Origin of the sequence: Maricaulis parjimensis (genome assembly GCF_016817355.1) — a bacterium.
Classification (GTDB): Bacteria; Pseudomonadota; Alphaproteobacteria; order Caulobacterales; family Maricaulaceae; genus Maricaulis; species Maricaulis parjimensis.
The window spans coordinates 56354-287039 of sequence record NZ_JADOTT010000002.1 but is presented as its reverse complement, the minus strand read 5'-3'; the positions used below and the strand labels follow the sequence as shown (position 1 = coordinate 287039).

At 63.3% G+C, this 230686-nt stretch carries 194 protein-coding genes and 1 other RNA gene (1 of these 195 only partly in view); 72 read left to right on the top strand and 123 right to left on the bottom strand.

The genetic code is table 11. The features are described from left to right. The 3 genes in view from I0K07_RS04890 to dapD are tightly spaced (at most 3 nt apart) and all read left to right on the top strand, a layout consistent with a single transcriptional unit that may run on beyond the window. A protein-coding gene (locus tag I0K07_RS04890) for a DUF1036 domain-containing protein (protein ID WP_203291707.1) crosses the window boundary here: on the top strand, positions 1 to 795 show its 3' portion. Its footprint begins 216 nt before the window's first position; 795 of the gene's 1011 nt are visible here — the last part of the coding sequence; the start codon falls outside the window, past its left edge; it ends in the stop codon at positions 793 to 795. A 3-nt stretch (positions 796 to 798) separates the two neighbouring features. Next, positions 799 to 1503 (top strand): pyrimidine 5'-nucleotidase, encoded by a 705-nt coding sequence (locus tag I0K07_RS04885; RefSeq protein WP_203291706.1) that lies wholly within the window; start codon positions 799 to 801, stop codon positions 1501 to 1503. 2 nt (positions 1504 to 1505) lie between these two features. Next, positions 1506 to 2333, top strand: coding sequence for a 2,3,4,5-tetrahydropyridine-2,6-dicarboxylate N-succinyltransferase (dapD, locus tag I0K07_RS04880; RefSeq protein WP_203291705.1), 828 nt, complete (start codon positions 1506 to 1508; stop codon positions 2331 to 2333). Between the two features lie 130 nt (positions 2334 to 2463). On the opposite strand, the gene I0K07_RS04875 is transcribed toward dapD, so the two are convergent. Both I0K07_RS04875 and I0K07_RS04870 read right to left on the bottom strand, forming a co-directional pair. Next, positions 2464 to 3681, bottom strand: a complete 1218-nt coding sequence (locus I0K07_RS04875) for a BaiN/RdsA family NAD(P)/FAD-dependent oxidoreductase (RefSeq protein WP_203291704.1) — start codon at positions 3679 to 3681, stop codon at positions 2464 to 2466. A gap of 6 nt (positions 3682 to 3687) precedes the next feature. After that, on the bottom strand, positions 3688 to 4848 hold the full coding sequence (locus I0K07_RS04870; RefSeq protein ID WP_203291703.1) for a P1 family peptidase: 1161 nt from the start codon (positions 4846 to 4848) through the stop codon (positions 3688 to 3690). A gap of 145 nt (positions 4849 to 4993) precedes the next feature. Between I0K07_RS04870 and I0K07_RS04865 the strand changes: the two genes are divergently transcribed. Beyond that, entirely contained in the window at positions 4994 to 5332 is a 339-nt protein-coding gene (locus tag I0K07_RS04865) for an aspartate decarboxylase (RefSeq protein WP_203291702.1), read from the top strand. Position 5333: 1 nt separating this feature from the next. Here the strand turns inward: I0K07_RS04865 and I0K07_RS04860 are convergent, their stop codons facing one another. After that, positions 5334 to 5798, bottom strand: a complete 465-nt coding sequence (locus tag I0K07_RS04860; RefSeq protein ID WP_203291701.1) for a cupin domain-containing protein — start codon at positions 5796 to 5798, stop codon at positions 5334 to 5336. A 324-nt stretch (positions 5799 to 6122) separates the two neighbouring features. Here I0K07_RS04860 and I0K07_RS04855 point away from each other — a divergent pair, with 324 nt between their 5' ends. From I0K07_RS04855 to I0K07_RS04845, 3 genes are read left to right on the top strand one after another with little or no spacing between them, the layout of a single operon-like run. Next, positions 6123 to 6647, top strand: coding sequence for a hypothetical protein (locus I0K07_RS04855; RefSeq protein ID WP_203291700.1), 525 nt, complete (start codon positions 6123 to 6125; stop codon positions 6645 to 6647). Then, on the top strand, positions 6637 to 7809 hold the full coding sequence (gene dapE / locus I0K07_RS04850) for a succinyl-diaminopimelate desuccinylase (RefSeq protein WP_203291699.1): 1173 nt from the start codon (positions 6637 to 6639) through the stop codon (positions 7807 to 7809). The genes I0K07_RS04855 and dapE overlap by 11 nt, the downstream gene beginning before the upstream one ends. Next, a complete protein-coding gene (locus tag I0K07_RS04845; RefSeq protein ID WP_203291698.1) occupies positions 7806 to 8372 on the top strand; it encodes a hypothetical protein in 567 nt (188 codons plus the stop codon). Before dapE ends, I0K07_RS04845 begins: the two co-directional genes overlap by 4 nt. On the opposite strand, the gene truA is transcribed toward I0K07_RS04845, so the two are convergent. Both truA and fmt read right to left on the bottom strand, forming a co-directional pair. Further along, complete coding sequence (gene truA / locus I0K07_RS04840; protein WP_203291697.1) at positions 8369 to 9115, bottom strand: tRNA pseudouridine(38-40) synthase TruA; 747 nt, start codon at positions 9113 to 9115, stop codon at positions 8369 to 8371. The two genes, I0K07_RS04845 and truA, sit on opposite strands and share 4 nt — an antisense overlap. After that, positions 9115 to 10047 carry a methionyl-tRNA formyltransferase gene (fmt, locus tag I0K07_RS04835; protein ID WP_203291696.1) on the bottom strand — a complete coding sequence of 311 codons (933 nt, stop codon included), beginning with the start codon at positions 10045 to 10047 and terminating at the stop codon, positions 9115 to 9117. The genes truA and fmt overlap by 1 nt, the downstream gene beginning before the upstream one ends. 81 nt (positions 10048 to 10128) lie before the next feature. Between fmt and I0K07_RS04830 the strand changes: the two genes are divergently transcribed. Beyond that, on the top strand, positions 10129 to 10488 hold the full coding sequence (locus I0K07_RS04830) for a Kazal-type serine protease inhibitor family protein (protein ID WP_203291695.1): 360 nt from the start codon (positions 10129 to 10131) through the stop codon (positions 10486 to 10488). Positions 10489 to 10491: 3 nt separating this feature from the next. Here I0K07_RS04830 and I0K07_RS04825 read toward each other — a convergent pair whose 3' ends face one another. Further along, positions 10492 to 11073 (bottom strand): hypothetical protein, encoded by a 582-nt coding sequence (locus I0K07_RS04825; protein WP_238934553.1) that lies wholly within the window; start codon positions 11071 to 11073, stop codon positions 10492 to 10494. A gap of 154 nt (positions 11074 to 11227) precedes the next feature. On the opposite strand from I0K07_RS04825, the gene I0K07_RS04820 reads away from it, so the two are divergent. Beyond that, positions 11228 to 12079 carry a pirin family protein gene (locus I0K07_RS04820; RefSeq protein ID WP_203291694.1) on the top strand — a complete coding sequence of 284 codons (852 nt, stop codon included), beginning with the start codon at positions 11228 to 11230 and terminating at the stop codon, positions 12077 to 12079. Between the two features lie 73 nt (positions 12080 to 12152). Here I0K07_RS04820 and def read toward each other — a convergent pair whose 3' ends face one another. Continuing rightward, positions 12153 to 12677, bottom strand: coding sequence for a peptide deformylase (def, locus tag I0K07_RS04815; protein WP_203291693.1), 525 nt, complete (start codon positions 12675 to 12677; stop codon positions 12153 to 12155). A 31-nt stretch (positions 12678 to 12708) separates the two neighbouring features. After that, positions 12709 to 14145 carry a DNA recombination protein RmuC gene (locus tag I0K07_RS04810; protein ID WP_203291692.1) on the bottom strand — a complete coding sequence of 479 codons (1437 nt, stop codon included), beginning with the start codon at positions 14143 to 14145 and terminating at the stop codon, positions 12709 to 12711. A gap of 180 nt (positions 14146 to 14325) precedes the next feature. Here I0K07_RS04810 and I0K07_RS04805 point away from each other — a divergent pair, with 180 nt between their 5' ends. Both I0K07_RS04805 and I0K07_RS04800 read left to right on the top strand, forming a co-directional pair. Further along, the gene (locus I0K07_RS04805) at positions 14326 to 15414 is read left to right on the top strand and encodes a GNAT family N-acetyltransferase (RefSeq protein WP_203291691.1); all 1089 of its coding nucleotides are present in this window, start codon (positions 14326 to 14328) and stop codon (positions 15412 to 15414) included. Between the two features lie 89 nt (positions 15415 to 15503). Beyond that, positions 15504 to 16643 carry a PQQ-dependent sugar dehydrogenase gene (locus I0K07_RS04800; protein ID WP_203291690.1) on the top strand — a complete coding sequence of 380 codons (1140 nt, stop codon included), beginning with the start codon at positions 15504 to 15506 and terminating at the stop codon, positions 16641 to 16643. Here I0K07_RS04800 and I0K07_RS04795 read toward each other — a convergent pair. The 6 genes from I0K07_RS04795 to I0K07_RS04770 form a co-directional block, all read right to left on the bottom strand. After that, positions 16640 to 17359 carry a queuosine precursor transporter gene (locus I0K07_RS04795; protein ID WP_203291689.1) on the bottom strand — a complete coding sequence of 240 codons (720 nt, stop codon included), beginning with the start codon at positions 17357 to 17359 and terminating at the stop codon, positions 16640 to 16642. The genes I0K07_RS04800 and I0K07_RS04795 overlap by 4 nt on opposite strands. A gap of 63 nt (positions 17360 to 17422) precedes the next feature. Continuing rightward, on the bottom strand, positions 17423 to 18028 hold the full coding sequence (gene recR / locus I0K07_RS04790; RefSeq protein ID WP_203291688.1) for a recombination mediator RecR: 606 nt from the start codon (positions 18026 to 18028) through the stop codon (positions 17423 to 17425). A 22-nt stretch (positions 18029 to 18050) separates the two neighbouring features. Continuing rightward, on the bottom strand, positions 18051 to 18374 hold the full coding sequence (locus I0K07_RS04785) for a YbaB/EbfC family nucleoid-associated protein (RefSeq protein WP_203291687.1): 324 nt from the start codon (positions 18372 to 18374) through the stop codon (positions 18051 to 18053). Then, positions 18371 to 20170: a DNA polymerase III subunit gamma/tau gene (locus tag I0K07_RS04780; protein WP_203291686.1), complete on the bottom strand. Its 1800-nt coding sequence runs from the start codon at positions 20168 to 20170 to the stop codon at positions 18371 to 18373. The genes I0K07_RS04785 and I0K07_RS04780 overlap by 4 nt, the downstream gene beginning before the upstream one ends. Positions 20171 to 20286: 116 nt before the next feature. Further along, an RNA gene (ffs, locus tag I0K07_RS04775) (signal recognition particle sRNA small type) lies at positions 20287 to 20385 on the bottom strand. A gap of 44 nt (positions 20386 to 20429) precedes the next feature. Then, positions 20430 to 20651, bottom strand: coding sequence for a hypothetical protein (locus I0K07_RS04770; RefSeq protein WP_203291685.1), 222 nt, complete (start codon positions 20649 to 20651; stop codon positions 20430 to 20432). Between the two features lie 99 nt (positions 20652 to 20750). On the opposite strand from I0K07_RS04770, the gene I0K07_RS04765 reads away from it, so the two are divergent. Both I0K07_RS04765 and nudC read left to right on the top strand, forming a co-directional pair. Then, positions 20751 to 22142 (top strand): MBL fold metallo-hydrolase RNA specificity domain-containing protein, encoded by a 1392-nt coding sequence (locus I0K07_RS04765; protein WP_238934551.1) that lies wholly within the window; start codon positions 20751 to 20753, stop codon positions 22140 to 22142. A gap of 93 nt (positions 22143 to 22235) precedes the next feature. Next, on the top strand, positions 22236 to 23156 hold the full coding sequence (nudC, locus tag I0K07_RS04760; protein WP_203291684.1) for an NAD(+) diphosphatase: 921 nt from the start codon (positions 22236 to 22238) through the stop codon (positions 23154 to 23156). 17 nt (positions 23157 to 23173) lie between these two features. Here nudC and I0K07_RS04755 read toward each other — a convergent pair whose 3' ends face one another. After that, positions 23174 to 23746: a carboxymuconolactone decarboxylase family protein gene (locus I0K07_RS04755; protein ID WP_203291683.1), complete on the bottom strand. Its 573-nt coding sequence runs from the start codon at positions 23744 to 23746 to the stop codon at positions 23174 to 23176. Positions 23747 to 24016: 270 nt separating this feature from the next. Further along, positions 24017 to 24544, bottom strand: a complete 528-nt coding sequence (locus tag I0K07_RS04750) for a porin family protein (protein WP_203291682.1) — start codon at positions 24542 to 24544, stop codon at positions 24017 to 24019. Between the two features lie 355 nt (positions 24545 to 24899). Here I0K07_RS04750 and I0K07_RS04745 point away from each other — a divergent pair, with 355 nt between their 5' ends. Beyond that, entirely contained in the window at positions 24900 to 25607 is a 708-nt protein-coding gene (locus I0K07_RS04745; RefSeq protein ID WP_203291681.1) for a c-type cytochrome, read from the top strand. A gap of 80 nt (positions 25608 to 25687) precedes the next feature. Here I0K07_RS04745 and I0K07_RS04740 read toward each other — a convergent pair whose 3' ends face one another. The 3 genes from I0K07_RS04740 to I0K07_RS04730 are packed head-to-tail and all read right to left on the bottom strand — an operon-like array spanning position 25688 to position 28289. After that, positions 25688 to 26557 (bottom strand): C40 family peptidase, encoded by an 870-nt coding sequence (locus tag I0K07_RS04740; RefSeq protein ID WP_203291680.1) that lies wholly within the window; start codon positions 26555 to 26557, stop codon positions 25688 to 25690. Then, positions 26497 to 26898, bottom strand: a complete 402-nt coding sequence (locus tag I0K07_RS04735; protein WP_203291679.1) for a MarR family transcriptional regulator — start codon at positions 26896 to 26898, stop codon at positions 26497 to 26499. Before I0K07_RS04735 ends, I0K07_RS04740 begins: the two co-directional genes overlap by 61 nt. Before the next feature lie 32 nt (positions 26899 to 26930). After that, positions 26931 to 28289, bottom strand: coding sequence for a leucyl aminopeptidase family protein (locus I0K07_RS04730; protein ID WP_203291678.1), 1359 nt, complete (start codon positions 28287 to 28289; stop codon positions 26931 to 26933). Positions 28290 to 28396: 107 nt separating this feature from the next. Between I0K07_RS04730 and I0K07_RS04725 the strand changes: the two genes are divergently transcribed. Next, positions 28397 to 29194: a tetratricopeptide repeat protein gene (locus I0K07_RS04725; RefSeq protein ID WP_203291677.1), complete on the top strand. Its 798-nt coding sequence runs from the start codon at positions 28397 to 28399 to the stop codon at positions 29192 to 29194. On the opposite strand, the gene I0K07_RS04720 is transcribed toward I0K07_RS04725, so the two are convergent. From I0K07_RS04720 to I0K07_RS04670, 11 genes are all read right to left on the bottom strand, one after another. Then, positions 29188 to 29661 carry an OsmC family protein gene (locus I0K07_RS04720; protein WP_203291676.1) on the bottom strand — a complete coding sequence of 158 codons (474 nt, stop codon included), beginning with the start codon at positions 29659 to 29661 and terminating at the stop codon, positions 29188 to 29190. The two genes, I0K07_RS04725 and I0K07_RS04720, sit on opposite strands and share 7 nt — an antisense overlap. Positions 29662 to 29719: 58 nt before the next feature. Further along, positions 29720 to 30208, bottom strand: coding sequence for a hypothetical protein (locus I0K07_RS04715; RefSeq protein WP_203291675.1), 489 nt, complete (start codon positions 30206 to 30208; stop codon positions 29720 to 29722). A gap of 61 nt (positions 30209 to 30269) precedes the next feature. Then, the gene (locus tag I0K07_RS04710) at positions 30270 to 31268 is read right to left on the bottom strand and encodes a type II secretion system F family protein (protein ID WP_203291674.1); all 999 of its coding nucleotides are present in this window, start codon (positions 31266 to 31268) and stop codon (positions 30270 to 30272) included. 7 nt (positions 31269 to 31275) lie between these two features. Further along, positions 31276 to 32268 (bottom strand): type II secretion system F family protein, encoded by a 993-nt coding sequence (locus I0K07_RS04705; RefSeq protein WP_238934543.1) that lies wholly within the window; start codon positions 32266 to 32268, stop codon positions 31276 to 31278. A 2-nt stretch (positions 32269 to 32270) separates the two neighbouring features. Continuing rightward, positions 32271 to 33812 carry a TadA family conjugal transfer-associated ATPase gene (locus I0K07_RS04700; RefSeq protein WP_203291673.1) on the bottom strand — a complete coding sequence of 514 codons (1542 nt, stop codon included), beginning with the start codon at positions 33810 to 33812 and terminating at the stop codon, positions 32271 to 32273. Positions 33813 to 33818: 6 nt separating this feature from the next. After that, the gene (locus tag I0K07_RS04695) at positions 33819 to 35327 is read right to left on the bottom strand and encodes a CpaE/TadZ family protein (RefSeq protein ID WP_203291672.1); all 1509 of its coding nucleotides are present in this window, start codon (positions 35325 to 35327) and stop codon (positions 33819 to 33821) included. 21 nt (positions 35328 to 35348) lie between these two features. Beyond that, positions 35349 to 36020: a CpaD family pilus assembly protein gene (locus I0K07_RS04690; protein WP_203291671.1), complete on the bottom strand. Its 672-nt coding sequence runs from the start codon at positions 36018 to 36020 to the stop codon at positions 35349 to 35351. A gap of 11 nt (positions 36021 to 36031) precedes the next feature. Further along, positions 36032 to 37495, bottom strand: coding sequence for a type II and III secretion system protein family protein (locus I0K07_RS04685; RefSeq protein WP_238934542.1), 1464 nt, complete (start codon positions 37493 to 37495; stop codon positions 36032 to 36034). 11 nt (positions 37496 to 37506) lie between these two features. Continuing rightward, positions 37507 to 38355: a Flp pilus assembly protein CpaB gene (cpaB, locus tag I0K07_RS04680; RefSeq protein ID WP_203291669.1), complete on the bottom strand. Its 849-nt coding sequence runs from the start codon at positions 38353 to 38355 to the stop codon at positions 37507 to 37509. Positions 38356 to 38494: 139 nt separating this feature from the next. Next, positions 38495 to 38992 (bottom strand): A24 family peptidase, encoded by a 498-nt coding sequence (locus I0K07_RS04675; RefSeq protein WP_203291668.1) that lies wholly within the window; start codon positions 38990 to 38992, stop codon positions 38495 to 38497. Between the two features lie 144 nt (positions 38993 to 39136). Beyond that, complete coding sequence (locus I0K07_RS04670; RefSeq protein WP_011642356.1) at positions 39137 to 39295, bottom strand: Flp family type IVb pilin; 159 nt, start codon at positions 39293 to 39295, stop codon at positions 39137 to 39139. Between the two features lie 281 nt (positions 39296 to 39576). Here I0K07_RS04670 and I0K07_RS04665 point away from each other — a divergent pair, with 281 nt between their 5' ends. From I0K07_RS04665 to I0K07_RS04655, 3 genes are read left to right on the top strand one after another with little or no spacing between them, the layout of a single operon-like run. Continuing rightward, the gene (locus I0K07_RS04665; RefSeq protein ID WP_203291667.1) at positions 39577 to 40047 is read left to right on the top strand and encodes a pilus assembly protein N-terminal domain-containing protein; all 471 of its coding nucleotides are present in this window, start codon (positions 39577 to 39579) and stop codon (positions 40045 to 40047) included. Between the two features lie 22 nt (positions 40048 to 40069). Beyond that, complete coding sequence (locus I0K07_RS04660) at positions 40070 to 40621, top strand: TadE/TadG family type IV pilus assembly protein (protein ID WP_203291666.1); 552 nt, start codon at positions 40070 to 40072, stop codon at positions 40619 to 40621. Next, positions 40614 to 41153, top strand: coding sequence for a TadE/TadG family type IV pilus assembly protein (locus I0K07_RS04655; RefSeq protein WP_203291665.1), 540 nt, complete (start codon positions 40614 to 40616; stop codon positions 41151 to 41153). Before I0K07_RS04660 ends, I0K07_RS04655 begins: the two co-directional genes overlap by 8 nt. Here the strand turns inward: I0K07_RS04655 and I0K07_RS04650 are convergent. From I0K07_RS04650 to I0K07_RS04630, 5 genes are all read right to left on the bottom strand, one after another. Further along, positions 41150 to 41956 (bottom strand): aminotransferase class IV, encoded by an 807-nt coding sequence (locus I0K07_RS04650; protein WP_203291664.1) that lies wholly within the window; start codon positions 41954 to 41956, stop codon positions 41150 to 41152. The two genes, I0K07_RS04655 and I0K07_RS04650, sit on opposite strands and share 4 nt — an antisense overlap. Next, positions 41949 to 43229, bottom strand: a complete 1281-nt coding sequence (pabB, locus tag I0K07_RS04645) for an aminodeoxychorismate synthase component I (protein WP_203291663.1) — start codon at positions 43227 to 43229, stop codon at positions 41949 to 41951. The genes I0K07_RS04650 and pabB overlap by 8 nt, the downstream gene beginning before the upstream one ends. 8 nt (positions 43230 to 43237) lie before the next feature. Then, entirely contained in the window at positions 43238 to 43999 is a 762-nt protein-coding gene (locus tag I0K07_RS04640; RefSeq protein WP_203291662.1) for a tyrosine-protein phosphatase, read from the bottom strand. A gap of 82 nt (positions 44000 to 44081) precedes the next feature. After that, on the bottom strand, positions 44082 to 44729 hold the full coding sequence (locus I0K07_RS04635) for a hypothetical protein (protein WP_203291661.1): 648 nt from the start codon (positions 44727 to 44729) through the stop codon (positions 44082 to 44084). Positions 44730 to 44797: 68 nt separating this feature from the next. Continuing rightward, positions 44798 to 46261 carry an AMP nucleosidase gene (locus I0K07_RS04630; RefSeq protein WP_238934540.1) on the bottom strand — a complete coding sequence of 488 codons (1464 nt, stop codon included), beginning with the start codon at positions 46259 to 46261 and terminating at the stop codon, positions 44798 to 44800. Between the two features lie 55 nt (positions 46262 to 46316). Here I0K07_RS04630 and I0K07_RS04625 point away from each other — a divergent pair, with 55 nt between their 5' ends. Both I0K07_RS04625 and I0K07_RS04620 read left to right on the top strand, forming a co-directional pair. Continuing rightward, entirely contained in the window at positions 46317 to 47132 is an 816-nt protein-coding gene (locus I0K07_RS04625) for a crotonase/enoyl-CoA hydratase family protein (RefSeq protein ID WP_203291659.1), read from the top strand. Positions 47133 to 47264: 132 nt separating this feature from the next. Beyond that, on the top strand, positions 47265 to 49838 hold the full coding sequence (locus I0K07_RS04620; protein ID WP_203291658.1) for a bifunctional aspartate kinase/diaminopimelate decarboxylase: 2574 nt from the start codon (positions 47265 to 47267) through the stop codon (positions 49836 to 49838). On the opposite strand, the gene I0K07_RS04615 is transcribed toward I0K07_RS04620, so the two are convergent. After that, positions 49835 to 50764: a S41 family peptidase gene (locus I0K07_RS04615; protein ID WP_203291657.1), complete on the bottom strand. Its 930-nt coding sequence runs from the start codon at positions 50762 to 50764 to the stop codon at positions 49835 to 49837. The genes I0K07_RS04620 and I0K07_RS04615 overlap by 4 nt on opposite strands. After that, positions 50751 to 51254: a MarR family winged helix-turn-helix transcriptional regulator gene (locus tag I0K07_RS04610; RefSeq protein WP_203291656.1), complete on the bottom strand. Its 504-nt coding sequence runs from the start codon at positions 51252 to 51254 to the stop codon at positions 50751 to 50753. The genes I0K07_RS04615 and I0K07_RS04610 overlap by 14 nt, the downstream gene beginning before the upstream one ends. Before the next feature lie 360 nt (positions 51255 to 51614). On the opposite strand from I0K07_RS04610, the gene I0K07_RS04605 reads away from it, so the two are divergent. Continuing rightward, positions 51615 to 51920, top strand: coding sequence for a putative quinol monooxygenase (locus I0K07_RS04605; protein WP_203291655.1), 306 nt, complete (start codon positions 51615 to 51617; stop codon positions 51918 to 51920). A gap of 327 nt (positions 51921 to 52247) precedes the next feature. Here the strand turns inward: I0K07_RS04605 and I0K07_RS04600 are convergent, their stop codons facing one another. The 5 genes from I0K07_RS04600 to putA form a co-directional block, all read right to left on the bottom strand. Next, positions 52248 to 53279, bottom strand: a complete 1032-nt coding sequence (locus I0K07_RS04600; RefSeq protein WP_203291654.1) for a ribonucleotide-diphosphate reductase subunit beta — start codon at positions 53277 to 53279, stop codon at positions 52248 to 52250. Positions 53280 to 53450: 171 nt separating this feature from the next. After that, complete coding sequence (locus I0K07_RS04595; protein WP_203291653.1) at positions 53451 to 54920, bottom strand: amidohydrolase family protein; 1470 nt, start codon at positions 54918 to 54920, stop codon at positions 53451 to 53453. 61 nt (positions 54921 to 54981) lie between these two features. Then, positions 54982 to 55809, bottom strand: a complete 828-nt coding sequence (locus tag I0K07_RS04590) for a lipid A-modifier LpxR family protein (protein ID WP_203291652.1) — start codon at positions 55807 to 55809, stop codon at positions 54982 to 54984. A gap of 229 nt (positions 55810 to 56038) precedes the next feature. Beyond that, the gene (locus I0K07_RS04585) at positions 56039 to 57934 is read right to left on the bottom strand and encodes a ribonucleoside-diphosphate reductase subunit alpha (protein ID WP_203291651.1); all 1896 of its coding nucleotides are present in this window, start codon (positions 57932 to 57934) and stop codon (positions 56039 to 56041) included. Between the two features lie 382 nt (positions 57935 to 58316). Next, positions 58317 to 61439 carry a bifunctional proline dehydrogenase/L-glutamate gamma-semialdehyde dehydrogenase PutA gene (gene putA / locus I0K07_RS04580; protein WP_203291650.1) on the bottom strand — a complete coding sequence of 1041 codons (3123 nt, stop codon included), beginning with the start codon at positions 61437 to 61439 and terminating at the stop codon, positions 58317 to 58319. Positions 61440 to 61925: 486 nt separating this feature from the next. Between putA and I0K07_RS04575 the strand changes: the two genes are divergently transcribed. After that, on the top strand, positions 61926 to 62993 hold the full coding sequence (locus tag I0K07_RS04575) for a glycosyltransferase family 4 protein (protein WP_203291873.1): 1068 nt from the start codon (positions 61926 to 61928) through the stop codon (positions 62991 to 62993). A 76-nt stretch (positions 62994 to 63069) separates the two neighbouring features. On the opposite strand, the gene I0K07_RS04570 is transcribed toward I0K07_RS04575, so the two are convergent. The 4 genes from I0K07_RS04570 to phnC form a co-directional block, all read right to left on the bottom strand. Further along, positions 63070 to 64125: a substrate-binding domain-containing protein gene (locus I0K07_RS04570; protein WP_203291649.1), complete on the bottom strand. Its 1056-nt coding sequence runs from the start codon at positions 64123 to 64125 to the stop codon at positions 63070 to 63072. Positions 64126 to 64182: 57 nt separating this feature from the next. Then, a complete protein-coding gene (locus tag I0K07_RS04565; RefSeq protein ID WP_203291648.1) occupies positions 64183 to 65352 on the bottom strand; it encodes an OprO/OprP family phosphate-selective porin in 1170 nt (389 codons plus the stop codon). A gap of 299 nt (positions 65353 to 65651) precedes the next feature. Then, complete coding sequence (gene phnE / locus I0K07_RS04560; RefSeq protein ID WP_203291647.1) at positions 65652 to 67670, bottom strand: phosphonate ABC transporter, permease protein PhnE; 2019 nt, start codon at positions 67668 to 67670, stop codon at positions 65652 to 65654. Then, complete coding sequence (gene phnC, locus I0K07_RS04555; RefSeq protein WP_203291646.1) at positions 67667 to 68461, bottom strand: phosphonate ABC transporter ATP-binding protein; 795 nt, start codon at positions 68459 to 68461, stop codon at positions 67667 to 67669. The genes phnE and phnC overlap by 4 nt, the downstream gene beginning before the upstream one ends. Positions 68462 to 68530: 69 nt before the next feature. Here phnC and I0K07_RS04550 point away from each other — a divergent pair, with 69 nt between their 5' ends. Further along, a complete protein-coding gene (locus I0K07_RS04550) occupies positions 68531 to 69022 on the top strand; it encodes a prepilin peptidase (RefSeq protein ID WP_203291645.1) in 492 nt (163 codons plus the stop codon). Position 69023: 1 nt separating this feature from the next. Here I0K07_RS04550 and I0K07_RS04545 read toward each other — a convergent pair whose 3' ends face one another. From I0K07_RS04545 to I0K07_RS04475, 15 genes are all read right to left on the bottom strand, one after another. After that, a complete protein-coding gene (locus tag I0K07_RS04545; protein WP_203291644.1) occupies positions 69024 to 69566 on the bottom strand; it encodes a hypothetical protein in 543 nt (180 codons plus the stop codon). Further along, a complete protein-coding gene (gspN, locus tag I0K07_RS04540) occupies positions 69550 to 70281 on the bottom strand; it encodes a type II secretion system protein N (RefSeq protein WP_203291643.1) in 732 nt (243 codons plus the stop codon). Before gspN ends, I0K07_RS04545 begins: the two co-directional genes overlap by 17 nt. Then, positions 70281 to 70784, bottom strand: a complete 504-nt coding sequence (locus I0K07_RS04535; protein ID WP_203291642.1) for a type II secretion system protein M — start codon at positions 70782 to 70784, stop codon at positions 70281 to 70283. Before I0K07_RS04535 ends, gspN begins: the two co-directional genes overlap by 1 nt. Further along, positions 70781 to 72004: a type II secretion system protein GspL gene (gene gspL, locus I0K07_RS04530; protein WP_203291641.1), complete on the bottom strand. Its 1224-nt coding sequence runs from the start codon at positions 72002 to 72004 to the stop codon at positions 70781 to 70783. Before gspL ends, I0K07_RS04535 begins: the two co-directional genes overlap by 4 nt. Further along, positions 72001 to 72975: a type II secretion system minor pseudopilin GspK gene (gspK, locus tag I0K07_RS04525; protein WP_203291640.1), complete on the bottom strand. Its 975-nt coding sequence runs from the start codon at positions 72973 to 72975 to the stop codon at positions 72001 to 72003. The genes gspL and gspK overlap by 4 nt, the downstream gene beginning before the upstream one ends. Beyond that, entirely contained in the window at positions 72975 to 73625 is a 651-nt protein-coding gene (gene gspJ / locus I0K07_RS04520) for a type II secretion system minor pseudopilin GspJ (RefSeq protein ID WP_203291639.1), read from the bottom strand. Before gspJ ends, gspK begins: the two co-directional genes overlap by 1 nt. After that, complete coding sequence (gene gspI / locus I0K07_RS04515) at positions 73625 to 73993, bottom strand: type II secretion system minor pseudopilin GspI (RefSeq protein WP_203291638.1); 369 nt, start codon at positions 73991 to 73993, stop codon at positions 73625 to 73627. Before gspI ends, gspJ begins: the two co-directional genes overlap by 1 nt. Continuing rightward, positions 73990 to 74502 carry a GspH/FimT family pseudopilin gene (locus I0K07_RS04510; protein ID WP_203291637.1) on the bottom strand — a complete coding sequence of 171 codons (513 nt, stop codon included), beginning with the start codon at positions 74500 to 74502 and terminating at the stop codon, positions 73990 to 73992. Before I0K07_RS04510 ends, gspI begins: the two co-directional genes overlap by 4 nt. Continuing rightward, the gene (gene gspG, locus I0K07_RS04505; protein WP_203291636.1) at positions 74502 to 74957 is read right to left on the bottom strand and encodes a type II secretion system major pseudopilin GspG; all 456 of its coding nucleotides are present in this window, start codon (positions 74955 to 74957) and stop codon (positions 74502 to 74504) included. The genes I0K07_RS04510 and gspG overlap by 1 nt, the downstream gene beginning before the upstream one ends. A gap of 10 nt (positions 74958 to 74967) precedes the next feature. Next, the gene (gene gspF, locus I0K07_RS04500) at positions 74968 to 76203 is read right to left on the bottom strand and encodes a type II secretion system inner membrane protein GspF (RefSeq protein WP_203291635.1); all 1236 of its coding nucleotides are present in this window, start codon (positions 76201 to 76203) and stop codon (positions 74968 to 74970) included. Next, complete coding sequence (gene gspE / locus I0K07_RS04495) at positions 76190 to 77677, bottom strand: type II secretion system ATPase GspE (protein ID WP_203291634.1); 1488 nt, start codon at positions 77675 to 77677, stop codon at positions 76190 to 76192. Before gspE ends, gspF begins: the two co-directional genes overlap by 14 nt. After that, entirely contained in the window at positions 77667 to 79619 is a 1953-nt protein-coding gene (locus tag I0K07_RS04490) for a secretin N-terminal domain-containing protein (protein WP_203291633.1), read from the bottom strand. Before I0K07_RS04490 ends, gspE begins: the two co-directional genes overlap by 11 nt. Next, positions 79619 to 80458 carry a type II secretion system protein N gene (locus I0K07_RS04485; RefSeq protein ID WP_203291632.1) on the bottom strand — a complete coding sequence of 280 codons (840 nt, stop codon included), beginning with the start codon at positions 80456 to 80458 and terminating at the stop codon, positions 79619 to 79621. Before I0K07_RS04485 ends, I0K07_RS04490 begins: the two co-directional genes overlap by 1 nt. A gap of 184 nt (positions 80459 to 80642) precedes the next feature. Then, a complete protein-coding gene (locus tag I0K07_RS04480) occupies positions 80643 to 83318 on the bottom strand; it encodes a TonB-dependent receptor domain-containing protein (protein WP_203291631.1) in 2676 nt (891 codons plus the stop codon). A 70-nt stretch (positions 83319 to 83388) separates the two neighbouring features. Beyond that, positions 83389 to 86259: a hypothetical protein gene (locus I0K07_RS04475; protein WP_203291630.1), complete on the bottom strand. Its 2871-nt coding sequence runs from the start codon at positions 86257 to 86259 to the stop codon at positions 83389 to 83391. Between the two features lie 556 nt (positions 86260 to 86815). Between I0K07_RS04475 and I0K07_RS04470 the strand changes: the two genes are divergently transcribed. Both I0K07_RS04470 and I0K07_RS04465 read left to right on the top strand, forming a co-directional pair. Then, on the top strand, positions 86816 to 88054 hold the full coding sequence (locus I0K07_RS04470) for a type III PLP-dependent enzyme (RefSeq protein ID WP_203291629.1): 1239 nt from the start codon (positions 86816 to 86818) through the stop codon (positions 88052 to 88054). Next, a complete protein-coding gene (locus tag I0K07_RS04465; RefSeq protein ID WP_203291628.1) occupies positions 88051 to 89097 on the top strand; it encodes a 1,9-bis(guanidino)-5-aza-nonane synthase in 1047 nt (348 codons plus the stop codon). Before I0K07_RS04470 ends, I0K07_RS04465 begins: the two co-directional genes overlap by 4 nt. 53 nt (positions 89098 to 89150) lie before the next feature. Here I0K07_RS04465 and I0K07_RS04460 read toward each other — a convergent pair whose 3' ends face one another. Next, positions 89151 to 89675, bottom strand: a complete 525-nt coding sequence (locus tag I0K07_RS04460; RefSeq protein WP_238934536.1) for a hypothetical protein — start codon at positions 89673 to 89675, stop codon at positions 89151 to 89153. Between the two features lie 1098 nt (positions 89676 to 90773). Between I0K07_RS04460 and I0K07_RS04455 the strand changes: the two genes are divergently transcribed. Beyond that, on the top strand, positions 90774 to 91199 hold the full coding sequence (locus I0K07_RS04455; protein ID WP_203291626.1) for a hypothetical protein: 426 nt from the start codon (positions 90774 to 90776) through the stop codon (positions 91197 to 91199). Between the two features lie 293 nt (positions 91200 to 91492). Here I0K07_RS04455 and I0K07_RS04450 read toward each other — a convergent pair whose 3' ends face one another. From I0K07_RS04450 to I0K07_RS04435, 4 genes are all read right to left on the bottom strand, one after another. Continuing rightward, entirely contained in the window at positions 91493 to 91993 is a 501-nt protein-coding gene (locus I0K07_RS04450; RefSeq protein WP_203291625.1) for a helix-turn-helix domain-containing protein, read from the bottom strand. Positions 91994 to 92110: 117 nt separating this feature from the next. Then, complete coding sequence (locus I0K07_RS04445) at positions 92111 to 92614, bottom strand: GNAT family N-acetyltransferase (protein WP_203291624.1); 504 nt, start codon at positions 92612 to 92614, stop codon at positions 92111 to 92113. Beyond that, positions 92607 to 93155 carry a hypothetical protein gene (locus I0K07_RS04440; protein ID WP_203291623.1) on the bottom strand — a complete coding sequence of 183 codons (549 nt, stop codon included), beginning with the start codon at positions 93153 to 93155 and terminating at the stop codon, positions 92607 to 92609. Before I0K07_RS04440 ends, I0K07_RS04445 begins: the two co-directional genes overlap by 8 nt. 80 nt (positions 93156 to 93235) lie before the next feature. Next, positions 93236 to 94855, bottom strand: coding sequence for a peptide ABC transporter substrate-binding protein (locus I0K07_RS04435; protein WP_203291622.1), 1620 nt, complete (start codon positions 94853 to 94855; stop codon positions 93236 to 93238). A 185-nt stretch (positions 94856 to 95040) separates the two neighbouring features. On the opposite strand from I0K07_RS04435, the gene I0K07_RS04430 reads away from it, so the two are divergent. From I0K07_RS04430 to I0K07_RS04420, 3 genes are all read left to right on the top strand, one after another. Next, a complete protein-coding gene (locus tag I0K07_RS04430) occupies positions 95041 to 95682 on the top strand; it encodes a MarC family protein (protein ID WP_203291621.1) in 642 nt (213 codons plus the stop codon). A gap of 183 nt (positions 95683 to 95865) precedes the next feature. Beyond that, on the top strand, positions 95866 to 96123 hold the full coding sequence (locus I0K07_RS04425; RefSeq protein WP_203291620.1) for a YjhX family toxin: 258 nt from the start codon (positions 95866 to 95868) through the stop codon (positions 96121 to 96123). 141 nt (positions 96124 to 96264) lie between these two features. Continuing rightward, positions 96265 to 96474, top strand: coding sequence for a hypothetical protein (locus I0K07_RS04420; RefSeq protein WP_203291619.1), 210 nt, complete (start codon positions 96265 to 96267; stop codon positions 96472 to 96474). Here the strand turns inward: I0K07_RS04420 and aguB are convergent. The 4 genes from aguB to I0K07_RS04400 all read right to left on the bottom strand — a co-directional run bounded on the left by aguB (position 96441) and on the right by I0K07_RS04400 (position 102811). After that, a complete protein-coding gene (gene aguB, locus I0K07_RS04415) occupies positions 96441 to 97298 on the bottom strand; it encodes an N-carbamoylputrescine amidase (RefSeq protein ID WP_203291618.1) in 858 nt (285 codons plus the stop codon). The two genes, I0K07_RS04420 and aguB, sit on opposite strands and share 34 nt — an antisense overlap. A gap of 3 nt (positions 97299 to 97301) precedes the next feature. Beyond that, positions 97302 to 98477 carry a serine hydrolase domain-containing protein gene (locus tag I0K07_RS04410; protein WP_238934533.1) on the bottom strand — a complete coding sequence of 392 codons (1176 nt, stop codon included), beginning with the start codon at positions 98475 to 98477 and terminating at the stop codon, positions 97302 to 97304. A gap of 1 nt (position 98478) precedes the next feature. After that, on the bottom strand, positions 98479 to 99495 hold the full coding sequence (locus I0K07_RS04405) for an agmatine deiminase family protein (protein ID WP_203291617.1): 1017 nt from the start codon (positions 99493 to 99495) through the stop codon (positions 98479 to 98481). Between the two features lie 112 nt (positions 99496 to 99607). After that, positions 99608 to 102811, bottom strand: coding sequence for a TonB-dependent receptor (locus I0K07_RS04400; protein WP_238934531.1), 3204 nt, complete (start codon positions 102809 to 102811; stop codon positions 99608 to 99610). A gap of 341 nt (positions 102812 to 103152) precedes the next feature. Between I0K07_RS04400 and I0K07_RS04395 the strand changes: the two genes are divergently transcribed. Then, on the top strand, positions 103153 to 104730 hold the full coding sequence (locus tag I0K07_RS04395) for a glycosyltransferase family 39 protein (protein ID WP_203291615.1): 1578 nt from the start codon (positions 103153 to 103155) through the stop codon (positions 104728 to 104730). Here the strand turns inward: I0K07_RS04395 and argC are convergent. Genes argC through I0K07_RS04380 form a run of 3 tightly spaced genes read right to left on the bottom strand, consistent with a single transcriptional unit; the run spans position 104727 to position 107997 of the window. Beyond that, a complete protein-coding gene (argC, locus tag I0K07_RS04390) occupies positions 104727 to 105659 on the bottom strand; it encodes an N-acetyl-gamma-glutamyl-phosphate reductase (RefSeq protein WP_203291614.1) in 933 nt (310 codons plus the stop codon). The genes I0K07_RS04395 and argC overlap by 4 nt on opposite strands. Beyond that, positions 105656 to 106987, bottom strand: a complete 1332-nt coding sequence (locus I0K07_RS04385) for an acetylglutamate kinase (RefSeq protein ID WP_203291613.1) — start codon at positions 106985 to 106987, stop codon at positions 105656 to 105658. The genes argC and I0K07_RS04385 overlap by 4 nt, the downstream gene beginning before the upstream one ends. Next, positions 106984 to 107997: an N-acetylornithine carbamoyltransferase gene (locus I0K07_RS04380; protein WP_203291612.1), complete on the bottom strand. Its 1014-nt coding sequence runs from the start codon at positions 107995 to 107997 to the stop codon at positions 106984 to 106986. The genes I0K07_RS04385 and I0K07_RS04380 overlap by 4 nt, the downstream gene beginning before the upstream one ends. 215 nt (positions 107998 to 108212) lie before the next feature. Here I0K07_RS04380 and kdsB point away from each other — a divergent pair, with 215 nt between their 5' ends. Next, the gene (gene kdsB, locus I0K07_RS04375; RefSeq protein WP_203291611.1) at positions 108213 to 108995 is read left to right on the top strand and encodes a 3-deoxy-manno-octulosonate cytidylyltransferase; all 783 of its coding nucleotides are present in this window, start codon (positions 108213 to 108215) and stop codon (positions 108993 to 108995) included. Next, positions 108992 to 109621 carry a histidine phosphatase family protein gene (locus I0K07_RS04370; protein WP_203291610.1) on the top strand — a complete coding sequence of 210 codons (630 nt, stop codon included), beginning with the start codon at positions 108992 to 108994 and terminating at the stop codon, positions 109619 to 109621. Before kdsB ends, I0K07_RS04370 begins: the two co-directional genes overlap by 4 nt. Before the next feature lie 16 nt (positions 109622 to 109637). On the opposite strand, the gene I0K07_RS04365 is transcribed toward I0K07_RS04370, so the two are convergent. Next, positions 109638 to 110507, bottom strand: coding sequence for an alpha/beta fold hydrolase (locus I0K07_RS04365; protein WP_238934529.1), 870 nt, complete (start codon positions 110505 to 110507; stop codon positions 109638 to 109640). Next, entirely contained in the window at positions 110504 to 111874 is a 1371-nt protein-coding gene (locus tag I0K07_RS04360) for a spinster family MFS transporter (RefSeq protein ID WP_203291609.1), read from the bottom strand. Before I0K07_RS04360 ends, I0K07_RS04365 begins: the two co-directional genes overlap by 4 nt. A 219-nt stretch (positions 111875 to 112093) precedes the next feature. Here I0K07_RS04360 and I0K07_RS04355 point away from each other — a divergent pair, with 219 nt between their 5' ends. Together I0K07_RS04355 and I0K07_RS04350 are read left to right on the top strand one after the other, a co-directional pair. Beyond that, positions 112094 to 113764 carry a M28 family metallopeptidase gene (locus I0K07_RS04355; protein ID WP_203291608.1) on the top strand — a complete coding sequence of 557 codons (1671 nt, stop codon included), beginning with the start codon at positions 112094 to 112096 and terminating at the stop codon, positions 113762 to 113764. A 148-nt stretch (positions 113765 to 113912) separates the two neighbouring features. After that, positions 113913 to 114338: a hypothetical protein gene (locus tag I0K07_RS04350; RefSeq protein ID WP_203291607.1), complete on the top strand. Its 426-nt coding sequence runs from the start codon at positions 113913 to 113915 to the stop codon at positions 114336 to 114338. Positions 114339 to 114416: 78 nt separating this feature from the next. Here the strand turns inward: I0K07_RS04350 and I0K07_RS04345 are convergent, their stop codons facing one another. The 3 genes from I0K07_RS04345 to I0K07_RS04335 are packed head-to-tail and all read right to left on the bottom strand — an operon-like array spanning position 114417 to position 116364. Continuing rightward, a complete protein-coding gene (locus I0K07_RS04345; protein ID WP_203291606.1) occupies positions 114417 to 115049 on the bottom strand; it encodes a helix-turn-helix domain-containing protein in 633 nt (210 codons plus the stop codon). A 30-nt stretch (positions 115050 to 115079) separates the two neighbouring features. Continuing rightward, a complete protein-coding gene (locus I0K07_RS04340; RefSeq protein ID WP_275297429.1) occupies positions 115080 to 115718 on the bottom strand; it encodes a helix-turn-helix transcriptional regulator in 639 nt (212 codons plus the stop codon). A gap of 1 nt (position 115719) precedes the next feature. Continuing rightward, on the bottom strand, positions 115720 to 116364 hold the full coding sequence (locus I0K07_RS04335) for a helix-turn-helix transcriptional regulator (protein WP_203291604.1): 645 nt from the start codon (positions 116362 to 116364) through the stop codon (positions 115720 to 115722). A 236-nt stretch (positions 116365 to 116600) separates the two neighbouring features. On the opposite strand from I0K07_RS04335, the gene I0K07_RS04330 reads away from it, so the two are divergent. Next, the gene (locus tag I0K07_RS04330; RefSeq protein ID WP_203291603.1) at positions 116601 to 117728 is read left to right on the top strand and encodes a hypothetical protein; all 1128 of its coding nucleotides are present in this window, start codon (positions 116601 to 116603) and stop codon (positions 117726 to 117728) included. A gap of 85 nt (positions 117729 to 117813) precedes the next feature. Beyond that, entirely contained in the window at positions 117814 to 118416 is a 603-nt protein-coding gene (locus I0K07_RS04325) for a helix-turn-helix domain-containing protein (RefSeq protein WP_203291602.1), read from the top strand. Here I0K07_RS04325 and I0K07_RS04320 read toward each other — a convergent pair. The 4 genes from I0K07_RS04320 to gcvA all read right to left on the bottom strand — a co-directional run bounded on the left by I0K07_RS04320 (position 118413) and on the right by gcvA (position 124233). Then, the gene (locus I0K07_RS04320; protein ID WP_203291601.1) at positions 118413 to 119465 is read right to left on the bottom strand and encodes a 2-oxoacid:ferredoxin oxidoreductase subunit beta; all 1053 of its coding nucleotides are present in this window, start codon (positions 119463 to 119465) and stop codon (positions 118413 to 118415) included. The two genes, I0K07_RS04325 and I0K07_RS04320, sit on opposite strands and share 4 nt — an antisense overlap. Further along, positions 119462 to 121297, bottom strand: coding sequence for a 2-oxoacid:acceptor oxidoreductase subunit alpha (locus tag I0K07_RS04315; protein ID WP_203291600.1), 1836 nt, complete (start codon positions 121295 to 121297; stop codon positions 119462 to 119464). The genes I0K07_RS04320 and I0K07_RS04315 overlap by 4 nt, the downstream gene beginning before the upstream one ends. After that, positions 121294 to 123090 (bottom strand): FAD-dependent oxidoreductase, encoded by a 1797-nt coding sequence (locus I0K07_RS04310; protein WP_203291599.1) that lies wholly within the window; start codon positions 123088 to 123090, stop codon positions 121294 to 121296. The genes I0K07_RS04315 and I0K07_RS04310 overlap by 4 nt, the downstream gene beginning before the upstream one ends. A 207-nt stretch (positions 123091 to 123297) precedes the next feature. Then, positions 123298 to 124233, bottom strand: a complete 936-nt coding sequence (gcvA, locus tag I0K07_RS04305; protein ID WP_203291598.1) for a transcriptional regulator GcvA — start codon at positions 124231 to 124233, stop codon at positions 123298 to 123300. Positions 124234 to 124349: 116 nt separating this feature from the next. Here gcvA and cysG point away from each other — a divergent pair, with 116 nt between their 5' ends. The 9 genes from cysG to I0K07_RS04260 all read left to right on the top strand — a co-directional run bounded on the left by cysG (position 124350) and on the right by I0K07_RS04260 (position 134287). After that, positions 124350 to 125753, top strand: a complete 1404-nt coding sequence (gene cysG, locus I0K07_RS04300) for a siroheme synthase CysG (RefSeq protein ID WP_203291597.1) — start codon at positions 124350 to 124352, stop codon at positions 125751 to 125753. After that, a complete protein-coding gene (locus I0K07_RS04295; protein WP_203291596.1) occupies positions 125750 to 126040 on the top strand; it encodes a DUF2849 domain-containing protein in 291 nt (96 codons plus the stop codon). Before cysG ends, I0K07_RS04295 begins: the two co-directional genes overlap by 4 nt. A gap of 5 nt (positions 126041 to 126045) precedes the next feature. Further along, positions 126046 to 127683, top strand: a complete 1638-nt coding sequence (locus tag I0K07_RS04290) for a nitrite/sulfite reductase (protein WP_203291595.1) — start codon at positions 126046 to 126048, stop codon at positions 127681 to 127683. After that, positions 127670 to 128779, top strand: a complete 1110-nt coding sequence (locus I0K07_RS04285; RefSeq protein ID WP_203291594.1) for a phosphoadenylyl-sulfate reductase — start codon at positions 127670 to 127672, stop codon at positions 128777 to 128779. Before I0K07_RS04290 ends, I0K07_RS04285 begins: the two co-directional genes overlap by 14 nt. A 19-nt stretch (positions 128780 to 128798) precedes the next feature. Continuing rightward, a complete protein-coding gene (locus I0K07_RS04280; protein WP_338041017.1) occupies positions 128799 to 129815 on the top strand; it encodes a cysteine synthase A in 1017 nt (338 codons plus the stop codon). 36 nt (positions 129816 to 129851) lie between these two features. Continuing rightward, entirely contained in the window at positions 129852 to 130676 is an 825-nt protein-coding gene (locus I0K07_RS04275; protein WP_203291592.1) for a ferredoxin--NADP reductase, read from the top strand. Between the two features lie 533 nt (positions 130677 to 131209). Continuing rightward, on the top strand, positions 131210 to 132196 hold the full coding sequence (locus tag I0K07_RS04270) for a homoserine dehydrogenase (RefSeq protein WP_203291591.1): 987 nt from the start codon (positions 131210 to 131212) through the stop codon (positions 132194 to 132196). After that, the gene (gene metX / locus I0K07_RS04265) at positions 132196 to 133134 is read left to right on the top strand and encodes a homoserine O-succinyltransferase MetX (protein ID WP_203291590.1); all 939 of its coding nucleotides are present in this window, start codon (positions 132196 to 132198) and stop codon (positions 133132 to 133134) included. Before I0K07_RS04270 ends, metX begins: the two co-directional genes overlap by 1 nt. Before the next feature lies 1 nt (position 133135). Then, complete coding sequence (locus I0K07_RS04260; RefSeq protein ID WP_203291589.1) at positions 133136 to 134287, top strand: trans-sulfuration enzyme family protein; 1152 nt, start codon at positions 133136 to 133138, stop codon at positions 134285 to 134287. Between the two features lie 413 nt (positions 134288 to 134700). Here the strand turns inward: I0K07_RS04260 and I0K07_RS04255 are convergent, their stop codons facing one another. Continuing rightward, a complete protein-coding gene (locus I0K07_RS04255) occupies positions 134701 to 135405 on the bottom strand; it encodes a hypothetical protein (protein ID WP_203291588.1) in 705 nt (234 codons plus the stop codon). 3 nt (positions 135406 to 135408) lie between these two features. Beyond that, on the bottom strand, positions 135409 to 136902 hold the full coding sequence (gene glpK, locus I0K07_RS04250) for a glycerol kinase GlpK (protein ID WP_203291870.1): 1494 nt from the start codon (positions 136900 to 136902) through the stop codon (positions 135409 to 135411). 112 nt (positions 136903 to 137014) lie between these two features. Here glpK and I0K07_RS04245 point away from each other — a divergent pair, with 112 nt between their 5' ends. The 6 genes from I0K07_RS04245 (at position 137015) to I0K07_RS04220 (ending at position 146197) form a co-directional block, all read left to right on the top strand. Next, positions 137015 to 137965 carry an alpha/beta hydrolase gene (locus tag I0K07_RS04245; protein ID WP_203291587.1) on the top strand — a complete coding sequence of 317 codons (951 nt, stop codon included), beginning with the start codon at positions 137015 to 137017 and terminating at the stop codon, positions 137963 to 137965. Between the two features lie 4 nt (positions 137966 to 137969). Then, positions 137970 to 139151, top strand: a complete 1182-nt coding sequence (locus I0K07_RS04240; protein ID WP_203291586.1) for a BaiN/RdsA family NAD(P)/FAD-dependent oxidoreductase — start codon at positions 137970 to 137972, stop codon at positions 139149 to 139151. Positions 139152 to 139295: 144 nt separating this feature from the next. Continuing rightward, positions 139296 to 140372, top strand: coding sequence for an efflux RND transporter periplasmic adaptor subunit (locus I0K07_RS04235; protein ID WP_203291585.1), 1077 nt, complete (start codon positions 139296 to 139298; stop codon positions 140370 to 140372). Then, positions 140369 to 143578 (top strand): efflux RND transporter permease subunit, encoded by a 3210-nt coding sequence (locus tag I0K07_RS04230; RefSeq protein WP_203291584.1) that lies wholly within the window; start codon positions 140369 to 140371, stop codon positions 143576 to 143578. The genes I0K07_RS04235 and I0K07_RS04230 overlap by 4 nt, the downstream gene beginning before the upstream one ends. A gap of 116 nt (positions 143579 to 143694) precedes the next feature. Beyond that, entirely contained in the window at positions 143695 to 144900 is a 1206-nt protein-coding gene (locus tag I0K07_RS04225) for a hypothetical protein (RefSeq protein WP_203291583.1), read from the top strand. Between the two features lie 136 nt (positions 144901 to 145036). Beyond that, complete coding sequence (locus I0K07_RS04220) at positions 145037 to 146197, top strand: hypothetical protein (RefSeq protein WP_203291582.1); 1161 nt, start codon at positions 145037 to 145039, stop codon at positions 146195 to 146197. A gap of 36 nt (positions 146198 to 146233) precedes the next feature. Here I0K07_RS04220 and I0K07_RS04215 read toward each other — a convergent pair whose 3' ends face one another. Continuing rightward, positions 146234 to 149836, bottom strand: a complete 3603-nt coding sequence (locus tag I0K07_RS04215) for an ABC transporter permease/M1 family aminopeptidase (RefSeq protein ID WP_203291581.1) — start codon at positions 149834 to 149836, stop codon at positions 146234 to 146236. A 25-nt stretch (positions 149837 to 149861) separates the two neighbouring features. After that, positions 149862 to 150746, bottom strand: a complete 885-nt coding sequence (locus I0K07_RS04210) for an ABC transporter ATP-binding protein (RefSeq protein ID WP_203291580.1) — start codon at positions 150744 to 150746, stop codon at positions 149862 to 149864. A 198-nt stretch (positions 150747 to 150944) separates the two neighbouring features. Here I0K07_RS04210 and I0K07_RS04205 point away from each other — a divergent pair, with 198 nt between their 5' ends. Next, positions 150945 to 152768 carry an ABC-F family ATP-binding cassette domain-containing protein gene (locus I0K07_RS04205; RefSeq protein WP_203291579.1) on the top strand — a complete coding sequence of 608 codons (1824 nt, stop codon included), beginning with the start codon at positions 150945 to 150947 and terminating at the stop codon, positions 152766 to 152768. A gap of 48 nt (positions 152769 to 152816) precedes the next feature. Here I0K07_RS04205 and I0K07_RS04200 read toward each other — a convergent pair whose 3' ends face one another. Beyond that, positions 152817 to 155474 carry a M14 family metallopeptidase gene (locus I0K07_RS04200; RefSeq protein ID WP_203291578.1) on the bottom strand — a complete coding sequence of 886 codons (2658 nt, stop codon included), beginning with the start codon at positions 155472 to 155474 and terminating at the stop codon, positions 152817 to 152819. A 249-nt stretch (positions 155475 to 155723) separates the two neighbouring features. On the opposite strand from I0K07_RS04200, the gene I0K07_RS04195 reads away from it, so the two are divergent. After that, a complete protein-coding gene (locus I0K07_RS04195; RefSeq protein WP_203291577.1) occupies positions 155724 to 156407 on the top strand; it encodes a Crp/Fnr family transcriptional regulator in 684 nt (227 codons plus the stop codon). On the opposite strand, the gene I0K07_RS04190 is transcribed toward I0K07_RS04195, so the two are convergent. From I0K07_RS04190 to zwf, 7 genes are all read right to left on the bottom strand, one after another. Next, a complete protein-coding gene (locus I0K07_RS04190) occupies positions 156378 to 158216 on the bottom strand; it encodes a tetratricopeptide repeat-containing protein (protein WP_203291576.1) in 1839 nt (612 codons plus the stop codon). The genes I0K07_RS04195 and I0K07_RS04190 overlap by 30 nt on opposite strands. 36 nt (positions 158217 to 158252) lie before the next feature. Continuing rightward, the gene (locus I0K07_RS04185) at positions 158253 to 158867 is read right to left on the bottom strand and encodes a hypothetical protein (protein ID WP_203291575.1); all 615 of its coding nucleotides are present in this window, start codon (positions 158865 to 158867) and stop codon (positions 158253 to 158255) included. 60 nt (positions 158868 to 158927) lie between these two features. Further along, a complete protein-coding gene (locus tag I0K07_RS04180; protein WP_203291574.1) occupies positions 158928 to 160967 on the bottom strand; it encodes a toll/interleukin-1 receptor domain-containing protein in 2040 nt (679 codons plus the stop codon). A 360-nt stretch (positions 160968 to 161327) separates the two neighbouring features. Further along, positions 161328 to 162182: a DUF3108 domain-containing protein gene (locus tag I0K07_RS04175; RefSeq protein ID WP_203291573.1), complete on the bottom strand. Its 855-nt coding sequence runs from the start codon at positions 162180 to 162182 to the stop codon at positions 161328 to 161330. Between the two features lie 59 nt (positions 162183 to 162241). Further along, entirely contained in the window at positions 162242 to 164098 is a 1857-nt protein-coding gene (gene edd, locus I0K07_RS04170) for a phosphogluconate dehydratase (RefSeq protein ID WP_203291572.1), read from the bottom strand. Positions 164099 to 164120: 22 nt separating this feature from the next. Next, on the bottom strand, positions 164121 to 164846 hold the full coding sequence (gene pgl / locus I0K07_RS04165; RefSeq protein WP_203291571.1) for a 6-phosphogluconolactonase: 726 nt from the start codon (positions 164844 to 164846) through the stop codon (positions 164121 to 164123). Then, on the bottom strand, positions 164830 to 166305 hold the full coding sequence (zwf, locus tag I0K07_RS04160) for a glucose-6-phosphate dehydrogenase (RefSeq protein ID WP_203291570.1): 1476 nt from the start codon (positions 166303 to 166305) through the stop codon (positions 164830 to 164832). Before zwf ends, pgl begins: the two co-directional genes overlap by 17 nt. Before the next feature lie 287 nt (positions 166306 to 166592). Between zwf and hemN the strand changes: the two genes are divergently transcribed. The 5 genes from hemN (at position 166593) to I0K07_RS04135 (ending at position 176025) form a co-directional block, all read left to right on the top strand. Continuing rightward, on the top strand, positions 166593 to 167927 hold the full coding sequence (hemN, locus tag I0K07_RS04155) for an oxygen-independent coproporphyrinogen III oxidase (protein ID WP_203291569.1): 1335 nt from the start codon (positions 166593 to 166595) through the stop codon (positions 167925 to 167927). 293 nt (positions 167928 to 168220) lie between these two features. Next, complete coding sequence (locus I0K07_RS16025) at positions 168221 to 169930, top strand: BamA/TamA family outer membrane protein (RefSeq protein ID WP_203291568.1); 1710 nt, start codon at positions 168221 to 168223, stop codon at positions 169928 to 169930. Next, positions 169931 to 174001, top strand: a complete 4071-nt coding sequence (locus I0K07_RS04145; RefSeq protein ID WP_203291567.1) for a translocation/assembly module TamB domain-containing protein — start codon at positions 169931 to 169933, stop codon at positions 173999 to 174001. A gap of 85 nt (positions 174002 to 174086) precedes the next feature. After that, positions 174087 to 175055 carry a mechanosensitive ion channel family protein gene (locus tag I0K07_RS04140; RefSeq protein WP_203291566.1) on the top strand — a complete coding sequence of 323 codons (969 nt, stop codon included), beginning with the start codon at positions 174087 to 174089 and terminating at the stop codon, positions 175053 to 175055. Beyond that, positions 175048 to 176025: a zinc transporter ZntB gene (locus I0K07_RS04135; protein ID WP_203291565.1), complete on the top strand. Its 978-nt coding sequence runs from the start codon at positions 175048 to 175050 to the stop codon at positions 176023 to 176025. Before I0K07_RS04140 ends, I0K07_RS04135 begins: the two co-directional genes overlap by 8 nt. A gap of 10 nt (positions 176026 to 176035) precedes the next feature. Here the strand turns inward: I0K07_RS04135 and I0K07_RS04130 are convergent, their stop codons facing one another. The 3 genes from I0K07_RS04130 to I0K07_RS04120 all read right to left on the bottom strand — a co-directional run bounded on the left by I0K07_RS04130 (position 176036) and on the right by I0K07_RS04120 (position 177708). After that, positions 176036 to 176272, bottom strand: a complete 237-nt coding sequence (locus I0K07_RS04130) for a tautomerase family protein (RefSeq protein WP_203291564.1) — start codon at positions 176270 to 176272, stop codon at positions 176036 to 176038. A 4-nt stretch (positions 176273 to 176276) separates the two neighbouring features. Further along, positions 176277 to 176699, bottom strand: coding sequence for a (R)-mandelonitrile lyase (locus tag I0K07_RS04125; RefSeq protein ID WP_238934518.1), 423 nt, complete (start codon positions 176697 to 176699; stop codon positions 176277 to 176279). A gap of 61 nt (positions 176700 to 176760) precedes the next feature. Further along, positions 176761 to 177708, bottom strand: coding sequence for an alpha/beta hydrolase (locus I0K07_RS04120; RefSeq protein ID WP_203291563.1), 948 nt, complete (start codon positions 177706 to 177708; stop codon positions 176761 to 176763). Positions 177709 to 177908: 200 nt separating this feature from the next. On the opposite strand from I0K07_RS04120, the gene I0K07_RS04115 reads away from it, so the two are divergent. Next, positions 177909 to 178817, top strand: coding sequence for a LysR family transcriptional regulator (locus I0K07_RS04115; RefSeq protein ID WP_203291562.1), 909 nt, complete (start codon positions 177909 to 177911; stop codon positions 178815 to 178817). A 9-nt stretch (positions 178818 to 178826) separates the two neighbouring features. Here I0K07_RS04115 and I0K07_RS04110 read toward each other — a convergent pair whose 3' ends face one another. The 7 genes from I0K07_RS04110 to I0K07_RS04080 all read right to left on the bottom strand — a co-directional run bounded on the left by I0K07_RS04110 (position 178827) and on the right by I0K07_RS04080 (position 189907). Continuing rightward, positions 178827 to 181151 carry a putative bifunctional diguanylate cyclase/phosphodiesterase gene (locus I0K07_RS04110; protein WP_203291561.1) on the bottom strand — a complete coding sequence of 775 codons (2325 nt, stop codon included), beginning with the start codon at positions 181149 to 181151 and terminating at the stop codon, positions 178827 to 178829. Between the two features lie 8 nt (positions 181152 to 181159). Next, positions 181160 to 181741, bottom strand: coding sequence for a cupredoxin domain-containing protein (locus tag I0K07_RS04105; RefSeq protein ID WP_203291560.1), 582 nt, complete (start codon positions 181739 to 181741; stop codon positions 181160 to 181162). Positions 181742 to 181781: 40 nt separating this feature from the next. Beyond that, positions 181782 to 182291, bottom strand: a complete 510-nt coding sequence (locus tag I0K07_RS04100) for a group I truncated hemoglobin (RefSeq protein WP_203291559.1) — start codon at positions 182289 to 182291, stop codon at positions 181782 to 181784. Between the two features lie 12 nt (positions 182292 to 182303). Then, positions 182304 to 183176 carry a DUF3034 family protein gene (locus I0K07_RS04095; RefSeq protein WP_238934516.1) on the bottom strand — a complete coding sequence of 291 codons (873 nt, stop codon included), beginning with the start codon at positions 183174 to 183176 and terminating at the stop codon, positions 182304 to 182306. 99 nt (positions 183177 to 183275) lie between these two features. Then, positions 183276 to 185243, bottom strand: a complete 1968-nt coding sequence (locus tag I0K07_RS04090; protein WP_203291558.1) for a BCCT family transporter — start codon at positions 185241 to 185243, stop codon at positions 183276 to 183278. Between the two features lie 29 nt (positions 185244 to 185272). Beyond that, the gene (locus I0K07_RS04085) at positions 185273 to 187273 is read right to left on the bottom strand and encodes a sulfotransferase (RefSeq protein ID WP_203291557.1); all 2001 of its coding nucleotides are present in this window, start codon (positions 187271 to 187273) and stop codon (positions 185273 to 185275) included. Between the two features lie 93 nt (positions 187274 to 187366). Beyond that, entirely contained in the window at positions 187367 to 189907 is a 2541-nt protein-coding gene (locus I0K07_RS04080) for a TonB-dependent receptor (RefSeq protein ID WP_203291556.1), read from the bottom strand. A 349-nt stretch (positions 189908 to 190256) separates the two neighbouring features. On the opposite strand from I0K07_RS04080, the gene I0K07_RS04075 reads away from it, so the two are divergent. Both I0K07_RS04075 and I0K07_RS04070 read left to right on the top strand, forming a co-directional pair. Continuing rightward, positions 190257 to 190727 (top strand): MarR family winged helix-turn-helix transcriptional regulator, encoded by a 471-nt coding sequence (locus I0K07_RS04075; RefSeq protein WP_203291555.1) that lies wholly within the window; start codon positions 190257 to 190259, stop codon positions 190725 to 190727. Then, positions 190724 to 191875, top strand: a complete 1152-nt coding sequence (locus I0K07_RS04070) for a CaiB/BaiF CoA transferase family protein (RefSeq protein WP_203291554.1) — start codon at positions 190724 to 190726, stop codon at positions 191873 to 191875. The genes I0K07_RS04075 and I0K07_RS04070 overlap by 4 nt, the downstream gene beginning before the upstream one ends. Before the next feature lie 230 nt (positions 191876 to 192105). Here I0K07_RS04070 and I0K07_RS04065 read toward each other — a convergent pair whose 3' ends face one another. Further along, on the bottom strand, positions 192106 to 194145 hold the full coding sequence (locus tag I0K07_RS04065; protein WP_203291553.1) for a 3-hydroxyacyl-CoA dehydrogenase NAD-binding domain-containing protein: 2040 nt from the start codon (positions 194143 to 194145) through the stop codon (positions 192106 to 192108). A gap of 243 nt (positions 194146 to 194388) precedes the next feature. On the opposite strand from I0K07_RS04065, the gene I0K07_RS04060 reads away from it, so the two are divergent. Together I0K07_RS04060 and I0K07_RS04055 are read left to right on the top strand one after the other, a co-directional pair. After that, positions 194389 to 196176, top strand: coding sequence for a class I adenylate-forming enzyme family protein (locus I0K07_RS04060; protein ID WP_203291552.1), 1788 nt, complete (start codon positions 194389 to 194391; stop codon positions 196174 to 196176). A gap of 75 nt (positions 196177 to 196251) precedes the next feature. Next, a complete protein-coding gene (locus tag I0K07_RS04055; RefSeq protein ID WP_203291551.1) occupies positions 196252 to 197403 on the top strand; it encodes a DUF3089 domain-containing protein in 1152 nt (383 codons plus the stop codon). Between the two features lie 73 nt (positions 197404 to 197476). On the opposite strand, the gene I0K07_RS04050 is transcribed toward I0K07_RS04055, so the two are convergent. From I0K07_RS04050 to I0K07_RS04025, 6 genes are read right to left on the bottom strand one after another with little or no spacing between them, the layout of a single operon-like run. Beyond that, positions 197477 to 198256, bottom strand: a complete 780-nt coding sequence (locus I0K07_RS04050; RefSeq protein WP_203291550.1) for an acyl-CoA thioesterase domain-containing protein — start codon at positions 198254 to 198256, stop codon at positions 197477 to 197479. After that, the gene (locus I0K07_RS04045; protein ID WP_203291549.1) at positions 198253 to 199200 is read right to left on the bottom strand and encodes an aldo/keto reductase family protein; all 948 of its coding nucleotides are present in this window, start codon (positions 199198 to 199200) and stop codon (positions 198253 to 198255) included. The genes I0K07_RS04050 and I0K07_RS04045 overlap by 4 nt, the downstream gene beginning before the upstream one ends. 3 nt (positions 199201 to 199203) lie before the next feature. Further along, on the bottom strand, positions 199204 to 199491 hold the full coding sequence (locus I0K07_RS04040) for a DUF1330 domain-containing protein (protein ID WP_203291548.1): 288 nt from the start codon (positions 199489 to 199491) through the stop codon (positions 199204 to 199206). Beyond that, positions 199488 to 200324, bottom strand: coding sequence for an SDR family NAD(P)-dependent oxidoreductase (locus I0K07_RS04035; RefSeq protein WP_238934514.1), 837 nt, complete (start codon positions 200322 to 200324; stop codon positions 199488 to 199490). Before I0K07_RS04035 ends, I0K07_RS04040 begins: the two co-directional genes overlap by 4 nt. Further along, a complete protein-coding gene (locus I0K07_RS04030) occupies positions 200321 to 201082 on the bottom strand; it encodes an SDR family NAD(P)-dependent oxidoreductase (protein ID WP_203291547.1) in 762 nt (253 codons plus the stop codon). Before I0K07_RS04030 ends, I0K07_RS04035 begins: the two co-directional genes overlap by 4 nt. A gap of 41 nt (positions 201083 to 201123) precedes the next feature. After that, on the bottom strand, positions 201124 to 202173 hold the full coding sequence (locus I0K07_RS04025; RefSeq protein WP_203291546.1) for a phosphotransferase family protein: 1050 nt from the start codon (positions 202171 to 202173) through the stop codon (positions 201124 to 201126). Positions 202174 to 202437: 264 nt separating this feature from the next. Between I0K07_RS04025 and I0K07_RS04020 the strand changes: the two genes are divergently transcribed. Beyond that, a complete protein-coding gene (locus tag I0K07_RS04020) occupies positions 202438 to 203694 on the top strand; it encodes a TetR/AcrR family transcriptional regulator (RefSeq protein ID WP_203291545.1) in 1257 nt (418 codons plus the stop codon). An 81-nt stretch (positions 203695 to 203775) separates the two neighbouring features. Here the strand turns inward: I0K07_RS04020 and I0K07_RS04015 are convergent, their stop codons facing one another. The 8 genes from I0K07_RS04015 to I0K07_RS03980 form a co-directional block, all read right to left on the bottom strand. Continuing rightward, entirely contained in the window at positions 203776 to 206616 is a 2841-nt protein-coding gene (locus I0K07_RS04015) for a TonB-dependent receptor domain-containing protein (RefSeq protein ID WP_203291544.1), read from the bottom strand. A 246-nt stretch (positions 206617 to 206862) separates the two neighbouring features. Continuing rightward, on the bottom strand, positions 206863 to 208182 hold the full coding sequence (locus tag I0K07_RS04010; protein ID WP_238934511.1) for an MFS transporter: 1320 nt from the start codon (positions 208180 to 208182) through the stop codon (positions 206863 to 206865). After that, positions 208179 to 209294, bottom strand: a complete 1116-nt coding sequence (locus tag I0K07_RS04005) for an acyl-CoA dehydrogenase family protein (RefSeq protein ID WP_203291543.1) — start codon at positions 209292 to 209294, stop codon at positions 208179 to 208181. Before I0K07_RS04005 ends, I0K07_RS04010 begins: the two co-directional genes overlap by 4 nt. 14 nt (positions 209295 to 209308) lie before the next feature. After that, a complete protein-coding gene (locus I0K07_RS04000) occupies positions 209309 to 210517 on the bottom strand; it encodes an acyl-CoA dehydrogenase family protein (protein WP_203291542.1) in 1209 nt (402 codons plus the stop codon). Positions 210518 to 210519: 2 nt separating this feature from the next. After that, positions 210520 to 210918, bottom strand: coding sequence for a Zn-ribbon domain-containing OB-fold protein (locus I0K07_RS03995; RefSeq protein ID WP_203291541.1), 399 nt, complete (start codon positions 210916 to 210918; stop codon positions 210520 to 210522). Further along, the gene (locus I0K07_RS03990; RefSeq protein WP_203291540.1) at positions 210915 to 212072 is read right to left on the bottom strand and encodes a thiolase domain-containing protein; all 1158 of its coding nucleotides are present in this window, start codon (positions 212070 to 212072) and stop codon (positions 210915 to 210917) included. Before I0K07_RS03990 ends, I0K07_RS03995 begins: the two co-directional genes overlap by 4 nt. A gap of 26 nt (positions 212073 to 212098) precedes the next feature. Beyond that, complete coding sequence (locus I0K07_RS03985) at positions 212099 to 213568, bottom strand: MFS transporter (protein WP_203291539.1); 1470 nt, start codon at positions 213566 to 213568, stop codon at positions 212099 to 212101. Between the two features lie 141 nt (positions 213569 to 213709). Beyond that, positions 213710 to 215023: an acyl-CoA dehydrogenase family protein gene (locus I0K07_RS03980; RefSeq protein ID WP_203291538.1), complete on the bottom strand. Its 1314-nt coding sequence runs from the start codon at positions 215021 to 215023 to the stop codon at positions 213710 to 213712. A 359-nt stretch (positions 215024 to 215382) separates the two neighbouring features. On the opposite strand from I0K07_RS03980, the gene I0K07_RS03975 reads away from it, so the two are divergent. Genes I0K07_RS03975 through I0K07_RS03965 form a run of 3 tightly spaced genes read left to right on the top strand, consistent with a single transcriptional unit; the run spans position 215383 to position 217932 of the window. Continuing rightward, positions 215383 to 216555 carry an acetyl-CoA C-acyltransferase gene (locus I0K07_RS03975; protein WP_203291537.1) on the top strand — a complete coding sequence of 391 codons (1173 nt, stop codon included), beginning with the start codon at positions 215383 to 215385 and terminating at the stop codon, positions 216553 to 216555. A gap of 4 nt (positions 216556 to 216559) precedes the next feature. After that, complete coding sequence (locus I0K07_RS03970) at positions 216560 to 217126, top strand: carboxymuconolactone decarboxylase family protein (protein WP_203291536.1); 567 nt, start codon at positions 216560 to 216562, stop codon at positions 217124 to 217126. Then, a complete protein-coding gene (locus tag I0K07_RS03965; protein WP_203291535.1) occupies positions 217123 to 217932 on the top strand; it encodes an SDR family NAD(P)-dependent oxidoreductase in 810 nt (269 codons plus the stop codon). The genes I0K07_RS03970 and I0K07_RS03965 overlap by 4 nt, the downstream gene beginning before the upstream one ends. Positions 217933 to 217942: 10 nt before the next feature. Here I0K07_RS03965 and I0K07_RS03960 read toward each other — a convergent pair whose 3' ends face one another. Next, the gene (locus I0K07_RS03960) at positions 217943 to 218854 is read right to left on the bottom strand and encodes an acyl-CoA thioesterase (RefSeq protein WP_203291534.1); all 912 of its coding nucleotides are present in this window, start codon (positions 218852 to 218854) and stop codon (positions 217943 to 217945) included. A 435-nt stretch (positions 218855 to 219289) separates the two neighbouring features. Next, positions 219290 to 220447 (bottom strand): glutamate 5-kinase, encoded by a 1158-nt coding sequence (proB, locus tag I0K07_RS03955; protein ID WP_203291533.1) that lies wholly within the window; start codon positions 220445 to 220447, stop codon positions 219290 to 219292. Between the two features lie 315 nt (positions 220448 to 220762). On the opposite strand from proB, the gene I0K07_RS03950 reads away from it, so the two are divergent. From I0K07_RS03950 to I0K07_RS03935, 4 genes are all read left to right on the top strand, one after another. Next, positions 220763 to 221530 carry a pyrroline-5-carboxylate reductase family protein gene (locus I0K07_RS03950; protein ID WP_238934509.1) on the top strand — a complete coding sequence of 256 codons (768 nt, stop codon included), beginning with the start codon at positions 220763 to 220765 and terminating at the stop codon, positions 221528 to 221530. A 46-nt stretch (positions 221531 to 221576) separates the two neighbouring features. Further along, positions 221577 to 222833 (top strand): glutamate-5-semialdehyde dehydrogenase, encoded by a 1257-nt coding sequence (locus I0K07_RS03945; protein WP_203291531.1) that lies wholly within the window; start codon positions 221577 to 221579, stop codon positions 222831 to 222833. Between the two features lie 68 nt (positions 222834 to 222901). Then, positions 222902 to 224545 (top strand): sodium:solute symporter family transporter, encoded by a 1644-nt coding sequence (locus I0K07_RS03940; protein WP_203291530.1) that lies wholly within the window; start codon positions 222902 to 222904, stop codon positions 224543 to 224545. Between the two features lie 163 nt (positions 224546 to 224708). Then, complete coding sequence (locus tag I0K07_RS03935; protein WP_203291529.1) at positions 224709 to 224945, top strand: hypothetical protein; 237 nt, start codon at positions 224709 to 224711, stop codon at positions 224943 to 224945. A gap of 45 nt (positions 224946 to 224990) precedes the next feature. On the opposite strand, the gene I0K07_RS03930 is transcribed toward I0K07_RS03935, so the two are convergent. Continuing rightward, positions 224991 to 225758: a LytR/AlgR family response regulator transcription factor gene (locus tag I0K07_RS03930; RefSeq protein WP_203291528.1), complete on the bottom strand. Its 768-nt coding sequence runs from the start codon at positions 225756 to 225758 to the stop codon at positions 224991 to 224993. Then, positions 225739 to 227394 carry a sensor histidine kinase gene (locus I0K07_RS03925; protein ID WP_203291527.1) on the bottom strand — a complete coding sequence of 552 codons (1656 nt, stop codon included), beginning with the start codon at positions 227392 to 227394 and terminating at the stop codon, positions 225739 to 225741. The genes I0K07_RS03930 and I0K07_RS03925 overlap by 20 nt, the downstream gene beginning before the upstream one ends. Before the next feature lie 272 nt (positions 227395 to 227666). Between I0K07_RS03925 and I0K07_RS03920 the strand changes: the two genes are divergently transcribed. Next, entirely contained in the window at positions 227667 to 230636 is a 2970-nt protein-coding gene (locus tag I0K07_RS03920) for a TonB-dependent receptor plug domain-containing protein (RefSeq protein ID WP_203291526.1), read from the top strand. The last annotated feature ends 50 nt before the right edge of the window (positions 230637 to 230686 follow it).

Genomic DNA, 230686 nt, shown 5'->3' with positions numbered 1-230686 from the left:
GAACAACCGATCTTCTTCTATGCCAAGTCCTCTCCCGCCTATCTGGGCGGGGTCCGTGAATGGCGCGGCACCGTCCCGCTCTGCGTCGACGAAACCGATTTCGAAGTCGTCGCCAATACCCGTTGCGCCGCGCTGGGACTGGCCTCCCGGGACTTCTTCGTCCGAGAAGGCGAAGACCGGGAACGCACGGTACTGGCCGAACCCTCCGACTATGGCCGCCGCGCCGGTACCGCCGGCATCCAGCGCCTCCTCCAGTCCGCCGGCTTCCCGGTCAATGGTGTGGATGGCTATGAGGGCAACTCCACCCGCCGGGCCATCACCCGCTTCCTCACCGATGCCGGCATCGGCCGGGACCCGTCCGACGCGGCCCTGATGGACGCGCTGGAAGCCCGCGCCCTGGAACGCAACGGGTCCAGCGGACTGACCCTGTGCAATGAGGCGGATGGCGATATCTCCGCCGCCGTTGGCTATCGGGTCGGCACGGTCTGGCAGTCTCGCGGCTGGTGGCGCATCCATGCCGGCGAATGCGCCCGCCTGATCGGCAACCGCCTGGAAACACCGTCCGGCAGTGAAGCCCCGGCCTATTTCTATGCCGAGCGCGTTTCATCATCAGGCCGCCGCGCCATGACCGGCGGCGACGCCAATTTCTGCCTGGCCCCGGCCCGTTTCGTGGCTGAGGAGCGGACGGAATGCGGTGAACGCGGCTACGCCATTGCACCGTTCCGGGCAGTCCCTTCCCCCGAAGATGGCGGCGTCCGGATCACCGTCGAAGAGAGCGATTTCGAGGGAGGCTGAGCCATGTCCGCAGACCGTCCCGACCTCTCGCACATCTCCCACTGGGTCTTCGACCTGGACAATACGCTCTACCCGTCCCACGCGCCGATCATGTCCCAGGTGGACCGGCGCATGACGGAATTCGTCGCGCAATTCCTGGACCTTCCGCACACAGAAGCCCGCGAAATCCAGAAGCATTACTGGCGCACCTATGGCACCACGCTGAACGGTCTGATGGAGCATCATGATGTCGACCAGCGGGCCTTCATGGACTTCGTGCACGACATTGATGCCAGCGTGATCGACCCGGACCACACCCTGGCCGCCCGCATTTCCGACCTGCCGGGAACCCGTCTCGTCTACACCAATGGCTCCCGGCGGCATGCCGAGAATGTGCTGGGCCGGCTGGGCCTGGACCACCTCTTCCACGACATTTTCGATGTCGAAGCCGCGGACTTCACCCCCAAACCCCATCGTGAAGGCTTTGACCGGTTTACCAGCCGGTTCGACCTGCCGATCGCGCAATCCATCTTCTTTGAAGACAGTGTGCGCAATCTCAAGACGGCGCATGAATTGGGCTTTACCACCGTGCTCATCCGGGCCAAGGAAGGCGACCGCGACGAGGAAAGCGCCGGACCGGGCGAACATCCCGATCATGTCCACTTTGCCGTGGATTGCCTGAGCACCTTCCTGGGAAGCATCCGAACCAAGACAAGCGACAAAGACTGATCATGACCGACACCAGCCTCATCTCCACGATCGAAACCGCCTGGGACAATCGCGACGCCGTGTCGACCGACACGCAGGGCGAGGTCCGTGAGGCCGTCGAGACCGCCATTGCCCTGCTGGACAGCGGCAAGGGCCGGGTGGCGTCGAAAGAGGGCAATGGCGACTGGGTCGTGCATCAATGGCTCAAAAAGGCCGTCCTGCTCGGCTTCCGCCTCAACCCCATGGGCACGATTGGCGGCGGCGTCGGCACCGGCAAATGGTGGGACAAGGTGCCCTCCAAATTCGAGGGCTGGGGCGAGGATGAGTTCAAGGCCGCCGGGTTCCGCGCCGTGCCGCCCTGCGCCGTCCGCCGCGGGGCATACATCGCGCCGGGCACGGTGCTGATGCCGTCCTATGTGAATATCGGTGCCTATGTCGATGAAGGCACGATGGTCGACACCTGGGCCACGGTCGGCTCCTGCGCCCAGATCGGCAAGAATGTGCATATCTCCGGCGGTGTCGGCATTGGCGGCGTTCTGGAACCCCTCCAGGCCGGCCCGGTGATCATCGAGGACAATGTCTTCGTCGGTGCCCGCTCCGAAGTGGCCGAGGGCGTCATCGTGCGCGAAGGCGCGGTCATCTCGATGGGCGTTTTCCTGGGCCAGTCGACCAAGATCGTAAACCGGGAAACCGGCGAAATCACGCGCGGCGAGATCCCGGCCTATTCCGTTGTCGTACCGGGCACCCTGCCGGACCCCAAGGGCGGCCCGTCCCTGGCCTGTGCCGTCATCGTCAAACAGGTCGATGCACAGACCCGCTCGAAGACCTCGATCAACGACCTGCTGCGTTAAAACCCTCCTTCCCCTTGATGGGGAAGGTGGATCGCTACGCAGTAGCGAGACGGAAGGGGTGAATCCCGCTGGGATGGGTTTTTAGCGGGTCACCCACTCCACCGCGCATGCGCGCGGTCCCCCTCGCCCATCAAGGGCGAAGAGAATCTCTGTTCAACCAGGCCTCAATGCCCCGCGCGGCGGCCAGGCCTGTGGCGAAACTCGCCTGCAGGAGATAGCCGCCCGTGGGCGCATCCCAGTCCAGCATTTCACCCGCGGCAAACACGCCGGGCCGGGCCTTCAGCATGAAATTCCCGTCCACTGCATCACGGGCAATACCACCCGCGGATGAAATGGCGCGGTCCAGACCGCGCTGCGCGGTCACGCGCAGCGGCACGGCCTTGATCAGCGCCGCCAGTGCCGCCGCGTCCCGCGGCAGGTCCGGCACGGCATCGCGCAGCACGGAAATCGCCTGGGGTGACAGGCCGGCCTTGCGCAGGAGGTTGGACAGGGATTGCCCCTTCTTCGCCTTGCCCAGCTTTGCCCCCAGTCCGGCCGCATCCACATGCGGACGCAGGTCGAGCGACAGGGTCAGCGGCCCGTTCGCCAGCGCTGCCCGGATGGGTCCGGACAGGGCGTAGACGGCCCCGCCTTCCAGACCATAGCGCGCCAGGATGAGCTCGCCCTCGACCCGTTCTTCGTCCAGGCGCAAGGCAATCGTTTTCAACGGCGCACCGGCAAACCGGTCTTTCGTGATGGCACTCCAGCCGATCTCGACCCCGCAATTCGATGCCGAGAAGGGCACGAGATCCACGCCGGCCGCTTCCAGGATCTCCGCCCAGCCGCCATCAGAGCCCAGCCGCGGCCAGCTGGCTCCGCCCAGGGCCAGCAATGTGGCATCCGCCTGTGCTGTGACCGGTCCTTCGGGCGTGTCGAAGCACAGGGCGCCGTCATCATTCCACCCGGTCCAGTCATGGCGCAGGTGAAAGCGCACGCCCTGCGCCTCCAACCGGGCCCGCCAAGCGCGCAGGAGTGGCGAGGCCTTCATCGCTTCGGGGAAGACACGGCCCGAGGATCCGATAAATGTCGGCTGGTCCAGCCCTTCACACCAGGCCCGCAAGGCCGGGGGATCGAATTTCGCAATCACCGGGCCCAGCCAGTTCGACGCCTCGCGATACCGGCCCAGAAAGGCCGGCAGGGGTTCGGAATGGGTCAGATTGAGACCGCCACGACCGGCCATCAGGAATTTGCGGCCCGGGGTTGGCATTTTCTCGTAGAGATCGACGGCAAATCCGGCGCCCGACGCATGCTCCGCGGCGATCAGGCCAGCCGGTCCGGCTCCGATAATGGCAAGGCTTCGGGATGTCATGCGGGCCTACTCGCTTTCACGCGCCGCGATCATGGCGCGCACCCGGTCGACCGGCAGCGCCCGGACCGGCTCACCACCATCCACACGCGGATAGTCGATGTCCTGGGCCATCAGGAGGGAATTATAGATCGCCTCCTCCGTCGTCTCGATCACCGCCTGGAAGAGCGGCGACATCTGACCATTGGGCAGATCGGCGATCATGGCCGTTTCTCTGCGCCGCTGCGGCGTGCGGCGCACATCGGGATGGGTGGAAAAGGCAATGGCGTAATCGCCGGAACCATTGGTCATGGAGGCTCCGGTTCGCGCCAGACCGGCAAAGGCCCGGTGCGCCAGGCGTTCCAGATTACGGTTGGACAGGGGCGCATCGGTCGCGATGATGATCATGATCGAGCCGTCGGCCCGGTCGTCGGCGACCTGGTCGGACAGATAGAACTGGCCCAGTTCCTCACCCACCGGCAGACCGTCCATCTGCAGCACACCGCCATAATTGGACTGCACCAGAACCCCCAGCGTCCAGCCGCCGAGCGCTTCGGGCAGCTGCCGCGAGGACGTGCCGATCCCGCCCTTCCAGCCGAACGCCACGGTTCCGGCCCCGGCACCGACATTGCCCTCGCCCACTGCCCCGCCCGACGCCGCCTCAATGGCTTGAACGGCATGTTCCGGCTGAACAGCGCGGGCCCGGATATCATTGAGCCGGCCATCATTGGTCTCACCGACCACCATGTTGAGCGAGCCGATCTGCTCATGCCCCGGCTGCGCCAGCGACCAGTCCAGCAGCCCATCAGCCACCCGCGGCACGGACATCGTATTGGTCAGCAGGATCGGCGTTTCGATCTCACCCAATTCCGTGATCTGGGTCGCGCCCATCAGCTTGCCATAGCCATTGCCCACGGCGAGCGCTGCGGGGACCCGGTCGGCATATTCATCACCGGGATGCGGACGGATCGCGGTCACGCCAGTGCGCAGAAAATCCGGACCCGTCAGCGTGACATGACCGACGAGAACACCATCCACATCCGTGATCGCATTGAGCGGCCCCGGGGCCAGTATGCCCGGCGCGAGCCCGATATCGCGGGCCCGGACCTGGTCTTCGTCTTGTGCCTGGAGCGGACCTGCCATGATTGCCACCGCCACCATGGCGGCCGCCAGATAAGAGGCTGGGCTCATGATGGCATTCCCTCGAATTGCTGCTGCCGGTTCAGAAGATAGCAGGGGGAAACGCCGCGTCACCTGCCGCCTGCGGTGATCCGACGCTACCGCAAGGCCCGCGAATCTGATGCTATGGGACCCTTATCCAAGCAAGGGGCCCGTCATGAGCGATAACGAGACCAAGGAACGCCCGGCAGCCGATCCGGCCGCCCCCTACGGTTCCGCGAACAATCCGTCCGAGTACGACGTCTATAATCGCCTGGCCAAGGACGAGCCCTATTTCATCATTCGCGGCGGCGACCCGCTCTCCGACGCGCTGGTGGAATTGCACGCCTATATCGGCGCCGGCCAGTCCGGAGCGGCCCATGACACGCTGGAGCGAATCTTGGCGCTGACCTCGCAAAAGCCGCCGCGCCCGGTCGGTTCCCCGAAATACCGCGAGACCTTCAAGATCTCCGTTTCGATGGAACGCTACCGGGAAACCCACGGCCGCTCGCACTAGCTCAGTAGTGGCTTCCGTCCTTGCGCGTGAACCCGCCCACGCCCGAATAGCGTCCCGGCAGGGCCTTCAGGTCGATATCGGGATAGTCGCACGCGTCTGAATCCGACCGTCCCCCGACCACCAGGAAGACACAGTCCGCCTCGGACTTGTTGATGAGATGGTGGCCATCCTCGACCCCGGCCGGGAAGCCGGCGAAATCGCCGGCCTGCATCACGGTCTCACCCTCTTCGGTGACCAGAACGGCTTCGCCGGACTGGATGATGACGAACTCGTCCTCATCCGTGTGCCAGTGACGCTGGGAGGACCAGGCGCCCGGTTCCAGACGCACCAGGTTCACGCCGAACTGTTCCAGGCCGGCCGCATCGCCCAGGCGCCGATAGTGGCGGCCCGCCACATCCTTCGCATACTCCGGCGGATAGCTGGTGCCGTTCGATTCTTCGACATCACCGGCCGCAAACTTTTTCATCTCTCATATCCCCCGATGCGTGATTGGGTGCGATCTCGACACCCTACATAGGCGGAGCACACCCGCCTCGCCAGACCGGATGTCGCGATCCCCCGAAACCACCTTGCAACATGGAAACAGGGATCAGCGAGAATCTACTTATAAGGATTTTATCAGTCGACGCCTCCAGTCATCGCGGTTGTCACCCCGTAGACCGCCACGGCGTCACATATGAAGTGCACGCACCAAAACTGACTTTCTACGCAACTTCCCATCTTTCTCCCCCAACGCCTTGACCTGAAGCCGCGATGACTTATATTCCTTATAAGTGAATGGAGACAAACGATGCCCGCGACGATCGAACTGGACCTCGGCTTGCACAAGGCTTTGGAAGCCCATCGCACGTCGCTGGACGAAAGCCAGACGGACATTCTGAGGCGCGTCCTGGCCAATGCACCCCTGCCCGCCGACCCGTCGCCGCCCTCTGCTCCCATCCCTCACGACTGGCTGGACATGGAAGAGACGGCCGGGCGTCAGACCGGACGCTATCGGGTCCGCCTGCATGACCGTGAATATTTCGCCGGGAGCCAGAAATCGGCCTATCGCCTGGCCCTGATCTGGCTGGCCAAAACCAGGCCCGACCTGCTGGACATCCTGTCGAAGGATGGTACGGGCCGCCGGCGCGTTGTGGCCCGCAGCCCCGAGGCGCTCTATCCCCGCTCGCCGCAACTCACCAAACATGCTGAAAAACTCTGCGACGGCTGGTATGTCGATGTGAACCTCTCGCGCGAACAGAAGCTCGCCCGCATCAAGACCGCCTGCCGCCTGGCCGGACTGGAATACGACAAGGACCTCATCGTTGAGCTCTGACGTGATTGCCCCTCTCTCCAATCCCCTGCCGATTGCGCAGGCGCTGATCCAACGCCCGTCCATCACGCCGAAGGATGAAGGGGCGCTGGGCGTTGTGCAGACCGCGCTGGAAGCGATGGGATTTGTCTGCCGACGCTATCCGTTCGGCGAGGTCGACAATCTCTATGCCCGGCTGGGCAATGCAGAGCCCTGCTTCCTGTTTGCCGGCCATACCGATGTGGTCCCGCCCGGGACGGAAGCCGACTGGCAGCAACCGCCCTTCGCCGCCCATGCCGAGGACGGCATGCTGTGGGGGCGCGGCGCCGCCGACATGAAAGGCGCCATCGCGGCCATGATCGCCTCGGTCCACCGCTTCCTGGACGAGGCCGGCACACCGGACGGATCCATCGCCTTCCTGATCACCGGCGATGAGGAAGGCCCGGCCATCAACGGCACCAAGGCCGTGCTCAAGGCGCTGGAAGCGGAAGGCGAGACCTTCAGCCACTGCCTGGTCGGCGAGCCGACCAATCCGAATGCGCTGGGCGACACGATCAAGTCCGGCCGACGCGGCTCGCTGAATTGCCGGCTGACCGTGACCGGACGCCAGGGCCATGTCGCTTATCCGGAACGCGCCGAAAACCCCATCCCGCGCCTGATGGGTCTGCTGGAGCGGCTCAATGCCCGCGTGCTGGATGAGGGCGCTCCGCACTTCCAGCCCTCCAATCTGGAGATCACCTCGGTGGATGTCGGCAATCCGACGACGAATGTGATCCCGGCCGAAGCCTCCGCCCGCTTCAATATCCGGTTCAATATCCGGCACACGGGCGATGAACTCACCCATTGGATCGAGGATGAGGTGGCCAAGACCGCCCTGGGCTTCAATGGTCAGGTCAAAGCCGACATCCATGTCACCGGCGAAGCCTTCCTGACACCGGCCGGCGATTTCACCACCCTGCTCCAGGATGCCATCGAAGCGGAAACCGGACGCCGTCCCGCCCTGACGACGGGCGGTGGAACGTCGGATGCGCGCTTCATCCAGGCCTATTGCCCGGTCGCCGAGTTTGGCCTGGTCGGGGCCACCATGCACCAGGTCGATGAACGCGTGCCCGTCAGCGATATCGAGACCCTGACGAAAATCTACACCCGCATCCTGACCCGCTATTTCACGGACACGCCCGCATGATCCGGCTGGTTGCAGAGGGTTTCGTTGCCGTCCGGGCGAGCTTTCGCCTGCTGGCCTTCCGCCCGGGCTGGGAAGACGGGTTCAACACCTCGCTCAGCGGCTTCTGGCGCTCCTTCGCGGCCATCCTCCCGGCCATCCCGATGATCCTGCTGATCCAGGCCGCCACGACCCGGGCCGGCGGCACGATGAGCTATCTCGACCAGTTCGTGGTGCAGGCCCTGTCCTGGTTTGTCTTCCCGGTTGCTGCCGCGGCCGCCTGTTTCGTGACCGGTGCGCGCACTGCCTTCGTCCGCTGGATCGTGGTGCACAATTGGGCCGTGCTCTGGCTCTATTTCTACCTGTTTGCGGTCTGGATGGCCTATACGGCGCAAATCCTGCCGACCTTCATCACGGCCCTCGCCCTGAACATCTATCCCTATATCCGGGTGCTGGTTCACTGGCGGGTGGCCTATGTCAGCCTGGGCCTGCCGACCATCACCGCAGCGCTGTCCGCCGCCGCGCCCATCCTTGCGATCGAGCTCGCCGTGATGGCCTATCTGGGAAGTTTGCAAGCGCCGACCTAGGCGTCCGGATAATCCACCGCGACCAGATAGAGCCCGTCCGCGGGTGCCACCGGACCACAGCGCGAGCGGTCCGCGGCGTCCAGCGCCGCCTTGAAATCCTTCGCCGACCATTTGCCGACACCGACCTCGACCAGTGAGCCCACCATGGAGCGGACCTGGCGGTGCAGGAAGGAACGGGCGGAACAGGTCAGCTGCACTTCTTCGCCATAGCGCGAGACCGAGATCGCATCGAGCGTCTTCACCGGGCTGTCGGCCTGGCACTGGGCATCGCGAAACGTGGTGAAGTCATGCTGACCGACCAGGGCCTGGGCGGCATGATGCATGGCTTCGGCGTCCAGTTTGCGCGGCACGCGCCAGACCTGGCCGCGATCCAGGGTCAGCGGCGGACGCCGGTCGATCATGCGATAGAGATAGTGGCGCTTGGTGGCCGAGAAACGGGCGTGGAACTCATCCTCCACGCGCTCTGCCTCCAACACGGCGACCGGGTCCGGCTTGAGGTGATAGTTCAGCGCATCGCGCACCTTGTCGGCTGCGAGGTCCTTCACGAGATCGATATGGGCCACCTGCCCCAGCGCGTGCACGCCACTATCCGTGCGGCCTGCGCCATAAACTAGGACCGGTGCGCCATCGAGCGCCTCGGCCGCGCGTTCCAGACTTTCCTGTACCGACGGCGCATTGTCCTGGCGCTGCCATCCGGAGAAGGGCGTGCCGTCATATTCAATGGTGAGCTTGTAGCGCGGCATCAGTTCAGCACCGTACCCACAGCAACCGCATTGCCCCGCTGGAAATCGGCCGCATCCATGGCGCCCTTGCCTTCGCGCTGGAGCCGGATCAGACGCAAGGCGCCCGAGCCGCAGGCCACGGTCAGATCATCGCCCAGCACAACTCCCGCCTCGCCTTGGCCTTCGGCCGCCTCAGCCATCAAAACCTTCACCCGGACCGGCCCCTTCTCGGTCGGCAGTTCGAACCAGGCGCCCGGGAAGGGCGAAAGGCCGCGCACATGGCAGGCCAGCTCATTGGCCGGTCGCGCCCAGTCGATGCGGGCCTCGGCCGAGGAGATTTTTTTCGCGTAGGTCGCGCCCTCTTCCGCCTGCGGCACGGCTTCCAGAGAGCCGCGTTCCAGAGCAGACAGGGTGCGCGGCCACATCAGGGCCCCGGTTTCCATCAACTTGTCGTGCAGGCTGGCGGCGGTGTCGGTATCAGCGATGCGCACGCTCTCCGACAGCAGGATCGGACCCGTGTCCAGCCCGGCTTCCATCTGCTGGATCTGCACGCCCGTGACCTCATCGCCGGCCATGATGGCACGCTGGATCGGCGCCGCCCCCCGCCAGCGCGGCAGGAGGGAGGCGTGCAGGTTCAGACAGCCCAGGCGCGGCGCATCCAGTGCGTCCTGGGGCAGGATCTGGCCATAGGCAACCACGGCGGCCAGATCGAGGTCCAGGGACGCAAAATCGGCAATCACCTCGGGGTCACGGAAACTCTCCGGCGTGGAGACCGGAATACCCAACACTTCGGCGAGCTGGTGGACCGGCGTTTTCTGCTCGCTCTGCCCGCGGCCGCGGCGGCGCGGCGGCTGGGTATAGACACGCGCGATCTCATGCCCCGCAGCAGCAATCTCGGCCAGCGAGCGGGCGGCAAAGTCCGGCGTTCCCATGAAGGCGAGGCGAAGCGTCATCGAAATCCACATTCATCTGCGGTTGAAGTTGGACGTGTGATACCGTCCCCAACGTCCTGCCGCCAAGAGAAAGCGACACCCATGAAAGCGATCTGGCTGATCCTGCCCGCCCTTTTGCTGACCGCCTGTGCCACGGATGACGCGCCGGCGCCCGATGGGCCGCGTGAAGTGATCGAGGTCGGGATCGGTGAAAGCTGCGGCGGGATGCGCGTGACACCGCGTGTCTGTGCCGGGGCTCCGGAGACGAATTACTGCCATTATGAGCCCGCCGCCATGTGCGGCGCGGCCGACGCGCCGGGCACCTGCCAGCCGCGCCCGCAAATGTGCACGCGGGAATACCGCCCGGTCTGCGGCTGTGACGGCCAGACCTATGGCAATGCCTGCACGGCCGCCGCCGCGGGCGTCAGCGTCGTCCATAACGGGCAGTGCCGCGCAGACTGATCTCTACTCGAATCCCCAGGGTGCCGGCGGTGTCTCGACGGGCCGGGTCAGGTCGAACTCGGCTGCAAAGTGCCGCCCGGGACGGTCGAGCGCATAGGTGAAGCGGGTCTCGGTCAGCGTGATCGACCAGACATTCTCCATGGAGGCAGGAATGCCCTCGCGTTCGAACAGCTCGCGAGAGAAGTCGTCAGCGGGAAACTCGGCCCGGGTCGCCCCCGGAGCCCCAACCGTATCGCCCCCATATTGGGTCAGCACATCCTCGCTGCCATCCTCATGGCGGTGATCATGCTTGAGGCGCAGCCCCTCACCCTGGCGTGTGATGACCCAGGTGCGGGACCGGTCTTGGCCGACATGCAAGGGAATACGGATCTCCGTATCGGAGCATTCCCGGACATGCATGGTCAGGGTCTGTGACGCCCAGTCCGCATCCCGTGGATCATCACTGACCACAGAGCCCTCAAAGGCCTGGCCGCACAGAGCACTCAACTGGTCGAACAGGCCGGTTGACGGCGCAGCCGCTTCATCAGGCGCGGAACATCCCGCCAGGGCCAGTCCGCTCACTGAAGCCAAAATCAATCGCGTCATCATCTTCTCCCCGTTCCGCAAAAACCTGCCCGATCCCTTCCGATTTGGAAACAATAGGTTTCGGCTCCCGATCTGGGTTTCCACCATCGACCACCCTATCTTCCCCCTCAAGACGAGCGCCCCACCGGGCGCCTCGGGCAAGGAGGACACAACCATGTCTGCTACCGACACACTCACCCGTACGCGCCGCATCACCAAGGTGTCGCGCGGCCTGCCGACCTCGGACGGGGCCGGCGTGAAACTGACCCGCATGCTGGGCCATCGCGGCCTGATGGATCTTGATCCCTTTTTGATGCTGGACCAGATCCGTTCCGATGACAGCGCCGACTATATGGCCGGCTTCCCCAATCACCCGCACCGGGGCTTTGAGACCGTGACCATCATGCTCGACGGCAAGATGCGCCATGGCGACAATAAGGGGCATGCCGGTGTTATCGAGGGCGGCGGTATCCAGTGGATGACGGCCGGTCGCGGCATCGTCCATTCGGAGATCCCGGAACAGGAAGATGGCCGGCTCTGGGGTTTCCAGCTCTGGGTCAATCTGCCGTCCGAGCTGAAAATGACCGATCCGGGCTATCAGGAATTCTCCAAGGACGAGATCCCGGTGGAACAGCGCGAGGGTGCCACATTGCGTGTTCTGGCAGGCGCCACGATGAACGGCCTGGAAGGTCCGGCGAAATCCGTCTCCATCCAGCCCACCCTGATCGATATCGTGCTGGAACCGGGCGCCACCCTGACCGAAGCGATCGATCCGGACCACACGGCCTTCATCGCCGTCTACAAGGGCTCTGTCTCCTCAGGCGAGGGCCGGGTCAATGACCCCGATCTCGGCGTGCTGGAAGATGGCGACACGATCGAGCTGACTGCCGGACCCGAGGGCGCCAGCCTGCTTCTGGTCGCCGGCAAGCCGATCAAGGAACCCGTCGCCCGCTACGGCCCCTTCGTGATGAACACGGAAGCCGAACTCCACCAGGCCGTGCGGGACTTCCAGGCGGGGCGGTTCTAGTCCTGCTGTCAGACAAAGGAAAAGGCGCGAACCGGATGGTTCGCGCCTTTTTTCTTGCGGGTCCGGGTGAGGTCTAGGCCGCGTCCTTGTCCTTGGACTTCTCGACCTTTTTCACCTTCTGGACCGCGCGATTGCGCTTGAGGCGGGAGAGATAGTCGATGAAGAGCACGCCCTCCAGATGGTCCATCTCGTGCTGGATGCAGACCGCGTACATGCCCTCGGCAATCTCGTCGACCTCATTGCCGTCATAGTCCATGTACTGGACGCGGATACGGTCCGGACGCTCCACCTCATCGAACACGGTCGGCACGGACAGGCAGCCCTCTTCATAGGGTTGCAACGTGTCGGACGGATCCGACAGGACCGGATTGACGAAATATTTCGGCGCCGGCTCCTCGTCCGGCTTGGCCAGATCCATCACGATGACACGCTTGGGCACGCCAATCTGGATCGCCGCCAGGCCGATGCCATCGGCGGCGTACATGGTGTCCAGCATGTCGTCCATCAGGGCGCGAAGCTCATCATCAACCTTTTCAACCGGTTGGGAGACTTCCTTCAGGATCGGGTCCGGGACGGTGCGAATTTCACGAATAGCCATAGGCTCTAGATAGTCGCGACGGCTTAAGGGTTCAAGAATCGACCGCTTCCGGCGCTGAAAGGGCCGGGCGCTCCTCCGCCTCAACACCGGCCGCATCGAGATACTCGTCCGGCAGGGATTTGCGGGTGGAGGCGCCGAGCGTCTTGAGCATCTCGGCCTGGCGGATCACATTGCCACGGCCTTCCGACAGCTTGTTCTTGGCGTCATGCCAGGCGCCCTTGGCCTGGTCGATCCGCGTGCCAACCTTCTCCAGATCGCCGACGAAGCCTTCCAGCTTGTCATAGAGCGAGCCCGCCCGGTTGGCGATGTCCAGCGCATTGCGGTTCTGCCGGTCGATCGTCCACAAATTCTGCACCGTCCGCATCGCCATCATCAGCGTGGTCGGCGTGGCGATCATGACATCGCGCTCCCAGGCATAGACGGTGACATCCGGGTCGTTCTGCAGCGCCAGCGAAGCAGCCCCTTCCAGCGGCACGAACATCAGGGTGAAGCTCACACCCTCATAGAATTGGGCATAATCCTTCTCGCCGAGCGCCTTGATATGATTGCGCACGGACTGGATATGCTGTTTCAGCGCCGCGCCACGCTCTTCCTCTTCCTCGGCATTCACGCAGCGCTCGAACGCAGTCAGCGAGACCTTGGAGTCGATCACCAGTCTCTGCTTGCCCGGCAGTTCGACCACGATATCCGGACGCCGGCGCGCACCCTCCTCGGTCGTCTCGCTCTGCTGGGTGAAGAATTCATGCCCCTCGCGCAGCCCGGCGCGTTCCAGGATCGAGGCCAGAACCATCTCGCCCCAATCCCCCTGCACCTTGGAGGAGGAGCGCAGCGCATTGGCCAGGTTCTGGGCATCTTCTGACATGCGCGCGGCATCCTTGCGCACCGTTTCCATCAGCATCTTGATCTCGCCGCCATGCTGGGAGCGTTCCTTGGCGTCGGTCTCCACCTTGGTCCGGAAGTCGGTCAGCTGGTCACGCAGCGGCTTGAGAAGAACCTGCAGATTTTCCGAACTCTGCCGGTTGAGCTCCGCGCCGGAGGATTTCAGGATTTCATTCGCCGTCAGCTTGAACTGTTCCGTCAGCCGCTCCCGGGCTTTTTCCAGCTCGGCGAGCTTGTCGACATGATGATCAAGTGCCGCCTGGTGTTCCGCTTTCAGGCTGGCATGAGCGCGGTCCAGCGCGTCCTTTTCCTGCTCCAGGGCGTCCAGTTTGAGGCGTAGGCGATCGCGTTCCTCCGCGGCACTTTCCAGCCGGGCCAATTGTTCACGCACGCTGGCCGTTGCTTCGGCGGCCGCCTCCGCCCGGTCACGCCAGTCATCGCGTTCCTCGCGCAGCCGCTCAGCCTCGTCGGCCGCGAACCCGTCTTCCGCCTGCGGGCGGCGCAGGACCAGCACGGCCATCAATCCACCGACCAGGGCAATGGCGGCCAGGATCAGCCAGGTTTCAAGCGCGATCTCGTTCAAAGTCATCTGTGAGCCTTTTATTTGCGCGTATTCTGCGTGAGTCGGTGATCAGCGGCCAGCATGGCGCATGCGCGCGACAAAAGCTGACACCCCCTGTCAGGAGAATCTGGCCCGCCTCTTGCTCCATCGAGGGCAGAGGGACCAGGGAGGCACGCGTTGCAGACGCGGATCGTTTCAATTGAAGACATGAGCGCCAGTGAGATTGTTCTCTGGAACGACTGGGCGTGCCGGAATGGCCAGCTGGTCAGCCCCTATCTGCGCTTTGAATTCGCCGAAACCATTGCCCGCTCGCGCAGCGATGTCCGCGTCGCCATTCTGGAAGACGAGAACGGTCTCGCGGGCTTCTTCCCCCACCACGCTCCATGCGGCGGCATTGTCCGGCCGGTCGGCGCGCCGATGAGCGATTATCAGGGCGTCGTCGCACGCCCCGATGCCCGGCTCGACTTGGCACGCATCGTCCGCGATTGCGGCACCTCAGCCCTGGTCTTCGACAATTGGTATTGTCCCAAGGGCGGAATGCCCCGCGCCCGCAAGGAACGTGATGGCAGTGTGATGGTCGACCTGACCGACGGTGCCGACGCCTACTTCCAGGCGCAACGGGCTCTGCACAAGGATCACTTCAAGAAAACGGCTCGCCGCCAGCGGGCCGCCGAACGGGATATCGGACCGGTGCGCGTGGTGCTCGGCGACCCCAAGGGCGACGCCTTTGCCCAATTGCAGGCCTGGAAATCCGAACAATACACGACGACCGGCAAGCTGGACGTCTTCTCGATCGGCTGGGTCCAGGACGTGCTGGAAAACCTGCGCCGCCGCGAGGGCCAGGAATTCTCCGGCCTGACCGCTTCGCTCTGGTTTGGTGACCGCCTCGCCGCCGTCGAATTCGGCCTGGTCGCCGGTGACATCTATCATTCCTGGTTCCCGGCCTATGACCCGGAATTGTCGAAATACTCACCCGGCCTTCTGCTCCTGCACGGCCTGTTCGAGCAGGCCCATGAGCGCGGCCTGAGCCGCATCGATCTGGGACGGGGCGGTGCGCACTACAAGAAATACTATGCCAGCTATGAGGTCCCGCTTGACCAGGGCCGGATGCTGGTGCCCGGACTGGCATCTGCGGGCATCAAAGGCTGGGAAATGGCGGAAAGCCTGGCGGGTGTGATGCCGGAGCGCCTCGCCAATCTGCCGGTCCGTCTGCGCCGCCGTTGGTCTCAGGTGTCCGCCTTCCAGCCCAGGCTCGCGCCACGTCTGGCCAGTTTCACGGCATCCATCAGCCTGTGATGAGATATGCGCAACCATTCGCGCATCTCCCCCTTCATTCCGCCACACCGCCTCCCTAAACTCGGACCGGGTTGCAGGAGTAAGTGAGCATGCGCGCATTGGTGAGCGCCCTGATACTGACGGCTCTGACCGGTACGGTTTCCGCTGCGGCCATGGCCCAGAGCGACATCCATGAGACGGAGCAGGCCGACTTCACCCTGGTGACGATTGCCGAAGGCCTGGATCACCCCTGGTCTCTGGTCTTCCTGCCCGATGGGGACATGCTGGTTTCCGAGCGCTCGGGCCGCTTGCGCTATGTCGAGGATGGCACGCTGCGCCCGCGTCCGGTCGCCGGGCTGCCCGACATTCTGGTCGACAATCAGGGCGGACTGCTGGGTCTCGCCCTGCATCCCGAATTCGAGACCAATCGCTGGGTCTATTTCGCCTTCGCTGAAGGCCGGTCAGCCGCCAATCACACGGCTCTTGCTCGCGGACGCCTGAGCGAAGACGGAAGCGCCCTGGAAGCGGTGGAAACCCTGTTCCGAGTCAATATCGACAAGGCGCGCGGTTTCCATTTCGGTGGACGCTTGGCCTTCCTTCAGGACGGCACTTTGATCCTGGGACTGGGTGAAGGCGGCCGCTACCGCGATGAGGCCCAGAATTTGGCCAATCATCTCGGCACCATCATCCGCCTGAATGATGATGGCACCGTGCCCTTCGACAATCCCTTCGCCACGACGCGCGGCGCCCTGCCGGAAATCTATTCCTGGGGGCATCGCAATGTTCAGGGCATCGCCCTCAATCCGCAGACCGGATCGGTCTGGGTCAATGAGCATGGCCCACGCGGCGGCGATGAGATCAACATCCTGCGCCCGGGACGCAATTATGGCTGGCCCGTGATCTCTTACGGGATCAATTATGATGGCACGCCCGTATCCGATGCCACCCATGCCGACGGAATGGAACAGCCGATCTGGTTCTGGGACCCGTCCATCGCGCCATCAGCCATGACCTTCTATCAGGGCGAGGAATTTCCCGACTGGCAGGGCGATCTTCTGGTTGCCGCCCTGGTCGCGCAAAAACTGGTTCGCTTTGAAGTGGAAGGCGACCGGATCATTTCCCAGGAAGACATGCTGACCGGGCTGGGCGAGCGTTTCCGCGAAGTCGCTCTCGGTCCCGACGGGCATGTCTATCTGCTCACGGATGCGCGCAATGGCCGTCTGGTGCGCCTAGACCGGGTGATCCCCTAGCCGCGCATATCGGTCAGTGAGCGCCCCTCCGCTATATTGCGCAGGAGATAGACGATAGGCGTGTCCAGTACGGCGACTGAAATCTTGAAAATGACCTGACCCAGGATCAGGCTGCCAATGGCCGCCCAGCTGAAAATTCCGGCGAAAGCGACGGAGATGAAGATCGTCGAATTGAGGATCTGCGAGACGATGGTCGAGATATTATTGCGTAGCCACAGCCGGTTCTTGCCCTCATCGCGGACCCGCAGGTGATGGAAGATCAGCACGTCGGCCAGAGCGCTCAGACCAAAGGCCACAAGACCGGCAAAATTCGTACGATTGCCTGAGGCGAAGACTGAAACAAACTCCGCCTGACGTTCCGCCGTCCAGCTCTCTGCCGGCGTCATGAAGGGCACGACGTCTTCCACATGCATGGCGTAGACGAGCAGGAAGGCGACCAGAAAGCGCATGGCGACGCCGGTCAGGACGACACACAGCGCATAGCCCCGCCCCCAAACCTCGCTGATCACATCGGTCGCCAGATAGGTCAGCCCGAAGGCAACGGTCCCCGCGGGCACCAGAACCGCGATCGGCCCCAATTGGACCTCATGGACCTTGATGGCCGTGAGGGCCGCCAGAACGAGGGAGACCATGAAAAGCCCGGTGCAGAAGAACAGCACAAAAGCTTTCCGGGTGACTTTCTCCGGATGCATCGCGGCATCGACTGACGGATCCAAGGGCGCCCCTCCCACAGGTTATGAGAAAGACAATAGGCCGATTTGGCTGCGAGGAAAGTCGAACTAGACCGAGGACCGGCTGCGGAAGGCCGCCGCAAGTGTTCCGTCGTCGAGATAATCCAGCTCGCCCCCCACCGGAACGCCCCGTGCCAGCGAAGTCACAGAGACGCCGCAAGGCTCCAGCTTGTCGGCGAGATAGTGGGCGGTTGTCTGTCCATCCACCGTGGCATTGAGGGCCAGCACGATCTCCGTCACCGCCTCGTCCGCGGCGCGCTCGATCAGACGGGCAATGTTGAGGTCTTCAGGACGAATACCGTCCAGCGCCGACAGCACCCCGCCCAGAACGTGATAGCGTCCCTTGAAGGCGCCCGCCCGTTCCAGCGCCCAAAGATCGCCCACGGTTTCCACCACGCAGATGGCCCCATCCTGACGGTTGGGCGCGGCACAGACCGCACACGGATCGGTGACATCCAGATTGCCGCAGGTCGAGCAGGCCTGGATCTTGTCCGCCGCGTCAGCCAGCGCGTCGGCGAGCGGCCGCATCAACATGTCCCGCTTGCCCAGCAGGTGAAGCGCCGCCCGGCGGGCCGAGCGGGGCCCCAGTCCCGGCAGTTTCGCCAGGAGCGTGATCAGGCGTTCGATTTCCGGACCGGCCGAAGCACTGCGCATCAGAGTCTTCCTTCCGCGAGGCTCAGAACGGCATCTGCATGCCGGGCGGCAGCTCGAGGCCACCCGCCGCGTCCTTGAGGATTTCCTGCTGGCGCACTTCCGCCTTGCGGCGCGCATCATTATGCGCAGCCAGGATCAGGTCCTCGAGGATTTCCGGCTCTTCCGGATCGATCAGGGACTTGTCGATATTGACGCGTTTGAGGTCGCCCTTGGCGGTCATGGTCACACTGATCAGGCCGGCACCGGCCTCACCCGTGACGACTTCCTCATCGAGCTTGGCCTGGGCCTCAGCCATTTTCTGCTGCATGGCCTGCGCCTGTTTCATCAGGCCCATCAGGTCCTTCATGCGCGTTTCTCCGTTGTGGATGTCTCGGTCTTGTCGCTGTCAGACTCGCGAACCGACAAAATCTCTGCGCCGGGGAAAAGGCGCAAGGCCTCGGTCACAGCCGGATCGCGGCGGGCGCGTTCCAGGCGTTCCTCCTCAAGGCGTTTGCGGCGTTCCGCCCAGGTCTCTCCGCCTTGCGCATCCCCACTCGCCAGAATGGCCCAGCGTGCACCGGTCCATTCCAGCAGGCGTTTGGCCAGGCGCTGACCCAGATCCGGCGGACAATCCGGTTCCGGCTGATAGGTGAAGGAGCCCGGCTTGAACCCGGCCGGGCGGACATAGCGTTCCACATCGGTCTGCAGGGCGATATCCCGCTTTTCCCGCAGGAGGCGGATCAGCTCTTCAAAGGTCGCGGGCCCGTCCATCGGGACCTCGCCGTCCGGCTGCTGCCGATCAGGCGGGCTGACCGGTTCGAAGACCGGCGCGCTGTCGCGCACCGGCAAGGCACCGGCCGGCGCCATCGACGCCGGCTCAGGCTTTCCCGGCGCCTCCCCGGCGGGGGCGGAAGCCGGTGAAGCCGGATGGGCGGCAAGGATCCGCGCGGCCTCTTCCGGTCCCGGCAGGGTCGCGGCAGCCGCCAGTCGCAACACGGTCATGTCAGCGGCAGCCAGCGGGTCCGGGGCATTGCGCACATCATCCAGGCCGGTCAGCAGGATTTTCCAGAGCCGGGTCAGCTGCCCCAGCGATTGCGCATCCGCCAGGCTGGCCAGGCGCTCCACCGTATCGGCGGCTTCACCCAAGTCGGCACCGGAACCGGCGGCCTTCACGCGCGACAGGGCGTGCACGAAATCCAGCAGGTCGCGCGTGATGACGACCGGATCACCGCCGGCATCATAAAGCGAGGCCAACTCGTCCAGCGCCTCGGACGTCTTGCCGGTCAGAGCCTGTTCCAGCAGGTCGAGTACGCGCGCCCGGTCGGCCAGGCCCAGCATGTCACGGATCTGCGGTGCAGAGACCGGTCCATCCTCTTCACTGCCCTGCACGATTGCCTGGTCCAGAAGAGACAACGCATCACGCACAGAACCCTCGGCGGCACGGGCAATCAGGGACAGGCCTTCGCGATCCACGGAAGCGTTTTCCATCCGGCAGATACGCTCGAGATGGTCGGTCAGTTCTTCACGATCAATCCGCTTGAGATCGAAACGCTGGCAGCGCGACAACACCGTCACCGGGACCTTGCGGATCTCGGTGGTCGCGAAAATGAATTTGGCGTGCTCCGGCGGTTCCTCCAGCGTCTTCAACAGCGCGTTGAAGGCCGAGGTGGAGAGCATGTGTACCTCGTCAATGATGTAGACCTTGTAGCGGGCCGACACCGGCGCATAGCGCACGCCTTCCAGGATTTCCCGGATATCGCCGACCCCGGTGCGCGAAGCGGCGTCCATTTCCATCACATCGACATGAGCGGAGCGGGCAATCGCTTCGCAGTGCACGCCGGGGATGGCGAGATTCATCGACGGTGCATCGATCTCGTCCGAAGCATAGTTGAGCGCGCGGGCGATCAGGCGGGCCGTCGTCGTCTTGCCGATCCCGCGCACGCCCGTGAGCATGTAGGCATGGGCAATCCGGCCGGCCGCAAAGGCATTGGTCAGGGTCCGCACCATCGGCTCCTGGCCGATCAGGTCCTCGAATTTCGACGGGCGGTATTTGCGGGCCAGAACCTGATAGCCCGGATCCGGAGCGGTTTCGGGCAGGTCGAGACCCGGCATCAGGGCTTCGCTGGCTCCGGTGTCTTCGGGCTGGAGCGGCGTTTCGTCCATGACGTCCTGTGGCTGGCAAAAGCGGATGGCGGATCAGGCCAGACGGCCCCAATGGCCCTCGCCCGAAAGCCTAGAGCAAGATTCGCGTTTATCGAAGCGTCTCACCGGCTTTTTGAAGTGGAAGACCGGACAGCGACCCGGGAAAAAACTCGTTACGGCTGCTTCCTTCCGGACCTGACCGGGTTGGCGAGGATCCCGTCCACCGCCGGCCTTCCGCGCTCTATATCGCGTGCCGCTGCCGTCAACGCAAGGCGTGGTCTCATTGCCAGCGGCGAATCTCTGCACCACCCAGATGGGCCGCGGCGGCCAGAAAGCTGGCATGTTCGTCCAGCGCCGCGATCAGGTCTTCATTGCCGCCACCGGAAATCAGCAGATCGCGCCAATAGCCGGTCACGCGGGACTGGGTCTCCAGCCAGTCACGAACCGCCATTTGTGTGTGATCCGCCTGCGGTGACAGGGTGTGTTCGGTTTTCCAATCCATGGGCTCACCTCCTGACATCACCCTATTTGCAAATCATTCTCAAACGCAAGAGGCTTTGCGACACTTTTGCACGGGTCAGGCCGGGCATTCTGACGCAGAATGGTTCAACGCTATCAGGACTTCATCATGGATGATCTCAGCCTCACCTGCCTCGGCGCCGCCGGCACGGTTACCGGTTCGCGCCATCTGCTGGAAGCGAACGGCACACGCCTCCTGCTCGATTGCGGCATGTTCCAGGGACGCCGGGATATCCGCACCCGCAACTGGGCGGCTTTCGGTGTCGACCCGTCCAGCATTGACGCCCTTCTCCTCTCCCATGCCCATCTGGACCATTCCGGCTATATCCCCCGCCTGATCCGGGAGGGTTTCAAGGGCGAAATCCTGTGCACGCCACCCACCACGGACCTGTGCCGCATCCTGCTCAGCGATAGCGGTTATCTGCAGGAACGGGACGCGGAATATGCCAATCGCAAGCGCTTCTCGCGGCATGAGCCGGCGCTGCCGCTGTACACGCAGAAGGATGCGGAAGAGGCCATGTCCTCATTCCGCTCGATCGCCTTCGGCACCGATTTCGATTTGCCCGGTGGCGCCAAGGCGCGCCTCAACCGGGCGGGGCACATTCTCGGCGCCGCGACCGTCTCACTGGACTGGCAAGGCCGCAGCATTGCCTTCTCCGGCGACCTCGGCCGGTTCGGTGATCCGATCATGTGCGACCCGGCACCGATCCGCCAGGCCGACTACCTCATCCTGGAAACCACCTATGGCGACCGGCTGCACGAAACCCGCGATGCCGGCGAAGTCCTGGCCGAAGTCGTGAAACGCACGGTGCGCCGCGGCGGCAGCGTGATCATCCCGGCCTTTGCCGTCGGCCGTTCCCAATTGATGATCTATTTCCTTTGGAAATTGCGGCAGGCCGGTCAATTGCCGCACGTCCCCGTCTATCTGGACAGTCCGATGGCCATCAATGCCAGCAATCTGCTGGGCCGGCATATCGGGGAGCACAAGCTGAGCCGTGACGATGCCGAGGCGATGAGTGCGTCAGTGGAATATGTCCGCGAGGCGGAACGCTCCAAGGAAATCACCGCCGACCCCATGCCCAAGATCATCATCGCCGCGTCCGGAATGGTGACGGGCGGACGGGTGCAGCACCATCTCAAGACCTATGCCCCGGACCGGCGCAACACGATCCTGTTTTCCGGCTTCCAGGCCCCCGGCACGCCGGGTGCGGCCATCGTGGCGGGAGCGGATGAAGTGCGCATTCACGGCCGGACAATTGATATCGAGGCGGAGGTTGCCGACCTGCCCATGCTGTCAGCCCATGCCGATGCCAATGGCATCATGGCCTGGCTGCGTCACTTCAAACAGCCGCCCCGGCGCACCTTCCTCGTGCACGGGGAACCTCATGCCTCCCGCGCCCTGCGCGACCGCATCGAGAGTGAGCTGGGCTGGAGCTGCGCCATCCCCGAACACCGCGAGCGTTTCGACCTCTAGACATGGCCGGCATGTTGATGCGCTGACGGTAAAGGCCTACATCAGGCGCACGATTTCACGCCCGTCCGGGCGATGCGCTGCACAGGCTTTCCCATGAATGATCGCACCCTGCTTGCCGGAGAACGCCCCATGGTTTTCGCCGGTGCTCCGCTGGACCGGGGCGATGCCCTGCGCCGCGATGAGGCGCGCGTCCAGGCCCTGATGGAGGGGGATGAGGGCTGGTGGCTGATCCTGTCAGAGGGCGATGCCCTGCTTCAGCCGGACGGCAATCTCTTCTGGTTTCATCCGACCGAGGCCCGCGCGCTCGACCTGATGCCCAGCCGGATTTTCATGGGCCATTATCGCGGCTCGGCTTGTTTCGCCGCCCAGCTGGCGCCCGGGGCACCGGTCCCTGACGGGGTCGAACCGGTCGACCCGCGCCGCGCCGCCATGGGCCTCAGCCAGGATGAGGCGGCGCTCTACGGCTATGCCCGTTCTGTCCTGCTCTGGCATGAAAGCCACGGCTTTTGCGCCACTTGCGGGACAGCCACCCTTGTAAAGGGCGGCGGCACACGCCGCCAATGTCCCGGATGCGAGAAGGAGCACTTCCCACGCGTCGATCCGGTCGTGATCATGCTGGCGACAAATGGGGATGAATGCCTGCTCGGCCGCCAGGCCGCCTGGCCGGAAGGCATGTGGTCGGCGCTGGCCGGTTTCACGGAACCCGGCGAGACGCTTGAGGAAGCCTGCGCCCGCGAACTGAATGAGGAAGCCGGTGTCACCGCCGACATTCCGGCCATCCGCTATGTCATGGGCCAGCCCTGGCCTTTCGCATCATCCTTGATGATGGGGCTGATCGCGCCGGTCAGCGATCCGACGATCACGGTGGATACGCACGAGCTGGAAGCCGCCCGCTGGTTCCACCGGGATGATGTCGCCGCCATGCTGGCGGGCACGCATCCGGACGCGGCCATGCCGCCTTCCATTGCCATTGCCCGCCGACTGGCCGAGTTATGGGTTGCCGGACGGATCTGAGACCGCCCGGCCGCCCGTCAGTTGGCGTGGGACAGGATCGGCTTTGACCAGGCCATCGCCTTGAAAGCCTCGTCCAGCGGCGTCTCCGCGATGTGATTGATGTAATTGGTCATCGTCTTGACCGTCACACCATGGATGACGTCGAGCACATTGGCCTTGGTGAAGCCGGCCTTCAGGAAAGCGTCCACATCGGAGCGCTCCACAAGTCCGCGTTCGCGGACGATCGCCAGCGTGAACTGGCGCAGGGCTTCCAGACGCGCGTCCAGACGGATGGGTTCGCCATCGCGGATGGTCATGATGACATCCCGGTCCAGGCCAGCGTCCAGTGCGAGCGTGGAATGAACGGCCACGCAGTATTCGCAATTATTCGCAAAGCTCGTCGTCAGCAGCACAATCTGCTGCTCGATCGCGGTCAGCCCGCTGCGCCCAAACGCCTGGTTCATGGCGGCATAGGCTTCCAGCGCGGTCGGTGAGCCCGCCATTTCACCCAGCACATTCGGCACGAAGCCATACTGGGCCTTGGCCTTGCTCAGCACGCCACGCGCGGCCGCCGGGGCATTGGTCTGATCGAAAATTGTGAGACGTGTCATTGTGTTCCCTTTCATGCGTTGACTATTGAAAGTCCGCTGAACGGGGGCGTCGGGGCGATTGGGTCTACCCGGCGCACGGGCTCAGGGAGCGCCGGTGCGGCAGGGCGGTGAGGGCCGGGCCGGACACGCGGCGGCACACACGGGAAGCCCGCTTTCAGCGGCAGCGTCCCGGACCGGAAGACTAGCACATTCGGTTGCTTGCGGCGACTCCTTAAAGAAGGGCCGCACCAAGCGGTGCGGCCCTCCCCGTCAGGTTGCAAGTGGCCAGGTTTAGCCGCCAAACCGGCGGACATAGGCAATGCCGAACACATCGGCATCCGAGCCCTCATCAAACTCGTAGCGCGTATAGTCGACGCGCACGCCATTATTGCCGGAGAAGAACCATTCGCCGCCGGCACCGAAGGCCCAGGCATTGTCATCATCAGAGACGCTGATCCCGGCCAGCGAGGCTTCAGCATCGGTCACGGTGTAGCCCGCGCGCAGGAAGACATTGGCGGACTCATTGGACCAGGGACGCACGACCCCGAACAGGCCGGCGCCATAATTCAGCTCCACCGTGCCGGTCGACCCGCCGACGGCGACACTGTCATCACCCAGGCCCAGATTCAGCTGACCTTCCACGCCCCAATACTGGTTGAAGTCGTAACCGCCGCGCAGGACGAAGCTGTCCAGGTCGACACCATCGAAATCATAACGCTCATAACCAGCGCCGAGCGTGAATTGCGGCTCGTCCTGGGATGAGGCGGTGGCAGACAGGGCCAGGACAGAGAGGGAGGCTGCAACAAGAGAACGATACATACGCGTATGCCTTTTTTGAAAACTGGCGCGGCTTGGCCGCACACGTGAGAAACCCCAGCGGAGCGCCGAGATGGGACTCGCTGGAGGCGGGTTCAAGGCGCGAAAATGGCCAGACTGCGGTTCACAGGTTTCAGGCAGGAGGGAATGCCGAACCCGTGATGCCAAGACCTTCAAGCGCCCACAGGCTTCACGGTGTTTTCCGGGGTCTCCGTCGATGGTTCGGATGAAATTTCACTCACTTTCCGGACATGCGGCGTGTTAACGCATGCACAAGAGCGCGTTGGAGTGTTGCCTGCTGGCGCGCCTCATGCCAAACACGGCACCAATTGTGACCTGAACGATTTTGGGGGCGTCCATGGGCGATCTCTTCTTTAACAAGGTAGCCGGTGTCGTCATCGGTGCCGTGCTGGCCGTTATGGGCATCACCGAGCTGGGCCATATGCTTGTGCCGTCGCATGGCGCACACGAGCTGACGGCCGAGAACACTTCGTATCCGGTCGACTGGGCCGCGATCGAATCCGGTGGCGGCGGAAGCGAAGCCGAAGTGGATACCGGCCCGACGGATTACGGCGCACTTCTGGCGGCTGCCGATCTGTCCAATGGTGAGCGCGTCGCGCGCCGCTGTGCCGCCTGCCACACCTTCGAACAAGGCGGTGCCAATGGCGTTGGCCCGAACCTGTGGGGCGTTGTCGGTGCCGACATCGCGACCCATGCCGGCTTCTCCTACTCTGGCGCGCTGACCAGCCTGGAAGGCAATTGGGACTTTGAGCGCCTGAGCCACTTCATCGAAAACCCGAGCGCCTTTGCTCCGGGTACGGGCATGTCCTTCCGCGGCCTTCGTGACGAAGCCCAGCGCATGGATCTCCTGGTCTATCTGCGCAGCCTGTCGGACAATCCGATGCCGCTGCCGGCCCCGCTCCCGGCGGCTGACGAGATGGCCGAGGAAGTTTCGGACATGGCGGATCAAGCTGCTGAAGCCATGGGCGACATGGCTGACGAAGCCACGGACGCCGCTGCCGAGATGGCTCATGACGAGACCGAGACGGAAGACGGCGGCCACTAAGCCCCAGTTTTCCACACGAAATGCAAAAGGCCCGGCTGATCCCAGCCGGGCCTTTTTGCTGCGCGATGTTCAACGTCCGCTCAGCCGGAAGCCGGACTCAAGGGGACACGGACAATCGTGCGCACCGGATTCTCTGCGGCCTGGATACGGGCTTCAGCCTCCGCGAATACTTCCAGCGTCGTGTCCATGCTGTTGGCATTGGCGTGCAGGAGATGCTCGCTATCGGTCATGATGCCGACATGGCCGGGCCAGAAGACGACATCACCACGCTGACGCTCAGGGTCTGTGGTCACATCGGGAAAGGCGGCCTTGAGCACTGCTTCCTGCTGATCCGTATCCCGCGGCACATCCAGACCCGCCGCCCGCAACGCCATCTGCACGAGGCCGGAACAATCGAGCCCGAGGCTTTCCTTTCCGCCCCACAGATAGGGACTGCCCAGGAAGGCCTCGGCAACCGCCACGAAATCCGTCGCATGCTCATCCAGGGCGCAGGTGTGCTCTTCGACCACCCAACCCAGCCCCTTGGCCTCCAGGAAACGCCCCTCCCGCCGGCCCGTGTCGATCACCGCATTGAGGCTCAACAGGCATTCCGGGGCCTTTTTGAAATCGGGTTCCGAGAACGCATAGGTGCGCAGCACACTGATCCGGCGCTTCACCGGCAGGACGACATGGGTAAACCCGCTGAGATCGACCCAGCCGACATAGCCATCTGCCCGGGAGAAACCCCAGGCCCAGCCATCCACCTCTTCCAGAACCGCGAAGACCTCACCGCACAGGACCTGGTCGTCCATCGCCCCCGTCGGGGACGGGCTGCGGCGAATCGGGGATGCGGGGATGTGGCATTGCCAATCAACTGGCTCGACGAAACGCTCGGCCTCGACCTGCCCCCTCAGATGCTCGGCTGCGAGATCGGGCCTTGCGGGGGTGAGACGGGGATCCAGTTCGGGCATGTGCGGGTTTCCTCGGCACGAAGGGCAACGCGTTCGCCGTAATCGTACAGAAACACCGCCCCTTTGACAGTCCGGTGTACCGACACATCGCGCCGGTCGGCCTGGTCCTTCTTGCGCCGGACAAAGCCCTGGCGTTCCAGCACATCCAGAGCCCGCGTCACAGCGGGTTTGGGCAGGTCGAGCTGTTTGGACAAGTCCCGGACGGCATGCGGGCCGGGCCGCATGAAGATCGACAGCAAAAGGGCAAACTGCCGCGCCGTCAGGTCCGCGGTCGCCCCACGGACACTGTCAGCCGACACGCGGCGCATCATCTCAAGCGAAGTCATCGCCTGCGACGCCATTCCAAGTCTCCCGAAGAATCAGTTCGTCGGGATTAATCTTGGAATCGCTCCTTGAGCATTTGGTAAACGGCGCGCGCAGCATGCATGTCGCCGCCTTTGGGACGGCCCGGCCGTTCCTTGGGATTCCAGGCAAAAATGTCGAAATGCATCCAGGCGGCATCATCCACAAAACGGCGCAGGAAGAGCGCCGCCGTGATTGATCCGGCCATCGGCATGGCGGTCGAATTGACGATGTCGGAGATGTCACCGTCGATATCCGTCTCATACCCGTCCCAAAGCGGCATCCGCCAGAGCGGGTCGGCGACCTTCAGCGCGGCAGCCGAGAGGTCGGCCGCCAGCATGTCATCATCCGTGTAGAAGGGCGCCACTTCAGGCCCCAGCGCCACGCGGGCCGCGCCGGTCAGGGTGGCAAAATCGAGCAGGAAATCGACCTCATGCTCGGTGGCACGGGCCAGCGCATCGGCCAGGACGAGGCGGCCCTCAGCATCGGTATTGTCGACCTCGACCGTCAGTCCCTTGCGGGAGGTCAGCACATCGCCCGGACGGAAGGCACCGGCACCGACGGCATTCTCCACGGCCGGCACCAGAAGGTGCAAACGCACCGGCAGGCGGGCCGCCATGATCATCTTGGCCAGGCCCATCGCATTGGCCGCACCGCCCATGTCTTTTTTCATGAGCCGCATGAACTGAGCGGCTTTGAGGTCCAGACCGCCCGTGTCGAAACACACGCCCTTGCCGACCAGCGCCAGGCGGGGATGGTTCTCATCACCCCATTCCAGCTCCAGAAGACGCGGCGCTTCGGCCGCGGCCCGGCCGACGGCATGGATCATCGGATAATTCTGCGCCAGGAGATCATCGCCCCGGATCACCGAGACATGGGCGCCATAGGCATCGGCCAGATTCCGGAAAGCCGCTTCCAGGCCTTCCGGCCCCATCAGGTCAGCGGGCGTATTCACCAGGTCGCGGGTCAGGCTGACCGAAGCCACGATGGCCTCAGCCTCATCCGCGTCGGCGCCCTTGAGCGGAGCCAGGCGTGCCGGCTTGCGACTGGCCTTCTTGAATTTGTTGAACCCATAGCCACCCAGCCCCCAGGCCGTCATGGCCAGGGTCGGGTCCCAGGCGTCCGGCAGGTTGGAGATTGCCCAGTCACCCTCCGGCAATTTCAGCGCGGCGGCACCGAGCGCAAAGACATCCTTGCCCTCACCAATGCCCAGCCAGGCGGAACAATCCCGCCCCGGCGGCCACAGCACGATCTGGCCAGCCTGTCCCTTGAAGCCGGACGCCAGCAGTTTGAGGTCATCCGGCAGGGCATCGACCAGCCCCGCAGCGTCAGCCTTGCTCACCAGTTTGAGAGCCCGTCCTTCGCCTGCGCTTGCAAAAATCTCGCTCATGCCGTCCGCCTTTTTCGCCGTGACCGTGATTGGTCGGTATCAATTAACCCATTTTTGACCGGGTCAGCCCAGATTCAAGGCACGCTCACAGTAAACCGGCCAAAACCATGCGCCTGATTCATGCCCTTCTTCCGCTGACCGCCCTCACCCTCGCTGCTTGCGCGACCACTGCCGCGACCGAGGAAGAACAGGCCGTCATCGACACGATGAACGCCAATACGATCGTTCCGGCTTCGGCCCAGGAACGCCTGGCCATCCAGAGCCAGGACATGCTGACCCAGGCTGCCTTCTGGGCCGAAGCCTATGAGCTCAACCCGTCAGACCGCGAAGCCGCGCTGGAATTGTCCCGGGCCCTGCGCCAGCTGGGCAATCACCGTCGTGCCGCCGAAGTGGCCCAGCAGACGCTGGCTCTTTATCCCAATGACACCGACATCCTGCTGGCCCATGGCAGCGCCCTGGCCGCCGCCGGACGCGGTGCGGCGGGCCTGGATTCCCTGCGCCGGGCCAACCAGCTGGATCCGGGCAATTGGCGCGTGCTGAACGCGCTGGGTGTTTCCCAGGAACAGGCCGGCCAGTCCGAAGCGGCACGCCTCTCCTTCCGCCAGGCCATGGAGCTGGATCCGGGCAATCCGTCCATCCTGTCCAATCTGGCCCTGTCCTACGCTGCCACCGGTGAGGCCGAGACCGCCGAACGCATGCTGCGCGAAGCGATGATTCGCCCCGGGGCCGATGCCACGATCCGCCAGAACCTCGCCCTCGTCATCGCCCTGCAGGGCCGTTTCGACGAGGCGGAGACCATGGCGCGTGTGGACGTCACGCCGGAAATGGCGGAAGCCAACATGGCCTATATCCGCGCCATGCTGACCTCGCGTCGCCGCTATGACACGGTCACGTCCGGCTACTGATCCGAAAACCTGTATTCCGCCGCATGATCGACCGGAAAGCTCACTGACCGGGCGATGAAGCAGTATGTGTGAATCTCGGCATGGATCGCATCGGCCTTGGCCGCATCCATGCCGGGCGCCAGTGTGATCACAGGGCGCAAGGTGGCGCTGACGAAACGGCCGGAACCGTCCGGCGCGGTCTCGCCAATGCCTTCCGGGCAATCCTCATAACCGGTCACGACAATGCCGGCGGCGCTCGCCAGGTGCAGAAACCAGAGCATGTGGCAGGCCGAGAGCGCCGACAAAAGCATGTCCTCGGGATTGTGCAGGCCCGGGTCGCCGCCCAGCAGCGGATCATTGGAACAGGCGATGACCGGCTTGCCCGGTGTTTCCACCTGCCAGGTCCGGTCATAGGCCTTGTAGGCCGACGTGCCGGTTCCGCGATTTCCGGTCCAGGCGATACGGGCGGTATAGGCGTGGGATGTCATGATCCTCTCCCGGCAGGCACCGGCAGATAGCCCGGTTTTCACCGGGTCAGCAAGCGGATCAGGAAACGCTCAGCGGCGGCGGAGGCGGCGGAGGCGGCACTTCGGCGTCTTCCAGCGTCTTCAGCGGGAAGTCCTTGCGCAGCAGCGGCGTCACCATGGTGTGGTCGAAGCGGAAATCCTCGACCAGGTCGCGCAATTCCGCCGGGGCCCGGCCATCCTTGGAATGTTCCGAACCGCGATAGAGCGCGTAGAGGCGAAGATAATTCTTGTCGTCCAGCGAGAGCGAGGTGTCGTCCAGACGGGAACATACTGTGATGAGGCGCTGAATGGCTTGACGGTTGCGTCCGGCCTTCATCTCCACCATTGCGTTGGCCAGACCGACTTTCCAGCCCATGTCCGCATAATGCGTCTTGGGAGCGGCGGCGAGAATCCTGCGGGCCGCATCGACATCATCCAGGCTGAGCGCATGCATGGCCTCGCCGACCGCCTGGTCGGCCAGACGGATGTCCTCTCGGCGTTTCTCGGCCGTTTTACGCCCGGAAAACATGGGCTGTGTCCACCTGTGCAACATGTCTGACGCTATTCAAATACCGCGCCAGAGTGATTTGTCACATACTGTTGACGCGGATAATGGCCGGACCAAGGATAACCACGAACAGGACCGGCAGGAAGAAGACGATCATCGGCACGGTCAGTTTGGCCGGCAGGGACGCCGCTTTTTTCTCGGCAGCCGCCAGGCGCATGTCCCGGTTTTCCTTCGCCATGACCCGCAGGGCCTGGCCCAGAGGTGTACCATAACGCTCCGCCTGGATCAGGGAGGTACACACGGCTTTCACGCCGGGATGGTTGGTCCGCTTGGCGAGGTTCTCATAGGCCGTCCGGCGATCCTGCAAATAGGACAGCTCCGCCGTCGTCAGCGACAATTCCTCGGCCAGCTCGATGGACTGGGCACCGATCTCGGTGGACACCTTGTGGAAGGCCGCCTCGATCGACATGCCCGATTCCACACAGATCAGCAGCAGGTCCAGCGCATCCGGGAAGGCTCCCATGATGGATTGCTGACGCTTGGCCGCCAGGTTCGAGATGTAGAGGTTCGGCGCGTAATAGCCCAGCAGACCCAGCCCGAAGGAGAAACACACCCGGGTGATCTGCGGCAGTCCGAAATCATTGACCACAAAGACGTAGAAGAGCGCGCCGAGGAAAAGGATGATCGGCGAGAGCAGGCGGAAGAAATAGAAGGTCACTGCCGGGCGTTGCCCGCGCATGCCCGCCTGCTGCAGCTTGTCCTGCAGGGCCGGGTCCTCGAACGCCTTTTGCAGGTTCAGCGAGTCCACGACCTTGCGCATCAGCCCCTTGGCTTCCGCGCCGCGGATGGAGCGCCCGCCCCGATTGTTGGCCGCCGCTTCCATGGCTTCGCGCGATTTGCGGCGCAGCTCTTCGCGACGGTTGTTGACCGACTTGATGCGCTTGTCGAGCTTGTCCGAGCCCATCATCGGTGCACTCAGCGTGACGATGGTCGCGAACACCAGAATCCCGCTGACCAGCATGATCAGGGATTCCGGGCTGGTCAGGAAATCGCGGATATCGTTGAAGCTGATGCCGAACATGCCCGCCTCAGATCTTGAAGTTGATCATGCCGCGCATGACCATGATGCCGATGAACATCCAGGTCGCGCCACCGAGCAGCATGAGCTGGCCGGTCGGATTGACGAACATTTCGCCCATATAGGACGGCGTGGTTGCATAGACGATGCCCAGAACGCCCGGCGGCAGGGAGCCGATGATCGCGGCGGAGGACTTGGCTTCCGATGACAGCGCGCCGATCTTCTCGCGCATCATCTTGCGCGAGCGCAACACGGTGGACAGGTTGGACAGCGTCTCGGCCAAATTGCCGCCCGTCTTCTGCTGGATGACGAGAACCGTGCGGAAGAAGTTCAGCTCCGGCAGCGGCATGCGCTCACACATCTTGTCGAGCCCGTCTGCCAGGGACACGCCAACGGCGATCCCCTCGACGAGGAGCTGGAATTCACCACGGACCGGGTCCGGGCTTTCCGCCGCGATGATCTTGAGACACTCATTGAGCGGCAGACCGGATTTCACACCCCGCGTGATCACGTCCAGCGCATTGGCGAATTCGGAGGTGAACTGTTTCTGGCGGCGTCCGCGCAGGAAGCCCAGCCACCAGCGCGGCAGGCCGAGGCCGGCAATCAGCGTCACCATGCCCACCACGAACAGGTTCTGGCCGGTGATGAAGGCGATCAGCGCGCCGCCAACAGCCAGCCCGCCGGACACCATCCAGAATGTGGTCGGCGTGAAGGACATGCCGGCCTGCTGGATGCGGGCCTTGATGGTCAGCGTCTTCTTGCGCTGGTCACGCTGGCGCTGTTCCAGATCCTTCAGGGATTCCTGGACCTGACGCTTTCTTTGCGCGGCCTGGTCGAGGGCCGAGGTCTGGCGCTTGCCGCGCTGCAGGCCGGTCCCGACGGCGCGATTGACGCGCTTCTTGGACTGGGCGTCGCCAGCAGCGCCGGCAGCGACCCATCCGATCCCGCCGACGGCCACAAAAGCGGCGGCGGCGGCCAGCATGAACATCATGTCCGGGCTCATCCTCAGGCCTCCGCTGCGTCGAGAGAATTCGCCAGTTCGCGCTCGAGGCCGAAATAGCGGGCCCGATCCCAGAATTTGGGACGGGCGATACCGGTGGAACAGTGACGGCCGGCGATCCGGCCATGCTCGTCCTCACCCTGGATCTCGTAGAGGAAGAGGTCCTGGGTGACGATGACATCGCCTTCCATGCCGATCACTTCGGTGATGTGGGTGATTTTCCGCGAACCATCGCGCAGGCGGGCCGCCTGGATGACCACATCAATCGAGCCGACGATCATTTCACGGATCGTCTTGGCCGGCAGGTTATAGCCGCCCATCGTGATCATGGATTCGATACGCGACAGGCCCTCGCGCGGCGAGTTGGCGTGCAGTGTGCCCATCGAGCCGTCGTGACCGGTGTTCATGGCCTGCAGGAGGTCGAACGCCTCCGGGCCACGCACCTCACCCACGATGATCCGTTCCGGGCGCATACGCAGACAGTTTTTCACCAGATCGCGCATCGTGACCTGGCCGGACCCTTCCAGGTTCGGCGGGCGCGTTTCCAGGCGCACGACGTGCGGCTGCTGCAGCTGGAGTTCGGCGGCGTCTTCACAGGTGACCACGCGCTCATCTTCCTCGATGAAGCCGGTCATGCAGTTCAGCAGCGTCGTCTTGCCCGAACCGGTACCGCCCGAGATCAGCACGTTACAGCGCGACGCACCGATGATTTCCAGAACCTTGGCGCCTTCCGGCGAGATGGAGCCGAACTCCACCAGGTTCCGCATCGTCAGCTTGTCTTTCTTGAACTTACGAATGGTCAGTGTGGGACCATCCAGGGCCAGCGGCGGGGCGATCACGTTGACACGCGAACCATCCATCAGGCGCGCGTCACAGATCGGCGAGCTTTCATCGACCCGGCGGCCGACCTGGCTCACGATCCGCTGACAGATATTCATCAGCTGGGCATTGTCGCGGAAACGGATATTGGTCTTCTCGACCTTGCCGTTCACTTCGATAAAGACGTCGTCGGCGCCATTGACCATGATATCGGCGATATCATCGCGGGCCAGAAGCGGCTCGAGCGGGCCGAAGCCCAGCACGTCGTTACAAATGTCCTGGAGCAGTTGTTCCTGCTCCGCGATCGACATGGCGACATTCTTGATCGAGATGATCTCGGTGACGATGTCGCGGATTTCTTCGGCGGCCGTCTCATTGTCGAGCCGGGCCAGCTGGCCCAGATCGATCGTGTCGATCAACGCGTTGAAGATCGTCGTCTTGATTGCGTAATATTCTTCCGAGCGCCCACCCGGGTCGGCGGCAGCGCGCGCAACGGAACGGGCCGGCGGTTTCGGGGCCACCTTGGCCGCTGGCTTGGCCGACTGGAAAGCCTGGGGTTTGGCAGCGGGTTTGGGGGCCGGCTTTGGCGCCGGTTTCGGTGCGGCAGCCGGAGCCTCGGCAGGCGGTTCAGGCCGTGCATCCGCGCGTGAATCCGCTTTCGGCGCCGCAGGAGGCGGCGCCGGAGGCGTAGGACGGGATGTGGGACCACCGGCGCGCTTGCCGAACATGGCGGACTAGCCTCCGAACATTTTTCCGAACAAGCCCCGCTTGCGCGGCGGCGCGGCAACCCGGCCCGTGACCAGGCCTGCCAGATGATTGAAGCCTTCCGCCGCTTTGGACTTGGCGTCGAGCTCGGTGATCATCTGACCATTATTCGCTGCCTTGCCAAACAATTGCGGTTCAAACGGCAGAACCAGAGCCGGCTGGATACCCAGTGCCTCGGCGAAATCCTTCACCGGGATTTCCGGGCGTTTCGGCATGCCGGCCATGTTGATCACGACTTTCGGCGGCTCGTCATTGGGACGCGCACTGGTGATCAGGTCGAACAGGTTCTTGGCATTACGCAAGGAGGCCAGGTCCGGCGTGACCGTGACCACGACCTGGTCAGCCCCCATCAGGGTCTGGCGGACCCAGGGCGACCAGATGTGCGGCAGGTCCAGCGTCACGAAGGGCGCCTGACGGCGCACCTTGTCGAGCACCATTTCATATTCCTGCGGCGCGAAATCCCAGTCCTTGTCCAGCGTGGCCGGCGCCGAGAACAGGCTCAGACGGTCCGTGCAACGCACCAGGAGACGGTCCAGCAGCGCGTCGTCGAGACGGTCCGGATCGCTCAGCGCGTCACCCAGTGTCTGGGCCGGGTCCTGGTTGAAATCGAGACCGGCCGTACCGAAGGACAGGTCCAGATCCATCAGGACCGCATCGGAGTGCAGGCTTTCGGTCAGCGCCCAGGTGCAGTTATGGGCAATCGTCGAGGAGCCGACACCGCCCTTGGAGCCGATAAAGGCAATCGACTTGCCCGCGAAAGGCTGGTCAGGATCCAGGAACAGCTCGGAAATCGTGCGGATCAGCGTGATCGGCGTCATCGGCGGAACGATGTATTCCGACACGCCGCGCTTCATCAGCTCGCGATACAGGCCGATATCATTGGCCGCGCCGATGATGACAACCTTGGTATCGGCATCACAGACACCGGCCAGTTCTTCCAGCTGGTCGAACAGGCCACGACCGCGCATGCCGCTCTCGATGATCAGCAGGTTCGGCGTGGATTCGCCGCGATAACGTTCGATGGCGGCTGGCAGGCCACCCATTTCGATATCGACATGGGCCTTGGCCAGACGGCGGTCGCCGGCGGAGCTTTCCACCAGAGCCGCCGTTTCCGGGCGCTCACAGAAGGAACCGATCGTGATGCGCGGGACCGGCTGGTCCAGGAAATCATCGCCGTCATCGACTTCGCCGTACAGGGCATCGCCGGCCGGCATGGCGGAGAGTTCCTCGCGCACGGCGTCAAAGTCGGGCATGTCCGGACGGATTTCCGGGCGCTCCGGCATCGGGGCCTCGGCTTCCACATGGAATTCGCTGTCGTCCAGGAAGGGATCGGCGTCGCCGCCCTCTTCACCGAACAGGCCGGCATCGCTGGCCTCGGTTTCACCCAGCAGGAGGCGCTCGACATCGGCGGCCTCCAGGAAGGGGTCGTCACCATCCAGGAAATCGTCAGACTTCAGGGCTTTATTGCTGTTGCTCATGATCCGCAGGCCCCTTTCTTATTAGTTGTTCACGTTGGAGACGGCACCGCTCTCGTGTTCGGAGCGCGTGCTGGTCGTGGATTCACCGGCGCGGTACAGATCAATCACGGTCTGACGGCGGCCGGTATCCGGGTCATCCATGGTACGCGGCGCGACGAGATCGCGCGGATCCGCGACCATCGCTGCCAGATTGGCCGCCATGGCGCAGCCGAAATTGGAGTGACGCTGATTGTCGTATTCCATCGCCAGATTATCCCAGCTCGTGCCGCATTCCGGCGCCACAGCGGCATAACGGGTGAAGGAGAAAATCAGCTCGCCGTGCGAATTGCCGCGTGCGTCATAGGCACCGCCGGCAATCTGGCGCCAATTGATGCCGCGCTCATAGAGGAAGGTGCGCGCCTCGGCGATGGCGCCCATGGCAGCATCTTCATTGGCCGCGCCTTGCGGGTAGGAAATCACCAGCGGACCATGGCCACGGGCCTGGTATTCCTCGGCAATCGCCGCCAGCTGGCCCTGCTGGGCCCAGGTCAGGCCGTTATCGCGCGGATCGATCACCATGGCCGAGCGGAAGGTTTCCGCCACGGCGCTTGCCTGGTGCTGGCCGAGATCGGCCGTCGGCGTGGCGCAGGCCGGAAGCCAGGCGGCGAGTGCCAGGGAAGCCAGGGCTGCGTATGTTTTCTTATTCGCCACCATCACCCACTCCATTAGTCGAACAGGAAGCCAACCGGGCCGGCCCAGCCGCGCTCACCCGTGTCTGATCCGGGAACCGAATAGACCTGGTTGATGCGGTTGAAGAGCAGGCTGGAGGCCTCACTTGCGGTCCGGAACCCATCGGCCGGGGTCGACAGATTGTTCGGATTGGTCGGGTCCACCAGATACGGGGTGACCAGCACGACCAGTTCGGTTTCCTGATTTTCAAAATCCCGCGAACGGAACAGCGAGCCCAGCACGGGCAGGTTCTGGACACCCGGGACACCGTCGAGATTCTGACGCGTTTCTTCCTGGATCAGGCCGGCCAGGACCAGGGAGCCACCGGAGGGCAGTTCCACCGTCGTCTCGGCACGGTTCACATTGAGGGCCGGAATGGTCAGGCCCGGAACGGTCCCGATCACATTGCCATCATCATCCGTCACCTGGCTGGACTGATAGGTCAGCGAGCCCTGATTGGTCAGCTCGGACACTTCGGTGGAAATGCGCAGGCTGATCCGGCCTTCCGACAGCACCACCGGCGTGAAGCCGAGGCCGACACCGAAGGGCTTGTATTCAATGATGATATTGCCATCGCGGTCGCGGCCGACCGGGACCGGGAATTCACCCCCGGCCAGGAAATTCGCGCTTTCGCCCGTGATCGCGGTCAGGTTCGGCTCGGCCAGCGTACGGACCAGGCCGACGCGTTCCATCGCCTGCAGCAGGGACTGCACATTGGAGATCCCGTCACCGGAATTGCCGCTGACCCAATCCAGCACGGCGCTCGTGCCGCCCAGGAAACGGCCCACCCGGGAGAAGTCCGGCTGGCTGGCCACGGAAAAGCCAAACTCGCCCGACGTGCCGCCGGCCGTCAGATTGACGCCCAGCTGGCGCACGATCGTACGCTGCATTTCCACGATCCGGACCTTGAGCATGACCTGCTCGCGGGCCTGAACCGTGACCATGTTCAGAATGTTGTCCGGGTTTTCCACCCAGCGCTGGGCGATGCGCAGGGCGGCATCGGCGTCCGAGGCGCTCGGCACGGAGCCGGACAGGACGATATGGTCATTCATGGCTTCCGCAGAGACGCGCGCATTCGGCAGGAAGCGCTGAAGCGCGTCGCGCAGCGGGCTCAGATCCCGTTCGACCCGCAGGTCGAGATCCAGGATGAGCTGGCCATCGGCATCGAAGAAGAAGGCATTGGTCTGACCGATCCCCATGCCCATGAGATAGGCGCGGCGCGGCGTGCGTACGACAGCGTCGACCACTTCCGGATTGGTCACCAGGACATCGGCCACATCCACCGGCAGGTGGACAACGGCGGCCTTGTCCAGCGGCAGGTCGAGGCTTTCCGAAACCGGGCCATTGCCGGGCTCGCGGATATAGACCTGCATGGTGTTGCCACGCTCGGTGCCGGGTGCCTGGGCCAGGGCCGGGGCCGACATTGCCAGGGCGGCGAGAAGGATCAGGGGGCGGAACATCGCGTCAGTCCTCACTCGTCTCCGGCCAGCGCAACCTGTTGGGCGCGGCCATAGCGGATCAGGGTTACATGGCTGGAACGGCCTTCACGCGGCTCGTCCAGGCTGGAAGGTTGCGGCAGGGCGTCACCGCCGCTGACCAGTTGCGGGCCACCGGCCGTATTGTCGGTCAGGCTGCGCAGGATGAGGTGAACCTCACCGCGGGCGACCGCCAGCGAAACGGCGCGGGCCTGTTCAGGCGTCAATTCCAGGGTGGCGGTCTCGCCGAGCACGACTTCCTCGCCCTCGCCATCGCCATAGGTCTGGTCGATCGCCAGCACGCGGGTGTTTTCGACAATCGTGCGGGCCACGAAATTGCGGCCGGAACCGCGGCGGCTTTCGCTCGCCTCTTCGAAGGACACGATTACATCGACGCGATCATTCGGCAGGATGAAGCCGCCTGCACCGGTTTCCGCAGAAATCGGCACGGCCACGGCGCGCATGCCCGGCGTCAGGACGGCGGCCATGAAGCCCGCATCGCCCGGCTGGACCAGGCGGCGGCCGGTGATCGGCTCGCTCTGGCTGATCGGGGCGCGAACCACCGAGCCGGCAAAATCCTCGATACCCTGTCCGCGGCCTTCCACGACATAGCCCGGGGCGACGGCCTCGTCCGGCCAGGCCTGCCAGTACAGGTCGGAAGCGCTGATCCGCGCACCGATGGACAAGTCATTGCGAGCCGCGAGAATTCGGACCGCCGGTCGTTCTTCCTGTACCTGGACGACTTGCGGCGCCTCATTGCCAGACATGGCCTGGCGAACAAAGAAGGCCACCGCGATCGCCGCAATGGCGGCAGCAGCAAGGATAGCGATACGGACAGCGTTCATGGGACGCCTCAAACCTCTCGGACGCACGAATACGTCCGACAGGAGACGTTGAATTCCTCAAAGTCGCGTTAATGCTATTGAGACAATGCGTTTCAAGCGGCGGTTTTTTCGACTCGCCTGCAGCGCTTGAAAATTTCGCCTAAAAACTGCTGAAAATTGGTGTGGACGGAAGGGTCCAGAAAACCCCCGCCGCGATGGCCAGTCCGTAAGGAACCGGCGCCCCTTTTTCGAGGGCTGTTTCGGACGTCCAGCCGTTTGGCACCCGCACCAAAGGGGCGGCGTGACGCAACAGGATCAGCATCAGAACCAGACCACCACCGGCCAGGACCGTGTGCAAAAGGAAGGGGTAAAAAGCATCCCAACCCATCCAGATCGCGACGGCGGCAAACATTTTGGCATCGCCACCCCCGATCCAGCCCGGCGCAAACAGGGCAAAACCGACCACAAGACCGAGAAAACCGGCCAGGAGATGGAAACCGAAGACCGGCCAGCTGAACCCGGCCATCAACGCGGCCAAGGGAAAGACCAGGGCGATCACGCCGCACAGCCAGTTGGGAATGATGAAACGCACCGCATCCGACAGCGCCGCAGCGCTGACCAGGCCGACAAAGATCACGATCAAGATTTCGGTGCCCATTCCGGTCCCCCCTTCAAGTGCGCGAAGAAAAGCACAGAGGGTTTAAAATCCGGTTGGCGCGGATGTGACCTGTGAAAGCCCCAAAACGAAAAAGGCCGCTCCGTTGGGAGCGGCCTTTCCGTCATTACGCGGTATCGGGTTCGCTTAGAGCGCGCCGGCAACCGTGTTGAAGTTGTCGCTGACGCCCGTACCGAGGGCGGTCACGGCACCGATGATCACAACTGCGATGAGAGCGGCAATCAGGCCGTACTCGATAGCGGTGGCGCCGGATTCGTCTTTGAAGAAGCGAGAAATCATTTTCATTTTTAAACTCCCGTGTAGGTACCTCACCATCAGGAGCCGATCCGTCCCGACCCCTCCTGAACGATGCCCATCAAACACGAGAACAATTTCGGTCTAGTAAAAATACGTGGTTACCAAAATCTGTACGCTGCACTTTGTGCGCTATAGTTAAAAAACGGATAACGACAGCGACCAACTGAAAAGCAAATTACAAAACAAATAAATGCGGCGCCGTTTATAAAAGATTCAGACGCGCGCGCGAGACTGGGCACATGTTCAGCCGACCGGGACGGAGTGCCCCCATGATCAATCGGATAGCTGCCGCGTTCACCTTGGCCCTGGCTTTCATGGCCCCCGCAGCCGCCAGCGATATCGACCTCGCTGTCGAGCACGCCCAGGTCATCCGACTGCCCGGCGATGCCTCTGCCGTTGTCGTGGGCAATCCCTCGATTGCCGATGCCATCGTGCATGACGGCCGCACCCTGATCCTGACCGGCCGCCTGCAGGGCCGCACCAATGTGATCGCCATCGACCGCATCGGCCGCGTTATCTATTCGCGCGAGATTGTGGTGAGCAATCCGGTGGAGGGCCAGGTCGCCCTGTTCCGCGGTGCTGACCGCGCCACCCTGTCCTGTGGTGATGTCTGTGAAGACATTCCGCGCGTGGGTGATGAACAGACGCGCGTGGAAGGCCTGACCGACCAGCAGCGCAACCGCCTTTCCATCGCCGACCAGGCCATGGCGGGCGATGATTCCGGCGGCATGCCGCAATAAGTCACGCTCGAGGGGATTGAACATGCGCCTTGGGCGTCTCAAACCCGTTTTCAAGCCGGCGCCCTGGCGCCGGCTTCGGCGTGACCAGAAGGGCGCGACGGCGGTCGAATTCGCCATGATCGCAGCCCCCTTCTTTTTCCTTCTTTTTGCGATGATCGAAATCGCGGCGGTTTTCTTCACCAGCACCGTGCTGGAAAACGCCGTTCTGGAAGCCGCACGCCAGATCCGGACCGGCCAGGTCCAGGGCGGCGGCATGTCCCAGGCGGGTTTCCGCCAGGAAGTCTGTGACCGGATCGGCGTGATCGGCGATTGCGACCGCCTGGAAATCGACGTCCAGGTGTTCGAGGACTTCAATGATGTCGACCAGACCAGCCCGGTCGATGGCAATGGCCAGATGGATACATCCGATTTCGGCTGGGATCCGGGGGATGCCGGCGACATTGTCCTGGTCCGCGTTTTCTATCGCTGGACCCTGATGACCCCGAATTTCGGCATTGCCCTGTCGAACATGGAAGGCAATCAGCGCCTGATCACGGCCGCGACCGTCTTCCGCAATGAGCCCTTCGATGATTAGGGCGCTGGGACATACATGGCGCCGCTTCCGGCGCGAGCAGCGCGGCGTGTCCGCGGTGGAGTTCGCCCTCATCGCGCCCTTCATGATCCTGCTCTATCTGGGAGCCGTCGAGGTCAGCCTGGCCCTGTCCATCGACCGCAAGATCACCAGCGTGTCGAGCGCGCTGGCCGATCTGGTGGCCCAGGATGACATCATCACCGATGACGAGATGAACGACATTCTCAATGCCGGCGCCGTCATCGTGGCCCCCTTCTCCACGGATCCGCTGCAAATCCGCATCTCCAGCGTCTTCATGAATCCCGATGACAGTGTGGAAGTGACCTGGAGTGACGCGCTGAACACCTCACCGCTCGCGGAAGGTGGCAGTGTCGCCATGCCGGACGGCGTTCTGGAACGGAACCGGTCCGTGATCATGGTGGAAGTGGACTATCAGTATTCCACCATGTTCGATCAGCTGGGCGTTTCGGAATTCGACATCAGCGAAGTCTTCTATCTCCGCCCCCGCCGGTCCATCGTGGTCTCCCGGAACTAGTCCAGAACTTCCCAGATCGAACCGGGAATGCCCGACCCCGTCGCCACGGCCTTGCCGTCGAGTGCGGAGACCGGCACGGCGCCCATCAGTGCATTCGTAACAAACACGCATTCCGCCCCGGTCAGGGCTTCGCGGCCAAAAGCCCCGGTTTCGACCGGGACCGCATCCAGAATGGCCGCGCGGGCCGTGCCCGGCAGGACCGCACATTCCAGTCCCGGCGTGAACAAGGTGCCCGAGCGCATCCAGAAAAGATTGGCGCAGTCGGCACCGGACAGATACCCGCCCGTATCCATCAACAGGGCCATGCCGGCCCCGGCATCCCGGGCTTCCCGTCTCGCCGCCAGATTGTCTGTGTAACCCAGCGTCTTGTGGGCCGCGGCCAGGCTGGTCGGGGATCGCCGGATCTGACTGGTTTTCAGAGCAATGGAAGACGGCGGGGCCGTGCGGGCGGCGGCGCTGAGCAGGACAGAGGGCTTGCCGCGCGGATCCCGGTCCAGCCCCCGCGGGCCGATCCCGGCCGTCACGGTCAGCCGCAAGGCCGCATCGGCAAGCGTGTTGCGCTCGCAGATTTCCTGCGCCAGTTCCGCCAGCTGATCCTGATCGATCGGGCACACCAGGCCGAGAGCCGTGCAGGCGGTTTCCAACCGGGCCATGTGGCGGTCCAGACGTTCCACCTGCCCCTCGCGCCAGCGCAGTGTCTCGAACACGCCATCGCCCAGCAGCGCACCCCGGTCGGCGGCAGGCCAGCTGGCCGCGCCGGCATCGAGCCAGTGCCCATCGAGCCAGACTTGCGGTTCAGTCATCACCCGCCCCCAGCGCCCGTTTGAGAGCAGATGCCTTGGTCAGCGTCTCATCGAATTCCGCTTCGGGAACGGAATCCGCAACGATGCCACCACCGGACCGGACGCTGGCGCGCCAATGCCCGTCGGCCTGCCGCCGCAGCGCGGCTGTGCGGATCATGACGTTGAGGTCCATGGCCCGTCTCCCCTCAATCCAACCCAAGGCCCCACAATAGGGCCCTCTGGGCTCGGCTTCGAGTTCGGAAATGATTTCCATGGCCCGGACTTTCGGCGCTCCCGTGATCGATCCGGGTGGAAAGGCCGCGCCGAGAAGGTCATAGACATCGCATTCCGGTGCCAGATCACCAGTCACGACAGAGACCAGGTGGTGCACATTGGCATAGGTCTCGACATCGCAAAGCCGCGGGACTTTCACACTCCCGGCCGCGCAGACGCGCGAGAGATCATTGCGCATCAGATCGACGATCATCAGGTTTTCCGCCCGGTCCTTGGTGCTGGCCTCCAGCTCCGCGGACAGGGCCGCATCTTCCACCGGGTCCGCAGAACGCGGCCTTGTCCCCTTGATCGGCCGCGCCTCGACCCGCCCCTCGCGCACTTCGACAAAGCGCTCCGGCGAATTCGTCATCACGACCCGGTCGTCATCCAGCCGGAAGAAGGCAGCATGGGGTGCCGGGGATTGCGCGCAGAGGCGAACAAAGACACCGAAGGGCGTCTCTGAGGCGGCCAGCTCGGCATCGAAACCCTGGGAAAGATTGACCTGGAAGACATCGCCGGCCCGAATATAGGCCTTGGCCTTGTGAGCGGCCTCAAGATAGGTCGCCTTCGACCAGCGCGGCGTCCAGCTCGCAGCTCCGGCCGCGCTCGCCGGCGGGGCTGACCGCCCCTCACCCAGCGCTGCGAGAAAGGCGTCCGCCTGCGCCCTATCCGGTGCAAACACCTCCATCCGGTCCGTTTCGCGATCGAAACGAGCCCAGACGGGATAGCGTCCGACACTCAGGGGCGGCCAGCGCGGGTCCAGGTGCGGCAGGCGTTCAAACGCAGCCGCCAGATCATAGCCGAACAGTCCGGCGTGCAGGGCGTCATGATCGCGGGCCGAAGCCGCCAGGGCCTCGAAAGCCTCCCGCCCCTCGCCTTCGAACACGGCGTCCGGCCGCGCAAAGAGACGGGCCCGTCCCTGGCGTCCGTCATGCAAGAGCAGGGCGTGCGCCTCACCGGACAGGGGCGCAAAGGCCGCCAGCGGATCACGCCAGGGCAGGCTCAGGACGGGGTTGGCCATGACAGGGTTCAGGCGAGCCAGCGCTGGCGCAGGGCCTGACGTTCCTCTTCGGTGATACCAAGCTGTTCCGTGACGTATTGATCGGTCGAGCCCATCGTGCGGAAAGCCTCTTCCAGATAATCGGCCTGCACGCCCAGGAAGATCTGCATGATCGCATCCGGCATGGGCTGACCGTCCTCGGAGCGGACCCGTTCCTGGATGCGCGGAATGATCTCGTCGAAATTCACCGCCTTGTTGGTCAGCAAATAGTCCTCGACGATTTCGTCATGCGCTACGCCCAGCTCATCGAGAACAAGAGCGCAGAAAATCCCGGTCCGGTCCTTGCCGGCCGCGCAATGCACGAGAAAGCCGGAATCCGCCTCGCCCGACGCCAGCGCCTTGTAGGCTTCGCGATAGACTTCCTGATTGCAGGCTTCCATCGGGATACGGCGATAGGCCGACATCATATAGTCCCGCACGGCATCTTCCGTGTGGATGCCCTTGCGCAGGAAAGCCAGGTGCGGCGGCTCGCCGGAATTGCCCTGATCCGAGGCAATCACGCGGACATGGTCCGGCCAGTCAAAGGGCTCATTATCCCGTTCACGGCGCTTGCGCAGATCCGCGACCACCTTGATCCCCAGCGCGTCGAACAGGGCCCGGTCGGCCTCACTGGCGCGGCTTTGATGGCCGGAACGGAACAGACCTTCGCGCACTGTGGCGCCATCGGCTGCGTCATAGCCGTGGAAGTGTCTGAAATTGTGGACGCCGTCGAGCTGTCTGATGCGTGTCATATCATGGAGGTACGCAATCCGCCCTCACCCCGCAAGACCGGAAATTCGCATGATGGCGCGGCAGGGTTGAAAGCCTGCCGGCTCAGCCTTCGTCCGCCGGGGCCGCAAGCCCCGCTGCTTCCAGCTTCTCCAGCAGGCGCTGATACTGGCCGATCAGGAAACGCTCCTGGGCCGCCAGTTCGGTAAAGCCGATCCGGGTGAAACGCAGGCTGGGCACGAGATCATGCGGCTCCATGACGGACGGGCCGGCAAACAGCAATTCCACGATCTGCCGCCAGGTCGATTCCACACCCGCCTCCTGCATGTCGTAGAGGCGGGCCGTCTCGGCCACGATCTCATAGGGCAGAACGTCCAGCCGGCCATGCTCCTGGGCGTGGTCCCAGGCAAAGCGCGTCAGCCCCGGCGCATTGACGCCGCGCGGCAGGATGCGGGGGAATTCGTCGAAGATGACGCCCTGGACCGGCAGCTCGGCGCTCTCGATCTCGGCAATCCGTTCATCGATGCGGCCGGTCGCGCTCTCATGATAGGCGACCACGGCTTCCAACTGGTCGATATTGCCCTGAATCTCCGCCGCCACACGCGCCATGGCCTGACGCGCCGCATGCCGGTCAGCGACATCCTCGCGCCACTCATTGACGACGAAACCGAGCACGACGGCAAAGACGATCAGCGCGCCCTCGACAATGGCACGGCCCAGCCAGGAAGGCAGCGAGACGGAAGCGGACGACATGGACAACCCCTGTTTGCGTTCTGCCAGAATAGGCGGAAAACGCGCCGCTTCCATCCCTCACATATGGCCTATCTGAAAGGCGGCTCGTCAAAACTGCGCAGCTTGCGCGAATGCAGGGCGGCGCCCTCATCCCGCTTCAGGATCTCGATCGTTTCCAGACCCGCCGCCAGGTGTTCCGACACCGAGCGCTGGTAGAAGAGATTGGCCGCGCCGGGCAGTTTCAGCTCGCCATGCAGCGGCTTGTCGGAGACGCAAAGCAGCGTGCCATAGGGCACCCGCAGGCGCAGGCCATTGGCGGCGATGGTCGCCGATTCCATGTCCACCGCGATGGCGCGGGACTGGTTGATGCGGCGGGCCTGCTGGGCATAGCGCAGCTCCCAGTTCCGGTCGGCATAGGTCGCCACCGTACCGGTGCGCAGCCGGGCCTTCAGCGTCTCACCGGTATCACCGGACACGCTGGAAACAGCCTCTTCCAGGGCGATCTGGATTTCCGCGATCGGCGGCACCGGCACGGAGAGCGGCAGATCCTCGTCCAACACGCTGTCATAGCGCAGATAGGCGTGGGCCAGGACGTAATCGCCCAGGCGCTGGGAATGGCGCAGACCGCCGCAATGGCCGATCATCAGCCAGCATTGCGGGCGCAGGACGGCGAGGTGGTCGGTGATATTCTTGGCGTTGGACGGCCCGACCCCGATATTCACCAGGGTGATGCCGCGCCCGCCCGGCGCCTTGAGGTGATAGGCCGGCATCTGGAAACGCCGCCAGGGCGCGCCTTCGACCACGGCATGGGCATTGGGCGTATCCGCCGTCACCGTCACATTGCCGGCCGCCGAGAAGGCCTCGTAATGATTGTCTTCCTTCAGCTGGCGGATCGCCCAGGCGGTGAAGGCATCGACATAGCGGTGATAATTGGTGAACAGGATGAATTGCTGCACATCCTCATAGGGCGTGCCGGTATAATGGCGCAGGCGCTGCAGCGAATAATCCACCCGCGGCGCCTCGAACAGGGAGAGGGGTTTCACCTCGCCCGGCACGGAAGGGCGCAAGCCATTGGGCAATTCATCATCGACCTTGGACAGGTCGGCATAGGGGAAATGACGGACAAGCTCGGCCGGGCTGGCGGCATCCATGTCCAGATCATCGGCACCGTCGAGCACATAGGAGAAGGGCATCTCCACCTGGGACGGGCCGGTCTCGATCGTGACCTCATACTGGTCCTGCAACAGGGTGAGCTGTTCGATCAGGTAATCGCGGAAATGCGCCGGCTGGGTGATGGTGGAGGCATATACCCCGGTATCTGTAAATTTGCCGAAGGCGCGGCTCACCGGAGGCGGCGGCCCGTCAGGCAGATAGGTGACCCGCAGTTCCGGATACACAAAAGCGCCGGACTGGCGCTCTTTTTCACTCGGGGGATTTCCGCCATCCAGGAAGGTCTTCAGAGCGGATTGGAGGCGTTCGACGGAAGCTTGGTAGAGCGCGTCCAGCTGCTCAACCGCTTCTTCTGGTGTTCTAGCAATTTTATGTTTTGTCATCGCGCACCTCATGCCTGATTTTGGCGCGAGCGTAAATAGGACAGAGAACAGAGACATGACGCAGATCGAAAATTTTCATGAACGTGTCGAGGCCCGACTGGACGGCCATATCGCCCGTATCGAGATGATCCGCGAGGACAAGCTCAACGCGCTCGACCCGGCCATGTTCGACGCCCTGATCGAGGCGGCAGCCTGGCTGCGCGAACAGAAAACCGCCCGCGTCGCGATCCTCTCCGGCAAGGGCCGCATGTTCTGCGCCGGGCTGGATTTCGGCAGTTTCGCCGCCATGTCCTCCGATGGCGGCCAGTCCGCCAATTCCCTGGAAGCGCGCACGCACGGCCTGTGCAACAAGCCGCAATATGTCGGCTATGTCTGGCATGAGGTGGAGATCCCGGTGATCTGCGCCATCCAGGGCGGTGCCCTGGGCGGTGGCCTGCAGATCGCGTTGGGTGCCGACATCCGGATCGCCGCGCCGGACGCCAAGATCGCCATTGCCGAAACCCAATGGGGTCTCGTGCCCGACATGTCCGGCTGCGCCACCGTGCGCCGTCTGGTCCGCGATGATGTGTTGCGCCTGCTCACCTATACCGCCCAGCGCTTGAGCGGTACCGAAGCCCAGGGCCATGGCCTGGTCACCGAAGTCAACGCGGATCCGCTGGCCCGCGCCGCGGAGATCGCCCAGGCCATTGCCGGACGCAGCCCGTCCGCCATCCGCGCCTGCAAGGCCCTGTTGAACACGCTGGATGATGGCGATGCCGCAACCATCCTGCAGGCGGAATCGGATCTCCAACAATCCGTCATGGGCGGCCCGAACCAGGTCGAGGCCGTGATGGCCAATCTTGAGAAACGTGCGCCCGTTTTCACGGATTGACGGCAAAAGCGTTGCGCCGCGCCACCCGTTCAGACCAGGTTTGCGCATTTATCTGTTGTTGCTGCGCACCATGACCTGTATGCACGCCGCGCCCCGGCCTCCCGGCCGGGCGCCTGTGTCATGGAGAAGGATATGAGCAACACGCACAATTGGGTCGTCCTCAAGTTCGGCGGCACCAGCGTTAAATCGCTGGCAGATTGGCGCGTGATCTCGAAACGGATTTCCGAGGTGAAAGCGGCGGGCAAACGCGTGTTTGTCGTCCATTCCGCCGTCGCGACAATCTCCGACCTTCTCGACGCACTGGTCAGCGCGGCCGTTGCCGGTGACGGCGAGGCCGAGCTGGACGCGATCAAGACGCGCCATCTCGAACTGGCCGCCGAATTGGGCGTGGATGGCGAAACCCTGCTCGCCCCCTATTTCGAGGAACTCACCCGCCTGCGCGCCGGTCTCTCCCTGACCGGGGATGCCAGCCCGCGCCTGAAGGCCCGCATCATGGCCCAGGGCGAGCTGATGGCCACCACGCTGGGCCAGGCCTGGCTGGCGAGCGAGGGCGTGGCCTCGCGCTGGCTGGATGCGCGCGACCATCTCTCGGCCATTCCGGCACCGGGCGCACGCGGCTATCTGGCCTGCGATTGCGTTCATGATCAGGACGACGCCCTGCTGGCCGAGCTGGACGGCGGACCGGACGTGATTATCACCCAGGGCTTCATCGCCCGCCGGGAAGATGGCGACACCGCCCTGCTCGGCCGCGGCGGCTCGGACACGTCCGGTGCCTATTTCGCAGCCAAGCTGGGCGCTGAGCGGATCGAGATCTGGACTGATGTGCCCGGCTTCTTCTCGGCCGATCCGCGCCTCACGGGCGCCGCACGCCAGATCCGCTCCCTGGCCTATGAAGAGGCCCATGAGCTGGCCTCCATGGGGGCCGGTGTCCTGCATCCGCGCGCCATTCCGCCGGTCCGCGCTGCCGGGATCGAAATGCAGGTCCTGTGCACGCACAAGCCGGAGCTGAGCGGCACGACGATCAGCGCGACCCCGTCAGAGGACACACCGCGCATGAAGGCCGTCTCCGTAAAGAAGGGCGTCCGCCTGATCACGCTGGAGACGGACGGGATGTGGCGCGCCTCCGGCTTCCTGGCCGAAGCCTTCGAACCCTTCGCCCGCCATGGCGTGTCGATCGATCTGGTGTCCACCTCGGAAACCTCGGTCACGGTCTCGCTGGATGATGATCCGGGCCTGACGCCGGATGTCGTTGCGGCGCTGGAAGACGATCTGTCCAAGATCGCCCGGGTCACCCTGATCGAGAATTGTGCCGCCGTGTCCATGGTCGGCCGGGGCGTACGCGCCCTGCTCGCCCAGCTCGGCCCGGCCATGGAGGCTTTCGCCCATTATCCGGTGCGCCTGGTCTCCCAGGCCGCCAATGACCTCAACCTCACCGTTGTGGTCGATGGCGATCAGGGCCAGCCGCTCTGCCGCCGCCTGCATGACCAGCTGATCCAGCCCAAGCCGATGGACAAGACTTTCGGCCCGTCCTGGCGCGAGATCGGCGAGAACCTCACCGGCAGCCAGCCGGCCGGCACGGGCACCTGGTGGCGTGAAAAGCGCCAGGCCCTGCTCGATCTCTGCCCGGTCGATGGGGCGACCTATGTCTATGATCTCGACACGGTACGGACCCGCGCCTCGTCCGTCGCCGGCCTGAAGCATCTGGATCGCGGCTGGTATGCGATGAAGGCCAATGGCCATCCCGACATGATCCGTACCGCGGTCGAAGCCGGGCTGGGCGTGGAATGCGTCTCCATCAATGAGGTGAAGGCCGCGCAGAAGGCCGTGCCAGACCTGACGGTCGACCGCATCCTGTTCACGCCGAACTTCGCGCCGAAGGCGGAATATGCCGAAGCGCTGGAGATGGGCGTCCATGTGACACTGGACGGGCTGCACCCGCTGCGCGCCTGGCCGGAGATTTTCAAGGGTCGCAAGATCACGCTGCGGATCAATCCCCAGCGCCCGGAAGGCCACCACAAGCATGTCCGAACCGCCGGGCCCGAAGCCAAATTCGGTCTCCATGCCGCCGAGCTGGACGAGGCCAAGGCGCTCGCCGCCCAGGCCGGAGCGATCATCAATGGCCTGCACGTGCATTCCGGCTCGGGCATTTCCGATCCGGACCATTGGCGCCGGGTCGGCCTTTTCCTGGTGGAAACCGCCCGCTCCATGCCGGATGTGGAAATCCTGGATCTGGGCGGCGGTCTCTCCGTCGACGAGGCCTCCGGTGTCCGCCGCATCGACATGGCCGCGCTGGATGCGGTGCTGGGCGATCTCAAAACCGCCCATCCGCAATACCAGTTCTGGATCGAACCGGGCCGCTATATCTCCGCGGAATCCGGCGTCCTCCTGGCCCGGGTCACCCAGCTCAAACACACGCCGGATGCCCGTTTCGTCGGCATCAATACCGGCATGAACTCGCTGATCCGCCCGGCGCTTTATGGTGCCCGCCACGAGATCGTGAACCTCACGCGTCTTGATGATGACCCGGCCTATATCGCCGACATTGTCGGCCCGATCTGCGAAACCGCGGACCGGCTGGGAGCCCAGCGCCTCATGCCGGACACAAAGGAAGGCGATGTCATCCTGATCGCCAATGGCGGCGCGTACGGACGCGTCATGTCGTCCAGCTACAACATGCGCGAACCGGCGGGCGAGGCGACGCTCTAGAGCGTCGCCAAATACGCCAGAGCCACATCCAGGGCGTCATCGGAAGCGGCGGGGATGTCCGGCTGGATCCCTTCCGCTTCCCAGCCCTGGCCGGTGCGCGGATCAAAGGTCCGGCCGACCGGGACAAAGAGGGTGAAGTCCTCGCTGATGCGCTGGACGCTGCCGAAATGGCCGCCACCGCCCGTGCCTTCGCCCACCGTCAGGGCCCTGCCGGTCACTTTCAGCCCGAAGGTAAAGCTCTCGGCGGCGGAGAAAGTGCTGTCATTGGTCAGGACCAGGACCGGACGGTCCGGGAAGCGCGGGCCCGGCACGTCCTCGAAGGTCCAGCGCTCGCGCACCGGCTGATCGCGCATTTCCGTGCTCGCCAGATGCGTAACCTCGTCGAAGAGATAGGTGGAAATCTGGCGCACCGGGCGCGGACCACCGCCGCAATTATTGCGCAGATCGATCACCAGCGCGTCAGCATCATTCTGCGCCGCGAAGGCCGCATCGATCTGGGCGATATAGGCGTCTTCGGAGCTGAAGGTCGGCACACGGATATAGCCGACATTGCCCGCCAGGCGTTCATGCTCGATATCGCCACGGGCACAGCGCGACACCCGCCCGGCCTCATTAGGCTCGTCCTCGGGGTTTTCCGGCCGGTAGAACAGGCGCAGATGCGCGTCCGACGTCATGCCATAGAGATCATGGGTCACGGCGCGGGCAAAGGCGTCCTTGTCCGCAATCGAGGCATAGCGAGCCGGGTCTTCGCGCAGGAAGTCGCCCAGCTGATTGGCGCGATCCTCATAGATATAGTTCGGCTCCAGCAAATCGGCCGCCCCGGCCAAAACGCCATCCTGCCAATCCGGCGCTTCATCCGCCTGGACACTCGCCCCCACCAGGGCCAGTCCCAGACCGGCCACGCCCATAATCTCAAACCACTTCATCAGACTTTTCCTTTTCCGGAAGTTCGATCCGCTCCAGCAGGGAGCGTCGGGACAGGGCTTCAGTGACGGCCTGGCAGGCGGCGAGCAGGTCAACCCCGACCTCCTCGCTGACATCGGCGTGGGCCTGGGCCAGGGCCGCATGCAATTGGCGCACGCGCCCCGCCTCGGCCCGGCCCTCTGGCGTCAGGGCCAGAAGGCGCACCCGGGCATCACCGGGAACCGGTTGGTCTTCCACCAGTCCCAGCTCGCGCAGCGTCTTGGCAAAACCGATCACCACGGGGTGGGAAAGCTTGAGACGCTTGGCCGTTTCCATCACCCCCATCGGCCCCGCCTCATCCAGCAGGAGCACGGTTGAGCAACAGCGATGCGGAATGCTCAACCCGAAAGCCCGTGTCACCAGATCCGCATCGCGGACCAGCGCATCCATCGCCCGCCGGACATGGTGCGGCAACACCGCCAGACCCAGCTCTTCAACAAAATCATCGCCCATGCATCACCTTTACGTAGGTGGATACGTATATGCCTACGTTTCTGTTGTTGGCGAGTTAAATCGGGGTCATTTTGGGGATAGGTGATCGACTTCGACCCCGTCACCTTCCACGCCCTCGCCCCCACACCGTCTTCCCACGGGGCCTGCAAGGCAGGCATCCGGGGGACCCGAGCTAACGGGCCGGCAGAATGGTTGAGGTCCCCCGATCCCCGCCTTCACGAGGACAGGCAAGCCGGGGGATGACGGAGATTGAGCAGATCAATTCTTTGCCAAGACGCCGCATGGACGCGAGAAAATCCCTTGCCACACCGCATTCCCTTGTTAGCGTGGAAGAATTCACGCGTTGGGAAGGGCGTTCACATGTATGGCTTGATCGGGAAATTCACCGCTGTCGAGGGCAAGCGCGACGCGCTCATGACGATCCTGAGTGAGGGCATGAAGGACATGCCCGGCTGCCATTCCTATGTCATTGCCCGTGATCCGTCCGATGCGAACGCGATCTGGATCACTGAAGTCTGGGACAGTTCCGACCATCACCAGGCCTCGCTCCAGCTCGCCTCGGTCCAGGCCGCCATCGCCAAGGGCCGCCCCCTGATCGCCGGCATGGACCGCATCGCCGAGACCATCCCGCACAGCGGGATCGGCCTGGCGGTGGAGCCGCTTTAGAAAGAACCTCGGCCGCTACCTGGCTTTTCGGTCACGCCTTTGCGTAAGTGTAGACGCGGCAGCTGATTTTGCCGCTTTTGAAGCGGTAGCGCTTCTCAGCGTTTTCGAGGCTGCCGATGCGGCGGCCGCCTTCGTTTCCTTAGACGTATTCCGCTGGGCAAGCGCCGAGCCAGCCGCAGATTTCGCAGCCGTACTTGCTTTCGGGTTTCTCAGCGTTTTAGACGCGGCACTCGCCGCTTTCTTGGATGTCTTCTCACTATTTCGAGCCATGTAGTGCTCCTCTCAGAACACCACTGGACACCGAGTCGCGGAACATAACAAGAACTCCTATTCCGCCGGTTCGGCGTCCTTGTTCTTCATCTTGTCGAACATGCCCCAGACACCGTCATCGCCGTGCCAGTCGCCCTTGGTGGCGCCTTTGGAGTATTCGGTGGCGCGAGCCTCGAAGAAGTTGGCGTGCTCCACACCGTTGAGGATTTCCGTCAGCCAGGGCAGCGGATGCTCTTTCACACCATAGAGCGCCGGTAGCTTGAGCTGTTTCAGACGCCAGTCGGCGATATAGCGGATATATTGCTTGATATCGTCCGGCGTCATGCCTTCCACCTCGCCGGCCTCGAAGGCCAGTTCGATGAATTTGTCTTCCAGCTTCACCACGGTCTCGCAGCACTCGACGATCTTGTCCTTCACATCCTGTGTGTAGGCGCCGGTCTCGGCGGCGAAGGTGTGGAAGAGCTTCATCATGCCTTCGCAGTGCAGGCTCTCATCCCGGATTGACCAGGTCACGATCTGGCCCATCCCCTTCATCTTGTTGAAGCGCGGGAAGTTCATCAGCATCGCGAAGGAGGCGAAGAGCTGCAGGCCTTCGGTGAAACCGCCGAACACCGCCATCGAGGTCAGGATGTCCTCATTGGTCTCGACGCCGAACTGGCCGAGATAATCGTGCTTGGCCGCCATCTCCTGGTATTCCATGAAGGCGGAGAATTCGCTGTCCGGCATGCCGATCGTCTCCAGCAGGAGCGCGTAGGCGGCAATGTGCACCGTCTCGATGTTCGAGAAGGCGGCCAGCATCATGCGCACTTCAACCGGTTTGAAGAGCGGCATGTAGTTTTCCATATAGTTCGCGCCGACCTCGACATCCGACTGCGTGAAGAAGCGGAAGATCTGCGTCAGCAGATTGCGCTCCTTGTCATTCAGCTTGGTCGCCCAGTCCTTGCAGTCCTCGCCCAGCGGCACTTCTTCCGGCAGCCAGTGAACCTGCTGCTGGCGCTGCCAGAACTCATAAGCCCACGGATAGCGGAAGGGCTTGTAGGAATGGCTGGGACGGATCAGTCCGGGAATCTCAAGCGTCGTATTGGACATGGTGACAGCCTTCTGGATGTGCCGGGGCGGCCGGGCAGAGAATCAACAGCGAGAACACAACATATTGTGTTCAAGCTTACCGAAACGTCTACAGCTTGATGCGCCTTTGACGGTTCGGAGCTGTGGAGAGTGCGCGATTCGCGAATGAAGAACCATGCTTGGCGCGCGGCCTCATTCCACCGGCGCTGTGTAGAGCTGAAGGTCGGACTGTTCCAGCAGGAATCCCGCCCGCATGACATGGCTGAGCCGGCGCATGTTCGCGATGTCCTCGCGCGGGTCCGCATCCAGAACGATCAGGTCGGCCAGCTTGCCCGCTTCCAGCGTGCCGATCCGGTCTGACAGACCCATCGCCTCCGCCCCCGTCCGGGTCGACATTTCGATGATCGCGCTGGCCGGAAGACCGGCCGCCTGCATGGCTTCCATTTCCGGATTGATCGCCGCGCCGTGCAGGGTCAGCGGATTGCCGCTGTCCGTGGACGTCACGATCCGCCCCCCCGCCTCATACACCGCGATGAGATTGGCCTGCATCACGTCCATCTCCGCCTGATAGGCGGCACGGCGTGCGGCGACATCCTCCGGCGAGAGCTGACCGGCAAAATCGGAATAGGCCGCGATATTGTCGATCCGGTCGCGCAGGGCGGCATCAACACAGCCATTGGGGTCATCGATCACCGGTACGCTCTGTTCGGACGCCGCGATCACCGCCTCACTCCAATTGCCCGGAACGATCAGGGTCGGGGCGTAGAAAGTCTCATTGGCGGCCAGAAGGTCGAGAAATTCCCGGTCCACAGGCTGATCACCCACCGAGTGGACCAGCATGTCCGCCCCGGCGCGCAGCGCGACCTTGGCTTCACGCAGATCGGTGGCATGCACGAGCAGGGGCAGACCGGCCGCGTCCGCCGCCGCGCCGGCGGCCATAAGCAGGGCATCCAGCCGCTCCACATCGGCCGGATCCGGCTGCAGATACCAGACCTTCACCGCTTGCGATCCGATGGATTGGAGGAAGGCGATATCCTCGACGATATCGGTCTCGCTCTGCATGGGCAGAAAGACCGGCTGGTCTGCCAGCATGCCCGTCATGAAGGGCGCATTGTAATCGACATGGGTGATCAACGGACCGGCCGCGCGAACATGGGCCCGGTCCGGACGGTCCGTATCGGTCGCCTGTTCATCGGTTACCGTCCAGACGGCGCCGCCAACATCATAGACGGCGGTAATACCGCTGCACAGGAAGGCCCGGTGCCAGCGGCCCGGATCATCCCACAGATACTGGATCGTTTCCTCATAGGGATAGACATCCGTGGCCAGGGCTTCGGGCCGCCCGTCGAGCCAGCCTGTCTGGTCGAAATGGACATGGGCATCCACCAGGCCCGGCGTGATGAATTGCCCTGTCAGATCGGTTCGCGGCGTCCCCTCGGGCACCGGACAATCCGCTGCCGTGCCGACACAGGCCAGCTCATCCCCACGCACCAGGATCACACCATTCTCAAAAGCCGGACCGCCGGTGCCGTCGATCACGGTCGCGCCTGTCAGGGCGATCAGCCCCGATTGCGGACCGGGCATGTCCGAACCGCACCCCGCGACCATCAAGGCGCACAAGGCCACACCCGATTTCCAGCCTGATTCCCGGATTGCCGACATGATCCATCCCCCCGTCATGTGATCTGACGCGGCGAGCCTAGCCTGTTTTCGAAGGGAAAGCCTACCAGGTCCAATTGACCGAAACGGCGCCGAATTCCTCGGTCTCGTCGAAACTCGTCACACCCGCCACATGCGTGTATTCGCGGCGGACATAGGCCAGGGAAAGATCCACCTCGCCAACCCGCATCGCGATCCCGGCCTGCGCATCGCCCACGACTTGCCGGTCGGTCAGCTGCACGGCCGAGGTAAAGTCCATGCCTTCGCGCGGATTATACATCAGGGCCCGGCGGTCCGCCCCGGCGAAGACATACCAGCGCGGCTGCTCGCCCCCAGAACCCTGCAGATACTGGCCAACGCGGACTTCCGCACCGGCCCCGGCCGCCGACCCGTCCGGACCAACGCTGACGCCCGCGCGCGGCGTGAAGCTGACATCCAGCTCGCCGCCATAGCCGGGCTGTTCGAAAACCCGCTGATAATTCACCGCCAGCGTCGCCTCACGGCGGCCGCGTTCCAGCACGATGGGTGAATAGGGATCGCTGTCCGGGGCAAACAGGGCCCGCGCCGGGTCGGCAGTCTGATCATCCAGCACCGCCACTTCCAGTGAGCCCGCCTGCCCCAGGTCGACGCGCTGACCGTGAGCGGCCGTCAATCCGGCCAGGCTGTCACTGCGAAGAGGGTCATCCTGACGCGACAAGGCCGACAGGGCCACGCGCGCGGCTTCCGGCGAGAGCGGTTCCACCCGGCCTTCAGCCCTGAACTGGTCCTGGATCATGTGGGACGAAGACGCCCAGCCGGTTTCCGCATAGCCGGGCAGGGTCAGCATATAGCTGATCCCGCCGAGCGCGATCACGCCGGCCGTCACGATTTCCGCTGTCCGTCCCAGACGCATGAAAACCATCCCCACCACCTGCCATCCGGTCCCCCGACGCCCCACGCGCCGCCCCGTCTGGCAGGTTCGCTGAAAAGGTTAACGCGCCCGTCTCCCGCCGTCCACGAAAACCCCTGTCGCGTGATGCAACCTTGGCGCACACAAGAAAGGGAGCGCCCCCGGGCGCTCCCTTCCAGGAGCCGGCCTCTCCCCCTCGAAGCGGCCGGCACTGTCTGTGTGCGGGTTCAGCCTATTGGCAGGCCAGGCATTCGTCGTAATCGGTCGGGGCTGCAGCCTCCATCGCCTTCTCGGCTTCCGATTTCTTCTCCGACCCGGCATAGGCGGCGCGCTGCACCGATTTGGAGCGGCAATAGTAGAGCGATTTCACGCCCTTCTCCCAGGCCGTCCAGTGCAGCATGTGGAGGTCCCATTTATTGATGTCGCCCGGCAGGAAGATGTTGAGCGATTGCGACTGGCACACGAAGGGCGTGCGGTCGGCGGCATGCTCGATCACCCAGCGCTGGTCGATCTCGAAGGCGGTGCGGAACAGGGCTTTCTCATGCTCATCCAGGGCTTCGAGATGCTGGACAGAGCCCTCATGCTCCAGAATGGACGCCCAAATCGCCGGCGTGTTCAGGCCCTTGTCCTCCAGCACTTTTTCCAGGTTCGGATTCTTCACCGTGGTGGAACCGGACAGGGTTTTGTGCGTGTAGACATTGGCCGGGATCGGCTCGATACCGGCGGAGACGCCACCGCAAATGATGGAGATCGAGGCGGTCGGCGCGATCGCCAGCTTGTGCGAGAAACGGGCCTTCACGCCGGAGGCTTCGGCATCCGGGCAGGCGCCGCGTTCTTCGGCCAGCTTCACCGAAGCCGCATCGGCGGCGGTCCGGATATGCTTGAAGAGCTTCATGTTCCAGGACTTGGCCATGGCGCTCTCGAAGGGCGCATTCATCTGCTGCAGGAAGGTGTGGAAGCCCATCAGGCCCAGACCGACAGAGCGTTCCTGGATGGCCGAATAGACAGCACGGTCCATTTCCGCCGGTGCGCGGTCGATGAAGTCCTGCAGGACATTGTCGAGGAAGCGGTAGATGTCCTCGATGAAGTCCGGCTCGTCCTTCCACTCCAGGTATTTGGCAGCGTTCAGTGAGGACAGGCAGCACACGGCCGTGCGTTCCTTGCCCTTATTGTCGAAACCGGTCGGCAGCATGATCTCGGCGCACAGATTGGACTGGCGCACTTTCAGGCCCAGCTTGCGCTGGTGGGCCGGCAGGGCGCGGTTCACCGTGTCCGAATAGATGATGTAGGGCTCGCCGGTCTGCAGGCGCAACTCGATGATCTTCTGCCACAGCTTGCGGGCATTCACCGTCTTCACGACTTCGCCGGTCTTCGGCGATTTCAGCTCGAATTCCTCGTCATTGGCGACGGCGTGCATGAATTCGTCGGAGATGTTCAGGCCGTGGTGCAGGTTCAGGGACTTGCGGTTGAAGTCACCGGACGGTTTGCGGATTTCCAGGAATTCCTCGATTTCCGGGTGATGGATGTCCAGATAGACGGCTGCCGAGCCGCGGCGCAGGGAGCCCTGGGAAATGGCCAGGGTCAGGCTGTCCATCACGCGGATGAAGGGAATGATGCCGGAGGTCTGGCCGACTTCGCCGATCTTCTCGCCGATCGAACGGACATCACCCCAATAGGTGCCGATGCCGCCGCCATTGGAGGCGAGCCAGACATTCTCCGTCCAGGTGCCGACGATGTCGTCCAGCGAATCCCCGACCGAGTTCAGGAAGCAGGAGATCGGCAGACCGCGATTGGCGCCACCATTGGACAGGACCGGCGTGGCCGGCATGAACCAGAGGCGCGAGATATAGTCATAGAGACGCTGGGCATGCTCGGCATTGTCGGAGAAGGCCGTCGCGACGCGCGCAAACATGTCCTGATAGCTTTCGCCGGGAAGCAGGTAACGGTCTTCCAGCGTCTTCTTGCCGAAATCGGTCAGCAGCGCATCGCGCGACCGGTCAATCGTGATTCCCTCGACCACGCGCAGATGCGCGGCTTCGTTCGCTTTCGGTTTGCCGCGCTTGGACGGACGCGTGACCGAAACTTCGTTGTCCAGCTGACGATTGGTGGCCGAATCCAGTGGCGTCATGATGGCGTAACTCCCCAAGCCCGAGGCAAAATTATCCCGTTTGCGCGGTAGACAGCCCCGCGCAGCGCACAAACCCGAAAGGTCAAGAAACTCTGTATAGTGTGTCGCTGTTTCCAGCCGACCCAACATATAGTGGATGAAGCTTCAGACCCGGTCAACGCCCAGAATGGTCCGTAGGCGGTTTTTTTGGTTAACAGATCCCTAACGGCGGACAGGCCGCGAAAGAGCCGGTTAAGCTTCCTCAAGTCTCACGCGAGTTTCCGGCGATCAACCGCACCGAAACCCACAGATGCCATTGGCTGTGGAAAGGTCGAAAAAGCTCAAAGGGCGGCATCTCGCGACACCGCCCTTTGCAATCTCTGCCCGTCAGACGGCCTGAAAATCAGTCCAGATTGAGCAGTTCCGGATCGCCGCCCTGGGCCGCGATATTCACCGTCACCGTCCGCTCGCCGGCGAAGCGGTGCAGATAGTGCGGACCGCCCGCCTTGGGGCCCGTGCCGGACAGGCCTTCGCCGCCGAAGGGCTGCACGCCCACCACGGCGCCGATCATGTTCCGGTTCACATAGATATTGCCGGCCGGGACAATGTTCTGGACCTGGCGGTGGAAGGATTCCAGCCGCGAATGGATGCCCAGCGTCAGCCCATAGCCCTTGGCGGCCAGTTGGCGGGCGATCGCCGACATGTCGCGGCGCTTGTAGCGCACCACGTGCAGGACAGGGCCGAAGACTTCCCGGTCGATCATGTCGATCGAGGGCAGTTCCACCAGAGCGGGACCGAAGAAGAAGCCCTGATCGGCCAGATCACCGACATCGATCTGCTTGACCACTTTGGCACCGGCTTCCATGCGCTCCATATGGCGCAGGAGCAGCTCGCGGGCCTCATTGTCGATCACCGGGCCGACATCGGTGGCCGGATCCGCCGGATCCCCGATCTTCAGCTCGTCCATCGCCCCGGAGAGGGATTCGATCAGCTCGTCCGCGGTTTCCTCGGGCACGAACATGACCCGCAGAGCCGAGCAGCGCTGACCGGCCGACCCGAAGGCCGACATGATGGCGTCATCCACCACCTGTTCCCGCAGCGCCGTCGTGTCGACGAACATCCCGTTCAACCCGCCCGTTTCCGCGATCAGCGGTGCAATCGCGGTTTCCCGCGCTGCCAGGGAGCGGTTGATCAGGCGGGCGACTTCCGTGGACCCGGTGAAGGCCACACCGGCCGTGCGCGGATCATTGGTCAGGGCGGCCCCGATGATCTCGCCCGTACCCGGCAGGAAGTGCAGGACCGAAGGCGGCAGGCCGGCCGCCTGGAACAGGCGCACGGCCTCGAAGGCCACCAGCGGCGTTTGTTCGGCGGGTTTGGCGATCACGGCATTGCCCGCAGCCAGCGCCGCGGCGACCTGGCCGGTAAAAATGGCCAGCGGGAAGTTCCAGGGGCTGATACAGACGAAGACGCCGCGCCCCTTCATGCCGAGATGATTGGTCTCGCCAGCCGGCCCGGGCAGCCGGACCGCACTGTCAAACTCGCGCTCGGCTTGGGCGGCGTAATAGCGGCAGAAATCAACCGCCTCGCGGACTTCCGCGATCCCGTCATTGAGCGTCTTGCCCGCTTCGCGCGCCATCAGCGCGATCAGGGCTTCCATATTGTCTTCCAGCGCATCGCCCATGGCGCGCAGAATGCCACCGCGGGCCTTGCCACCGCGCGCATCCCAGGCCGGCTGGGCCGCCATGGCGATTTCAAAGGCGGCATTGACCTCGTCGACCGAGGCATCCACCGCGGTGCCGACATATTCTGCCGCATCCACAGGCGACATGATCTGGTGGGCCGCGCCATCGAGCTGCTGGCCATTCACCAGCGGCGTCGCCGTGATCGGCTCAGCCTTCTCGAAGGCCTCGAACGCCTTGCGGAACTTGGCCTGAACCTTGGCCTGGGTCAGGTCGAGACCCTTGGAGTTCTTGCGTTCCTCACCATAGAGGTCTTCCGGCTTCGCGATTTTCGCATGCCGGTCGATCGTCTCCACATCATGGAAAGGTCCGCGCGCCACATCCTCCACCGGAACATCCGGGTCCAGGAAGGAATGCACGAAGGAGGTGTTCGCCCCGTTCTCCAGCAGACGCCGCACCAGATAGGGCAGCAGGTCTTCATGGCTGCCGACCGGCGCATAAATGCGCACGCGCTGCTTGCCATAGAGTTTGTCGGCCGCCGCGTAGAGGGCCTCGCCCATGCCGTGCAGGCGCTGGAATTCGTAATTCTCGACACCAGCCGCCTGCGCCATCTCGCGCACCGCGCTCAGCGAGTGCGCATTATGGGTGGCGAACTGGCCATAGATCGCTTCCGGCGCGCTCAGCATGATCTGCGCACAAGCCAGATAGTTGAGATCCGTCGCCGGCTTGGTTGTCCAAACCGGGAAATCCTCCCACCCCATCTGGTGGGACATCTTGATCTCGGTATCCCAATAGGCACCCTTCACCAGGCGCACCATGAAACGGTGCGAGGTCTGGCGGCCCAGATCGATCAGGCGCTCGATCACATGGCGGGCCCGCTTCTGATAGGCCTGCACGGCCAGACCCAGACCCTGCCAGCCTTCCAGCTCCGGCTCGCGGGCGAGACGGTCGAGGATTTTCAGCGAGATGACCAGGCGGTCAGCCTCCTCGGCATCCAGGCAGAAGCCGATATCATAGGACTTCGCCTTGATCGCCTGTTCCAAAACCAGCGGATAGAGCTCTTCCATCACGCGGGCTTCCTTCACCGCGAGATATTTCGGGTGCAGGGCGGAGAGTTTCACGGACACGCCGTGCTCTTCCTCGACCGGCTTGTCGCCACGCACCTTGCCCACCGCATCGATCGCATCGAGATAGCGCTGGTGATAGCGCTGGGCGTCCGCCGCCGTGCGCGCGCCCTCACCCAGCATGTCGAAGGAGCACATGCGGGCATTCTTCTTGGCGCGCTTGATCCCCTCGGAAATCTTGCGGCCGAGGACGAAATTCTCGCCCATGATTCCCATGGCCCGCATGGTCGCGGCGCGGATCACCGGCTCACCCATTTTCTGGGTCATGCGGCGCCAGTAAGCCCCCGGATTCTCCCGGGCTTCCGGATCCACATCGATGATATTGCCGGTCATCATCAGACCGAGGGTGGAGGCATTGACCAGCCAGCTCTCGGAGCGCCCCATATGTTCCGCCCAGGCGCCGCCCGAGATCTTCTCGGCGATCAGCCGGTCGGCCGTCGGGGCATCGGGGATTCGCAGCAAGGCTTCGGCCAGGCACATCAGCGCCAGGCCTTCCTTGTTGGACAGGCCGAATTCCTGGAGGAAACTGTCCATCAGGCCACGCGCCTTGGTCGTCGCACGCGCCGTCTTCACCAGATTGATCGCTTCGGCATGAATACGGTCACGCGCCGCCGCGTCCAGACCGGTCTGTTCGGCCAGACGTTTCACCAGCGCCGTTTCATCGGCGAATTTCACCGTATCGAGATCATCCCAGCGAAGGGTTTCGATCACCTGGACATTCATGACTGAAACTCCCAATCCAGCAAGTTACGGGGAGGGACATTGGTCCCGTGTTTTCCTCCGGGCAAGTGAAGTCTTCCGCTTGTCAGTGATGGCGATAACACGCGTAAAAACCATCAAACAAGGGAAGTCGTATGACTTCGCCCATTCTTTCCAATTGACCTGGGGTGAGAGCCTTCCTCGGACAATCCTGTCCCGGTTTTCGCCCTCCTTCTGACAGCCCGTCCCACGACCCTGAAAGCCGGTTTATTGCAGTCGCGGCGCGGATAACCGCTTTCTTTCCTTCATGCCAGAAGAAACGCCAGTATGCTGACGGGCTGACAGACAAGGCCGGCTCGGTTAAAGGCTGGCAGACACACTATTTCCGGCCCAACACGACGGACTGACATGACCGACCCCACCGATCTGAATGATAAAGACGAGGACCTCCGGCTCGAGGACGAAGCGGATGATGCCGAGGATGACGGTGATGACCGTCCCCAGCGCATCATGCTGGTGACCGATGCCTGGGAACCGCAGATGAATGGTGTCGTTCGCACCCTGTCCCGCACCGTCGCCGAGTGCCGCGCCATGGGTCATGAGGTGGAGGTGATTCACCCCGGTCTCGGCTACAAGACCTTCCCTTTGCCGACCTATCCGGAGATCAAGCTGGCCCTGTTCACACGCAAGGACATCGTCCAGCGTTTCAAGGCCTTCGAACCGGAAGCCATCCATATCGCGACGGAAGGGCCGCTGGGCCTGTCGGCGCGCCGGATCTGTGTGAAGTGGAAACTCCCCTTCACCACCAGCTACCACACGAAATTCCCGGAATACGTCAACGCACGCTTCCCCTTCATCCCGCTCTCGGCGGGCTATGCCTTCATGCGCTGGTTCCACAATGCGTCGGGCCGGATGATGGTCACCACGCCGTCCATGCGCGACGACCTGGCCGAACGCGGCTTCAAGAATCTCACCCCCTGGGCGCGCGGCGTGGACATCGAAATGTTCAATCCGGACAAGCGCAAGGTCAATGGCGAGGATGTCTATGAAGGCCTCGCCCGCCCGATCTGGGTGAATGTCGGCCGCATCGCCGTCGAGAAGAATATCGAGACCTTCCTCAAGCTGGACCTGCCGGGCACCAAAGTGGTGGTCGGCGACGGGCCGCAGCGCGAAGAGCTGATGCAGAAATACCCCGACGCCGTCTTCCCGGGCTCGCGTTTCGGCGATGAACTGGCACGCTATTTCGCCGATGCCGACGTCTTCGTCTTCCCCAGCTGGACCGACACGTTCGGCCTGGTGAATCTGGAAGCCATGGCGTGCGGCACGCCGGTCGCGGCCTTCCCGGCACATGGTCCCAAGGACATCATTCCGGGCTCCGGCGGCGGCTTCATCAATGATGATCTGCGTCAGGCCTGCCTGGACTGTCTGGAAATCGACCGGGCCGCCCCGCGCGCCCATGCCGAAAAGCATTCCTGGAAACAGTGCGCGATCGATTTCGTCCAAAATCTGACACCGCACCCCAAGCCCGAACGCCGCCGCTTCTGGCGCCGCCTGCGCAAGCAAAAGTCGCTGTACTGAGGCCCGGCCTTATCCGGATACAAAAAAGGCGCCGTGGGCATCCACGGCGCCTTTCTTTTTGAGTGCGTCCCGGCGCTTATTCCGGCGCGTGGGTCATCGCCGTCAGGGCCACAGCCGCATCATGCATGGCGGCGCGCTCGGTTTCATGCAGCGGGATGAGGCCACGATCGGTGAGGTAGCCAAATTCGCCCCAGGCTTCTTCGGAGGTGAACTCGGTCACGTATTCACGCAGGCCCGGCACGATCGCGGCATGCTGGTTCTTCACATAGAAGAAGAGCGAGCGGGAGACCGGATAGGAGCCGTCGGAGATCGCTTCAAACTCCGGCGTCACGCCTTCGATCATCACGCCGTGCAGGCGGTCATGGTTCTGATCGAGGAAGGAATAGCCGAACACGCCGAAGGCGTCGGGCGTATTCACCAGGGTCTGGACGATGGCATTGTCATTCTCGCCGGCATCGATCCAGCGGCCATCCTCGCGGATACGGCTGGCAATGCCCTCGAAACGGTCGCCATCAGCATCGTGCAGCGCGTCCATGCAATCGATGCCGCGGGCACCGGCCTGCATGCCCAGCTCCACGAAGGCGTCGCGCGTACCGGAGGTCGGCGGCGGGCCGAAGACTTCGATGCGCTGACGCGGCAGGGAGGGATCAATGTCCGACCAGCGCTCATACGGGTTGGCGATGAAGCTGGAGCAGCTGTCATCGGCCGGGACTTCCGCGGCCAAGGCCAGCCAGAGCTGGGTCAGCGTCAGGTCCATGTCCTCGGTGTCGCGATTGGCGGAACCGACCACGATGCCGTCATAACCGATCCGAACTTCCGTGATCTCGCGGACGCCATTGTTCTGGCAGCGCTCATACTCGGACGCCCGCATGCGGCGCGAGGCGTTGACGATGTCCGGGTTTTCCGCGCCGACACCGGCACAGAACAGGCGGAAACCGCCACCGGAACCCGTCGATTCAACGACCGGGGTGGAGAATTCGGTGCGGGCACCAAAGGACTCAGCCACAGCGGTCGAGAAGGGGAAGACCGTCGAGGAGCCGACAATGCGGATCTGGTCACGCTGCTGGGCTTCGGCCCCGCCGGCGATCGCCAGCACGGCGCAGATGGCCGCGATTTTAGCTTGGAGTTTCATGTCTAGCATTCCTTGCCACTTGAACCTTTGTCAGCGCTTTCGCGCCAGGAAACGGGATCAGAAATCCCACTGCAGTCTCAGTTGTGCGCCCGAAACATCCGTACCGGCAGCGCCGATCCGGTCCACGGACCCGTCGACCAGGTTCGCCATCACGCGGACATGGTCTTCCAGGTACCAATTCACACCCAGCGTCCAATTGGTCAGGACGCCTTCATTCACCGCGTCCAGATCGGCGCGGTCATAGCGGATCGCCACTTCCCAGGCTCCCAGCCCCCCTTCGGAAAGGGGTGTCGCCGGACGGGTCCGGCCGAAACGGCCCGAACCGGTGGAATAGGAGCGGGTCTCACCGGTCAGGAACCAGCCGGCCTGGATATACCGGGCATGCAGCTGCGGATCGCCAGCCGGGCCATCCACCGTCATGTCCATCCATTCGGCTTCCGCATGGAAAGCCCCGTGCACGACGGCGGCTTCCAGCCCCCAGAACAGGGAGGTATCGGCTTCGCCCAACGGCTTGCCGGGACGGAAGTCGGCCGTGATCGCCCGATCCGTGATGTGCGTCTGCGGACGCACCCGCACCCGCGTGCCGGCATCGCCATAATTCATGTGGCGCACCGATGCGCCCAGATGCAGCCGCGTATTGTCGTTCGCGATGGAACGCGTGATGCGCGCCGCAATGGCCGAGCTGTCGTCCAGTTCGAGCGTTTCGGACAAATCGCCCGGGCGGCCGCCGAACACACCGCCACTGATCGTGTAGCCTTCGCCCTCATGCACGACGAGCGCGCCGACCCGGCGGTCCAGACCGAACAGGTCCGTACCCAGGCCGCGCTCCATGAAGGTGATGTAGCGCGAGGAGGTCTGCTCATCGATCGAGTTCGGCGTCTTCATGTGGCCGAGCTTCAGCTCGAAACCGGCGCCCTCGAAGGTGAGATAGACATCATTGGCCGCGATGGCCTCATTGATCAGGTCGAACTCGGCAACATAGCGCACGCCATTGAGGCTGCCGGTCACGCCCAGACGGGCGGTGCGGATTTCACTGTCCGACCAGGAGGTCGTGGTGCCGGCCGTTTCGAACTCGACATCGCCATAGTCCAGAAAGACACGGCCGCGGAAGGTGAAGCTGTCGCCCGTTTCCGGGTTCGACCAGGACGGAACACCGTCAAATTCCCATCCGCCTTCGTCCTGGGCGAAAGCCGGCATGTTGGAGGAAAGAGCAGTGGCTGCGGCCAAGATTGTGCTCGCAAGAATAGCTTTGGTCACGTGGGGCTGTCCTGAAGCTTTCAGGACGCCTGTCTGACGTGCTCCGCTATAGAAGCTTTGTGTCAAACCTGCGTCTCTGATGTGAAGGTTTTGCTACGACTTTGGTATTTCGCGAAACCTCGTAATCGGAATCCATGACAGATTTGCAACGGGAAGATCACAAGTTTGTTGCGATATTCCCGGAAGCGCCGAAAAGCTCAATGCAGACAAGAAAAAGGCCCGGAACCTTCCGGTTCCGGGCCCTCATGTTCAGCTCAATCTGACGGTGTCTAGACGAGACGTTTGCGCAGCAATTGTGACAGCAAATCGATGGCGCTGACGGCCACGACAATCACGATCACGATCGCGGCGGTGCGTTGATAATCGAAGGCGCGAACGGCTTCGAACAGGATCTGGCCGATACCGCCGGCACCGATCAGGCCCAGCACCGTGGCGGAGCGGGCATTCGATTCAAACCGGTAGAGACCGAAAGAGGTCCACAGCGGGGCGACCTGCGGGATCACCGCCCAAATCACCTCATGCAGCGGCATGGCGCCGGTGGCGCGCACGCCCTCGACCGGTCCGTTGTCGACCGCTTCCACGGCTTCCGAGAACAGTTTGGCCAGCACACCGGTCGTGTGGACCGCAAGGGCCATCACACCGGCCAATGGCCCCAGGCCCACGGCAGCAATGAAGACCAGGGCGATGATCAGCTCATTGATCGAGCGGAAGACATCCATCAGTCGGCGCACCGGCTGTACGACCCAGTTGGGCGCCACATTGCGGGCACTCAGCAGGCCGAAGGGGATGGCCGCGAAGACGGCAATGAAAGTACCCCAGATCGCGATCTGGACCGTGACAATCATCTGCGGAATGGCCTCGGAGAAGCCGTGCATCAGATTCTGGCTGTAGGCCGTGCGGGAGGCTGCGGACAGGTTCTCCGGGAAGAAGCCGGCGATGAACTCGCCCATATCCCCGGCATTCTCGACCAGGAGATAGGCGCGATCCATGTCGGCGCTGTCAAAGCTCCACACCAGGATGATGATCACACCGGCCGCGATCACGGCATTGGCGATCCGCTCCATCAGCGGCACGCGCGGACCGGGACCCCGCGGTGCGGACGCCCAGAGGAGCAGGGTGAGCAGGACCAGAGCCAGGCCCAGCATGGCCCCGCTGGCGATCCAGTTCACCGAAGAGGCGTGGGCCTGGGCCGGCGCGTCGGTCTGGACATCGCCGACGGCACTGGCCTGGCTGATCAGACCGGTATTGCCGGCTTCGACTTCCGCCAGACGGGCGCGCAGTTCGGCCACGCGCGTCTCGCGCTCGGCTTCCGACAGGTCCGGATCATTGCGCGCCTCGGTCAGGTCGCGGACGATCTCCAGCTGCACGATCGGGTCCAGATGCGCGTTCGAGGACGGCAGGAAGAGACCGAAATACAGCGGATCGAGAACCTCGCGGGCTTCGGCGATCTCTTCCGGCGTTCCCATGCGGCCGTAATTCATGAAGAAGTATTGCAGGCGCTGCTTGGCTTCCTCATCCAGGTCCGAACGCCAGATGATCGGGTCGGTCTGGATCGGCGGCGAGGTCCAGATCACGCGGATCTGGGCCGCAATGTCCGGACGCGTGCGCTGCAGCAGCGTCATGTTCGTGGTGTTGTTCGTGCCGACATCGATCAGCCCGTTGGCCACGGCCACGGCATTGGCTTCATGGTTCGCATTGCGAACCGAATTGAAGCATTCGCTCGGATCAATCCCGCGCGGCGCAAAGATGAAGGCCGACGGCACCAAATATCCCGAGGTGGAATTGGGATCGCCCATGCCGAAATCGATCGTTCCGTCACAGGTCAGAATGTCCTCGACCGACCGGATCGGGCTGTCCGCCGGCACGATGAGCACGGAATTATAGCCCTCAGACCCATCCGGATAGGTCGCCTTGGCGAAGACTTGCCCGCCACCCAGGCGCACGGCCTGCAGGCCGGAGAAGTTGGAGAACCAGGCCACCTGGATGGAGCCATAGCGCATGGCCTGGATCATCCCGGCATAGTCAGAGGCATAGAAGGGCTGGATGTCATAGCCCGTCCATTCCGACATGGCGGCGATGAACGGCCGCCAGTTGGATTCCAGATTGGACGAGGATTCCGTGGCGATAATGCCGAAATTCAGCGTGCGGCGCTCACCGGGATCGGCCAGCGCGGCCGGGCTGGTAGTCGTCTCACTGTCATCACCGGTCGGCGCAGAACAGGAGGCCAGACCCGCCAGCATGAGCAGGAGGGTGAGACGGACGAAAATCTGGGACATCAGGCGGATCATGATTCGCCTCCCTGGAAGGCGACTTCGAATTCGGGACCGTAAATCTCGACCAGCTTGTCGCGGTCCAGCCCGTCGGACGGGCCGTCATAGACGATCCGCCCCTTGTTCAGCGCAACTGTGCGGTCGCAGAATTTCTGGGCGTAATCGACCTGGTGCAGCGTCACCACCACGCTCAGACCGTCGGTCTGGTTCAGCTCGCGCAGCAATTCCATCACCTTGCGGGCGGACACCGGGTCCAGCGAGGCAATCGGTTCATCGGCGAACAGGCACTCCGCGCCCTGCACCAACGCCCGCGCAATCGCGCCACGCTGCTGCTGGCCACCGGACAGATTGGAGGCCCGGCGTCCGGCAAATTCGGCAATACCGACACGCTCCAGCGCATCCATCGCTGCCTGCTTCACCGCAATCGGGAACAGGCCCAGCGCACCGCGCCAGGCCGGCAGACGGCCTAGGGCACCCAGCATGACATTAGAAAAAAGGGTCAAACGGCCGACCAGGTTGAACTGCTGGAAGATGAAGCCCAGCCGGGCGCGATTGGCGCGCACACCGGAGCTGATCTTGCCGCTCTTCTGCATCACACGGCCCAGAACGGAGACCGGACCGGAATCGGAATCAGCCTTCTGCAGGGCAGCGGCGACGCGCAACAGGGTGGACTTGCCGGAACCGGACGGCCCGATAAGGGCGACCATCTCACCCGGTTCGATTGTCAGGCTGACATTGTCGAGCGCTTTCGTCTCGCCGAATGTCATCCGGACATTTTCGGCTTTGAGCGCCGCTGCGGCGTCTGTCATCTTGCCCTCACCCCTCTGTTCGCCACACTTAGTGGCGCAGTCGCATGACACTTTTGTGACAGGACCCGCATGTTTGTCATCCACGCCGCGAGCCTGATCCTCATTTCCGCGCTGATCGCGCTGGCCTGGATCGATTTTCGGACATACCGCCTGCCCGATCCAGTCACTTTACCGCTGATCGCCGTCGGTCTGGCAGTGAATGCGTTTGCGTTCAATACCCCGGCTGCGTCTGTAATCGGCGCAGCACTGGGCTATGGCGTTTTTGTCGCAATCGAAGTGGGCTTCCGGCGGCTGCGCGGCATACACGGGCTGGGCCGCGGCGATGCCAAGCTTCTCGCCGCCGGCGGGGCCTGGTGCGGCGGCTGGCTTCTGCCCGGCATCGTCCTGATCGGGGCCATCTCCGCCCTGCTCTTCGTGATGCTCTCGGCCCTCGCCCAGAAAAAGCGGATCGATGACACACAGGCCCACGCCTTCGGCCCCTGGCTGGCCCTGGGCATCGCTCTGGCCTGGATCTACAGGGCCTATGGCCCCGGCCTTTATCCGCCGGTATTCACGTTTTGAGTTACTGGGGCGCCTGTCCGGCGCCGCGGCAGGCATAGACACCGATCACCGGAATCACCAGCGTGCGCTGATTGGGCTGCACCACCCGCATCACGGCCCGTTCGATGCGTTGGCCGGCCGGCAGTGTTTCCCCCACCGTCCCGCTCAACCGCACATCCAGTTCGCGGTCGGTATCGACATAGACCCGGCTGAACGCCTCGCCCGTGACATAGCCACCCTCGCGCGCCGGCGTGTAAAATCCATTGTCCCGGCCCAGCGCATGGATTCGGGCAAAACCCTCCGTCTCATTCTCGAACGCCAAAAGGCGATGAGCACTATCGGCCGACCAGAAGAAGGTCGCACAGGCTCCTTCCGCCAGGGTCTGCGGCGGCAGTCCATGGCTGTCGCCCTGTGCAGAGGCCTCCACACCGGGACGCGCCTCACTGAGAACCGGCGGACGCGCCATCGCACCGGACGGTGCGGCATCCCCTGTCGTCACGCACCCTGCCAGCGGACCGGTCATGACAAGGCCGGTGAGCCCGATCAGTCTAGCGATATCCTGCATAGGCCTGCCTCCCTTCACCCCGCCAGACATCGCCCTCGCGGCGCAATCCGGCGATGGCGAGCATGTCCGCCATGGCGGCCTCATCCGTCTGTGCCGTCAAGGACCAGACCATTGCCTCCGTCTCGAACACGACATCGCCGGACAGCTCGAGACCGTCCGATGTCCCGGTGAAATCCAGCACAAGCCGGTCATCGCGGCAGGCGAACTGGCCGGTCAGAACCGGACCGTCCAACCCATACCCCGCCGCCAGGCTGGCCAGCGCACCCAGGCGCGCATCACCGCTCGCCTGCCGGCAAACGCCCTGATCCAATTCCAACCGTCCCAGACGAAGCTGAACGCGTTCAGCCCGGTCCAGCCCGGGCAAGTCCGGCGCGTCGAGCCGGTCCAGCGTGACAGAGATATCCGTGCGGCTCAGATCGATCCGGTTTCCACCTAGCACAGCCTTACCGCGCCCGCGCAGCTCCGGGTCGTCCACCTGCCAGTCGACGACGAGACGCCCGGTCAGAAGCCCCAGCGGCTTCAATTGCACTGCCGTCTCGCGGATCGCCACGCCCTGCACGTCCAGATCATAGATCCGTCCATCCCAGACCGTGCCATAGACATCGGAAAAGCCCAGCCGGTCGCCCCCGGCCAGCATGACCACGGCCTTTAGCGGCAACAGCACAATCAACCAGACCAGCAGAAGTCCCAGTACCAGACCGGCGCGCATCACCATCACGCGCCTCCTGCCCGGCGAAGCAGGATGGAGGCCGACACGGTATTGCCCGGCTCGCGGTCGAGGCTCGCCGACATCACACTGATCGAATACTGCTCCTCCAGATCGACCAGCAGGCCCATCACGGACTGGCCGGGCGCACGCTCGATCGTGATTGTCAGCCCGCCATCCTCGGTCGGCACCATACGGGCCAGAGCGATGTCGTGGCGCAGCGCCGTCGCACCGACCACGGCGCGCAGGGATTGCTGGGCCTGGCTGGCTTGTTGCGAGGCCCCGGCCGCCAAGTCCCGATAGGTCCGGGCATCGGTCTGAACGGACCGATAGAGCTGCATGGAGGCGGCGTAATCGGTGCGCGCGGAGGCATGGTAGTCGCGCAGCGGCCGGATCACGGCGACGGTCAGGAGCAACGCGATGATCAGCAGGCCCATCACGCCCAGCATGATCTGCTCGCGGCCGGTACGGGCCTGCCAATAGGCCAGGATCGGGGACAGGAACGCGCTCATCTCAACCTCACCGTGAATTCGCCTTCAATGGCATTGCCGCTCTGCCGGGCCCCGCCATCGATCAGCACGATCCCCAGCGCATCGGCATTCGTGTTCAGCGTCTCGAAATCGGCAAAGTCGGAATACAGCGCCGAGACCAGAAGCTCCGACCGCGCGCGGTCAAAGCGGACATGATCGATCCGCACGCTCTCGGTGTCCGCGGTCAGTTCGGCCAGGGCGGCGGACAATTGCAGGAAGGACGAGCCGCTTTCGCCGCCGCCCAGCCGCGCCAGTCCGTCACCCAGCAAGCGTTCCGCCTCAGCGGGAATGACCCGGCGGGTGACATTGGACATGGCGGCCCGGAACTCGGCCACCGTCGCCTCATCGAACCGGTCAGCCTGCATCCGGTAGTAAAGACCCTCGCCGCCGGTCAGCAGGCAGAAACCCGCCAGAAGCGCCGCTGCGAGGGCGGCCGGACGCTTGAGCGGTCCGGCCAGTTCCGACCAGTCCATCTTCGACAGAAGCCGCTCGCCCAGCAGGGGCGGCAGGCTGGCGATCAATCCCGCCGACAGCGCCGAGGCGGCGAGATCGAGATCGCCGCGCGGCACTTGTTTGAAATTCTCACCGGCCAGACCCAGCGTCATGGACACGGTGATGCCGTGTTCCGAAGCCGGCTGGACCAAAGGCGAAATCACCGACCCGAAGAGTTTGGGATCCAGCGCCCCACCGGCCGCCTGGCCCTGCGCGCGGGCGCCCTCGCCATAGAACCAGAGCACGCTGTCACCGCGATCGAACAGGGTCAGCCCGGCCTCCGGGTCCGCGCCCGCCATGGCATCGGTCAGCACGTGGACCGGCCGTACGGCCAGCGGCGTGATGCGCGCCTGCCAGGCTTCGACGGTTTCACCATTCGCCGCCATCACCCAGCGCCGCCCATTCTCCTGGCGCGAGCCCGGAACCACGACCGTGTCGGCCAGGCGGGAGGCCAGCTCGTCCTCGATGGCAAAGGGGGCCGCTTGGCGCGCCTCGCGATCCCCGCGTGCCGGCAGATCGATCTCCGACAGGAAGACGCTTTCGGCCGGCAACAGGACCAGGGTACGGGTCACGCCGCCCAGATCGGCGGGCAATTCCGTGTTGTCCGCGCCCAGCTCACCGGATTCCAGACGCTCGCCCCGCCCCGGATCGATGATCGACCAGTGGATGCGGCCCGTCTCTTCCAGCCTGAGGATCAGGTCCTGGCTCATGCGATACTTCCGTAACTCTGGGTGATCCGGCGCAGTGTGCCGCCGGAATAATCGATCAATGTGCTCAGGACAAAAACTTGCCCGGCATGGACCACATCGATCTCGATGTCGAAATAGCGGGTCTGCAGACCCAGCGCGCTGCGCCGGTTGGCATCGGGATCGGTCTCGCGGACCACATCCAGCGCCCAGAAGGCCTCGATACTGGCGAACCCGCCCTGCGGCCGTTCCAGCAGAATGCCTTCGATGGCGGTGCGGTTCAGTTCACCGTCGAACACGGCAGACAGGAGCGGCCAGTCCTCGGCCTGCAGCGTGTTGATATTGAGCGGCACAGGCGCCGCCTCCGGACGCGTGCAGACGAAATCCGCCAGCCGACGGTAGATGTCCGGCGTCACGGCATCCAGAGACAGCAATTCCTCGCGCTCGACCATCAGCGTATTGCCGGTGCGGTAGGCCGCGTAGAGCCCGTCCTCGCCCCCCGAAGCCACCGGCCGCGTGTCCGTATCGATCCAGTCCGTGGCCTGGGCCGCAATCCGCGACGCCGCGCCGGTGGGAATGTCCAGCGCCCGCATCAGGATTTCAAACCGCGCGGCCTGTTCCGGAACGGCCAGCCAATTGCCCTGCCCGTCCGGCGTCACCAAGGAATTGAGATTGAAGCAATTATTCCCGTCGCGGATGCGGCCGGTCAGCAGGCCGCGATCAATGGGAAAGGCGCGCTCGCCCTGCAGCCAGGCGGCGTCCGGACGCAGCGCCGTCTCCGGCTCGGCCATGGCCCGTTGGAGCAGGGTTTCGGAGAACTCCCGCGCACCCAGTGCATACCAATAGGCCTGGTCGCGGACCTGGAGATTGGTCGCCCGGCGCTGGGCAAAACGCAGATCACCGGCCAGCACGACCGCCAGGCTGGCCATCACCGTGACCAGCATGAGTGCACTGACCAGCGAAGCGCCGCTCTCCTTGTGTCCGGGCACACGCATCAGCGGACACCTCCCGGCGTCAGGACGACATGCTCCATCTCGCCCATCCCGTCCCAGTCATAGCGAAGCCGGATGGCGGACGGCAGTCCGACCTCGCCCCCTGCACGCACCAGAAGACGGCGGCTCCAGGCTGCGCCCAGCAGCACATCCAGCTCCACATCGCGGATCGCATCCAGCAGGACGATCTCGCTGTCCGGCGTCAGGTCCGTGGCATCCGGATAGGCCCGAACCCGGCGGATCAATGCTTCGCCGCGCACCAGATATTCCACATGCAGGAGCGAGCTGCGCTCACGCAGCAGGCCCGGATTGGCTCGGCCACGCCGGGTGAATGACAGCAGGATCCGCTCATTGCGCACCGGACCGCCGGTCCGCACCAGACCGTCATTGTCGGCGGCGAAGATCTCGCGCTCTGGATAGCCATCAGCATCACGCACGGGGCGCAGCACGATCTGGCCGGCATCCTCGCGCAAGAGCGTGCGCACCCGGTCCAGCGCGGCCATCCGGTCCAGCGCCGCGCGATTGACGTCCTGCGCCGTCAGGCTGGCCGACATCAACGCGACCGAGATCGCGCCGATCACGGCAAAGATGAAAACCGAGACCAGGACCTCGATCAGGGAGAAACCGCTCTGCGCGGTGACCGGCCGGTCCATCAGCCCGGCCTCCGGAAGGTCGTGTATTCAGCGGCGATGCGCTCGCTACCCGCCTCGCGCACTTCCAGATGCAGGCGCAGCAGGCCTTCATCATCGGTGCGGCTGACCTGCAGCGCCCAGTCATAATCAACGCCCGCCAGCGCGTACGCGCCGGAACGCGAAACCGGAACACCGGCGTCCAGCCATTGCGTGTTGAGGATGTTTTCTGCGGCCAGTGCCGCCAGGGAATGGCTGCGCACGGCGTCGGCATTGCGGGTGGTCGCGCTGGTCATGTTGACCAGGGCCAGGCCCGCCACTGACAGCACGGTCAGCGCCACCATCATCTCGATCAGGGAAAAGCCGCATTCGCGCTCGGGGGCCGGCATCATGACGCGCCCCCTTCGGTCCGCTGCAGGCCGCCCTGCCCGGTCCAGTCCAGCTCGGTCCAGCCTTGCGCCGTGTCCAGGCGCAGGCGGAAAGGTTCGGTCAGGCCTGCCGGGTCAAACCAGATCGCCGGTATGCCGGCGGCGTCCGTGTCCTGCGGCAGGAAACCATCGGGCACGTCCAGACGCACCTCTCCGTCCAAACGATGGGCGGCCAGACTGGGATGATCCCGCATCACCCACCATTGCCGATCGACATAGCGGTAGAAGGCATAGACTTGGCCATCATCCTCGACCGCCAGCCCGACCGGGGACCCGGTCGCAATCGCCTCTTCGGCCGCCTGGTTCAGGCGCAGGGCCAGCCGGTCCGTCTCGTGATCGAGCGGAGCGGATGGCGGCTGCAGGGTGAGACTGATCGCAAAGGCGACGATGCCGAGTATCGACACGCCGACCAGAACCTCGATCAGGGACACCCCGGCTTCACGCCCGGACATATGCGACCGGTCAGGCGACATCAGCCCTCCCAGTTTCCGATATCGGCATCCAGGCCTTCACCACCCTCGCGGCCATCGGCGCCCAGGGAGTAGATGTCGATCATGCCGTGCTGGCCCGGATAGACATACTGGTAGGGATTGCCCCAGGGGTCATCCTGCAGGTGGCGCACATAACCGCCCTCGCGGTAATTGCCGGCATCGCGCGGGGCTTCCACGAGGGCCTGCAGCCCCTGTTCGGAGGACGGATATTCGCGCATGTCCATGCGATAGGCATCCAGCGCCTGTTCCAGCGTCGCGATATCCGTGCGCGCCTTCTGCAGCATGGCCTGGTCCTGTGCCGGCAGGACATTGAGCAGCACGATCGTGCCCATGATGCCGATGATCACCACGGCGATCATGATTTCCAGCAGCGAGAAACCGGCTTCCGTGTCGGTCTCGTCTGCGTGTGTTTGCTTGTGTGCGAGCGGGTCGGTCATCGACGCCTCCCTAGCCTAGAGCCAAAGTGTTGAGTTGCAGGATGGGCAGGAGGATGGAGAGCACGATCACCACCACCACACCGCCCAGGGCCAGGATGATTCCCGGCTCGAGAAGATTGAGACCGACGGTCACCGCACCGTCGATTTCCTGTTCCATCTGATCAGCCGCGCGGCGGAACATTTCCCCCAGCGCGCCGGAGCGTTCCCCGGCCGCGACCATGAACAGCATGAGAGAGGGGAACCAGCGGCTGGCCTGCAGCGCATCGGACAGGCCGCGCCCGGTCTCCACACTGGCCCGGACCGTTTCCACCTTGGCTCGGAAGGCCAGATTGCCGGACGCCCGCGAGGCCGCACCCAGCGCCTCCGGCAGCACGGATCCCGACTCGATCAGAATGCCCATCGTGCGGGCAAAGCGGGCCGCCTCGACCTGGCGCAGGAAACCGCCCAGCAGGGGCAGGCGCACCAGAAAACCGTCGAACATGGTGCGGATCGCCGTCTGCCGCAGGGCCAGGACAGTCACCACGACCAATGCGCCCAAACCGGCCAGGATGAAGGGCCAGCTGACCAGCAGTGCAGCGGACAGACCGATCATGATCTGGGTCAGCATCGGCAATTCCATGCCCATGCCGGTGAATTGCTCGGCGATCTTGGGTACGACGAAGGTCATCAGCAGGGCGACCACGCCCAGCGCCACCACTGACAGCACGACCGGATAGACCAGCGCGCCGGTGATGCGGTTCTTCACCGCCTCTTCCTTTTCCAGATAGTCCGCCAGACGGGCCAGCACGGCGTCCAGCCCGCCGGCCTGTTCACCGGCCGCGACCATGGCGCGATAGACCGCCGGGAAGGAGCGCGGAAAGCCTTGCATCGCCTCGGACAGGCGGGCGCCTTCACTGACCCGGCCGCGCACGGCCAGAAGGACGCGTTTCATGTGATGACGCGCGCCCTGTTCAGCCAGCAGACCCAGCGTTTCGGCGACCGGCATGCCGGCCCCGATCAGGCTGGACATCTGGCGCGTGATCAGCATCAGCTCACGGCTGGAGAGGTCCTGCGCGCGCAACCGGTCCATCAGGCTTTCACCGTCACCGGAGCGGGCAACCTGGCGGTTCTCGGCAGACCGCAGGGAGAGGGGCGCCATCGACCGGCTGCGCAATTCCCGCCGGGCGGCATATTCGCTATCGGCCGTGATCAGACCCTTGGACTTGCGGCCCCGCTCATCCAGCGCCTCGTATTCAAACGCCGGCATCGCGTCCCTCCTCGCGGCTTACGCGGAGGATTTCGGAGAGCGGCGTGGTTCCGGCCAGCACCAGGTCCACACCATTCTGGAACAGGGTCTTGCGCTGGGCGAAGGCCTGCGCCGCCATCTCGCTCTCGCGGGCACCGTCATGGATTTGCTTGCGCAGCGCATCATCGACCATGACCAGCTCATAGACACCCGTCCGGCCGTCAAACCCGGTCGATTTGCAATGGCTGCAGCCTGTCGGACGATAAAGCGTCACATCGCTGCGCCCGGCCAGTCCCATCAGCTCCAGCTCGGCCGCATCGGGCGTGTAGGCTTCACGGCAATGCGTGCACAGACGCCGCACCAGGCGCTGGGCGACGATGGCGGTCAGGGTGGAGGCCAGTAGATAGCTCTCCACGCCCATATCACGCAGGCGGGCAATCGCCGCGACGGCGGAATTCGTGTGCACCGTGGACAGGACGAGGTGACCGGTCAGCGAGGCCTGGACCGCGATCTGCGCGGTCTCGCCATCGCGGATTTCGCCGACCATGACGATATCCGGGTCCTGGCGCAGGATGGCGCGCAGCCCGGCCGCGAAGGTCATGCCGACCTTGGCATTCACCTGGGTCTGGCCGACCCCGTCGATGGCGTATTCCACCGGGTCTTCAACCGTGAGGATATTGCGGGTTTCCTCATTGAGCAGGTTCAGCCCGGCATAAAGCGTGGTGGTCTTGCCCGCCCCGGTCGGGCCGGTGACGAGAATGATGCCATTGGGCTGGGCCAGCGCCTTGCGCATGTCGGCCAGCAGGCTTTCCGGCATACCCAGATCATCCAGGCGGAAGCGGGCCTGGGAATTGTCCAGCAGGCGCAGCACGACCCGCTCGCCATGACGCGATGGCAGGGTGGAGACACGGACATCCACCGACTGCCCGCCCAGTGTGATCGACAGACGCCCGTCCTGGGGCACGCGCTTTTCGGCAATATCCAGGCGCGCCATCACCTTGATACGCGAGACCAGGGGTGCGGCCAGGCGCGGCGAGACCGAGACCGTCTCGTGCAGCACGCCGTCCACGCGATAGCGGATCGAGACCCGATCCACGAAGGGTTCGACATGGATGTCCGAGGCAGCCGTGCGCACGGCTTCGGCGATCATGCCATTGATCAGGCGGATCACCGGCGCATCCGAGGCACTGTCCAGCAGGTCTTCGGTTCGCGGCATTTCATCGATCAACCGGCTCAGGCTCTCGCCGGCCTCATGATCGGCGGTCTCCGTATCCGCACCCAGACCGTCATAGGCGTAGATATCCGACAGGGCCTTGTCGAACTCGCCCGCCTCGCAGCTCACCACGGGATGGCTGGCGCCGACCACGCGGCGCACTTCCATCAGGCCCAGCCGGTCGCCATCCTTGCGCAGCAGGAAGGCCGGCGCATCACCGGGGCGAAAGGCCACCCCTTTCTGGCGCGCGAAGGCATAGGTGACAGGCGTCTCACTCGTCATTCGAAACCTGCGCGGTCTCGGTCATCATCATTTCGACGATGGATTCCAGCGAGCTGGAACCGGTCTCCGAGGTCTGGACCTGCTGGTTGCGGATATAGTCATAGCGGTTCGCCGTGACCGCCCGCATGTCCGCCTCGTCGCGGATGATGGTCGGACGGATGAAGACCATGAGATTGGTGCGGCGGCTTTCCGTTCCATCGGAGCGGAAAAGGCGGCCGACGCCCGGCACGCGGGACAGGCCCGGCACACCGGATGTGGTGTCATTGTCTTCCTGCTGGATCAGACCGCCCAGTACGATGATCTCGCCATTATCCGCCAGCACGGTCGTGTTCACCGAACGCTTGTTGGTGATCAGATCGGCACTGCCCGTCGTCACCGTGCCGGCGACGGAGGACACCTCCTGCTCGATCAGCAGGCGCACCGTATTGCCCTCGGTGATTTGCGGCCGCACAACCAGGCGCACACCCACTTCCTGGCGATCCACCGTGCGGAAAGGGTTGGAATTGTCAGCGCTGAGCACTTCACCCGTCGTCACCGGGATTTCCTGGCCGGACAGGAAGGAGGCTTCCTCATTGTCCAGCGCCAGGATGGACGGTGTTGCGAGCACGTTGGAATTCACATCGCTCTCGACGGCATTCAGAACGAGGCCGAACAGATTGCCGCTGCCATTCTGGCCGCCAAAGCCCAGCGTGCCGCCGGAGGCGCCCAGCAGAGAGTTCAGGGCTGCGGTGCGCAGGGTCTCGTTGAACGTGCTGTCATCATCGCCCGGCGAGGCAATCGCGCCGGTCAGGGCCAGTAGGTCCGGCGTGTTGGACCCGAAACGTGTCATCGCCAGCGGCGCATCGCCCTCCCCGCCGGCCAGCAGCATCTGCACGCCCAGCTCCTGGGCCACCGTGTCGGACATCTCCACGATAATGCCTTCGACCAGGACTTGCGGCCGGCGCACATCGAGCTGGCGGATCACCAATTCCATCTCGCGCTGCACATCGGGGTCGGCATTGATCACCAGCGCATTGGACGGCGCATGATAGGACACAGACGGCCGTCGCGTGACGCCTTCAGCCTCGGTCAGGGTTTCCACCACCTGTTCCAGGATCGGCAGGAGGTCCTCGCCATCGGCATGGTTGAGGTGGATGACGCGGAAGCCCTGGCTGGACCGGCTGACACTGTCGACGCGGCGGATCAGGGTCATCATCTCGCTGACAGCCTGGCGATTGCCCCGCAGCAGGACCGTATTGGAGGCCGGGATCGGCGCGATGGTGACATTGAACACCGTATCGTCCTCGCCTGCGGAATTGCGCGTGCGCATGGTCTGCAGGATGCGCGTCATCTCGGCGGCGGAGACATTCTCCAGCTCGACCATTTCCACCACGGAAGTGTCCCGGTCCAGATCACGCAGGACAGCGCGGATCCGGCTGACATTCTCGGCATAATCGACGATCACCAGGACATTGCCGTCCTCGGCCGCATTCACGAAACCGGTCTGCGACACCATCGGCCGCACCACGCCCAGCGCATCGCGCGTGCCGGCATGGTTCAGGCGAACAACGGCGGTGACATACTGGTCGCCGCGCACATCGGCATTGACCGGGCTGGAGGTTCGGGCTCCGGCCTGTTCCGGCACGATCTGATAGGCCCCGGACGCCGTCGGCACGACGGCAAAACCGTGCACGCGCATGGTCGACAGGAAAACCTGGAAATACTGGTCCGAGGTCAGCGGTGTCTGCGAGGTGATGGTCACCCGTCCGCGCACATTGGGATCGACGATGAAGGTGTAACCGGTGACGGCGGACACATCATCGATCACGGCCTGGATCTCGGCCTGGTTGAAATTCACCACCTGGTCCTGGGCCTGCGCCGGCTGGCTGAGCGTCAGGGCGGGGGCGGCCGCCAGGACCAGCGCCAGGAGCGGAGCGGTCAGGCGTTGGATGAGGTCACGCATCAGGGCAGTTCCACTTGCACACTCAGGGGCAGACCGCCCCGGTTGATGGACAGCTCGACGTGGTCTTCACCCCGCAGCCGTGCGAATTCGGCACCCAGGTCGGAAATCTCCGAGACCGGGCGGTTATTGATGGCGGTCAGAATATCCCCTTCGCGCACGCCCATGGCGGCCAGCAGGGCCGGGTTTCCGTCCTGCACGCGATAGCCGGTCAGCTGACCGTTCTCGCGCACCGGTTCGGCCCGGAACAAGCCTTCAATCGATTGCGTGCCGCCGGTCGTGGTGACGGTGCGGCGGCTGGTGGCCCGTCCGGCCCCGCCGGCCTCATCACGCAGATAGAGGGATTCAATGACACCGCGCCGGTCGATCAGGACGTGATCGACATGCACTTCCTCCAGCGTGACACCATCGAGAATGGTGTGGCCGGCCGCGAAGAAACGCTGGCGGTTGTCGGGCGTCTGGATGATCGCGCCGCCACTGTCCGGCGTCGCGCCGCGGCGGATGCCGCGCAGGGTCAGATTGAGCTGGGTTTCCTGGACATTGGCCTGGGCCGCGGCGACCGGCTCGGCCCCGATGCGATGGTCGGCGAACAGGTCGCCCTCGCGCAGGCGGGAGAGATCGGCGACATAGGCCGGTTCGCGCGTCGCCAGGCGATTGCCGGATGTGTCCTGCTGGAAATCGGCCGCGCTTGCACCGAAGGCGATGAGCCAGATCAGACGGGCCAGGATAAAGGTCAGGGCGACAAGCAGACCCAGCTCGGCGAGACCAATCATCAAACGCGCCGGACGCGGCACCGAGGTGCGCCCCTTCTGGCTGTCTGTCATGGCCTGTGCCTGGTTCATATACTTGCTCGTCCGCCCCTGTTTCTGGAAACCGACAGGCATTCAACGCATGGGAATCGCGAATTCCGTCGGAGACGCGCCCTGCGATACACGTGGCCCACGTCAGTTTTGCGACGTTTCGGGAATAATCGTGTGACGATTGCGCCAGGGCAGGCCCGAAGGCCCGCCCCGACACATGTCGGTCTTACCAGGTGCGGCTGATGGAGACGCTGAAGGACGTACCCACTTCGTAGGTATCGACCGGCAGCACCACATCGCCATCGCTCTGGGTGGCTTCATAATCGTCGCCCAGGATGTTGCGGACCGAGAAACCGAAGTCCCAGTCAGCATTGGCGACTTCAACCGTACGGCTGTAGACGAAGTCCAGCGAGCTGGGGACCTGCTCGACGATCTCCGGGAGATTGTCGGACAGGTTGGCCACGGCGCGCGAACGCTCACCCGTATAATTGTAGAGCAGCGCACCGCGAGCCCGGCCGTCGAAGGTTTCGAAGCCGACCTGCACGTTGAACAAATGCTCGGACTGACCCTGGAGGGCGCGTCCATCCTGGATGAAGCCGGCCGCATTCAGCTCGAGGGCCAGCGGGTTGCCGAAGGCACCCTGGGCCACCGTGACCGTGCCATCCGCGGAGACTTCCGACTGGATGTAGGTGTAGTTCGTCTTGATGAACCACTCACGGTCATTGAAGAAGGGCTGGTCCCAGCGGCCGGAGAGATCGAAGACTTTTTCGTATTCGAACTCGGCACCCGTCAGGGTCGCTTCCGGCGCGTTGATGAAGGACGTGTTCAGTCCGTCACCGATCGGGATAATGAATTCCTCGATCGGGTTTTCCAGGATCTTGTGGAACAGGCCGACGGTCACGAACTCCTCGCGTCCGAAGTAATACTCCAGACGGGCATCGAAGCTCTCGATCTCGGTGTTTACCAGGAAGGGGTTACCCTGGAAGCGCTGGTCCGTATCGGTGTTGAAGAACTCCGCGAACGCCAGCTCGCGGAATTGCGGGCGGGTGATCGACTGGGAGTAACCGGTACGCAGCTGCAGATTGTCAGCAAAGGTCCAGGTCAGGGTCACGGCCGGCAGGAAGTAGTCTTCCTTCAGCTGCGTCTCGATCTGGCCGCTGTCGGCAGCACTGGCCGGGAAGGCATAGGTGTCGACGCTCTGCTGACCGCTTTCATAACGGCCACCGATGGCGGCCCGCACGAAGGGCGTCAGCTGGGCATCAACGCCGGCATAGGCGGCTTCCACCTGCAGCTCACCCGCATAGGCTTCCGGGAAGGTCAGCCCCCCGGTTTCCACCAGGCGCAGACGGCTGTCAGTGATGTTCTGGTTCGCAAAGATGTAGTCGATGCGGGAGAACAGCAGATCCGCCGGAATGCCTTCGGAACCCTGTTCGAAGGAGAAGCGGCGCGTATAGGCGTCGCGTTCGCGCAGGGTGTAGGAATAGCCACCGGACAGTTCGACATCCATGTCACCCAGGGTCAGCGGATAGGCGAGGTCAAAACCGCGATCGCGGGTATTGTCCTCGATTTCCGAGAAACGGGTGAAGTTGTCGTTGATGTCGCCTTCATAGCGATAGGTCTGAAGGGCGTCTTCAAACTGGTAGTTCACGAAGCGCTGGTAGGGCGCGTCACGCGTGGCCGTCGCGTCGGAGATCCGCCAGTCCACGGACAGGTCGCCGAGGCTTTCGAACACGTGCTCACCGGAGAGCTGGTTGAAGATCACCTGACGCTCGAACCATTCGGTGTAGTCACCGCGGACAACGGCGGAGGAACCGGCGTTGAACTGTTCTTCGGAACGCGCACCCTTGGTGGTCGAACGCAGCACCATGCTCAGGAAGTTGATTTCGTGGTCGTTGTACCAGTCAACGCCCACCGAGATCATGCCCGAGGCTTCGATATTGTTTTCGGTCGACAGATAATTGTCGATGCCTTCGCCGAGCGGAGCCAGGCCGGAGCGGTCCGCGGTCACCGGTCCGTTCTCGTAGACGAGACCGTTGGAACCGATGGAGCCCTTGCCGCGCTGACCCTGACGGGTTTCCCACGAATTGTCGTAGGAGAAGGCGCCGAGCACGCCGAGCGAGAAGCCGTCGAAATCGAAACGCTCACCGGCTTCCAGGGAGATGTCGCCATTCGCGTCGACATCCACATTCTGGAGCACCCAGAGTTCCGAATTCACCAGCGAGCGGCCGATGGCCTGCTGCTGGTCGGCCGGCAGGTTATTGCCGACGCGGGTGGTCGGGAACACGGCAGCCAGTTCAGCCGGCATGTCACGCAGACCGTCATCATAACCCAGCCAGTCCGTGTCGGAGCCGGCATAGGTCAGACCGCGATTGCCCGTCGTGACCGTGTCGAAACTGCCGCCCACCGAGATCGTCAGGAAACGGTCATCGGGAAGGTTGGAGGTTTCGATACCGATCACACCGCCGCCGAACTCACCCGGGAATTGCGGGGAGAAGGTCTTCTGCACGAGCACATTCGAGAGAATATTGGTCGGCAGAATGTCCAGCGGTGCGGCACGGCGGAAAGGTTCCGGCGACGGCATCGGCGAGCCGTTGAGCAGCGTGTTGGAGTAACGTTCATTGAGGCCGCGGACGACGACAAACTTGCCGCCCGTGGTCGACAGACCGGTCACCCGGACCAGGGCCGCAGCCAGGTCGGAGTCGCCGGTGGTTTCCAGATCGTCGATCGAGAGGGCCGCAGAGACTTCCGAGGTGACGCGACGGTCATCCGGAATGTACTGGAAGCGGACCTGGATCACGTCTTCGGGTTCGGAGGACGGAGCGTCCTGCGCGAAGGCGGCTACCGGAACAAGCGTCGTGGACGCCAGCAACGCAGCCGAGAGCGCGATTCGATTGGTTTTCATCCTAATCACCATGTGACTGCATTCAAAACGAAGTCCTGGCCGACCGGGGCCGGCCAGGGGCTCGGTTGCGTTACTGGGTGCGACGGAAGGTCCAGCCCTGGTACCAGGTGTCGTTGGCGTCCTCGACGGCACCGACATAGGTCGTGGCGGTGAACCAGCTGTCCATCGCGTTCACGTCCGTGACCGTGGTGGCCAGTTCCGTGGCGCTCGGCACAACACCGGTATTGCCCGGGATGAAGGCAAAGCCGGACATGCCGTTGGTGGCGCTGTCGACATTGTTGATCATGGTGTTGTTGAACCAGTCGGCCACATCCACCAGATCGTTGGCACCATCGTCAGCGAAGTTCTCCGTGCAGTTGAAGAACACCGACTGGACGATCAGGTCTTCATCGGCCGGACGGCCGTTGGAGAAGGTGATGCCGTCGAAGGTCGCGTCGTCATCAATGTCCAGGCACTGCTCGCCCATATCGACCACGATGCCGTTGTAGAACTCACCGGCGGTACCGGCGCGAAGCAGCATGCCGTCATCCGATTCCGCGGCACCGCGTTCACCGATGATCGTGAAGTTGGAGATGCGCGGGTTGGAACGCGGCGTCAGGTCATTGTTGGAGGAGCGGTTGTCGAACTCGAAGCCCTGGTCGGCATCATCGCCCGACTGGGCCACGATCACGAATTGGGCGCGGCCGACCCAGCCATCCGTGTAGTCGAAGCTGTCATCGGCATTGCCGGTCAGGACCAGGTGGCGGACATCAACCGTACCACCGAACATTTCCACGCCGTCATCGGCATTATTGTGGACTTGGACATAGTCGACTTCCGTACCGGAACCGATGCCCTGGAAGGCGATGCCGTTGAGCTCGTCTTCATTGTTGATCAGGAAGCCGGCATAGCGGACCTGCGTGTAGAAGATGTTGCCCGTGTCATCATCGACCGTGGCGCCACCGAACAGGCCGGAGGAGCCTTCACCCGACTTTTCGCAATCCACGGTGCCGCCGGTGGCCGTACCGTCGATACAGGCATTGATCGGCGCGCGGCCGTTCAGCACCAGGCCGCCCCACTGACCGCGGTCATTGGCGCCCACCGTGCCTTCAACGTCCGAACGGGCCGTCATGACAACCGGCGAGGTCGCCGTACCGTTGGAGAAGATGGAGGAGCCGCGGGCCACGACAATGTAGTCGGAACCGGCGGTGCCGAAGATGGTGACACCCGGGTCGATCGTCAGGCTGGCTTCGATGCCGGACGGCAGCGGGCTGGCCGGATCGGGACCGAGGTCCACACCGACGAAGACCGGACCGGCCAGCTCGTAGATCGAGCCGCGTGTCAGGCGCAGGTCAGACGTGACATTGCCGGTGATCTGGCAGACGCGGGAGCCGTTGATCGTCTCGGCGCTCTCGGTCGTGCCCGTCGGGCAGCCCGGATCCTCGAACAGGTCGAAGGTCCAGCCGGCCGCCCAGTTGGACGCGCTCGTTTCGGACGGCGAGAAGGCACCGACGAAGCTCGTGGCGTCGAAATAGCTGTCCAGGGCGTTCACGTCGGTGACGGTCGTGGCCAATTCCTGCGGGCCCGGGAAGACACCGGCCATGGAATTGGTCGCGCTGTCGACATTGTTGATCATGGTGTTGTTGAACCAGTCGGCCACATCCACCAGGTCATCAGCGCCGTCATCGGCGAAGTTTTCGGTACAGTTGAAGAAGACCGACTGGACGATCAGCGCTTCAGAGGCCGGACGGCCATTGTTGAAGGTGATGCCGTCGAAGGTCGCGTCGTCATCAATGTCCAGGCACTGCTCGCCCATATCGACCACGATGCCGTTGTAGAACTCACCGGCGGTACCGGCGCGCAGCAGCATGCCGTCATCCGATTCTGCGGCACCGCGTTCACCGATGATGGTGAAGTTGGAGATCATCGGGTTGGAGCGCGGCGTCAGGTCATTGTTCGAGGAACGGTTGTCGAATTCAAAGCCCTGGTCGGCGTCGTCGCCGGACTGGCGAACCAGCACATATTGGGCGCGGCCGACCCAGCCGTCCGTGTAGTCGAAGCTGTCATCGGCATTGCCGGTCAGCACGACGTGGTTCACGTCGACGGCGCCACCGAACATCTCGATGCCGTCATCGGCATTGTTGTGGACCTGGATGTAGTCGACTTCCGTGCCGTTACCGACACCCTGGAAGGCGATACCATTGAGTTCGTCTTCATTGTTGATCAGGAAGCCGGCATAGCGGACCTGGACATAACGCAGGATGCCGCTGTCGTCAGCCGGGTTGTCGCCGCCGAACAGGCCGGAGGACCCTTCACCGGATTTCTCGCAATCAGCGGAACCGCCAACTGCCGTACCGTCGATACAGGCATTGATCGGGGCGCGACCATTGATGATCAGGCCGCCCCACTGGCCACGGTCGAGTGCGCCGACCGTGCCTTCAATGTCGGAGCGCGAGGTGAAGACCACGGGTGCGTCCGACGTGCCGATCGCCTCGATGCGCGAGCCGCGCGTCACGACGATATAGTCAGAGCCTTCCGCACCGAACAGCGTGGCACCCGCGCCGATCTCCAGCGTGACCGGCGTGCCGCCGGCGCTCGCGAAATCTTTCTGCGGCTGGGAACCATCGTCCAGACCGATGAAGGTCGGGCCCGTGATGATGACGCCGGCATTGGCGGCGATCACGGTGTCCGTGGTGATATTGCCGGTGATCTCACAGGCATTGATCGTGATGTCGCCATTGGTGACCGAGGTTTCACGCACCGAACCGGTGCCGCAGCCGCCGGCCGGGATCAGGTCGATCGTGGTCTGGCTTCCGCCGCCACCACCGCCGCCACCGCCACCCGGAGGCGTGCCCAGGTCTTCATTACCCGGGGAGGAGATGGACGTATCTGCGCACGCCGCGAAAAAGGCGCACGCGGTGGTCACAAGCAGGAGCTCGCGAAAGTTTTTCTTCACCGACATTGAAGACCCCCAAAAGGATTAAAACTCGACGACGGCGGTACCGGCGCATCCGGACCTGACCGCTTGGGGCGGGCATAAACATCAGCTTTGTAACGCTTGAATGACACGGGATTGGCGGCCCGGGAGGTGTCCACAGGGCTCACGACCCAAAGTCTGGGAGTCGGCCCGAGCCGAACAGACTATATCTAGGCAGTACAAGGGTTTTCGTGTTTCGGTTATTTCGGGTATTCACAAACAATTCTTATTTGAAATTTTTGCGACAACTCGGAATATGACACTTCCTTTACAGAATTCACCGGCTTTGTTTTGAAGTTTTGTGAAACCCGACTCAATGGAAACAGATCAGTAGACAGATCAATATTTGCACCCCTTGTCAGGCCGGGCCCGACCGACCACACTCGGGTCGCCTTTCGCAACCGGAGGAATGCCTCCATGACAAAGTGCACCGCACAAAAAATTCCCACTTTACACAGCGCTTTTGTGACTTTAATTGCGCTTCTCCCGGCGGAGGCGACGATGCCGGATTGGGTTAACTGCCAACAGGGGGTCACGTGAGTTGCACACGTACCATACGCCCCTGGACCTGGTCCGTTCACGGCACGTAGAAAATCCGGTCGTCTGCGCACGTCCGGATCGTGTCGAACACGCGAGCCACTGGTTCCAGGACAATTTTCCGGGCGAAGTCCTCTACGCCGTCAAAGCCAATCCGAGCCCCTGGATTCTCCAGACGCTCCACAAGGCTGGCACGCGCTTCTACGACGTCGCTTCGATTCCTGAAATCAAGCTGGTGACCGAGCATTGTCCCGGTGCCCGCATGGCCTTCCTGCACCCCGTGAAAAGCCGCGAGAGCATTCGTCGCGCCTATTACGAATTCGGTGTGCGGATTTTCGCCCTCGATTGCGAAGCCGAGCTTCAGAAGATCCTCGAAGAGACGAATTACGCCAAGGACGTCACGCTGATCGTGCGCCTGGCCGTCTCCAATGACGGGGCCATCTTCTCGCTGGCGGGCAAGTTCGGCGTGCCCGCCTATGAGGCCGCCGAGCTGATCCGCAAGGCCCGCGCCCATGCCGAAGAGCTGGGTGTCAGCTTCCATGTCGGCTCGCAATGCATGCAGCCCTCGGCCTATCGCTCCGCCATGCTGGAAGCCTCCCGCCTGATCGTTCAGGCCGGGGTGACCGTGGACATTGTCGATGTCGGCGGCGGCTTCCCCTCCATCTATCCGGGCATGACCCCGCCGCCGATGGATGACTACATCGCCGCGATCGAGGATGCCTTCGAGGAGATGATGGTCCTGGAGAATGCCGACCTGTGGTGTGAGCCGGGCCGGGCACTGGTCGCCGAGTGCGAGAGCGTGCTGACCCGTGTCGAACTGGTGAAGGGCGATGCCCTCTACCTCAATGACGGCGCCTATGGCCGCCTGTTCGACGCCGCCCACGCCAAATGGCCCTTCCCGGTCCGTCTGCACCGCGCCAAGGGTGAGCCCGGCGCGCAAACGGCCTCCTTCCGCCTGTTCGGCCCGACCTGCGATTCAATGGATGCCATTCCCGGCCCGTTCGAACTGCCGGCGGACATTGCCGAAGGCGATATCATCGAGATCGGCATGCTCGGCGCCTATGGCACCGCGCTGGCGACCGACTTCAACGGTTTCGGAACCGTCGAACGTGTTGCGGTTGAGGATATGCCCTGGCCGTCTATGTTCGAGGTCCAACCCGATCAGGCGGACGATACCGAAGCGACCGTCATTTCCTTCGCGCGCGCCCGGCGCCGCCGCCCCAGACTTAGGAGACGTGCATGAGTGATACCTCGAACCGCAAGGCCGAGCTGCTCTCCTCCCCGATCGAGCATATCGACATCACCGCCTTTGACGGCCGCCAGATGATCGACAGCTGGGAGAAGATGTCCTTCACCTCGCGTGACGCGGCCCGCGCCGCCCGCATCCTGCAAGCCGCTGTCGCGGATCCGGACTGCTCGGTCATCCTGACCCTGGCCGGCTCCACCTCGGCCGGTGGCTGCATGCATGTCTGGCGCGACATGGTCCGTCACAACATGGTCGACGCCATCGTCTCCACCGGTGCCTCCATCGTGGACATGGACTTCTTCGAAGCCATGGGCTTCAAGCATTATCAGGCCAAGGAAATCCCCGACGACCGGGTGCTGCGCGATCTCTATATCGACCGCATCTACGACACCTATATCGACGAGGAAGAACTCCAGGCCTGCGACCACGCCACCCTGGAAATCGCCGACATGCTCGAGCCGGGACCGCGTTCCTCGCGCTCCTACATCAAGGCAATGGGCAAATGGCTGGCCGACGGCAATGCCAAGAAGCAAGGCTCGCTCGTGCAGGAATGCTATGAGCACGGCGTGCCGATCTTCTGCCCGGCCTTCTCCGACTGTTCCGCCGGCTTTGGCCTGGTGAAGCATCAGGTCCAGCGCATGAAGGAAAACAAGCCCTACCTGTCCATCGACAGCGTGGCCGATTTCCGCGAGCTGACCGAGATCAAGATCAAGGCCGGCGTCACCGGCCTGTTCATGGTCGGCGGCGGCGTGCCGAAGAACTTCGCCCAGGACACGGTCGTCTGCGCCGAAATCCTCGGCGAAGAGGTCCCGATGCACGCCTATGCCGTCCAGATCACCGTCGCCGACGTCCGCGACGGCGCCTGCTCCTCCTCCACGCTCAAGGAAGCCTGCTCCTGGGGCAAGGTCGACGTCGCCCTGGAACAAATGGTCTTCGCCGAAGCCAGCACCGTGGCCCCGGTCATCGTCTCCGATGTCTACCACCGCAAGGCCTGGGAAAAACGCCCCCGCCACCGCTATGGCGACATGTTCCAGGACTGAGGGTCTGGGATAGTGGAATGAAAGAAGCCCCGGTGCAGAGCGCCGGGGCTTTTTCAATTGTCAGGGACCTCAAATTTCTTTGCGAACTTGATCCAATCATTGTTTTCCAGAAGCGTTGACCGATAGACTCTGGGGGTTCCCGCATCTGATTTTTCGGCGGCTGCTTGAATTGCGGCTTTCATGTCATCTGAGAAAGCTTCTGGGAGTCGCGGGCTTAGCGCGACTTCTCGAATGGTACCTTCTAAGAGCTTGATGCTGTGAAATCGAAAACATTCGCTGGAATGAAACAACAGCCTGACCTCTTCCTCCCCTCGATAGGGGTACCTCTTGATAAAAGGTAGATCGCTCGGAAGAAGTGGGTGCTTTCCCATCTTCTCAATAGTGCGGTACTCAACGTCTCGCATTGTGACGCCCGAGCCATCACCAGTCACTTGCTTGAGCTTTTCTTCATCGAGAACAATTCGAACACCGTCTGTGCCGGGTGCGAATACACTCCAATGATGATGCGTCTCTGACGCTGCCGTCAGACATAGCGCAAGCAACGTTTCTGCTTTCGCATATCGCTTGAACGCATCCATGTACTCCCGGTCGTTGCGGTCTTCCCAACTCGCAGGAGATAACAAAGTAAGGCTGTTCGTGCTCAAGACGTTCATAGCCGATGCCGCTGAGGTGTACCGATGGAGAAGCCGAGGCTTGCCTCCTTTTTTCATAGCGGCCATTGAGCTTGCCTCCACATACAACGCTAAGCTCAACGATAAACTCGCCTTTGACTCAAGCAAGTCAGCCTTTCCCTCACCAAAATCACATGCCAGCCAGCAGGCCGTATCCGGTTCTCAAGCTCAAGGGTGGAACCGCGAAGCGGCGCTGAAGGCGCCCTTGACCTTGAGAACCGGATACGGCGTCGTCCCGGCAAGTGATCCAGGGGCTGGTCTGCGCTGCAGCGCGTCACCCCACTCCCTTGTCATCCCGGCCGGATGCCCCCGACTGGATCGGGGGCGCAGAGCCGGGACCCATGATCACGGACGTCTCCCGAAAGCAGGCGCCGCCGTCGCGGCAAGCTGGACGAGCACCGGGCGTATGGGTCCCGGATCTCCGCCCGGCCTGCGCCGGGCACCCGTCCGGGATGACAAGCTGGAAATAGTTTGAATCGGGCTCAACACCCCCTTCTCCCCGGGGAGAAGGTGCCCCGCAGGGGCGGATGAGGGGGATCGGCGAGATCCCAGCGATCCCGCCCAAACCGGGATTTCCCCCTCTCCCGGCGCATGCGCGCCACCCTCTCCCCGAGGGAGAGGGCATACCCGGAACCCCCAAACTTATCCCCACCCTCCAAACCTGTGCCTAGACTCCCCCCGTCCTCGCACCACTCGAGGCCCGGTCCGGTCGGCCGGGGGTGGGAGGATTGCGGAGCTTGTCCGGGTGTGTCGGGTTGACCACGGCGCATTCTGGCAGGGCCATCGGCCAGGACGGACGGCACTAAGCCTCGACCGTCGCACGAACCCGGCCGGTTTCGGAGCAGCGCCCCAAGGGCGCTGAGCAAATCTCCGTGTGCGGGGTGTCTGTCGGCGCCACTCACAAAACTACAAAGATCGGCTTCGGCCGGCCCCCGCACGCCTCATCCCGCCAGGTGGCACCACCGTGGCGATCCTTCCCCTGTCCCCTTTGCAAAGGAGAGCGCCATGCGTCCCCGCCATCATCAGTCCCATCGCCGCCAGCCCGGCTCGCAGCCCCATTGGTCCGGGATCAAGGTGAAGACGCCTGACACGCTCTCGCGCTTCGGCGTGCGGCCGGAGGTGATGGCCCGCTTCCTGGACAGTGTCACACCCGAAACAGTCGCCCGCGGCACCTTCTCCACGGCCCAGCTCGCCCTGATGGACAAGAAACCCAAAGAAGCCGAGCGCTACCAGATCATGACCCTGCGCTTCATCAAGATCGCCGAAGGCCTGGAAAGTTTGCGCAAGCGACGCGAAAGCCGGGAAATCCAGCAGGCCTTACATGAGGGCTTCATCGAAGACCTCGACAAGGCGATCGCCGAGCACGAAGCGGCGGAAGCGGCCAAACAGGCCGGCGAGCCCGCCGGGCGTCATGCGGCTCTCGACGAATGAACATCACCATCCGTCATCCCACGGTGACGGCGAAGCCGGCATCCGGGGGACCTGCGCTAACCTGTCTGCTTGTTGGCCGAGGTCCCCCGGACAAGCCGGGGGATGACGGAGGCTGTGCTGGGCGTGTTTTTCACCCCTTCTCCCCCACCGGGGAGAAGGTGCCCCGAAGGGGCGGATGAGGGGCGGCGCGTGAGCGCCACCAAGACTCTTTCTCTGTGCGGCTGACGCCGCACGCCCCTCACCCTTTATCCCTCTCCCCAGTGGGGGAGAGGGGGTGTTTCAAGGCCCAGCCCCTATCGGCCCGATCCCATCCGGCGATGAAACTCACGGCGTTCCCAGTCCGTGCCGAAAAGGCCGAACAGGCCGAAGATGATCACGGCGTGGAAGACCAGGGCGGCGCCCCAGGCCAGGCCGGCCCAGCTCCACCAGGGCACGTCGGGGCTGACGAGAGAATTGATGCCGTAGAGCGCCGGCATGACGAAGAGGAAGCTGATCCAGTGCAGATGGAAGGCCTTGAGATTCTGCACATAGGCGATGGCTTCCTTCTCCGCGATGTGCAGCTCGGCGGGGACCGCGTCGGGGGCGGCGGCCGTTTGGGTGGTCGTGGTCATGGTGTCGTCCTTCATGAGTTCGCTGACAGAGGTCTCGAACACAGACGCCAGGGCCTTGAGCGATTCCAGGGACGGTTTGCGGCCCGCCTCGATCCGCTGGATCGTGCGCGGGCTCAACCCGGTGTGCAGGGCCAGATCTTCCTGGGACCAGCCCCGCTCCGTCCGGCGTTCACAAATGCTCATGGCAACCTCGCTTGCTGTGACGCCCCCAACTCAGCCCGGAACCGCCCGGACCACCACGACACGGGCACGACAGGAACACGACACCCGCTCGACACGCCCCCGACAGGCCTGCCGCGATCACGGTTTCCCGCGCGCAAACACTTTCGAGACCACGCCATAGCCCTGGCGTTCGAAGAAATCATGGGCACCAGCATTGCCGATACCGCTTTCCAGCAGGATGTGGTCGGCGCCCTTTTTGTCGGCGAAGGCCTCGGCGGTTTTCAGCAAGGCCCGGCCGACCCCGTCGCGCCGGAGACTGTCATCGACCAGCATGTCCTCTATCGTGGCGATGGACTGGCCGTGCGGCGTGGTCTGGCAGAACACGGCGCAGAAGCCCGCCATCTGCCCGTCGGTCTCAGCGACAAACACCATGCCACCGCTCTCCAGACACGCCGCGAAATCGCGGGCGAGCACTGTGTCAAGATCCTCGACCCAATGCACGCCATCCAGACTTCGGCCAGAGAGGATTTCGCCGTGCGAGATATAGTCCGGCAGGGCCCTCAGGCGCGGCGCGGCCCACTCAGCCAGCGCCGCCGTCTGGTCCGGCGTGGTCGGACGAATGGTGATGTCGACATCAGTCATCCAACCACCTCGAGATCGTCTTGCACTTCATGCGCTTGCCGGCCACCTCATAAAAGACACGCTGGCGGGTTTCAAAATCACCGCTCAGATCGGGGACACGGGCGAAATACTCATCGAAAATCCCGCGCATGTCGGGGGAGTAGTGCAGCCGGAACTCCGCCCATTGCTTGCGGAAATAGGGGTATTCGGACGCTTCCAGGAACCAGGCCACCCAAGTGCCGAAAACCGTCTTTTCCAGATTGCGCCGACGGCGCAGGCGCACAGCGATCTCGAACAGGTTCAGCGTCTGCAAGAAGTAATTATTGGCGACGACCGTGTCATCCGGGTCCAGCTCGACCGGCCTGTCCGGGTCATCATTTTGCAGGCGCGACATCACACTCCGGTATTCCGCTTCAAAGCGGAACAGCTCCAGCGCCTCCGTTTCCAGTTGGATATAGGTGCCGCGCCGCGTCTCCCGGGCATTCCAGAACACACCGATGATCAGCGCCGCAAAGGCGGCAATATCCAGCGTGCCCAATATGGGCGGCAGCCAATCCGGCATGAAATCCCCCGCATCAATCTCTGTGACAGATTATCCCGACGGGCGCTTTCGCACAGCCCTCCGCGGCAGAAGGAGGCGGATCATTCGGCTCCCCCCGCCTCCACCGTGCACAGCCAGCGGCTTTGATTGATCCCCGCCGCATTGGTCACCCAGCCAGTGATGCGCGGCGAGACGAGTTTGCGGGTGGCCTCGAAGAAGACCGGGATATTGGCATGGCTGTCCAGGAACATCTGTTCCGCCTGCGCATAGAGCTCGGCCCGGCGGACCGGGTCGACCGTGTTGAGGGCGGCATCGGTCAGCGCGTCATATTCGGCCGAATTCCAGCGCGTATTATTGATCTCGCCGGCCCGTGTCTCCCATTGCAGGAGGACACCATAGGGATCGAGGAAATCGGGCACCCACGCCGTGGTCGCCACCTGGAAATCCCCGCCGCGCATGGCCTGATAGTGGATCTGGCTGTCGCGCACCTGCACCTCGGCCTCCACCCAGTCGGCAATCAGGCGCCAGTCCTGCTGGATGACCGGCACAATGCGCGGCCAGCCGGCCGCGGGCTGGTAGTAGAGGGTGAAGCGCAGCGGATTGTCCGGCCCGAACCCGGCCGCCTCCAGCAGGGCGCGCGCCTCGGCGCGGCGCGCCTCCATCGGCTGATCGGCGAAATCCAGCCCCACCCCGTCGGGCCGTCCGGGAATGCCTTCGGGCACCTGGCGCCAGGCCGGCAGATCATCCCCGCCGAGAATGTCATTGGCGATGAAACGCCGGTCGATCGCCAGGGAGAGGGCCCGGCGGACATCTCCATTGTCGAAGGGCTCGCTGGCCGTGTTGAAGTCGATCGCGCGTATATAGAGGCCCGGCACGGTCTGGACGAGGTCCGGCGCGCGCTCGCGCAGGAAATCCGTATTGGCGGCGGAGAATTCGACATTCAGGTCCAGCTCGCCACTGCGCACCCGGCGTTCCGCCGAGGCCGTGTCGACCGTGGGATAGTAATAGATCGTGTCAGCACAGATCTGGTCGGCGTCATGGAATTGCGGATTGGCTTCCAGCCGGATGAAATTCCCGGTGCGCCGGTCCGTCATCCGGTAGGCCCCGGAGACCACCAGGTTTTCCGGCCGCATCCAGTCATCCCCATGCGCGTCAATCGCATGGCGCGGCTGCGGCTGTCCCCAATACATCAGGATGGAGGGCAGATAGGGCGTGGGATATTCCAGCGCGATCTCGACCGTGCGCGCGTCCAGCGCCGCCGCACCCAGTGTCTCCACCTCCGCCTCACCCATATAGATCGACGCCGCATTGCGGATCGGAAAGAGCGGGGCGGCATATTGATTGCCCGTCGCCGGGTCCAGCGTGCGCTGGAGACCGAAGACAACATCATCCGCCGTAATCGGTACGCCGTCCGACCAGTTCGCCTCGCGCAGGCTGAAGGTCCACACCAGCCCGTCGTCGGAAATCTCCACACTTTCGGCCAGGCCCAGGCGCGGCGTACCATCGGCCAGCGGCTCATAAAGACCAACGAACAGATCAGCGACGATCGTACGCTCATCCATGATGATCGCCTTGGCCGGGTCCAGCATGCCCGGTTCCAGCCGATTGCCGCGATGAATCGCCACGCCCTCATCCGGCGCCCCGCCACAGGCGGACAGAAAAGCCGACAGGCAGGCTGTCGCGGCAAGTACCACCCAGGGCGGCCGGTTGAACACGCGCATGATGAAATCCCCCGTTTGAGCCAGCTTGGCCCGGGCTCTGGGGCACAACAAGGAAATTCGGGGAAACCGGCAGCGCGGCGGGATGTTTGCTTAATTGCATGGCCAGTCTGCGCGCTGCAGCAAAGATTTTCCGTGACCTTTCAAATCCGTCCGGTTATGCGGGCCGCTCAGGACAGGACCCCGTCATGCTCGAACTCTTCACCTCCGCTCTCGTCACCTTCTTCGTGGCCATCGACCCGCCCGGCGTGGCACCGATTTTTGCCGCCCTCACCGAGGGCGCACCGGCGGCGCACCGCCGCAAGATGGCGATCCGTTCGGTGGTGATCTCCACCTTCATCCTTCTGGCCTTCGCCTTCGGCGGATCCTGGCTGCTCAATGCCATGCATATCTCGCTGGACGCCTTCCGCGCCGCCGGCGGTGTCCTCCTCTTCCTGATGGCGCTGGAAATGATCTTCGAAAAGCGCACCGAGCGCCGCGAGGAGCGCGCCGAGGAGATCATGGACGAGCACAATAACCATCCCGATCAGTGGGACGACATCTCCGTCTTCCCGATGGCCATCCCGATGCTGGCCGGTCCGGGCGCGATTGCCACCATGATGCTGTTCATGGCCGACGCCCCGAACCTTCTGGCCCAGGGCGTCATCCTGGGCGCGACCGGCATCATCCTGCTGATCTGCCTGGTCACCTTCCTGCTGATCGTGCCGGTGATGAAGCTGATCGGCGAATCCATGGCCGCCATGATCACTCGGATCCTCGGTGTCATCCTGGCCGCCCTCGCCGCGCAATTCATCTTCGACGGGATCAAGGGCGCCCTGATGGGCGGCTGATCGCTCATCAGGACTTGCGCGTCTGCGTACCAAGCCTTATCTCCGGGGTTCCAATCGGAGTGTTTATGTCCATCAGCCAAGAGGCCTGGTAGGGCCCGGTCAGTTTCCGACCGGGCACCTAGAGATCACCGCCGCAGCCGGATGCTGCGGCCTGTATCCCCATGCCTTTTTGCTGGACACACAATGGACATTTCACGCCCCGAGCAGCGTGTGCTTCACCTGCTCGCTCAAGGTGGCCGCATCGATTTCGAGAAGGATGATCGCGGCCGTATCATCGACATCACAACCATCACCCGCGATGGCTGGGCCTGGCCCGGCTGCTCGCTCGGCCTGTTCGGAAAACTGAAACGGCGCCGATACATCGCCTCGTCGGGCGGCGGTCCCTACCGCATCACCCGGCTCGGCCTGAAACGCGTCCGATCACAACCGGACAATCGCTAGCCCTTATCCGCCCGGTTGCGGACTGATGCACAATCAGGTCGAAGCCGGGCGGAAACCAAGTATTAGCCAAGATCTGCCATCATCCCGTCCTAAAGAACCTGTAGGGGTCCATAACAACACCGGGGGGTGATGGAGGAAAGCATGGGCACACGCCTGATTATGCTGATCATTGCCACGCTGGTCGCCCTGGCGGGCCTGACCGCTTCGGCCTGGAGTCTCAGCCGCGGCGAGACCGATCAGGCCATCGCTTTTGGCTGGCCTTCGCTCGCTGTCATCATGGTGCTGGCCCTGTTCATTCCGGCCCGCAAAGCCCGTCTTCAGGCCGTGCGCGGCGAGAAGAACGGCGCATAAAGATCCGGCCGCCGATCCCGGAAGAACCCCCAGGCCGCGCGATGGCGCTGCAGGAAATCCAGATCGAACGTGCTGGCAATCACACCCGTTTCGTGACGGTCCAGCTCGCTCACCTTCTCGCCGGTATGATCCGCCACGAAGGATGATCCATAGAAGACTTGGCCGCCCTCATCGCCCACCCGGTTGGCGGCGATGACAGGGATCACATTCGACACGGCATGGCCCTGCATGGCGCGCTGCCAGCGAACCGCCGTATCCAGGCTGTCATCATGCGGCTCCGACCCGATCGCCGTTGGGTAGAGCAGGACCTCCGCCCCCATCATCGTCATGATGCGCGCCGCTTCCGGGAACCACTGGTCCCAGCAGATACCAACACCGATCCGTCCGAATTTCGTGTCCCAGACCTTGAAACCCGTATCACCCGGCCGGAAGTAGAATTTCTCCATATAGCCGGGACCATCCGGAATGTGGCTCTTGCGATAGACCCCCATCGCGGTGCCATCCGCGTCCAGCATGACCAGTGAGTTGTAGTAGTGCGGCCCGTCGCGCTCATAGATCGACACCGGGATCACCACGCCCAATTCCTTCGCCAGCGGTGCCAGCTCGGTCACACAGGGATGCTCCATCGCCGGATAGGCTGTCGCGAAGAAGGCCTCATCCTGCACCTTGCAGAAATACGGCCCCTGGAAGAGTTCCGGCGGCAGGATGACCTGCGCACCCCGGCCGGCAGCATCGCGGACCAGGGTTTTCACCGTCTCGATATTGACCGCCATGTCGGTCCCGAAGGGCGCCTGCAGTGCGGCGACGGAAAGGGTGCGGGGCATGGATCAGTCCTCCTCAAAGCGGTCCAGCCAGGCCCCAGGCCCGTCGCCGGTTCGCAAATCCATCACGGTCGGCCACAGCCACCAGGCCAGCCGGTTGTCCGAGTTCCAAAGGGCGACAAAGCCGAAACCGGTCTCCGGTTCCAGCACGATCTGCGCGCCATAGCCCGACAGATAGCCCGAATGCAAAACCAGGGTGCGACCCTGCCAGTCATAGATGCGCCAGCCCAGCCCGTACCAGGTCTCATTCACCCGCTCACGCAGATCCCCCAAGCGCCGCGTCTCGCGCAAGGTTGGCGTCAGCGGAGCGTGGATCCGGGTGCGAACCGCTTCCGGCAGGCCCGGTTGCGTGCCCAGCTGGATCTGCGCCCAGAGGATGAGATCATCCAGCGACAGGTTCAGACCCGAAGCCGACGGTATCCGGTCGTAATTGGTTTCCGGATCACCCGGCCGGTTCATATCGCGACGCCAGCCGGCATGCGGCCGTGCCCAGGAGTCCGAGGCCGTCAGCGCCGCCGTTCCGATCGAGGCGGACGGCAGGCCCATCGCCTCGATCAGACGATGCTCCAGCACCGTGTCGAAGGCTTCGCCCGAGGCCATCTCGACAACCGGCTCCAGCGCCGAGAAAGCGATGTTCTGATAGGTGTAGCACTCGCCAACAGGGCAGAGCAGATCCACCCGGGCCAGACGCTCGCGGATCCGCGACGGGGCCTGACCGGCCTCCAGGTCCAGATCATAGGCATTGGGCGGCAGGCCGGTCCGGTGACTGGCCACTTCCTCCAGCGTGGGTTGGCGGGCACCCTGCACGCGCAGCACATCACCGGGGACAGGCGCGTCCAGGTCCAGCAGGCCATCCGCCTCCAGCAGTCCCAGAAGCGTGCCCGTGAAGGTTTTCGAGACCGAGGCCGCTCGGAACAGGGTCTGCCGTGTCACCGCCTCGCCGGACCCGGCGGCGGTCTCCCCATGCGTATAGATGAAGACGGGCTCGCCATCCTCGATCACGGCAGCGACCAGACCCACCATGCGCGGATCGGCCATGGCGGCGTCCAGCCTTTCCCGCAATGTGTCGAGATAGGCGGACGGCGCTCCGTCCTGAACGATCGGGCTGGCATCATCCGAAGCGCCAGCCGGCAGAACCGCCAGTCCGGCCAAGCAAAACGCGCTCAATACGGTTCGGATCAATCTACTCTCCGGGCTGGTGACAGGTGACACAGTGGAACGCCCCTCCACCCGTCAGTATGGCACGCGCCGATGATCCGACAATCTCATGATCGGGAAACAGGGGGCGCAGAGCATCCAGCGCCGCCGTCTCGCTCGGCGTGCCATAGGTCGGAACCACGACATGGCGCGGTCCGATCACCCAATTCATATGGCTGGCCGGAACCAGCTCCCCATCGCCCAGGTCCACGGCACCCGGCGAAGGGATGCGGTGCACTTCCAGCGTCCGCCCCCGGGCATCCACCATCGTCTCCAGCTGGGCCGCGATGGCGTTGAGCACATCACCCTGCGGGTCATCCCGGTCCGCCGGTGCCTGGCAAATCACCACGCCGGGGCGGGCAAAGCGCACGATATTGTCGATATGCCCGTCCGTATGGTCGGCCAGCAGACCTTCATCGACCCAAAGGATCGTCTCCACGCCCAGCGCTGCCTTCAGGCGCGCTTCCACCTCGGCCTCGGTGAGGTCCGGATTGCGATTGGGATTGAGCAGGCATTGGCGCGTCGAGATCAGCGTGCCCTCGCCGTCAAACTCCAGCGCACCGCCTTCGGCGACCAGGTCAACCGTGCGGATTTCGGCGCCCGCAATCCGGGCCATCTCGGCCCCGACCGTGTCATCGCCCGGCAGCTCATACTTGCCGCCCCAGCCATTGAAACGGAAACGCACAGCGATGTCGCAGCCGTCCTCGCGCAGGAAGACCGGACCGGTATCGCGAGCCCAGACATCGCCAAAATCGGCAGGCTCGATCCGGGCCTGCAGGCCCAATGCCGCTCGCGCCGAGGCTTCGGCCTGTTCCGTGGCTGTCAGGATGACCAGTTCCAGTTCTCTGCCGTCAGCGGCCGGAACCAGGAGTTTGGACAGGAAATCCGCGAACTCCGCCTGCGCCGGTTCCAGATCCTCTTCCCAGAGGTCGGCGGCCGACGGCCAGCAGGTGAACATCCGGCGGACCGGCGCGGTTTCGTGGGGCAGTTGGATCGTGTTCATGGGGCGCGCCTCTATCACGCGGCGCACCGGCTTGCGAGCGGGAAATTGTCCCGCAAACGAAGAAGGGCGGCCCGAGGGCCGCCCTTCCAGATACCTGGTATCTGCAGAGTTCTTAGAACTCGTAGCGCAGACCCACACGCACCGACCAGAGCGACGCGCTACCCACGCGGGATTCGGTCGTCGGGTTGTTGAAGTTCGTGTAGGCGAACTGCGTGCTGCCGTTCGTCAGACGGGAGTCGACGACGCGGTTACGACGCGGGAAGCCAGCCTCGTTGAGGATGCCCCACTCGTCGTTCAGCAGGTTGGTGAAGTTGTCGATGTCCAGGAAGACCTGCGAACGGTGACCTTCCATGAAGCCCGGCAGATCCTGCGTGATACGCAGGTCAGCCTTCGTCCACCAACCGCCTTCGAACTCGTTACGCGGGGCAAAGCCACCGGCATAACCGCTCAGGCCAGCTTCGGAGATGAAAGCGAACAGATCGCTGACTTCCGTGGCCGACAGGCCGGACAGGTCGACATTCGGGTCGGCCGGATCGGTCGGCACGTAGAACAGCCAGTTATCACCCGACAGGAACGGGTTGAAGTTCGTCAGGTGGCCACCGCTGCGCGCGTTCATCGTGTAGGAGAACGGACGACCGGAGGACGCCAGGGCGAACAGGCTGAAGCGCGTTTCGTATTCCGGAACGAACTCGACACCATAGTTCAGGTTGAAGGTGAAGCGCTGGGCGATGTTGTAGTTGGACACCGCAGCGATTTCTTCGTTCGCACCGATGAAGGCACGGCTGACATAGTTGGAGTATGCCACCGAAGAGGTCATCGGCTGGACGTCTTGGGCGTCGCTGTAGGCATAGCCGAAGATCCAGTCCAGACCGAAGTCGTACTCGCGAGCGACCGTGAAGGACACGTTCAGGCTTTCGGCCTCAACATCCGTATTGGTCAGTTCCAGCGTACCCGGCGAGTTCACCGAGCTGTACAGCGGGAAGCCGGCCGGGCCCGTGCCCGTTTCGACCAGGTCACGACGCGTGATGATCGCGGCGTTGTGGTCCTGGGTCCACAGGATGTCACCGGAGACGGTGTACTCACCGCCCAGGAAGCCATCCAGCGGGACGTCGAGGTAGTAGGTACCACCCAGAGCGACTTTCCACTCACCCGGAACTTCGAAGTTCGGGTCCAGGCTGTTCATTTCGAAGCCCGGCGAACCCTGACCAGCCGCAACAGCGTCGATCAGTTCGGACGGGACCGAGTAACCCGGGCCAGAACCGTCCGGATAGACGATGCCGGCGTCGAACAGCGTGGTCCAGCCAGCGCCGTAGAACAGGCTTTCGTTCACACCGAACTGCGAGATGAAGTCGGTGGAGTAGGTGTTGGACAGCCACACATTCGGGTCACCACCCGAGAACAGGCCGAAGCCACCGCGCAGGGAGAGGTCGTCATTGACTTCCCAGCTGAAGCCGACGCGCGGCTGCAGGAGGTCACGACCGTCCATGTTCTGGGCGTTCGAGTAGCCGTAGGACGCCAGGAAGTTGGCGTTCTCGGCCGGCGTGTCGTCCGAGGTGTAGAAGTCGTAGCGCAGACCAACGGTCAGCTCGAAACCATTGCCGAAGTCGATCACGTCCTGAGCGTACAGGGCGTTGGAGGCATAGGCCCAATCGGCAGCGGCGTCGGCCGGGTTCAGGCTCGGCGCGTTGTTGTAGTCGATGTCGTCCGGGATACCGTTCCGGAAGTCATCGATGCTGTCGAAGTCGAACTGGCCGATCGTGTGCTGGACGAACAGGTTGAAGATGTCCGTCTCTTCGCGCTCATAACCGAACGAGAAGGTGTGGTTGTCCCAGGTATAGGTGCCGCGGGCGACCAGGTTGAAGATCGTGTAGTTCAGCTCGTTGGACTGACGGGAGTCATCTTCACCAATGTAGATGGTGTTGCGCTGACCCGTGCCATCGACGGCAAGCGTGTTGTTGTCCGTGATGCGCATCTCGCCAAAGCCATCCTGGCCGATCGAGTTCTGGCGGTTGACCAGCTCGGAGTAACCAACGCGGACTTCCGTGGAGAAGTTGTCGGTCCAATCGGAGTACAGGGAGCCGACGAAACGGTTCAGCTCGGCGCCACGCTCATAGAGGTGGTTGGAGAATTCGAACTCGTTCGGGTCACCGTCGGAAGCGGTGATGTTGTAGCCGTCATTGTACAGGTAGACGAAGTCGGCACGGTGCTGGTTGTTGATTTCCCAGTCGAAGCGGACAAGCAGCTTGTCGTCTTCGTTCGGGTAGGAGGTCGGCGTGTTGCCCGGGTCGTAGTTGTAGATGTTGCGGGCAATGTCGAGGATCTCGTCATATTCGGCCTGCGTGAAGCCGGCGACTTCGTTGATCGCGCCGGAACCTTCCACGCCACGCGTGAAGGTGTTGGCACCGGACAGGTGCTCATAGTTCACGAAGAAGAAGAGACGGTCTTCGACGATCGGGCCACCAACGTGGAAGCCATAGCGCTGCTCGTCGAATTCCGGAGCCACAACGCCAACACCTTCAAGGCTGTCGCCCTGCAGGCTGTCAGAGGTGTAGTCGTAGAAGAAACCACCGTGGATCTCATTGCCACCGGACTTGGTCACGGTGTTGATGTTACAAGCCGAGAAGCCGCCATAATAGACGTCAAACGGTGCCAGCTCGACAGCAACCTGAGACAGGGAGTCGAACGGGAAAGGCTGACGCTCGGTCGGGAAACCGTTGGAGTTCAGGCCGAAACCGTCATTGATGCGGACACCGTCGAGGGTCAGCGAGTTGAAGCGCGAGTTGGCGCCGGCGCACTGGATGCCGTCGACATTGGCTTCGTCAACATAGATGCGCGGGTCGGTACGAACGATGTCGGTGATCGTACGGTTGACCGACGGCAGACGCTCCAGGTCGCGCTGGGTGAAGACGGCGGACGGACCGACGGCGACTTCAACAGCGTTGATGGCGGACGCGGTCACGACGATCACGTCGGTCGCGTCGGAGTCGAGGGTCAGGTTCAGGTCGGTGGAAGCGCCCAGTTCGATGTAGACGTCTTCAACGCGCTGGCCGGCAAAGCCCGGAGCCGTTGCGGTGACGATGTAGGGGCCGCCCGGACGCAGATTGTCGGCAGCGAAGGTGCCGTTGGCGCCGATATTGGCCGTACGCACGGAGCCGGTCGGCACGTGCAGCACGGTCACGGAACCGCCGGAGATGGCCGAACCGTTGGCAGAAGACACGGTACCGGAGATGGAGCCGGTGGTCTGCTGCGCGTAAACCGCAGCCGGGGCCGCGGCCAGCAGGGCGAGGGTCGCCGTGCCGTAGGAAAGTTTTTTCATGAATGACATAGGAACATGTCCCCCGATAGGTCGATCAAATGGGGGCACGGCCCCCAGTACGAAGCAGGGGTCTCCTACGTCCGACGTTCAAACTTTCCAAGACGTAATCGCGAAGGTTTTGTGACAACGCGTTGTGCGGGACAGGCCGAATTTTCGCATGCGCGGATGAGGGGGACCGCTAAATATGTGTGTGCACCTGCACAAAACCTCAAAATCCGGGGGGTCGGACTGCGCAATCGCCCCAGTTTTTTGTCCACGGCCCCTTTACCGCCCCATGCGAAAAGCGCATAGGCTGCGGCGAAAATGTAACACTTTTTTCAGCCCCGCGCCCGGAGCGCCGCATGACTGATTCTCCCCTTTCCCCGGCCTTCAAGGCAGACCGCTGGATGCAGGCGACCCTTGTCGTGGTTGCGGCCTTCGCGATTGCCCGAATTGTCATGCTGGCGGTTTCGCCTGTCGCGCTTCATGCCGATGAGTCGCAATACTGGGTCTGGTCGCGCCAGTTTGACTGGGGCTATTTCTCCAAACCGCCCATGATTGCCTGGCTGATCGGTCTCTCCACCAGCCTGTTCGGCAATACGGACTTCGCCGTGCGCCTGCCCGCTCCGCTTCTGCACACCGGTACCGCGCTCTTCCTCTGCCTCAGCGCCCGGCATTTGTTCAATGCGAAGACCGGTTTCTTTGCCGCTCTGACCTGGCTCACCCTGCCGAGCATCTGGCTGTCCGGCTTCGTCATGTCGACAGACGCCATCCTGCTGTGCTGCTGGTCCGGTGGCCTCTATGCCCTGCTGCGCCTCCGTTCCGGCGGCAATTGGGTCGCCGCGGCCGGGGTCGGCCTCGCCATCGGCCTGGGCTTCCTGTCCAAATACGCGATGATCTATTTCGTGATCGGCCTCGCCATCACGCTCGTCCTGGATCGCGCCACCCGCCAGGCCCTATTCGGCCCGCGCGGTGGTCTGGCCCTGGCGATCGCCCTGCTCTGCCTGGCGCCCAATATCGCCTGGAATGCCGCCCATGACTTCGCCACCGTGTCCCACACGGCCGCCAATGCGAACTGGGGCGGCGAGCTCTTCCATGTCGATGAAATGGTCAGCTTTCTGACCGATCAGCTGGCCGTCTTCGGCCCGGCGCTCTTCATCACGCTTATGGCCCTGGCAGGCCGCAACCTGGCCGCTTTCCGGGACATGAAGGCCGAGACCCGTCTCCTGCTGGCCTTCATCCTGCCGCCGCTGCTGGCGGTCACCATCCAGGCCTTCCTCAGCCGCGCCCACGCCAATTGGGCGGTCAGCGCCTATGCCGCCAGCACGCTGCTGGTCGTCGGCTTCCTGATGAGCGGTGCGATCTGGCGGCGCTATGTCCTCGGCCTCTCCATCGCCGGACACTCCATTCTCGGCCTGCTCATGGTCGCCCTGGCCGCCAGCCCGGCCCTGGTCGTCGCGATGAATGCGGAGAATGCCACCAAGCGGATCCGCGCCTGGGATGAGACCGCCGCGGCGATTGCCGAAGCGGCCAGTGAGGGTGACTACACCTACATCGTTTTCGACGACCGCAATGTGTTCCACCAGACCCAGCGCTATGCCCCGCAATTGCAGGGGCAGTTGCGCATGTGGCTGCGTCATGCCGGTCCGCTGAACCATGCCGAGGATGTCTGGCCGCTGCCGGACCGTTTCGAGGGCGAGATCCTGGTCGTCTCGCACCGTCCGCTGGAAGTGGCACGCCTGCGCGAAGACTTCGCCGTGTTCGAACCGGCGGGCAGCCTGGCCATCCCACTCGACGGCAGCATGACCCGGGACTTCACCCTCTGGCGCGCCTCGGGACCGCAGCGCGTGGAGCGCGATACGGCCTATGAGGAACGCTGGCAGGCGATCGATGCGGCCGCGGGCCAGCAGCGTGGCTACAGCACCGGCGAAAGCGACTAGACGGACTGTTCGGGGAGCCCCAGCGCCAGGCTGAGATTTTGCATGGCCTGGGTCGCGGCACCCTTGAGCAGATTGTCCAGCGTGCTGACGATCACCGCCTTGCGGCCGCTCTCATCCAACGCAAACCCGCCGACCACCGCACCGGGCTGGTTCGCCCCGTCGCGGACTTCGGGAATCCCGTCCGTCACCGTGATCAGCGCTTCACCGTCATAGGCATCGCGATAGCGGGCGATCAGGGCCTCCCGCGTCATCGGCTGCTTCAGGGTGAGATGCGTGGTCGCGACAATGCCGCGGAAGAATTCGGCGACATGCGGGGTGAAACGCACGCCCTCGCCCATATGCCGCGCCATTTCGCGCTCATGGATATGACCGGTGAGCGAATAGGGCATCAGATTGTCGGCCAACGCCTCGGTGTCATTCTTGCGCGAGGGCGTGGTGCCGGCGCCGGAATAGCCCGACACGCCGAAAACATGGGCATCGCCCTCGATCATCCCGCGCAGCGGCGCAATCGCCAGCTGGCCGGCGGTCGCATAACAGCCCGGATTGGAGATCCGGCGTGCACCGGCAATCGCCGCACGCCCATGGATTTCCGGCAGCCCGTAGACCCAGGCATCATCGAAGCGGTAATCCGCCGACAGATCGACGATCACCGTCTCGTCCGGCACGCCGGCCAGGAAGGGCGCCGCAGCGCCATTCGGCAGAGCCAGGATCACGGCGTCCGCACCACTGGCCGCAATCTCGTCCGGCGCCATGGCCACGAAATCCAGACCGGTGGCAATCTCTGGTGCCATTTCGCTGACCGGACGGCCGGCATATTCCCGCGAGGACGCGAAGGCCAGCTCCATATCGTCACGGCCCGCAATCAGGCGCAGCAATTCCCGTCCGGTATGACCGCGGGCCCCGATCAGGCCGATCCGCGCCGCCATCATACCGTCTCCAGCGTGGCGGGCAGGGCAAAGGCCTGGTCGACCACATCGCGGATATCGTCCAGATCTATGTTGTCACCGCGCCAGAACACGGTCCACTCGCCCCGGCGCACGGCGCCATCGCATTCGTCGAAATAGAAGCCGTTCACCGGATTGGTCGTGCGCGAACGCCAGATCAGCCGCGGCGCATACTCCACCAGTCGGTGCCAGACCGCCCGGCCCAGACCTTCGCCGCGCGCATCATCCAGCACGGCGAACTTGTCCAGATAGATCCAGCCGCCCAGCGTCGTGGTGATTGCGGCCGCCCGGTAGCTGTCCGTCACGAAGGCCTGGTCCAGGCTCAACGCATCCCAATAGCCCGCAATCGGCTTGCGGCCGAAAGCCCGTTCGATCAGGGCCTCGATCTTGCCCGCATCCAGGCTGGCCTTGTCGGTCGTCGCCTTGATCCGCTCGCCGCGGCGCACCAGCGTACCGGCACCGGCATGGGTGAAGAGTTCCCGCGCCAGTTCAGACGGTTTGGTGATCGAGACCGAGCTCGACAGGGGCAGATCGTCGAGCAGGCGTTTGATCTCTTCCAGCTTGAGCTGCATGCCGCCATTCACCCAATCGGCCTGCATGAGATCGTCGAAATCCGTCGCCAGGTTGATCGAGGAGAGGATGTCCCCCTCCTCGTCCAAGAGACCGCCCGTCCCCGTCAGGAAGACGACCTTGTAGGGCTGCAGCGCATGGACCAGCGCGCGCACGGCGACATCAGCATTGACGTTGACGATACACCCGTCTTCCGTCTCGCCCAGACAGGCCAGGATAGAGGCCTGTCCGGCCCGCGCAGCAGCGGCGACGAGGTCCAGGCGCACGCGCGTCGGTTCGCCGACACGCCCCAGCGTCTCGGCATCCATGATCTTCGCCTCGAACACGCCGCGCGGGATCGCGGCGGCGCGGCCACCGGCATGGCGGATCGCATCGACGAGGGAGAGGTTCGCCTCCGTCAGCGTGTCGCGGATGATCGGGATCGCCTTGTCACGGGTAACGCGCAGGCCATTGACCCGCTCCGTCTCGATCCCGGCATCGCTCAGCGCCGCATCCAGCTGCGGGCCGCCACCATGAACAACGACCGGCGTCAGGCCGACCGATTGCAGGAAAGCCAGCGCAGACGCGAGACCGGCCAGATCATCCTGGATCACCGCGCCACCGACCTTGATGACGGCAAAGCGTTCCTGGTCGACCCCGGAGAAACGGTGCAGGTATTCACGGATCTCCTTGCCGTCGCGCATCTGGGACAGCAATTGGACAATCGTCTGGCGCACCGGCGGTGCGGGAGGCTGTTGGCTCATTCGGCCCCTCCCTGCAAGGCGAGGGCTTCCATCACCGCCTTTTGCACGTGGAGACGGTTTTCCGCCTCTTCAATGCCCATGAAGGCCGGGCTGTCGACGACGGCATCGGCGATCTTCACATTGCGGCGCATCGGCAGGCAGTGCGAGACGACGGCATTATTGGTCAGCGCCATTTTTTCCGGCGTGATCATGAAATCGGCACCCTTGGCCCGGAACGGGGCTTCCTCGTCCCAATTGCCATAGAAGGGCAGCGCGCCCCAGCTCTTGGCATAGACGACATCAGCGCCGGAATAGGCCGCTTCCACATCGGTGGTCAGGGTGACAGACCCGCCCCCCTCGGCCGTGAAACGCTCGGCGGAATCCATATAGCGGCTGTCCAGGCGGTAGACTTCGTCCGGCACCAGGATGGACACATCGGCCCCGAATTTGGACGCGATCAGCAAGGAGGAATTCGCCACCGCCGTATTGAGCGGTTTGGGATGCGGCACCCAGGTCAGCAGGTATTTCTTGCCCGCAATCGGACCGCCCGTGCGCTCCTGCAGGGCCAGCATGTGGGCCAGTTCCTGACAGGGATGGACGATGGTCTCCATATTGATCACCGGCACGGTCGCGTGCTTGGCGAAGGCCGTGATCATCGGGTCCTCGCGCTCCGACGCCCAGTCCTTGAACTGGGGGAAGCAGCGAATGGCGATCAAATCGACATAGGAGGACAGGACACGCGCAGCCTCGCGCACATGCTCTTCCTCGCTACCATCCATGATCGTGCCATCAGAGAATTCCAGCGGCCAGGTCGCGCCCTTCGCGTCCAGCACGATGGCATGACCGCCCAGCTGATAGGCGCCGATATCAAAGGAGGATCGTGTTCGCAGCGAGGGATTGAAGAACATCAGCGCAATCGACTTGCCCTCCAATGATCGGCTTTTCACGCCCGACTTGAAGGCGGCGGCTCGGTCGAGCAGGCCCTGAAGTTCGTTGCGTGACCAATCTTCGGTGGACAGGAAATGGCGCATCTGTGTCTCTCGCCGTGTTGCTGGGATGAACAAAAATACCAACACCCGGTCCCTTGGGCCGGGTGTTGTGCACGTCCTTAGGCCTGATGCGCCAGTCTCGCAACAGAAAGAGCAGGGTATGGGCTCCGGGGCCGGCCCGCGATTGCAGTGACCGCAGAGTGGAAATCGCCGCTGTGTTGTGGAACAAGCGGAGCGGAATTGTTCAAGGATTGGCCATGTCCGTACTTGCCGTCATCCCCGCCCGCTACGGCTCCACCCGCTTTCCCGGCAAACCGCTGGCTCAGATTGCCGGCCGCATGATGGTGGAGCGCGTCTGGCGCATCGCGGCCGCGGCCCCCGGTGTCGACCGGGTCGTGGTGGCCACGGATGATGAGCGCATCCTGCAGGCGGTCGAGGCCGCCGGCGGCGAGGCCGTGATGACGGACGAGGCCTGCCGCAATGGCACGGAGCGCGCGCTGGACGCTATGAAGCGGCTGGATAGCGATGCCGAGATCATCATCAATGTGCAGGGCGATGCCCCGCTCATCCCGCCTTGGGTGATCGGCGGTGTCGCCGAAGCCATGCGCGCTGATCCCTCCCTGCAGATGGCCACGCCGGCCGTGCCCCTGCCGCCGGAGACCGAAGCCATGATGCGCGAGGCCAAGGCAAAAGGCTCCGCTTCAGGCACCACAGTCGTCTTCAACAAGGCGATGGATGCGATGTATTTCTCCAAGAATGTCATCCCCTTCCGCCGCAAGCCCGGCGAAGGCGCGCCCGCCTACCAGCATATCGGCCTCTATGGCTATCGCCGCGACACGCTGGAAGACCTCGTCGCGCTGGAGCCCACGCCCTTCGAGCTGACCGAGAGCCTGGAGCAGCTGCGCGCCCTGGAAAACGGCATCCCGATCCGCGTCGTGCTGACCGATTATCGCGGCCGTTCCGCCTGGTCGGTGGATGCGCCGGAGGATGCCGTCCGTGTCGAAGACATCATCGCCCGTGAAGGGGAGCTGGTGGAATGAGCCGCATCCTGCTCGCCCGCCATGGCAATACATTCGGTCCCGGCGACACGCCGGTCTGGGTCGGTGCGCGCGAAGACCTGCCCCTCGTCGAGAGCGGCGAAGCCCAGGCACGTGCGCTCGGGGAGGCCCTTGCCGAAGCCGGCCTCACCCCGTCGCGCATCATTTGCGGCCCGCTCAAGCGCACCCGCCGTGCTGCTGAAATCATTGCGCAATTGACCGGTTATTCCGGTGGCGAAATGATTGATGAGCGTCTCAAGGAGATCGATTACGGATCCTGGGGTGGCAAATCCAATGACCAGATCATCGCCGAGTTCGGCCAGGAAGCGCTGGATTGCTGGGACAAGCAGCACCGCCGCCCGCCCGGTGCGGACTGGTCCCCCAGCGAGGCCGAGCTGGAAGCCAATGCGCTTGCCGCCATGACGGACGCCGCCAGCGAGGACCTCACCCTGGTGATCACCTCCAATGGCGTACTGCGCTACATGTATGCCGCCCTGAACGGACCGGAGGCCGCCGCCAAGGTGAAGACCGGCCATGTCTGCGCCGCCCGTTTTGACGGCGGTACCGGTGAACGCCTGTTCTGGAATGGAAAACCCGGCACAGACCTGCTGCGCCGGGCGTTTTCCTGATCGTCTGCGCTGGAGCCTAGTCGACGCGTCCGAGGAAGGCCTTGATCGCGGTCCAGGCTTCCGGTTCCGTCATGAAGGGCGCATGCCCGACATCCGGCACCTCCACCGTGTCCAGGTCCGGCTTGCGGCGCTTCATCTCTGCCACGGTTTCCGGTGACAGAAGATCAGACACCCCGCCCCGCACACTCAGCGTGGGGATCGGGCCGAAGGGTTCCCAGAATTCCCAGATATCCGGCAGCGGCTCATCGCCATCGATCATCGAGATGATATTGCCGTCATAGTCGAGTACGACCTGGCCATCCTTCTCGATCCAGGTCTTGCGCGCGAAATCGAGCCAGAAATCCTCGTCATGATCCATCAGCGGGAAGGCGGCCAGATTGCCGTCGCGGGTCCGCGAGGCGGCTTCCGACCAGTCCGCCGCCGGTTCCCGGCTGGACGTGTTCTGCTTGATCCGGTCCAGACCCGGCTTGGAGATGGATGGGCCGATATCATTGATCACCGCCGCGGCAATGCGCTGCGGCTGGGTGCCGGCCACCATCATCGTCATCAGACCGCCCATGGACGTGCCGATGAAGACCACGCGCTCCAGACCCAGCTCATCCAGCAGGCCGATCATGTCGGCCGCATAGACGGGCGGCATGTAGCGTTCGGTCTGCGGATCGGCATCCGAGCGGCCGCGGCCGCGCTGCGAGGCCACAATGACCCGCCGGCCCAGACCGGCGATCTTCGGGGCCAGATCCTCGAAATCCTTCACATTCCGCGTCAGCCCATGCAGGCAGAGCACCGGCAGGCCGGTGGTCTCGCCCACCGCCGGATAGTCGCGGTAATGCAGCTTCAGACCATCGGAATTGGTGAAGAAATGGTCGGTGAACATCGCGTCGCTCATTGTGCGGGCTCGCCCTCCGTGCTCGGCTCAGCGGCAGGTGCCGGAGCCGCCTCGCCCTCACCTTCCCAGTCGCGGTCCAGCGTCTTGGCCGCGAAGAAGAACAGGATGGCGGCCACCACATAGAGCAGCGAACCCACCAGGATCGAATAACGCAGGGATTCATCCCCGAAGGTCGGCTGCAGGAAGGTGGAGAGCTGACCCAGCACATACACGCCGCCGCCAATGCCGATCAGGTTATTGATCAGCAGGAAGATGGCGGACGCGGTGGAGCGCATGTTCGGCTTCACCAGGTGCTGGAAGGCCGAGATCACCGGGCCCAGCCACATCAGGCCCAGCGCCGTCGGCACCAGGAAGAGCAGGGAGCCGATCACGACATTATTCATCAGAACAGCCGCGACATAGAAGGGGAAGGTAAACAGGAAGGCGATCGCCGGGACCTTGGCATAGGCCGACTTCTTCGCCTTGCCGAGCCAGTCACCAAGAATTCCGCCCATCAGGATGCCGATACAGCCGCCGATGAAGAGAATACCGCCGAACACCCAGCCGCGCTCGACCAGGCCGAGACCATAGCTGCGCGCCAGGAAGGAGGGGATCCAGAAGAAAATGCCATAGCCCATCATGGACGAGCAGGACGCGCCGAAGACCAGGAACCAGAAGCTCGGCTTCTTGGTGAGGAAGCCCAGAACAGCTGGCAGGGACGGCGTTTCAACCTTGGTCCCTTCGGCCGGCTGGGCGTCGAAGGCACCCCGCTTGGGTTCTTTCACGGTCAGGCGGAAGATCGGCGCCAGGATGATGCCGGCGATACCCACCGCGATGAAGGCGGCGCGCCAGTCCAGACCTTCAAAAACCGTGCCCGAGGCGATCAGCGCACCGGCAATCACGCCAAAGGCGGAGCCGACCGGGATGCCCAGGGAATAGACGGCCATGGCGCGTCCGCGCTGCGCCGGCGGGTAATAGTCCGCGATCAGCGAATAGGCCGGGGCGACACCACCGGCCTCACCGATGCCCACACCCATGCGGGCCAGGAAAAGCTGCGTGTAATTGCCGACCATGCCGGACAGGGCGGTGAAACCGCTCCACAGGGTCAGCGAGATCGTCATGATCCAGGTCCGGCTCCAGCGGTCGGCCAGCCAGGCGATCGGAACCCCGAGCGTGGAATAGAGAAAGGCAAAGGCGATACCGCCCAGCAGACCGAGCTGACCATCGGTCAGGTCAAACTCCGCCTTGATGGGCTCAGCCAGGATGGAAATGATCTGCCGGTCCAGAAAGTTGAACGTGTAGACCAGGAACAGCAGGACCATGACATAGGTCTGGTAGCCCGCACCGCTCTTTGTCTCGGACTCGGCGCCCTGTGTTGTATCCGTCATGCTTTCTCCCCACGGCATACCGCCCCTTCGGGCACGCCGCCTCGTTATTCGTTTGACCTGAACATGAATGGTCATTCAGGTTTGGTCAAACCCCAATTCCCGCATTCGGTGTGATGCGCCCCCTTGTGCGCAACCGGCACCAATGCAGGATGTGCCACACTTTTCTGATCAAGCCCAAGGGCCCAAACCCGAAATACGGGCCCGAACAGGGGGAATGACATGACGCGTTTTGCACTTCTCGCCGCTCTGGGCGGTCTGATGGCAGCAGCGTGCACGCCGGCCGAAGAGCCGGCGGAGACCGCCGAAGCCTCGCTGACCTCGCCCGAAATCACCGAAGCCGACCTGCGCTGGCGCATCGCCACCCTGGCTGATGACGCCTTTGAAGGCCGCGCCCCGGCCACGCCCGGCGGCATTGCGGCCAGCCAGTGGATCGCCGACGACATGGCCCGCATGGGGTTCCAGCCGGGCTATGAGGGCAGCTATTTCCAGCCGGTTCCGCTGCTGGAAGTCACGCTCGACGAGGCGGCCTCCTCCTTCGACGTCGCTTTTGAGGGCGAACCGCTCGGCCTGAGCATGGGTGAGGATGTCGTCTTCTGGACCAAGCGCGCCGCCGACCAGGTCGAGATTGCCGACAGCGATCTGGTCTTTGTCGGCTATGGCGTCGTCGCCCCGGAATATGGCTGGAATGATTATGCCGGTCTCGATGTCGAGGGCCGCACCGTCGTCATGCTGGTCAATGATCCCGGCTATGCCGATCCCGACAGCGGTCTCTTCAATGGCAATGCCATGACCTATTACGGCCGCTGGACCTACAAGTATGAGGAAGCCGCCCGCCAGGGTGCCGCCGGTGTCATCCTGATCCACCAGACCGAACCGGCTTCCTATGGCTGGAATGTCGTCTCCGGCTCCTGGACCGGTGCCCAGCTCGACCTGGCCCGCGAACCGGGTGAAGGCACATTCGCCGCCGTGGAAAGCTGGGTTTCCGAAGATCGTGCCCGCCAAATGTTCGACCTGGCCGGTCTGGATTTCGATGCCCTCACCGCCGCCGCCTCCCAGCCGGGCTTCACCCCGGTAGAGATGACCGGTCTGACGGCCTCCGGCACGCTGTACAATTCCACCCGCACGATGGATTCGCGCAATGTGGTCGGCATCATCCCGGGCACCACGCATCCGGATGAGTATGTGATCTACACGGCCCACTGGGACCATATCGGCGTGCGCGATGTGCCCGAGGGCGAGGACGGCATCTATAATGGCGCCGTCGACAATGCGACCGGCACGGCTGCCATCCTGGAAATCGGTGAAGCCTTCATGGCCAATCCGCCGGAACGCTCCGTGATGATCCTGGCCGTGACGGCCGAGGAATCCGGCCTGCTGGGTTCGGCCTATTATGGTGAAAACCCGATCATGCCCTACGCGCAAACCGTGGGCGGCATCAATATCGACGCCATCCTGCCCACCGGCCGCTCCCGCGATGTCGTCGTGGTTGGCCATGGCGCATCGGAACTGGAAGACCTGCTGACGGCCGCCGCCGCCGACCAGGACCGCTACATCGTGCCGGACCCGAACCCGGAAGCCGGCTATTTCTACCGTTCCGACCATATCGAACTGGCCAAGCACGGCCTGCCCATGCTGTACGCCGATGGCGGTGAAGACCTGCGCGAGGGCGGCACCGAGGCCGGCCAGGCCATGGGCGCCGACTACCGCGCCAACCGCTATCACGGCCCGGCCGACGAGTATTCGGAAGACTGGGACATGTCCGGCATGGTCGAAAACACCGAACTCTTCTTCGATGTCGGCCAGCGCCTGGCCAATTCGACCGACTGGCCGAACTGGTATGAGGGCAATGAATTCCGCGGCCTGCGCGACGCGCAGCGCCCGGCCGAGTAATCCCGGCTTTCGCGTTCAGGAAAAGGGCGGCCCGCCATGCGGTGCCGCCCTTTTTCATGCCTGGAACGGGCCCCCGTCGGCATGCTCACAGAGATTTAAGCCGTTTTGCCTAGTCTTCGGCGCCTGAGATCAGGAACGGGGAGACATCATGACACTTCAAAAGACGGCCTGCGGATTGGCGCTGCTCGTACTCGGCTTGGCCAGCCCGGCCCAGGCGCAAGACTTCCGGCAGCCCAATGGCGAGTTTTTCCAGATGGGCCGCGTCGGTGGCAGCACAGATGACGACCCGACTTATTTCTTTGCCCAATTCCAGGCCGCCACGGACGGCAGCCAGTCTGGAATTGTCCACATGAATGCCGCCGGGGAAGACATGCTCGGCATGTGGACGATCGACCCTGACACCGGGGCTGTCACGATTGATATCGGATTTGGGGCCGAAACCCATTGCGAGAGCTGGCCCGTCTACGAGCCTGGCGAGACCATCAGTTTCGACCCGCCCTCGGAGAAGAATTGCTGGGTCGGCACCAATCATGCGCCCTATGTCCACAGCATGATCTATGAGGGTCAGCGATAGCCACACTCCGGCGAGAGAACAAAAAGGGCGGCACCGCATGGCGGGCCGCCCTTTTTCTGTATCCGGCCTGTCTCCGGTCTAGAAAGTCCGCCGCAAGACGACCTTGTCGCCGCGCTCCTCCAGCCGGGATGCATACTTGCCCTCATCGATCACGGCGCCAGAGTGCACACAGTAGACCGTGCGGGCTTCGGAAATGCGCGGCCAGTGAATGAAGTCATACAGCACGGTCTTCAGACCGGAGGAAACATTCACTTCCAGCGAGCCCAGGCTCTGACCATAGGCCAGATTGTTCTGGAACATGCCCTCTTCGCGCAACCGCCCCAGGGCAGCCATGAAGTCTCCCCCCAGGAAGTCCTTCACATTGCGGCCCTCCGCCTCATGGCGGGCCAGGCCGAACAATTCCAGCGCCCCGCGGGACACGGCCTTGATCATGCCCATGCTGTCAGTGACGAATTCGATCGACGGATTGAGCGTGACCAGATCGACCCAGGTCGGGGCGGGTGCCACCACAAAGGCGTCCTGCACCAGTTCCGCCATGCGGCGTTTGACCCGTTCGGGCGGTTCGCTGTCGCCATTCTCCCAGCGGGATATCATCGCCTGGGTGACACCCAGATCGGCTGCCAGTGCAGCCTGCTTGAGGCGTTTGGACATCCGGAAATTCCGGATCACGGACGGCCAGTTCACCTTGCTGGACGAGACCGACAAATTCATGTCCTGAACCAATTGCGTCCCCTCCAGGACTTATTCAGCGAGCACTTTGCCTGTGTGACCGGTCAGATTGCGCCGCAGACGATCAAACTCCGCCTGCCCAATCTTCGCGCCTGTCAGCATCCAGCGTATCTCGCCCTCTTCTCCCCGATGCGGCCAGTGCAAACCGTGCACACAATGACTGACCACATGCCCATTCTTGTCGACAAAACAGTACTTGTCAGCACTTTCAACGCTTTCGGCCGTTTCGTCAAAAAATCCCGTCCTTTTTAGACGACGGAAGAGTTGCGGCAGATCACCCCGGAACAGATCATCCAGATGCTGCCCCTCTATTTTGGCGGCCGGGCGATCCAGCAGCCGGGCCAGCCCCAGGCTGATGGTTTCCACCTCGCCGAAAGGGTGGATGACGGCCGCAAGGCCGGGTTGCTGGGCCACATGACTACGCCAGTCAACCAGCGGAATTGCCGCCTCGGACGCCAGCAAGGCCCGGATCCGCTGCTGCATGACCGGGCTGGGATCCACCAGGCCGGCCTCCCACCGGGAAATCATCGCCTGGGTGACACCCAGATCCGCGGCCAGGGCCGCCTGTTTGATGTTCTGGGTCAACCGGTAGCGACGCAGCTGGTCGCGCCAGTCGGTCGGGGGTTCGGAAGCCTGGGATCGACGCGCCATGTCAGATCGCCTTCCGGATCACACGGGGCCCACCCAACCGGGTCCGGACATCCCGGAACACGCTGCGCGACACGGCCGCGCCCGAGAACAGCCAGACGATCTGCGGCCCCGACAGGAAGGAGGGCCGGTGGAGACCATGCGTCATGACGGTCTTGCGCGATCCGTCCGGCGCAAGGAAGTCCAGCCTGTCCATGCTCTCTGCGGACGCCACACGCCCCTCAAAGAAGCCGCTGGCCTCCAGCGTGTCGAACAGATCGACCAGATCACCGGAGAAGGCTTCGTGCAGGTAACGCCCTTCGACATCATGGCGGCGGCAGGCCAGGGCGCGTTGCAAGCCCTGGCTGGCACGCAGGATGCGGCCGGCCCCGTTGATCACGGCCACAACGGAGGGGTGCTGACCGATCCGCTCGAGCCAAACCGACCGGGTCACAGAGGCATGCGCCTGCCAATAGAGGTCGAAAATGCGTTCCTGGATGCGTGCGCTGGGCGCGGCCGCACCGGATTCCCAGCGCGAGATCATGGTCTGGGTCACACCCAGATCGTGCGCCATCGCAGCCTGTTTGAGGCTTTTGGAATGGCGGTAATGTCGGATCACGGACGGCCAGTGAATGACCGAAGTTTCCGTTGGAGCAAATACCTGATTCATCAGCGCAACTCCGTTTTGACGGGGCGCCGGCCGCGACAGGCTCTGAGGTTCTAAAATATAACCGAATGGGGGCTGAAGGCAAGATTTGAAGCCTGACAAAACCAGGCGAGACACCTAACCCCCTGAAGCTTCGCAACAGTTTTGTGAAATTGTGCCGGCAGGCCGCATTGCTGATTGATCAGTGGAGCCTGGACTTGCTACCTGCCAGCGGGCTTCCCAACGGACAGGGTTTCATCATGACAGATATCTCGCTTGCGGCCTGGATATTCTCGATCGTCGGCTTTCTGATCGCGTCCTATTCCATCGTCGCCAATGATGCGATCCAGACGCTGGGAACCTTCCTCAGCTCCAACTCGAAACGCTCCTGGCTGATCCTCTGGGCCTATGCCTGTTCCATCATCGTCGCCGTGATGATGTGGGGCTATTTCGCCGGGGGACAGGATATCGCCTTCGGCCGCCTCAACTCCCTGCCCTATCCGGAAGCCGGTGTGCAGTGGTGGCATGCCATTCCGCCGCTCTTCCTGCTGATCCTGACCCGCTATGGCGTTCCGGTTTCGACAACCTTCCTCGTGCTCACCATCTTCGCCCTGACCGGCGGTGCGGAGACCGAAGGCGTGCTGCCCAAAATGCTGACCAAGTCGGCCCTGGGCTATCTCGTCGCCATCGGCGCGGCCTTTGTGATCTATCTGCTGATTTCGCGCTTTTTCGAACGCTGGGTGCACAGCACCAAGGACAAGCCGCATCATCCGCTCTGGTTCCTGGCGCAATGGGGCTCCACCGCCTTCCTCTGGTCGCAATGGCTGATGCAGGATCTGGCGAACATCTTCGTCTTCCTGCCGCGCACGACCGAGCTGGTCCCGGTGCTGGAAAACGGGGTCCCGCTGATCCAGGACGGCGCCGCCGTGCTGGAAACCCAGGTGACCTTCTCGCCGCTCCTCCTGGTCTTCGCGACCGGGGTGATGCTGGCCCTGCACGCCATCATCTTCGCGACGCGCGGCGGTGAGATCCAGAAGATCGTCCTCTCCAAGACCAATACGACCGACATCCGCGCTGCAACGCTGGTCGACCTCTTCTACGGGATCATTCTTTTCATCTTCAAGGAATTGAACGACATCCCGATGAGCACGACCTGGGTCTTCCTGGGCATGCTGGCCGGGCGCGAAATCGCCATCGCCTATGTCGCCGGGCTGCGCAACCGGATGGAAGCGATCTGGGATGTCGCTTCCGACGTCATCCGTGCCGGGATCGGTCTCGTCATCTCCGTAATCCTCGCCATTTTCCTGCCGGCCATGGCCCGCGGCGAGCTGGGGGCGCTGATGAGTGACCTGCCCGGTTATGTCGGCCACGCGCTGGGCCTGTCCTAAGGACTCATTAATTATGAGTGCCGTGTCAGGTTCCGTTTTTCTACAAGGAAAACGGGGACTAACAGGGGACAAGGCTTCAAGAGACATGGATTGGGCAAAAACCGTTCGGGCCCTGCGCCTGCGTCTGCGCCTGAAACAGGGCGCGATGGCGGAACTCATCGGCGTCAGCCAGACCTATATCTCCCGGCTTGAATCCGGCCTTGTCGAACCGGCACCCCATGTCGCCGAAGCGATCAATGCCCTGTCGAGCAATCCGCGCACGCGCAGCACGTTTGACGATTTCCTCGCCACCATCCGCTACAGCCCCTTCCCCGCCTTCCTGGTCCAGCCGGAACCGGAGAACGGCCGCTATACCGTGGAAGCCGTCAGCGCCGGTATTGATGATGATTGCGTCGCCGACATGACGGACCTCGCCGAGTGCGAAGCCCTCGCCCCGCTGCGCGAGCAGATCGACACGATCTGCCAGTCCGGTCTGCGCAATGGGGAAGTGCTCAGCGCCACAGCCTTCTGGTGCGATGCCCGCTCGCCGCGCCGATACTGGGCCACCCGCTACACGCCCGTGCGCGACGAGGCCGGACAGTGCTTCCTGCACGGCACGCTGAGCGAACAGAACGCCAATGACCATGCAGAGAGCGTCCGCGAGGCGGGCTCCGACCTGGTCATTGAGCGTTTCGGGATCAGCGCCTAGCGATAGCGTTTCTGAAGTGAGGCCAACGCCGCCTTGCCCGGATTCAGGGCCTCATAGGGCAGCTGGTTGAGCGGTTTCTGCGGCAGCTTGTTCGCCGCATGCATGTCCGGCATGTCCTCATTGAGATAGAGAAGGCCGGTGCGGATCTCGCCATCGCCCCCATTCATCATCAGGGTCTCAATCGCCTGCGCCTTGTCGCGCGGATCATAGTCCGTATCCGTTTTGCGCAGGCGCAGCTCGCCGCCATCATGCAGCGTCACGCGCATCGCGCCATCATCAGCATATTCGCCCGTGATTTCCTCGGCATGGGCCACGAAGTCCGTATGCACGAGCGGGTGATAATACTTGTAGGTATGGGCATAGCTCTTGGTCGAGCCGGCATGGTCATTGAAGGTCACGCAGGGCGAGATCACATCGATCAGGGCAAAACCCTTGTGCATCAGCGCCGCCTTCACCAGCGGGACCAGCTGCGACTTGTCGCCCGAAAAGGCCCGCGCCACGAAGCCCGCCCCCAGCGTCAGCGCCTGGATGCAGGGATCGATCGGCGTCTGCTCGTTCGGCACGCCCTTTTTCGTCGTTGAGCCGATATCCGCCGCGGCCGAGAACTGCCCCTTGGTCAGCCCGTACACCCCGTTGTTTTCCAGGATGTAGAGCATGTTGAGATTGCGGCGGATTGCGTGCGCGAATTGGCCAAAGCCGATCGACAGACTGTCACCATCGCCGGAAATCCCGATGTAATGGAGATCGCCATTCACCGCATTCGCGCCCGTCGCCACGGAGGGCATGCGGCCGTGCACGCAATTGATGCCGTGGGACTGGCCCATGAAATAGGCCGTCGTCTTGGACGAACAGCCGATGCCGGACACCTTGGCCGCGCTTTCCGGCGCCAGGCTCAACTCCCAGAAGGCCTGGACCAGGGCCGCGGTGACCGAGTCATGGCCGCAGCCGGCACACAGGGTCGACATCGAGCCTTCATAATTGCGGACCGTCAGACCCAGCTTGTTCTTGGGAAGGTGTTTGTCGATGAAGGGTTTCGGCATGGAGGTCATGCGGCGTCTCCCAGCGTGTCGAGATAGGCGGTGATGCCCTCGACGATGAATTTCGGATTGGCGGCCATGCCGGCATAGTCCAGCACGGGTACCAGCTTGTCCTTGGGCGCATCGGTCTCGTTCACCAGCAGGGTGCGCAGCTGCGCATCGCGGTTCTGCTCGACCACGAAGACCTCGTCATGCTCGGCAATGAAGGCCTCGACCTCGGTATTGAAGGGGAAGCCCCGCACGCGGAGATAATTGAGGTTCACACCCTTGGCCGCGAGCTGGTCCATCGCCTCGATCACGGCACCGTCACAGCCCCCGACCGAGATGATCGCCCGGCTGGCCGGCGCATCGCAGCGGCGCACGACCGGCCCCGGCACGGCATCCGCCGCGCTCTTCCACTTTCGCACCAGGCGGTCGACGACCTCCTTGTACTCATCAGCGTCCTCGGTATAGCCGCCCTTCCAGTTATGGCCGGAACCGCGGGTGAAATAGGCGCCCTTGGGATGCACGCCCGGCAGGGTGCGGTAGGTGATCCCGTCACCATCCTTGTCCTCATACCGGTAGAATTTCTCGATAGCCTCGAGTTCATCCTTGTTCAGCAGTTTGCCGCGATCGGGCTGATAGCTGTCATCCCACTCAAACTCCGGGACCATCCAGTCATTCATGCCGATATCCAGATCGGTCATGAAGAAGACCGGCGTCTGAAAACGTTCCGCCAGATCGAAGGACTGGACCGCCATCTCGAAGCATTCCTTCGGATTGGCCGGGAAGACGAGGATGTGCTTGGTATCGCCATGGCTGGCATAGGCCGCCAGGGTCAGATCGCACTGCTGGGTGCGCGTCGGCAGACCGGTCGACGGTCCCGCCCGCTGTACATCGAACAGCACCACCGGCACTTCGCCATAATAGGCAAAGCCGATGAATTCGCTCATCAGGGAAATGCCCGGACCGGAGGTCGGCGTGAAGGCGCGCGCGCCATTCCAGCCCGCCCCGATCGCCATGCCCACCGAGGCCAGCTCGTCCTCGCCCTGCACGATGCAGAAATTCTTCTCGCCGGTTTCCTTGTCGACGCGGAATTTCTCACAGAAGGATTTGAACCCGTCCATCAGCGAGGTCGACGGCGTGATCGGATACCAGGCCCCGAATGTCGCGCCGGCATAGACACAGCCCAGCGCCGCGGCCGTATTGCCATCGATCATGATATGGCCGGCCGTCGCATCCATCCGCTCGACCTTCAGCGGCAGCGGATCGGGGAAGTGCTCACGCACATAATCCAGACCGATATTGATGGCCTTCATATTGGCCGTGATCAGATGTTCCTTGGTGCCGAACATCTCGGTCACCAGCTCCTTGATCACCTCGACATCCAGACCGGTCAGACCGGCCACGGCGCCGACATAGGCCATGTTCTTCATCAGCACGCGCGTGCGGGCATTCTCGAACGCCTCATTGCACATCCGCGCCAGCGGTACGCCGATCGCGGTGACATCCTCACGCGTGTGAAGATCCGGCCGCGGCCAGGTTGAGTCATAGAGCAGGAAACCGCCCGGCGAGACCTCGGCGAGGTCCTGTTTGTAGGTCTCCGCATTCATCGCGACCATGAATTCCGCCGTGCCGGACCGCGCCATATAGGCGTCCTTGGTCAGGCGGATCTCATACCAGGTCGGCAGACCCTGAATGTTGGACGGGAAGAGGTTCTTGCCCACCACGGGCACGCCCATGCGGAAGATCGCCTTCATCAGCAATCCGTTGGCCGAGGCCGAACCGGTGCCGTTCACATTGGCGATCTTGAGGACGAAGTCGTTCACACGCACTTCGCTGGCCGTTTCGACGAGATCTTTCATTCCGCCGCTACCTTCCCGGCTTCATTGTCGACATGCGGAATGAAGATGTCCGCATCCTGCATGTCCCAGGCCGCCGTCGGGCAGCGCTCCGCGCACAGGCCGCAATGCAGGCACAAATTCTCGTCCTTGATCATCACCCGCCCGGTATCCTTGAGCGGCTGCGAGACAAAGAGCGCCTGCTCCTTGTTGGCCGCCGGCACTTTCAGGCTCGCCCGCAAAGCCGCTTCCTCGCCATCCGGCACAATGGCCAGGCAGTCGACCGGACAGATATCCAGACAGGCATCGCATTCCTTGCAGAGCGGCGCCTCGAACACGGTCTGCACGTCACAGTTCAGACAGCGCTGGACCTCGGTCTTGATCCGCTCGGCATCAAAGCCCAGCTCGACTTCCATCTTGCGATTGGACAGGCGTGCCTCGAGCTCCACCAGCGGCATGTCGCGGCGATGCGAGCCATCATAAGCGTTGGAATACATCCACTCATTCACGCCCATCTTGGCCGAGGCCAGATTGACGCCTCGCGGCAGGCGGTCATCCAGCGCCTCGCCCTGGCAATGCTTGTGGATGGAAATCGCAGCCTGGTGGCCATGCTCGACCGCCCAGATGATATTCTTCGGACCAAAGGCGCTGTCGCCGCCGAAGAACACACCCGGCAGGCTGGAGGCATGGGTCGTCTCATCGACCACCGGCACACCCCACTTGTCGAACTCGATCCCCAGATCACGCTCGATCCAGGGGAAGGCATTCTCCTGGCCGATCGCCAGGATGACATCATCACACGGGATGATCGTGGTGCCGGCCTTGCGGGTTTCGGTGATCTCGCCGTCCTCATCGAGCTCGTATTCCATGAGCTCGAATTCCATCCCGGTCAGCTTTCCGTCTTCGACGACAAAGCGCTTGGGGGAGTGGTTGACGATGATCTCGACATTCTCGTCCTCGGCATCCTCCAGCTCCCAGGGGGAGGCCTTGAAGAATTGCCGCGGCTTGCGCGCCATCACCTTCACATCATCCGCGCCCAGGCGCAGCGAGGTGCGGCAGCAATCCATCGCGGTATTGCCGACACCGATGATCAGGACGCGCTTGCCGATCTTGGCGACATGCTCGAACGCCACGCTTTCCAGCCAGTCGATACCGATATGGATATTGGCATCGGCCTCGTCGCGGCCCTCGATCCTCAGGTCCTTGCCCTTGGGCGCGCCGGACCCGATGAAGACGGCATCATAGCCCTCATCCATCAGGCCTTTCAGGCTCTCGATCCGGGAGTTTAGCCGGATTTCCACGCCCATATTCTCGATATAGCCGATCTCCGTATCCAGCACCTCTTCCGGCAGGCGGAAGGAGGGGATGTTGGAAATCATCAGCCCGCCGGGACGGTGATGCGCCTCAAAAACCGTGCACTCATACCCCAGCGGCGCCAGATCATTGGCGACCGTCAGCGAGGCCGGACCGGCGCCGACGAGGGCGATTTTCTTGCCATTCGTCGCGGCCGGCTTTTGCGGCACGAGATGGCTCACCTCGTCGCGATTGTCGGCAGCCACGCGTTTCAGCCGGCAGATCGCCACCGGTTCCTCTTCCACGCGCCCGCGCCGGCAGGCCGGTTCGCACGGCCGGTCGCAGACACGACCCAGAATGCCGGGAAACACGTTCGATCGCCGGTTGACGAGATAGGCTTCGGTAAATTTCCCCTGAGCGATCAGGCGGATGTATTCGGGAACCGGCGTATGCGCCGGGCACGCCCACTGGCAATCCACGACCTTGTGAAAATAGTCGGGATCGCGCGTATCGGTCGGCTTCATTCTCCTCACCCCGGGCATTGGCCCGCAACTTGTTGCGCGAGCCGCGAGAAGGGCCCGCCTTTTCTTGCACGCATTCTCACATCCGTAACGCGCAGCGGGTCAAGCGAATTCCCTTGTAAAACCACCTGATGTGAACGGGTTTGTTTGCAGCTGATAGTGAGTTGCACGGCCTTTCCTCCCCATCCCATGGGGAAGAAAGCCCCCGCCCTACAACTCATCGACCGAATGCTCATGCACCCGCGCCTCGCTCCTCAGCCAGGCAATGAACGCCTCGGCATCAGGGCTCAGCGGCCGGTTGCGCGCGGTCACGATGTGATAGGCGGAGCGCACAGGCGTCGTACCGTCGGCAAACAGGGCTACCAAACGGCCTGAGGCCAGATCATTCTGTGCCAGCGCGCGTTTCGCCAGCGCCACGCCGCGCCCGGCCACGGCGGCATCGATCACGAGAGCCGACTGGTTGAAGCGCACGCCCCGCGCGGTGTCGACGCCGCGGACATTGCGGGCCTTGAGCCAGGAAGCCCAGTCGGCGCCATCCACCTCGGTTTCCGGCGAGGCGTCATGCAACAGGGTCTGGTCGGCCAGATCGCGCGGGCGCCGCAGCTCCACCCCGCCCCGCAGCAAGTCCGGCGAGCAGACCGGCAGGACTTCCTCGGGCAGGAGGGCTTCCTCATTCAGCGTCATGTCGCCGCCCGGCCCATACCGGATGCCCAGATCGGCCGCTCCGGCGGAGAGATCGACCCGTTCCGAGGTCGCCGCGATCCAGACTTCCAGCTCCGGATGGTCCTCCTGGAAACGGAACAGGCGTGGGGCCAGCCATTTGCCGGCAAAGGAGGGCGCGACCGAGACCGTCAGCGCCCGGCGCTGGACCGGTTGACGCATCAGCGAGACGGCGCGCTCCAGGGTTTCAAAGGCTTCCGAGGTCACATTGGCCGCCGCCCGGCCGGCCTCGGTCAAGCTCAACCCCCGGCCCTCGCGCACGAAAAGCGCGGTTCCGACATGCTCTTCTAGGGAGCGGATCTGCTGCGAGATCGCCCCCGGCGTCACCGCCAATTCATCGGCGGCTCGGGCAAAGCTTTCCAGTCGCGCAGCGGCTTCGAAGGCACGCAGCGCATTGAGCGGGGGAAGGCGGGAGGAACGGGCCATGGAATCAGTTTAGATTTTCTAATCTGAAATGCCAAGAAACGTCGTTTGAAATGGGGGCATCGAATAGAAATATTGCGAGTGTCGCGCCACGAAGGCGCAGGATCGGATGAGTTTTGATGCGTGTCTTTCCAGCCTCCATTCCCCTAGATGGGCGCACGGTGATCGTTGTCGGGTCAGGCCCGATGGCGGAGCCGAAGGCACGCCTCTTCGCTCGCTCCCCCGCCCGGTTGCTGTGGTTCACCGGCGCGGATAGCGGTCCTGTTGCTTCGGATATCGCCCAATATGCGGAGATTTTACGCCGGATGCCGACCCGGCGGGACCTTCGTGGCGCGGCTCTTCTCTTCATCGCCGGTTCCGATGACATCCCGGTCGAGGCCCTGGCGCGGACCGGCCGCCGCCTGGGCATCCCGGTCAATATCGTCGACAGCCCGGCGGCCTCCGATTTCCAGACCCCGGCCATTGTCGACCGCGACGGCATTGTCGTCTCCATCGCCTCCGGCGGCGCAGCGCCCGTCCTCTCCGTCGATATCCGCGCCGCCATCGAACAGCTTCTGCCGGCCCGCATCGGCACCCTGTCGGACCTCGCCCGCGACCTGCGCGGAACGGTGAAATCCGTTCTGACGAAATTCGAGGACCGCCGCGCCTTCTGGGAAAAAGCCCTGCGCGGACAGGCTCGTGATCTCGCCCTGTCGGGCGACAAGTCCGGCGCCCGCCGCGAAATGCTCCGCCAGCTCAATGGCGAGACGAGCCCGCGCGAAGGCATCGTACATCTGGTCGGTGCCGGTCCGGGCGATCCCGACCTGCTCACGATCAAGGCCGCCCGCCTTCTGCGCGAAGCCGATGTCATCGTCCATGACCGTCTGGTCAGCCAGGGCGTAATGGATCTGGCCCGCCGCGACGCCCACCGTATCGATGTCGGCAAGACCAAGGGTCATCACCCGGTCCCGCAGCAGGAGATCGGCGAAATCCTGGTGCGCGAGGCCGCCAAGGGTCAGCGCGTCGTCCGCATCAAGGGTGGCGATCCCTTCATTTTCGGCCGCGGTGGCGAGGAGATGGACGTCGTCCGCGCCGCCGGTATCCGCGTCGAGATCACGCCCGGCATTACCGCCGCCATGGCCTGCGCCGCCTCCGCCGGCGTGCCGCTCACCCATCGCGATCATGCCCAGTCCGTCACCTTCGCCTCTGGTGTGGTGAAACAGGATGGTCCGGATGCCGATTACCGCGCCCTGTCCGCCGCGAACTCGACCAGCGTCTTCTATATGGGCGTCGGTGCCGCACCGCAGATTCAGCGCAAGCTGATCGAGGCCGGTCGCGACGCCGCCACGCCGCTCGCCCTGATCGAGAACGGCACGCATGACAATGAACGCCGCGTTTTCGGCACGCTGGGTGAACTGGCCGATCTGGTCACCCGCCACGCCATCACCGGCCCCACCATCATCATCGTCGGCGAGAGCGTCGCCATCGCCGCCGCTCACGCCACAACGACCGACACGCAAACCCTGCTGGAGCAGAGCGCATGAAAACGATCACAGCCAACCGCCTCACCGATGGCCGGGTGATCTATCGCACCGCCGAAGGCGAATGGACCGAAGAGCTGGCCCGCGCCGAACGACTGACCGATGACGCCGTCGCCGAAGCCCGCCTGGCCCAGGCCGAGGCCGAGCCGGCCATCGCCGTTGGTCCCTATCTGATCGAGATCGAGGCGGACGCGCCGGGCGGCCAGAAATGGCGCCGCGAAGGCATCCGCCTCACCGGCCCGACGACGGGCTCCACCAAAGTCACGAATACCAGCCGCAAGGCCGCCTGATTTCCATGTACAAGTACGACACATATGACCACCAGATGGTGCGCGAACGGATTGCCGAATTCCGCGACCAGGTGGAGCGCCGCATTGATGGCCGCCTGACCGAAGACCAGTTCAAGCCGCTGCGCCTGATGAATGGCGTCTATCTGCAGCTGCACGCCTACATGCTCCGCGTCGCCATTCCCTATGGCACGATGAACAGCGCCCAATTGCGCGTGCTCGGCCGCATCGCCCGCGATTATGACAAGGGCTATGGCCATTTCACCACGCGCACGAATATCCAGTACAACTGGCCGGCCCTGACCGATATTCCGGACATTCTGGACGAGCTCGCCGCCGTCGAGATGCACGCCATCCAGACCTCGGGCAATTGCATCCGCAATGTCACGACCGACCCGTTCGCCGGCGCCGCCGCGGACGAGCTGGAGGATGGCCGTCCCTGGGCAGAGATCATCCGCCAATGGTCGACCTTCCACCCGGAATTCACGTTCCTGCCGCGCAAGTTCAAGATCGCCGTCAATGGTGCATCCGAAGACCGCGCCGGTCTGCGCGTCCATGATATCGGCCTGCAACTGGTGAAGAATGAGGCCGGCGAAACGGGGTTTGAAGTCTGGGTGGGTGGCGGCCAGGGCCGCACGCCGCGCCTGGGTCACCGCATCCGCGACTTCCTGGAACCGCGCGACCTGCTCTCCTATCTGACCGCCATTCTGCGCGTCTATAATCAGCATGGCCGCCGCGACAATCTCTACAAGGCCCGGATCAAGATCCTGGTCGAGGCCCTGGGCCCGGAAGAATTCGCGCGCCAGACCGAGGAAGAATGGGCCGAGATCCGCGACAGCAATCTCGTCCTGCCGGCCGAAGAAATTGCCCGCATCCGCGCCTTCTTCGACGCACCGCCGGCCGTCTCCGGCAGTGCCATTCCGGCCACCGGCCGGGCCGATTTCGCCCAATGGCTGCGCCGCAATCGCCGCGATCACAAGGTGGAGGGTCTCTCCAGCATCGTGATCTCCTTGAAGCCGATCGGCGGCACGCCGGGTGACATCACCGATACCCAGCTGGAAGCCGTCGCTGATCTGGCCGAACGTTTCGGCTTCGACGAAGCCCGCGCCACGCCGGACCAGAATCTGGTCCTGCCGCATGTCCGCAACAGCGATCTGGAAGCCGTGTTCGACGGTCTCGTCGCCGCCGGTCTCGCCACTGCAAATGCCGGTCTGGCCACCGATATCGTCGCCTGCCCGGGCCTGGATTATTGCGCCCTGGCCAATGCCCGCTCCATCCCGATCGCCCAGTCGATCTCCAACCTCATCGAGGCGGAAGGCCTGTCCGACCAGGTTGGTGATGTGACCATCAAGATCGATGGCTGCATCAATGCCTGTGGCCATCACCATGTCGCCCATATCGGCGTGCTCGGCGTCGACAAGCGGGGTGAGGAATTCTACCAGATCACCCTGGGCGGGAATTTCGGCAAGGACGCTTCGATCGGCAATATTGTCGGCAAGGGCCTGGCCGGAGAAGACGTGCCGGCTGCCATCGTGCGCGCCCTCAACACCTATCTGGAAATCCGGAACGAGAAGGAACGCTTCATCGACACGCTGCGCCGTGTCGGTCCCGACGCGTTCAAGGAGTCCATCTATGCTGCAGCTTGACCGCAAGACCGTGACCCGTGACGTCACAAACGCCCAGCTCGAAGCGGGCGGCGGCACGATCGTCGAAATCGCCGGCGATACGCCCTGGCAGGACGCCGCGACGCAGATCTCCGGTGCTGTCCAGGTCGATATCCGCTTTCCCAGCTTCAAGGACGGGCGCGGCTTTTCCCTCGCCACCCTGCTGCGCGAACGCGCCGGCTATACCGGCCATCTCCGCGCCGTCGGCGATCTGATCCCGGACCAGGCGCAATATCTCCACCGGGTCGGCTTTGACGATGTCGCCCCGGAACGCACGGATCTGGAAGAGGACTGGGCCAAGGCCAAGGCCCGCTTCACCCATGCCTATCAGCCGGCCCAGGACCGGGTCACCCCGATCTTCGGACAGCGGGTCTCCGCGCCCAAGGACGAGCTCGCCGCGCTGAATGCCCGCTATCGCGGCGCTGATGCGATCGACATTCTGCGCGACGCCATCCGCAATCAGTGGACCGGCCGGATCGCCATCCTCTCCTCCTTCGGGGCTGAAGCCGCCGTGGGTCTGCACATGATCGCCCAGGTCGCGCCGGACACGCCGGTCATCTTCCTGGATACCGGCCGCCTCTTTGCCCAGACCGAGCAATACCAGCGCGCCCTGAGCGAACAGCTCGGCCTGACCAATATCCGCATGGTCCGCCCGCAGGCCGAAGAGGCCACCGCCGAGGATCCGGACGACAAGCTCTGGCAGCGGGACCCCGATGCCTGCTGCGCTCTGCGCAAAGTGCGTCCGCTGGACAATGTGATCGGCGAGTACGATGCGCTGATCACCGGCCGCAAACGCTTCCATGGCGGCGAACGCATGGCCCTGCCCGTGGTGGAACGCCTGGATGGCCGCATCCGCGTCAATCCGCTCGCTTCCTGGTCCGCCCAGCAGGTCACGGATTATTTCCAGCGCTACGATTTGCCGCGTCATCCGCTCAGCGATATGGGATATGCCTCGATCGGTTGCTGGCCCTGCACCGCGCCGGTCCAGGATGATGATGATGTGCGCGCGGGCCGCTGGTCCGGCCGCTCCAAGACCGAATGCGGCATCCACACCCCCTCGCGGATCGCCGCCGAATAGTTTGAAAGGACACGCTGTCGTGTCTCACGTGCTCGACCTGATCGGCCAGACCCCGCTGATCCGGCTGGACGGCCCGTCGCAGGCCACCGGCTGTGAAATCCTGGGCAAGGCCGAATTCCTCAATCCGGGCGGTTCCGTAAAGGACCGCGCCGCCCTCAATATCGTGCGCGAGGCGGAAGCCTCCGGCGCGCTCAAACCCGGCGGCACGATCGTCGAGGGCACGGCGGGCAATACCGGGATCGGGCTGGCCCTGGTCGGCGGCGCGCTGGGTTATGAGGTCATCATCGTGATGCCGCGCACCCAGTCGGACGAGAAGAAACAGGTCATCCGCTCCCATGGCGCCCGCCTGATCGAAGTGGATGCCGCCCCCTTCTCCAGCCCCAATCATTTCGTCCATTATTCGCGCCGCTTGGCCGAGGAGCTGAACGAGAGCCGCGAAGCCGGAGCGATCTGGGCCAACCAGTTCGACAATCTCGCCAACAAGCGCGCCCACACCCTCACCACCGGCCCGGAAATCTGGGAACAGACGGATGGCAAGGTGGATGGGTTCATCTGCGCCGTCGGCTCCGGCGGCACGCTGACCGGCGTCGCCGAATACCTGCGCAGCCAGAAGCCGGACGTGAAGATCGGCGTCGCTGATCCGGCCGGTGCGGCGCTGCATGCCTATTACACAACCGGTGAACTGAAGGGCGAAGGCTCCTCCATCACCGAAGGCATTGGCGTCAACCGCATCACCGGCAATCTGGAAGGCCTCACAGTCGACCATGCCTACCGGATCGAGGATGCGGAAATGCTGCCCATCCTGTTTGATCTGGTGAAGTCCGAGGGCCTGTCCCTGGGCGGCTCTGCCGGGATCAATATCGCCGGCGCCATCCGCCTGGCGCGCGATCTGGGCCCGGGCCACACCATTGTCACCATGCTGTGTGATGCCGGCTCCCGCTATGCCGGAAAGCTCTTCAATCCCGAATTCCTCTCCAGCCGGGGCTTGCCTGTCCCGCCCTGGGCCGATACCGAAGCGCCGCGCGCGACGGCCTAACGCCCACAGCCGCACGAGATTATGAGTATGAATGCCATGACGACGCCCACGCCGGCCCGCCCGGCCAACACCATCTCCGCCAAGCCGGGTCCCTTCACCGTCGAGACCGTGCTCGAGGTGAAACACTATACCGACCGGCTGTTCTACTTCCGCATCACGCGGCCGGACGCTTTCCGCTTCCGCTCGGGCGAATTCATCATGATCGGCCTGCCCAAGGAGGACGGGAAACCGCTCCTGCGCGCCTATTCCCTGGCCAGCCCCTTCTGGGACGAAGCCCTGGACTTCTACTCCATCAAGGTCGCCGACGGCCCGCTCACCTCGCGCCTCCAGCACATCCAGCCGGGCGATCAGCTCCTGCTCGGCAAGAAGCCGACGGGCACGCTCGTCCTCGACGCGCTCAAGCCAGGCAAGCGCCTGTACATGGTCTCCACCGGCACCGGCATCGCGCCCTTCGCCAGCCTGATCCGCGACCCGGAAACCTATGAGAAATTCGACGAGGTCATCCTCACCCATACCTGCCGCGAAAGCGATGAACTGGTCTATGGCAATGAACTGGTCGAAGCCGTCAAATCCGACGAGCTGATCGGTGAGTTCGCCCGCGAGAAACTCGTCCACTTCACCTCTACCACCCGCGATGACGGGCCGGTGAAGGGCCGCGTCACCGACATGATCAATTCCGGCGAACTCTTCGAACGCCTCGGCGTCCCGCCGCTCAACCCCGAAGTCGACCGCGTCATGATCTGCGGCTCCGAAGGCCTGCTCAAAGACACCAAACAGATCTGCCTCGACCGCGGCTTCATCGAAGGCTCCAACGCCGCCCCGGCCGACTTCGTCGTCGAAAAGGCGTTCGTCGCGACTTAAGACGGGCTTTCATCCTCGCCCTTGATGGGCGAGGGACAACCGCCGCCTTATCCCCACCCCCGCAAACCCGACCTAGACTCTTCCCACTGTCCCGGCCCCGGCGAGCTCACCGGATCGGGACAGGGTGGCGCTGAGGCGGGTCCGGCCGGACCGTCGCTTAATCCGCTTCACCGGGTTGCAGACGGTCCTGCGGGACATCTCGACTTTCTTCAAATCCAGACACCCCGCCGGATCGTCTGCAATGCCCAACAGGGCGCTAGGTCCTCGCCCTTGATGGGCGAGGGGGACCGCGCGCATGCGCGGTCGAGTGGGTGACCGGCCAAAGCCGGAAACGCGACGCGTTTCACACCACCCCATTGACTCACACATAAACATATCTTTATACGTGAAGTGCGCCGATTTGATGTTCAGCTTGCGGGCGCGGAATAAGTACGGCTAAAGCGGAGCATCGGTAGGCATGCAAAGGGCTATTCACGCCCGCCTTCCCTCTCCCGCAATCGGCGTCCGTGCTGTCCGCGCAAGTGGATTTCGTCATGGCAAACCTTGCGGCCCTCGAACTCGATCGTCCTGAAACCGCCACCCGCCCCGCCCGTCTGCGCGTGGTCCTGCTGGGTTGCGGCACGGTGAATACCGGTGTGCTGGACGCGCTCGAGCTCATGCCGGACCGGATCGAGATTGCCGCCGTGGTGACGCGCCGCCGCCGTCCGGGCCAGACCGGCCGCACCGCCTGGCTGACCGATATCCGCGACGCTTTCGACACGGGGCCCGATCTCGTCATTGATGGCCTGCCCGATTGCCCGGCCGCCGAGAAAGCCCTCGACCTCGCCGTCGAGCGCGGCATCCATGTCATCTCCGCCAACAAGGCCGTGATCGCCCGCCGTCCCGACCTGGAAGCCCGCGCCCGCGCCAAATCCACCCGCTTTGCCTATTCCGCCGCGGTCGGCGGTGGCGTGCCGGTTCTGGAAACCGTGCAGCGCCTGACCGCCGCCGGCGAGACCATTGCCAGCGTGCGCGGTGTCCTCAACGGCACCTCCAATTTCGTGCTGGGCCTGCTGGAACAGGGTGTCGGGTTTGATCAGGCCATTGCCGCCGCCCAGGCGGCCGGTTTCGCCGAGGCCGATCCCAGTTCCGATATCGACGGGCTGGACGCGGCGGCCAAGCTCGCCCTGATCGCGCGCAAAGCCTATGGCATCGCCCCCGATGCCCTCGCCATCCCCGCCGACAGCCTGCTCTCCATCGAGCCGGGCCAGGTCTGCGGCGTCCGCGAGAACGGGCTGCGCTATCGCCAGGTCGCCGAGCTGTCGCGCACCGAAACCGGCGAGATCGATGCCCGCGTCCGCCTCATCGCCCTGCCGGAAACCCATCCGCTGGCGCGCACCGAGAATGAGGAAAACGCCGTCGAGATCACATGCGAGAGCGGGCTGAAAATCCAGCTCCATGGCAAGGGCGCCGGACAAGTGCCGACAGCCGGATCCGTCCTCGCCGATATCCGCGACCTGCTGGCTGCCGGAGAGGGTTGATGGCCGTGAAGCTGGAATGTCTGCCCTCCACCCGCTGTCGGGACATCACCACGATCGCCTTTGCCGAGACCGGGTCTCCGGTGAAGGTCACCGGACGGATTGCCGGCCCCGATCACGGGCCGGCCATCCTCGTTCTGGGCGGGATCTCCTCCGGCCGGATCGTCGCCGACAGCGAGACCGAGACCGGCTGGTGGTCCGACCAGGTCGGGCCGGGACGCGCCATCAACACGCAAGAGCGCCGGGTCCTCTCCTTTGACTTCATCGGCGATGAACTCACCCCCTTTCCGACCACACAGGACCAGGCCCGCGCCATCCTCGCCCTGGCCGATGCGGCGGATGTCGAGCGCTTCGACATTGCCGGTTCCTCCTATGGCGGCATGATCGCCCTGGCCCTGGCCAGCATCGCGCCGGAACGGGTCGGCAAGCTCCTCGTCATCTCCGGTGCCCATCGCGCCAGCGCCATGGCCCAGGCCTGGCGCTCCATCCAGCGCGACACGGTCCAGCTGGCCCTGCGCCTCGGCGATGGCGCGGCCGGTCTCGACCTGGCCCGCCGCCTCGCCATGACCACCTATCGCACGCCGGACGAGCTGGAAGAGCGTTTCTACAATCCGCGTCCGGGCAGCCGCGACGAAGCCGGTATCGCCGCCTATCTGGAAGCGCGCGGCCGCGCCTATGTCGAGACGATGACACCGGAACGCTTCCTCGCCCTCTCCCATTCCATGGACACACACCAGGTCGATCTGGCCAGCATCAAGGCCCCGGTCACCTATGTCGCCGTTGCCGAAGACCGGCTCGTGCCGCTCGACCAGATGGAAGAGGCCACCGCCGCCACGCCGCAGGGCCGGCTGAAAACCAAACATTCGCGCACCGGCCATGATGCCTTCCTCACGGAACCGGCTATCGTGTCCGAGACGATCACGGAATTTCTCAAGGACTGACATGTCGGACGAACAACGGACCAAGGCGATCCGGGCCGGATTGAATACCGACCGGAGCTGGAACGCCGTCATCCCGCCGCTTTCCCTTTCCACCGCCTATCGGCGCGAGGACCCGGCCATCCAGCCGGCCTTCGACTATGCCCGGACCGGCAATCCCGGCCGCTCCCTCCTGGCCGATGCGATTGCGGAACTGGAAAATGCCGCCGGGGCGGTGGTCACGGGATCGGGCATGTCCGCCATCGATCTTCTCCTGCACGATCTGCCTTTCGGCGCGCGGGTGATCTGTTCCCATGACGCCTATGGCGGCACGCGCCGCCTGCTCGATGCCCGCGCCCGCGGCGGCCGCTTTGTCCCCGTCTATGTCAACACAGCCGATCTGGACGCCGTCGCCAATGCCCTCAATGAGGATGCCGCCCTCATCCTGGCGGAAACCCCGTCAAATCCGCGCCTGCGCATCACCGACCTCAAAGCCCTGGCCAAGCTTGCCCGCAATGCCGGCTGCGAGCTGGCCGTCGACAACACGGTCATGTCGCCCGTCCTCCAGCGCCCGCTGGACTGGGGGGCGGATTATTCCGTTCAGTCCATCACCAAGCTGATCAATGGCCATTCCGACATGGTCGGCGGCGTCGTCTGCTGCGCCGATCCGGAACGGGTGGAAACCCTGAAATGGTGGGCCAATTGCGTCGGCGTCGGCGCCGCCGCCTTCGACAGCTATCTCGCCCTGCGCGGCCTGCGTACCCTGCCCCTGCGGGCCAAGGCCCAGTGCGAAACCGCCCTTGAAATCGCCCAATGGCTCGACGCCGATCCCCGCATCGCCTCCGTCGATTATCCCGGCCTCAAATCCCATCCCGGCCATGACATCGCCCAACGCCAGCAGGACGGTTTCGGCCAGCTCATCTCCCTCCAGCTCGCCCCGACCGCGCCCAGCGCGAGGGACGTCGTCTCCACCCTCGACATCTTCACCCTCGCCCAATCCCTGGGCGGCGTCGAAAGCCTCTGCTGCATCCCCGCCCTCATGACCCACGCCTCCATGTCCCCCGAAGCGCGAGAGGAGGCGGGTGTCCCCGACACGCTGATCCGCTTGTCGGTCGGGCTGGAGAGCGCGGGCGATCTGATTGGGGATTTGGATAAAGCGCTGGGTGGGGCTGGTTAGTAAAAACAAACGCATTTCCCCCGGAAGAAGTTCCGGGGCCCACCAGCCTTGTTCTCAAGCGATGAGTTTCAAGCCGGTCCCGGACAGCGCTGACGCGCTTCCGGGAAAAATGCATTGATCTTTGCCCGGCGACCGCCTGAATACACCAATTGTCATCCCGGCCGAATGGCCTGCGAAAGCAGGCCGCAGAGCCGGGACCCATAGCCCCAGGCCAAGCCCGAAAGCAGGCTCAGCCGATTTCGCGAGCTGGAAACACACCGGGCGTATGGGGCCCGGACTGGAGTTTATCCCTGCGAAGGCAGGGACCTGGCCTGCGCCGGACATCCATCCGGGATGACAAGTGTTTTAATGGGTGTGTGTCCCTATTTTCTGTGTGTCCCTATTTTCTTTTCATTTTGTAGGTCCACATCAAATCACGGCCATATCTCGCGAATGTCACGGCGATCCGAAGCTCGTTCGATTTTTTCATAGTCCAGATTGAGCAAATTCATGGCGTAGGCACTGATTGCTTCAACGTCGTCGCACCCTGCGTACAACGCCATCAAGAGGGTACGCCCACGCGCTTCAACATGAACGCCCCCCCACCTCAAAGAGTCAGACCGATAGACACGATACATGGCCTCGTTGGCCGCCTCATTCTGCCGAAACGACACCGCCACGGCGCAGTCCTCCACCTCGCGACCGAAAGCGGTTCGATAAGCCGGTCGCAGGTAATTATGAGTGTTGGCAAAATTGCGCAGTCTGACAGCTAAGAAATTCTGGTCTTCACCATCATCAAAACAATTCAATACCCATCCAGTGGAATTCGATATCGAAACTATTTCCCTGGAACTCTGACAATCCTCTCGAGAATAGAAGCCTACGACATTTCCCGAACGAAACGCGATTGATGCATCAAGCCCAACCCAATCGGCCAAATTTTCGTCGAGGCTCTGGATTCGAGCAAAGCTCAGCTCCCCACCTGCTCGAATGTCTGCCTGAGAGCCACAGCCAACAAGCAGAAGCGGGCTAAACGCGAAAGCTAAGGCCGCTTTAAATTTTGACATATATTTCAATGGGATTCGCGCTCCAACTTTCATTGGGAAAACAGATTGAAAAAGCAGGGACACCCCGTCCACAACCTACCCCTCCCCCGTCAACACCCGCCCCACGGCCTCCGCCCAACCCGCCCGGCTGGCCGCACGCACATCCTCCGCACAATCCGGCGCGAATGCCCGGTCCTGCTGCCAGAGCACGCGCCCCGCTTCCAGATCCTCGAAAATCCCCGCGCCAAGCCCCGCCAGGAAGGCGGCGCCCCAGGCTGTGGCTTCGGACTGGACCGGGCGGACGACTTCGATGCCGGTCAGGTCGGAGAGGCGTTGCAGGAGGGCGTTGTTCCGGGCCATGCCCCCATCCACGCGCAGGCTTTTGGCCGACACGCCGTCGGCCGCGATGGCGTCGAGCAGGTCGCAGGTCTGGTGCACCACGGCATCCAGCGCGGCCGCCGCGATCTCGGCGCGGCCAGAGCCGCGGCTCAGCCCCACAAGGGCGCCGCGGGCCTCGGCATCCCAATAGGGGGCGCCCAGACCGGTGAAGGCCGGCACCAGATAGACGCCGTTGTCCCGATCCGCCGAGGCGGCCAGCGCCTCGATTTCCGAGGCCTTGGCGATCAGGCCGAGCCCATCGCGCAGCCATTGCACAATCGCCCCGGCTGACAGGATGGAGCCTTCCACCGCATAGACCGTCTCCCCGCCGATCCGCCAGGCAATCGTGGTCAAAAGCCGGTTCTTGGAGAGGACCGGCTCGGTGCCTGTATTGATCAACAGGAAGGCGCCCGTGCCATAGGTCGATTTCATATCGCCCGGCGCCAGACAGGCCTGACCGATGGCCGCCGATTGCTGGTCGCCGGCGACACCGGTGATCTCCAGCGGAACACCCAGCACGCTTGTCTCGACCGATCCGAAGCTGCCGGCACTGTCGCGCACGTCCGGCAGCACTTCGGCCGGCACATCGAACATGTCCAGCAGGACCGGGTCCCATTCATTGGTGTGGATATTATAGAGCGCCGTCCGGCTGGCATTGGTCGCATCGGTCGCATGAACCTTGCCGCCGGTCAGGTGCCAGATCAGCCAGGTGTCGACCGTGCCGAAGGCGAGCTCGCCCCGCGCCGCCCGGTCGCGGGCACCTTCAACCTGATCCAGGATCCAGGCGATCTTGGTACCGGAGAAGTACGGATCCAGGACCAAACCGGTGCGGTTTCGAACCTCATCCTCACCCCTCGTGACATTAAGATGCGCACATTGTGATGCCGTTCTGCGGTCCTGCCAGACAATGGCATTGTGGATTGGCTCACCGGTCTTGCGATCCCAGACCAGCGTCGTCTCTCGCTGGTTCGTGATGCCCAGGCAGCTGATTTTATGGCCTTTTTTCTGGGCCTCTTTCAGCGCTTCGCGGGCGGTGGCGCGCACGGTCGCCCAGATCACGTCCGGGTCATGCTCCACCCAGCCGGAGTGGGGATAGATCTGCGGAAATTCACGCTGCGCGACGGCGACGATCTGGTAGTCCGGCGTGAAGATCACGGCCCGCGAACTCGTCGTTCCCTGGTCGATGGCCAGAATGGCTGTCGGCTTGTCCATCATGTGTCCTCCCCCAATCTTCCGGCGTTTTCCGGTTTGTCTTGTGTCTACAGCCATGACGCGATTGGACAAAACGCGCTAGGGTCAAATCGAACCCCCGAGAGGATGCGGTATGAGCGACGAGACTTTCCCCTTCACCCATCTGGACAGCCCGACCGGCGCCTCGATTGCCCTGCACACACGTGAGGCCAGCGCCCCTGTCCGGGGGATAGTCCACATCAATCACGGTCTCGCCGAACGCGCCGGACGCTACGCAAAATTCGCGGATTTCCTCGCTTCCAGAGGCTATCACGTCGCCGCCCACGACCATCGCGGACACGGTCGGACCACCGCGAAAGACGGGGGAGAGCGCCGCTTTGCCGATGTGGATGGCTGGAACAAGCTGGTGACGGATGTCTCTGTTGTTGAAGCGGAATTGCGCCAGCGCTGGCCGGGATTACCGCTTGTTGTCTTCGGGCATAGCATGGGCTCTGTCGTCGCCTTCAATCACGTCCTGCGGGCCCATGACCAGCTCGCCGGAGCCGCCATCTGGAACGGGAATATGGCGCTGGGCGGCCTGAAATCCGTCATGCGCTTCGTCCTCTGGTGGGAAGCCCTCCTCGGTGGCGGCGACCACACCCAGTCCAACATATTGGATCAATTGACCTTTAAGGCATGGAACAAGCGCTTTCCCGAAGGCCGGACCGATGCCGATTGGCTCACCTCCGACACCGCCGAAGTCGATGCCTATGTCGCCGACGAATTATGCGGTTGGCCCTCCTCTGTCTCGCTCTGGCGGGACTTCCTCAACGGGGTGGAAGCCGCTGAAAACACACGCAATCTCAAGCCGGTTCGCAAGGACCTCCCCTTCCATTTGATCGGCGGCAGCCTCGATCCGGCGACCGATAATGGCCAGGCTGTCCGCAAGCTCGCCGACCGCCTCTCCAAGGCCGGATTCACGGATGTAAGTTGCGAGATTATCGAGGGTTTCCGGCATGAGACGATCAATGAAATCGGCCGCGAAAAACCCCTGAACGACTTCGCCGACTGGCTCGACCGCGTCACGGCCAACACGCCGGCCTGACCGCATGTCCCGCTGCGATGTCGCCATTATCGGCGCCGGCGCTGCCGGCATGATGTGCGCCATCGAGGCCGGACGGCGGGGACGATCTGTCCGCCTGATAGAGCACGCCAAATCCCCGGGCGAGAAGATTCGGATTTCCGGCGGCGGTCGCTGCAATTTCACCAATCTCCACGCCACCGCCGCGAATTATATCTCCGGCAATCCGCACTTCATGAAGTCCGCGCTGAAACGCTACACGCAGTGGGATTTCATTGACTGGGTCGACCGCAAGGGGATTGCCTGGCACGAGAAAACCCTGGGCCAGCTCTTCTGTGATGGCTCGGCGCGCCAGATTATTGACGGCCTCCTTGCCGACATGCGCGAAGCCGGGGTCACGCTGCAGCTGGACACCTCGGTCACCGCACACGCGCGGACAGCCGACGGCTTCTCCCTCACCCTGAGTGATGGCAACACGCTGGATTGCCACTCCCTTGTCATCGCCACGGGCGGCAAGTCGATCCCCAAAATGGGCGCCACCGGATTTGGCTATGAGGTGGCCCGCCAGTACGAGATTCCGGTCACCGAGACCCGTCCCGGACTGGTCCCCCTCACCTTTGATCCGGACATGATGACCCGGTTCAAACCCCTGGCTGGCGTTTCCCTGCCGGTCCGGGCCAGCAATGACCGGACCGCGTTCGACGAGGCCATGCTCTTTACCCATCGCGGCATCAGCGGACCGGCCATTCTCCAGATATCCTCCTATTGGCGTGAGGGAGAGGAGATCACGATCAATCTCCGCCCGGACCTGGACTGGTTCGACATCCTGCGTTCGGCCCGGCAGGAAAACGGCCGGCGCAGCGTGTCGACTATCCTCGCCGATCATCTGCCCAAACGCCTAGTCCAGCTGCTCGACGAAACCGGCTTGCCCACAGGCAATCTCGCCGACCAACCGGATCGCGTGTTGCGCGAACTTTCAGCTTCACTGTCGGCCTGGTTGCTCCGCCCGACCGGGTCGGAAGGCTATCGCACGGCCGAAGTCACATTGGGCGGAATCGACACGCATGCGCTGGATAGCAAGACCCTGCAGGCACTTAGCCAACCTCACCTGTATTTTGTTGGAGAAGTTGTTGACGTCACCGGCTGGCTTGGCGGATACAACTTCCAATGGGCCTGGTCATCAGGATGGTGCGCCGGCCAATACGCATAACGCACCAGACCTGATCGGGGGGACAGGCTGGACAGCGGCCCGAAAGTCCTCGCCACGCGACTCGATGGGAGTTATCTAGGTGTCTGTATTCAGTGCTTTCGGCCCGGACGCCGATGCGCCCGGACCCAGTTTTTCGAGTCGGCCATGACCCTGAACAAGTCTTATATTGCGGCTCTGTCGATCTTCGTGGCTGTGGTTCTCCTCTTCACCGTGGGCACGCTGCTGCAAAGCGGCCAAGCCGATTCGCATGAGGCGACCGGAGATGACCCGGTGCGCCTGTTCGAGGTCGTGACCCGTACGGTTTCCGCCGAACCGCGCCCGGCCATCCTGTCCCTGCGGGGTCGATCGGAAGCGTTCCGGGAAGTGCTTGTCCGCGCCGAAACCGGAGGCCGTGTGGCTCAGGCCGACATTGTCGAAGGCAGCGAAGTCTCTGCCGGCGACGTGCTGTGCCGGCTGGATGTCGACGCCCGTGCCGCTTCAGTTGAGCAGGCCGAGGCCGATTTGCGCGCCCGCCAGCTTGAATATGATGCCGCCCGTGAACTGGCCGAGCGCGGTCACCGTTCGGCCAATCAGGTCGCAACGACAGAGGCTGCCCGTGATGCCGCCCAGGCCCGCCTGCAAGCCGCGCAGGAAGAGCTGGCCAATATCAATCTGCGCGCGCCCTTTGACGGTATTTTTGACGGCCGCGTAGCCGAGGTCGGAGACTTTCTGCGGGCCGGTGATCCTTGCGGCACTGTCGTGGAAATGGATCCGATCCTGGTGGTCGCCGAGGTGTCCGAACGCGATGTCGCCGCCCTGTCTCCCGGCATGGCCGGCCACATCCGCCTTGTGACCGGTCAGCAGGTCGAGGGCCAGGTCCGCTTCGTGGAACGCCGCGCCGATCTGGCCACACGCACCTTCCGCGTCGAAGTGGAAGTGCCCAATCCGGATGCCTCGATCCGCGCCGGCGTCACAGCAGAAATCCAGCTGGAACTCCCGGTGCGCCCTGCCCATCGCGTACCCGCCTCCATATTGGCGCTCGATTCCGATGGGGAATTGGGCATTCGCATCGTGGAGACGGGCAATCATGTCCGTTTCGTTCCGATCGAATTGCTCAGCGATGATGGCGAACAAGTCTGGGTATCCGGCCTGCCGGAAACCGCCGAAATCATCATCCTGGGTCAGGAATTTGTCGCGGACGGTGTGGAAGTCCGGGTCGCCCGGGAGGGAGATGCCCGGTGACGGGACTCGTCGATTTCGCCATTGGGCGGGCCCGTATGGTGCTCGCCATTTTCGTGTGTGCCCTGGTCGCCGGACTGATGTCCTTCCTGACCCTGCCACGCGAAGCTGACCCGGATATTCCCTTCCCCTTCGTCATCGTCGTCGTGCCGCTGGACGGCATTTCGCCGGAAGACGCCGAACGCCTGATCGTCCGCCCGACGGAGACCGAAATGCGGTCGATCGAGGGCCTGGTTGAACTGGACGGCGCGGCCCTTCTCGGGGCGGGCCAGCTGGTCGCCGAGTTCGGTGTTCCCTTCGATGCCGACCAGTCCGTGCTCGATGTACGCGAAGCCGTCGACATGGCCCGCCGGGAATATCCGGACGATGTGCGCGAGCCCATCATCCAGGAATTCAATTCCGGGCTGGCCCCGACCATTGCCGTTCAGGTCTATGGCGAAGCGCCAGAGCGCGCGCTCTACCGCATTGCCCGCGATCTGGAAGAAGAGATCGAGGCCCTGCCGCAAATCCTTCAGGTCGACGTCCAGGGCATCCGCGAGGAAGTCCTCGAGATTGTCATCGACCCCACCCTGCTGGAGACCTACGGCGTCACTTATGCCCAGCTGTTCAATGCCGTTCAGTCCAATAACCGTCTGATCGCGGCCGGTTCTCTGGATAGTGGCGAAGCCCGCTTCCAGGTGAAGGTTCCCGGACTGTTCGAGAGCGAGGAAGACGCCTTCAACCTGCCGCTCACGCGCTCCGGCGATACCGTCGTTACCCTGCAGGATGTCGCCACCGTCCGCCGCACCTTCAAGGATGCGGACAGTTTCGCCCGCTATAATGGCGCGCCCGCCTTCACGCTCCAGGTTGTGCGCCGCTCGGGCGAGAACATCATGGACACGAGTGAAGCCGTTCGGGAGCTGACCGCCGAGGTCGCCCAGCGCTGGCCGGAGACTGTGCGCTATGATTTCAGTCTCGACCTCTCGACCTATGTGAGAAACAGCCTGCAGAGCCTGACCTCGTCGATCATGCTGGCCATCGTGCTGGTCCTGATCATCGTGGTGGCTGCGCTGGGTCTGCGCTCGGCGCTTCTGGTCGGCCTGGCCATTCCGTCCAGCTTCCTCTTCTCCTTCCTCCTGCTGAACATTTACGGCCTGACCGTGAATTTCATGGTGATGTTCGCCATGGTGCTGGCCGTGGGCCTTTTGGTCGACGGGGCCATCGTGGTGGTGGAATACGCCGACCGCAAACTGGCGGAGGGCGAGACAAGACGGCAGGCCTATGCCAGCGCCGGCAAGCGCATGTTCTGGCCGATCGTGTCCTCGACCGCGACGACGCTGGCCGCCTTCGTGCCCTTCCTGTTCTGGGATTCCATTCCCGGCCAGTACATGGCCTTCCTGCCGCTCACACTGATCTTCGTCCTCAGCTCGGCCCTGGTGATGGCACTCGTCTTCCTGCCCACGCTGGGCTCCGTCCTGGGAAAGAAGGGTGGCGTTGTGGACGACAGTTCCGCGCTCGCCCGCCTCAACGCGGAAGAGGAAAGCGATCCATCCAAACTGCCCGGTGTGACCGGTGCCTATGCCCGGATGATTGCCGCCCTTGTTGTCCGGCCGGTGACGGTTTCGCTTTCAGCGCTGGGCATGGTGATTCTGGTTGTGCTGGCCTTCGGCGGATACGCCTCAACCATGCGGACCGAATTCTTCCTCGATGCCGAACCGGAGCGGCTCTATGTCTTCGTGCGGGCACGCGGAAATCTCTCCCCGGCCGAGCAGTATGAACTCGCGCTTGAAGCCGAGCGGCGACTGGATGGAATCGAGGGCATTCAAGGCTATTACACCGTTGCCGGCCAGCCGCCGGGGGCCTCGCCCTTTGACGGGACCGGAGCAACGCCGGCCGATAGTGTCGCGCGGATTTTCGTGGAATTCCTGCCCTTTGGCGAACGTCCGAATGGCCGCCTGATCGAACGCCAGATCCGCGAGGCCATGGTCGGCATTCCCGGTGTCATCATCGAGGTGCGCCCCTTCATGCAGGGCCCGCCGGTCGGCAAGGATATCCAGGTCCAGGTCAGCTCGAACGATCCCGCCGCCCTGGAAAGGGCCGCCCGTCTGATCCGCGCCCATGTGGACACGATGGAGGGCACGACCGATATCGAGGACACACTGCCCCTGCCGGGCGTGGAATGGCGTCTGGATGTCGACCGGGAAGAGGCTGGCCGTTTCGGAGCCGATGTCACCCAGGTCGGCGCCGCTGTGCAGCTGGTCACCACGGGCTCCCTGGTCGGCCGCTACCGCCCGGACGACGCAGAGGAAGAGGTCGATATCCGGGTCCGCTTTCCGGCCAGCGACCGGGATATTTCCCGGCTCGATGATCTGCGCGTGAACACGCCCAATGGTGCGGTGCCGATCTCCAACTTCGTCACCCGGGAAGCCCATCAACGGATCGACTCCATCAATCGGCGCAACGGCAAACGCTTCTTCATGATCCGCGCCAACGCAGCAGAGGGCTATGCCGGCAATATCCTGGTCGGGGAATTGCGCACCTGGATCGACGAGCAGATTGCCACTGGAATGATCGACCGATCCGTCGACATCGAATTCCGGGGTGCAGACGAGGAGAATGCCGCAGCGGGGGCCTTCTTCGCCGGCGCCATGCTGGCCTCGCTCTTCATGATGGCGGTGATCCTGCTCTGGCAGTTCAACAATTTCTGGCACGTCATGCTCACCCTGCAGGCCGTCATCCTGTCGGTGATCGGCGTGCTTCTGGGCGTGATGCTGACCTTCCCCTATGTCTCCATCCTGTTCCTGGGAACCGGAATCGTGACGCTGGCCGGGATCGTCGTGAACAATAACATCGTGCTGATCGACACCTTCCAGCGCCTGCGCGGCCTGGGCATGGCTGTGGACGAGGCCATTGTGCGCACCGCCGCCCAACGCCTGCGACCGGTCATGCTGACCACGGTCACAACCATTTTCGGCCTTCTACCGATGGTCTTCCAGATCAATGCCGACTTCGCCCACGGCGTTCTGTCGGTCGGCGGACCGTCATCGGAATGGTGGGTGCAACTGTCCTCCGCCGTGGTCTGGGGACTGGGCTTCTCGACCCTGCTGACCCTGATCCTGACCCCGGTCCTGCTGGGTGCGCCGCACCGGCTTGGCGAGTGGAGGCGCAAGCGTTTAGCCTTCCTCCGCGGTCTGTTCGGAATCCACCGCAAATCTCAGCCAGCAGAATAATTGGGGATTTCAGGCGTTAAGCCTGTTACCCGGCATTCTATTCAATTCTGCCCGGGTAGGCAGACCTCTCCTTAAAGCCCGCCGGGTTACAGATTCGGGGCCGAAGGAGACATGGAATGGCCCGCGTTCGAGAAACCCTGCGCTCAGACTTGCGCAACATCGTCAAAGGCGGCGCAACCTCCCGGATTCTCGACCTGTATTCCATTGCCCGCCGTTTCGGGCATACCGATGCGCACGCCGCCCAACCCTTCTTCCTGCACCCCCGGCTCAACCGCTGTTTCGTGATCAAACACACCGTCCGGGTCCATGAACGCCCCTATGTGATGTCCTCGCAGCCGGTCGTGACCAAGATTCTGGTTCCGCTGGCCCATGACGATCTCTCGCTGGGCGGCCACGCCGTCTTTGTCGAGGAGACCGGGTTTGCGACCAAGATGCGCACGCTGTTCGACCGCGCCGACGAGCCCCACTTGCTGGACCTCGATCTGATCCGGCTGCGCGAACTCGCCGCCCTGCCCAGTTTCGACCCCTTCCTTCTGGCCGAACGCTATCGGGAACATGCCCGTCCGATCGACGAGCTCTACTTCAACATTTCCGATGATGAGATGGAGCGGATGGAGGATTCCGTGGCGCGCCAGATCGCCTCTGTCGTCATCCTCGCCTTCGGTGGCGACGCCCATGACCGCGATGATGACCGCGCCATGCGCTTTACCCGTCAGCTTCTGGCCTGCGACCTCAATGGCCGCCTCTCCGTGCTCCGCAAATCCCTCGACATGACCGAGATGGAATTCAAGGCGGGCATTTTCGGCTGGCGCGGCATTCTCTACTACCGCTTCCACATGGCCGAAGCGCTGTCCGCGCTGAAATCCTTCCTGAACGAGCTGAAAGCCGTCACCATCGTCGGTGCCAGCGATCACGAGTACACGGAACTCCACCACATGCGCCGCTCCATCATCGAAGAAACGCGCGCCCGTTGGGGCAGTCTGGCCAGTGTGATGGAAGAGTATGAGACCGTGTTCGGACGCTTCTGCCGCGGCGAGGATGCCAATGGTTTCCGCAAATTCCTGCTGAAAGCGCCGACCCTTTTCTATGATGTCGGCAGTGACCTGTCCGTGGTCAGCCATGTCCCGGGCTATTGGCGTTACTGGGCCAGCCAGAACGGGAAGGGCTTCCTGCATGCCCGCGAGGCCGTGACACTCTTCTCCGACTTCATTGCCAGCGTCACGCGTGTGGCACCCGGCACGCAGACTCCATCGGAAGGGATGCAGCGCCGGCTCCGCTCGCCCATTCCTGCCCCCAGCGTATTCACGCCGAACGCTGCCTGATCCGTCCGGCCCCGGGGCTGCCGCCTGCCACCCTTCAGGGCGGCAGCCCCGGATTTTACGCCGATACAGGTGCGGTTATGGGATATTAAAACCTGATCGCTAGTCTGCATGCGGATATGCAGACCGGAACACACCCATGAGCGGTTCAGACCGTCAAAGTCTTCGCAAGATTGTCCGCGGCGGCGCCACGCCCCGCATTCTCGACCTGTGGTCGGTCCAGCGCCGCTATGGCGAGACTCTGGAAATGGCGGCCAAGCCCTTCTTCCGGAATCCGCGCCTGAACGCGTCCTTCTTCCTGAAACACACGGTCCGGCCGCACGACAAACCGTATCTCTATACGGAGAACCCGGTCGCCACGAAGATCATCATCCCGGTCAGCGCCGAGGACCTCTCCATGGGCGGCCATTCCTTCTTCGTTGAGGAAAAGGGGTTCGAGACGCGCCTGAAGGCCTTCCTGGGCATCGGCGTGCTGAACAAGCATTACGAGATGGACCTGGCCCGGATTCGCGAATTGGCGGCGGTGCCGTCTTTCGACCCGTTCCTGCTGGCAGATCGCTATATCAATGATGAGCGCCCGATCGCGCGCTTCTACTTCAATATCTCGCCGGCCGAGCAGGAAGCGATGCTGGGCAATGTCACGCGCCAGATCTGCGGCATGGTCCGCCTGGCCTTCGGGGACGAGCATATCGACCCGGATGATGACCGCGCCCGCCGCTTCGCCGAGCAATTGCTGGACAGCAATGATACGGACCGGCTGTCCGGCCTGCGTGCCGTCCTCGGCATGGACGAGGAACAGTATGAGCAGGGCATTTTCGGTTGGAAGGGCATCCTCTACTACCGCTGGCGCCTGCGCGAAGTGAAGGATGATCTGCGCAAATTCCTGATCGAACTGAACGATGTCATCGTTCGCGGCGCCAAGCCGGGCGAGAACAAGGAAATCAACGATATCCGCAAGGCGATCCTGGCCACGGTGCGCCAGCGCTGGACGGCGCTCACCGCCATCATGGATGATTATGATGGTGAGTACCGGCGCTTCTGCGGTGGCGCCGACCCGACCGCCCTGCGCAGCTTCCTGCTCAAGGCACCCGGGCATTTCGGCCAGTTGGGCCACGACCTCTCGGCCGTCTCGCACGTCACCTCATTCTGGGCGTATTGGTGGACAGGCCGGGAGAAGGGCAATCTGTCGGCTGCCGACGCGATGGAAATGTTCCCCAGCTTCCTGCGCTCATTGATCGACAAGCGGGTCACCGAGGCGCCCGACTCCGACACCGGGACCCCCCGCGCTGCGAACGGCTGACCGGCCCACCCCTGAAGGGGCAGGCCGGCCAATACGCTATTCGACGATCTGGACGCGGACGAGATTGTCGTCCGAATCCCGGTCAATCAGCTTGTTGTAGGGATCGATCCCGACATAGAGCGGCTGCTCGTCAACGATCAGCTCGATCCGCATCGTGTTTTCGTCGATCCGGTGCTTCTCCATGTAGAGCACGTGATCCGAGCCCTCATAGGCATCGTCCAGGTTCTCGGTGAAGACGCCGATATCAATCAGATAATCGATGTCTTCCTCGGTCTCCTGACCGGCACCATCCGCCTCGAATTTGTGCGCCTCGATCTCCAGGGTCACATCCCAGCGGCCGTCCTCGCGCTGCGTGGCGGTCGCCGATGAGGCTTCCAGATCGAACAGGACAATCCGCTCGAAGAAGTCGTGGATCACGCCTTCCCATTCCGGACCGGCCTCCTCGCGCAGGATGCGCAGGAAATCCAGCGTCGTGGCATAGGGATCGGAAGAATAGGCGCGCTGATCGATCAGGCGCTGCATCACCCGGTTCACCACATCCTCACCGACATAGTCCTGCAGCGCATACATGATCACTGCACCCTTGCGGTAATGGACATAGGGCTGGTTCTCGACCCGGTAGAGCGGCAGCTCCTCGATGGATTCCGAGCCACGGGCAGACAGATAGCTGTCCAGCTCGAATTTGAGGAAGCGGCGCATATGGTCTTCGCCATAGGCCTGACGCATCACCATCAGGGCGGAATACTGGGCGAAGGTCTCCACCAGCATCGTGCCGCCCTGGACATTGGCCGACATCACCTGGTGGGCCCACCACTGGTGCGCCGCTTCGTGGGCGGTCACGTAGTAGACATAGTCGATATCAGCCGGGTTCGAGAGATTGGCGATGAAGCCGATGCCTTCCGAGAACGGGATGGTGTTCGGGAAGGATTGGGCGAAGGTCGCATAGGCCGGGAATTCCAGAATGCGATACTGGCGATACTGGAACGGGCTGAAATGCTCGGAGAAATATCCGATCGAGTCCTCGCCGGCTTCCAGCATCCGCTCCACATTCCAGGCGTGATCGGGATGGTAGAAGACCTGGTAGAGAATGCCGTCGGTTTCCCGCTCGGCCACCGCGTAATCCGCGGACAGCCAAGAGTAGAAGTTCAGGATCGTGCGATCCATCACATACTCATAGCAGTTCCGCGCACGGCCCTGGTCATCGGTCTCGGTCCATTCGCGTTCCAGATAGCCCGGAGCAATGGCGGTCTGGTCCGCCGAGGTGCAGACCTCGGAGCGGAAACCGACATAGTGCGAATTGGTGATGCCGTTCTCATACCAATGGGTCTCGTCTTCCAGCGGGAAAGCCCGGTCGATCGGGTCGAGACCCTCGCGCCGGCGCTGTTGACGATCCGTCAGACGCCAATTGCCATTGAACCCGACAATCGCCATCGACTCCCCATTGTTGAAGAAAGTGCCGTTGTAATTGACCGTCGTCACATTGCCGGAATTGCGGAAACCCGGATTGGCGCGTTCGACCTGGAAGTTGAAGCTCCGGCTTTCGCCCGGTGCGAGCGGCGGATCCATGGTGAATTCATAGAGATAGAATTCCTCATCGGCGCTGGCGAGCGAACCGCCTTCCAGCGTCTGGTCCAGCACATTCGTGCCCTGGCCATAGGAGATCCAGAGCGTGTCCAGCGTCTCGCCGGTCTGGTTCTCCAGCTCGTAATGGCCATTGGCCGTGTAGCGGCGTTCAGAGGGGTAGATCTCTACCTCATAGGCCGTGTCCACGATCGTGGGCTGCGGCTCGTCCTGCAGATGCAGGTATTGCCGCTCATACTCCGCCGCCTGCGCGCGCGCCGCATTGGAGGACTGATACGAATTGAGGATATTGGTGTTGTAGTAGATCCAGCCACCGGTCGAGATCATGCCGGCGATCGCAATCAGACCGACCATGGCCGTTCCGGGCTGGGCGAAGCCCCGCGGCAGAGCCGCGAGACGCCGCAGGATCGCGGTCAGCGAACCCCGGCTCCACAACAGATAGGACAGGGTCAGCAGCAACAGGCTCCAGAAGCCCCAATAGGCGTAGAACCACAATTGCATGCCCAGGAAATGCCCATACCCGTTCATGTCGGAATAGGGCGCTCCCGGCGCACTGCCGAAATTGTAAAGATTGTGGTCGAGACCGACATTGCCCATCACGATCGAGATGATCTGGTAGACGAGCAGGGCGGCCATGCCGAGCCAGCGATTGTTGAACAAGACCTGGGCAAAGATCGCCAGAGCCGCAACCAGCGCTGCCGGAATGATCATGCCCACCAGACCGCGAATGGCGTACTGGCCCAACTCGACCTGATCAAAGCCCATCAAGAGCTGCGACAGGGCCGCGGCCACCAGGGACACCGTGATCAGGGCAGTGATGACCACACCCAGAGCCAGGAATTTCGTGGAAATGAACACCCAGCTCGGGGTCGGCGTGGCATCGACAATGTAGGAGAAGCCAAAACGGCGCTCCCGCCACATCACTTCCGAAGCGTAATAGATCACGACGACGAAGGGCAGCCAGGAGAACGCCCCCTCCACCACCTGCACCATGATGCGGGTCACCGGATAATTCGCCGTCCCGTAGATTTCATTGCCCAGGAAGAAGCCCGGAATCGTGTTGAGCAGGCCCAGGACCAGAAGGATCCAGAAGGCCACATTCATCACCACACCCTTCACCTCGAAGCTGAGGCGGGCGAAGAATTGCGCGATAGACGAGCCGGCATCCAGACGGGGCGTAACCCGCGGCAAGTCGAATTCGGAAATCGCGTGCGTCGGGCCAGCCACAGCAGCGGCTGCCTTCTTGCTGACCTTGCCGCCACCGCGACGGAAGCGGAACGTCACGACATTCAGGACAAGCAGGGCAAAACCGATACCGATCCACATCAGGCGGTTGGTCATCAACACGCCTTCAAACGCGACCACACGCTCATTCTGGTCGAAGACCGTCCAGTAGCGCGTCATCTCGTTGAATGTGTTGAAGCCAAACGGATCGATCAGGGCGAAAGTCTCGCGCAGGGTCGGTTGAGCCTGGGACAGACCCAGGCCGACAAAATACAGAACCAAAAGGCCGACAAAGGCCGAATAGGTCACCACGGTCGACCGGGTCAGATTGGCCACGGTGAACAGGATGGTGCCGACCACCCACATGTTCACCAGTCCGAAAACGGCGAACAGATAAGGGTGCCACCACAAAACCGTCGGCCCGATCAGTTCGGGGTCCAGCCAGGGCATGAGCGAACCGACAAAGAAGGCCAGGGGCACGCTGGCAAACACGGCTGCCGTGATCGCAAAACCGCCGATGAAGCGTCCCAGGACAAAGTCGAATTCGCGCACGGGGCGGGAATAGAAGAGTTCGGATGTCTTGAACCCGAAATCCCGCAACACGCCGGACGACAGGAAGACGGTGGGAATGATCGCCCCGAAGACCGAGAAGATCAGGATGTTCACCGTCAGGGCATTGGGCGAGTTGATATTGACGGAACCGCCGCCACCAACCTGGATCTGGTCGATCGTGACCCCGCCGAAAACCAGCAGGAAGAAGATCGCGAAAATCGCGATCGAGGCGGGTGAAAGAAGCTGAAACCGGAATTCAAATCCGGCAATTTTGCTGAGCATGACGCGTCCTCCGCAGCCGGCCGGATCAGGCCGCCGCCGCGGCCTGGCGGCCTTCGGCGATGGTTGCGAAATAGACGTCTTCCAGGTCCGGCGTGGCCGCATCGAACCCGTCCGGAGCGCTGTCCGCGATCACGCGGATCACGACCTGGCCCATGACCAGACGCTCGGAGATGACATTGTACTGGGTGCGCAGCGCCGGCAGGTCGGCCTTGGCGACAGTCCGCGAATAGACCTTGCCCTCCAACTCTTTGATCAGATCGGTCGGTGCACCTTTCGCGACGATCTTGCCCTGGTTCATGATCGCCATGTTGGGGCAGAGATCGGCGACGTCTTCCACAATGTGCGTAGACAGGATGACGACGACATTCTCACCGATCTCCGAAAGGAGATTGTGGAAACGGTTGCGCTCTTCCGGGTCCAGGCCGGCGGTCGGTTCATCGACGATGATGAGTTGCGGATCACCCAGCAGGGCCTGGGCAATGCCGAAACGCTGGCGCATGCCGCCCGAATAGGAGGCGACCGACTTGTTGGCGTGCTGTTTCAGATTGGTCTGTTCCAGCAGGCTTTCGACGACCTGTTTGCGTTCCTTGCCATTGGTGATGCCTTTGAGGACCGCCAGATGGTCGAGCATCGCCCGGGCCGACATGCGCGGATAAACGCCAAAGTCCTGGGGCAGATAGCCCAGCGTCGCGCGCAACGCCTTGGGCTCCTTGATCGGGTCCAGATCACCGAACTGGATCGTGCCGCTGTCCGGATATTGAAGCGTCGCCAGGGTGCGCATCAGGGTGGATTTGCCGGCGCCATTGGGGCCCAGCAGACCGAACATCCCCTTGGGAATGGACAGGGTGACCCCGTCCATCGCGCGCACACCATTGCCGTACGTCTTCGTCAAACCATTGATTTCAAGCATTTTTGATTCAAGCCCGTGTGAAACAGGCCCGCCCTCTCCTATCCCTGCCGGAACCATACGCCCGGCCCGATTGTGGGACAAATGAGACCTTGTTCATCTTTCCAGCCAGAGGGACGCTTCCCGATTTCGTCCCTCTTCGTCGCGGTAATATGCCGGAAAGGCGTGACCGCAGACCGGCGGGCTTGTATGCGGGACACCATGTCGCCACCGCTTCTCACCCTCCAGAACATCCACCTCACCTTCGGCGTGACGCCCCTGCTCGACGGGGCCGATCTGCAAGTGGCAGAAGGCGAACGCCTGTGTCTGGTCGGGCGCAACGGGTCTGGCAAATCCACGCTGATGAAGGTCGCCGCCGGTCTGGTGGAGGCCGACGAGGGCGAGCGCTTCATCCATCCCGGGGCCACGATCCGCTATCTGGAGCAGGAACCCAATCTCTCCGGTTTTGCGACCCTGCGCGACTATGTTGTCGCCGGCCTGGCGCCCGGGGATATGGATTATCGTGCCGATTATCTGATGGAGCAGCTTGGGCTGACCGGACAGGAAGACCCGGCGAAAGTGTCCGGCGGTGAAGCGCGGCGGGCCGCACTGGCCCGCGCCCTGGCACCCGATCCCGACATTCTGATGCTGGACGAGCCCACTAACCATCTGGATTTGCCCGCGATTGAGTGGCTGGAGAGCGAGCTGGCAGCCTGCCGGTCAGCCCTGGTCCTGATCTCACACGACCGGCGGTTTTTGGAGAATCTGACCCGCAAGACCCTGTGGCTGGACCGGGGGCGGACCCGCTTGCTGGACAAGGGGTTTGGCGGGTTCGAGGCCTGGCGGGACGAGATTTTCGAGCAGGAAGAGCTGGAACAGCACAAGCTGGACCGCAAAATCGTTCGCGAGGAAGACTGGCTGCGCTATGGCGTGACCGCCCGGCGCAAGCGCAATGTGCGCCGCCTGGCCGAACTGCATGACCTCAAACGCCAGCGCGCCGAGCATCGCGGCCCCCAGGGACAAGTGAAGCTGGAAGCCAGCGAGAGCCAGGATTCCGGCAAGCTGGTCGCCGAGGCCAAACATGTCTCGCTGAGCTTTGGCGAGCGGGTGATCGTGAAGGATTTCTCGATCAAGATTGCGCGCCGCTCCCGCATCGGCCTGGTCGGTCCCAATGGCGCGGGCAAGACCACGCTGCTCAACATGCTGATCGGCCAACTGCCGCCGGATGAAGGGGAAATCCGGCTCGGCACCAAGCTGGACATGGCCAGTCTCGACCAGAAACGCCTGGCACTGAAGGATGACTGGACGGTGTCGGAAGCCCTCACCCAGGGCGGAGGCAATCAGGTCGAGGTGGGCGGCAAGACCAAGCACGTCATGGCCTATATGAAGGATTTCCTCTTCCCGCCAGAACAGGCCAACACGCCCGTCCACGTCCTGTCGGGCGGGGAAAAGGCGCGCCTCATGCTGGCCCGCGCCCTGGCCCTGCCCTCCAATCTCCTGGTTCTGGACGAGCCGACCAATGATCTCGATCTGGAAACCCTGGACCTGCTGGAAGGCCTGATTGCGGACTATGCCGGTACGGTTTTCCTGGTCTCCCACGACCGGGATTTTCTCGACCGGGTCTGCACCAGCGTCATCGTGTCGGAGGGACAAGGTGTGTGGCGGGAGTATGCCGGCGGCTATTCCGACATGCTTGCCCAGCGGGGACGCGGCGTCTCCCAGAGCGACAAGACAGCATCAAAACCGGACTCCAATGGCACCAGAACCGGTTCGGAAAAGGCCCAGAACACGGCCAAGCCGGAACGCCGGCGCATGGCCAACAAGGACAAATACGCACTGGAACGCCTGCCCGGCGAAATCGACGCGCTGGGCGAGACGATTTCAAAGCTCGAGGCGAAAATGGCCGACCCGGCCCTGTTCAGCGACAGCGTGAAATTCGCCGAGGTCTCCCAGGCCCTCGCCGACGCCATGGCCGAGCGCGACGCGAAGGAAGAGCGCTGGCTGGAGCTGGAAACCCTGCGCGAAGAAATCGAGGGCGAGGCCTAGGCCCCGCCCTCTCTTTTTCTAGCCGTTTCGAACCGCCAAACCGCTTCGCTAGTAGCGGAAGGTCCGCGAGCGGGCCGGGCCGAGAATGACGGCATTCAGCAAAAGCAAATCCAGCCCGTCCAGATAGGCCCGTGTGGTGGGCGACTGGGTGAAGGCCACGACCTGGCCGGCACCATAGGAATTGGACAGGAGGAAGGGTTTGTAGGCCAGCTGGTCGGCAAACTCGTCCCACAGATATCCCCCGGCCAGGAGCTCATCGCGCGGCGCATAGCGCAGGGCGGTCTCCGCATCATCCATCGCCACCGGCGCATAGATGTCGGATCCGGTCACCAGACCCACAGCCCCATCCTCATAACCCGAGGACATCCAGGCGATCGGATTGGCGGTCAGATTGACCAGGGCGCCCGGCGAAGAGTCCGGCATGGCACCGGCTTCCGCTTCCAGGGCAGCCAGCTCCTCCGCATTGGCCAGGACGGTCCCGTCGATCACTTCGCCCGTGCCGGACCCGCCTTCACGCGGCGTGTCGGCGGCGCGTTCGCGCTGGGCCGGGATCATGCCGGTATCACTGTCAGCCAGCCAGCGGGTCGCCGAACCCAGTCCGACGACAACCCCGCCCGCGCGGGCGAAGCGCTGGATCGCCGTGCGGCCACCGCCGCCCAGCGCATCATCCAGGCCCCATTGTTCCGGAAGGATCAGCACATCATAGCGATCCAGGTCGGCACGGCTGACGGCGCCTGTGCGGATCACTGCCACCGGAATGCCGTAGCGGCGTTCCAGCACATAGCGCGTAGCGCCAGCAGACAGGGGCGACACGCCCTCATCCCAGAGCATGGCAACCTGGGGGGCCTGCATGAGATGGAAATTGTCCGAGCCCGGATTGGGGCCGTCATCGACCCAGCTGGATTCCAGGCCTTCGACATGGGCACCAATCTCGGCAGACAAGCGCGTGATCAACGCATCCAGATCGTCAGGACCGGAGCTGCGCGGAATGACAACACTGCCGCGCGGGAATTCCCGGTCGCCGACCCGGAAGGCCAGATCGGTCGTGCGCATCGGCACGCCTTCGCGGAGCAGGGCCGCAACAAGGGCCGCCTGGCCGGCATCCGTCCAGGGAATGGCATAGCCATACTCGGCCGAATGGCTGGAGGTGACCCGGGCAATCGGCATTTCCGAATTCACCGCTTCCGCCACCACAGACGGGGCGCGGCGGCAATAGGTCGGCGCCACATTGCCCATCAGCGGCAACGACCAGGCCGTCACATCATAAAGTTCATGGTCCAGGCCTTCAGACCGGCGCCGTTCCTGTTCTTCCATGAAATCGGCCGGCAGATCGGTGGTTTCCACCATCAGCGTGCGGGCCAGGCGGCCGGCGGGCTGATTGAAATTGATCAGGAAAGCCCCTTGCTCGAACCGGGCCCCGCACGCCGAAGTCCCAGGCGCCAGACGGCCCACTTCGATATCCTGGGCGGCCAAATTCCGGGCCAGGCGTTCCGCGCCCCAGCGGTTTGACGCGATGTCGAGCAGGACGGCTCCGGGTTCGCCCGTTCCATTGGCAGCCGTGAGCCTGAAATTCATGAAATTGCGCAGGAATTGCGCACGATTTTCGGCGACGGCTTCGGCCGTGGACACGCTCGCCACGAAGTGGCGGTCCACACCATCTCCATAGGTCAGCAAGGTGCCGTCCCGGCGGCGCCATTCCAGGCCGCGCGATGAGGCCTGTTCATAGGTCATCGCCACGGCCCCCTGCATGGTCGGCCACATATCGCCATAGCCCGGATAGAAGGCGTCAAAGACTTCACGCGTGTAGTAGTGATAGCCCAGCGCGTCAAAATACCGGCCATGATTGCGGCCAATCAGGTCCTGGGCCTGGCGCTGGCTGGCCAGGATGTTCGGGTTGAAGGGCTCGGCCGAGGGCGCAAAGAAGTAATAGCTGTCGCCGCTCATCTCATGGGCATCCACCACCACAACCGGACGCCAGTCGAGAATGGCCTGGACGCGACCCCGTGTTTCCGGCTGGGTGCGGGCAAACCAGTCCCGGTTCAGGTCGAACAGGTAGTGGTTGAAGCGGCCGCCCGGCCAGGGTTCGTCATGCTCAGCGGTGAAACGGTCTTCGCTCGGCTCGAGCCCGCGCGCGGCGGCGAAGGACTGGATGAAACGATTGCGGCCGTCCGGATTCTGGGTGGGATCGATCACGACGATCGTATTCTCCAGAATCGTGTCGACGACCGGATCATCCTGCGCCGCCAGAAGATGATAGGCGGTCCGCAGTCCGGCATCGGTCGAGGAGATCTCGTTGCCATGCACGCCATAGGAGAGCCAGACCACGGCCGGCAGATCGGCGATCAGTCCGTCGATCGCTTCGGTGGAAAGCCCCTGGGGATTGGCCAGCTGCTGCAGATCGGCCTGGATCGTGTCGAGCCGGCTCATCACATCGCGATTGCCGATCAGCGCATAGACCAGCGGACGGCCTTCCCAGGAACGGGCGTATTCCACGACCTGCATCCGGTCCGGAGCCGCCTCTTCCAGCGTGTAGAGATAGTCGACAGCCTGCTCCGGCGGCGTGATTTCCTCACCAAATGCGTATCCCAGCGCGCTGATGGCGCCCGGAATGGACGGATCATAGCTGGTATCCAGAGGCGAAGACTGGGCTGTGGCCCCTGTCACTCCCGCCAAGGCGGTCACCACCGCCATCACCCAAGCGCGCATATCTCAAACCCCTGTTTTTCTTCCCGTCGCCAATTAATCAGGTTTTCGCGCGCAGGCAAAAGCCCCGTTGCCGACCCCGTGCAGCCCGGCTGTGCACAGCTTCGCTGCGAGGCAAACCTGCTTGCGTGAAGGGCAGGGTTTCATGATTGATGATTGGCGTCGCCGTCGAACGCTGCAACAATCCGAATCGGGGGCTTACGTAAGGGCACGGTGAAACAGGGTTTTTCCGTGCGAGCACAAAGGATGCGCATGCGGGACGAAGCCTGGCGAATGGCCTTTGATGCCTTGGACATACTGGATGACGAAGCGCGGCAGGCCCTGGTCGAGACCGCGGACGGCCGCTTTGTCAAAGCCGGCACCACGATTATTGCCCAGGATGACGAGGATGACCTGGTCTACCTCCTTCTCGAAGGGGCGGTGCGGGTCGTGCTGCTGTCCGAGAACGGGCAGGAGATCTGGCTCGACTGGTTCGGGGCCGGCACGATTTTCGGCGAAATGGCGGCTTTGACCGGCAAGCCGCGCACTTCCGAAATCGTCGCTGAAACCGATTGCACGCTCGCGGTTCTGACGGGCGACCGCTTCTTTGCGCTGATGCGGGAGCATGGCGAGATCGGTGTGGCGCTGTCCAAAATCCTGGCCAACCGGATCTACAACACCACCCAGCGCATGTTCGAATTGTCCGCCCTGTCCGCGCCGGGCCGGATCTATGCCGAACTCTTGCGCATGTCCGAGCCGTCCACCGAAGATTCAACCCAGCGCACAATCAGCCGGGCTCCATCGATGACCGAACTGGCCCGCCGGGTGAATACGACGCGGGAAACCACGTCGCGAACGGTCAATGATCTGGAACGGCGTGGCCTGCTGCGCCGGAGCGATGATGCGTTTGAACTGGTTGATCCGGACCTATTGAACCGGATGCTCAGCGCGAGCTGACATCTGGTTACGCCGGTCCTCCAGGGAGCCGGGGGCGACCGCCCGCAGCGCGTAAAGCGGCATGTCCGGCAAATAGGCGTCTATCTCCGTCAGACCGACATATTCGCACCGCAGGCCGGGCTGGGCCGACATGGCCAGCCGCGCCGCGAAGGTCTCGCTGACGAAAATCGAGCCGGGCACCGTCACCGCCTCGATCCGCGATGCAATGGCCACCTGCGCCCCGAACGGTGCCTTGCGATGCTGGATCGGGTCTTGCCCCTCATGGACCGGCCCGCAATGACCGGCAATCCGCAGCCCCAATGTGTTGGGCAGATTGTACTGATCCAGATCGATCCGGGCGAAGGCCTGTTGAAGGATGGTGGCGGCACGCGCCGCATCCGCCACATCGGCGAAGGTGAGAAAGAACCCGTCGCCCCAGCTGTCGGAATAGAGTGGAGCCGGATCAAGACCCTCGCAAACCTCGGCCAGGCAGCCCAGAACATGCCGGACAAAATCCGGTATCCGGTCATCCGGCACCGTTGAGGATCCGCGGACATCCAGGAAGAGCATGGCCCGCAGGGCCGGATCGAACCCGGCCCTGGCCTCCGGCATGGGCAGCCGGGACACCGGCGCCGAGGCTTCGGCCCGCTGGAAGGGAATGAGGCACTGGGCCGCGCCGGTTTCACGCCAGACCCGGGCATCCCGATACGTGCCATAGGGTGTGTCCGGCTTGTCCTGACCGTCGGAAATCAGGACCTGGACCGGGCGCGTACCCAGAACCTCGGCCCGGATTCGGCTGAGCCCCATGGCAATCGAGCTGGCATGGTTGAGGCTGAGCTGGGACATGAGCTGGCGGTCCGTTGTCACCTCGACGATATCGGTCGCGTGTTCCAGACACGCTTCGCATCGCCTGACCCAGGACTGGCCGAAAGGCTTGACGGAAGCCTCCATGAAAACCGGAACGGGGACGGGCAGGACCAGTGTCAAAGGTTTGCGTGCCCGCATCGCCGCTTCGGCAAACAGGATATCTGATCCGGCCGCCAACGCGCCGTAGAGCGAGCCGATATTCTGCGCTTCAAGGGTCCCGGCAATCGCCTGGCGAAGCGTGCGCTCCCGGACCAGCCCGCCGCCCTCATCGGCCGCGCGGAAAATATGCCCGGCATAATGCGCCGGCCGGGGCGGCTCCAGCCCTGTCAGCCAGGCTTCCGGCAGGTTCAGGCTGCGTGAAACCAGGCGCAGCTGGCGCAAGGTCGTGGCATGGGCAATGAAATTGTCCCGGTCCTGCGAAATCGCCCGGCGCAGCGCCAAATTGGCGGCACCGAGTTCTCCGAGCAGGAGATAGGCCTCGGCTTCCGATGCGCACTGGTAATAGGCCTCTTCCGGGTCGTGCGGCAGGGGTGACTGGCACGCTTCCAGCACTTTTCGGGCGAGCAGGAGCGAGCGCGGCGTGTCACCGGAGAGCCGGTACATGGTCGCGGCATTGATCCCGGGATAGTGACCGCCGGTCTGCTCGAAGATTTCAAGATATTTGTCGCCGGCCTCACGCGCGCGATCCGGGAACAGGGCAGCATCCGATTCGAGGGCAACGGCTTTGAGCAGACGCGCGCCGAGGGCCAGACAGTCCTCGTCATGACGCGCCTCTGCCAGGCGGAAGCGTTCATAATCGGCCTGGGCCCGCTCCAGTGCACCGGAGCGGATCAGGCACAGGACGGCCCGGTGCCGAAGCCAGAGATCATCCGGATTGCTCCGCAAGGCTTCGACACACAGGTCATAGGCCCGGGCGAGATCCCCCCGCTTGAAGCGTTTGGCAATGCTCTCGCGCTGACCCATCGAATTCCTTCGCCCGACAATTGGTCGGGCAGGTTATCAGGGATCGCGCGGCGGTGTGATCTCGATTTTCGGATCAATGATCACGCGTGTGCGCTGATTGCCCGCTTCCTGGGCCGCCTGAATGAAGAGAGCGAAATCATAGCTCGCCTCGGTCTCGCACTGGGCACCCAGCTCGAAACTGTAGGGCGCGCAGCTGGCCCCGTTCAGCGTCAGCCATTTCAGGCCGCAGAACTGGCCGGCCGGGAGTTCCGACTTGAACTTGATCCGGGCCGGCTCGAAACCCCAGCCCGGAATGTGGACGTGGAAGATGAGGCGCGTGGGCGCCGTCACTTTTTCGTCGAAGGGACAATCCGCCAGCAGATTACAGGGCGTCCACTGACCGGCCAGCGCCTGCTGGATCGCGGTGCGCATGGTGGAAGAATCCGCGCCGGGATATTGGGCAACCGTCTCCGCAAAGGTCACGAAGATCGCGGAAATATCCGCATCCGAGAATGTATCCCGGTTTTCATCGCTGCCATGGACGACCACGAAGCCGTCACTGGCCTGGGCGACAAGGCCCAGCTGGGTCCGGTCCGGCGCGAAACCGCAATCGGTTTCGAGCTCGGTCTGGACAATCGTACCGTCAAAAGACGCCGCATCAATTCCAGGCATGGATTTCCCCTCTTTGCCCCCAACAAGCAGGCCCGGACTTGGGCCCGCGCAAAACTCGACCTATTCGGCGCTGATACGCTCGGCCCCGAGCCGGGCCTCCGCCCGCCGCAATTCGGCGCGCGTATCCAGCGGCAGGCGTTCCATCAAGGGCGAAAGGCGATGCACCATGCCGGCGCGGATCCGCGCGGCTTCCTGCATATTCCCCTGGCGCTCCAGCAGATCGGCAAAACTGTTGGCCGTCGCAGCGTAGAGATAGGTGCCCTTGGACAGACGTGCGGACCAATCCTCGATCTGCTGCAGGCTGGTCAGGAGATGGGCCAGCGACAGGCCGGCAGAATCCAGATCGCCCATCGCAATGAAGAGCCGGCTTTCGATCAGGGCCGCCTGCAGGCGCGTATCCTCGAAACGGATGCCCTGAACATCGGCCCAGGATTCATGCGCCATGAAGGAGGTGGCATCGAGATAGGCCTGACGGGCCGCATCGATATTGCCAGCCAACAGATTGGCCTCGGCCAGCCAGACGCGCTGGCGGATGCCCAGAAGCCGCCATTCCACATTGGCCGGATCATGCCGGATCAAGGCATCGGCCTCGAAGGAGGCTGTGCGCAACAGGTCCAGCGCGTCCGCAACATCCTGCGGTTCCGCGTCCACGCCTTCGACAATATGAAGGCGGGCCAGGGCGTATTCCGCCGCCATGGCACTGCGGCGGACGCTCCAATTGTCGGCATCGGACAGATGCGTCTCATAGACCTCGATCTGATCGCGCACCGCCGCCATGGCGGCTTCGCGGCCCTCGACCGGCTCGGAGACAAAGGCAATCCAGCCATAGGCATCGGCGACATCAATCCAGGCCTGTTCGGAATCGCCGGAGGCCTCGGCAATCGTCAGGAAACGGGCCAGTGCCTGGCGCATTTCGACCCGCGCTTCGGCAAGACGATCCTGATCGATATAGAGCGTGCCCAGATTGGAGTGCGCATAGGCGGCCTCCGCCTGCCATTCCAGATTTTCACTGTCGTGGGAGAGCAGACGCTCTGACAGGTCGCGATACTCGATGAAACGGGCCTCGGTGGTTTCCAGCTCATTGCGACGCCAGGCGAAATAGCCCACCCAGAACGCGCTTTGCGCATGCTCGTAGATCCGGCCCGGTTCATTCGGGTCGACCGCGATGATCCGGCTGGTCGCTTCATAGGCCGTGTTGAAATTGCGGTAGGCGCTTTCCAGATCGCCCATATCGCTGTCGATTTCGCCCAGCAAATGGAAGGCGCGCGCCCGGCGGCCCAGATCGTCCAGCGAGAGGTTTCGGGCCGATTGGCCGTCATAATACTCGATCACCTTGGCGCCGACGGCGTCCAGCACGTCGAGCCGTCCGACCGGCTCCAGTCTTGTTCTCAGGTCGCTCAGCATGAATTCAATCAGATCCTCTGCCTCGGCCTTGCGCCGTTCCGCCTCGGATCGTGCCGTGACGGCAAACACTGTTAGTGTCGCCATCACTAGCGTCAGGGCCGCCAGCGCGCCTGTGATCACCGTCACGCGACGCTGACGCCGCTGAAGATCGCGCTGGATCAACTGGTCCAGGCGCAGGTCGAGCAGACCCGCGACCAGTTTGAGCAGGGCCATCCGGCGCCCGTCACCGCTGGGCCGGAAATCTGCGGCCACCGGCTCGGCCTCGCCCGCGCCACTCCCCAGCAGGGCCGGCGGAAAACACTCCAGATCGGCCGAATGCCCGCCAGCCTGGGCGCCGGGTTCACCCGCGATGATGGCGGCCAGGATATCGCCGTCCGGATTGACCTCGCGGAAGATCCGGATCTCCGCCTCCACCCAGCGCGAACGCGCCGCTGACGGTGAACACAGGACGATCAGGGTCTGCGACTGGGCCAGGGCGCTGCGGACGGATTCCGACAGATCTCCGGAGGCCGGCAGGTCTTCACGGTCGCGGAAGATGGGGGTCAGCCTGTGCGGCACCGGTCCCTTGGACGTGTCCAGACCGACCAGGCGGGCCGGCACACGATAGGTTTCCAGCGCCTTGTGGATCCGGCTCGCCTCAGCCTGATCATCATGACTATAGCTGATGAATGCGCGAAACCCGTCCTGACCGGCCATGTCCCTGCCCCTGTTGACTGCGTCCGGCCGCATCATCGGGACAGTCCTGCCCGCACGCAACCTTACAGCGCCACGACGGGTGACGTGTTGCGGGGCTTTCAACAGGTTTGGGAAACAGGCCCGGGTTTCGGGCGACAGAACAGTTGTTTGGGGAGGAGGTGACCAGCTGCCGGGGAGGCGAAGAATGCAAGGCGAAGTTGGGGCTTCGCATTGGGCAAGGTTTGCATCTCCTCACCTCCCCGACCCTGATCTCTTCCTAGGGAGGAGAAGGGATCGCCCGTAAGCGACCGATTCAAACTACCCTAACGTGCGTGACAGCGATGTGATCCAAATCACACTTTGCAGAAAATCCGGACGATTTCACAAGGTTTCGATGAGGATTTCGCGGGCCTCGATCGTCACCCCGCCGAATCCGGCCCGGGTGTGCAACCGCACGGGCAGGAAAATCCCGGTCTCGGGGAACTCGGCAATCCAGATGGTGAGCGGGTGGCGCAGCTCGGAGGGCGTCGGATAATCCTCCGGATCATAGCCGGAAATGGGTTCGTAATAGGCTTCGCAGACGCGCGCCTCGCCCTGCCAGGCCCGGGTCCGGATACGCGACAGACCGGCATCGACCAGGCGCAGATCATAGCGCTGCTTGCCGTCAAATACGGGCAATCGGCCCTGGCAGGCCTGCCCCTCTTCCGCACCCATCCGGTCGGAGAGGGCGAAGAAGGCCGTCATCGGGTCCAGCACATCGGTGCGATCGGCGGGGCCGGCCGGCGGTTGACCGAGGGAGCCGAAGGGCGGCTCTGCCTCGGACACGGCCAGGGCATCCTCGAAGGCGACGCGGACGGTACGCACCTTGTCGCCGGTCCGCTCCACATGCGTGTAGCTGCTGGGCCGGGCCTGACCGTTCCCGCGCTCGCCGGCGACACGGGCGCGGATGTCGAAATCGGTGAACAGCGCAGCCAGGCCGGCGGCCTCGACGAAACTGTCGGCCTCATAGGCGCTGTCGGAGAAGACCGCATCCAGGCTGACTTCGCCGACCTTGAAAATCAGGACGGAGCTGGAATAGACCGCCGAGACCCGCTGCACATTGGTCCCGGGCACAGCCTCGACAGAAAGCACCGGGTCATCATCGCGCCAGCCCGCCTCGGCGACGGGCAGGCCCAGCCAGCCGAGCGCGAGCAGGGCCAGCGCTGCCGTGCGCAAACAGGCTTGGGCATCAAACATGACAAACTCCTCGGCGGTCGCAGCGAGACTGACGGGGATTCATGGCATTTTCAGGTCGATCAAGCCGGAACGGGCGCTGCCGCTTCCAATGAGACACTGTCGAGCCCGGGAATGGAGAGACCACCCTCCTCGGCCGGACCGGCCAATTGGCGGAAACCAGTGAAAAGCTCGCGGCCCATACCCGTCTGCGCGGCAGCGGGCGGAGCGGCAGGTTCACGCTCGGCAAGATCATCAGCCGCCACGACCAGACGGCCCGTCACGGCATCCAGGGAGACCCGGTCGCCATCGCGCACCCGCCCGATCAGACCGCCCAGCGCGGCTTCCGGGCTGACATGGATGGCGGCGGGCACCTTGCCCGACGCGCCGGACATGCGGCCATCGGTGACCAGGGCGACCTTGAAACCGCGATCCTGCAGCGAACCCAGCGCCGGGGTGAGACGGTGGAGTTCCGGCATGCCATTGGCGCGCGGGCCCTGGAAGCGCAGCACGGCCACGAAATCCTGGTCCAGCTCGCCGGCCTTGAACCGGTCCATGAAGTCGTCCTGGCTGTCGAAGACGATGGCCGGGGCGTTCACCTGGCGATGTTCCGGCTTCACGGCGGACACTTTGATCACCGAACGGCCGATATTCCCGTCCAGCACTTTCAATCCGCCATCAGCAGCGAAGGGATCACTGGCCGGACGAACGACATCCAGATTGGCGCTGGTCTCGACCGCATCCCGCCAGACAAGCGCGCCATCCTGGTCAAAGGGTTCGGTGGCATAGCGGCGCAGGCCCGGCCCCATGATCGTCTTGACGTCCTCGTGCAGGAGGCCGGCATCGAGCAATTCGCGGATCACGAAAGACAAGCCGCCTGCCGCGTGGAAATGGTTCACATCGGCCGGACCGTTCGGATAGACGCGGCACAGAAGCGGGGTGACCTTGGCGAGATCATCAAAATCATTCCAGTCGATCAGGATGCCGGCCGCGCGGGCGATGGCGATCAGGTGGATGGTGTGATTGGTCGATCCGCCGGTCGCATGCAGTCCGATAATGGCGTTGATAATGGCCTTTTCATCGACGATCTCGGCGAGCGGAATATAGCTCTCGCCATGGGCCACGATGGCCGCCGCCCGGTGCGCCGCCGCCTTGGTCAGCGGGTCGCGCATCGGGTCACCCGGATTGATGAAGGCCGAGCCGGGAATATGCAGGCCCATGATTTCCATCAGCATCTGGTTGGAATTGGCCGTGCCGTAGAAGGTGCAGGTCCCCGGCGAATGATAGGATTTGCTTTCCGCATCGAGCAGGGCATCGCGTCCCACTTTGCCCTCGGCATAAAGCTGGCGGACCTTCGCCTTTTCCGGATTGGGCAGGCCGGACCGCATCGGCCCGGCGGGCACGAAGATCACCGGCAAATGACCAAAGCGCAGGGCGCCGATCATCAGGCCCGGCACGATCTTGTCGCACACGCCCAGACACAGCGCCGCGTCGAACATGTTGTGGGACAGCGCAATCGCTGTCGCCATGGCAATGGCATCGCGCGAGAAGAGCGAGAGCTCCATGCCCGGCTGGCCCTGGGTGACGCCGTCACACATGGCCGGCACCCCGCCGGCAACCTGGCCGACCGCGCCAACCTCATGCAGGGCCTGTTTGATAAGGTCGGGATAGCGCTCATAGGGCTGGTGGGCCGAGAGCATATCATTATAGGCCGTGACGATCCCGATATTGGCGGAATTGCCATCCTTGAGAGCCCGCTTGTCCGCACCCGGGCAGGCGGCAAAGCCATGCGCCAGATTCCCGCAGGACAGGACGGAACGATTGCGCCCGTCCTCGCCCGCCGCACGCGTCTGGGCGATATAGGCGGCCCGCGTCGCGGCACTGCGCGCCACGACACGCTCGGTCACCTTGGCAATGATCGGATTGAGGTCTTGGGCCATCGATCGGCACCTTTCGCTTGGTCTATTCAGTCCAGTGGATTTCCAGCGCGACATCCCCGGCCCGCAACAGGGCCCGGACCGGCTGATCGGCAATCGGGCCCGGCTCGACGGCCCGTTCCAGTGCCTCCCGCTTGGAAGCTCCGGCCATCATCAGGACAATGCGTCCGGCCCCGGCAATCGCCCCCAGTGTCAGGGTCATGCGCTGGGTGTGCGGCCCGGTGACATCCGTCTGTGCAGCCTGCACCGCCGCGACACGACGACCGGACCGCGACAGGGCTGCATCCAGCCCCTGGGCGCGCGGGAACCAGGAAGCGGTATGACCATCCGCCCCCATACCCAGGACGACAACATCGGGCACACCGATTCCGTCCAACCGGCTCTCCACCTCGTCCTGCGCGTCCAACGGCGTCTCGGCGGAGGTTTTCAGTCCGATAAAGCGGGCCTTCTCCGCCGGTCCCTGCAGCAGGGTGTCGTGGATGAAATACGCATTGGAGCCCGGTGCATCGAAATCCACCCAGCGCTCATCCACCAGCACGATGGTGACGCGCGACCAGTCGAGATCCGCCTGGGAGAGGCGGCGATAGAGCGCGGCCGGCGTTGATCCGCCTGACACGGCGATGACGGCGGTGCCGCGTTCCAGCAGGGCACGGCTGAGATCATCGCGGATCCGGTCGGCCAGAAGCGCAGCCATGTCCTCGCCGGTTTCATGGACAGTGAGGGGCAAAGCGGTATCAGCGAGACAGGCCATCGAACCACTCCCGGCTTTCGCGATCGAGCATGAGGGCGGATTGGGTCGGGCCGTCCGAGCCGGCCTGGTACCCATAGAGTTTCGCCTGACCTTCATCCCAGGCCTGGTGAATCCCGTCGACCCAGCGCCAGGCGGCCTCGACCTCGTCGCGGCGCATGAAGAGGGAGAGATTGCCCCGTACCACCGCCATCAGGAGGCGCTCATAGGCATCAGGGTAATCGGCCTCGAAATGCTCGGCATAGGACAGGTTGAGCGGCACATAGCGCAGACGCAGGCCACCGGGACCGGGGTCCTTGGTCATCAGCATCAGCTTGACGCCCTCATCCGGCTGCAGGCGGATGACCAGCCGGTTGGCGTGCAGTGTGCCCTTGGCTGCTCCCACAATGTCATGGGGTATCTGTTTGAACTGGATGACGATTTCCGAGCGTCGCGAGGCCATGCACTTGCCGGTGCGCATGTAGAAGGGCACGCCCGCCCAGCGCCAATTATCGACCATGGCGCGAATGGCGACGAAGGTTTCCGTGTCCGTTTCATGCCCGACTTCCTCGGCATAGCCGGGAACCTTGTCGCCCGCGACGGCACCGGCCTGGTACTGGCCGCGCACAACATCATTGGGCACGGTCGCCGCCGTGATGGGGCGCAGCGCCTTGAGGACCTTCAGCTTTTCTGTCCGCACCGAATCCGCTTCCAGGGATTCCGGCGGTTCCATTGCGACCAGACAGGCCAGCTGGAGCAGATGGTTCTGGACCATGTCGCGCAGGGCACCGGAGCGATCATAATAGGTGGCGCGCTTTCCGGCACCGAGTGTTTCGGCCACGGTGATCTGGACATGATCGATCCCGTTGGCATTCCAGAGCGGCTCGAACAGGTAATTGGCAAAACGCAGGATCAACAAGTTCTGGACCGTTTCCTTGCCGAGATAGTGGTCAATCCGGAAGATATTGTTTTCGCGGAAGACTTCGCCGACCTTGTCATTGATTTCGCGGGCCGTGTGGAAGTTCGAACCGATCGGCTTTTCCAGCACGATGCGGGCATTCCACGTGTTCAGCGACTGGCGCGCCAGACCGGCGCAGACCGAGCCATAGATTGAGGGCGGCAGGGCGAGATAGTAGAGGCGGATCTTGTCCTCATTGGGATCCATCGCCGCTTTCAGATCATTCCAGTCATCCCCGTCGCGGGACACATCCAGCGGAGTGTAGTGGATAAGCTGTGTGAAACGGGTCCAGTTGTCCTCGCGTTCCGCGCAGGCATCACCGGTCATGATGTGGGTGGCGGCCAGGGTGCGGAAATCCTCGTCGCTGAGCCTGTCGCGAGCCGCGGCGATGATGCGGCTGTCCTCGGTGATCTGGCCGTCGCACCAGCGGTGGAAAAGCGCCGGGATCAGCTTGCGCAGGGCGAGATCGCCCGTGGCGCCAAAGACAACGATATCAAACGGTTCAACTGGGACGAGTTCGGCCATGTGCGCTTTCCGGTCGTGGGGTTTCCCGCAAGTCAGGATACCACTGTATAGCGAGAATGTTACCCCTACCATAGCGCTGATCATTGGTCGACCGGGACGGGTAAATCCCCGTCACCTGCAACCAATTGTCGCTGTGCGTTTTGGGCACATGGCGGGCCAGTTCAGCGTGGGTAAATTGGCCGCAACGCCATGCGCAATCATCGCGCATTCTTGTGAATTTGGCACATCAACGCCTTGAATTTCCGGCAAGGGAGCGATTCCGGCCGGAGCGAACGGAAAGCCTGGACATGGCCCGGACAGACACAAGCCAGACCGCCCCCTTCCTGCAGCGCTATGTGATGGAGGCGGTGCCACGCTACACCTCCTATCCGCCCGCCACCCGTTTCCATGACGGTGTGGGAGAGGCGGACTGGGCGAGCTGGATGGACGGACAGACGACGCGGCCGGTTCTGTCGCTCTATGTCCACATCCCGTTTTGCAAGACGATGTGCTGGTATTGCGGCTGCAACACGACCGTGCCCAACAAGGATGACCGGATCGCGCGCTATCTGGACGCGCTGGACGCGGAGATCGCAAACCGGCCCGTCCCTGCCGACGGGATCGTCAATCACATCCATTTCGGTGGCGGGTCTCCGGACATGCTGTCACCGGAACGCTTCGGCCGGATCATGGACGCATTCCGGGCCCGGTTCGAGATCACGGCCAATGCCGAGATCGCCGTCGAACTGGATCCGCGTGGTGTCACGGAAGAACTGGCCGCCGCGCTGGCGCAGGCTGGCGTCACCCGGGCCAGCCTGGGCGTTCAGGATCTCTCCCCGGAAGTTCAGAACCTGATCCACCGGATCCAGCCGGCCGAGACCGTCGCCCGCGCCGCGATGCGACTGCGCCGGGCGGGCATCCACGCGATCAATATGGACATCATGTACGGCCTGCCGGCCCAGACGGTGGAACGGGTCGAGGCGACAGCCCGCGCCGTGGCCGATATGGGTGCCGACCGGGTCTCGGTCTTCGGCTATGCCCATGTGCCCTGGTTCAAGAAACACCAGCGCGCCATTCCCGAGGACCGGCTGCCGGGTGCCCGCGAACGCTTCGACCAGATGCAGGCGGCGTCCGCCTGCCTGAAGGAAAGCGGATATGACGCGATCGGTTTCGACCATTTCGCCCGCCCGGACGACAGCCTCGCCCGGGCCGCGCGGGCCGGCCGGCTGCGCCGCAATTTCCAGGGCTATACGGATGATCCCTATGACGTGCTGATCGGCTATGGCGCCTCCTCCATCAGCGAAGCCCGTCAGGGCTATATCCAGAACCTGACCGATCCGGCGCGCTATGCCGCGGCCATCGAAGCCGGCGAACCCGTTCTGGTGCGCGGCCTGACCCGCACGGAAGAGGAATGCGAAACCGGTGCGCGTATCGCCCGCCTCCTGTGCGATTTCCAGGTGGAGGCCGGAGCGGACGGGTTCGATCCTGACGCCCTGGCCGACATGATGGCGGACGGGCTGGTGGAAGTGGACGGCGACATGCTGCGCGTCACCCATGCCGGACGCTCCTATGTGCGCAATATCGCGGCCCGGATCGACCCGGCCTTCCAAGCGGCCGCGAACCAGCACAGCCAGGCCGTTTAGAGCGACACAGGGAACCCCTTCTCCCCCACCGGGGAGAAGGTGGCCCGAAGGGCCGGTTGAGAGGCAGGCGCGTAAGCGGCCAGGAAAGATTCTTTGAGGCGTCCTGCGGACGCGCCCCTCACCCCTCGCCATGCTCGGACCTCTCCCCAGCGGGGGAGAGGTGGTGACGAGGCAGATTACGCCATCATCCCGCCGCAAAACTCTCCGAGAGGTAATCCGGCCGGCCCATAAAAGGGGAGGACTTCCACAGGGAGGTCTTATAGAACCGGGCAGGACAGTCTCGGTGAACTGGTGTGAGAGCCCTTCTTCTTTCAGCTTGCGTTTTCTGCGTTGCGGGCCCGGCCTGGGCCCAGCCCCTTGCCCAGGTGGAAGGGGTTGAGGACGCACAATTGCGGGAAGCGCTGATCGAGGCGATCGGCGAACGCTCTGCCACCGCGAACGGGTCTTCCAGCGCCCTGCGCCAGGCCCGCAATGCGGCGAGCCGGGCGCGGCGCCTGCTGCGCTCCCAGGGCTATTACGCGGCTACGGTGACACCGGCACTGGGCGTGGATCGCCAACCCCTGCTCCGGATCGAGACCGGACCGCGCTTCGTGGTGTCCTCGGTGGCGGCCCAGACCGGTGAGGATGAGCGCGCCCGAGACACCGTCATCCAGGCGCTCGACCTGCCTCTGGACAGTCCGCTTGTTGCGCAGGCCGTCATTGATGCTGAAGCGCGCGGGCTTCGCTCCCTGCAGGAACAGGGCTGGCCCGATGCGAGCGTGGGCGAACGCGATGTCGTGGTGGACCATGCCAGCCATACCAGCCAGCTGACCTTCCGCTATGCGCCGGGCCTCTGGTCGACCTATGGCGACATCCAGAGCACCAGCCCGGACTGGCACGCCCCCTTCATCGCCCGCATCTCACCGCTGGAAACCGGCGCACCGGCCAGCCGGGATGAGATGCTGACCTATCAGCGCCGGCTGGACGCGCTGGACAGTGTGCGGTCTGCCCGGGTCAGCCTGGGCGAGGTGGATGCGGACGGCAACCGGCCGGTCCTGGTCGAGCTGACCCCGGCCAACCGGCACTCTATCGAAACCGGGCTGAGCTATTCCACCAGCGAAGGCGGCGGCGGCGAGGCGCGCTGGATCCGGCGCAATCTCCTGGGCAGTGACGAGACCCTGACCCTGTCCGGGAATTTGGCCACGCTGAACCAGTCGCTGGGCGCCGAAGTGATGCGTCCGCACTGGCGGCGCTTCAACCAGACCCTCTATGTCCATACCGAGCTGAAGGCCGAGGACACGGACGCCTATACCCAGGACCAGGCCGAGATCGGTGCCGAAATCACCCGCCAGGATGGCCGCCGCCTGTACGGGGCCGGCGTGCGCCTGGACTGGTCCGATGTGACGGACGCGGCCGGGCAGCGCGAAGTCATCACGGCCGCGCTGGACCTGGTGGCCGGTTATGACAGCCGCAATGATCCGCTGGATCCGACCAGCGGTATTCGCGGCCAGGTGAAAGTGACGCCGGCAACCACGCTGGGCGATTGCGACTGCCATTATGTCCAGCTGGAAGCCCGGGCCAGCACCTATTACGGGCTGGGTGACAATCTGGTCGCGGCCGCCCGCATGCGCCTGGGCAGCGTGCTGGGCACCAGCGCCACAGCCATGCCGGCCGACCAGCGCTTCTATGCCGGCGGTGGCGGTTCGGCGCGGGGCTTCGACTACCAGTCACTGAGCCCGCTGGCCGCTGACGGCACGCCCTTTGGCGGTACGTCCGTGGTGGAGACGAGTTTCGAACTGCGCTGGCGGGTCCGCGAACGCTGGGGCGTGGTCGGCTTTGTCGACAGTGCGATGGCGTCGGATACCAGCCAGCCGGACTTCTCCAATATTCGCAGCGCGGCAGGCATTGGTGTGCGCTATTATTTCGACTTCGCCCCGGTGCGCGTGGATATCGCCACACCGCTGGACCGGCGCGATGGCGAAGACCCGTTCCAGATCTATTTCAGCCTAGGACAGGCCTTCTAGATGGCGCCCCGCCGCCCCCTCCTCGCCCTGGCGCGCTGGATCGGCCTGATCGGGCTGGCCCTCATCCTTCTGGGTGTGGGACTGCGCTATGCGGCCAGTTCGGCGCCCGGCCGCTGGGCCCTGATGAACATGCTCGATGGCCGCGTCGTGGCCGGCCAGACGCTCAGCCTGGAAGGCTTGAGCGGGGACCCGCTATCCAGCCTGCGTCTGGCCCGCCTGACGCTGAGCGATGCGGACGGGGTCTGGCTCGACGCCGAAGAGATCGCCCTGGACTGGCAAGCCGGCAGCCTGACGGCCGGACCCTACCAGATCGACCGCCTGACAGCGGAGCGCGTCCATCTCCTGCGCCGGCCCGTCATGCCGGAGCGGGCCCCGTCCGGCGAGACTGGCCCACCGCAAATTCCCGCCCTGCATCTGGGCGTGCTGGCGATTACCGAGCTTGAGCTGGATGAAGGCGTCGCCGGACCGGCGGCCCGGCTGCAGATCGAGGCCGGCGCCGATATCGGATCGCTGCGCGAGGCGTCCGGCCGCATCCGGATCGAACGGCTGGACGCACCGGGCGATTATCTCCTGGCGGATCTCGATCTGCGCGGAGACCGGGTCTCCGGCTCCCTGGATGCGCATGCTGCGCCGGATGGTGTTCTGGCCAGCCTGGCCCGCCTGCCCGGCCGTGAACTGGATGCGAGCGGCCAGCTGGATGGCAATTGGACCAGCGGGTCCGGCGAACTCAGCCTGCTGGCGGACGGGCAGAGCCTGTTGCAGACCCAACTGGGCTGGACCCAGACCGGCTGGCAGGCCGAGGGCCGTGCCCATGTTCGCAATTGGGGGCTCTTGCCGGAAGACTGGCAGGACCTGGTCGAGCAAGCTGATTTCCAGGCCCAGGGCGGACGGGAAGCAGGCTTCAGCCTGTCCAGCGCCACGGCGCGCAGTGAAGGCGGTGAAGTTGAACTGCGCCCGGTTGGTGGTGCGGATCAGGCCAGCTGGGATGTGGCCGCCTCGATCGGCCCCCGCCTGATAGGGGCGCTGAGCCGGGGAGCGCTGGCCGGTGACCGCCTGGCCTGGCAGGGCCGGGTCAGCCGGGATGAGGCCGGCTGGCATTTGCGCGGAGACGCCGACGCCCATGCGCTGGCCTATCAGGACTACCGGCTCGGACAGGCCGGCGGCCCGCTGGATATGGACTATTCCGGATCGGTCCTGCTGATCGACACGCAGCTTGACCTGGCTGGTATGCACACCGGTCAGGAAAGACTGGATGAGGTCCTCGCCGAAGACACGCATGTGTCGCTGACCGGGCAATGGCAGGGTGACAGCCGCACGATCGATATCGAGACGGCGCTGCTGACCAGTCCGGCCGGCCAGCTGACCGCGAGCGGGCTCTACCCGCTGGACGGCACACCCGCCCTCACCGCGACCCTGGACCTGGTCGATGCCGGCCTGCTGCAGGACGAGCTTTCCGGACCGGTGCAGATCCGCCTGTCAGCCGCCTCCCTGGATGCGGCGCTGATCGAGCTGGACGGCCAGACCGTCCGCTGGCCGGATCGGGCCGGGGGCATGCTGGACGGGCTGAATGCCGAGATCCGCCTGTCCCGCGCCGGCGAGGGCTGGCGGTTTGAAGAGATCGATCTGGCCTCGAACGGACTGGTTCTGGACGCGCGCGGATTGTGGTCGGCGAACGCCTGGACGCTGGAGGGCGATCTGGCGGTCTCCGGACGCTTGCCGGTGGACCGGCTGGAACTGGATGGCGCACTGGCGACCGCCTTCAATGCCCGCTCCGACACGACCGGCCTGACCCTGCGCAGCGTGACACGCACCACCGCCCTGTCGGCGGGCAGCATCCGCCTGGACGAACCGCAAATCCTGCTGGAAGCCACGCGCCGGGCGGGGGTTCTGGATGCGGACTGGGCGATCACGGCACAGCGCAATGGCAAGCCGGTGGCCCTGTCGGGAAGCGCCGGCTGGTCGCCTGACGCCTGGCATGTGGACATCGCGGAAGGCCGGCTGAGCCCCTTCGCCCTGACCGGGCAGGCGCAGCAGGAAGCGGGCGAGATCACGGCCGGGCTGGAGATCGAACTGGGAGACCGGGCGTCGGCCAGTCTGGCCTTTTCCGGGTCCCAGTCCGATCTGCGCGCAGGCCGGATCGCGGCACAATTCCAGCTCCATGGTCATGATTTCTCCGGCGGCTATATCGAGGCTGCCGAGCTGAGCCTGACGGGACCGCTCTCGGGCCTGGACATCGAGAGCACGGTCTCCGGCGAGCTGCGCAGTCCCTTCCGTTTCACCACGACCGGCCAACTGGCTGTGGCGGAAGCTGGCGGTATCGATCTGACCCTGTCGCCGCAGGGCCGCTGGGCGATCCATGACATTACCAGTCCCGAACCTGTGCATCTGAGCGTCGGGGAGGCCGGGCTGGACCTGACGGCCGCGCTGGCCCTGGGCGCGGGCGAGATCCGCCTGCACTATCGCGATGGAGCGGCCGCGCGCGACCTGGTCCTGTCCATTGACGCCCTGCCGATCTCCGCCCTGTCCGATATTGCCGCCATGCCGGCTGCCAGCGGCCGCCTGTCCGGCGGAGCCGAGCTGGCCGAACTGGAAGCGCTTTGGCAGGGACAGGCCTGGATGGACGTGCAGGACCTGGTCTCCGCGGGCGATGAGGATATCTCGCCGATCCGCATCCGCTCGGACATGAGCCTGACGCCGGAACGGCTGCGCGTGGACACAAGCCTGACAGGCGCGGAATTGGAGACGACGAGCTGGCTGGAACGAGCCGGGCCGACGCCGAGCCTGGCGGCTTTGCTGGGTGAGGAAGATGCGGCGCTGACGGGGCAATTGGTGACGAATGGCGACCTCGCCGCCATCGCCCCGCTCTTCCTGCCGGAAACCGTGATCCTGCAACGCGCCCGCGTGGAAGGGGATGTCGAACTGGCAGGACAACGCGGCACGCCGGAATTCGACGGACGCATTGCCGTGAATGGCGGTCAGGTGCGCGTCACCTCGACCAATACCGAACTGCGCGGTCTCCGCCTGCGGGCCCGGTTCGACGGCAATGGGTTCGACCTGGTGCGGTTCGAGGCCAATGATGGCCGCGACGGCCAGATCAGTGGCAGCGGCCAGGTGCGCCTGCCCGTGGAAGGACCGCGCGGCGAGGCGAGCTTCACCTTCCGGCAATTGCTGGCCACCCACCGGCCCGACCTGACGGTGCAGGTCAGCGGCGATGCCGCGATGACACTGGATGGCAGCGGCCTGTTGATCTCCGGCATGTCCGTGCTCGACCAGGTCCGCGCCGAACCGGCGCTCAACGGCGCCGCCGCCATCCCGCAGCTGGATGTCCGCGAAATCAATCTGCCCAAAAACCGCAGCGCCCAGACGCGTTCGGCCCTGCCCGTGCGGCTGGATTATGCGGTGCAGGCGGACCGGAATGTCTATGTCAGTTCGCGCGCCTTTTCCTCGGAATGGGGCGTTGATTTGCGGGCGACCGGTCCCAGCGGCAAGCCCAATCTCAACGGCATGGCGACCCTGGTCGGCGGCAGTGCCTTTGTGCTGAACCGGCGTTTCACCCTGGATGAGGGCGAGCTGCGCTTTGACGGGTCGCCGGGCGATGCGCGTGTCGACATCACCGCCTCGCACCGGCGCACAGGCTTTGCCGCCGAGGCCCGGGTGACCGGACCGGTCAGTGCGCCGCGCATCACCCTGTCCAGCGAGCCAGCCCTGCCGGAGGACGAGATCCTGTCCCGTCTCCTCTTCGAAGAGTCCGTCAGTGAGCTGGGGGCTTTCGAAGCCGCCCAGCTGGCGGCCCAGCTGTCCGGCCAGAACCTGCTGAACATTGTCGGCCAGCTGCGTGATTTTGCGGGCATCGACCGGCTCGACCTGTCGACCGATGAGGATGGCAATATCGCGGTGACGGGCGGGCGGCGCTTTGGTGACAATGTCTATGTCGAGGTTGGAAGCTCCGGTGCCTCGGCCCTCTCCCAGGCCCTGGTGGAATGGCAGCTGACGCCGGAACTCAGCCTGTTGTCCCGGATTTCCGCGGACACGAATGCCGAAGTCGCCCTGCGCTGGAGGCGCGATTATTGAACCGGTCTCAGCTTGCAACCCACAAGGGGTCAGTCTACCCAAGACATACAAGGTGTTGTGACCTGGACTGCGGTGGACGACGCGCATGAAATCCTTCCTGATTGCCCTGATCAAACCGACCGGCGCCTGGGCGCGCTGGCTGGTCTTCCTGATGCTGGCCGGCATCGTGGCCGCCGGCGTGCTGGGCCATCTGGACACGGTCCGCGCTTTTCTGGACACGGATGCACTGACCTTCCAGGTCGGCAATGTGCGGATCAGTGCCTACACCGTGCTGCGCGCGCTGGTGGTTCTGGCTCTGGTGTTCTGGACCACGGCCATCATCGTGGATGTGGTCGATCATCGTCTGGAAAAGCTGACCAAGATGCGCGCGACGACGCGCATCCTGGTGACCAAGGTCTTCCAGATCGCGATCTATATCCTGGCCGGCCTGGTGGCGCTGGACATGATCGGGCTGGACCTGACCACGCTGACCGTGTTCGGCGGCGCGCTGGGTATCGGGCTGGGCTTCGGCCTGCAGAAGATCGCCTCCAATTTCATCTCCGGCCTGATCCTGCTGCTGGAGCGCTCGGTGGAGCAGGAAGACCTGATCGAACTGCCCGATGGCACGACCGGTTTCGTGCGCCGCTCCTCGGCCCGCTACACGCTGATCGAGACTTTTGACGGCAAGGAAATCCTGGTCCCGAACGAGGATTTCATCACCAATCGCGTGACCAATTGGACCCTGTCCTCCACCAAGGCGCGGATCCAGATCAATCTTGGCGTGGCCTATGGGTCGGACCTGGAAAAGGCGCAGGCGCTGATCCTGGAAGCGGCGCTGGAACATCCGCGCTGTATCGAAGACCCGGCCCCGCAATGCTTCCTGCTGAATTTCGGCGAGAGCTCGGTCGATTTCACCCTGCTCTTCTGGGTCGAGAATGTCGTGGACGGGCGCTGGGCACCGCAAAGCGAGGTCATGTTCGCGATCTGGCGGAAATTCCGCGAGAACGGGATCGAAATTCCCTTCCCGCAACGCGATCTCCATATCAAGTCCGGGGAGGTGAAGGCCGATGTCTGATGCGTCCGGAATTCTCTACGCCGCCGCCATTGACGGCCAGGGCGGCGGCACACCGCTGAGCCATGGCGATATTGCGGCCCATATCAAGGCGGACAGCCTGGCCTGGATCCATCTGGATGCGCTCCACCCGGAAGCGCGCAACTGGATTTCCGAAGAGCTGGACTATCTCGATCCGCTGATCGTCGACGCCCTGCTGGCCGATGAAACCCGGCCGCGCCTGGTGGAGTTCGACCAGGGCGCGCTGATGATCCTGCGTGGCGTGAATCTCAATCAGGATGCCCAGCCGGAAGACATGGTCTCGATCCGGTTGTGGATCGATGCCCACCGGATCATCACCATCCAGCGCCGCCCGCTCAAGGCGGTCAAGGACATCCAGGAACGCCTCGCCACCGGTCAGGGGCCCAAGCATTCCGGCGATTTCATCGCCATGCTGTCCGCCCGCCTGTTCGAGCGCATGGAACCGGTGATGACGGAGTTGCACACCGCCCTCGATGATGTCGAGGAAATGGTGATGGACGAGCCCAGCATTGAGGAACGTCAGACCATCAATACGCTGCGCCGCCAGGCGATCATCTTCCGGCGCTATTTCGCGCCCCAGCGCGATGTCGTGGCGCAGCTTCGGACCATGGATTTTGTCTGGTTGGACCCGCCGGCCAAACGCCGCCTGCAGGAAAATCTCGACCGGATCACCCGTTATCTGGAAGACCTCGATGCGATCCGCGAGCGCGCCCAGATCGTCAAGGACGAGCTGGCGAATGCGCTGGCCGACCGGATGAACAAGAATCTCTACGTCCTGTCCCTGATCGCCGCGATTTTCCTGCCACTGGGCTTCCTGACCGGTCTGCTGGGCATCAATGTCGGCGGCATTCCGGGCTCCGACCTGGGCAGCGCCTTCTGGTGGTTTGTCGGCATCCTCACCGCTATCGGGATCGGCCAGGTCTGGCTGTTCCGGAAGATGAAATGGTTGTGAAAACGGCCGGTTAACCCGGCCGCTCTCCATAGCCAGGATGCTTGGTCAGCGTGTCCCAGCGATCCAGGATTTCCGGTTCGAAGACGGCGGTCTGCCACCGTCCTGGCGGCACTTCCTCAAACCCGACCGAAACCGACGCCTTGCCATTGTGCAGGATGTCGGCGACGCCCTGCACGATATGATCGGTCAGGCGCAGCTTCTGGTCCGGCGTGCTGCCGGGCCAGAGTTTCACAACGATATGGGGCATGGCCCTACTCCGGATCGTTGGCGAGGTATTCCTCGTCGGTGACATGCTCCATCCAGGTAACGGCGCGACCGTCCAGGGATTCCTGGATGGCAATATGGGTCATGCTGTCGTGGGGCGTAGCGCCGTGCCAGTGCTTGCGGTCCGCCGGGCACCACATGATGTCGCCCTCGTGGAATTCGATCTTCGGACCGCCCTCCACCTGCGTCCAGCCGACACCTTCGGTAACGATCAGGGTCTGGCCAAGCGGGTGCGTATGCCAGGCCGTGCGCGCGCCCGGTTCAAAATGCACGATGGCCCCGGAAACCCGGGACGGTGCTTCGCGCTGGAACAGGCCGGTGATGGTGACCTCACCGGTGAAGGTTTCCTGCGGACCCTGGATCACTTGCTGATCGGCCTTGCGCACAATGTCCATGAGCATCTCCTCCATGAGATTGTCCTTTCCTGCAAAGAGTGCAGGGCCGGCACCCGGGAGCGCCGACCCAAACAGCTTAACCCTCAAGATGAGTCTGGAAGAAGTCATCCAGCTTGGCGAAGGGGATCAGATCGACCTTGTCGTAAAGATCGACATGGCCCGCGCCCGGCACGATGAAGAGTTCCTTGGCATCACCGGCCCGCTCATAGGCATCTTCAGAGAAGTAGCGCGAGTGGGCGTTTTCCCCGATCACGAAGAGGATCGGGCGCGGCGAAATCCAGCCGATCTTGTTCAGCAGGGCGAAATTGATGAAGGAAGCCGCACTGGTCTGGGTGAACTGGGTGATGGAATTGGGGTGATAGCCGCGGGGGCGGGAATAGAATTCCCCGAATTCACGACCGATCGGATGCGTGTCCTCGTCGATTTCCAGCGGCGAACCACGCTCACTCAGAGCGGCCGTGCCGCTCTCGAAATCCGCATAGCGCTGATTGGCAATCGCCTGCAACCAGCCCTGGCGCTCGGCATCGGTCAGCGTGTCGGCGAAGCCCTTCTCGTGATAGCGCGAGATATCATACATGGAGACGGTGGCGACGGCCTTGATCCGCGTATCCACCTGGGCGGCGCTGAGGCCGAAACTGCCACTGCCGCAAATCCCGATCACGCCGATCCGCTCACGGTCCACAAAAGGACGCGTGCCCATGAAGTCGACAGCGGCGCTGATATCCTCGACGAACACGTCCGGGGAAGACAGGTGGCGGGTATCCCCGGCACTGTCACCATTGAAGGACGGGTCGAAGGTCAGGACGGCATAGCCGCGCTGGGCCATTTCATTGGCATAAATGCCCGGCCCCTGTTCTTTCACGCCGCCATAGGGCGCACCGACGATCAGGGCCGGATAAGCACCCGCCTCGTCATGATCCTTGGGCAGGTAGAGCTCGGCGGAAACCTTGATCCCGTAGCGCGTCCGGTAGGACACGGATTGGCGGGAGACGGTGTCACTCAGTTCAAAAATATGGTTGGGCATGATGGCCTCTCCTGAATTCTGTCTGGCCACCGGGCGTCCGGGGGAAGGTGCCGGCAGCGGATGACGCATACCTACGCGTTCGACCGGATCAGGATTAGCCGCCTCTTGTTTCATGCGGTGATGAATCAGACTCAACAATGTGATAGAGGGCGAATTCACCCAGCCTGCCCACCCCACCTCAGGGAGCACCTGCCCACACCATGCAAATCCGCCGCGCCGACCTCGCAGATTTCGCTTATTTCATTGAAGTTGCACGCCATCGCAGCTTTCGCCACGCGGCGACCGAACTGGGTGTGACACCATCCACGCTCAGTCATGCCATGCGCGGACTGGAAGACCGGCTGGGCGTCCGATTGTTGAACAGAACCACAAGGAGCGTGACACTTACCGCGGCCGGCGCGGACCTGCTCTCCAGTATCCAGACCCCGTTTGAAGAGATCAGCGAGGCGGCGGAAAACCTGAACCGGTTTCGCGAGACCCCGGCTGGCCGGGTGCGGATCAATGTCCTGGAAGATGCCGCCACCCTGATCCTGGCACCGGTCATCCCGATCTTTGTCGAACGCTATCCGGATGTGGAACTGGATATCAGCGTCAATAACCGGCTGATCGATGTGATCGAGAGCGGGTTTGATGCGGGCGTGCGCTATGGCGGGACGGTTCCGGAAGACATGATCGCCCAGCGCCTGTCCGCCGACATCCGCTGGATGGCGGCTGCCTCACCGGCCTATCTGGACCAGTTCGGCCAACCAGACCATCCCGGCGCGCTGAGCCAGCATCGATGCGTTGGCATCAAGCTGGGCAATAACCAGATCTATGACTGGGAATTCGAGCGTGACGGGGAAGAGGCCACCATTGCAGTGGGGGGCCATATCACTGTGGATACCAGCCATGCCCTGATCAGCCTGGCGCTGAACGGCGTGGGCATCGTCTATGGCGTTGAACCGGTCCTGCGGCCCTATCTGGATTCAGGGCAATTGAAGCCCGTCCTGCCGGACTGGGCCCCGATGGGGCCGGGTTGCCACATCTATTATTCCAGCCGCCGCCAGGTGCCGACCGGGCTGCGCCTGCTGATCGACCTGATCCGCGAGATCAAACCTCTGGGGCTTTAGACAACCCGTCTAGAGACGCACCTGCGCAGCCGGCCCGACGACTTCGGTCTCTGACTTTAGATAGGTGAGAAAATCGCTCAGCGGCATGGGGCGGCCGATATGGTAGCCCTGCGCATAATCGGCCCCCATGCCCGCGAGGATGGCGACGGAGTCCGCCGTCTCAACCCCTTCGGCCACAACTTTGAGACCCAGGGAATGGGCCAGGTCGATCGTCGACTTGACCAGTAGCCGGTCTTCCCGAGACTCATCCAGCTTGAGTACGAAGGCCTTGTCGATCTTGAGCTCCTCGGCCGGGATGGAACGCAGATAGGCCAGAGATGACAGTCCGGACCCGTAATCATCGATCGCGATGATAATGCCCGCTTCGCGCAATTGCGCCATGTGGTGCAGCGCCTGTTCCGGGTTTTCGATGACGGCCGTTTCGGTGATCTCGAAGCAGATCCGTCCGGAGTGCTTGCGCAGCCGGTCCAGCGCGGTGGCGATGAAGCGTGCATCCGAGATCAGGCGCCCCGACACATTGACCGCGATCTGAAGGTCAAAGCCAGCTGCTTTCAGCCGCACCTGGTCGGCGATGGCCCGGTCCAGCACCCATTCCGTCAAGGGCAGGATATGGCCGGTTTCCTCGGCCATCGGGATGAAATCATCCGGTCCGATAAAACCGAGTTCGGGGTCTTCCCAGCGCAACAGGGCTTCGCAGGACTGGATGGTCTGCGTGCGAAAATCATATTTGGGCTGATAGCTGAGATAGAGATGCCCGGCATTCAGCCCCTCGGACATGCGGCTCATCAGCGAAATCTTGCGCGTTGGATCGCCATAGGCTTCGGCGTCAAACCAGGCGAGCCGCTGCTGCCTGCCCCGTGCCTGGTCTATCGCGACACCGGCGCATTCGATCACGGTCAGGCCGGCCCGGGCCATACCGTCCAGACCGGCGACGCCGACCGTGGCGTGCAGGTCAACGGGTTCCTGGCGCAGGATAACAGGCGCATTGGCGCTCTCGACAATCCGGGCTGCCAGCGCGTCGATCTCGGCCCGGGAATCGGCCGTCAGGACCAGGCCGATCGCATCCGTCGACACCCGTCCCAGCCGTGCATTCGGACAGAGCGCCTCGAGGCGCCGGGCCAGGCTGATGACCATCTGGGAGGACAGGGCGAACCCGATCGCCCCGCGCACCTGGTGAAAGCGGTCAATGCCGACAGAGATCGCATAGACCGGGCGCTGGTCTTCGGCTTTCGCCAGATCGCTGACCGCCTGCTCCAGGGCCTGCAAATTGGGCAGACCGGTTTCCGGGTCGTGCAGGGCCAGATGGGTGATGCGTTTTTCACGGGCCGCGATCTGTTCGCCCATCGCGTTGAAACTGTGCGCCAATCGGGAAATTTCGTCCTGCCCGTCAATGGCCAGGCTGGAGGCCTGTCCCTTGGCCAGGCGTCCCGCTGCCCGCTCAAGCGCCTGGATCGGTTTTGACAATCCCCGGGCGATCAGCCAGCTACCGAGGAGAATGACTGCCAGCCCCACCAGGCCTGCGGCCAGAAGGCCGAGCATCATGGTGCGGAAGGGCGCCATGGCCTGGGCCACCGGATATTGCAGGACCAAGAATGCGGAAACGGAATCGGACAGGCTGTTCACCGCGATGGCGCTGACCAGATGCTTGCGGTCCAGCGAATAGCCGACCGTCTGCGTGCCGGCCTCACGGCCCATCAGGTTTTGCCAGTCATCACTGTCGCCGCCGCCGGGCATCGGGACAGCCGCACCGGACTGCCAGAACAGACGTGCCTGCAGGGGAATCGCCGACAATTCGGTCAAGTCGTTCAGGCCCTGGGTAGACAGAGAATAGGCGAACACGACCCAGCCCACATGGGTGGGGGCCCGCACAGGACGCGCGACCGCGTGAAACGCCGCACCATCCAGCAGAACCACACCACCGGCCGCATCCCGACCGGTCAGGCTGGCCTCGATCAAGGCCACGCCCTCGTCCGAAACGAGACCGCCGGCACCAATAGCTTGTCCCTGCTGATCAATGACGAAAGCCACATCGAACTCGAACCGCTGTTTCAGATTGTCCAGAGCCGACTCGATGGTGGGGACATCCGCGGTGGCCACGGCCGCGCGAAATCCGAAATCCCGGGCCAGAATATCAGCTGCATCCCCCATCTGGCGGGCATTGAGCGCCCAGATTCGGTCAAACACGGCGGCGGTGGCGGCCATCTCATCCTGGACGAGACGCGCGGCACTGCGCTGGACCGTGTAGAATGAGGCCCCCGCCGCAGCCAGGATGACCAGGGCAAACAGACCCGCATAGATGACGGCGAGCTTGGTGCGAAGGGAGCGAAAGCGCATCACTCCCCCTAGCGCTGGCCGTGCAGGTCGAGCGTCACAGCGAGTTCCGCGCCGCCCACAGGCGCCTCCAGCACGACCTGGTTGTCCGCGGCATTGGCATAGGGATGCCAGACCGTAACCGGTCCCGCCGTCGCGCTGATGACCGCAATGCCATCGGCATTGGTCACCGCGGCGTGGGGCGTGTCCACGACCCGGATGAAGGCAATCATGTCGTCATGGATGTTGCAGCCGATGGGGACATTCCCGTCGGCATCGAACACGACGGTCCGTTCCTGCTCGCGCCCGTAGAGTTCCAGTTCGAAGGCGTTGCCACGCGCAAAGGAATAGACGTGATGACGGACCCGGTCCCGGTTGGGAAAGACGACTTCCGCGCCTCGCGGGACGACCAGGACAAAGGGATCGAACTGGAGATGGTCCTGCGCCATTTCATAAACGACGTCCTGCGGCTGCGCCGGCAGCTCGCCGGGCAGGCTCACCACGGCATGCGCCACAGGCTCACCCGCTGAGTCCGTCACCCGGACGGTGATGTCATCCGACAGGGCGGGCCCGGACAGGACGAAAAGGGCGAGAAGGCCGAAAACGCTTTTCATGACGGCATTAAAGCCGACTGATCTTGAGATCACGTAAAGCCTAGCGCGTGACAACATCGCGATGCATCGGCGCCAATCGGGCCAAGAGCCGGTTCTGCATGGCGAACGGAATGCCTTCCGCATCCATGGCGTCCTGCAGATTTTCGACCAGCGCGTTGAATTCGCGCGTCGTGATGCCGTGATCGCGATGCACCGAGGCCATGTCGCGGCCGGTATAGTGACACGGCCCGCCAAGGAGGTAGCAGAATTGTTCGATCAGCGTCCGGCGCAGACGCGGCCAGTCGGACGCCCGAAAAATACCCTCGATCCGCTCATCCTGCTGGACCCGCTCCAGCAGACCGTCGACCACGCGGGCAATCCCCGCCTCGCCACCGAAAGCGGCAAACACGGCCGGATCCTCGATGGGCGCCGCACCGGCATTGGCATCGGATGCGATGTAGGGGTCCACTTCCAGCTCGCCGGGGACAGCATGAGGCGGATGGGATTGTGCGATCGCGCCACTGCAACACGCCGCGATCAGGAGGCTGGCAGAAAGGATATGTCGGATCATGGTAGCGGCCTCCTAGAAACCGGCCTGGATCGAGAAATAGAGGCCACGCTGATCTTCGAAGGTCACAATCGACCCGAGATCGACATAGGCCGCTGTCAGGGTGACATGCTCATTGACAGCCCAGGCGGCGAACACGTCGAACCAGTCATCTTCGCCAGCAATGCCCAGATTGTCCGGCTTGAACCGGTATTCCGCCCCGATCAGCAGGCGGCGATTGACCAAATAGCCAGCGGAGAATTCGCCCGCGAGTTCATAACTGTCTTCGACATCGCCCCCGAAACCCAGAATGCCGAGCTGGTTGGCCCGGGTCGCGCGGAGGGTGGCATTCAGCAAAAGGCTGTTGTCGAGATAGATTTTGGTGGCCGCGAGATAGAGATCCAGCCCTTCATCATCCTCGGCACCGATCGCGGACAAGACCGCGCTCTGATTGTTGATCTTGTACTGGGCGCCGATGGCCAGCTGCGGCACCCAGCTGTCCTGGCCGTAGACCGCATCGCCCAATAGGCGGAACTTCGCACCGAAGACATCCTGCTCGAAGGTGAAGCCCTGCCCGAGGCCGAGCGCGGCGCCGACCGCCTCGGTGTCGAAGGTCTGGCGCGTGTAGGACAGTTCGAACCGGTCATAGAAACCAACCGCCACGCCCTGGGCGGAAAAGCTGTAATCGGGCAGCTCGACCCAGGTCGCATGACCGGTTCCGCCGATACCCCGTTCGGTCTCATTGCCGGTGATCAGCGCCCAGCTGGCCAGGCCGCCGCCACCAGCGCCCTCCACGGTGGAAATACCGCGCGTGAGAAGAAGCTTGCCGCCCCAATCCGTTGCGTCGGCTGCGGGACTGGCGAGGCCGGTCAGCGCCACCACCGAAATCAAGCACGAACGCACTGTCATAAAAGCCCCCAAATCCGACTGGGATACTGCAGCCCTGTGTCGGTAAGAGGCTAGATTTATTCGCTTTAAAAACCGATTAAGATAGTCGGGATTTCGCGCTCACGTGTGCTCGATATGGTAAAGCCATTGCAGATGGCGTTCGAAATTGCGCAGGACTTCCCGGATGATCTGCACCTTGGAGAAGCCGTAGACGCAATAATGCTGGCCGCCATCGGAGAGGAAGACCTCGGCGCGGGCATAGTCGGAATCCGCATCCGCTTTTGACAGCTCGCCCGTCTCGGCTTCCGGGGTCGAGAAATACGGGGCCGGATAGGCGATGCGTTCGACGCGGAAGAGAAATTCCGGTTTCTCCTCATCCTTGACCCGCAGCGAGGCCAGACCTTCGCCCGCCTCCTGTTCGACCTCATAGCCGTAAGAGCGCAGCTCGTCGGCGACCTCGGTCAGGGCGGTGGCGACCGTGTCGGCGATATAGGTGTCGACCTCCGCGCTGGTCGGGCGCGAGAACATGTTCTTCAGCCGCGCCTTCCAGGGCATGGCCGCGCCCTCGACCGGCAATTGCGCCGCGGTCTTGCGGCCGGCCCGCCGGGCGGTCTCCAGCGACCAGGCCCGCAACAGGCCGAAGAAGGCCAGGATCAGCACGAGGGTGAAGGGCAGCGCGGCAGCAATGGTCGCTGATTGCAGGGCAGCCAGACCGCCCGTGACCAGAAGGACGGCTGCGACCACGCCTTCCAGCAGGGCCCAGAACAGGCGCTGGGAGACCGGCGGTTCCAGCGAGCCGCCCGAAGCCAGGGTGGACTTCACCAGAGAACCGGAATCCGAGGAGGTCACGAAGAAGGTCGCCACCAGGATGACCGCAACCGTCGAGATGATCGGCGTCAGCGGCAAATGTTCGAAGAAGGCAAAGAGCGCCAGCTCGCTGGTGCCATTGCGCACCGTGTCGAGCATGGCATCGGCATGGCCGGCGAGGGCCAGGCGCAGGGCGCTGTCGCCATAGACCGTCATCCAGAAGAAGGTGAAAAGCGTCGGGCCGATCAGCACGCCGAAAATGAATTCACGCACGGTGCGGCCGCGCGAGATGCGCGCGATGAACATGCCGACAAAGGGCGACCAGGAAATCCACCAACCCCAGTAAAAGAGCGTCCAGGACCCCACCCATTCGCCATCACCATAGGCATCGAGATTGAAGGTGAGCGTGGCGAACTGGTCGAGATAATCGCCGATATTCTGCACGAAGGCGGAGATCAGGAAGAGGGTCGGCCCGGTCAGGAAGACAAAGGCGATGAGACCGATGGCCAGATAGAGATTGATCTCCGACAGGCGTTTGATGCCCGCATCCAGACCGGCCACGACCGACAGGGTGGCAAAGCCGGTGATCACCACGATGAGCAGGAGCTGGACCGGTTCGGAGATCGGCACGTCGAACAGCGTGTTCAGACCGGCATTGATCTGGGTGACGCCAAAACCCAGCGAGGTGGCGACACCGAACAGGGTTCCCAGCACGGCGATCGTGTCGACCGTATGGCCCATCCAGCCATGGATGCGGTCGCCGATCAGCGGATAGAGGGCCGAACGGATGGTCAGCGGCAGGCCATGCCGGAAGGAGAAATAGGCCAGGCTGAGCCCGACCACGACATAAATGCCCCAGGCATGCACACCCCAGTGGAAGAAGGTGAGGACAATGGCTTGGCGGGCCGCCTCGACGGTTTCCGGATCACCTTCCGGCGGAACGAGATAATGGGTGAGCGGTTCAGCAACGCCAAAGAACATCAGCCCGATGCCCATGCCGGCCGAGAACAGCATGGCGAACCAGGGGCCGAAACCGTATTCCGGCTGGCTGTCATCCGGCCCGAGCTTGATCCGGCCCCAGTCGGAAAAGGCGACGATCAGCAAGGCGACCAGGAAGAAGCCGACCCCGACAGAGTAGAGCCAGCCTGTGGTCTCGGTAATGGCGACCTGGATATTGCGGAAAATCTGTTCCGCCTGATCCCCGGCCAGGACCGAATAGGCGACCCCGACAAACACCAGGATGGCGGCGGGGAAGAAGACGGCGGGTTCGATCTTGCGCATGGAGGGACATCCTCGCTTTCGGGTCGGTGTCAGGCAGGAGTGCGATAGGTCTCAAGCGCCGGTCCCAGCGCCTGTTTGAGCGGGTCGAGATGGGCTTCGAAATGCCGCCATTGCTCGATCCCGCGCGTATTGATGGGCTGTCGGACCTGTTCGGAACTGGCCGTGCGGACCGCCCGTTCCGTGGCATGGAAATCGAGGCAGGCCTGTTCAAACGGCAGGCCGCAATAATCGAGAATGCGCCGGACCTGGGTTTCCAGATCAGCAACGACATCCTCGTACTGCACGCGCAGGATCTGGCCCGGCAGGACCCGGTCCCAATGATCCATCAGCTCGACATAGCCGCGATAATAGCGGCCGACTTCCTCAAGCCCGTAAGTGAATTCCTGGCCCTCGGCGAAAAGCTGTTTGAAGCCGGAGAAGCAGCAAGCCATCGGCTCGCGGCGGGCATCGATGATCTTCGCATTGGGCAGGATCAGCTTGATCAGGCCGATATGCCGGAAATTGTTCGGCATTTTGTCGGTGAAGAAGGGCGCGCCGGCGCGGTGGATGCGGGTGTTCTCGATATAGTCTTCGCCCAACTCGCGCAGCTGGTCCGCGTCCAGCTCATGCAGGATGCGCGGATAGCGCGTCCGGTCAGAGCGATTGCGGCCGCGCAGGCGGTGTGACAGGGCCAGGATATTGGGCAGTTCCAGCGTGCCATCGACCTGGCTGTGCGAAGCCAGGATCTGCTCCAGCAGGGTGGAGCCAGCGCGCGGCAGGCCGACGATGAAGATCGGGTCCGGCGCGTCACAGCCCTGCCCGCCCTTGTTCGCGAACAGGTCCGGCGTGCACAGGCTGGCCTGGGCTTCCAGCTCTTCGTCCATCTGCTCCGCCGTATAGCGGGTCTGGACCTTTTTCAGCGCATTGCCGCGCTCGTAATAGGAGAAGGACGCGTCGTAATCCTTGCGATCCTCGAAGGCCTTGCCCAGCGCAAAACAGAGATGGATGCGATTGGCAAAGGTGAGATCGGACGAGGCCTCCTGGGCCTGCATCGCGGCCATCTCATCATCGGTGAAGAGATAGGTTTTCAGATTGGCCAGCCCGTACCAGGCATCGCCATAATCAGGCTGAGCCGCAAAAGCGCGGCGATAGGCAGCGACGGCCTTGTCCTGCCGGCCCAGCGTCTTGAGCGCATGGCCGCGTGACGTGTGGGTCGCCGGGTCCTCCGGCAGGTGTTTCAGCACGCGATCGAACAGGTCCAGCGCGCGCTGATAGTCGCCCGTCTGCATGCTCTCGATCGCATAGTGCGACTGGAAGAGCGGATTGTCCGGATCCGTGTCGTAAAGATGCTTCGCCTGCGCCAGGGCGGCTTCGAATTTCTGCCGTTTGCGCAGGATCTGGATATGGTCGAGGCGAAGCTGGGTATTGTCCGGCTCGAACTCGATGGCGCTTTCCAGCAGGAAATCGGCATCCTCCAACACGCCGAACCGGTTGCCGAGCTCGGCCAGGAGGCGCATGGCCTCGACATGGTGCGGGAATTTCTGGAGGAAGGCCCGGCAGAGCTTCTCCGCCTTGAGCAGCTTGCCTTCATAAAGCAGGTGCGTGACCGAAATCAGCTCGCGCGGCAGGGCCGCGATCCGCTCGGCCTGGGCAGAAGCACCGCGCGCTTCGGCGGCACGGCCGGCCGCGTTGAGCAACTCCGCCTGGGCCCGCCAGCTGGCGACCAGGGCCGGGTTGAACTGGCAGGCGCGCTGATAGGCGATGATGGCCCGCCCGGTTTCGCCCAACTCGCGCAGGAGATGGCCTTCTTCCTGGAAGGCCCGGCCGAAGTCCGGCGCGGTCCGCTTGATCCGGTCCAGCGCGTCGCGGGCGGCGTCGAAACGCTTGAGATAGCGGCAGCAAACCGCCTGCATGTAGAGCGCATCCGTATGGTCAGGCGCAGCATCCAGCACCGGCCGGATCGTCTCCAGCGCAGCCTCGAACCGGCTTTCATACATCTGCTTTTGCGCTTCACTCAGCGCCTGGACATGGCTGTCCGTATCCTCTGACACGCTATCGGACCCCGCCGGTGTTGAAGAACGCAGAAAGCGTCCCTTTGCAGGGACGCTTTCCATTGTGGCCATCGGCCGCAAGCTTGTCAGGGCCTAGTACTGCACCCCGACGCGCACGCCGACCGTCCGCGGACGGATGATGGTGACCTGCTCGCGGTCGAACACGAAATTGTTCGCCATCTCGCCGCGCTCATTGGTCAGGTTGTTGGCGAAGACCTCGACCGACCAGTTTTCACCGGTCAGACCGGTCGAGAAGTTCAGCGAGGCATAGCCTTCGATCTCGGCCTTGTTGATCTCGATCACGTCGGACCAGCTGTCGTCGGTAATGGTGATCTGCGGCATCACGTGTGCGGTCATGCCGTTTTCCAGGAACCACTCATAGCGGGCCCGCAGATTGGCCTGATAGCTCGGCGCGAAGGCCAGCTCGGACCCGGCGACGACGTCATTGGTCGGCGTCAGGACTTCGGTGATCTCGGTGTCGAGAATGGAGAAGGCGCCGACGACCGTCAGGCCTTCGATATCCACCGGCGCCCAGGTCACTTCACCCTCAATACCGCGGATTTCGGCATTGGCCGCATTGTCCGAGAAGAAGAGATTGGTGATGGACGGGTCGAAAATCGTCGTCTGCAGATTTTCGATCTCGACGAAGAAGGCATTACCGTTGAAACGGACCTGATTGTCGAAGAGGTCGGTTTTCCAGCCGAACTCGTAATTGGTCACGTCATCGGTATCGAGCGCGTAGGGCACGGTATAGCCGCCGGGGCCGGCAGCGCCGCCCGGACGGTTCAGCAGACCCGGACGGAAGCCTTCCGACACGGTCGCGTAGAAGAGCAGGCCATCGGCCGGGCGCCATTCCAGCGTCCCCTTGAAGATGAAGCCGTCGGTGGCCGCCGTGTCCGGATTGCCGAACGGATTGTCCGGCGCATAGAGGGCGGAGATGTTCGTACCGAAGGCCTGGGCATCCGTCGTCTGGCCGAAGTTGAAGAAGGAGGAGTTGGCACTGCCTTCCAGATCAACCTCGATATCGTAATAGCGGGCACCCACGGTCAGGGAGAGCTGTTCGGTGACGTCGAACGTGGTCTCGCCGAAGAAGCCGAACTGGGTGTCCGTGCGCAGCACGTCATTGCGGAAGATGACGCCGGCCGGGAAGGGACCCGGATCGGAGAAATAGCCCGGCGATGCATTGCCGACTACGCCGGTGACCGCCGTATTGGTCAGCGGGTAGTTCGGACCGAAGCCGGTGGTCACGCCGTCAAAGGAGATGGCGTATTCCGACCCCGGATAGGTGAAGTCGTTCAGCTCGGCCACTTCCATGTCGGAATAGAAGCCACCGAAGGTCGCGCGGATGCGGCGGTCTGCCGGCGTGTTGAAGCGCAATTCCTGCGTGAACACGCTGGTATTGGTGCCGGAGTTCACGAACAGGTTCGGCGCCTGACAAGTGCCGGACGGTGCGGCGGCACCCGGATAGGTCACCGAGCCGTCACAGATATAGTAAGGCAGATACTGACCGACGAAGAGATAGTCGGTGTAGTCGACACGCTGATCGGTTTCGCGGTCCGTATAGGCACCGGTATAGACCATTTCCAGCGCGCCGAGGCGGCCTTCCAGTGTCCAGCTGGTATTGTGGAAGTAGTCGTCCAGCTCGTCTTCCTCAAAGCGCGAAACTTCCAGATCGTCCAGGGTCGGATCGACAAAGAAGACGCCTTCGGAGTCCAGCTGCTGCTGCATGTGCATGACGGTCAGCGACCAGTCGGCATTGAAGTCGTACAGAGCGCTCAGACGGAAGCCGGAATAGGTCGTGTCGTTGAAGTTCTTTTCCAGCAGGTCCGAATTATTGGCGTCGATGAAGGTGACGCCGGACAGGTCGGCGGTGGACTGGAAACCGGCGCGCGTGGCGCTGACCGGAACGCCATTGGCGCGGACCGTGCCGGCCGGGCGGAAACGGGCCGATTCAGACGCGTTCACCGTGCCCGGGACATTGTCGATATAGCCGCCCTGATTGTCGACATAGACGACACCGCGCAGGGCGAAATTGTCGGCGACCGGGACATTGACCACGGCCTCGACCTGGTTGGACATCTCGCCATCCTGCGTGAAGGACACGCCGAAATTGGTGGAGGCGAAGAAGGCCGTCGGATCCGGGCGATTGGTGATCAGGCGTACCGTACCGGCCTGCGAGGAGGCGCCGTAGAGCGTGCCCTGCGGTCCGGGAAGAACCTCGACCCGCGCCAGGTCGGCCGCGTAGACGTCAAGGTTACGGCCCGGCTGGGAGACCGGCTGTTCGTCGAGATAGAGGGCCACATTCGGGGCCAGACCGGCCACACCGGCCGTCGTCAGGTTCGGCGTGGTGGAGGCCAGGCCGCGGATATAGATGGTCGACTGCCCCGGGCCTGAGCCACCGGCCGTGACGCCCGGCAGCTGCTGCAGATAGTCGGTGAAGACATCAACGCCCAGCTCGTCCAGCGTCTCTTCATTCATCGCGTTCACGGCCAGCGGAATGTCCTGCGTGCTCGTTTCACGCTTGGTCGCGGTAACGGTGATCACGTCGACCTGGGCATGGGCGACGGCCGTCCCGGCAAGGGAAATGGCGGCGGCGGAGAGAATGGTCGTTGTAAGTGCGCGTTGCTTCAGCATGATGCGGATGCAGCCCCTGTTTTCTCGGTTTCGGTATGGGAATTAACCCTCGTCTAGAGAGTCCCGCGGAACCTGGCCAGAGCTGCTTTGAGCTGGAAGCACTTCCGCACGCATCAAAGCTTTGACCTCATAGCAAAATGCGCGCGCCTTCCTCTTGATTCAATGGCGCTTTTTAGCAAGCGTTACATGTATGCGACACCTGAAAAGCAATTATACCTTTCATGGCCAAAGCATTTTTGCGCCGGAAAATTTGCCGTATTCAAAGCAATCCGAGGCGCCCGCGCGCGCCGGAGTTGGAAACCCGACAAAGCGGGGCTAAAGGAAGAAAAACAAGTTTGGTCAGACAGGCATGAGCGATCACGACGAAATCCTTGTCGCCCTGCGGCGCATCACGCGGGCGATTGATCTCCAGTCCAAACGGCTGGTGAAGGCGACCGGCCTCACGGCGCCTCAGCTTGTGGTCATCGACACGCTGCGCAAGCGCGGCGACATGTCGCCCAGCGCGATTGCCCGGGCCGTGTCACTCAGCCAGGCCACGATCACCTCCATTCTCGACCGGCTGGTTCAGGCCGGCCTGGTGGAGCGCGTGAAAAGCGATACCGACAAGCGCGTCGTCATGGCCAAGCTGACCCCCAAGGGCGTCGAGGCCAGCGACAATTCGCCCGAATTGCTGCAGGCGGGATTCCTGCGATCCTTCCGCACGCTGCAACCGTGGGAACAGAACATGCTGATCGCCTCTCTCCAGCGCATTGCCGAATTGATGGATGCCGAGGAATTGGACGCCGCGCCCTTCCTGGAACCGGGCGAGCTGCACCCATGAGCGACACGCCGCTGGCCGGCCTTCGCGTCGTCGAACTGGCGCGCATCCTGGCCGGTCCCTGGATCGGGCAGACCCTGGCCGATCTGGGCGCCGATGTGATCAAGGTGGAAGCCCCGGCCGGGGACGACACGCGAACCTGGGGACCGCCCTGGATCGAGCATGAGAGCGGCCGCTCGGCGGCCTATTTCCATTCCTGCAATCGCGGCAAGCGGTCGATGATCGCGGACTATCATGACGCGGAGCAGCTGGAGACGGTGAAACGGCTGATCGACCATGCCGATGTCGTGATCGAGAATTTCAAGGTCGACGGGCTGGCCAAGTACGGGCTGGACTATGACAGTCTGAAGGCCCGCAATCCGCGCCTGGTCTATTGCTCGGTGACCGGGTTCGGACAGGACGGACCCTATGCCCACCGGGCGGGTTATGACCTGGCCATCCAGGCCATGTCCGGCGTGATGGATCTGACCGGTGAGGCGGATGGCCCACCCCAGCGCCTCGGCGTCGCCTTTGCCGATGTCTTCACCGGGCTTTATGGCACTATCGCCATCCAGGCCGCCCTCGCCCAGCGCGAACGCACCGGCAAGGGCCAGCATATCGACATGGCGCTGCTGGACACGATGATCGGCGTGCTGGGCAATCAGGCGATGAATTACCTCGCCACGGGCAAGACGCCCAAGCGGATCGGCAATGCCCATCCCTCCATCGTGCCTTACCAGGAATTCCCCTGCAGCGACGGCCATATCATCATCGCCTGCGGCAATGACGGCCAGTTCGAACGGCTCGCCGGACTGCTGGAACTGGGGGATGATGTTCTGGAGGCCAACCGGACCAATGCCCAGCGCGTGGAGAACCGCCCGGCCCTGACCGGACAGATCGCGGACATCATGCAGCACAAGACGCGCGAGCACTGGCTTGCAGCGCTGGAAGAGACGGGCATTCCGGCCGGCCCGATCAACACGGTGGAAGAGGCCCTGAAAGATCCGCAGGCGGTCTATCGCGGCCTTGTCATCGAACGGGACGGGATACCGGGCATCCGCTCACCCATGCGCTTCTCCGATGCGCCCATCGGCGAAACGGGACGTTGCCCGGGACTGGGCGAGCATACGGACGAGATCTTGGCGGAACTGGCGGCGCTGGAAGGGCGGTAGGGGCTTTCTCCCCATTTCATGGGGAGATCAGGACGCCACTCTGAAGCGGATTTTTCCCGGACGCAGCCCGGCCTTGAGCCGGGCGTAGTTCCGGGACCGACCGCAAGACATCCCAAGCGATGAGTTTACCGCAGGTCCCGGACAGCGCTTCGCGCTTCCGGGAAAAATGGAGGTGGGAGTTTGGGCACCCCTCCTCGCCCATCAAGGGCGAGGAGGAAAAATGCCATCGTCTAGTTGAAGGTCTCGCCCTTGGCGGCCTTGTCTTCCAGGAGTTTGCAGACCTCGGCGCCCTGGGCTTTCAGGCCGGCGACGACCTTGTCCAGACCGATCGTGTCGGCCCAGAACATGGGACCACCCGTGAAGGCCGGCCAGCCATAGCCATTGATCCAGACCGTATCGATGTCGGAGGCGCGCTGGGCCATGCCCTCTTCGAGGATTTTCGCGCCCTCATTGATCATCGGGAAGAGGAGCTGCTCGCGGATTTCCTCCTGGGAGAAGACGCGCTGTTCCAGGCCGGACTTGGCCGCGAACGCATTGATGATCTCTTCCACTTCCTTGGACGGGATGGAGCGGCGGTTCTCGTCGTAGTCGTAATAGCCCTTGCCGGTCTTCTGGCCGCGGCGGTCACGTTCGCAGAGCACATCGCGAATGGTCTCACCCTTGGAATTGGCCTTGTCCCAACCCAGGTCCAGACCTGCGAGGTCGGACATCTGGAACGGGCCCATGGGCATGCCGAAATCGGTCAGAGCCTTGTCGACATCCCACGGCTTGGCGCCCTGCAGGATGATGGCCTGGGCGGCGCGCTGGCGCGGCGAGAGCATGCGATTACCGATGAAGCCGAAGCAGACACCGGACACGACCGCGACCTTGCCGATCTTCTTGGACAAATCCATCGCCGTCTTGAGCACGGAGGGCTCGGTCTTCTCGGCGCGGACGATCTCCAGCAGGCGCATGACATTGGCCGGCGAGAAGAAGTGCAGACCCAGGACGGAGCCTGGACGCTTGGTCTCGGCCGCCATCTCATCGACATTGAGATAGGAGGTGTTGGAAGCCAGGATTGCGCCCTGTTTGACGATACCGTCCAGCGTGCGGAAGACCTCTTTCTTCACATCCATATTCTCGAACACGGCCTCGATGACGAGGTCGCAATCGGCCAGGTCATTATAGTCCAGCGTCGGCGTGAGCAGATCCATGGCCGCCTTGACCTGGGCTTCGGTGAAGCGGCCCTTGGCGGCGGAGCGCTCGTAATTCTTGCGGATGATGGAGACACCACGATCCAGGGCTTCCTGCTGGCGCTCGACAATGGTCACCGCATATCCGGCGGTGAGGAAATTCATGGCAATACCGCCACCCATCGTGCCGGCACCGAGAATGCCGACCTTCTTGATCGGGATGAGCGGCGTGTCTTTCGGGATATCATCGATCTTGGCCGCCGCGCGTTCGGCGAAGAAGACATGGCGCAGCGCCTTGGACTGGGTGCCCGAGACCAGCTTGCCGAACAATTCGCGCTCTTTCTTGACGCCCTCGGCATAGGGCAGGTCGATGGCAGCCTTCACCGCCTCGATGCAGGCCTCCGGGGCCTCGAAACCCTTCATGCGGCGCATCTGGGCCTTGCGGAATTCGTCGAAGAAGGGGGCATCCGACGGGATATCCTTGATCTTGTCGGTACGGGTGGAGGACACCGGGTGATCGGACTTGCCAGCCACGGAACGGGCGAAAGCAATACCGGAACCGGCGAGGTCATCCTCGGCCACCAGTTTGTCGACCAGGCCAATGCTCTCGGCCTTGGCCGCAGAGATCGGATTGCCGGTGACGATCATCGGCAGGGCATCGGCGACGCCGACCACGCGCGGCAGACGCTGCGTGCCACCGGCACCTGGCAGGATGCCCAGCTTCACTTCCGGCAGGCCCAGCTTGGCCGAGGCCACGGCGATCCGGTAATGGCAGGACAGGGCAACCTCGAGACCACCACCCAGCGCCGTGCCGTGAATGGCCGCGACGACCGGTTTGGCACTGGCCTCGATCTGATCGACGACCTCCGGCAGGGAGGGACCGAGCGGCGGCTTGCCGAACTCGGTGATGTCGGCGCCGGCGAAGAAGGTGCGACCCTCGCAGTTGATGACCACCGCCTTGATGGCGTCATCGGCGGCCGCTTCCTTGATGGCATCAGCGAGCCCGGCCCGCACGGCCTGACCCAGCGCATTCACCGGCGGATTATTGGACGTAACGACCAGGACGTCACCGTCCTTGCGGGTGGTGATCACGGACATGCCTGTCTCTCCCTCATTCATTCTTTTCGGCGGCTTTGCGCCTGATCTCAGTGGCTGCCTGGCCCGACATCAAGCATGGCTGCGCGCCGGGGCCAATCTGCGAAGACGCATACCCTGTATTCGATACACAAAGCAAGCGCCGACATTCACAGGCGTTGGCCTTATTCCCTTGTGGGATTTCCGCTCTCACCTTATTGTTCGCTATACAAAGATAATAGCAAACCGAAAACAGGATTGCCGGGGATGGAAAACACGAATGAGACGCCGGACACGGCGTCAGCATACCAATTGCCCGAAGGTTGGCCCAAAGCCTCGCTGGACCAGATCCAGGGGGCTTTGTGCGCACCGGAGATGCGCTTCGAGATGGAGACCGTGGAAATCCGCGGCATTCCCACGCGCACCTGGAAGAATGCACTGCCCGCCCTGCCCGAGCTGGCCCGCCACGGCGCCACCCATGGCGAGCGGCTTTTCACCATCTATGAGGATGAGCGCGTCACCTATGACGCCTGGTTCAAGGCCGTCGCCGCCCTGGCGCACGAGCTGCAGGAACTCGGTGTGACCAAGGGCGATCGCGTCGCCCTGATCATGCGCAATCTGCCGGAATGGCCGGTCGTGTTTTTCGCCGTCACCAGCCTGGGCGCGATCATCGTCCCGCTGAATGCCTGGTGGACGGGCGCAGAGCTGGCCTACGGGCTGAAGAATTCCGGCGCCAAGGCGCTGATCTGCGATGCCGAACGCTGGGAGCGGATCTTGCCCAGCCTCGCCGAACTGCCGGACATGGAACATGTTCTGGTCTCGCGCTCGGACGCCCCGCTCGCAGCCCCGGCCCGGCGGCTGGAAGACGTGATCGGCGGCCCGAAGGATTATGCCGGCCTGAAACAGCAGGACCTGCCCGAGGCGGAGATCGCCCCGGACGATCCGGCGACGATTTTCTACACGTCCGGCACCACGGGAAATCCCAAGGGCGCACTGGGCACGCACCGCAATATCCTGACCAATATCCTGTCCTCCGGCTATGCCGCCGCCCGGTCCTGCCTGCGCCGCGGGGAAATGCCGCCGGAGCCGACACCGAAAGTCTCGCTGACGGTCATCCCGCTCTTCCATGTGACGGCCTGCAATGCAGGCCTGATGGGAACGATCTTTGCCGGCAACACCATGGTCTTCATGCATAAATGGGATCCGGTGAAAGCCTTCCAGATCATCGAGAAGGAAAAGGTCAACACGACCGGCGGCGTGCCGACGATCGCCTGGCAGCTGATCGAACACCCGGACCGCACGAAATATGATCTGTCCTCGCTGGAGGCGATCGCCTATGGCGGCGCCCCCTCGGCCCCCGACCTGGTCCGCAAGATCAAATCCGTTTTCGGCGCCCTGCCCGGCAATGGCTGGGGCATGACGGAAACCTCCGCCACCGTGACCAGCCATTCCTCCGAGGACTATCTCAACCGGCCCGACAGTTGCGGCCCGGCCGTTCCGGTCTCCGATCTCAAGATCATGAGCCCGGATGGCACGCGGGAGATGCCGGTCGGTGAGGTTGGCGAGCTGTGGGCCCGCGGCCCGCAGATCGTGGCCGGCTATTGGAACAATCCGGAAGCCACGGCGGAGACTTTCGTGGATGGCTGGATCAAGACCGGCGACCTGGCCAAGCTGGACGAAGAAGGCTTCTGCTTCATCGTCGACCGGGCCAAGGACATCATCATTCGCGGCGGCGAGAACATTTATTCCACCGAGGTGGAGAATGTCCTCTATGACCACCCGGCCGTGACCGATGCCGCCCTGATCGGCATCCCGCACCGCACGCTGGGCGAAGAGCCGGCCGCTGTCGTCCACCTCGCGCCGGGCCAAAGCGCCAGCGAGGCCGAGCTGCAGGACTGGGTGCGCCAGCACCTGGCCGGATTCAAGGTTCCGGTCCGGATCCTGTTCTCCGAGGAAACCCTGCCGCGCAATGCCAATGGCAAGATCATGAAGAGCGATCTCAAACCCATGTTCGAAGCCGAGATCGAGGCGCGACAGGCGGCCGGGGTCGCCTGAGCGGATCACCGACATCGATAAAGCAGAGACGGACCCGGAAAACCGGGCCGTCTTCATTCAAGGGGAGTGAATGCAATGAGTTTGCTTGCAAGCCTGTTGACGGCGGGAATGACCAGCCTAGCCCAGCCGGGGGGATATACACCGCCGGATTATGACGAGCCCAGCCACTGGCTGTGCCGCCCGGGCCGCGAGGATGCCTGTGCCGTCAATATCGACGCCACCATCATCGAGGCCGATGGCAGTACGACGGTGGAGCCGCATGTCATCGCCGAGGATCCGGCGATCGACTGTTTCTACGTCTATCCGACCGTGTCGAATGACGAGACGCCGAACAGTGACCTGGTCGCCAATGACGAGGAGCACCGGGTGATCGAGGCGCAATTCGCGCGCTTCAATTCGGTCTGCCGCCCCTTCGCCCCGATGTATCGCCAGGTCACGCTGACCGCCCTGCGCGCGATGATGGCAGGCAATACGGATACCGGCGCGAATGGCGCAATGGGCTATCTCGATGTCGCCGCTTCCTTCCGCCACTACATGGAAAATGACAATGACGGCCGGCCCTTCGTGCTGATCGGTCACTCCCAGGGCACGCGCATGCTGACCCAGCTGGTGGCCCGCGAGATCGACGGCCAGCCGATCCAGGACCAGATGCTGTCCGCCCTGCTGATCGGCTTCAACGTAACCCAGCCGGTCGGTGCAGAGACCGGCGGCGCCTTCCAGTCCGTCGCGCCCTGTACGGGTCCGGAAGATACGGGCTGCGTGATCGCCTATGTCAGCTTCCGTGAGACCAATCCGCCGCCGGAAGGCTCGCGCTTTGCCAATACCGGCGACGACACCACGCGCGTCATGTGCACCAATCCGGCCGATCTGTCCGGCGCGCACGGCAATGTGGAATTCAACGCCTATCTCAACACGCGCAGCGCCTTCACCTCGTCCGGCGTGATGGGCGAATGGATCGAGGGCGGTCCGGAGATCGAGACGCCCTTCGTGAAAGTGCCCGGCCTGCTGTCCGGCGAGTGCCTGGACAATGAGCACGGCCAATACCTGGCGCTGAGCGTCCATGGCGATCCGTCCGATCCGCGCACCGACACGATCGTCGGCGATGTGATGACGCCGGACGGCAATATCCTCGCCGACTGGGGCCTGCACCTGATCGATTTCGGCATCGTGCAGGGCGATCTCATCGAATTTGTCGGCGCCCAGGCCGAACTTCACGGCGCGCACTGATCCGCAGCACAGCGCAAACAGAACGGGCGGCCCCTCGGGACCGCCCGTTTTCTTTGGCACATAGCTCGGCGGATCAGACGAAGATCGCGACGCTCTGGAAGCCGGACATCACCAATTGCCCGTCCGCATTCCAGACCTGCATGGCCTGGCTGGACGTGCCATTTCGCGCATAATCGGCCTCAGCCCGGGTCAGCCACCAGCCATCCTTGGTGGCCGGCTGATCGGTGAGGAAATTGACCATCCAGTTCACCGTGGAAATCGGACCAAACTCCTTGGCCAGCATCATCGCTGCCGGCGGCAGGGCATCACCGATCGCCATCAGCTCGACCGCCGGGTGCAGACCCTCACGCTCGCGCAGGCAGCACCAGCGCTGGATCTCCGGCTTGCGCTCGTCGGACTTGGGCACGGAGTGGCGCAGGTCGAAATTATTGACGAAGAAATTCGGGTCCGGATGCTTGGCCACCGGAACCGCCTCTTCGACCGGGATCGGATCCGCCTTCATCGTCTGGTCCAGATCAATCTCGCTGTCGATCCGGATCATGAAGACAAAAAGGCCACGCGTGGACGGTTTGCCATCGCAATACAGGGTCGCCTCGATGAAGGCGGCCGTGCGCCCGCGGCGCAGAAGCCGGGTCTCCACTTCGACATCACCCACCACCGGGCCGATGAAGGCGATCTGGGCAGAGCGCAGGGGCGGCAAGTCCGGCTCCGACCGCATCGCCGCTTCCAGACAGAGCGCCGCCGAAAGCCCGCCAAAGGCCGTGCGGCCCTGCAGCCAGGATTTGGGAACATGGGCGGTGAAACCGCCGCCTTCCCGGGCGGTCGTGGAATTGAGGATCTCGGGAAAGGTCACGCTGCAGGTATCTCCTCGGCCAGGGCTTCGGCCTTTGCGAACAGGGCCGGATCGATCACGAGACCCGATGCGGCAGCATTCTGTTCCAATTGTTCCGGACGGCTGACGCCGACAATGGCGGCGGCGACATTCGGCTCCCGCAGCACCCAGGCCAGACAGAACTGGGCCAGGGTCACGCCGGCCGCCTCGGCCAGGGGTTTCATGGCGTGAACGGCTTCGATCACTTCCGGACGCAGCCAATGACCCATCTGCCGGTTCATCGTGTCCTGGGCGGCGCGGCTGTCACCCGGCAGGGGCTGACCCGGCACGTATTTGCCGGACAGGACACCCTGGGCCAGCGGCGACCAGACCACTTGGGAAATCCCGTTGGCCGCACACAGGGGAATGACTTTCTCTTCCGGCCGGCGCCAGAGCAGCGAGTATTGCGGCTGGCTGGAGACGAATTTTTCCACGCCCGGCAGGTCGAGCGAGGCCTGGATGTTCGCGGGCGACCATTCGGAAAAACCGAGATAGCGCACCTTGCCCGATGTCACGGCGGCGCTGAGCGCCTCCATGGTTTCCTCCAGCGGCGTATTCTTGTCGTAGCGATGGCACTGGTAGAGATCGATATAGTCCGTACCCAGGCGTTTGAGCGACGCATCGAGCTGTTTCTCGATCTGGGCCTTGGACAGTCCGTGCTCGCCGCCCTCCATCGGGAAGAAGACCTTGGTGCCCAGGATATAGTTGTCACGCTGGCGGTCCTTGAGGGCCTCGCCCAGCAGGCTTTCCGCGGCACCGACACCATAGACATTGGCCGTGTCGATGAAATTGATCCCGAGATCAAACGCCTTGTCGATACTGGCAATGGCCTGGTCGCGCTCAATGCCGACGCCGAAGGTGAGCCATGTGCCCAGTGCGATCTCCGACACTTTCAGATCGCTGTCGCCGAGTTGTCTGTACTGCATGGGTCAGAACCCCCTGATCATGACGGATTGGGTTTTTGCGCCGGCCCGGCGGTCCGCGGAGATGGCCTGGTAGTCCGGCCCCTCCAGGAAGTCGCGGGCTGCGGCTTCATCGGCGAATTTCATGACAACGACCTTGTCCAGCTCACCTTCGCCTTCCAGCAGAACCGGGGCTTCATCAGCGGCCAGAACCTGAATGCCGCGCTCCATGAAAAGCTTCGTCGCGGCCGCCTGATAGGTCCGATAGCGGGCCTCATCGGTGAAGTTCAGCATCGCAATCACGTAAACGCTCATGGCTCCATCACCCCTTTCAGGCCCATCTCGACTTCCCGCACCGTTCCCGGTGCCACCGGATGGGAGGAAGACAGGCCGCCATCGACGCTAATAGCCTGCCCATTCACATAGGATGCGGCGTCGGAGGCGAGGAAAAGCGCCATCGCGGCAATCTCCTCCGGCTGCCCGCCCCGGCGCATCGGGTTGAGCTGGCCGATCTTGTGTTCCTTGCCGGCGGCCCGGGCCATGTCATAGGCCGGCTTGGTCATGCCGGTTTCGGTCAAACCCGGGCAGACCGCATTCACGCGCACGCCGGTTCCGGCGAGGCTCTGGCACGCCGTCTGGACCAGATTGATTACACCCGCCTTGGAGGCGGAGTACTGGGCCGGGCCGGCGCCGAACCGCAGTCCTGCCACCGAAGCCGTGCAGATGATCGACCCGCCGCCCCGTTTGATGATCTCCGGCGCGCCGTGCTTGATCGCCAGGAAGGGGCCAATCAGATTGACCCGCAAGGTCTCCGCCCACACTTCCGGCGTGCCTTCGAAAAAGCCCCGCAGGCCGCCGGTGATACCGGCATTGGCAAACAGGACATCCAGCCCGCCATGGGTCTCGACGGCCGTCTTCACGGCGGCGATGACATCCGCTTCCGAACCCGCATCCATCTGCACGGCCACGGCTTCGCCACCGGCATCCGTGATGGCGGATACGGTCTCTTTCACGCCCTCGGCGAGATCGCAGGCGACGATCTTCGCGCCGGCCTTGGCGAACATCAGGCTGGCGGCGCGGCCAATGCCCGAAGCCGCACCTGTGATCAGCGCAACCTTGCCTTCAAGGCTCATTGTCGCGGCACTCATATCGTGGTGCCGCCATCAACGACGATCATCTGGCCATTGACGTAGGAGCCCGCATCGGAGGCCAGGAAAACGGCCGCTCCGGCCAGCTCTTCCGGCAGACCGATCCGGCGCATCGGGTGACCGGAATTGAACGCTTTTTCCGCTTCCGGATTGTCCCACAGGGCCTTGGCAAAATCGGTGCGGATCAGGCCCGGCGCGATGCAATTTGTGCGGACATTGTGCTGGCCGTATTCCACCGCGTAATTGCGCGCCAGCTGGAAGTCGGCGGCCTTGGACACATTATAGGCGCCGATCGTCGGCGAGCCGCGCAGGCCGCCGATGGAGGACACCACGATCAGCGCACCCTTCTTCTGCTCGATCATGTCGGGCAGGCACATCTGCATCAGCCAGTGATTGGACAGGATGTTGTTGTCGAGGATCTTGCGGAATTGTTCGTCGGAAATGCCGCCAATCGGCCCGTAATACGGGTTGGAGGCCGCATTGCAGACGCAGATATCGATCTTGCCGAAAGTCTCGCGCGTTTTGGCGACAAGGGCTTCCAGCGCCTCCTTCTCCGAAATGCTGGCCGGGATCGGCACGGCCTTGCCCTGACCCTTGGCATTGATCGCGTCGGCGACCTCTTCGCAGACCGGCCCCTTGCGGCTGGAGATGACGACATTGCCGCCATGCGCCGCGAATTGTTCGGCAATGGCGCGGCCGATCCCGCGCGAGGACCCGGTAATGATGGCGGTACGGCCTTCAAGGCTGAACAAGGACATGGAGCTCTCCCCTATCGATTTTATCGTTTGTTATCCGTGAATTACTTGGCGCCCGCCTGACGGGCGAAATCCCAGGCGGCCTGCGCCAGCGGCACCACGCGGGCCGCAGCGGCCTCGGCCTGATCGCTGGAGGCATTGCCATCAATGATGCGCTTCTTGATGCCCTGGCAGATGCCGACAAGGCGGAAGAGATTGTAGGAGAAATACCATTCCAGCTGGGGCACGCCGTCGCGCCCGGTCAGCTCGCAATAGAGCCCCACCATCTCCTCGATGCTGGGAATACCGGTGGCGGCATGATCCACCCCGGCCAGACCGGCGCCCTGCCCGGACGGCAGGAACCATTGCATGGCCAGATAGGTGAAATCGGCCAGCGGATCGCCCAGGGTCGACAATTCCCAGTCCAGCACGGCGCGGATATCCGTGCCGTCCGGGGCGTACATCGCATTGTCGATGCGGTAATCGCCATGGATGATGGAGACACGTTCCTGCTCCGGCACGGTTCCCGGCAAATAGTCGATCAGCTTTTCGACTTCCGGCACCGTCTCGGTTTCCGAAGCGCGATACTGCTTGGTCCAGCGCCCGACCTGACGGGCGAAGAAATTGCCGGGGCGGCCATAATCACCCAGGCCGATCGCTTCATGGTCGATATTGTGAAGCTGGGCCAGGGTGGAAACGAGATTGCGGTACATCTCGGTCCGCGCCTGCGGCGTCTCATCGGGCAGAAGCCCATTGGCCAGCGAGCGCCCCTGGACCATTTCCATCACGTAGAACATGGAGCCGATGACGCTGTCATCGTCACACAGCGCATAGGGCCGGGCGACCGGGAAACCCGTCGGGTGCAGGGCGGAAATCAGCTTGAATTCGCGATCCACGGCGTGGGCGGACGGCAGGAGCGGCCCGAAGGGCTTGCGGCGCAGGACGTAATTCCCGCCCCCGGATTCCAGCCGATAGGTCGGATTGGACTGGCCGCCGGGGAATTTGTGCAGCGAGACCGGGCCGGAGAATCCGTCGACCTGCGTCTTCAGCCAGGCTTCCAGCCGGCCCAGGTCGATTTCTTCCGCGCCCGGCAGCGCATCGGTTTGAGACGCCATGAAGCTGTCCTCCCTCTTGGTCGCAAAAGCGATCTGTTTGCGCGAGAGGCTACAGCATACCCTTTCCTCGGTAAATGCGGAGAACCGGTATGCTGCACATGCGTCCTTCTTCCTTGAAAGATATGGCAAGAAAGGCTTTCGCAGCGCAAAACAATATGTCGCAGATTTCCATACCGTTTCTGCTATGATGCAAAGACGAAGGAAGAGGCTAGAACAGTTCGCAGTTTACGTGACGGTCAAGGCGAACTCTGCTAAGCGAATGATATGAATGCTAATCTTAAAACCGCGGACAACGCGAAGACGCGACGCTTCCAGCAAAAGCGCGAGATGATCCTCGACGCCGCCGCCGTGCTGATCAACCGGCATGGCGTACGCGGCATGACTTTTGTGGATGTTGCGCAGCTCGTCGACCTGAACACGACCAGCATTACCTACTACTTCAAGCGCAAGGAATTGCTGGCCGCCGCGGTGATGGAACGTTCGCTGCAGCGCATCGAAGCGCTGGTGGAAGAGGCTAGCCAGGGCAAGGATCCGCGCGAACGGATTGCGCGCTATATCAAGCTGACCTTCGACCTGCAGGCTTCGATTGCCAAAGAGGATGACCGGCCCATCGCCTTCATCTCCGATATTCGCGCGCTGAACGAGCCCTATAATACCGACCTCACCCAGCGCTATGTCGAAGTGTTCCGGAAACTGCGGACCTTCTTTGACAAGCCGCGCACCGAAACCGAACGCGTTCTGGGCACGATCCGCGCCCATGTTCTGGTGCAGAACATGTTCTGGCTGCCGGCCTGGATTTCCCAGTATTCCACCGGAGATTACGACCGCGTCTGCCAGCGCATGATCGAGATTTTCGAGCACGGGTTTGCCAAGGCGGATTCCGCCTGGGCACCGCGCCTGCTGCAGATTGATGAGGGCTCGCTGAAAGTCGGGATTGAGGGCATGCCGGGCAATTTCGCTCGCGCCGCCACCTTCCTGATCAATGAGCGCGGCTATCGCGGCGCTTCGGTGGAACAAATCGCATCGGAACTGAATGTCACCAAGGGCAGTTTCTATCACCATCTGGAAGCCAAGGACGATCTCGTCCTGGAATGCTTCCGCCGCTCCTATGGCCGGATTTCCCTGGTCCAGCGGGCCGCGGCACAGGCGGATGGCGATCACTGGCAGCAGGTCTCGTCCTCCATGGCGACCCTGCTGAATGCCCAGCTCTATTCGGAATTCCCGCTCTTGCGGACCACGGCCCTGCAAGCCCTGCCGACCGAGCTGCGCGATGATGTAATCGACAGCTCCAACCGCATGGCCCGCCGCTTTGCCGGCATGCTGATTGACGGGATCTCCGAAGGCTCGATCCGTCCGATCGATCCGCTGGTGGCCTCGCAACTGATCATGGGCTCACTCAACTCGGCCTATGATTTGCGCAGCTGGGCCCAGCGCATCGCGCCGGAAAAAGCGCTCGCGCTTTATGGCTCGACCCTGGCCTACGGCCTGTTCGCCGACCCCAAATCGATCTGCGCCGACTGATCCTTTCCGGATTTGGACGCCACACAGCAAAAGGCCCCGGTCATTTGACCGGGGCCTTCGCTTGTTTGTGTGCGTGTCCGACTAGAACTCGCTGGAGAAACCGACGCGGATCATCCGGCCAAGCGGATTGCCCGTGAACGGGTCGTAGTTGTAGTCGAGACGGGCCAAGGCCGGGTCTTCATCCGTCACATTCAGGGCCGTGACCGAGAAGGTCGTGGCGTCACCGAAGTTATAGATCAGGTTGAAGTCCAGCGTGGTCTGGCTGTCGATCGTCGCACCCTGCGTCAGGACAGGATTGCCCACAATGTAGGGGTTCGGAGCGAACGGGCCAGTGCCCAGATCGGCGCGCTGGTCACGATAGCTGTCGATGTAGTTCACCGTCATGCGGGCATCGAAAGCACCAATCGTGTACTCAAGGAAGGCACGGGTCTTCCACTGCGGCACCGGATAGGCGGTGGTCTGGAAGTTGAGATAGCCGACGCCATCAAAACCGTCCTGGACCTGGATGCCTTCCACGACTTCCGGACCGAGCTCATTGCCGATCATGTAAGTCGCGGTGATACCACCATTGAGCTGACCGCCGGCCACATCGCCGAAGTCGTAGTTCAGGATGACATCGATACCCGAGCTGGTGAGGCTGCCACCATTCACCCAACCGGTACGAACACGCGAAATGTTCGACGCGGCACAGGTCCCGGCACCGGGAACACCGGCACCATCATTGAACAGGAAGCGCTCACGCAGACCGTCAAAGGTCGGGTCCGTACAATTGGCCGGATCCGCAAACAGGGTCGAAACCATGCCGGAGAGCGGTTCCACCGTGATGGTGTCTTCGATCTCATAGCGGAAGTAGTCGACGCTGGCCGTGAACGGGCCGTTATCGACCAGGAAACCGACCGAGTAATTGGTCGCGGTTTCCGGAGCCAGGTTCGGATTGCCGTAGACATCGACCGGGCGGAAGCTCGAGGCGATGACCTGCAGCGAGGTCACATTCCGGGCAGCCAGCTGTTGGGCCGGCGGGCCGCGGAAGGTGGTTCCCACCGAGCCACGCAGGGCGAAGGTGTCATTGATCTGCCAGCGGGCCGTGACCTTCGGGTCGAAGGTCGAGCCGGTGCCGCCACCATAGTCCTCATAGCGAGCCGCGAGCTGGACATTGAGATCATCCGTGACCGGGAGTTGAAGCTCGGCGAACAGGGCGTAGACATCATTGTCAGCGGTTGCGTCCGCATTGGAACCGAGGAAGGCGAGTGCGCCATTGGCCGGATTACAGGTCGTATTGCCATAGACCGGCGTGTCGCGGCACGGATTGACGGCAATATTGTTATTGTCGCCATAGGTCGCCTCGAACGAGTTCTGGCGGTATTGCGCGCCGATACCGTACATGACGGGACCGCCGGACATTTCCCAACCCGTTTCACCACTGAGCGTGGCATCGAACACGAAGAGCTCGGTTTCCAGGAGTGTGCTGGACTGCACGAAGAACCAGTCGATCAATGCGGCCGAGTTCTGGTTCGGTTCGTCACCCGGACGCGCAACACCCGTCACCGGATTGACCGGAGCCTGGTTGCCGAACGGGTTGTACCACATACAGTCGCCGACACCGGGAGCCCCGGCAAACGGCGTACAGTTCGGACCACCATAGCCGAGCAGACCCAGCTGGACCCGGTCACCAAAGCTGTCATAGCCGGTGAAGTAGCGTTCGAACTTGTGGTAGGTCATCGCGACGCTCAGATTGGTCGTGTCGCTGATGTCCGCGCTGATCCCGGTGGAAACCCGGAAGCTGTCATTCTCACGGAAACCCGTTGCAGAGCCCAGGCCGTTATCGGCAAAGGACGGGTTACCGCCGGCCAGCAGGGGCCGGAACAGCAGGGTCGGGAACAGGACAGCCAGGGTCGACGCCGGGACATAACCCGGGTTTTCCGTGACCATCTGGATGAAGCCCGGATTGTTGGCCGGAACGATGAAGCCGCTCGGCGACCCACCAACAGACGCCGACGGCGGCTGGGTCAGCAGGTACATCGGCGAGGTCCGGTATTCCGGAATCTCGTCATTGCCGTAGAGCACGCTCAGATCCCAGGAGACATTGTCGGTCAGATCGACATTGAACTGGGCATAGAGCTGGTAGCGGTCTTCTTCCTCAACCAGGTTGTCGAAGCCGGTATATTGCGTCCGGCAGCGGTTCTGGGCCGTCACATAACCCCCGAGCACGGCACAATCCGGATCCGGAACGAGACCGCCGATCGGCGCCACGCCGACACCCGGGATGAAGCCCAGCGGCAGGAAGGTTGCGGGGTTACCGCCACCGGTCCAGCCACCTTCCGGGTTGTACTCGAAGTCCCGGACCGCAAAATCGCGATCACGAGCCTGGAGTTCAGACCGGTGCTGATAGCCTGCAGCCAGCAGGAAGTCCCAATTGTCGCCGCTCTGGCCATAGCTGGCCTGCAGCGTGTAGTCGCCGTCGCTGTCGGAAATGAAGGTGTAGTCACCACCGAAACGCAGGCCTTCCTGGCCCGTGCGGGTGATGAAGTTCACGACACCGCCAACCGCGTCGGAGCCGTAAATGGCGGCAGCGCCATCCTTCAGGATTTCAATGCGGCCGATGGCGGCATGCGGCAACAGGTTCACGTCCACGAAGGGCGTACCCGTACCGGCTGCCACGAGGCGGCGATTGTTCAGAAGCACGAGGGTGCGCTGCGGGCTCAGACCCCGCAGGTTGACCGACGCCATGCCTTCAGTGGCCTGCGACCGGCTGTCGAACTGGTTCGTGTCCCCGATGACCCCGCTGGAAACCGGCAGAGCCTTGATCAGTTCAACCGGTGACGGGTTACCCAGGCGGGCCAGTTCTTCGGACGACAGAACGTCGACCGGAAGCGCTGCATCCTCGGGCGTACCCTGAATCACGGAACCTGTAACGATGATCACATCGTCGTCTTGCGCGAGAGCGGTGGCACCAAGCCCCGCTGTCAACGCAAGGGCAGTCAGCGCGCTGGACGCACGCATTAGACCCTTAACAGTCATAATCTCCTCCCAGACTGAGCGGTTGCTTGTTTTTTTGGCATACCGCACATTCGATTAGAGCAATGAGTTTTGGGCAAGTCAAGAAAGCAAAACGAGGTTTTCTTGGTATAATTGGATAATCAGACGTCCGTTTCCGTAAACGTCAATCATTCACAGATGACGCGGTTCCCGTACTGCCACCACGAGAACTGTCAATGCGATCGCCAGTGCGATGATCGAAATCAGGAAGACCGGAACAAGGCCGAAGACCGCCGCAACAACCCCGCCCAGAATGGGGCCAATCGTCGCGATCGTGGTTTCCGCCGTGGTCGACAAAGCGAGTCGCATCGGGATGTCGTCGCGATGCCCGAACTCCAGAACCAGGGTCGTGACACTCATCATATTGCCGGACATCGCCGCACCGAGACCGAAGAAGGCGAGCAGGAAGTGCCAGGGTGCACTGGCGAAGAGCATGCCGGCGAGGGAAATCAGCCACAGGGCGACGGTGCCGATAAAGGTGAATCGGAACCCGTGTTTGTCCCCCAGCGTGCCCCAGATCAGATTGGTCAGCGTGTCCGCACCAAGAAAGGCCAGCGACAAAAGCCCGATGGTCGCCCCGTCAATATCCATGCGGCGACCGGCCAGGATGATGCAAAAGGGAATCGCGATCCGGCCCATCGTGGCGAAGACCAGGGCAATCAGGAAATTGCGATAATCGCGATCTGCCAACAGGACCGGGAATTCCTTGAGCCTTTGCAGGAAGGGCATGGGCTCGCGCACGGTCGGACTGCCCGGCTCGCGCATGAAGAAATAGAGCGTCGCCAGGCCGGCACTGGTCAGCAGGAAAGCGACCATGAAGGTCGTCGCATAACCATTGCCGAACACATTCGGTCCGATCAAATAGACCCCGGCCCACCAGGACAGGCCCGCCGCGATCGCCCCGCCGGCGAGGTTGCGCCAGGCCTGCAACCGCCCCCGCAAGCGGATCGGGATCACCTTGGCCAGCACGACCTGGAAGGCGACCCGCTGGGACCCCAGGAAAAACCCGAACAGGAAAAGGAACAGGAAAGTCGCCGCCAGCAGGAGCGAGCCGGTCAGGAACCAGCCGGCCAGCGCCAGGCCCAGCAGCTGGATTCGCATCAGCACGCCGATCGTCATCGCGGCCGGCATGACATGGCGGCGATGTTCGATCTGGGCGGCCCCCATGATCGGCGAAGCAATGGCCCCGGCCTGGATCAGGGCCTGCCCGATACCGACGAAAAGTGCCGACCCGGTCAGCATGTGCAGATAGGCCGGCACGAAAGTGGGGGCAAAGATCAGGCGGAAGCCTGTCATGCCCAGCATGCCATGCGTGAAGTGCGCGAAGTAATTCCGTCTCAGATTGCCTTCGACGAAACGGTCATAGGCGCGCTCACGCCCTTCCACACCATTGGGCCGGCGCGATGAGGCGCCGGCCTTTGGTGCCGAAGCTGGAGCCGGATCTTGGCTCAATACCCACGCAGGCGCGCATAGCGCTCCCGGTGGAAGGAGGCATTGCCCCAGGCATTTTCCAGGATTCGCGCCCGCTTGATGTAGAAGCCGGCATGATGCTCGTCCGTCATGCCGATCCCGCCATGCAGCTGGATCATCTCGCGGGAGACCAGGTGAAGCGTGTCACAGGCGGTGGCCTTGGACAGGGACGCCAGCTGGGCAATATCGTCACGACCCGCATCAATGGCTTCCAGCGCGCCTTCCACGGCAGACCGCATCAGCTCAATCTGGGTGAATTGGACCGCCATGCGATGCTGCAGCGCCTGGAAGCGCGACAGGATTTCGCCGAACTGTTCGCGGGTTTTCAGATAGGCCAGCGTATCCTCGAAGGCCTGCACGGCCATGCCGAGCATTTCCGCGGCAACTCCGGCGCGGGCCCGGTCGAGCACCTGATCGAGCAGATCCGCCCCGTCGGCCGATCCGATCAGCGCATCACCACCCAGCGTCACACCGTCAAAGCTGACAGCCGCATGGGAGCGGGCATCGACCATGTTGCGCGATTTGCGGGTGATACCAGCTGCATCCCCCGGCACCAGGAAAAGTCCGACGCCTTCGCCGGCCTGCGCCGCCACGATGAAGAGATGGGCGCTATCGCCCTCGGCCACGAAGGCCTTCTCACCGCTCAGCACCCAGCCATCGCCGGATTTTTCTGCCTTGGCCGCGATCTTGGACGGATCATGGCGCGGGCCTTCATCGACCGCGAGCGCGGCGATGACCTCACCGGTCGCGATCTTCGGCAGCCAGGCCTCTTTCTGGGCGTCACTTCCCCCCAGCAGAAGGGCCGACGTCGCAGCGAGCGCCGTCGTGCCCAGCGGGCTGGCAGTCAGGGTGCGGCCGGTTTCCTCCAGCACGAGGCCGAGGCTGAGATAGCCGAAATCAGACCCGCCATAGGCTTCCGGGATGATCACACCGGTCCAGCCCATCTCGGCCTGAGCCGCAAAGGCGGCCGGATCAAACCCGATCGCCTCTCCGGCATCACGCACCTTGCGGAAGGCGGAGACCGGCGATTCATTCTTCGACCATTCGCGCGCCATATCGCGCAGCATGGTCTGCTCTTCGTTCAGGACAGCCATTGTCTCTATCTCCCCTACTGGTGGTCCAGCATGCCAAGAATGCGCTTGGCCACGACATTGTTCTGGATCTCGGTCGTGCCGCCATAGATTGACACGGCCTTGCCCCAGAGCCAGCCACGCGTGGCACCCAGCTCGGCAGAGTTGAACCCGTCGCCTTCCCAGCCCAGACCGTTCATGCCCATGATTTCCAGGGTCAGTTCAGCGCGTTCCTGGGTGATGCGGGCCCCGACATTCTTCAGGATGGAGGACGCCAGCGAGATATTCCCGCTCTTGGACTCGGCCATCACACGGCGCGCGGTGAGCTGGAAGGATTTGGCTTCCATCTCATGCTTGATGATCTTCGTGCGCAATTCGGCATCGGCAATCCGACCTTCACTGTCGACACCGACATAGTGCTTGGCGATATCGGACAGGGAGGGGCCCTGACCGCGGCTCATCGACCCGCCACCGGACAGATTGGTCCGCTCGTGCTGGAGCAGGCGTTTGCCGATGGTCCAGCCTTGGCCGAGCTCGCCGACAAGGTTTTCCTTCGGCACTTTGACGTCGGTGAAGAAGGTCTCGCAGAAAGGCGAGGTGCCCGAGATCATGCGGATCGGCTTCACCTCGACACCCGGCGTCTTCATGTCCAGCAGGATGAAGGAAATGCCCTCATGCTTCTTGGTCGTGTCGGTGCGGACCAAGGCAAAACACCAGTCGGCCCATTGGCCACCCGAGGTCCAGGTCTTCTGGCCATTGATCAGGTAATGATCGCCCTTGTCCTCGCACTTGGTCTGCAGGCTGGCGAGGTCGGAACCGGCACCCGGCTCGGAATAGCCCTGGCACCAGCGGATCTCTCCGCGGCAGATCAGCGGGATGTGGCGTTGCTTCTGCTCTTCGGAGGCGAATTCCAGCAGGGTCGGCCCGAGCATCATCACGCCCATGCCGCCGATCGGGTTCCACGCCCCGACCTTGGCCATTTCTTCCTGCAGGACCCGGCTTTCCTTGAAGCTCAGACCGCCACCGCCATACTCTTTCGGCCAGGTCGGCGTGCCCCAACCTTTCTCGCCCATGGCCTTCTTCCAGGCCTTGGCTTCGGGATCGGCATTCGCCTCGCCCTCAACGGTGGCGAGGACGTTTTCCTTGCCGACCAGGGATTTCGGGAAATTCTCGGCGAGCCAGGCGGCAGCTTCCTTGCGGAAGGCCTCCAGGGCATCGGCCGGGTTGGTGAGTTCAATGGTCGCCATGACTAGCCTCCCCTTGGTGTGAACATGGGGACGGGTGGAGCCCCGTCTTCTGTGGGTGTGAAAACCAATTCAACGCGCTGGCCGATGGCCAGGCCGTCGAGATCATCGGCCACGATATTGGTCATCATGGCCGGTCCCTCATCGAGGGTGATGTAGGCCACCGCAAAGGGCGCCCCTTCGCCGCGGCGCATGACGGACACCGAATAGATCTCGCCGCTCCCCGCGGTTTCGATCCATGCCGTGTTCGCCGAGCCGCAATGCGGGCAGATCGCCCGCGGGTAATAGTGCGCCTGGTTGCAGTCGCCACAGCGCTTGATCTTGAGCACACCGTTCGAGGCGGCATCCCAGAATTCCTGGGTCTCAACATTCGGCTGCGGGGCCGGAAGCTTGCGATCACTCATGACTGACGCTCCAGGATGACAGTGGCGGCGCCGTGACGGGCACCGAGCGAGCCGCCAATGCCGGTCGCAACCGCGAGGTCGCAATTGGGCACCTGGACGGCCGGATGGGCCTCACCGCGCAATTGCCGCACGGCCTCGATCACCTTGGTGATACCGCCGCGGAACATGGGGTGGTTGTTGCACAGCCCGCCGCCATCCGTGTTGAAGGGCAGTTTCCCCGTGCCGGAGATCAGATTGCCGTCGGCGACGAACTTGCCGCCCTCGCCCTTGGCGCAGAAGCCGAGGTCTTCCAGCTGGATCAGAACGGTGATGGTGAAGCTGTCATAGATGGAAGCGTATTTGATATCGGCCGGCGTCACGCCCGCCTCGGCGAAAGCCGCCGGGCCCGAACGGGCCGCGGCGGAAACCGTCAGATCGAGCCCCAGCCCCCCGGACGGTCCTTTCGTCGCCTCGCCCGCACCGCGCAGGGCGATCATCGGACGATTGAGTGTCTTCGCGATTTCCGGCGCCACCACGATCAGCGCACCGCCGCCATCCGTCGTCACGCAGCAATCCAGCCGGTGCAGCGGATCCGCGATCATCGGGCTTTCCAGCACATCCTCCACACTCACCACTTTGGGCAGCATGGCGTGTTCATTATGCTGGGCGTGGTGCGAAGCCGCGACCTTGATCCAGGCCAGTTGCTCCGACGTGGTGCCGAATTCATGCATGTGCCGGACCGCACACATCCCGTAGGAGGTGTGATTGGTCAGGCCGACCCATTGCTCGAAAGCGCTTTCCGGCGCGCCCGGACGGAAGCGCATCACATTCTCCGAACGCGGACGCCCGGCCAGCGTGATCAGCGCCACCTTGCACTTGCCCGCGGCAATCGCCTCGGCGGCATGGGCGACATGCTGGATATAGGTACAGCCGCCCATCTCGGTTGAGTCTGTGTGCCGAACTTTCAGGCCGAGATAATCCACCATGGAGATCGGGCCGAAGCCCGGCGCATCCGTGGCGCAGAAATACCCGTCCACATCCGCCAGGGAGAGGCCGGCATCGGCCAGCGCCCCGGCCGCACATTCAGCATGCAGCTGCGGTGTGGTCTTGTCGGGTGCCAGGCGCGTCGGGTGTTCAAAAGCACCGGCAATATAGGCGGCATTACGCAGGGACATGATGTCTCCGAAAAGTTGGACTGGCGTTAGACGGAATTGCTTTCGGTGAGCTCGGCCGCTTCCTTGGCGCGGATCGAAGCCAGATTCGCTTCATGGCTGGCCCGGTCGATCTTGTAGAAGCGCAGGAAGAAGGAGCCGACCAGGTAGAGGGCGGCAATCACCGGAATATAGAGCTGGACCAGATGCAGGATCACCTCTGGCTCCACTCCGACATGGCGGGCATTGTCCGGCATGCCGACAGCGGACAGCATCAGGCCAGCCACGAAGACGCCCAAGCCGGACGAACATTTCTGCATGAAGGAATTGGCCGAGTAGAACAGGCCTTCTGCGCGGCGGCCGGTCTTCAGCGAGCTGTCATCGATGACGTCCCCGATCATGGCGTGCACCAGGATGGCCGAGGAAATCCCGCACATGGAATAGATCGCCGCCAGCAGGAAGAGCGCCGGCAGGAGCATCGGGCTGCCATTCTCGTAGAACAGGCCGAGCAGGCGCAGCACATAGGGCGAGCAGGTAAAGAGGATGGCCGTCAGGGCCAGCATGAAAGCCGCCCCTTTCTTGCCGACCATTTTCGAAAGGCGCGGCGCCAGGACCAGGGCCAGTGTGGCACCGAGCGCGGCATCAAGGGCTAGGACAGCCAGCTGCGGGCTCGAGAGCCCCCAGAAATACTGACCGAAATAGAGCGCCAGCGCCGAGCTGATCCCCAGGCCGGTATACTTAAGCACGCCGAAGCCGAGAATGGCGAGGAAGCCGCGATGCGAGAAGGTCTGCCGCATCAGCATCAGGGTCTGAAGCGGATTGCGCCGCTGCGGCGGCGGCAGGTTTCGCATGTATTTGATCCGCGAATGCGTGCCGGCCGTTGAGATCACCACCGTGGTGAACATGATCAGCGCACCCATGATCCCGAAAGCGACATAGCCTTCCGGATTGGTGATACCGAAAGGATGCTCCGCCGTGGGCGGGAAGAGATAGCGCAGAGCCAGGAAGTAGAGGCCGATCCCGCCGATATAGCCGAAGAAGAAGCGATAGCCGGCGATCGTGGTGCGCTCGTCATAATCCGTGGCCAGTTCCGGCGCGAGGGCGGAACTGGGGATTTCATAGAGCGTGATGAAGGTGCGGACCGCCGAGGCCAGGATCACCAGATAGAAGAAGAGCGCCGTGCCCTCCAGCCCGTCCGGCGGGAACCAGAGGAAGAAGAAGGACAGGGCCGCCGGAATGGCGGACAGGTACATCAGCGGATGACGCCGCCCCCATTTGGTCCGCAGATTGTCTGAAATCTGGCCGACGATCGGATCGGAGATCGCATCCACGATGAGCGCGACCATGATGGCCGCGGACACCAGGGCAGCTGGCGCTCCGACCACGAGATTATAGTAGTAGAGAAGGAAGACCCGGAAGGCCAAATCCTTGATTCCATAGGCCACAGAGCCAAACCCATAAAGGAATTTGGTATGGAATTTGAGCGGCGGCGGGCCTGCCGGCGAAGCCGTGTCAGTCATGTGGTCTCCACAAAATTTTTTGCGGAAGAACGATCCCGAACGGCCCCATCGCCGGCATCGCCCTCCTCCCCGTTGTCATCAGCGGGCCGGTTGTCCGGCCTCGTATCCTGCAGCGGCCCAGCGCCCGCCGCGGTCATTCAGTCAGTCCGCGCCGACGCTTTCGGCCAGATCACGGACGGTGTCGGCGAGGTCGCCATATTTCTCCAGGGCGGCCTCTTTCATGTTCGGAATGGAATAGTCCGGGAAAATCGCGTCGGAGATATTCCGGTAATTGCGCAGATGCTGGCGCGCGACCGTGACCTTGTGGACCTCGGTCGGGCCATCGGCGATGCCCATCACATAGGAGCCGATCACCTGGCCGGCGAAGGGCATTTCCGGTGATACGCCCAGCGAGCCGTGCAGGTGCAGGGCGCGGCCGGCGATATCGCGATAGACCTTGGGCATCAGCGCCTTGATGGCGGCGATGTCCTTGCGGACCTTCCGGTAGTCCTTGTACTTGTCGATCATCCAGGCCGTCTTCAGGACGAAGAGGCGGAACTGTTCCAGTTCGATATAGCTATCGGCGATCTGCATCTGGACGGCCTGCTTGTCGGCCATCACACCGTCGCGGGTGCGGCGCGACATGGCGCGGCGGCACATCAGGTCGAGCGCGCGCTTGCAGGAGCCCACCGTGCGCATGGCGTGGTGGATGCGGCCACCGCCCAGACGGGTCTGGGAAATCACGAAGGCGCCCCCGCGCTCACCCAGGAGATGATCCTTGGGCACGCGGACATCGGTATAGCGGACATAGCCTTCCGAGCCTTCCTGCTGACCATAGACGGCCACGTCGCGGACAATCTCCACACCCGGCGTCTTGGTCGGCACGATGAACATGGACATGCGGCGATAGGGTTCGCCCTCCGGGTCGGTCACCGCCATCACGATCAGGAATTCGGACCATTTGGCATTGGTGGAGAACCATTTCTCGCCATTGATCACCCACTCATCGCCATCCTCGACAGCGGAACAGGTAAACAGGAGCGGGTCGGATCCGCCCTGCGGCTCGGTCATGGAGAAGGCGGAGACAATCTCATTATTGAGCAGCGGCTCGAGATACTGACGCTTCTGCTCGTCGGTACCGTAATGGGCGATGATCTCGGCATTGCCGGTATCGGGCGCCTGGCAGCCGAACACGGTCGGCGCGAAGGGCGAACGGCCGAGGATCTCGTTCATCAGACCCAGCTTGACCTGACCATAGCCCTTGCCGCCCAGATCGGGACCCAGATGGCAAGCCCACAAACCCTTGGCCTTCACTTCTTCCTGCAGAGGCTTGATGATGGCGCGGTGTTTCGGGTTCTTCACATCGGCCGGATGAAAGCCCAGATGGGCAATCGGTTCGACCTTGTCGCGGACAAAGCCGTCCATCCAGTCCAGCTTCTCCTGAAACTCCGGATCGGTTTCAAAATCCCAGGCCATAGGCCACCTCCCAATGTACTCTTCGTATCTTTGGTATGAGCATACCTGTTTTTTGAAAACCGACAAGAGCGTGACATTGCGTGTATACCGGGCATAACAATTTGAAGCGGGGCCGCGGTTCTGCGAAAATTTGAAGAAAGGGTCCGGTTTTCGCTTGCAGGCAACCATGATCGGCGACTAAAACCACCACTCACCCTTGCCGGGGACCAACCGGATCGAGACCCATGCTGACTGCCAAGGCAAAACAGAACACACGGCCAAGCCTGGTCTTCGAATACCGCCCCGCAAGCCGGGAACGCCGCCGGTCGACGGTGCGCCCCGCCCATCAATCCCGCTAGTGACTGAACGAGGGAAAACCCATGCGTGATGCTGTCATTGTTTCCACTGCCCGTACGCCGATCGGCAAGGCCTATCGCGGCGCCTTCAACGCCACGCCGTCGCCGACCCTGGCCGGCCACACCATTGCCGCCGCTGTCGAGCGCGCCGGCATCGATCCGGCCGAAGTCCAGGACGTGGTCTATGGCGCCGCCCTGCTGCAGGGCGTCCAGCACACGATCGGCCGCACGGCTGCGCTGCGCGCCGGCCTGCCGACCTCGGTCGCCGGCATGTCGATGGACCGCCAGTGCTCCTCGGGCCTGATGTCGATCGCCACCGCCGCCAAACAGGTCATCGTTGACCGTATGGATGTTGTCGTCGCGGGCGGTGTGGAATCCATCTCCATGGTCCAGACCAAGGAGATGCGCGTGCAGCCGGACCCGGAACTGGTCGCCATGCACAAGGACATCTACATGCCGATGCTGCAGACGGCGGAAGTCGTCGCCAAGCGCTATGGCATCTCCCGTGACCGTATGGACGAGTACGGCCTGCAATCGCAGCAGCGCACCGCCGCCGCCCAGGCCGCCGGCAAGTTCGACGATGAAATCGTGCCGATGAAGTCGACCAAATACGTCGTCAACAAGGAAACCGGCGAGACCTCCATGCAGGAAGTCATGCTGGAAAAGGATGAGGGCAATCGTCCGGACACGGCGCTGGAAGGCCTGCAGGGCCTGAAGACCGTCATCGAAGGCGGCACGATCACCGCCGGCAATGCCTCGCAACTCTCCGATGGCGCCTCGTCCTGCGTCGTCATGGAAGCCGAACTGGCTGCCAAGCGCGGTCTGGCCCCGCTGGGCCGCTATATGGGCATGGCCGTCGCCGGCACCGAGCCGGACGAAATGGGTATCGGCCCGGTCTTCGCCGTGCCGAAACTGCTCGAGCGCTTCGGCCTGACGGTCGACGATATCGGCCTGTGGGAACTCAATGAAGCCTTCGCCGTGCAGGTGCTGTATTGCGCCGACAAGCTGGGCATCCCGATGGACAAGCTGAACGTCAATGGTGGCGCGATCTCGATCGGCCACCCCTATGGCATGTCCGGTGCCCGCATGGTTGGCCACGCCCTGATCGAGGGCAAGCGCCAGGGCGCCAAATACGTCGTCATCACCATGTGTGTGGGCGGCGGCATGGGCGCAGCCGGCCTGTTCGAGGTCCTGTAATCCCATGCGGCTCAAAGCGCCCCGTATCGACCCGGTCGATCTGGACCAGCTGACGCCGGACCAGGACGAGGCGCTGGGCCCGTTTCTGAAGACCGGCAGGGTCCTGAATATTTTCAGGACCCTCGCCCGGGCCCCCAAAGGGCTCAAACGTTTCAATCTCTGGGGCGGCTATGTCCTCTCCGACAAGAATGACCTGCCCGTTCGCGAACGGGAGATCGTCATCCTGCGCACCGGCTATCTGTGCGGCTCCGGCTATGAATGGACCCAGCATGTGGCCATCGGACAGCGTGCCGGGCTGAGCGATGACGAAATCGAAGCCATCAAAACGGGGGCTGACGCCCCGAACTGGTCGACCGAAGACGCTGCCCTGCTGCGCGCAACGGACGATCTGGTGAAAGACCATTTCGTCTCGCCGGCCAACTGGGATGCGCTGGACTTCCTGACCGAGAAACAGCGCATGGATCTCGTCTTCACCTGCGGCCAGTACACGCAGGTCTCCATGATGCTGAACTCCTTCGGCGTCCAGCTGGATGAGGGGCAGACGCTCGATCCGGATCTGGACCGGTCATGAGTGCACCCGGGCGCCTCGCCGGAAAGACCGCCATCGTGGTGGGCGCCGGCCAGACGCCGGGCGAGACCCCGGGCAATGGCCGCGCGATCGCAGAACGCTTTGCCCGCGAAGGCGCCAAAGTGCTGTGCGTGGACCGGCTGATCGAACGCGCCGAGGACACTGCGAGCCTGATCCGGGATGCCGGCGGCGAGGCCCTCACCCTGGAAGCCAATATCGCCAAATCCGAGGACTGCACCCGGATCGCACAGACAGCGCTGGACGCCTGGGGGCGGATCGACATCCTGGTCAATAATGTCGGGATTGGCGGCAATGGTGACGGGCCCAGCCACACACTGACCGAAGCCGCCTTCGACCGGATCATGACGGTCAATCTGAAGGGCATGTGGATGACGATCGCAGCCGTCCTGCCCGCCATGCGGGACCAGCGCTCCGGTGCCATCGTCAATATTTCTTCGCTGGCTTCGATCGCCGGCGGTTTTCAGGCTGCCTATGAAATGTCCAAGGCAGGCGTGAACCGGCTGACCACCTCCACCGCCATGGCCAATGCCGGACGCAATATCCGCTGCAATGCCATTGCGCCGGGTTATATGGACACGCCCATGGCCATCGAGGGCATTGCCCGCGCCCGCAACATTCCGGTCGAGGACCTCCGGGCAGAACGCAATGCCCGTGTCCCGCTGAGCAAACAGATGGGCACAGCGGAAGACACGGCCAATGCCGCGCTCTTCCTGGCCTCCGACGAGGCCCGTTTCATCACGGGTGAAATCCTGCGCCTGGATGGCGGGGCCGGGGCCCGGATCGGCTAGACCCGCCGGATCAATCCTTGATCCGGATCAGACCTTCCTGGGCGGTCGAGGCCACCAGCTTGCCCTCGCGATTGAAGATCGAGCCACGATTATAGCCACGACCATCGCCCGACCAGGGACTGTCCGTGGAATAGAGCAGCCACTCATCCATCCGCACATCATCATGGAACCAGACCGCGTGATCGAGGCTGGCCGACTGCATTTTGCGGGTCATCCAGGACACGCCATGCGGCTGCATGCAGGTGGACAGGAGCGCCATGTCCGACGCGAAGGCCAGGGCCGCCCGGTGCATCAGCTTGTCATCGCCGATATCCCCGCCGACGCGGAACCAGATATTGCGGACCGGATCGCGCGGCGTCGGATCGATCGGATTCCAGACCTCGACCGGACGCAATTCCAGCGGCCGCGACCGGGTGAGGAATTTGTAAAGGCGCTCATCGATCTGGCCTTTCAGCTCGGCGAAGATTTCCGCCTCGGTGCGCAGATCCTCCGGCCCGACCACGTCCGGCATTTTGAACTGGTGCTCCAGCCCTTTTTCCTGGCGGTGGAAGGAGCAGGTCATGTTGAGGATCGGCTTGCCGCGCTGCATGGCAATCACGCGGCGGTTGGAGAAGCTGCCCCCGTCATAATCCCGCTCGACGCGGTAGATGATCGGAAAGTCCTCATCCCCCGGGCGCATGAAATAGGCATGCAGGGAATGAGCGATCCGGTCAGGTTCCACAGACCGCACGGCGGCCTGCAGGGCCTGGGCAATCACCTGACCGCCAAAGACACGCCCCTTGCCGCCCGGATTGCGGGCGCCGCGATACAGGTCAACATCCAGCTCTTCGACATCGAGGAGATGCACCAGGCCCGTGGCCAATTCCTGGGGTGTCGGGCGCCGTCTCTTGGGCGCCGTCTCGGCGTGCTCGGATCCGTCCATGGCCTACCTGTTCCATCTGGTCGTTTTTTGCTGCGCCAAATGTGGACCGGCCAGAGGAAAAATTCCAGCTTTCGGTACGGTGGGACTGCGGTGAATGGCCATTATACGCGAAGGAAGAGACCGGCCCGCCCATCAAGGACCGGCCTCCCCGCTTCGCAAGATCGATCAGGTGCCAGAGGCCCTGAATGCTCGCTTCCGCCTGCCAGGCAGGCGGCTCTCCAACATCTCGCAGCTTCTGAGGGCCATGCGAGACGCCATCCGCTTACCGGGCCCCCGGCCCGTACAGGATAGCTTGGGGGCTCACGCCCCGACCGGACACAATATCTGGTGCCCGCATGGACAGGTACCGAACACGACCCATAGTTCAAGGACAAGTGAAAAATGCCGAAATATCAGCCTTTCCGGCTGATCCCGGCACGTTTCAGGCGGACCAGACTAGGACGCGACCAGGCGCAAGGCCTGGGTCGGTGCGTCCCAGGGAATATGATTGTCCTCAAGGATGACCATATTGTCCCGATTGATGATCTCCGGACGCGCCTGGTAACCCAGCAAATCCACAACATCCTGATCGGCATTGCGCGCTAGGACCATGGTTTCATCAGACGAGAAATTGGTCAGACCACGCGCCAGCTCATCACCGGCTTCGTCATAGACGTGCAGCACATCGCCCTTGCTGAAATCACCGTGGATTTTCACGACATCGGAATGACTGATCGCTGATTTCCGTTCGCGCAAGGCATCGGCCGCCTCCTGGCACAGAACCAGACTGCCGGCACGGTGCAGGCGATCGGTCAGCCAGACCGCCCAGGATGAGTCCGGCGTCCCCTTGGCCACACAGGTCGTGTGGCGGCGCTCATTCTTGAGCAAGGAGGAAACCGGCCGGTCGATCTGACCCTCACCGATGATCGTGGTGACCCCGGCATTCTGGGCCATATTGGCCGCCTTCATCTTGGTCAGCATGCCCCCGGAGCCCAGCGATGACGTCCCGCCGGTCACTTCCAGATAGGCGCTCACATCCTCGACCGTCTCGATGAATTGCGCATTCGGATCGGTCGGGTTGCGGTCGTAGAGGCCATCAATATTGGTCAGCAGGATGAGGTGGTCCGCCTGCAGCATCTGGGCAACCTTGGCCGCCAGGCGGTCATTATCGCCCACCCGGATCTCTTCGGTCGTGATCGTGTCATTCTCATTCACGATCGGCATGATGCCGCGCTCGAACAGGCGCTGGATCGTATTCTTGGTGTTGAGGAAGCGACGGCGATCTTCCAGATCATCCAGCGTCACCAGGATCTGGGCGATATCGAAACCGTGCTCGTGCGCCACCTGCTTGTAGGCATTGACCAACAGCGGCTGACCGCAAGCGGCCGCAGCCTGCTTGTCGAGCACACCCGCCTCTTCCGGCGAGGCATTGATCGCGTTCAGCCCCAGCGCCACTGACCCCGAGGACGCCAGGATCACGTCATGACCCTCTTCGCGCAATTGAGCGATGTCGGCGAGCAAACCGTGCATGAAGGCATAGCGCAGGGTCAGCTTGCCATCTGTGGCCAGCAGGCTGGATCCGATCTTCACGACGATACGTTTCTTCTCACTCACGCGAGGCTCCTGGTGTGGCGCAAGGGCTGTACCCTCGCTGAATATGTCGGGCGCAAACTATTTCGGGTTCTAATTAATTCAACCCCTGTCCACATATTTTGCGCCGCAATGAGGCTCTAAATGCCTCATAAAATATGGCTGAAAGATAAATAGCGGCTCGAAAACCGCTTTTTTGTCGCAACCGCAAAACTTATTTGAATTCAAAATATATTCTGTTATATCCCCGGCCATCGCGGCTCGATGCACCGAAAAGGGTGCGTCGGGCGCGGTTTTGTGTGGAAACAGCCAGCCCAAGGGTGTGCGATGGAAATTCTGATGGTGGGATGCGGAAAGATGGGCGGTGCCATGTTGCGCCGCTGGCTTGATGCCGTGCCGGCACGCTTCACAGCGGTGAACCGGACCCCGTCAGCGATTCCGGACGGCGCCGGTCATGCTGGGTCACCATCCGCCCTGGAAGGCCGCCGGTTTGACGCCATCATCATCGCCGTCAAACCGCAGCAGATCGCCGATGTGCTGCCGGATTACATGGCCTTCCTGAAACCCGGTGGCTGCCTGATCTCGATCGCAGCAGGCTTCTCCGTCGCGTCCATCCAGCGCGAGCTGGGCGAGCACCCGGTGATCCGGATCATGCCCAACCTGCCAGCCCTTATCGGACGCAGCGTGAATGGCCTCTTTGCCAGCCCGGCCTGTACGGACGCGCATCGTGACCTCGCCAATCAGCTGGCCGAGACCAGCGGCACGGCCATCTGGGTCGAAACCGAGGACGAGATTGATCGCATCACGGCGGTCGCCGGCTCCGGTTCCGGCTATGTCTTCGAGATCGCCCGCGCCTATGTGGACGCCGCCGAAGCGATGGGCTTCGACGCGGAAACGGCCCGGGCCCTGGTTCTGGAGACCCTGTCCGGCGCCATCGAAATGGCCCGGCAATCCGATCTGAGCCTGGAAGACTTGCGCAATTCGGTGATGAGCAAGAAGGGCACGACAGAGGCCGGCATCAAGGCCCTGCGCCGCGACGGACTGCTGGACCAGCTGATGCGCGAAACCACACAGGCCGCCTACGCCCGCGCGGTTGAATTGCGCTAATGGCGCGCGCCGCTAAACTCCCCGACAATTATCCAACGGATCGAACATGTCTGATCGAATGCAAGTCTATATCGAACAACTCGGCCGCCAGGCCCGGGACGCGGCGCGCCAGCTCGCGACAGCGTCCACGGAACGCAAGAATGCCGCGCTGATCGCGGCTGCGGCGGCCCTGCGCCTGCGCGCCAATGACCTGATCGAGGCGAACCAGACCGATGTCGCCAGCGTTCGCGAAGCCGGCAAGCCGGATGCTTTCATTGACCGGCTCATGCTGGATGGTGAACGCATTGAGGGCGTCGCCCGTGCACTGGAACAGATTGCCGAATTGCCCGATCCGGTCGGACGCCAGCTGGCCCAGATGGATCGCCCCAACGGGCTGCGCATTGAGCGTGTCGCCGTGCCGCTCGGCGTGATCGGCATGATCTATGAGAGCCGCCCGAATGTCGGCGCCGATGCCGGTGCCCTGTGTCTGAAATCCGGCAATGCGGTGATCCTGCGCGGCGGTTCGGAGAGCCTGAATTCCACGCGCATCATCGTGGAATGCATGAAGGACGGGCTGCGCGAAGCCGATCTGCCGGAAGACGCGATCCAGATGGTCGACACGACCAACCGGGCTGCCGTGCAGCATCTCCTGCAATGCACGGAGTATGTCGACCTGGTGATCCCGCGCGGCGGCAAGGGCCTCGTCTCCCTGGTCCGCGACCAGGCGCGTGTGCCGACCCTGCTGCACCTGGACGGCAATTGTCACACCTATATCCATGAGAGCGCCGATCTGACCAAGGCCCGCGCCATCGTGCGCAACGCCAAGCTTCGCCGCACCGGCATTTGCGGTGCCACGGAAAGCCTGGTGATCGACCAGGCCGTGGCCGCCGATTTCCTGCCGGGCCTGCTGGACGAGATGAGCGATTGCGAATTCCGCGGCGATGAGACCGCCACGGCGATCGACAGCCGGATCAAGCCTGCCGATGAGACAGACTGGAGCACGGAATATCTCGACAGCATCCTGTCGGTGAAGATCGTCGCCGACCTCCAGGACGCGCTGAACTGGGTGTCCGCCCACTCTTCCGCTCACACGGACGCCATCGTCGCAGAAGATGAGGATGTGGCCGCGGTCTTCCTGAACACGATCGACAGCGCCGTGGTCATGCACAATGCCTCCACGCAATTCTCCGACGGGGGCGAGTTCGGCATGGGCGCCGAGATCGGCATTGCGACAGGCAAGATGCATGCGCGTGGCCCGGTCGGCCTGGAACAGCTGACCTCGTTCAAATACCTCGTCCACGGCACCGGCCAGACCCGGCCCTGATCCGGATCCAGGACCACGGCCCGGCCGTTTCAGCCCTTTCCTGACGCGTACCAATTCAAGGCAAGTTCATGGATATTGAAGCTCTGATTTCCCTGGCGCTCTATTTCATCCTGATGATGGCGATCGGGCTCTATGCCTATCGCGAATCCACCAGTGATGTGTCCGGCTACATGCTGGGCGGGCGGCAATTGCACCCGGCCGTGGCGGCGCTGTCCGCCGGCGCGTCGGACATGAGTGGCTGGATGCTGATGGGCTTGCCCGGCGCCATTTTCGCAACCGGATTCTCGGAATCCTGGATTGCGATCGGCCTGATCATCGGCGCCTATTTCAACTACCGGCTCGTCGCCCCGCGCCTGCGCGTCTACACGGAGATCGCCGACGATGCGATCACCATTCCGGACTATTTCGAAAAGCGTTTCAACGACCACTCCCGCACCCTGCGGGTGGTATCGGCGATCGTGATCATCGTCTTCTTCACCCTCTACACCTCGGCTGGTGTGGTGGCGGGCGGCAAGCTGTTCGAGGCCTCCTTCGGCCTGGATTACCGGCTGGGCCTCTTCCTGACGGCCGGTGTCGTGGTGGCCTACACCCTGTTCGGCGGCTTCCTGGCCGTGTCCCTGACGGACTTCGTGCAGGGCTGCATCATGTTCCTGGCCCTGGTCCTGGTACCGGTGGTGACGATCATGCAGCTGGGCGGGTTCGGCCCGACCACGGATGCTCTGAGCACGCTGAGCGTGGATATCGGCGGCTGGGAGAAACCCTATCTGTCCATGATCCCGCAGGAGAGTCTCGGCCTGGCCGTGATCGGCATCATCTCCACCATGTCCTGGGGTCTGGGCTATTTCGGCCAGCCGCACATCATCGTGCGCTTCATGGCGGTGAAGTCCCTGAAGGATGTCGTCACCATGCGCCGCATCGGCATGAGCTGGATGATCATCACCGTGATCGGTGCCGTGCTGACCGGCGCGGCCGGCCTGGCCTATGTGAAGAGCCAGAACATCGCCGTCGCCGACGACGTCCATGTCGCGCGCGTGATCGACGCGCCGGAAGAAGCCACCAGCTTCTCCGAACTGGAGGATATCGACACGACCGGCGCCTTCTCCGAAGGTGAGCAGGTCATGCTGAGCGACCAGGAGACGATCTTCATCCTGCTGTCGCAGGTGATCTTCCATCCCTATATCGCCGGCTTCCTGCTGGCCGCCATCCTGGCCGCCATCATGTCGACAATCTCGTCCCAGCTTCTGGTTTCGTCATCCTCGCTGACGGAGGATTTCTACAAAATCTTCCTGCGACGCGGTGCCAGCCAGAAGGAGCTTGTCCTGGTCGGCCGGGCTTCGGTCTTCATCGTGGCGCTGGTCGCCATCGGCCTGGCCTTCGACCCGAACAGCAATATTCTCGGCCTGGTCTCCAATGCCTGGGCCGGTTTCGGCGCGGCTTTCGGCCCGCTGATCCTGATGAGCCTGTTCTGGCGCGGCATGACGCGGGCGGGAGCTGTGGCCGGCATGATCGTCGGGGCTGCCACGGTCCTGATCTGGATCTACCTGCTGCAATTGTCCGGCGTCATGTACGAGATGGTTCCGGGCTTCATCGCCGCCGCGGTCGCGATCTATGTCGTCTCCGGCATGACCCGCAAGCCGGACGACAAGGTCACCGGATATTTCGACACGATGACCGACATCCTGAAACAGGGGAAATTGCCCAGCGAAAGCTAGGCTTTCCCCGATATCTTCGAGAGGGCCGGTCCGGCAAAGGACCGGCCCTTTTGTTTTCGGCCTGACCGTCCCTGCCCCGCTTTCGGGAAAAGATGATCCGTGACCGGAACTCCGCTAGTCTGACGTGTGTCCCGAGGGGGACGTCACTTGAGAGGAGATATTCATGAAACTCAAACACTGGATCCTGGCCCTCAGCGCCGCCGGCCTGGTGGCCTGTTCCGATGGCCCCGCCGAAGATGCCGGCGAGGAGATCGATGAGGCGGTCGAGGAAATGACGGGCGATGACAGCGGCCCGATGGAAGAGGTCGGCGAGGCCATGGACGACATGGCCGATGACGTGACCGACGCCGCCGAAGACATTGAAGAGGCCGTCGAGGACGCCACCGACGAACCCCACTAGCGGTCTCACTGGCACACGGCCCCCAACCGGCCGATGCCTCACGCGTCAGGACATCGGCCGTGCCAGCAGATCATTGACCCGGGACTCAAAAGCCCGGCCCACCCGGATTTCCGTTCCGTCCTCGAGGCGCAATGTCTTGCTTCCCGTCGCGGTCGCTGCCGTACGGGCAATCCGGCGCAGATTGACGATCGCTGACCGGTGGACCCGGGCGAATTGGTGATCATCCAGCCGTTTTTCCATTGACCCCATGGTCGCCCGCATCAGCCAGGAGCGGGTCCCGGCATGGATGCGGACATAATCACCCTCCGCCTCGACCCAGTCGATCCGGTTCTTCTCCAAGCGCACCCGTCCCCGCCGGTCCCGGATCCAGATATCCGGGTGGCGGTCGCCATCATGACCCCGCAGCGTATGGACCAGGGCTTCCAGCTCATCGGCCCGGGCATTGGCGTCCCGGCTGGCCAATTGGGAGCGCGCACGCCCCAGAGCCTCGTCCAGCCGCTCCATTTCCACCGGCTTGAGCAGGTAATCGATCGCGGCGGCCTCGAAGGCCCGCACGGCATGGGTTTCATAGGCGGTCACGAAAATGATCTCGGGACGCAGCCCTTCGGTCAGCAGGGACGCCACTTCAAATCCGTCCAGCTGCGGCATCTGGATATCGAGAAACACAACATCCGGATTGAGCTCGCGCGCCGCACGCGCTGCGGCATGCCCGTCACGCACGGCGGCCACGACCTCGACCCAGGGTCGCCGCGACAGAAGGATTTCCAGCCGGCGCAGGGCCAAGGGTTCATCATCAACCAGAAGTACGCGCATTCTCGGTATCCCCGCTCTTTCTTATCGTCTCCATGGGCAGTTCCAGCACGACCGAAAAACCCCCATCCTCGGTCGGCCCTGCCTTCATGCTGGCCCGGTCGCCGTACAGCACGTCCAGTCGCGACCGGATATTCGCCAGTCCCACGCCTGTTCCCGACGACACGCCCGGATTACCCGCTCCGGCTCCCGTATCGCTGACTGTGATCTTGAGGCGCCCCGGCTCGCTGGGAACAGCCCGCACGGACACCCGAACCGGGTCACTCGTCGCGGACACCGCATATTTCACGGCATTCTCCAGCAAGGGCTGCAGGATCAGCGTCGGCACCAGCGCATCCGCGACCCGCGGATCGAGGTCGATTTCAACCCGCAGCCGGTCGGGAAAGCGCGTCGCCTCGATGTCCAGATAGAGCCGCTGGGCATCCAGCTCCGCGCTCAAGGGCAGCTGATCATCCGGCGCCACATCCAGCGTGAAACGCAAAAAGCGCGACAGGCGGGTGAGCATCATATCCGCCTCGTCATTGCGCCGGTCCAGCAGGAGCGTGGAAATGGCATTCAGCGTGTTGAACAGGAAATGCGGATTGAGCTGGAAGCGCAGCATTTTCAGCTGGGATTCCTGCGCCATCATGATCGAATTGTAGAGCTGCCGCTCCTGGGTCCGCAGGCGGCGGGCCGCGTCCAGGGCGAGATAAAAGCCGGACCAGCCAACAAAGACCGGGAAGTTCAGGAAGAACCAGAACGGCGCCACATACAGGAAGAAACTGATGCCGCGATCGGCCGGCGCCCCGTTGATAATGGGCGGATCGACCGGGAAGATCACATAATGAGCCGCCCAGATTGACGTGATATAGCCCAGAGTCAGGACGATGGCGCAGGCCAGGGCCAGGGCCGCGCGCCGGTACAGGGACCAGTTGCGCGATGGCCGCAAGGCGACATAGTGCACGACGGCCGTCATGCCCATCGCGACGCTTTCCACCAGGCTGATGCGCCAGATGTTCAGGGCGCTGTCACCATTATTGATGGCGTTGGCGGTGGAGAAGACGAACATCGTCGCCCAGAACACGCCCTGGAAGGTCCAGAACCAGCGGGCATTCAGGCCGGCATGGGCTTCATCCTGACCCAGCATGGCCGTGCGCACGGCATGATAGCGCGCTGTCTCGGCCGTCTCCGCCGGGGCTGCCGGACGATCCTGGTCCAGCAGCAGGAAAAACCCGGCATGGCCGATGAAGATCCAGTAGTGCTTGAACATGATCTGCAGCACGTGGATGCCGGCCTCGACGCCATCCAGACGATCCGGGCGCATCGGCGCAATCAGATAGGCCGCCAGACCGGCATAGATCGTGACGGCGGCCAGGGAGAGGGCCGCCGCCAGGACCAGTCGCCCCGGTGCGCTCCAATGGCGCACTTCCGCGAGCCGCCAGGCGATGCCGATGGACAAGAGCGCCCCGATCACATCGGCCAGCACAAAGCGCCACAACATGGGCAGATGGGCGCTGATCGGCTCCCAGTTGGCGATCAGGGCCAACACGGAGAACGTGCCCCAGAATCCGAAGGACAGGACCACAATGGTCAGCACACCCCAACGGCTGGTCAGCCGAGGGGTTGGCGCATCAAAACGGCCGGAATCTGAAAACGACAAATGAGTATCCATGGTCATGCCGGATTATAGGCCGACCCACCGGGTGGCTGAAAATCTCCGCGGCCCCATCTTATCGTGAAAATCCTGCCGTTTGTCTCATGTTTTGACGGATTTCATCGGCACCAAACCCGTTAACCGCGTTTCCCGGCCAGATCACCGCTTTGCCGGAGAAGTGTGTTTCATCTCCGTGACAGCTTGGCGGATGACGAGCGGGGGGACCGCGCGTCGATGGCGCCTGCGCGCCTTCCGAACCCCAAGTCTATGAGGGAAAAATGAGTCGCGAATTCAAGTCACACCTGTCCCTGCGGGACGTTCTCCTGTCAGGCGCTGCCCTGGCCGGGCTCGCCCTGGCAGGAACGTCACCCGTCCTGGCCCAGGACGACGATGTTGTCGTCGTCACCGGCACCCGGATCCAGTCACCCAATGTGGTGTCCTCCAGCCCGGTCAATTCGGTTGACGAGGTCGAGCTGGAATTCCAGCAGGAAGCCAATATCGAGCGTGTCTTCCGCAACCTGCCGTCCACCATTCCCGGCGACGGCCAGAACGTGAACAATGGCACGGCCGGCGCGGCCTCCATCAACCTGCGCGGCCTGGGCACCAACCGGTCCCTCGTCCTGGTCGATGGCAAGCGTCTGACGCCTTACGCGCTCAGCGGCATTGTTGATACCCAGACCATTCCGACCAACATGATCGAGCGCATCGACGTCGTCACCGGCGGCGCTTCGGCCGTGTACGGTTCGGACGCCATGTCCGGCGCGGTCAACTTCGTCCTGAAGGATGATTTTGAAGGCGTCGAGATCAGCTATGAAGGCCGCGCTTCGGAACAGTCCGATGGCGAGCAGCACAATGTGTCCGTGCTTCTGGGCACCAATCTGAATGATGGCAGCGGCAATGTGACGGCCAGCCTGGGCTATACCCAGCGTTTCGGCGTCCAGTTCGGTGACCGTCCCTTCGGTGCCGTTGGCGTGTCCTCCACGAATGGTTCCGGCCTGGGCGGGACCCCGGTCCTTCCGGGTGAACCGGATTGCCAGAGCCCGGGCGGCGTCGACGAGACCGCATCCGGTTCCACGACGGCCATCCCGACCGCCCTCGACCTGCCGGGTCTGACCCTGCAGATCCGTGATGACGGTTCGCTGGGCCCGCGCTGTTCGCGGTTCAACTTCAACCCGTTCAACTATTACCAGACGCCGCAGGAGCGGTTTAACCTGGACGTGAACGGCCATTATGAAATCAACCGCCACTTCAACTTCTACGGCCGCGGTAATTTCACCTCCACGAATGTGACCCAGCAGGTCGCTCCGTCCGGTGTGTTCGGCAATGTGTTCGAAGTCCCGCTGATGAACCCGTTCCTGAGCGCCCAGGCGCGTCAGGCGATCATCGACCAGGTGAACAGCTTCGCCACCGGTGCCGGTCTGAGCGTGTTTGATCCGGTCACAGGCGCCATCGACAACAACAATAACGGCGTGTTCGACCTCGCCGACTCCATTGATGTTCCGATCCGCCGCCGGACGCTCGAGCTGGGCACCCGTTCCGAACAGTTCGACGCCAACCAGTTCCACTTTGTGCTGGGCCTGCGCGGCGACCTCTTCGGTGACTGGAATTACGACCTGTCCTTCCAGCACGGCGAGTCCGACCGGACCCGCGTGCGCGCCGGCTACACGAATGTGACGAACATCGCGACGGCGCTGAATACGGTGGATGCCAATACGTGTATCACGCCGAGCGGCCAAACCGGCCCCTCGACCTGTGTGCCGCTTGACCTGTTCTCGACCGGTTTCGGCTCCATCACGCCGGCCATGGCGGGCTTCTCCTCCGTGACGGCCCTGCTGCAGGAAAAGACGACGCAGAACATCGTGTCGGCCTCGACCAGCGGCCCGATCGCCAGCTGGCAACTGCCCTGGGCTGACAGCCCGGTGGAAGCGGCCTTCGGCGTCGAATACCGCGAAGAGTCCGCCTCTTCCCTGCCGGATGATTGTCTGCAGACCCCGCCGACGAGCTGTCAGGGCGGTGCCGGCGGCAATATCCTGCCGGTCTCCGGTGGCTATGACGTCTACGAGGCCTTCGGTGAAATGTTCCTGCCGCTGGTCAGCGGCCGTCCGGGCTTTGAAGACCTGAATGTGGAACTGGGTTATCGCCTGTCCGACTTCTCCCTGTCCGGCCAGTCCGCGACCTGGAAAGCCGGTGTGAACTGGTCGCCGGTTGAGAGCCTGCGTTTCCGGGCCATGCTGCAACAGGCCAACCGGGCTCCGAACATTTCGGAACTCTTCCGTCCGGTGACCACGGGCCTTTCCAACGCGACCTACGACCCGTGCTCGAACGGCAATCCGAACACGATCGATGCCACGCTGCGGGCACTCTGCGAATCCACGGGCGTTCCGTCTGCCCTGGTTGGCGTGGTTGGCGACATCGTCGCCGGTCAGGTGAACCAGTTCGCCGGCACCCTGCCGAACGACCTGCCGGATCCGGAAACGGCCAACACGCTGACCCTGGGTGTGGTCTGGTCGCCGACCCTGGGCATCGAAAACCTGACGGATCCGCTGATCTCGGTCGACTATTACGACATCGAGATCGAGGACTTCATCGGGACCTTCTCCGGTCAGGAAGCCCTGGACGCCTGTTATGTCCTGGCTGACCCGGATGCCTGCTCCGGCATCGTCCGGATCAATGGTTCGCTGGCCACGTCCGGCGCCGGCCTGCCGGGCTATACCACCAATCTCGCCTTCCGCCGTGCTGAAGGCATCGAGATCAGCGCCAATACCGGCTATGATCTGGGTGATTGGGGCATGCTCGATTTCTCGGTCAACGCCAACTACTACCTGACCAACGAGCTGCAGTCGGCACCGTTCTCGGCGATCGTCGATTGTAACGGATATTACGGCACCACCTGTGACCCGGTCCCGCAACTGCGCATCGCGCAGCGCACGACCTGGAGCCTGGGCGATGTCGAACTGTCCTATCTGTGGCGCCACATGTCCGGCATGGATGCGCAGGTGGAAGAAGCTGCTGGCCTCTTCCCGGCCTTCCAGTCGATTGACGCCTACAACTATTTCGACCTGTCCGGTGCGTACACGCTCAATGACCATGTGCGTTTCGTGGCCACGGTCGACAATATCTTCGACGAAGATCCGCCCATCATCGGTAATGATACGGGCACCACGGCCTTCAACTCGGGGAATACCTATCCGAGCCTCTATGACGTGCTCGGCCGGGTCTACACGGTGGGTGTGACGGTCAACTTCTAGCCCCTGATCCAAACACACCTGTAAGGCGGCGGCCCGGCAACGGGCCGCCG

Bases quoted from the DNA above. Each gene is read 5' to 3' on its own strand.
- I0K07_RS04885 (WP_203291706.1), top strand. From the start codon at position 799: ATGTCCGCAGACCGTCCCGACCTCTCGCACATCTCCCACTGGGTCTTC.
- dapD (WP_203291705.1), top strand. From the start codon at position 1,506: ATGACCGACACCAGCCTCATCTCCACGATCGAAACCGCCTGGGACAAT.
- I0K07_RS04875 (WP_203291704.1), bottom strand. From the start codon at position 3,681: ATGACATCCCGAAGCCTTGCCATTATCGGAGCCGGACCGGCTGGCCTG.
- I0K07_RS04870 (WP_203291703.1), bottom strand. From the start codon at position 4,848: ATGAGCCCAGCCTCTTATCTGGCGGCCGCCATGGTGGCGGTGGCAATC.
- I0K07_RS04865 (WP_203291702.1), top strand. From the start codon at position 4,994: ATGAGCGATAACGAGACCAAGGAACGCCCGGCAGCCGATCCGGCCGCC.
- I0K07_RS04860 (WP_203291701.1), bottom strand. From the start codon at position 5,798: ATGAAAAAGTTTGCGGCCGGTGATGTCGAAGAATCGAACGGCACCAGC.
- I0K07_RS04855 (WP_203291700.1), top strand. From the start codon at position 6,123: ATGCCCGCGACGATCGAACTGGACCTCGGCTTGCACAAGGCTTTGGAA.
- I0K07_RS04845 (WP_203291698.1), top strand. From the start codon at position 7,806: ATGATCCGGCTGGTTGCAGAGGGTTTCGTTGCCGTCCGGGCGAGCTTT.
- truA (WP_203291697.1), bottom strand. From the start codon at position 9,115: ATGCCGCGCTACAAGCTCACCATTGAATATGACGGCACGCCCTTCTCC.
- fmt (WP_203291696.1), bottom strand. From the start codon at position 10,047: ATGACGCTTCGCCTCGCCTTCATGGGAACGCCGGACTTTGCCGCCCGC.
- I0K07_RS04830 (WP_203291695.1), top strand. From the start codon at position 10,129: ATGAAAGCGATCTGGCTGATCCTGCCCGCCCTTTTGCTGACCGCCTGT.
- I0K07_RS04825 (WP_238934553.1), bottom strand. From the start codon at position 11,073: ATGACGCGATTGATTTTGGCTTCAGTGAGCGGACTGGCCCTGGCGGGA.
- I0K07_RS04820 (WP_203291694.1), top strand. From the start codon at position 11,228: ATGTCTGCTACCGACACACTCACCCGTACGCGCCGCATCACCAAGGTG.
- def (WP_203291693.1), bottom strand. From the start codon at position 12,677: ATGGCTATTCGTGAAATTCGCACCGTCCCGGACCCGATCCTGAAGGAA.
- I0K07_RS04810 (WP_203291692.1), bottom strand. From the start codon at position 14,145: ATGACTTTGAACGAGATCGCGCTTGAAACCTGGCTGATCCTGGCCGCC.
- I0K07_RS04805 (WP_203291691.1), top strand. From the start codon at position 14,326: ATGAGCGCCAGTGAGATTGTTCTCTGGAACGACTGGGCGTGCCGGAAT.
- I0K07_RS04800 (WP_203291690.1), top strand. From the start codon at position 15,504: ATGCGCGCATTGGTGAGCGCCCTGATACTGACGGCTCTGACCGGTACG.
- recR (WP_203291688.1), bottom strand. From the start codon at position 18,028: ATGCGCAGTGCTTCGGCCGGTCCGGAAATCGAACGCCTGATCACGCTC.
- I0K07_RS04785 (WP_203291687.1), bottom strand. From the start codon at position 18,374: ATGAAGGACCTGATGGGCCTGATGAAACAGGCGCAGGCCATGCAGCAG.
- I0K07_RS04780 (WP_203291686.1), bottom strand. From the start codon at position 20,170: ATGGACGAAACGCCGCTCCAGCCCGAAGACACCGGAGCCAGCGAAGCC.
- I0K07_RS04770 (WP_203291685.1), bottom strand. From the start codon at position 20,651: ATGGATTGGAAAACCGAACACACCCTGTCACCGCAGGCGGATCACACA.
- I0K07_RS04765 (WP_238934551.1), top strand. From the start codon at position 20,751: ATGGTTCAACGCTATCAGGACTTCATCATGGATGATCTCAGCCTCACC.
- nudC (WP_203291684.1), top strand. From the start codon at position 22,236: ATGAATGATCGCACCCTGCTTGCCGGAGAACGCCCCATGGTTTTCGCC.
- I0K07_RS04755 (WP_203291683.1), bottom strand. From the start codon at position 23,746: ATGACACGTCTCACAATTTTCGATCAGACCAATGCCCCGGCGGCCGCG.
- I0K07_RS04750 (WP_203291682.1), bottom strand. From the start codon at position 24,544: ATGTATCGTTCTCTTGTTGCAGCCTCCCTCTCTGTCCTGGCCCTGTCT.
- I0K07_RS04745 (WP_203291681.1), top strand. From the start codon at position 24,900: ATGGGCGATCTCTTCTTTAACAAGGTAGCCGGTGTCGTCATCGGTGCC.
- I0K07_RS04740 (WP_203291680.1), bottom strand. From the start codon at position 26,557: ATGCCCGAACTGGATCCCCGTCTCACCCCCGCAAGGCCCGATCTCGCA.
- I0K07_RS04735 (WP_203291679.1), bottom strand. From the start codon at position 26,898: ATGGCGTCGCAGGCGATGACTTCGCTTGAGATGATGCGCCGCGTGTCG.
- I0K07_RS04730 (WP_203291678.1), bottom strand. From the start codon at position 28,289: ATGAGCGAGATTTTTGCAAGCGCAGGCGAAGGACGGGCTCTCAAACTG.
- I0K07_RS04725 (WP_203291677.1), top strand. From the start codon at position 28,397: ATGCGCCTGATTCATGCCCTTCTTCCGCTGACCGCCCTCACCCTCGCT.
- I0K07_RS04720 (WP_203291676.1), bottom strand. From the start codon at position 29,661: ATGACATCCCACGCCTATACCGCCCGTATCGCCTGGACCGGAAATCGC.
- I0K07_RS04715 (WP_203291675.1), bottom strand. From the start codon at position 30,208: ATGTTTTCCGGGCGTAAAACGGCCGAGAAACGCCGAGAGGACATCCGT.
- I0K07_RS04710 (WP_203291674.1), bottom strand. From the start codon at position 31,268: ATGTTCGGCATCAGCTTCAACGATATCCGCGATTTCCTGACCAGCCCG.
- I0K07_RS04705 (WP_238934543.1), bottom strand. From the start codon at position 32,268: ATGAGCCCGGACATGATGTTCATGCTGGCCGCCGCCGCCGCTTTTGTG.
- I0K07_RS04700 (WP_203291673.1), bottom strand. From the start codon at position 33,812: ATGTTCGGCAAGCGCGCCGGTGGTCCCACATCCCGTCCTACGCCTCCG.
- I0K07_RS04695 (WP_203291672.1), bottom strand. From the start codon at position 35,327: ATGAGCAACAGCAATAAAGCCCTGAAGTCTGACGATTTCCTGGATGGT.
- I0K07_RS04690 (WP_203291671.1), bottom strand. From the start codon at position 36,020: ATGGTGGCGAATAAGAAAACATACGCAGCCCTGGCTTCCCTGGCACTC.
- I0K07_RS04685 (WP_238934542.1), bottom strand. From the start codon at position 37,495: ATGTTCCGCCCCCTGATCCTTCTCGCCGCCCTGGCAATGTCGGCCCCG.
- cpaB (WP_203291669.1), bottom strand. From the start codon at position 38,355: ATGAACGCTGTCCGTATCGCTATCCTTGCTGCTGCCGCCATTGCGGCG.
- I0K07_RS04675 (WP_203291668.1), bottom strand. From the start codon at position 38,992: ATGGGCACCGAAATCTTGATCGTGATCTTTGTCGGCCTGGTCAGCGCT.
- I0K07_RS04670 (WP_011642356.1), bottom strand. From the start codon at position 39,295: ATGAAAATGATTTCTCGCTTCTTCAAAGACGAATCCGGCGCCACCGCT.
- I0K07_RS04665 (WP_203291667.1), top strand. From the start codon at position 39,577: ATGATCAATCGGATAGCTGCCGCGTTCACCTTGGCCCTGGCTTTCATG.
- I0K07_RS04660 (WP_203291666.1), top strand. From the start codon at position 40,070: ATGCGCCTTGGGCGTCTCAAACCCGTTTTCAAGCCGGCGCCCTGGCGC.
- I0K07_RS04655 (WP_203291665.1), top strand. From the start codon at position 40,614: ATGATTAGGGCGCTGGGACATACATGGCGCCGCTTCCGGCGCGAGCAG.
- I0K07_RS04650 (WP_203291664.1), bottom strand. From the start codon at position 41,956: ATGACTGAACCGCAAGTCTGGCTCGATGGGCACTGGCTCGATGCCGGC.
- pabB (WP_203291663.1), bottom strand. From the start codon at position 43,229: ATGGCCAACCCCGTCCTGAGCCTGCCCTGGCGTGATCCGCTGGCGGCC.
- I0K07_RS04640 (WP_203291662.1), bottom strand. From the start codon at position 43,999: ATGACACGCATCAGACAGCTCGACGGCGTCCACAATTTCAGACACTTC.
- I0K07_RS04635 (WP_203291661.1), bottom strand. From the start codon at position 44,729: ATGTCGTCCGCTTCCGTCTCGCTGCCTTCCTGGCTGGGCCGTGCCATT.
- I0K07_RS04630 (WP_238934540.1), bottom strand. From the start codon at position 46,261: ATGACAAAACATAAAATTGCTAGAACACCAGAAGAAGCGGTTGAGCAG.
- I0K07_RS04625 (WP_203291659.1), top strand. From the start codon at position 46,317: ATGACGCAGATCGAAAATTTTCATGAACGTGTCGAGGCCCGACTGGAC.
- I0K07_RS04620 (WP_203291658.1), top strand. From the start codon at position 47,265: ATGAGCAACACGCACAATTGGGTCGTCCTCAAGTTCGGCGGCACCAGC.
- I0K07_RS04615 (WP_203291657.1), bottom strand. From the start codon at position 50,764: ATGAAGTGGTTTGAGATTATGGGCGTGGCCGGTCTGGGACTGGCCCTG.
- I0K07_RS04610 (WP_203291656.1), bottom strand. From the start codon at position 51,254: ATGGGCGATGATTTTGTTGAAGAGCTGGGTCTGGCGGTGTTGCCGCAC.
- I0K07_RS04605 (WP_203291655.1), top strand. From the start codon at position 51,615: ATGTATGGCTTGATCGGGAAATTCACCGCTGTCGAGGGCAAGCGCGAC.
- I0K07_RS04600 (WP_203291654.1), bottom strand. From the start codon at position 53,279: ATGTCCAATACGACGCTTGAGATTCCCGGACTGATCCGTCCCAGCCAT.
- I0K07_RS04595 (WP_203291653.1), bottom strand. From the start codon at position 54,920: ATGTCGGCAATCCGGGAATCAGGCTGGAAATCGGGTGTGGCCTTGTGC.
- I0K07_RS04590 (WP_203291652.1), bottom strand. From the start codon at position 55,809: ATGCGTCTGGGACGGACAGCGGAAATCGTGACGGCCGGCGTGATCGCG.
- I0K07_RS04585 (WP_203291651.1), bottom strand. From the start codon at position 57,934: ATGACGCCACTGGATTCGGCCACCAATCGTCAGCTGGACAACGAAGTT.
- putA (WP_203291650.1), bottom strand. From the start codon at position 61,439: ATGAATGTCCAGGTGATCGAAACCCTTCGCTGGGATGATCTCGATACG.
- I0K07_RS04575 (WP_203291873.1), top strand. From the start codon at position 61,926: ATGCTGGTGACCGATGCCTGGGAACCGCAGATGAATGGTGTCGTTCGC.
- I0K07_RS04570 (WP_203291649.1), bottom strand. From the start codon at position 64,125: ATGAAACTCCAAGCTAAAATCGCGGCCATCTGCGCCGTGCTGGCGATC.
- phnE (WP_203291647.1), bottom strand. From the start codon at position 67,670: ATGATCCGCCTGATGTCCCAGATTTTCGTCCGTCTCACCCTCCTGCTC.
- phnC (WP_203291646.1), bottom strand. From the start codon at position 68,461: ATGACAGACGCCGCAGCGGCGCTCAAAGCCGAAAATGTCCGGATGACA.
- I0K07_RS04550 (WP_203291645.1), top strand. From the start codon at position 68,531: ATGTTTGTCATCCACGCCGCGAGCCTGATCCTCATTTCCGCGCTGATC.
- I0K07_RS04545 (WP_203291644.1), bottom strand. From the start codon at position 69,566: ATGCAGGATATCGCTAGACTGATCGGGCTCACCGGCCTTGTCATGACC.
- gspN (WP_203291643.1), bottom strand. From the start codon at position 70,281: ATGGTGATGCGCGCCGGTCTGGTACTGGGACTTCTGCTGGTCTGGTTG.
- I0K07_RS04535 (WP_203291642.1), bottom strand. From the start codon at position 70,784: ATGAGCGCGTTCCTGTCCCCGATCCTGGCCTATTGGCAGGCCCGTACC.
- gspL (WP_203291641.1), bottom strand. From the start codon at position 72,004: ATGAGCCAGGACCTGATCCTCAGGCTGGAAGAGACGGGCCGCATCCAC.
- gspK (WP_203291640.1), bottom strand. From the start codon at position 72,975: ATGCGTGTGCCCGGACACAAGGAGAGCGGCGCTTCGCTGGTCAGTGCA.
- gspJ (WP_203291639.1), bottom strand. From the start codon at position 73,625: ATGGACCGGCCGGTCACCGCGCAGAGCGGTTTCTCCCTGATCGAGGTC.
- gspI (WP_203291638.1), bottom strand. From the start codon at position 73,993: ATGATGCCGGCCCCCGAGCGCGAATGCGGCTTTTCCCTGATCGAGATG.
- I0K07_RS04510 (WP_203291637.1), bottom strand. From the start codon at position 74,502: ATGTCGCCTGACCGGTCGCATATGTCCGGGCGTGAAGCCGGGGTGTCC.
- gspG (WP_203291636.1), bottom strand. From the start codon at position 74,957: ATGACCGACCCGCTCGCACACAAGCAAACACACGCAGACGAGACCGAC.
- gspF (WP_203291635.1), bottom strand. From the start codon at position 76,203: ATGCCGGCGTTTGAATACGAGGCGCTGGATGAGCGGGGCCGCAAGTCC.
- gspE (WP_203291634.1), bottom strand. From the start codon at position 77,677: ATGACGAGTGAGACGCCTGTCACCTATGCCTTCGCGCGCCAGAAAGGG.
- I0K07_RS04490 (WP_203291633.1), bottom strand. From the start codon at position 79,619: ATGCGTGACCTCATCCAACGCCTGACCGCTCCGCTCCTGGCGCTGGTC.
- I0K07_RS04485 (WP_203291632.1), bottom strand. From the start codon at position 80,458: ATGAACCAGGCACAGGCCATGACAGACAGCCAGAAGGGGCGCACCTCG.
- I0K07_RS04480 (WP_203291631.1), bottom strand. From the start codon at position 83,318: ATGAAAACCAATCGAATCGCGCTCTCGGCTGCGTTGCTGGCGTCCACG.
- I0K07_RS04475 (WP_203291630.1), bottom strand. From the start codon at position 86,259: ATGTCGGTGAAGAAAAACTTTCGCGAGCTCCTGCTTGTGACCACCGCG.
- I0K07_RS04465 (WP_203291628.1), top strand. From the start codon at position 88,051: ATGAGTGATACCTCGAACCGCAAGGCCGAGCTGCTCTCCTCCCCGATC.
- I0K07_RS04460 (WP_238934536.1), bottom strand. From the start codon at position 89,675: ATGGATGCGTTCAAGCGATATGCGAAAGCAGAAACGTTGCTTGCGCTA.
- I0K07_RS04455 (WP_203291626.1), top strand. From the start codon at position 90,774: ATGCGTCCCCGCCATCATCAGTCCCATCGCCGCCAGCCCGGCTCGCAG.
- I0K07_RS04450 (WP_203291625.1), bottom strand. From the start codon at position 91,993: ATGAGCATTTGTGAACGCCGGACGGAGCGGGGCTGGTCCCAGGAAGAT.
- I0K07_RS04445 (WP_203291624.1), bottom strand. From the start codon at position 92,614: ATGACTGATGTCGACATCACCATTCGTCCGACCACGCCGGACCAGACG.
- I0K07_RS04440 (WP_203291623.1), bottom strand. From the start codon at position 93,155: ATGCCGGATTGGCTGCCGCCCATATTGGGCACGCTGGATATTGCCGCC.
- I0K07_RS04435 (WP_203291622.1), bottom strand. From the start codon at position 94,855: ATGCGCGTGTTCAACCGGCCGCCCTGGGTGGTACTTGCCGCGACAGCC.
- I0K07_RS04430 (WP_203291621.1), top strand. From the start codon at position 95,041: ATGCTCGAACTCTTCACCTCCGCTCTCGTCACCTTCTTCGTGGCCATC.
- I0K07_RS04425 (WP_203291620.1), top strand. From the start codon at position 95,866: ATGGACATTTCACGCCCCGAGCAGCGTGTGCTTCACCTGCTCGCTCAA.
- I0K07_RS04420 (WP_203291619.1), top strand. From the start codon at position 96,265: ATGGGCACACGCCTGATTATGCTGATCATTGCCACGCTGGTCGCCCTG.
- aguB (WP_203291618.1), bottom strand. From the start codon at position 97,298: ATGCCCCGCACCCTTTCCGTCGCCGCACTGCAGGCGCCCTTCGGGACC.
- I0K07_RS04405 (WP_203291617.1), bottom strand. From the start codon at position 99,495: ATGAACACGATCCAACTGCCCCACGAAACCGCGCCGGTCCGCCGGATG.
- I0K07_RS04400 (WP_238934531.1), bottom strand. From the start codon at position 102,811: ATGAAAAAACTTTCCTACGGCACGGCGACCCTCGCCCTGCTGGCCGCG.
- I0K07_RS04395 (WP_203291615.1), top strand. From the start codon at position 103,153: ATGACTGATTCTCCCCTTTCCCCGGCCTTCAAGGCAGACCGCTGGATG.
- argC (WP_203291614.1), bottom strand. From the start codon at position 105,659: ATGATGGCGGCGCGGATCGGCCTGATCGGGGCCCGCGGTCATACCGGA.
- I0K07_RS04385 (WP_203291613.1), bottom strand. From the start codon at position 106,987: ATGAGCCAACAGCCTCCCGCACCGCCGGTGCGCCAGACGATTGTCCAA.
- I0K07_RS04380 (WP_203291612.1), bottom strand. From the start codon at position 107,997: ATGCGCCATTTCCTGTCCACCGAAGATTGGTCACGCAACGAACTTCAG.
- kdsB (WP_203291611.1), top strand. From the start codon at position 108,213: ATGTCCGTACTTGCCGTCATCCCCGCCCGCTACGGCTCCACCCGCTTT.
- I0K07_RS04370 (WP_203291610.1), top strand. From the start codon at position 108,992: ATGAGCCGCATCCTGCTCGCCCGCCATGGCAATACATTCGGTCCCGGC.
- I0K07_RS04365 (WP_238934529.1), bottom strand. From the start codon at position 110,507: ATGAGCGACGCGATGTTCACCGACCATTTCTTCACCAATTCCGATGGT.
- I0K07_RS04360 (WP_203291609.1), bottom strand. From the start codon at position 111,874: ATGACGGATACAACACAGGGCGCCGAGTCCGAGACAAAGAGCGGTGCG.
- I0K07_RS04355 (WP_203291608.1), top strand. From the start codon at position 112,094: ATGACGCGTTTTGCACTTCTCGCCGCTCTGGGCGGTCTGATGGCAGCA.
- I0K07_RS04350 (WP_203291607.1), top strand. From the start codon at position 113,913: ATGACACTTCAAAAGACGGCCTGCGGATTGGCGCTGCTCGTACTCGGC.
- I0K07_RS04345 (WP_203291606.1), bottom strand. From the start codon at position 115,049: ATGAATTTGTCGGTCTCGTCCAGCAAGGTGAACTGGCCGTCCGTGATC.
- I0K07_RS04340 (WP_275297429.1), bottom strand. From the start codon at position 115,718: ATGGCGCGTCGATCCCAGGCTTCCGAACCCCCGACCGACTGGCGCGAC.
- I0K07_RS04335 (WP_203291604.1), bottom strand. From the start codon at position 116,364: ATGAATCAGGTATTTGCTCCAACGGAAACTTCGGTCATTCACTGGCCG.
- I0K07_RS04330 (WP_203291603.1), top strand. From the start codon at position 116,601: ATGACAGATATCTCGCTTGCGGCCTGGATATTCTCGATCGTCGGCTTT.
- I0K07_RS04325 (WP_203291602.1), top strand. From the start codon at position 117,814: ATGGATTGGGCAAAAACCGTTCGGGCCCTGCGCCTGCGTCTGCGCCTG.
- I0K07_RS04320 (WP_203291601.1), bottom strand. From the start codon at position 119,465: ATGACCTCCATGCCGAAACCCTTCATCGACAAACACCTTCCCAAGAAC.
- I0K07_RS04315 (WP_203291600.1), bottom strand. From the start codon at position 121,297: ATGAAAGATCTCGTCGAAACGGCCAGCGAAGTGCGTGTGAACGACTTC.
- I0K07_RS04310 (WP_203291599.1), bottom strand. From the start codon at position 123,090: ATGAAGCCGACCGATACGCGCGATCCCGACTATTTTCACAAGGTCGTG.
- gcvA (WP_203291598.1), bottom strand. From the start codon at position 124,233: ATGGCCCGTTCCTCCCGCCTTCCCCCGCTCAATGCGCTGCGTGCCTTC.
- cysG (WP_203291597.1), top strand. From the start codon at position 124,350: ATGCGTGTCTTTCCAGCCTCCATTCCCCTAGATGGGCGCACGGTGATC.
- I0K07_RS04295 (WP_203291596.1), top strand. From the start codon at position 125,750: ATGAAAACGATCACAGCCAACCGCCTCACCGATGGCCGGGTGATCTAT.
- I0K07_RS04290 (WP_203291595.1), top strand. From the start codon at position 126,046: ATGTACAAGTACGACACATATGACCACCAGATGGTGCGCGAACGGATT.
- I0K07_RS04285 (WP_203291594.1), top strand. From the start codon at position 127,670: ATGCTGCAGCTTGACCGCAAGACCGTGACCCGTGACGTCACAAACGCC.
- I0K07_RS04275 (WP_203291592.1), top strand. From the start codon at position 129,852: ATGACGACGCCCACGCCGGCCCGCCCGGCCAACACCATCTCCGCCAAG.
- I0K07_RS04270 (WP_203291591.1), top strand. From the start codon at position 131,210: ATGGCAAACCTTGCGGCCCTCGAACTCGATCGTCCTGAAACCGCCACC.
- metX (WP_203291590.1), top strand. From the start codon at position 132,196: ATGGCCGTGAAGCTGGAATGTCTGCCCTCCACCCGCTGTCGGGACATC.
- I0K07_RS04260 (WP_203291589.1), top strand. From the start codon at position 133,136: ATGTCGGACGAACAACGGACCAAGGCGATCCGGGCCGGATTGAATACC.
- glpK (WP_203291870.1), bottom strand. From the start codon at position 136,902: ATGGACAAGCCGACAGCCATTCTGGCCATCGACCAGGGAACGACGAGT.
- I0K07_RS04245 (WP_203291587.1), top strand. From the start codon at position 137,015: ATGAGCGACGAGACTTTCCCCTTCACCCATCTGGACAGCCCGACCGGC.
- I0K07_RS04240 (WP_203291586.1), top strand. From the start codon at position 137,970: ATGTCCCGCTGCGATGTCGCCATTATCGGCGCCGGCGCTGCCGGCATG.
- I0K07_RS04235 (WP_203291585.1), top strand. From the start codon at position 139,296: ATGACCCTGAACAAGTCTTATATTGCGGCTCTGTCGATCTTCGTGGCT.
- I0K07_RS04225 (WP_203291583.1), top strand. From the start codon at position 143,695: ATGGCCCGCGTTCGAGAAACCCTGCGCTCAGACTTGCGCAACATCGTC.
- I0K07_RS04220 (WP_203291582.1), top strand. From the start codon at position 145,037: ATGAGCGGTTCAGACCGTCAAAGTCTTCGCAAGATTGTCCGCGGCGGC.
- I0K07_RS04215 (WP_203291581.1), bottom strand. From the start codon at position 149,836: ATGCTCAGCAAAATTGCCGGATTTGAATTCCGGTTTCAGCTTCTTTCA.
- I0K07_RS04210 (WP_203291580.1), bottom strand. From the start codon at position 150,746: ATGCTTGAAATCAATGGTTTGACGAAGACGTACGGCAATGGTGTGCGC.
- I0K07_RS04205 (WP_203291579.1), top strand. From the start codon at position 150,945: ATGTCGCCACCGCTTCTCACCCTCCAGAACATCCACCTCACCTTCGGC.
- I0K07_RS04200 (WP_203291578.1), bottom strand. From the start codon at position 155,474: ATGCGCGCTTGGGTGATGGCGGTGGTGACCGCCTTGGCGGGAGTGACA.
- I0K07_RS04195 (WP_203291577.1), top strand. From the start codon at position 155,724: ATGCGGGACGAAGCCTGGCGAATGGCCTTTGATGCCTTGGACATACTG.
- I0K07_RS04190 (WP_203291576.1), bottom strand. From the start codon at position 158,216: ATGGGTCAGCGCGAGAGCATTGCCAAACGCTTCAAGCGGGGGGATCTC.
- I0K07_RS04185 (WP_203291575.1), bottom strand. From the start codon at position 158,867: ATGCCTGGAATTGATGCGGCGTCTTTTGACGGTACGATTGTCCAGACC.
- I0K07_RS04180 (WP_203291574.1), bottom strand. From the start codon at position 160,967: ATGGCCGGTCAGGACGGGTTTCGCGCATTCATCAGCTATAGTCATGAT.
- I0K07_RS04175 (WP_203291573.1), bottom strand. From the start codon at position 162,182: ATGTTTGATGCCCAAGCCTGTTTGCGCACGGCAGCGCTGGCCCTGCTC.
- edd (WP_203291572.1), bottom strand. From the start codon at position 164,098: ATGGCCCAAGACCTCAATCCGATCATTGCCAAGGTGACCGAGCGTGTC.
- pgl (WP_203291571.1), bottom strand. From the start codon at position 164,846: ATGGCCTGTCTCGCTGATACCGCTTTGCCCCTCACTGTCCATGAAACC.
- zwf (WP_203291570.1), bottom strand. From the start codon at position 166,305: ATGGCCGAACTCGTCCCAGTTGAACCGTTTGATATCGTTGTCTTTGGC.
- hemN (WP_203291569.1), top strand. From the start codon at position 166,593: ATGGCCCGGACAGACACAAGCCAGACCGCCCCCTTCCTGCAGCGCTAT.
- I0K07_RS04145 (WP_203291567.1), top strand. From the start codon at position 169,931: ATGGCGCCCCGCCGCCCCCTCCTCGCCCTGGCGCGCTGGATCGGCCTG.
- I0K07_RS04140 (WP_203291566.1), top strand. From the start codon at position 174,087: ATGAAATCCTTCCTGATTGCCCTGATCAAACCGACCGGCGCCTGGGCG.
- I0K07_RS04135 (WP_203291565.1), top strand. From the start codon at position 175,048: ATGTCTGATGCGTCCGGAATTCTCTACGCCGCCGCCATTGACGGCCAG.
- I0K07_RS04130 (WP_203291564.1), bottom strand. From the start codon at position 176,272: ATGCCCCATATCGTTGTGAAACTCTGGCCCGGCAGCACGCCGGACCAG.
- I0K07_RS04125 (WP_238934518.1), bottom strand. From the start codon at position 176,699: ATGGAGGAGATGCTCATGGACATTGTGCGCAAGGCCGATCAGCAAGTG.
- I0K07_RS04120 (WP_203291563.1), bottom strand. From the start codon at position 177,708: ATGCCCAACCATATTTTTGAACTGAGTGACACCGTCTCCCGCCAATCC.
- I0K07_RS04115 (WP_203291562.1), top strand. From the start codon at position 177,909: ATGCAAATCCGCCGCGCCGACCTCGCAGATTTCGCTTATTTCATTGAA.
- I0K07_RS04110 (WP_203291561.1), bottom strand. From the start codon at position 181,151: ATGCGCTTTCGCTCCCTTCGCACCAAGCTCGCCGTCATCTATGCGGGT.
- I0K07_RS04105 (WP_203291560.1), bottom strand. From the start codon at position 181,741: ATGAAAAGCGTTTTCGGCCTTCTCGCCCTTTTCGTCCTGTCCGGGCCC.
- I0K07_RS04100 (WP_203291559.1), bottom strand. From the start codon at position 182,291: ATGATCCGACATATCCTTTCTGCCAGCCTCCTGATCGCGGCGTGTTGC.
- I0K07_RS04095 (WP_238934516.1), bottom strand. From the start codon at position 183,176: ATGACAGTGCGTTCGTGCTTGATTTCGGTGGTGGCGCTGACCGGCCTC.
- I0K07_RS04090 (WP_203291558.1), bottom strand. From the start codon at position 185,243: ATGCGCAAGATCGAACCCGCCGTCTTCTTCCCCGCCGCCATCCTGGTG.
- I0K07_RS04080 (WP_203291556.1), bottom strand. From the start codon at position 189,907: ATGCTGAAGCAACGCGCACTTACAACGACCATTCTCTCCGCCGCCGCC.
- I0K07_RS04075 (WP_203291555.1), top strand. From the start codon at position 190,257: ATGAGCGATCACGACGAAATCCTTGTCGCCCTGCGGCGCATCACGCGG.
- I0K07_RS04070 (WP_203291554.1), top strand. From the start codon at position 190,724: ATGAGCGACACGCCGCTGGCCGGCCTTCGCGTCGTCGAACTGGCGCGC.
- I0K07_RS04065 (WP_203291553.1), bottom strand. From the start codon at position 194,145: ATGTCCGTGATCACCACCCGCAAGGACGGTGACGTCCTGGTCGTTACG.
- I0K07_RS04060 (WP_203291552.1), top strand. From the start codon at position 194,389: ATGGAAAACACGAATGAGACGCCGGACACGGCGTCAGCATACCAATTG.
- I0K07_RS04055 (WP_203291551.1), top strand. From the start codon at position 196,252: ATGAGTTTGCTTGCAAGCCTGTTGACGGCGGGAATGACCAGCCTAGCC.
- I0K07_RS04045 (WP_203291549.1), bottom strand. From the start codon at position 199,200: ATGCAGTACAGACAACTCGGCGACAGCGATCTGAAAGTGTCGGAGATC.
- I0K07_RS04040 (WP_203291548.1), bottom strand. From the start codon at position 199,491: ATGAGCGTTTACGTGATTGCGATGCTGAACTTCACCGATGAGGCCCGC.
- I0K07_RS04035 (WP_238934514.1), bottom strand. From the start codon at position 200,324: ATGAGTGCCGCGACAATGAGCCTTGAAGGCAAGGTTGCGCTGATCACA.
- I0K07_RS04030 (WP_203291547.1), bottom strand. From the start codon at position 201,082: ATGTCCTTGTTCAGCCTTGAAGGCCGTACCGCCATCATTACCGGGTCC.
- I0K07_RS04025 (WP_203291546.1), bottom strand. From the start codon at position 202,173: ATGGCGTCTCAAACCGATGCGCTGCCGGGCGCGGAAGAAATCGACCTG.
- I0K07_RS04020 (WP_203291545.1), top strand. From the start codon at position 202,438: ATGAATGCTAATCTTAAAACCGCGGACAACGCGAAGACGCGACGCTTC.
- I0K07_RS04005 (WP_203291543.1), bottom strand. From the start codon at position 209,294: ATGGCTGTCCTGAACGAAGAGCAGACCATGCTGCGCGATATGGCGCGC.
- I0K07_RS04000 (WP_203291542.1), bottom strand. From the start codon at position 210,517: ATGGCGACCATTGAACTCACCAACCCGGCCGATGCCCTGGAGGCCTTC.
- I0K07_RS03995 (WP_203291541.1), bottom strand. From the start codon at position 210,918: ATGAGTGATCGCAAGCTTCCGGCCCCGCAGCCGAATGTTGAGACCCAG.
- I0K07_RS03990 (WP_203291540.1), bottom strand. From the start codon at position 212,072: ATGTCCCTGCGTAATGCCGCCTATATTGCCGGTGCTTTTGAACACCCG.
- I0K07_RS03985 (WP_203291539.1), bottom strand. From the start codon at position 213,568: ATGACTGACACGGCTTCGCCGGCAGGCCCGCCGCCGCTCAAATTCCAT.
- I0K07_RS03980 (WP_203291538.1), bottom strand. From the start codon at position 215,023: ATGGCCTGGGATTTTGAAACCGATCCGGAGTTTCAGGAGAAGCTGGAC.
- I0K07_RS03975 (WP_203291537.1), top strand. From the start codon at position 215,383: ATGCGTGATGCTGTCATTGTTTCCACTGCCCGTACGCCGATCGGCAAG.
- I0K07_RS03970 (WP_203291536.1), top strand. From the start codon at position 216,560: ATGCGGCTCAAAGCGCCCCGTATCGACCCGGTCGATCTGGACCAGCTG.
- I0K07_RS03965 (WP_203291535.1), top strand. From the start codon at position 217,123: ATGAGTGCACCCGGGCGCCTCGCCGGAAAGACCGCCATCGTGGTGGGC.
- I0K07_RS03960 (WP_203291534.1), bottom strand. From the start codon at position 218,854: ATGGACGGATCCGAGCACGCCGAGACGGCGCCCAAGAGACGGCGCCCG.
- I0K07_RS03950 (WP_238934509.1), top strand. From the start codon at position 220,763: ATGGTGGGATGCGGAAAGATGGGCGGTGCCATGTTGCGCCGCTGGCTT.
- I0K07_RS03945 (WP_203291531.1), top strand. From the start codon at position 221,577: ATGTCTGATCGAATGCAAGTCTATATCGAACAACTCGGCCGCCAGGCC.
- I0K07_RS03940 (WP_203291530.1), top strand. From the start codon at position 222,902: ATGGATATTGAAGCTCTGATTTCCCTGGCGCTCTATTTCATCCTGATG.
- I0K07_RS03935 (WP_203291529.1), top strand. From the start codon at position 224,709: ATGAAACTCAAACACTGGATCCTGGCCCTCAGCGCCGCCGGCCTGGTG.
- I0K07_RS03930 (WP_203291528.1), bottom strand. From the start codon at position 225,758: ATGCGCGTACTTCTGGTTGATGATGAACCCTTGGCCCTGCGCCGGCTG.
- I0K07_RS03920 (WP_203291526.1), top strand. From the start codon at position 227,667: ATGAGTCGCGAATTCAAGTCACACCTGTCCCTGCGGGACGTTCTCCTG.